This is a genomic window from Haloarcula sp. H-hyl2 (assembly GCF_056934385.1).
The window spans coordinates 1,217,110-1,437,016 of record NZ_JBRIIJ010000002.1; the positions used below are offsets into that span (position 1 = coordinate 1,217,110).

Sequence of the window (219,907 nt, forward strand, 5' to 3'; positions counted from 1 at the left end):
GCCCGGCGCCAGGACTTCTGTGTGACCGCCAGAGTCGCCTGTGAGACGTGGCCGGCGAGCAGTCTGTCGGAGAGGGTCTGTTCGTCCTGATCGAACTCGTGGTCGGGCTGGACCGGGTCGGCGTACCAGACCCGCTCGGCCAGGCCCAGCAGCCCGACCGCGAGCAGCGGTACGGCGGTCACGACTGTCCCGACCGACACGACCGCGGCGGTCGGGTCGCCGCCGGCACCGGGAACCGCCAGCAACACCGCGTCGGCGAGCCAGGACAGCGGCGACTCGGTCGCCGCCTGGAGCGCGCGGGCCTGGACCGACGGCATCGTCGAGAGCGCCACCCAGCCGACGGCGAGACACAACGAGCCGACCAGCCCTACGCTCGCGCGGTGTCTGGCGACGAACGGGACCTGTCCGGTGACGAGCTTCACGAGCAGTCCCAGCCCGAACCCGACCTGTGTTCCGAGTACTGCGGCGGGAACCAGCACGCCCGGGACGACGAGGAGGGCGGCAGGGGAGCCGGCTCCGGCAGCGAAACCGACAGTAAGTGCCGCGAGCGGGACGGCCAGGGCAAACAACACGCGGAGGAGTTCGGCGACCACGGCGCCACCGAGGACGTCCTCGTAGGGAACCGTCGTCAACAGCCCGTCGAGCGCGTCCGGCTCTGCAGTCCGTTTGAGACTGTGCTGGCCCGTCGAGAAGACGACGATACCGAACACGCCGAGCGGTACCCCCGTCAGGACGAGTCGCGCCGCGTCGAACCCGTCGCCGGCCAGCGACCGGCCGAAGTAGAAGGCACCGCCGGCACCGAGAAGGCTGTAGACGAGCAGGCCCAGTCCGCCGAAGAGCAGTAGCAACACCCCCCGCGTGCTCCCCCTGAGGTTTCGCACTGTGCGGCGCAGTTCCGTCCGGGCGACGAGGCCGACGCGGCGTGGGTCGGGCCGTCTCATTGCCGGTCACTGGTCACCGCCAGGAAGACATCTTCCAGTGTCGACCCCGACTCGACGCTGTCGGTCAGAGCTGCCGGCGACCCCTCGGCCACGAGATCCCCCTCGTGGAGAACCCCGACAGTGTCGGCCAGTTCTTCGACCACGGGGAGGATGTGTGTCGAGAGGAAGACCGTCGTCTCGGCGGCCGCGACCTCGTCGATGGTATCCCGGACCGTTCGGGCTGCTCGCGGATCGAGCCCGCTGGTCGGTTCGTCCAGAAAGAGGACGCTCGGTTCGTGCAACAGTGCCTGGACGAGTCCGAGCTTCTGTTTCATCCCCTTCGAGTAGGTCTCGACCCGTCGGTCGGCGTCCTCGCGCAGGTCGAAGCGGTCGAGCAACGACTCGACGCGCTCCCAGTCGTCGTAGCCGCGCAGCCCGGCGATGTACTCCAGTTGTTCCCGGCCGGTGAGTTCGTCGTACAGCGGCGGCTCCTCGGGGAGAACGCCGATATGCTCGACGACGCTGGCCCGGTCGGTGACCGACTCGCCGGCGACGCGTGCGGTCCCCGAAGTCGGGTCGGTCAGCGTGGTCAGGATACGGATCGTCGAGGTCTTGCCGGCGCCGTTGGGGCCCAGGAAGCCGAACACGGAGCCCTGGGAGACCGTCAGATCGAGGTCCTCGACGGCGACAGTGTCACCGTAGCGTTTGGTCAGCTCCACCGTCTCGATAGCCGGCGGGCGTTCGGACTCGGGGGCGGCCATACCGCAACGCCGGGTCCGGTGCTGCAAATGTCTTGCTCATACTACCGGCTATACGCACGTGACGGTTTTTGCCACCACAGAGTGACAAAAACCGTCACGAAGGGATAGCCTGCAGTATCACTCTCGGCGACAACAGCACCTATTTTACGCACGGCCCGGAACTTGATGTATGGCCGGTGAGGGGGAGACGAGAGACAGCCACCTGCGAGACCGGGACGGAATCAGCCAGGCGATGGCCATCCTCGGTCGGAAGTGGCATCCACTGCTGATCACGACGCTACTGACCGACGGGCCGCTGGGGTTCAACGAACTGAAGACGCGACTGGACGGCATCTCCGACAAGGTGCTCTCGGAGTGTCTGGACGAACTGGAAGAGCGTGGGCTTGTCGCCCGCGAGGTCATCGAGGCGAAACCGGTCCGGGTCGAGTACTCGCTGACGGCCGCCGGCGAGGAACTGGAACCGGTCATCGACGACCTCCGCGAGTGGAGCCGCGAGCATCTCGATACCGTCGATACCACGCCGTAGCTCAGGCCGACGCCTCGTCCTCGCTCTCCTCTTCGGCCCCGTCGTCGCCGTCGTCGTCCACGATCTCGATCCCACGGTTGTTGACTGCCGACGGGTCCAGCCCGACCTCCTGCAGGAAGTTCTTGTACTCGCGCTCGCACTGTTCGGCGTCCTTCTGGCGGTCGCTGGCCCGGTCACACAGCGCCACGAGGTCCTCGGGGACGTCGTTCGTGTAGACGATCCAGTGGTTGATGAGGTCCGAGAGCCGGCGGATCGGCGAGGTGAAATGTCCGTAGATCTCGAAGTTCAGGGCGTGGTGGCCGCCGAAGGGGTCGTTCATGTACTTCGCGCGTGGCATCACCTTCATCACGGCCCACTGGATCTTGTCCAGCTGACGGCCGGGTGCCTGTTCGAGCGTGGCGTTGACGGCCTTCCGGGGGTCGTCCCAGGTGCTGCCGGGGATCGAGACGCCGTCGAGTTCCTGGATCTCGACGAGCGCTTCGTCCCACTCGTCGGGACTGGGCTGTGGGTGGACGCGGTACATCGCCTCGACCCCGCGGTCCCACATCAGCTCGTGTGTGACGGCCTTGTTGGCCTTGAGCATACACTCCTCGATGATTGTGTGGGCGCGGTCACGGGCCGGGTTGAGCACGAGCGAGCCGTCCTCCTTGCGCTGTTCGTGCATCCGGTCGGCCAGTTGCCAGACCAGTTCTGTCTTCTCGGCCAGATCGACCGACTGGTCCTCCAGCAGGTCCGCGGCGCTGTCGGGGTCGTCGAGCAACCGCTCGGCCTCGGTGTAGGTCAGGCGGGCGTCGCTCTCGATGACGGACTTGTAGATCTCGATGTTCTCGTAGCCCAGATTCTCCTTGTCCAGATGCATCTCGACGGTGTGGGCGAGGCGCTCCTCGTTGGGGACCAGCGAACAGACGGTCTCGGCCAGCACCGGGGGAAGCATGTGGATGGTATAGGCCGGGAGATAGACGGTGTTCCCGCGCTCGACGGCCTCTTCCCACATCGCCGTCTCGGGGTTGACGTAGTGGGTGACGTCGGCGATGTGGACCCAGAGGACGTACTCGTCGTCGCGCTCCTCGACGGAGATGGCGTCGTCGAAGTCCTGGGCGTCGATGGGGTCGGTCGTCCAGGTTGTCATGTCCCGCAGGTCCTCGCGCTCGTCGATCTCGGACTGGATCTCGCTCTCGACGTCCTCGGTCCGTGCTTCGGCCTCGTCGAGCACTTCCTGGGGGAACTCGTCGCGGATCCCGAACTTCTCGAACAGCTCTTCGCGCTTGTTCTCGAGGTGGCGGGCCATCTCCTCGTCGATCTCGACGGGGCCCTGCCCCTCGGCGGTGCCGGCCGCCGCCTGGGCGTCGTCGTCAGTCATGAGGCCGGCTACGACCAGGGTGTAGTTAGGACTGTCGGGGCGCTACCGTTCGACGTTGCGCTCTTCGGAGAGTTCGCGATACCGTTCGAGGAACGTCTCGCGGTCGGTCTCGCCGGCGCCGGCGGCGTCGAGTGTCGTCTCCAGGCCGTCGCGTGGCTGCCGACAGAGGTCGCCGAAACAGTCCGTACAGAAGAACTCGAACTCCTTCTCGCGGCGTTCCCACCGGTTCCCGTGCTTGTCGTACTCGCGGGCGTCCGACCGTGCGACGGTCTCACCGCACCCGATGCAGGTCACCGTCTGCGGGTCGGTCCGGGACCCGAACATACTCGTCGGTAGCGACTGCCGGGTAATAGCCTTTCCCCCGTGGCCTGAGAGCAGGCCACACGTTTATCCACCAGCGTACGGTAGTGTCAGTATCGCCACACCGGTGGCCGGACCTGGAATGAGGGCACCACAGACACTCGCACACTCGACGTTGGACACACTGCCGATGAACATCGCCGTCCTCGACGAGGACGGGATCATCCTCTTTACCAACCGGTCCTGGCGGGAGTTCGCCGGGATGGAGGACGAGGAGCTACAGGGTGCCGACTACTTCGAGTCGACCGACGTCGAGGCCGACGAGTACGCGGCGGAGGCGGTCGCGGGTATCAAGTCCGTCATCGCCGGCGACCGGGAGCTGTTCACGCTGGAGTATCCCTGCCATTCGCCGGACGAGAAACAGTGGTTCCTCATGCGTGTGGTCCCGCTCCCACAGGACGACACCGGAAGCGTTGTCGTCGCCCACATCGACATCACACAGCGGAAACTCGCGGAACGGGCGGCCGAGCGACGGAACGAGCAACTGGAAGCCGAACGGGAGAACCTCCAGCACCTGCTCGGTCGGATCGATGGCCTCGTCCAGGCCGTCCTCGACGACGTGATGACCGCCGATTCACGCGAGGAGGTCCAGCGAACGATCTGTGATCGGCTCGCGGCGGTCGACTCCTACCAGTTCGCCTGGATCACGGCGTTCGATATCCGCAGCGAGACCCTCGAACTGGCCGCCGCATCCGGTGACCGGGCAGGGATCGATACGGTGACGGTCGATATCGAGGACGAGGATCCGGTCGCGGCCGCCGCTCGGACCGAGACGCTCCAGACGACGACGGGGGCGTTCGACGGCGTCCACGCGACGCTGGCGGGTGTCGCTACCGGCTCGCTCGCTGCCGTTCCGCTCGTCTCCGGGGAATCGCTCTACGGTGTGTTGACCGTCTACGCCGACGACCCCGACGCGTTCGACTCGCGAGAGCAGGCGATCCTCGGACTCGTCGGCCAGGCTGCGTCGACCGCCATCGACGCCATCGAGACCAGTCGGGTCCTGACGGCGGACAACGTGACGGAACTCGAACTGTGCGTCGCCGACGAGGACATCTTCTTCGTCGCCGTGGCGACCGAACTGGGCTGCCGGATGGAGTACGGTGGCAGCGTCGCCGATTACGACGAGACGGTGATGTTCTTCAACGTCACGACCGACGATCCGTCCGCGGTGTGCGCTGTCGCGGCCGACCACCCGCAGGTCTCGGCCGTGACCCACGTGTCGACCGGCGAGGAGACCGCGCTGTTCGAGTTCACGGTCGCCGACCCACCGGTCGTCTCGCTGCTGGCCGACAGAGGTGCTGAGACCCACGATATCGTCGCCGAACCCGGCCAGGCGACGTTTACGACGACGCTGCCCGCCGAAACAGCGACCCGTGCTGTTGTCGAACACACCCGGGACCACTACCCCGAGACGGAACTGCTCTCGGTCCGGGAACGCGACGAGCCACCGGCGACCAGGCAGGCGTTCCTCGCCTCGCTGGAAGACGACCTGACCAACCGACAGCTGACGGCACTCCGGAAGGGGTTCCTCGGTGGGTTCTTCGACTGGCCACGCGAGGTTTCGGGCGACGAACTCGCGGACTCGATGGACATCTCGCCGTCGACGTTCCATCAGCACTTACGTGCCGGCGAACGGAAACTTCTCGCGGCCGTCTTCGAGACCGGGTGAGCCGCCGTCGTCGCCGCCGTCCAAAGTAGTTGGGTACACAGCTTAAAGTCATACTGGCACTATTGGTACCTAGATGACGTGTCATCTGGGTTCCAGCGACCCGTGCCGCCGAGTTCGAGACCCAAACGCCGCGGTCGCCGGGTCCAGAAACACCACGAGACCGCTGTGGGCAACCGCCTCGACTCCCCGACGGACTCCCTCGGCGACGAGGTCCGAAGTACTACTTGCGTACTAACTGATACTATAATTCAATGCAATCTGACAATATCCAGGCCAGCAAATCCATCCAGCAACGAACGGGCCGAACGTTCCACCTCGCCACGCGAGTTCTTCCCGAGCGAATCCGTCACCCGACCTACGTGATGTACGCGTTCTTCCGCGTGGCCGACGAGGTGGTCGACCAGCGCGACGGGCCGCCACCGACGGTCCAGCACGAACGTCTCGAGGAGTTCCGCGAGATGGCACTGGGGAATCGCCCACCGGAGGACTCGGACGAGGGGGCGGTCCTGGCGGCGTTCCAGCAACTCCGGGAGGAACACGGGATTCCCGACGAGGAGATCAACGTCTTCATCGACGCGATGGAGATGGACATCGCCCAGGCTCGTTACGAGACGTTCGAGGACCTCCGGGAGTACATGCGCGGGTCCGCTGTCGCCGTCGGTAACATGATGACGATGGTGATGGACCCCCCGGAGAAGGAGACGGCACTCCCGCATGCACAGGCGCTCGCCGAGGCGTTCCAGTTGACGAACTTCCTGCGGGACGTCCGCGAGGATATCCACGACTACGGCCGGGTGTATCTCCCACAGGAGACGCTCGAACACCACGACGTCACGGAGGAGCAACTGGCCGATGCCGAGGTCGACGACGGATTCCGTGCGGTGATGCAGACGGAACTGGCTCGCACCGAGGAACTGTACCGCGAGGGCGTCGCCGGCATCAGGTATCTCCCCGAGGACTGCCAGTTCGGCGTCCTGCTGTCGGCGGTCCTGTACGCCGAACACCACCGGCTCATCCGTGACCGTGCATACGACGTGTTGACGGAGACACCCGAACTGACCCGGCGGCGGCGGTTGTGGCTGCTGGCTCGCACCTGGTGGCACTGGCGGCGCAACGGCGACCCCGAGGCGACGTTCTACGCGGTCAGCGCCGTCTCCGAGCAGTCGCCCGGCACGGTCCCAACCGAGATCGCGAGCCACAGCCACCCAACCTGAGGCGGTTCCGAGACGTCCACCGGGCCGATGACAGCAGGACTCACCTATCTCCAGTTCCACGCACTGTTCGTCGTCCCGGTGCTGGTCGGACTGGCACTGACCGCGAGCTACCGCCTCGGGGAGCGACGGACGGTCGTCTCGGGGACGGCCCTGCTCGCCTTCCTCGCGCTGGTGTACACGACGCCCTGGGACAACTACCTCATCGGCCGTGGCGTCTGGTGGTACGGCGAGGGAACTGTCCTGGTCCGTGGGTTTCGAGCGCCACTGGGTGAGTACCTGTTCTTCCTGTTGCAACCGTTCCTGGTCGGGTTCTGGCTTGCTCGCTTCCGCGTGGATACGACGCGGCCGCTTCGGACGCCAGCCCGTGTCAGAGCTGTCGGTCTCGTGGGGGCAGCCCTCGTAGGAACTTTCGGGATACTCCTGCTCGGACGCCCCGGTGGCCTGTATCTCGGCTCGCTGCTGGCGTGGGGAGCACCGATCCTGGCGATCCAGTGGACCTTCGGCTGGCCATTCCTCGTCCGGGAGTGGCGCACCGTCGCCGTCGGGACGGTCGTCCCGACCGTGTACCTCTGGCTCGCCGACAGCGTCGCGCTCGCACTGGACATCTGGTCGCTCTCGGACCGGCACACGACGGGACTCGTCCTCCCTGGCCTCGGACTTCCCATCGAGGAGGCCGTCTTCTTCCTCCTGACGTCGCTGTTCGTCGTCCAGGGACTCGTGCTCTACGTCTGGGTGGTCGACAGATGGTCCTGACGGCGGTCTCCTCCCAGCCCGTCCGGGATCGGCTTCGACGCGTGGGGATGAATCCTTCGTGGGTAATAGCAGCCACAGCGCTCCCGTTCCTCGCAGGGCTGTCGGTCCCGGCAATCGCTCAGTACGTCCCGCTGGTGGTCAGTGTCGTCGTTCTGGGACTGCCACACGGTGCGGTCGACCACCTCGCGGTCGCCCGTGCGCGCGGGCAGCGACCGGACTGGCGAGCTATCGCACGGGTGGTGGCGCTCTACGCGGTCCTCGGTGGTGCCTACGCGGTCGCCTGGTTCGTCGCGCCCGCGCTCTCGTTCGTCGGCTTCATCGTGCTGACGTGGTTCCACTGGGGACAGGGCGACCTCTACGCGCTGGTGGCACTGGCGGGGGCCGACCACCTCCGCTCGACCGCACAGCGCCTCGCGACGGTCGTCGTCCGGGGTGGATTGCCGATGCTCGTCCCGTTGCTGGCGTTCCCCGCGTGGTATCGGCAGGTCGCGACCGACCTCGTCGCGCTGTTCGCACCGGGCGCGGTCGCGGCCATCGAGTGGGTGTTCCAGCCCGGTGTCAGAACGGCCCTGGGCGTCGGATACGGCCTGTTCGTGGTCGTCACGCTGGCGGTCGGATACGCCAGAGCGACGGAGCGTCGGCCCTGGCTCCTCGACGCGGGCGAGACACTGGGGCTGATTGCGTACTTCGCCGTGGTCCCGCCGGTGCTGGCCATCGGCGTATACTTCTGCCTCTGGCACTCGCTGCGGCACGTCGCCCGGTTGCTCGCCGTCGACGAGCGCGCGACCGACTCGCTCGCGGCCGGCGACGTCGTCGGTGCGTTCCGCCGGTTCGCCCGCGACGCCGCCCCGCTGACGCTGGCGTCGTTGGCGCTGCTCGGTGGCCTCGCCGTCGCCGTTCCGAACCCGCCCGAGACTGTCCCGGAGGCCGTCGCACTTTATCTCGTGTTCGTCGCCGTCGTCACGCTGCCCCACGTCGTCGTGGTGACACTGATGGATCGGGAGCAAGGCGTCTGGTCGTAGTCCGTCCGGACCGAGCAGGAGCAAGGCGTCTGGTCGTAATCCGTCCGGACCGAACAGGAGCAAGGCGTCTGGTCGTAGTCCGTCCGGACCGAACAGGAGCAAGGTGTCTGGTCGTCGTGCTGAGAGACGGCAGAAAACGGGACGTCGTTACTTACCCTTGCCGCGGTTGGCGCGCAGGGACGGGCGGGTCTTCTCGGTGCCCTTGCCCTTCGTGCCGAGGCCGCGGTTGCGCTTACCGGCGCCGGTCAGGCCGCGGAAGACGCGGGCGGTGTGGTCGTCGTCACAGATCCACGAGAGGTCGTCGTCGTTCTGGATGGCCGGGTGCTCCGGGTCGACGAGGATGATCTCGTGCCACTTCTGGCGGCCGTCCTGGCCGACCGAGTAGCTGTTGAGCACGCGGAGGTTCGGGTAGACGCGCGCGGCGCGTTCCTCGGCGACGCGCTGGATGTCCTTCCGGCGGGTGATGCGGGTCACGCCCTGTCGCTTGGACCGGCGACCGGCTTTGAACCGCTGCTTGCGGGCCCCGCCCTTGCGGACGGAGACGCGGGCGACGACGACGCCCTGTTTCGCCTTGTAGCCCTGCGAGCGGGCCTTGTCGAGGCGGGTCGGGCGCTCGATGCGCTCGACGGCGCCCTCTTCGCGCCAGTCCTGCTGTCGCTGCCACTGGAGTTCTGCGAGCTTTCCGTCGCCTGGGTTCTTCCAGGCGTCTCGAATGTAGGAGTATGCGCTTCGTGCCATGGATATCTCACCACGGGCGTTGTGTGGTTCAAGTCCCGAGTGGGACTCACATCCCGACCTGCACATGCAGGTGCCCGCTGGTGCCCGTCCGCCAGCGAGTTATCGGCTGTTCCCCGTTGATGCCCTTAAGATGTTCGAACCAGCGCGGGTGTGGTAGTGAGTATTGTAGTCTATCTCCGGATAGCGCCGACCGGCCGGTCGGCGCGTACCGGTACAGTGCTACAATATTCACTACGAGCCGCTCACGAGAGCGTCACGGACACGTCGGGCATCTCGCCCAGCAGGCCGCCGAAGGCCATCTCGTAGCCCTCGTGGCGGGCGGTCTGTGGCTGTGCCGTCACGGAGAGCGCGAGTTCGTCACCCGACGCGACGCTGTCGACCACTGCGCCGTAGTGATAGCCCAGGTCCGGGTCCAGCGTCCGCTGGAATCGGCCGTCGTACACCGTCTCGCCGCTGCTTTTCAGCGTCCCCGACAGCCCCATCGCCGGAATCACCATCCCGTTGTACCGGGTCCGTGCGGAGACGGCGACGTACGGCCCCGACGCGTCCAGACCTTCGGGGGCCGCTTCGAGCGTGGTCACGACCAGCCTGGCGTCGTTGCTCATCGGACTCCCCCGTACCGTCCCCGGCAGTTCGGCCTCGGTCGGGGCCAGCGAGTCCGGCAGCATCTCCATCTGCATCGGTTCGAGGGCACCGGCCTCGCCGGCGTTGTCGAGGGTCCGATACATGATCTCGTCGCGGGTGGCCTGGCTGTAGGTGAACGGGATCTCGGCGGTCGTCGGCTCCGCGAAGCGGTCGGCGAACGACCCGGTGCGACGGGTCGACATTGCCCCGACGCTGAGGACGACGCGGTAGTCGCCGTCGCCGTCGAGCCCGAAGTTCGCCCCGTAGTGAAAGCCCATGGGCTGAGAGAGCATCGGGTAGATGGCCTCCTGGGAGACCAGCGACTCGCCCTGGTATATCTCGACGGTCAGCCCCGTATCGGGGAGGACCATGCCGGTCTCGGGGTCCCAGACCGCAGACATCAGGTGGACGTCGTCGTCGGAGCCGATGGGTGTCATCGAGCCGGAACTGCCGTTGATGTTCCAGAACCGGTGTGGGTAGCTGTACATGAGCCCGAAGGCGTAGTCGCCGGACTCGGTCGTCCCGACCATCTCCATCCCCTCGACGTGGGTCGGGTAGTAGATGGCGTCGGGACGGTCCTCGACCAGCGGTGGGGCGCGGGTACTCTGTGTCTCGAGCCCACCGAGACAGCCGGCGACCGCCGCGAGCGTCGCGGTGCTGCCGGCCCGGAGGAACGTACGGCGATCCATAGGAGGGCTTGGCACTGGCCGATAAATACGGGTTCTGGTCCGATCGTCGAATCGCCTCGATCCGCTTGACAGAATCAGTGGTCTGTCGGCGGGTTCTTATCGGCTGAGAACACGGGGGGCCGTTATATGCAGGGGACACAATGTACCGGATATGCCACGAGTGGTCGCCAGTGACGACCCGATGATCGACGTAGACCTGCTCCGCGACGAACTCGACGCCGAGGTCGTCGCCGCCGACACGACTGACGAGGCCGCCTTCCGCGACGCGGCGATGGGTGCCGACGCCGTCGTCGTCGACGTGAACACGCCGGTGACTGCTGCCGTGCTCGACGAGCTGTCCCACCTCCAGATTGTCGCCCGCGCAGGTGTCGGGATCGACAACATCGACGTCCCGGCAGCCGCTCGTAACGATATCACGGTGACGAACGTCCCGACCTACTGTACCGACGAGGTCGCGACCCACACCGTGACGCTCCTGCTCGACTGTATCCGCGACGTCGCCGCCTACGACCGGGACGTCCGGGCGGGGACGTGGAGCTGGAACCGTGGCCGGGAGATCCACCGGCTCGCCGGCCGGACGCTCGGACTCGTCTCTTACGGTCCCATCGCACGCCGGACGCGCGAACAGCTCCGCGGATTCGACCTCGATATCGTCGCGTACGACCCATACGTCGACGCCGACGAGATGGCCGACGACGACGTCGAGAAGGTCGACCTCGACGACCTCTACGAGCGGTCCGACTACGTCTCCCTGCACGCGCCCCTGACCGAGGACACCGAGGGGATGGTCGATGCTGACGCCCTCGCGGCCATGCAGGACCACGCCGTCCTGGTCAACACCGGCCGCGGCGGCCTGATCGACGAGCAGGCCCTCGCCGCGGCACTAACCGAGGGTGAGATCGCCGCTGCCGGACTGGACGTCCTTCGGGACGAACCCCCCGCGGACGACAACCCGCTGGTCGGGCTCGACAACTGTATCGTCACGCCGCACGCGGGCTGGTACTCCGTCGAGGCCCGTGAGGAACTCAACGGCACGGTCGCCGCGAACCTGCGTGCGTCCTTCGCCGGCGAGACGCCACCGGACCGGATCGACCCCGAAACCGACTGGCTGTGACGACGTGATGGCGACGCCGCCGTCTGTCAGCACGGGATTTCTCCCTGGTACGTGATGGCGTATCAAACGTACTAACTTATATCACAGCGACGCGTCAGTATCGTCATGCAACACATACGATTAGCTACACTTCTCGTGGTGCTGACCGTCGTCATCGCCGGCTGTGGCGGGGTCGGGGTCGGCGACGGCGCATCGAGTAGCGACGGGGCGAGTGGTGGCGACGGTAGCGCGAGCGATAGTGGCAGTGATGGCGCATCGAGTAGCGGTAGTGACGGTGCGTCGAGTAGTGGGGGCGACGGCGGTAGCGACGACGCAGCGGACGACGAGTTCACCGTCGGTGACGGCGATAGACTCCTCAGAGACGCCGGAAGTTTCACCGCCGACTGGTCGTACGCTATCACCGAGAGCAACGGGAACACCAGCACTGTGACCAACTCCTACAAGGTCAACCTCGAGGACAACCGTTCGTACGAAGCGTTCGAGACCACCGGCGAGGACGGTGGCATCGCCTACGAGTCGTTCTTCGCGGACGGCATGACCTACACGAAGTACGGTGACGGCAGCGAATCGTTCTACCAGGTGATGCCCCAGCAGACGACCGTCTTCGACAACGCCCGTGACCGGGCGCTGTACGACTACGACGAGTTCGAGGAGGCGCAGTTCGTCGGCACGGAGCAGTTCGACGGCGTCACCGTCGACCGCTACGAGTACTCCGACCCGACCGTCTGGCGGAACTACGGCGCCGGAGCCTGGGGCTCCGACGAGGACGTGACGGTCACGGACTTCACCGTCGTCGTGCTGGTCGACAAGGACGGGCTGGCACGCTCGACCGAGTGGACCGTCTCCGGCCAGACCGACGACGGCAAACCCGTCTCGGCCACGTGGTCCTACACGCTGACCGACGTCGGGTCGACCAGCGTCGAGGACCCGGACTGGCTCGCCGAGGCCAAGGCACAGGCACAGGGCGCCTGAGTCGCTACGCGCCCTCGTAGGAATTTAACCAGGCCGTGACGGTCCGCTGGAGTGCGCCAGTGGTCGTCCCCAGGTTCAGCAACTGGTAGCCGTTGTTCGCCTTCTCGTTGACATCGTCCATCCCGAAGCCCAGGCCGCCGACGGGGACGTCCGCCTCGACGGCTGCCGCACGGATCGTCTCGACAGCGTCCAGCACCGCCGGATGTTCGAGTTCGCCCGGATGTCCGAGCGACACAGAGAGATCGAGCGGGCCGATGAAGACGAACCCGAGGTCCGGCACGGCAAGGATATCGTCGATGTTCTCGACGGCGGTGGCCGTCTCGACGGTCACGCCGACGAGCGTCTGGGCGTCCTCCGTCTCGACGTAGTCGCCGGCCAGCCCCCACCGTCGCGCACGTGGCGCGGCCAGCCCGCGGTCGCCGGGTTCGCCGTCGTAGCGGAACCGTGCCGAGCGGACCGCCCGCTCGACCTCGTCGGCCGTCTCGATACGTGGCAGGAAGACGCTCCGGACGCCGATATCCAGGGCCTTCCGGAGCAGGGTCGGGTCGGTATCGGGCAGGCGGACGAGTATTTCGACGCCGCTGCGCTCGCCCGCGCGCAGGAGGTTCTCGATGGTCTCCGCGTCCCAGGGGTCGGGACCGCCGTGTTCGAGGTCCAGCCAGACGTAATCGACGCCCAGATCGCCGTAGAACTCCACGAGCGTCGGGTTGTACGTGTTGTCGAGGATGCCGAGTGCGACGCCACCGTTCTCTAGTCGCTCCCGGAGCCCGTTGGTCCGCTGTGGTCGCGCCATAGCTAATCATGTCGGCTGGAGATAATAACCGCATCGACACGGCGCTACTGTCCGGGGAGCGGACAGAGACTCGCCGTCAGGACCGCCACGTCGTCGGTCTCGTTGCGTGCGCCGTGGACCTGCCCCCGCTCGTTCAGGACGACGCCGGGGGCCGTGACCGTCTCCTCGGTACCGTTTCTGGTCACAGTCACCGTCCCCTGGAGGACGTGGAAGACGTTCGTCGCGTCGGCGTGTTCGTGCGGGGCGATACTGGCACCGGGTCCGAGCGCGAACGCCTTCACGAGGACGTCGTCGGTCACGGCCAGTTCCGCGTCGACGACTGTCCCCGGGTCCGGATCGAGGGCAGCGTCACCCAACAGTTCGAGTGTCATACCGGCCGGTCGACCGGCGCCGAGTTAAAGCCTCCCAGCGTCGGCCTGATATCGCTCCTTTCGCACGTCGGCGATCAGGTCCGAGAGCACGTGCACGTACAGCGTCAGCCCCACGATCACTGCCCAGGCTGTCACTCCCAGGGCGACGAGTCCGCCGACGGCGAGGCCGCCGATGAGGACGTGACTGAGCAACCGCTGGAGCGGCGTGAGGTCGCTCTCGTCGAAGATACGGTCCTGGCCGGTCACGACCAGGAGGGGGTCCGCGAGGACGCGCCGGACGTTCTTCGCCGACCCGGTGACGAGCCAGGCCACCAGGAAGTGATCGAAGTCGATGCCCACACCGACGACGACGACGACCGCGACCAGGACTGCGGGGTGGCCGGGTGGCTCAGTGGCGACAAGGAGGGCGACAGCGAGTGCGAACGACAGGAGCGCGTGATCCCGCGAGTACACATCCGGAGGTTAGCGCGGCGCGCTCATAAACGCGGCTCTCGTACGGATCACTCCATCGCGTCGTCGAGGAACGAACGGGCCTCCGCGAGCAGGTCGTCGGCCGTGTCGGGGTCCCGTGATTCGGCGGTCACCCGGACGAGTGGCTGTGTCCCGGACGGGCGCACGAGGAACCACCCGTCGTCGGTTCCGACCCGCAGTCCGTCGAGGTCGGTGACGTCGTCGTAGCGCTCGCGCACCCGTGTCTCGACGGCGTCCATCACCGCGTGTTTCCGGTCGGTCTCGACGCTGGCCCGGCGGATCGGGTACCGGTCGATGCGGGCGATCCGTTCCGAGAGGGGGTCGGCCGCCGCCAGAACCGCCAGTTTCACGGCCGCGAGCGGGCCGTCCGGACAGAACGTCTCGTCCGGGAAGATCCAGGCGCCCGACGGTTCGCCACCGAACGCGACACCCTCGTCGCGGGTCCGTTCTGCGACGTAGACGTCGCCGACGCGGGTGCGGACGACCTCTGCGCCGACCGCGGCCAGTGCGTCGTCGACCGCCAGGCTGGTGTCGACCGGTGCGGCGACCGCTTCGCCGTCGCCGGCCTCCTCCCGCCCGAACATCGCCAGCAGGAGGTCCCCGGGGACGAACTCGCCGCCGTCGGCGACGGCCATCATCCGATCCGCGTCGCCGTCGTGGGCAATTCCGAGGTCGGCGTCGACCGCCTCGACGGTCCTGGCGAGCGTCTCGCAGGTCTCGGCGGTCGGTTCGCTCGGACGCCCGGGGAACCGGCCGTCGGGCTGTGCGTTGAGCGTCTCGACGTCGGCGCCGAGTTCGTGGAGCGCGTCGGCGCTGACACCACCCATCCCGTTGCCGAGGTCCACGACGACGGAGAGACCGTCGACGGAAACGCCCGCCTCGTCGGCGGCACGCCGGCCTGCGTCGACGAGTGCATCCCTGTGGACGGCGCTCGCGTCGGGCCAGGAGCGACAGACCCCCTGCTCGTCCCAGGGCGCGAGGTCGAACGCGCCGTCCGCGATACGGGCCTCGATCTCGTCCTGCTGTGCGGTCGAGAACGCCTGTCCCGACGGCGTCCACAGTTTGAGGCCGTTGTCGGGCGAGGGGTTGTGCGAGGCGGTGACGACGATGCCCGCGTCGGCGTCGCGGTGGGCGATACCGCGTGCGACCGTCGGTGTCGCTGCCCGGCCGGCATCGAAGACGTCCGTCCCGGTCTCCTGCAGGCCGGCGACGACGGCGTCCCGGAGCATCCGCCCGGAGTCGCGTGCGTCCCGGCCGATGACGACGCTGTCGGCGTCGGTCCCGACCGCACGGCCGATATCCAGCGCGACCGCCGCGGTAATCGTCTCGCCGACTGGGCCACGGACACCGCTCGTTCCGAACATATCGGGCAGGAAGGCGGCCCGAACCTTAAATTGGCCTGGGCGGAGGATGCGTCGAGCGCCCGCTGTCTCCCGGACACCGACAGGTTCAGGGGACGTTCGGTATATCTCCGCGTATGACCGAGCGGCACCTGCACGCGACGGTGAGTCTCCGGGGCGTCCTCTGTACGCCCGACAACGACGCGCTCGTCCTGCGGCGTGCGAGCGACGGCGGCTGGGAACTGCCCGGGGGACGGCTCAACGCCGACGACGAGGACGTGACCGACGGCCTCCGTCGGGAGATCCGCGAAGAGACGGGCCTGGATACGACGGTCCACGAACCGGTCCACGCGGTCTCGTGGCGCAACGACGCCGACGAGGACCGGTTCGCGGTCTACTACCACTGCAGCGTCGACGACCGTTCGGTCACCATCAGCGACGAGCACACGGCGTCGGACTGGGTCCCGGTCACGACTGCGGGGGACCGACTCAGCGACCCGCAGGCGACGGCGGTCGACCGTGTCGTCGACCGACTCGCCGAGAAGTGAGATGTCGGGGACGACCGACGACCCCGAACACCCGCTGTTCGCGGCCATCTACGACCCGGTGACGGCAATCGCCGAGCGGACGCTGTTGCGCCCACACCGCGAGTACCTGGCCCGCGATCTCCAGGGGAGCGTCCTCGATCTCGGTGCCGGCACCGGCGCGATGTTCCCGTATCTCGCGGGGAGTGACACGACCGTACACGCCATAGAACCCGACGCGTACATGCGAGAGCAGGCGGTCGACGCCGCGACCGAGGCCGGCCTCGACGTCGAGATCCGCTCGGCGGGTGCGACCGACCTCCCGTACGCCGACGATACGTTCGACGTGGTCCTCGCGTCGATGGTCTTCTGCACTATCGGCGACCCCGGGGCCGCCCTCGACGAGGTTGCACGGGTACTCAGACCCGGCGGCGAGTTCCGGTTCCTCGAACACGTCGCCGACGACGGCTGGCGCGAACGCGCCCAGCAGCTCCTCGCGCCGCTGTGGCGACGGCTCGCCGGAGGGTGTCACCTGACCCGCCGGACGGCGACGCTCTTTGCCTCCCACCCAGCCTTCGACGTCGTCGAACTCGAACGGTTCAATCTGGCCGTGACGCCGGTCAGACCGTTCGTCCGTGGCCGCCTCCGCAGGCGTCGGTGACGCACAGCCGACCGGCGCCGGGTCCACGGGGTATTTATCCGTCCCGATACATCTCCAGCCAATGAGTTCGAGACCGACTGGCAAGCAGGTCCTCGTCACCGGCGGCGGTGGGTTCATCGGGAGCCACATCGCCTCGGCGTTGCTCCCGGAGAACGACGTCCGTATCCTCGACGACTTCTCGTCGGGGTCCCGGCGCCGTTGTCCCGACGACGCGACGATCGTCGAGGGGGACATCCGGGATCAAGAGACGGTCGACGAAGCGATGGCCGGCGTCGATATCGTCTTCCACGAGGCCGCCGTCGTCAGCGTCGCCCAGTCCGTCGAGGATCCGGAGACGAGTCACGCTACCAACGTCGACGCGACGCTCTCGATCCTGGAGGCTGCCCGCCGTGAGGACGCCCGCGTCGTCTTCGCCTCCAGCGCGGCTATCTACGGCGCCCCGGAGTCGATCCCGATCGCCGAGGACGACCGCAAGAATCCCAGTTCGCCCTACGGACTGGAGAAACTCAGCGGCGACCACTACTGCCGGCTCTATCACGACCTCTACGGCCTGGAGACGGTGCCGTTGCGGTACTTCAACGTCTACGGGCCCGGCCAGACCGGCGGCGACTACGCCGGTGTCATCAACGTCTTCACCGACCAGGCCCGAGACGGCGGCCCGCTGACCGTCGACGGCGACGGCGAGCAGTACCGGGATTTCGTCCACGTCGACGACATCGTCCAGGCCAACGTGCTCGCGGCGACGACCGACGCGGTCGGCCGGGCCTACAACGTCGGGACCGGCGAGCGGACGACGATCAGGGAACTCGCGGAGGCTATCCGCGACCGCATCGACCCGGACGCCGACATCACCCACACCGACCCGCGACCGGGCGACATCCGAGAGAGTCTGCCCGACATCTCGCGGGCACGCGAGGAACTCGGCTACGAACCGACCCTGTCGCTTGGCGAGGGGCTGGACGACCTGCTGGACTGATCAGATGCGCTCGGCCGGGGTCGAACAGCGGAGACAGAGGGTGTGTCCGCCGGCCCAGTTGACGTCTGTCGACCCGCACTCCGGACAGCGGTGGTTGGCGTTCCCGTATTCTGTCGTCCCGCGCGGCGCGGCCAGATACCCCGACTCGACGACCCGGTCGAGCAGACTCGGGAACCGGCGGCGTTTGTAGCTCGCGCGGTGGGCCAGGAACGCGCCTGCGTCGGCGGGATCGCTCCCGTGGAGGTCCTCCCACCTGACTGCTATCTCGCCGTCGTCGAGACTCCGTGCGACCTGTTTGAGGGGTGCCGCGGCGGCCTCGAACAGCGGCGTCGTCCCGACCACTTGCGGGCTGTCGACGCTGTTGCCGGCGTCCTCGTAGGCTGCCTCGGCGGTCCGGTAGGCGTCCTCGACACCGTCCATGTCACCGACCGCTCGGCAGTCCGCGACGAACTCCTCCAGACACGCTCGCTGGACTGGTTCGTCGAGGGCTGTCTTCAGATCCTTCGCCACCGCAGCACCTTCGACCCCGCGTCGGGTCGCTCGCGAGGGCTTCCCGGCGACCCGGTAGGCAACGGCGGCGACACAGCAGAACTGGAGTCCCATGCCGACCCACCCCTTCTCGTCGGCGTCGAAGGGTGACTGTCCCTCGCGAGGCGCTGCCAGTCGGTGCCAGGCCGCGCGGGTGTACTCGTCGCCGGCCGTCTCGTACTCCCGTCGTGCGAGTGCGCCGATCCCAGCCTGCCGATTGTCACTGCCGTCGTCGGTCATAGGCGCAGTTGGACCGCAGACGGATAGGTACCCCGGTCGCCAAAGGCTCACCACCGTCGCGCCCCTACGCTCCGTATGGATCGACGCGACATCCGAACGGCCTGGGACGACGTCTCCGAGACCTACGCTACCTCCCGTGATCCCAGCGGCTCCGACGCGGCGCTGATCGACGACCTGCTCGACCTGTTACCTGCCGACCCGCTCGTCCTCGACGTCGGGTGTGGAGACGGTGCTCGCACGCTCACGAACCTGCCGCCGGACAGCGTCGGCCTGGACTTCTCGCGAGCCGGACTCGACCTCGCCGCCGAGACTGCCCCCCAGGCACGCCTGCTCCAGGCCGACATGACCGCGATGCCGCTGACCGATGATGCCTTCGACGGAATCACATCCTATCACGCCGTCTTCCACGTCCCGCGAGACCAGCAGCGCGGCGTCTTCGAGGAGTTCGCCCGCGTCCTCCGTCCCGGCGGCGTGCTCCTCATGACGCTTCCGGGGGGCCGGTTCGAGACGGTCCGCCGTGGCTGGATGGGCGGCGAGATGTTCTTCTCCTCGCCGGGGCGCCAGCAGACGCTCGACTGGCTCCGCGAGGCCGGTTTCGGCGAGGTTCGGACGACGACCGCAGACGATCCGCTGGGTTCGAGCACGGAGTTCGTGTTCGCGACGCTGGAGGGCTAACTGTTCCGAGCAACAGGAGAACTGGACGATTGCTCGGCACACAGTTCTCGTCTGGGGCCCTGCCGGAATATCGGTTCTCGAACCAATCTAGTGAGGCACGTCCATTTTTACGCTTCCAAAACGAGGTCTGTGCATGATTGACACCGTTTTCGCGATCGGTACGTCGACCGGACATAGGAACGGGGCAAACGCATGCGTCTGAATCCGCTGTCGTCGGTCCGCTCGCGTCTGGCGGACGATGAGACGACGAGTCACGGCGCCCGAGCGGACGGCGGGACGGTCGAGACGTCGAGTTCCGGCGTGGCTCCGGAGGACAAACCAACCCCGGATGACCCGGAGACGCCGGCCGAACCAGCCCCCGACGACACGGGCGACGAGGCGTTCGACGTCGGTGCCCACACGCTGCTCGGTGGTATCCCACAGGCCGCCTTCGTGACCGCGTCTGACGGACAGATCAAGGCGTGGAACCACGGGATGGCGGAGCTCACGGGCATCACTGAAGACGATGCGCTCGGACGATCCGACATCGGGATGCTCCTCTACGATAGCAGCGACGAGACGATGATCGAGCAGGTCCTCGACGCACCGAGGACGGCCGACGAGATCTACGGGCTGACGGTCGAGGACGAGTCGCGGCATCTCTACGTCAAGGAGGACCGCGTCGCCGACCACAGCGGCAACGTCGAGCATTACGCCCGTGTGACGGTGATGCCGATATACGAGGGCGGCGAGTTGCAGGGGGCCGTCGAGATGGTCCAGGACCTGACCGAGGAGCGACAGCGACAGGAGGCGACAGAGGCACTGGTCGACGAGGTATCGGGGACGCTCCAGGGACTCACGTCCGGGAACCTCGATGCCCGCGCCTCCTTCACCGACGACAACGACGCCATCGACCCACAGCTGCTCGGTGTCGTCGACGAGGTCAACGAGATGGCACAGGACCTCCAGGACATCGTCGTCCGGGTCGACCAGCAGGCACACCACCTCGCCGAGTCTGTCGAGCGAGCGGTCGCTGCCGCCGACGATATTGCCCGCAACGTCGACGACCAGAACAGTTTGCTCGTCGAGAGCGTCGACGAGATGCACTCGTTCTCCGCGAGTATGGAGGAGGTCGCCGCCACCGCCGAAGAGGTCGATTCGGCCGCGAAGACGGCACGCGAAGCCGCCAGAGAGGGCCTCGACGCCTCCGAGGACGCACACGTCGCCACGGACGAGGTCACCGAGATCGGCGAGGAACTCGTCGAGTCGGTCACCGACCTCGGGGAACGGATGGACGACATCGAGGATGTCGTCGCTGTCATCTCCGACGTGGCCGAACAGACCAACATGCTCGCGCTCAACGCCAACATCGAGGCTGCCCGTGCCGGTGAGGCCGGCAGCGGGTTCGCCGTCGTCGCCGACGAGGTGAAAGACCTCGCCGACGAGACACGCCAGCACACCGAACAGATCACCGAGAACATCGACAAACTGCAGGCACAGACCGATTCGACCGTCACCTCGGCAGAGCAATCACACCAGCAGATCGAGACGGCGAGCGATCAGATCGACGACGTCCTCCGGGCCTTCCAGGATATCGCGACGGCCATCGACCAGGCCGCCGACGGTATCAGCGACGTCTCGCGTGCGACCGACGACCAGGCGGCGACGGTCGAGGAACTCACCTCGACGCTGGAACAGGCCCGCGAGCACGCCGAGGACACCGAGGACGCCGCGGACAACATCGTCGCAGCGACCGACGAGCAGACCGAGGCCATCGGCGAACTGGAAGCCAGAGTTCGGCAGTTGCGAAACGACACGTAACGCGCAGCGTCGCCCCGCGTTCGCGCTTCTCTACGCACTTTCCTGTTACCGGCGCGTTCGTCGATTCGTCTCTCGTGGAGTGCCAGACAGGTACTGCCGGATTTCATATCGCGATATGTGGTTTATTCTGGAATCGCGGCAACGCCCACTGAGACACAGGATACAGCCAGAAAACCGCTCTATCCGGCGAATTCGGCCAACTGATCGAACTCGTCGGCGGCGATAGCTGCCGCGAGCGCGTCGGTGTCGACGTCGCCGACCAGCGAGGGGTATTTCCGCTTGAAGTAGTTCACGATGTTCTCGACGTCACGGGCCAGCAGTTCGCGTGCGTTCTCGTGGTCGGTCGGGACCGCCTGGGGCCAGTCAAAGACGACGACGCCCTGCTCGGTGACGAAGACGTTGTACTCGCTCATGTCCGCGTGGACGAACCCCGCGTCGTAGGCTGTCCCCATCTCGTCCAGAATCAGTTCCAGGACCGGGACCACCTGCTCGTCCGAGAGCTTCGTCCGGGAGAGCTCCACGCCGTCGATCTTCTCCATGACGATGGCGTGGCGGTTCGTGTCCACTGGCCGCGGAACCGACACGTCGGGGTACAGCGTTTCCAGGGCCTCGTACTCTCGTTCCGCCGCTTTCCGGGCCGTGTACTGCCAGGAGACGTGCTCGCGGTCGGCCGTGTACTCCCGTTCTTTCATCACCTCGCGGAAGTTAGTGTAGCCCTCTCGGTGGAACTTCAGCGCCAGCGGCTTGTAGGACCGGACTTCGTAGACGTCGCTTTCCTTGCCGACACCCAGGGGTGCGCCGACTCCTTCGATGGTCTCGCGCTGGGCGAACGTGTGTAACGCGAGCGCGTCGTACCCCTCGAAGGTCAGCTTGAACCCCTCGTACTGGATCGTCTTGCGCTCGACGAGCCCACGGTCCTCACAGCGATCGAGCCGGTAGTCGACGTCTTCGGCGGTCAGCCGGGAGAACTCGACGAGTTTCTCCCGTGCGACGTACTCCGAGAACCGCATCCCGTGTTCGACGCCCGACAGCAGGTTGATGTCGTCCTGCTCCAGCTCGGCAACCACGGACGCGACGTTTTCGACCATTACACGCCGGTACTCGCCGGACTGGTAAAAGCTCGGCGCGTCGGCCGGATCGTCGAGATAAATCGTATCTCGCTATAGAAAATGGGGTCGGTGGCGGCTCGACGAGCGAACGCGGAGTAGCAGAAAACCGCCGTTCGAGAGCCTCTCAGCCTCGCAGGAGGTTCATGACCTCGTCGACGACACCGGGCTCGACGGCGACGACGTAGCGACGACCGGGCGTCAGTTCGGTGTCCGGCTGGGCGACCCGCTCGCCGTCGTCGTCGGAGATGACCAGCGTCCCGGCGGGGAACCGGACGTTCTTGAGTTGTTTGCCGGCGGCCGGTGCACCCTCCTCGACGAGGACCTCCATGATGTCGAGCGTCCCGGTCACGTCCGCGAGCGTCTGGACGTCGCTGCCGATGATCTCGTTTGCAGCCACCCTGGCTCCGGCCCGCTCGGGGTAGACGATGGCGTCGACGAAACCCTCGTAGCCGGCACCGTTCCCGTGGTCGATCCGGGCGACGGTCCGGGTATCGGGCGACAGCCGTGTCGCCATCATGCAGACCGCGAGGTTCACACCGGTCAGGCCGGTCAGGCCGGCGACGACGTCGGCCTTCTCCAGTCCGCCCTGCGTGAGGATGTCGGGATTCGTCGCGTCGCCCTGGATGACTGTCGCCATCCACTCGTCCGTGAGCCTCTCACAGACGTCGGGATCACGTTCGACGATCGTGATCTTGTGCCCGCGGTCAGCGAGCAGTTCCGCTGTCTGGAAGCCGACACGTCCACCGCCGACGATGAGTACTGATTTGTCCTGCGTCATGGTTAATCGTCCTCCGCGACCGCCGTCTTCTGACCGGTCTCCTCTTCGGATTCCCGGAACGTCCTGAGTCCGTAGTAGGCGACGATACCGAGCCCCACCCAGCCGATGCTGAGTACCAGTGCAAGCACGTCCGTCTGAAGCAGATAGACAACCAGCACGCCCGTCAACAGCAGGTTCAGTGCGATGCCGAGAATCGGTGGCACCGGATAGTACGGCAGTTCGTACGGCCGTGCCATGTTAGGGCGCTCACGGCGGAGTTTGATGACGGACCCGTTGACGATGACGAAGGAGAGCAGGAAGAAGAGGCTCGACATGTTCCCCGCGCTCTGGGTGGGCAACACGACGGAACTCAGCATCACAACGGCACTGGCCAGGATCGCCACGAACGGGGTCCCGAACCGGTGGTGGAGCTGCCCGAACGAGGGAAGCAGCTGTCCCTCCCGGCCCATCGAGAACGCGACCCGCGAGGAGGCGATGACGACCGCGTTCAGCGCCGTCAGCGTCGAGAACACCGCCCCGAAGACGATGACAGCGCCGCCGTTGCCGATCACCGGGAACGTGGGCATGAAGTTCGTCGCGGCCTCCGCGATACCGGCCTCGCCCGCACGGGCCAGGTCGACGTGTCCCAGCGTCCCGATCGCCACGCTGACCACGGCGATGTAGACGACCAGCGTCACGGCCAGACTGATGAAGATGGCCTTGGGGATGTTCTCCCGCGGGTTCTTGACCTCCTCGGTGACCGTCGTGATGAGATCGTACCCCTCGAAGGCGATGAACGTCAGCCCCATCGCGGGCAGGATGCTGAACGCGGTCTTCTCGCCGGGAAACAGTGGCTGGAACTCCGCACCGGAGAACTGCGGCGAGGTCACGCCGTAGCCGACGAACACGACCAGGATGCTGACCTTGATCGCCGTGAAGATCGTCTCGACGCTCCCGCTGGCGGCCGTCGAGGCGGCGTTCAGCGACACCAGCAGCAGGACCGCGGCGAACGCCAGTCCGACGCCGACGGGTACACCGACACCGAGAGCCGGAATCGCGACCGACCCGACCTCACCGGGTGCCGCCGTGATGCCGTAGACGTGCAGCAACTCCAGGAAGTTCGGTGCGAACCCCAGCGCGTACAGCCCCCCGGCGACCATGTAGGCGAACCAGAGCAGCCACCCCATCATGAACGACGGGAGGTCGGCGAACACCTCCCTGACGAAGGCGTACCCGCCGCCGCTCTTTGGGATCGCCGAGGCCAACTCGGCGTACGAGAGCGCCGTGAAGGCTGTGACGACCCCGTTGAGGACGAACACGAGCAATGCTGCAGGGCCCGCGATCTCGGCAGCCAGCCCCGTGAGGACGAAGATACCGGCCCCGATCATCGCTCCCATCCCGATCATCGTCGCGTCGAGCAGGCCGAGTTCGGCCTCGGGGGCGCGTTCGCCGTGACTACTCATCGGTCACCGCCTGGACCGCTTCGCACCGTAGATGGTCGATGCTCCGATACCTCCTCCGAACCGTTCGCAGTCGGTGGTCCATGCGCGTATGTCTCACTAGCCCGCCACTCGCAGTTCAAGGTGTGGGGTACTATCGTCGGTATCGGCACACAGCGCGGCGACTGGACCCACACGACTGTGGGTCACCGCCGGGCGTTTTCTATCGTGACATCGGGTGTACAGCGTCAGACGTACAGACCAGGGTGGTGGACACAGCAACCAGCGAAAAACCGCGGCTCGGAGCTACAGCCCTTCGAACTGGGCGATCGACGTCCGCCAGTCGTCGGGGATCGACACGGGTGCTGCTTCGTCACGGCCGTAGGTGACGACGGTCGTCTCGCCGGTCGCAGCGACGGTCCCGTCGTCGCGGAGTTCGTACTCGAAGACGAAGCTCTTCTCGCCCAGTCGCGGGACGCGCACGCCGACGGTGACGCTGTCGGTCATCTGGACCGGCTGCTCGAAGTCGATCTCCAGGTTGGCGATGACGATGCCGGTCTCGCCGCCCGTGGCCGTCAGGAAGCCGGTGTCGCCGTCGCCGACCACCTCGGTCAGGTAGTCGATGCGGGCCTCCTCCAGGTAGGTCCCGTACCGGACGTTGTTGACGTGGCCGTACGTGTCGAAGTCGTCGTAGCGGACGGCGACCTCCGTCGTGAACTCGAAACTCATGCCAGTAGCTCCGCGTGTTTCTCCTTGAGCTTCTCGATCTTGGGTGGGATCGTCATCGTGCAGTAGGCCTGGTTGGGATTCTTCTCGAAGTAGTCCTGATGGTACTCCTCGGCGGGATAGAACGTCTCCAGGGGTTCGACCTCGGTGACGATGTCGTCGTCGTAGCCGGGCTGGATCTCCTCGATGAACGCCTCCACGGTCTCGCGCTGGGCCTCGTCGTGGTAGAACACTGCCGAGCGGTACTGCGTACCGACGTCGTTGCCCTGGCGGTTCAGCGTCGTCGGGTTGTGGGTCGTGAAAAAGACCGCGAGCAGGTCCTCGTAGCTCACCACGTCCGGATCGAAGGTGAGCTGGACGCACTCGGCGTGACCGGTTTCTTCCCGGCAGACCGCCTCGTAGCTGGGGTTCTCGACGTGGCCGCCGGCGTACCCAGAGGTCACGTCCTCGACGCCCTTGACCTGCTTGAAGACGGACTCGGTACACCAGAAACAGCCGCCCGCGAACGTCGCTTGTTCCATCGTGACCTCGCGTACGCGCGCGAGCTACAAAAGGAGATGGACGGTCCGTGACGCTGGACTCACCGGTCGACGTCGCCCATGATCGGGTCGAGACTGCCGATACTGGCGACCAGGTCCGGAATGAACTCCCCCTCGGCGATCGCCGGGAGCACCTGGACGTGTGAGAAGGAGGGGCCGCGGATCTTGAACCGGGCCGGTTTGTCCGTGCCGTCCGAGCGGATGTAGATGCCCAGTTCCCCTTTGGCGGACTCGACGGCGCGGTAGATCTCGGTGTCGGGATCGGGCCGGAGCGTCCGGGGGACGTTGGCCTGGATCTCGCGGTCCGCCTCGGGCCACTCTTCGAGGAGATCGACACACTGTTCGATGATCTTGGCGGACTCCTCGACCTCGCGCAGTCGGACCAGCACGCGGGCGAAGTTGTCGCCGCTCTCCTCGGTGGCGACCGACCACTCAAGTTCGTCGTAGTAGCCGTACGGATCGTCCCGCCGGAGGTCGTAATCGATGCCCGAGCCACGTGCGACCGGGCCGGTACAGCCGTAGGCCTTGGCGGTCTCGGCCGGGAGGTGTCCGGTGTCGACGGTCCGCATCTGGAAGATCTCGTTACTGGTCAGCATGTCATGGTACTCCGTGAGTTTCCGGGGCAGCGAGTCGAGGAACTCCCGGACGTTGTCGAAGAACGCCTGGCGTGGCTCCGGGAGGTCCCAGGCGACCCCGCCGACACGGAAGTAGTTGAACATCAGCCGCTGGCCGGTGAGGTCTTCGAGGATGTCCTGGACGATCTCCCGGTCCCGGATGCCCCACTGGAAGACCGCGGTGAACTCGCTGATGACGTCCAGCGCGTATGTCGCGACGGCGAGCATGTGGCCGAGGATGCGCGAGAACTCGGCGCTCATCGTCCGGATCACCTGAGCGTACTCGGGGACCTCGATGTCGACCATGTCCTCGATGGTGCGGGCGTAGGCCCACTCGTTACAGAGGCCGGCACCGCTCCAGTCCCAGCGGTCGGGGTAGGGCATGATCTGGTGGCGGTAGGTACCGGACTCGCACATCTGCTCCTCGCAGCGGTGGATGTAGCCGATGTCGGGATCGACGTTGGCGACCTGCTCCCCGTCCAGCGTGACGTTCAGGTGGAGCACGCCGTGGGTCGAGGGGTGGTGGGGTCCCATGTTGATGTGCATGGTGTCGGGCCCCTCGCGGCGGTCTTCGAGGATCCGCTCGTGTTCACGGTAGGTGACGATCTGGGGCTGGTTCTGGTCGTAGTCCGGCGAGAGCGGGTGGCCCTGCCAGGTCTCGGGCAGGAGGATCCGCCGCAGATCCGGGTGGTCGTCGTACTCGATCCCCACGAGGTCGTAGGCCTCCCGCTCGTGCCATCCGGCGGTCGGGTAGATCGGTGCGGCCGACTCGTTGCGTGGATCGTCGGTCGGCGAGGGGACGACGACCGACAGTTCCTTCGTAGGATCGTCGTAGCTCCGGAGGTGGTAGATGGTCTCGTAGCGGTCCTCGTAGGCCTGGGCCGTGACACAGGCACAGTGGTCGAGGCCGGTCTCGGTCTTCAGCGTCGAGAGGACCGTCTGGACCTCGTCGGCGCGGACGACGACGGCGGGCGCGTTCTCGTGGTCGTCCATCTCCAGCACGTGCTCGCGGATCGGCTCGATAAGTGCCGAGTCCCCCTGGTGCTCGGCGACGGCGACTGTCCGGGACATAGACGTACCCACGTCGGCGACCCCCCTCGAACTGTTGCCTCGGATACGAGGTTCATTTATACGTGGCTCCGGAAGCCCCGCTGTGAAGTACGTCAGGCTCTCGCTGGCGATGGACCGCGCGACCCGCCATCCGATGCACCAGTTCGTCGTCGAGACCGACGGGTTCGAGGCCAGTTACCTCCTGCGGGGGACCGACGTCGGCGAGGAACTCCAGACGATGCTGTTCCACGTCGAGGGTCACCCCCCCGATCCATACCGGGCAGCCCTCGAACAGGCCGAGACGGTCGTCGAGTACGCCATCTCGACGTGTCCCGACGAGACGTTCTACGTCTACGTCCAAGACGAACCGCGCGAGGCAGATATGGCGCTCGTCGACGCGTTCACACAGGCGCGCCTGCTCATCGTCTCGCCGGTCGCGTACCTGGGGGACGGGACCGTCGAACTCACGCTCGTCGGGCCGGGACAGGCCGTCCAGCGGGCGGTCGAGGCCGTGCCCGACCCCATCGATGTCGACGTACTGGAGGTCGGGACCTACGACAGCCGGCGGCTCGACACCGGCAGCACGCTGACCGACCGGCAGTTCGCGGCCGTCGCGGCGGCCGTCGAGGCGGGGTACTACGACAACCCCCGGGACGGAAGCGTCACGGACGTGGCAGAGGAACTGGACTGTGCGCCCGGGACGGCCGCCGAACACCTCCGGAAGGCCGAGGCCCGCGTGATGGCCGACCTGGTCGGTACCGACGCCGGCCCGGTCTGACCGCGACGGTCCGGAACCTCTTTGCCCGCCCGAACCCGACCCAGCGACATGCTCAGAGTGGGTGCACACACCTCTATCGCAGGCGGCGCGTACAACGCCGTCGACGAGCAGGTCGACTACGGCGGCAACTGTGGACAGATCTTCTCCCATTCCCCACAGGTCTGGCAGGACCCCAACATCGAGGACGAGGAGGCCCGGAAGTTCCGCGACCGGTCGAGCGAGCACGACGTCGGGCCCTGGGTCATCCACTCCTCGTATCTGGTCAACCTCTGTACGCCGAAAGACGATCTCCGCGAGAAGTCCATCGACTCCATGCAGAAGGAGGTCGACGCCGCCGCGAAACTCGACATCGACTACGTCAACGTCCATCTGGGTGCCCACACCGGCGCGGGCGTCGACGGCGGCCTCTCGAACGCAGCCTCCGTGCTGGACGAACTGTCGGTCCCGGACGGCGTCACCGTCCTGATCGAGTCCGACGCCGGCAGCGGGACGAAACTCGGCGGCGACTTCGAACACCTCGCGACGGTTCGCGAACGGACCGACCTCGACATCGAGTTCTGTCTCGACACCGCCCACGCGTTCGCCGCTGGCTACGATCTCTCGACCCCCGAGGGCGTCGACGAGACGTTCGCCGAGTTCGAGGAGGTCGTCGGCCTGGAGGATCTGGCCTGTATCCACCTCAACGATTCCAAACACGCGTGTGGGACCAACAAGGACGAACACGCCCACATCGGTGAGGGAGAGATCGGTGAGGACGGGATGGCGGCGTTCCTCACCCACGACGCCGTCGCGGACGTTCCACTGGTCCTGGAGACGCCGACGGAGAACGGTAAGAGCTACGAGTGGAACATCCAGCGCGTCAGAGAGCTTCGCGAATAAAACCCTCGAAGGTAACTGTGCGACAGTTCTCCGCCGACTACCTGGAGACCACCAGAACCGGGATGTGGGCAGACTCCCGCGACGCCCTGTCCGACCTCGACCTGGGGGCGTGCCAGCGGGTACTGGACGTCGGCTGTGGCACCGGCGAACTCACCCGCGTCCTCCGCGAGGAGACCGACGGGACCGTCGTCGGCCTCGACGCCGACGCCGACCTGCTCTCGTCGGTCGGCGACCCGGCCGTCCAGGGTGACGCCACGCGACTCCCGTTTTCGAACGACAGTTTCGACCTCGTCGTCTGCCAGGCTCTGCTGATCAACCTCCCTGATCCCGTGGCCGCGGTCCGGGAGTTCGCCCGCGTCGCCAGCGACCGGGTCGCGGCTATCGAGCCGAACAACGCCGCGGTCACCGTCGAGTCGACGGTCGCGGACGAACCCCCACTGGCCCGTCGTGCGCGGCGGTTCTTCCTCGACGGCGTCACCACCGACGTGACGCTGGGTCGTGACGCCGCCGACGTGTTCCGTGAGGCGGGGCTGTCGGTCGTCTCGACGCACCGGTACGACCAGGTCCGAGAGATTTCCCCGCCCTACGGTGACCAGGCCATCCGGTCCGCGCGCCGGAAGGCCACCGGCGAGGGGCTGGCGAGCGACCGCGAGACGATACTGGCGGGCGACACTACGCCCGAGGAGTTCGACGCGCTCCGCGAGCAGTGGCGCGAGATGGGCCGAGCGGTCGTCGGTCAGATGAGCGACCGGGAGTACGAGCGCCGGGAGACGGTCCCGTTCTTCGTCACTGTCGGTCGGCTGTAGCCGTCGGGGGCTCGCATTCGGTCGGCACCAGCGGACCGGCCGCTCGGAACAGCGCCAGGTCGACGAGGCCGAACAGCAGGCCGAGCACACTCCCGACGATACCCCCGACGCCGACGCCGATGAGCGTGAGGAACAGCACTGTCCGGGGACCGATGTCACCGCTCACTGCGGCCGGGACGGCAGCGACGCCCAGCACGGCCAAGACGGTGGCGATGCCCGACACGCCGCCTGCTGCGACGCCCCGAATCGCGAGCGTCGACAGCGACGACTCGGTCAGCGAGGCGTCGGCCAACACCCACCCGACCGCGACGACGAACAGCGCCCACAGCAACAGGAAGGCGACGACTCCGACGAGCGTGTTCAGGCCGGCCAGCAGGTCCGCGAGCGCGCTCGTCGCGTGGAGCCCCAGAACGGCGACGACGACCAACAGCACGACGTCGAGGGTCCCGAGGCACCACGCCAGTAGCGACGGCCGGCCTGCGAGCGGGGACTCAGCCATGAGCCAGCACCTCGGCGAGGACGACGAGCACGAGCAGCGCACCGGCCGTCACGCCGTACGCCCGGCCGAACGGCCGCGGGTCGGTTTCACCGGGACGGCCGACCCGCCGGTCTCCAGTCCTGACGACCGCCAGCGTCCGGACGGCCGAACCGAGGACGACGGCGAGCACGAGGAGGAGTTTCGCGAGCAGCGTCCGCCCCCAGTCGGTCGCCGGTCCCGGAGCGCCGAGCGCGCCGAGGTTGCCGACGCCGGTGAGCACGAGTACGCCGAGTGCGGCCCAGAACAGCCACTCGTAGGTTCGAGCGGGTTGCAGGGTGGCGAGCACGCTCGACCGGTAGCCGTACCAGAGGGCGACGGTCCCGCCGACCAGCACGGCGACGGCGAGGACGTGGAGGGTTCGTATCGCGAGAGAGACCAGTTGGACCATCGCCGACCCTACGCAGGCCGAAATAAAAGTGCTGGGTCGTCCCTACACCACGTCCCCACGTACCGACGGCCCGTCCTGCCGTTCCCGATACGCGCGCACGGTGTCGGCGGCTTCGGCGGCGTCGTCCTCGTCGAGACCGAGCATCTCCAGGGCGCCCGACAGCGTCGGCAGGACGAAATCGCCGTTCCGGAGTTTCTCGAAGGCCTCCGTCGACCGCTGTCCTTCCACCCAGAGGCAGGCCCCCCGCGGGTCGAGGATCTGCTCGTAGTCCTCGCGGGCCATCGCACCTTTGAGCCGCTGGGTGACGTTGTCGTCGAAGGAGGCATTACACACCTCCAGGTGGATCGGTTCGTCGGTGTCGGGCAGGAGGTGGGCGGCCAGACACTTCTCCGGGGCAGCGTGGCCGTTGGCGTTGGCCCGCAGGTACTCGGGGAACTCGTCGGCCCACGCCGCACGGACGGTCTTGCCGACGCCGTCGACGCCGTGGCTGCGCTGGAACTCCTCGGCGCGCTCGGGGGCGTCCTTGAACAGGATGTCCTTGGTGACGTAGACGTCGAGCCGTTCGATGGGGTCCAGTCCCAGTGCGACGTCGCCGAACACCCACACCTCGCGGACTGGCACCGGCATCGTCTCCTCCTCGACGGTCGCGACGATCTCCTCGACGCGCTCGACGGCCGCCGAACGGTCCATACTCATTGTCGACGCTAGCGCGCCGGCGGGCAAAACGCTGACTCTCTCCGCCGAGGCCACGGCTTTTTGCCGCCCCGATCCGGAACGATACGCATGCAGATCCGGGTCTACGACGACGCTGGTGCTGACCGAGACTGCCTGCTCGTGTTGGGCTGGGGGAACCGCTGTCGTCACGCGAACGTCCAGTGGCTCGTCGATCAGGTCGCCGCCCGCTACCGGACCCACGTCGTCGAGCTACCGACCCACATTACCGATGTCCACCGCGAATGGGTCGATCCAGTCCGCGCGTACGCGGCCGACCTCGATTCGTTCCCGATCCTGGCCCACAGCGCAGGCGGGCTGACGACCGCGCTGTTCGACGTCGCGGGCGTGACGAACCGAGTCTATCTGAGCCCGTGGTGGGGCAGCGACTATCCGCTCCCCGGCCCGGTCGTCGACGCCATCGCGAGCCTCCCGGTCTCGAAACCGATCATCCCGACCGGGGAGCTGGAAGGAGATGCCATCGGGGACCTGGCTACCGAGGCACAGCTCGCCGACGGCCCCGACAATGCGTCGCCGGCCTTCCTCGGGACGACCCGTCGCGCGCAGGCTCGCCTGCCACCCGGCCGCGAGGACGCCGTCGCGTTCTGTACGCTCACCGACCAGGTAGTCGACCCGCGGGCCATCGGCCGTCGACTCTCCGCCGACCGAATCCGACTGTACGAGGGTGGCCACGAACTGTTCTCGTCGTCGAGCCGCGAGCGCCACATCGATACCGTGTTGGACGCGCTGGAACACGGCTCCGACGCACTCTGAGTCGGACGCTGTCTCAGACCCGCTTGTCGTCGTCGGTACTGACGTGGACCGTCTTCTCGACCGTCGCGTAGACGTCCCCCTCGGCGTCGGTGAGGTCGACCCTATACTCCCGGTCGACCGAGTCCTCGTCTTCGAGGGCTGTCTCGATGGCGTCGACCTCCTCGTCGGGCATCTCGAAGGTCGCGTACAGCGTCTCTGTGGCTGGCTTGCGGAAACGGATGGCCGCGTCCCTGTCCCAGACGACGTACTCCTCGCCCAGCCGTCGCATCAGCATCACCATGTAGAAGGGGTCGACGGCGCTGTAGAGGCTCCCACCGAAGATGGTACCCACGATGTTCCGTGTCCGCCAGGACAGCGGGAGTTTCACGCGGATCTCCGACCAGTCGTCCTCGATGTGGGCCACGCGACCGCCGGTCCCCAGGTACGACGGCCACCAGTTGAACACCACACGCTCCAGTCTGGTCCGCAGCGACTCGCCCATTACACCCACGACGGGCCTGGACACGCATGACGGTTTCCATTCTGAAACAACTCTCCCGAGGTTTCGATTCGAGACGAAACTCTCTCCTCGGTCCACACGAAACCACAGGCAATGGAGTGTGACAAGTGCGGTGCGGACGCGGTCCTCCACGCGGCCTACTCCGGGCTGCATCTCTGTGAGGACCATCTCTGTCGGGCCGTCGACAAACGTGTCCGACGTCGGATCCGCGAAGACAGCCTGGTCCCGGACCACGCGACACCGGAGGACCCAGAAACCTGGGTCATCGGCCTCTCGGGTGGAAAAGACAGCGTCGTCCTCACCGAGATCCTGACCGACATCTTCGAGCAGGACCCCCGGATCGAACTCGTCGCGCTCTCGATCCACGAGGGCATCGAGGGGTACCGCGACAAGAGCCTCGACGCCTGTCGGGAACTCACGGACGACCTCGATATCCGTCACGAGGTCGTCTCCTACGAGTCCGAGTTCGGCGTCCAGATGGACGACGTCGTCGAGGACGACCCCGAGGGGATGGCCGCGTGTGCCTACTGTGGCGTCTTCCGCCGGGACGTCCTCTCACGCTACGCCGAGGAACTGGACGCGGACAAACTCCTGACCGGCCACAATCTCGACGACGAGGCCGAGACGGCCCTGATGAACTTCCTGGAGGGCGATGTCTCCCAGATGGCCAAACACTTCGACGCCTCGCTGGGGCCGTTCGACGCCGAAGACGCTGTGGCCGACCGCGCCCGCGAGTCACAGGACCACCACGTCCCACGCGCCAAGCCACTGCGGGACATCCCCGAGAAGGAGGTCGCGCTGTACGCACGCTTCCGGGACCTGCCGGCCCACATCACCGAGTGTCCCCACGCCGAGGAGGCCTACCGCGGCGAGATTCAGGACCTCATGCTGGGGCTCGAACAGAACCACCCAGGGACCCGTCACTCGATCATGGCCGGCTACGAGAAACTTGCCGCGCTAGCTGCTGATGCCTACGGCGGCGACGACTCCGACACCGACTTCGGCGAGTGTGAGCACTGTGGCGCGCCGACCGCCAGGGATCGGTGCCGGAAGTGCAACCTGCTGGACGCCCTGGACGCTATTTGAAGTCGCTCCGTTGTTCTACTCGACGCCTGCCAGAGCGGTGTCGCCTGAGAGCGGCCGCTGATCGGCGCGAAACGGAGAGAAGTGGGGGTCGGGAGTCGACGGTTACTCGTTGGTCCGGATGACGTCGAGGCCGTTGTTGGTCTCGACCTCGTTGCGCCCGCCGTCGGTCTCGCCGTAGCCCGCGGAGTGACCGCCGCTGTGGCCACTGCTACTGTGTCCGCCGGCATTGCCCGTGCTCGCGCTGCCGGTCTCGACGTTCTCGCTGGCGTCGAAGGAGGTGTCGTCGCCGACCTCCTGGATGGCCTCACGGGACTTGTTGGCCTGCTTCTGGGTCGTCGGCCCCAGGACCTGTGCGGACTGGACGCCGGTCATGATCGCCATGACACGGACCTTGCCCTTGTACTCCTCCTGGATACGGGCGCCCCAGATGACGTTCGCCGAGGCCTCCAGACGCTCGGTGATGTTCTGGGCGATGCCCTCGGCCTCCTTCAGCGTGAGGTCCGGGCCGCCGGTGATGTGGACCAGGCCACCGCTGGCGCCGCGGTAGTCGACATCCAGCAGCGGGTGGTTCATCGCGTCCTTGACGACCTCCTGTGTCTTGTTCTTGTCCTGGGTCTCGCCGACCAGCATGACAGCCACGCCACCCTGATTCATGATGGATGTCATGTCGGCGTAGTCCAGGTTGATGAGGCTCGGCTGTGTGATGGTCTCGGAGATGCCCTTGACCGTCTCGGCGATGATCTGATCCATCACCGAGAACGCCTTGCCGATCGGCAGGTTCGGGACGTAGTCCAGCAGGCGGTTGTTGTCCAGGACGATGATGGAGTCCGCCTCTTGGCGGAGCTTCTCCAGGCCTTCCTCGGCCTTGACCGTCCGGGCGCGCTCGACGTTGAACGGCGTCGACACCATGCCGACGACGATCGCACCCTGCTCTTTGGCGATCTTGGAGACGACGGGGGCGGCACCGGTCCCGGTCCCGCCACCCATCCCGGCGGTGACGAACACCAGGTCGGCGTCGCCGAGTACCTCCTTGATCGTCCCCTGGGCCATCTCGGTCGCCCGCTCGCCCATCGAGGGGTCGCCACCGGCACCGAGGCCGTTGGTCAGGGACTTGCCGACGAGGATCTTCGTGTCGGCCTCGATCATCTTGAGGTGCTGCTTGTCCGTGTTGATCGCCACGGTGTCGGCACCTTCGACGCCGATGTTGTACAGGCGGTTGACGGTGTTGTTACCGGCACCACCACAGCCGACGATGACGATCCGGGGGTCGCCGAACCCGTCGACATCCTCGTCCGACAGCTGTTTCTGTTCCTGCTCGTCGCGTTCGAGGGCCTCGTTGACGATATCCTGCATCGTTACGCCCTCGCCCAGCTCCGCTTGCGGTTACCGGTCCGCTCGGAGTTCTCCTGTTCGGCGAGCATCTCACGAACAGCGGCCCGGATCGCCTCGCTCCGGTTGGGGTACTCCCCCGTCGCGACCATCTGTTCGACCTCTTCGATCTGCTGTTTCGGAATCCGTAGTGTCACACGCTCCATGTTGGTATTCCCCTTTGGGTAAGACGACTCGGACCGGTCCTGTTTGCGAGCCGGCCCGACTGTTTACACGGCGAAACCGCCAGACAGCGACGTCCTTGCCGCCCTGACGACCGCCGCGTAAGACAAGCCGTCTTACGCATCCTGTACCACAGACCGTTATGTATTAAAACTTTCCCCGGATGTATGACACTCGGGTATTTCCGGAGGTAGGGACTTTCTTACTGGTGTAATCGTTGTTTACGGCTTGTCGAGAACGTCGGCGGCCGGGGTCCGACGGCCACAACTCGGGCAGAATCCCCAGTCCGACCGGAGCTCGTCACCGCAGTCACAGAACACACGTCGGGAGGCCTTCTCCCCACAGTTCGGGCAGTAAACGTGGGATGCAGACACTGTCTCGCCACACTGGGCGCAGTCGCGCTCGGTGCCTGCGTCCGTGTTTTCACCGTCCCCCGCGCTCGTCTTACGACCCGCTGGGTCGTGTGACACGTCGCGTGCCGGTTCGTTAGACACGTCGTCTTCGGTGTCCGACTCGATGTCCGAATCGGGTGATACAGAGCTTGTATCGCTGTCTAACGAGATGTTTACGTTCACGTCCTGTGCACGTCGACGCGGCACTCTGTCGTCGAGTCTGTCTGCGATGATGGCGTCGACACGGTCCGCGATGAACTCGTCGATGCTCTCCGTGTCGGCGGTCGTGTTAGACACGTTGCCGTCGGACGAGGCAGAGCTCTCTCCGAGATACTCCCTGAGAGCTTCCCGCATGACCTCGCTCTTCGAGGCGTCGAACTCCTCGAGTTGTGCGACGAGGTCGTCGTCCGCACGGAACGTGATCTTGCTCATCTGACTCGTCGGACACGACGGTTCCCGGGTAATTAAATCTTCCCGCGCTGTCTGACGGCTGTCTGTCGTCAGTTCTCTCTGGGGTCGAATCCGACCTCCCAGGTGTCCCCACAGCTGGGGCAGGTGATCGAGTAGGTGTCAGATCTGAGGAGATGTGACTCGACGTTCACCTCGAAGCCGTCTACCTCACGCGCGCATTCGATATGAAACCCTTCGCCGCAGTGATCGCACGTTACGGACTTCTTGGCGTTGGTCAGCCGGTCGTTGCAGTATGGGCAGTCCCCGAGCACCGTACCTCCGTCTATGACCACCTCCAGTATATTCTTTTGTACTGTTCTCCCGTGTGACCGGTCGCCGCACCCCGTGCGAATAATAACCCTTAAGTCTGGACGGCGGGACCGTTCTGGTACGACCGCCCTTAGCTCAGACTGGTAGAGCAGTCGACTGTAGATCGACTTGTCCCCCGTTCAAATCGGGGAGGGCGGACTGGTTTTCAGTCGATCGTAGCCGAACTGTAGATCGACTTGTCCCCCCTCCTCGTGAGCGAAGCGAACGAGGGCTCGGAAGTCGTGCGCAGCGCAGCGAGCACGTCTTCCGGTGTTCAAATCGGGGAGGGCGGACTGCTTTTCCGCGAACCATTCGGTGAGCGGAAAGCACGTCAACCGACACGATTTGAACACGAGAGTCGCAGTCCCGGAACGGCGAACGAGGGCCTGGAAGGTACTACAGAAACGAGTCGGCGGCCGGTACGAAGTGACGTTCGTTCCGGTTCGCGTTGTACGGGGTCAGACGACTGTTTACGGTTGTCTCGTGACCCGATAGCGCAGTTTGCCATCTGTGTGAAATACTGGGTTACCGTCCGATGCATCCCGATAGGGTACTGAACAGTCACCCTCTCGGATTGCTCACTCCGTCAGCCGACCGGCCGTCTGTGAGACCTCTTCGATCGTCGCCGCCTGCTGTTGGGTCGCGGCGGCCATCTGTTCGACCTCTGCGACGACAATGTCGGCCTGGTCGACGAGTTCGTCGAGCATCCCCGCGATCGCCTCCGCGCTCTCGGCCTGGTCGTCGGTCGCCGCCGAGACCTCGCGAATCCCTTCGGCCGTCTCCCGGACCGCCTCGGTGATGTCGTCGAGCAGGTCCATCGCTTCGGCGACCCGCTCGATACCGCGCTCGATCTGTTCGGTCGTCTCGTCGAGACTCTCGACGGTGTCGCTTGTGTCGGCCTGGATGTCCGCGACGAGCTGTTCGATCTCGCTGGCGCGCGCCTGTGAGTCGCCGGCCAGGGATTTGACCTCGTCGGCGACGACGGCGAAGCCGCTGCCGGCCTCGCCCGCGCGTGCGGCCTCGATGGACGCGTTGAGTGCGAGGATGTTCGTCTGCTCGGCGATGTCGTTGATCACCTCGACGACCTCGTCGATCTCGCTGACGCGGGCTTGGAGGTCGTCGACGTCGTCAGCTACTTCGTCGACGGCATCGCCGACGTCGTCCATCACGCCCATGGCGTCGTCGGCCGCCGACTGACCGTCTTCGGCTAGGTTCTGGGCCCGCGTGCTGTTCGTCTCGACCTGGGACGCGCTGGCTGCGACCTCCTCGATGGTCGCGCTCATACTGGAGACCTCGCTCTCGATGGCGTCGATGCGGTCGGACTGTTCGTCTGTCAGTTCGGAGATCTGCTGGGTGCTCGACGCGACGTCGTCGGCCGAGCGTCTGAGTTCCGCCAGCGGTGCCTCCAGATCCTCCTCGACCTCCTGTGCTAGGCGCTCGCGCCGCTCGACCTCCGCCTGGACCTTCTGGTTGTACGAGTGGATGTAAGTGTCCGCGACCACCTGCATGTCGAGGTTGACGATTCGCAGGACGGCCAGGAGGTTCTGTCTGAACTCGGTGATCTCCTCGTCGATGGCCGCCTCGACGGCGTCGGGAACGCTCGCCTCGCCTGCTGCCGAAGCGGTACCACCGTCAGTGGCAGCGTCCGGCCAGGACTGGGCCAGTCGCTCGGACAGTCGAGACTCCAACTGTTCGGCGAGGAGGGGCAGGACGAGGTCGTAGTAGACGCCGTACTGGCCGATGTAGTGTTTCATCGGCATCTCGAGGACGTCGTGGAGCTTCCCGATACGGGCACGGTTCCGGAAGTACTCCGGACCGTACTCCCCACCGGCGAGTGTCGCGAAGTACGCTTCCTGGGTCTGCTTGAGCGCGTCGACGGCTTTGGGGGAGCGCTCGATGACTTCGACGGTCTGGTCGTGTTCCAGAAGGTTGTCGTAGAACCGCTCGCCGATCTCTTCTGCGTAGTCCTCGAAAGTAGGTCGGAGGTCGCGTAGTCGGTCGACGTCGTCCTCGTCGAACCCGATGAACGATTTCCGCCAGTCGATCTCGTCGTCGTCGAGCCCGATATCGGACAACAGCTCGTCGGCATCGACCTGATCGTTCAGCCCTCCCTGGCCGAACATGTCCGCGTAGTTGTTCATATTATGGGACGGGAGTGGGTCTACAAAACGGTTGTTCTACTTCCTATCTGGACAACAGAAGGTTACTTCGTGGGAGGGGGATCGGGACCGCCTCGGGAATCGGGAGACGCTGGGGGCGTAAAATGTCCTGAACTATCTATCGCTTTTATACGGCGGTGGTGTGTACGGTTGACGTGGTCGTCGATGGGTGTCTTTGACAAGGCGAAGGTCGTCTCCGGTCTGGGCAAGCAGCAGCGACATCCGTATCTGTGTCTGTCTTGCCGGACCACCTTCGAGATCCAGTACCACTCCTGTCCGGCCTGTGGCGGTTACGACATTCGCCGGGCGAAGTGGGTCGAGTAGCTGTCGGCGTCCACATGGCACGTCCGCCGCGACCCGCACAGCGGGCTCACGCCCGTTTTCGATAGCCGATACGTACGTGGGAAGGCATTAGTAGAGCCACCAGCTAGCCGGGGGTATGCACCACCGACAGCTCGGTTCGACAGGCTACGACGTGACAGACGTCGGCTTCGGCACCTGGAATATCGGCGGCGATTGGGGTGACGTCTCCGCCGAGGAAGGGCGCGAGGCGGTGCGGGCGGCACTGGACGCAGGCATCGACTTCATCGACACGGCCGACGTCTACGGCGACGGCTTCAGCGAGCAACGCATCGCGGAGGTCCTCGACGAGCGTGGCGTCCGCGACGAGGTGACTGTCGCCACGAAGGCCGGTCGCCGACTCGACCCGCATACGGCCGAGCGGTACAACTACGAGAACCTCTCGCGGTTCGTCGACCGGTCGCGGGAGTACCTGGGGACCGACACGCTCGAACTGGTCCAGCTACACTGCCCGCCGACCGAGGCGTACTACCAGCCCGAGACGTTCGAGGCACTGGAACGGCTTCGCGAGGAGGGAAAGATCGCCCACTACGGGGTCAGCGTCGAGAAGGTCGAACAGGCACTGAAGGCCATCGAGTACCCCGGCGTCGAGACGGTCCAGATCATCTTCAACATGTTCCGCCAGCGACCGGCCGACCTGTTCCTTGAGGAGGCTGCCCGGCGGGACGTCGGCGTCATCGCTCGGGTGCCCCTCGCATCGGGCCTGTTGACCGGGAAGCTCTCGCGGGACATGGAGTTCCCCGAGAACGACCATCGGAACTTCAACGTCGAGGGGGAGGCCTTCGACCGCGGCGAGACCTTCGCCGGCCTGCCGGTCGATGCCGGCTTCGACGCCGTCGACGACCTCCGCGAGCACGTCCCCGACCGGATGAGTATGGCCCAGATGGCACTGCGTTGGATCCTCGATCACGACGCGGTGTCGGCGGTCATCCCCGGGTCGACGACCCCCGAACACATCGAGTCGAACGCGGCGGTCAGCGGGATGGACCCCCTCTCACACCAGACCCACGGCGCGGTGCGTGACGTCTACGAGGCGCACGTATACGACGCCGTCCACCATCGCTGGTGACGATTACTCTCAGTTTACGTATCAGTTTTCGATCCGTTTACCACCGACTGAATCCGACCATTTCTCTGGTCCCATGACCACAGCTGTAACACCGGAGTATTGCGATTTAGGTAATATATCTGACTGTAAACGCCAATAGAAATATACTATTTCTGGTAGTTAGTCCCGAAGAATATTAATGATTTCCAATAAGAGTACTGCGCAAAACTACCAGAATGGATATGTATTCGCACGCCGCCGTTCGCACCGCACAGTTCAAGTACGATTGCAGTAACTACGCGAACGTGGCAGTCTCTCTCGACCTGTTCGGGACCCTCGTCGAGGCCGACCGTCCCGGTGCGCCGTGGGACGCGGTTGCCGACGCGCTGGCCGACCGCGGGGTCACGGTCCCCGAGGACTGGGAGGACGCGTACCGGACCGCCCATCGCGAGTACGAGCAGGGGCGGGAGGCACCGCTCGACGAACACGTCCGCCTCGCGCTGGCGAGTCGTGACGTCGACGCATCCGAACAGGCCGTCCGTGACTCGGTCCTGGCAGCGTTCGACGTTCCGATATCGGTCCGACCCGGTGCGCACGAGGTGGTCGCCGACGCCAACGAACATGGTCCGGTGGCTGTCTGTTCGAACTGCAGTGTCCCGGGACTGGTCGAGCGGACGCTCGACCGCGCGGGGCTCGCGTCCGAGTTCGACGCCGTCGTCACGAGCGTCGACTGTGGCTGGCGCAAACCCCACCGGGAGATCTTCGCCCGGACGGCCGCGGCGCTCGGTGTCCCGCTCGCGGACCTGGTCCACGTGGGTGACGACGCGCGCACCGACGGCGGCGCCGGCCGGGTCGGCGCGCGGACAGTTTTGATCGACGAGACCCCGCTCGCGACGGTTGCGAGCCGGCTCAGGGAGGGAAAGCTGTGATTCTCTCCCCGGCGGTCGCGGTACTCGTCGCGGCGACGCTGGAGGCGCTTCTCGGCGAGCCCCCGACGCGGCTCCATCCGGTCGCCTGGTTCGGGTCGCTCGTCGCGCCGGTCGACCGCGCCTGGAACCGCCCGCTACTGGTCGGTACGCTCGCTACGGCGACACTCCCGCTGGGAGCTGCGCTGGCCGTCGCTACCCTCGTCGCGGTCGCCGGAACCGTCGCGCCGCTGCTCGGGGCTCTCGTCGCCGGTGTGGCGCTGTTCCTGACGACGAGTCTTCGACGGCTACTCTCGGCTGCTGCCGAGGTCGTCTCCGATACCGAGGGTGATGTCGCTGCGGCGCGGGACGGACTGCTCGCGCTGGCCGGCCGGGACGCCAGCGACCTCTCGGCGGGTCACCTTCGCAGCGCCGCTGCCGAGAGCGCGGCCGAGAACCTCGCCGACGGCCTGGTCGCGTCGCTCGGCGCCTTCGTCCTCGGCGCCGTTCTAGCTCCGGCTGTCGGCCTCCCGGTGCTCCCGACGGCGGCCGCGGCAGCGGTCTGGGTCAAGGCGGTCAACACGATGGACTCGATGCTCGGGTACCGCGACAAGCGCGTCGGGACGCCTGCGGCGCGACTCGACGACGCGGTGATGTGGCTCCCTGCCCGCGCCAGCGCGCTGTTGCTCGCCGTCGCCTTTCTGGACCCGACCAGTCTCGCCCGAGCGCGCGGCTGGCTCGACCGCGTCCCCTCGCCCAACTCCGGGTGGCCGATGGGCGTCGCGGCGGCGGCGCTGGACGTCCGCCTGGAGAAGCCCGGCGTCTACGTCCTCAACGCCAGTGCCGACCTGCCGTCGGTGGCTGCCGCCCGGCGCGGCATCCGCCGGGTCGGTGTCGCCGGCGTCCTCGCCTACGCGCTCGCAGGGGTGGTCGCGTGGTCCTGACGGCGCTCCGGGGGGCACTCGGCTTCCTCTCGCGGCTTCCGGTCGGTCACAGCGAGGCCGCCTGGAACGCGTTCACGGCGAGTCCGACGGCGTTCCCCCTGGCGGGCTACGTCGTCGGTGCGCTGGTGGCGCTCCCGTTCTTCGCTGCTGGGACGGTCCCTGCTCCCGTCGCCGCCGCGGGCTACCTGGCCAGCGTCGTCCTCGTGACCGGCGTCAACCACGCCGACGGACTGGCCGACGTCGGGGACGCCGCAGCGGTCCACGGCGACCCGAGCGAACGACGCGACGTGATGCGTGACACGACCGTCGGGGTGGGTGCCGTCCTCGCGCTGGGTGTCGTCATCGCGGCGCTCGCGCTCGCGGCACTCGCGGTGGCCGCGCTGTCGCCGCTGACTGCTGTCTCGCTCGTCGTCGCTGCGGAGGTGAGCGCGAAAATCGCGATGGCGACGGTGGCCTGTCTCGGCCGGCCGAGCCACGAGGGGTTCGGCTCGACGGTCGTCGGCGACAAACGCCCGGCCGACCTGCTCGGGCCGCTGGTTGCCACCGCTCCCGCCGCGGTGCTCGTCGTTCCCGGAACGGTTGCAGCGGCTCTCGCAAGCCTTGCGACGGCCGTCTCGGTCCGGTGGTGGGCCCGCGCTCGGCTGGACGGCGTCGGCGGCGACGTGCTGGGCGCGACCAACGAACTCGCGCGGGTCGCGGCGCTGCACGCCGGCGTCGTGGCCACGTCACTCCTCGGGGAGGTACCGCTGTGGACGCGCTGGTGATGTGTGGCGGTCGCGGGACGCGACTCGACGCCGCCACCGAGAAGCCCCTGTTTCGTGTCGACGGCGTACCGATGGTCGACCGGGTCGTCGACGCGCTTCGCGAGAGTCGCGTCGACGAGGTGTACGCGGCGACCTCTCCCAACGCGCCCGAGACCCGCGCGCATCTCTCCGTCCCGACCGTCGAGACGCCCGGTGAGGGCTACGTCGCCGACCTCGACGCCGCACTCTCGGACGACCGACTCTCGACGCCAATCCTCACCGTCGCGGCGGACCTGCCGCTGCTGGACGGTGCGATACTCGACCGCGTGCTCGACGCCCACGACACGGGGTCGCTGACCGTCTGCGTCCCCGCGGCACTGAAACGCGACCTCTGTGTCAGCGACGACACCACCTTCGTTCGCGACGGTCGCGAGGTGGCGCCCACCGGGGTCAACGTGGTCGCCGACGACGGGGACGACACAGTCGTCCTCGCGGACCCGCGCCTGGCGGTCAACGTCAACACGCTCGCCGACGCCCGTATCGCCGAGGACAGACTGTAGCTCGAAAGCTTCTCCACGTCGCCGGCCGTCCCCGTGGGCATGGACCCCGACACGGTCGCGGCGCTGCGCGAACACGGCCACGCGGAGGGTGCTATCGGGCCCGACGGCCGCGTGCCACACGGGAGCAGCGACGACCCGGACGTGCTGGATTTCAGCGCCAACACCAACCCCGAGACGCCGCCGGGCGTGGCCAGCGTGTTCGCGGACGCCGTCGAACAGGCCCGGACCTACCCCGACGACGGCTACCCCGAGTTCCGCGCGGCCGTCGGGGCCTTCGTCGACTGCGAGCCCGGAGAGGTCGTCCCCACCGCCGGCGGGCTGGAGGCGATCAGGCTCGCCATCCAGACGACGGTCCGGGCCGGCGACTCGGTGCTGGTCCCGCGACCGAGCTTCGGCGAGTACGCCCGCGAGGTTCGCCTCCAGGGCGGGGAACCGTCCTTCGTGGCACACGACGCCGTCCTCGATTCGGACCCTGCGCCCCACTCGCTCGCCATCGTCTGCAACCCGAACAACCCGACGGGCGAGACGGCCGACCCGGACGCGTTACGGGCGTTCGCCGACCGCTGTCGGGCCGCCGACACGGCGCTGCTCGTCGACGAGGCGTTCCTGGGGTTCACACCGGACCCGTCGCTGGCCGGCCGCGACGGCGTGGTCGTCGCTCGCTCGCTGACGAAACTGTTCGGACTCCCCGGTGTGCGGATGGGCTACGCCGTCGCCACCGGGACCGCGCTGGATCGGCTGTCGACTGCGCGTCGCGCGTGGTCGATGAGCACCGCCGCGGCCGCCGTCGGTGCCCACTGTTACCGCCAGACGGAGTTCGTCGAGGCGACACGCGAGCGTGTCGAGCGCGAGCGCGAGCGGATGCGGACCCGCCTGTCGACCCGCTTCGACGTCGCACCGTCGGACGCGCCGTTCCTCCTGTTGGGGGTCACCGACGGCGACGTCGACTCGCTGCTGGCGAGGGCCCGCGATGCGGGTATCGCGCTCCGTGACGCCCGAACCTTCCGCGACCTGGAGAGTCACGTCCGCGTTGCGGTCCGCACCCCGGCCGAGAACGACAGGCTCCTGGAGGCGCTGGACGCGTGACCTTCGAGACGACCGTCCGGGACGACATCTGTCGGCTCCACTGTCCGGGCGCGCGCTGGCTGTCGACGGCGTGGGACGGCGGCTACCGACGGGCCGACGCCGGCTACAACGTCACCGTCCCCACCGACTTCGAGCGGACCGATCTGGACGCCTACCGAGACGAGCGACTCGACGCCGCGGGGTTCCCGGTCGGCCCGACGCTGCTGACCGGTGTCTGGATGGACAACGCACGACGCGCCCGGTCGGGGCCGGTGACGGTCGTCGCCACCGCCGGGCTCTCGAACCCCGCCGCGCTCCCCGTCGCCGGAGACGCTGGCCCGGAGCGACCGGCAACCACGGAGTGGCGACCCGGCACGGTCAACCTCCTCGTCGGCGTCGAGCGGGCACTCGACGACGGCGCGCTGGCGACGCTGCTCGCGACCGCCGTCGAGGCCAAGGCCGCGACGCTCCAGGCCATCGCGGGCGTCCCCGGCACCACCTCCGACGCCGTCCTCGTCGGGACCGACCCCGGCACAGAGCGTGCGGCGTTCGCCGGGAGCGCGACGGCCGTCGGCGCCGCGACGCGAGCGTGTGTGCGGGACGCCGTCGCGGCGAGTCTGGACGCCCACTACGACGATGGTGTGCCGGCACCCGCCGAGACCGACCACGGCGTCGTCACCGACCGCCAGACGGATGTCGACCGGCCCTAACACGCGGGTATGAGCGACAACGCCGCCGGTCCCACCGCCGAACCGATCGAACCGAGCAGCCCCGAAGAGTTCGGGCTCGTCCAGATCTGGTGGGGCGACGGGAAGGGCAAGACGACCGCCGCGCTGGGGATGGCGACCCGTGCCGTCGGCCACGGCTACCGGGTCCACCTCCTGCAGTTCATGAAAGGCGGGACCGGCACCGTCGAGGACGTCCGCGGCGAGTACAACGCCATCGCGACGCTGCCGGGCTTCTCCTACGAGAACGCTGGCCACTACGGCTGGCACGGCTTCCTCGACGGTAGCGACGACGACGAGCACGCCGCCCGCGCGAAGGGCGCGCTGGAACGCGCACGGACCATCGTCGACGGGACCGCCGACGCGGCGTCCGACGACCCATTCGCGGCGGACGCACCGCCCGAGGATGGCGTCGACATGCTCGTCCTCGATGAGATTCTGTACGCCGCCAACCGCGGGCTGATCGACCCCACGGACGTCGTCGACCTCGTCGAGTCCAAACCGGACCACCTCGAACTCGTGTTCACCGGTGGCCACGAACGCCCCGAGTACGTCATCGACCACGCCGACCTCGTCACCGAGGTGCGCAAGGAGAAACACCCCCTCGAAGCCGGCCACTCGGCCCGGAAAGGTACCGAGTACTGATTCACTCCGACAGCAGGTCCTCGACGAGCGCTCGCGCGGCTTCGAGGTGGTCGTCCGCCACCGGGTCGGCGGTCTCTTCGACCTCTGAAAGCAGGCTCGCGACCGTTGCGAGGCGCTCTCGGCGGACATCCGGATCGAGGTCGCTCCGCGCCACGTCGCCAGCGATAGCCTCGGCCTCGCCGAGCCACAGGCTCGCGGTCCGTTCGACGGGCCGCTCGCCGGTCGCGGCGAGGTGGTCGTACAGTCGCTGCCGGTCGCGTTCGCTCACGACAGTCGGTTGGCCCGCCGACGCGAAAAGCCCGACGCCGAACCACTCTTGTCCGGCGGGCCCGGAGGACCGACAGATGGCCGACGTACGGACGATACTGGTCGCCGGAACTGCCTCCCACGTGGGAAAGAGTACCGTCGCGGCCGGCCTCTGTCGGCACCTCGCGGACCGTGGCGTCTCCGTCGCACCCTACAAGGCACAGAACATGAGCACCAACGCTCGGGCGACGCCCGGTGGCGAGATCGGCGTCTCCCAGTACGTCCAGGCACGCGCCGCGCGGGTACCGCCGACGACCGATCACAATCCGGTCCTCCTGAAACCGTGCGGCGACGGCGAGTCCCAGTTGATCGTCGACGGGCGCGCCGTGGCCGACGTACCGGCCGGCGAGTACTACGACCGCTACTGGACGGACGCGCTCGATGCCGCTCGGAACGCCCACACAGAAGTGGCGGCCGACCACGATGTCGTCGTCGCGGAGGGCGCAGGCTCCATCGCCGAGATCAACCTCCACGACAGAGATTTGGCGAACATAGAGACCGCGCGCTTCGCGGACGCGGATATCCTGCTGGTCGCGGACATCGAACGCGGTGGCGTCTTCGCCGCGCTCGTGGGGACGCTGGAACTGCTCCCCGACGACATCCGCAAACAGGTGGTGGGCGTCGTCATCACCAAGTTCCGCGGCGACCGGGCGCTCCTCTCGCCCGGTCTCGACGCCTTCGAGGAGCGAACCGACGTCCCCGTCCTGGGGGTGCTTCCCTACGAGGACCCCGGCCTCCCCGAGGAGGACAGCGTCGCGCTTCCGCCGGTCGGTCAGCGGGCGGTCCGCGGGGCCGACGACGGCGTCCCGGACCAGGGGGCCGTCACCGTCGCGGTTCCGCGATTCCCACACATCTCGAATTTTACTGACCTCCAGCCACTTGCGGCGACCCCCGGTGTCCGCGTCGCCTACGTCCCGCCGTCGGACCCGCTGACCGACGCTGATGCTGTCGTCCTCCCCGGCAGCAAGAACACTGTCGACGATATACTGACACTTCAAGAAGCAGCGTTCGGCACGGCACTCGCAGACTTCGAGGGCCCCGTCGTCGGTCTCTGTGGCGGGTACCAGATGCTCGGCCAGCGGATAACCAACGCCGACGTAGAGGGTACCGGTGACCGCGAGACAGTCGACGGGTTCGGACAGCTACCGGTCGAGACGACCTTCTCCGAGGACAAGACCGTCGAACACGTCCGGCGACGCATCGACGGCGTGGGCCCGCTCTCGGGTGCGACGGGTATCGTCGAGGGCTACGAGATCCACATGGGCGAGACGACTGCGCTCGACGATGTCGCAGCACCATTCGACGGTGGCGGCGCAGCAAACGAACAGGTTCTGGGAACGTACCTCCACGACCTCTTCGCCAACGAGGTCGCGAAAGTTGCCTTCGTGAAAAATACGTTCGAGGCTGCGGGCTGTACCACACCGTCGGCGGTAGACGCCGACCGTTCCGATCCCTACGACCGCGCGGCGACGCTCGTCGCCGAACACGTCGACCTCGACACGCTGGGGCTCACGTAGCTTTTTTCGACCAGCTATTCCACGAACTTTTTATACGAGGGGGCAGCCAGAGCCGGCATGGTCGAAGTGTTCGCCGTCGCCAGCGGGAAGGGTGGGACCGGCAAGACCACCAGCACGGTCGCGCTGGGGATGGCACTGTCCGACCGCTACGACGTGACGGTCGTCGACGCCGACACCGGGATGGCCAACCTGCTCTTCCACGCGGGACTCTCGGGCGCGGAGACGACCCTCCACGACGTCCTCGCGGGCGAGTGTCAGGTCAGGGACGCGACCTACGAGCGGTTCGGGATGACGGTCGTCCCCTGTGGGACGAGCCTCGACGGGTTCCGAGACGCGGACCCGGATCGGCTCCGTGAGGCCGTCGCGACGCTCGCGGCGGACACCGACGTCCTGTTGCTCGACTCGCCGCCGGCCCTGGATAGCCGCGCTGCGGTCCTGCCTGTGGTGATGGCGGACCGAGTGGTCGTCGTCCTCCAGCCGACCATCCCGGCAATATCGGACGGGCTGAAAGTCCAGGAGTACGCCACCTCCTACGGTACCGACGTCGCCGGGTTGCTCTTCAACAAGGTCCGGGCCGACGAGGACATCGACACGGTCACGGAGAAGACCCAACGGTACTTCGACGGGCCGACGCTGGCGACGGTCCCCGAGACTGACCGGGCGCGTGAGGCACGCCGAGCGGGCCGACCGTTGCTCGCCCACGCTCCCGACTGTCCGGCGGCGGCTGCGTTCCGTCGGGGGGCCGACGCGATCGACGTCCAGGGCGTCTCCGCAGAGGTAGTCGCCGACCGCGTCCGGAGCGCAGTCATCCCCGAACCGCCATGAACCTCCCGGAGGGACATCTGCGGAAGTCCAGGGTCGTCGCCGACCCGCGGGACACGTTGGCCGATGCGCTCGACCGCTCGTTTACGGGCTACGCCGTCTTCGAGTCACAGGATGCCCTGTTGCTGAACGCAGCGGGCCGTGGCATCCTGACGTTCGTGGACGGGATCCCGAGACGAGCCTACCACACCGGAACCGAACGCGGTGGACCGCCGGCGCTCGCCGATCTCGCCGTCCCCGGTCCGTACCACGTCGCGATGTACGTCGTCGAGCGAACGGCGCTCTCCGTGTTCGCCGACAGTGGGGACTTGACTATCCCGCCGGGGATGCCCGCCGAACGACTCGCCGGGGACCCCGCACTGGCGACGAGTACGAGACGCGCTGCGCCGGCCGAGCGGTCGGTCGACGAGACGACTGCCGATACCGAGTCGAACGAGGCGTCGACGGCCGGTGCCGTCGAGGCCTTTCTGGAGAACGACGAGAAGATCGAAGCGATCCGACAGCAAGCCCGTACGGAGGCTCAGGAACGGGCCGCGGAGTGGGATCTCTAGTCGGTTCGAACGGGGATCCACCAGACCCGCGAGCGACCGCCAACCTTCTTGCTCGTGATGTCCGTCTCGTCTTCGAGCGCGTGGAGTTTGTTCAGCGCCGTCCGACGGGAACAGCCCAGTCGTTCGGCGATCTCCGACGCTGTCAGGGGTTCTGCGTAGTCCGACCGTTGCTTGAACACCTCGATGACGTCCGATTCAGTGTACTGCACTTCCCGTCCGGGTGGTGACATATATACACCGACGCTGTCCTGCTACTTATAGAAAGTGCACGGCGAACCGTGACACAACGGTTCCTGACCGCTGAGCAGCACCAGTGACGGGGCTGCCCGCCACCACGCCGACCGATCTACTCGTTCGGACATGTGTTACAGGTGCTGTAACACGTTTTCGGTGCTGTAACAGTATACGGGAGGTAGGTATAGGTGGATTCCACAGTTAGTGACTGATGCCCTTCCGGAACGGCACAATCGTGTGTCGGTATCCGACGCTTCGGCCCCCCATTGGTCGTCGGTACCGGTTCCCTTGCCCCACCGCCTTTTACTCGGCCGCCGAGACGACTGTCTCCAGTGGCATCGCGTCTGCGCGGTGTGCCTCGAACTGTTCGAGCGCCCACTCTCGTGCTGCTGGCTCCTCGACGGTCAGTGTCACGCGAAGGTTGTTGGCGTCGTCGTACGCACCCAGACAGCAGCCCCGGTCGTCGACGACGAGGCCGAAGTCCAGCGGCGTCTCGTGGACGTAGAGCTCGATGTTCTCGTGATCGAGCCCCCGCTGGAGCGCGTCGTCGAACTCCTCGGCGGATCGCTCTACCACGCCGTGGTCGATGATCGACTCGATCTGTCTGCCCTGTTCCAGCAGCGACGCCGCTGTCTCGTTGAACACGCCGGCGACGATCGGTGAGACTGTCCTGATGTCCCCGTCGGCATTGGCGAACCAGTTCGTGAGTTCGTCGAGCGGTGCCAGCGGTGACTGTTCGCTCCCGACGGTGATGGTCCCGGCCTCCAGCACTCCGTTCGGGAGTTCATCACCGATGGGGCCGAGGTGTTCGGCCAGTGGACCGAACTCGTCCGCTCGCTCGACCTCGGTCACGAGCGTCTCGTACTGCTCGAAGACGCGCCGTCCAGTCAGTGTCAGCTGGTACTGGCCGTCGACTTTCCTGACCCACCGGCGATCACTACAGCCTGCGAGGATGCGCTGGATGGTCGTCCGTGTCGCCTCGACCATCTCACACAGTTCACTTGGCCGTGCGGGTGCCGCCGCCAGCGCGGACAGCACGGCGAACCGCTGGGGTGAGCCAGTCAGGAACTGGATATCCCCGTGGACGGAATCCCTCATCCTTACTCCCAATCAGGGGCCGGGTGGTATTTAGTGGCTCCGTCGAATTCGTCCCTGACACTCAGTCTACGACCGGAACCACGACGGTGACCGCTGTCTCGCCGTCACTCGTGGTGACTCGTACGTCGAACCCGACACCGAGGACGTGGGTCCGTCCCGTCCGCTCCTGAACGACGACACCACGGTCTGTACGACAGGCCCCGAAGTCACGGTCGGGACCGTCTGGACAGTTCCCGGTTCGCCAGCTAGCCGCCGCGGTGTCGTTGTACGTCACGTTCCGGACGGTGCCGCCGTCGATGCTGGCGGTGCCGAGTCGGTCGAGTTTCGGTCGCAGGGCTGTCCGGACGTCACTGACTGCAGCGCCGCGTCGAGCCCAGGGGTAGTCCTGTGGGATGTCTGCGCTGGCTGTCGGGACGGCCCGGTCGAGTACACGGAGTGTCTCGGCCGTCGGGTCATCGTACTCGGCCGTCGCACGCACGTCGTCGTGATAGCCAAGCTGGAGCGACGCGAGCACGAGCGGGGCGAGCGCCACAGCGACCAGCACGGCCGCCACGAGGACGAGTTGGCCACGCCCGGTCACGCGTACCACACCTCGATTCTGACGGGTCCAGCGCCGGTCGGCACGACGGCCGTCCCGGTCGTCGTCTCCTGTGGCCGCGCGATACCGACGGCACCGTGGGGTGTCTCGACCCGGAAGAGGACGTTCTGTGGGAGGATCCGCTCGACACGGCGTTCGAGTGCTCGCCGCTCGCGAGCGAAGGACGTGTCGCTCGCGACGACCTCCTGTAGACGGGTCGATCCGTTGTGACGTGGTTGCTCGTTCGAGAGCACCGTCGCCACGTCGGTCGCGTACGCCTCAAGCTGTGGGGACTGTCTGTCGGGCGCCGGCGGACCGAGCGCGAACCCGACCGTGACCCCCAGGATCAGGACTGCCCCGATGGCGACCTCCAGCAACGACAGGGGGAGCTGTCCCCTAGACATCGGCGCTCACCACCAGCGTTGCCTTCGTCGTCCTCGGTGCGGCGTAGCTGACCGTCACCGACCCAATCGGTGCGCGTCCGGCCCCCTCGAAGCGTAGTTCCGTCGTCTCGTAGGCGACCAGCGAGACGGTGAAGGTCCCGTCGAGCCCGCTCCGGTTGTGCAACACGACTCGGTTGTCGGCCCTGACCGTCCAGATTTCCGTCCCCGGCGGTGTCGAGACGGTGATGGTCGCTGTATCCGTCCGGCGAGGGAGTGTCACCGTCCCACCGCTCGTGAGATTCGGCGTGATGGTCCGTCGCTCGTGCTCCTCGACGAGTACGAGCCGCCGGATCGTCGCCCCACCGGACGGTGTCCCGGACGCAGCGAGGCGCGTCCCGTTCAGCCGTACCGCGACCGTCGCGTTGCGTGCGGGGGGTACCGCCTGCTGGAGGTCGGTTCGGTCGAAGTTCGCGACGCGACTCGCGTTCAGTACGTTCCCCCGGTCGGTCAGTGGCCCGTCCGGACTGACGAGCGTCTCCGCGGTAGTCGCGGCGAGGCGTCGTTCCTCCGGCGTCCGGTCGTGGCTGGCGAGCGTCCCATCGGCGACCGCCAGCGCCAGTCCGGTCACGGCCGTCAGGAGCACCAGCGCGATACCCAGCGCCGGCAGTGTCGTCTGCGCTCGGATACCCGTATCCACCGCTTCCCGATCCATCACGACCCCTCCAGCCGCACTGTCACGTTGTCGGTCCCGCCGGTGACGGTGACGACCGTCCGCTCACCGCTCTCCCAGGCCCCGTCGATGCGCTGGACGCGCTCGGGCAGGATCGGGCGGACGCGGCCACCGACCCGCGGGTCCGGATGATCCAGGACGAGCTCGGTCCCGTTCGTACGGATGGTGTAGGCTGCCCCGTCGATGGTCGCGGGGAGGTCGACGTGGATACGTGCCGACACGACACGCGCTCGGGGCGGCACCGCCTGTTCGACCCGCGCGGCCGCCTGTGTGAGGGTTCGCTCGCCCAGTTCCGCCCCGACAGCGGACTGGTACTCCGGCACGACACCGCCGTACAGCGTCGTCGTCAACAGTCCGATATAGAGGACGACGATGCCCAGTCCCAGGAGCTTCTCGACGACGGTCGTGAACCCCCGGCTATCCATGGGCGACCTCCGTGTGCATGTCGTGGACGACCAGATATACCGTCTCCTGGCCACCGACGCCGACCACGAGACTTGGAACGCCGTCGCCGTCGAGATCTCTGGTTCGGGTCGTCATATCGAGGCGCTCGAAGTGTCGTGTGAGCGCCCCCGGCGTCGCCGTCTCGATGGCGATGCGGTAATCGTCGCGGGGCAGTCGCTGGCGCTCGTGGGTGACGTTGGTCCGGAGCCGCACAGCCACGTCGGTGCCAGCGACTGTCTGCCCGCTCGCGTTGACCCGCGGCGCGCCGACGACGAGCGTCCCGTTACGTTGCGTGACAGTGACCGGTGGGTCCCGAACGAGCCACCCGCTCTCCGGGGGGCCACGGACGACTGCACCACCGACGAACGCGGTCCGCGCGGTCCCGGCCGTGTAGACCAATCCACCGATGGGGACGGTCTCGACGACACCGCTGGCGTTCAGCACACGGAGGTCCCGATCGACGGTCGTCAGTCGTCCCTCGGTAAATCTGATCCGTGTCGTGTAGTGTCCGGTCTGTTCGACGGGGCGGAGGCCGGTCTCGAAGGCGTCGGCGACCCTGGTCGCGTCGGCCGCTGCCGTCTGGCCGTCGACGACGCTCCCGACGGTCGCCGTGAGTCCGCCGAGCGCGACGACGGTCACACCCAGCAGGAGGACGACGCCGACGACGTGTGACTGGCCGCGGCTCACAGGAGTCCCACCCCAGCGTAGACGACGTAGCCCAGCACCACGAGCAGGCTGGAGTGAAGCAGTGCCTCGTAGACGCCGCGGCTCGCCGTTCCGGCGAACCAGCCACACGACACCATCGTCGTCTGCGTGACGAGGTAGAACCGCTGGCGCGCCCGGACCGGATCGATCGCCGCGGGGTGCAGGGCGATGCTCTGGCCGCCCGTGACGGCCGAGAGCTGTGCGAACCGTTCGAGGACGTAGACGTTGACCGCCACGGTGATGCCGACGACCAGGATCGCCGTCGTCCAGCCGACGGCGACGTAGACCAGGAGCGCCGACCGCAGCGCCTTGCGCTGGTGGTAGAGTTTTCCGATCTCGGTCTGGAGCGTCTCGAAGATCTCCTCGGCGTCGCTCCCGGCGTCCAGCGCACCGACGATGAGGCCGACGGTCTGTTCGGCCAGTGGCGTCCCGACGCGCTCGACGAACTGATCGAGTGCGGCCGCTCGCCGATCGGCCGCGGCGTCGTCGGGGCTCGCACCGAGTTCGAGCGTGAACGCCAGCGCCTCGACGTCACTTGACAGCGCACCGAGCTGGACGTCGCTCGCGACGCGTTTGACGGCGGCCGGGAACGGGCGCCCGAGCGCGACGTGGCCCGCGACCGCGTGGACGAAATCCTGTATCTCGCGGTCTTTTGCGTCGTCGAGGCGTGCCCGGCGCAGCGAGACGAGTCCGATGGGGATACCGACCGCGGCGTAGGTGAGCAGTGCCACGTTCAGGAGATCGTACCGCAGCAGCCAGAGACCGACGGCGACGAGACACCCGAACGGGAGACAGATGACGGCTGTGCTGGCCGGATTCGAGACAGCCGTCGAGAGTACCGACAGCAGGTCGTCGGGCCGACCGTACGACGGCATCGCGGTGCTGTGCGGTCGCAGCGTGACGACGACCGCCGCTGAGAGGGCACCCGCCGCGAGCACGAAGACGGAACTCCCAACGACGACCACCGTCTGTGCGGTCACCGGGCCGAGCGGTGTCGGGACGCTCCGTGACAGTCCCGGCGCGAGCACGCTCATCACGGTGACGATGAGGACGACCAGCGCCGGCAGGATGAGCAGGACGACGAACAGTTCCGCGAGCAGTTCGAGGTAGCCGGTCGCCCGCTCGTGTCGGCGGCTCTGCTGGTGAGAGAGCAGCCGACCCTCCATCTCCAGATACCCTTCAAGGGCTTCGGCGCTCTGGTTGGCGTGTTCACGGAACTTCAACAGGAACGGGGCGAGCAGATCACGTGATGGCGTGTCGCTGGCGACCCGTTCGAGCCCTTCGTCGAGGCTACCGGTCAGTTCGGCACGGTTGAGCGCTCGCCGGAACGCCACTGCCGTCTCGCCGTAGGCGTCCTGCTGGGCGACCGCTCGCAGTGCTGCACGCTGGTCGTGCGAGCCTGCAGCGAGTACTCTGAGATACCGGACCGCACCCGGTAACGTCGCGGCGATATCGGCCCGGCGTGCCGCAGCCACCCAGGCCAGGTAGCGACTCCCGAGGCGAAAAACGAGCCACCGGAGGACGATACCGACGAGGACGCTCGCAAGGAGCGCCACGACTAGACGCGGTAGCGTCGGGAGTTGGAGTCTGTCGAGCACCGGCAGACTCCGGCCGGCGACCGCCGCGAACGCGTCGAAGGCGTCGGCGGGAACCAGCAGTGCGATCGTCCCCGTGAGCGACGCGCCGATGAGACAGACCACCCACGACAGGGCGTACAGCCGAGCAACGTAGACGCCGAACCCGACGTCCGGGTTCGCGGCCCGGTAGCGCTCCCTGGTCCGGGCGTGGCGCGGATCGTCGGCGTGGTGGGCGAACAGGGCGTACAGTCCTCTGTCGAGGAGCCCGAGATACGGCCCCTCAGTCGTCATCGGCCCCACTCCCCATCGCGTCGGCCTGTCGCCGGAGTCGCTCGACAGTCGCGGCCTCGTTGGTCTGGAGATCGGCCAGGACGCCGAACAACTCCTCGAAGTCCCGACAGCCCTCGCGGACGAGATATTTGACGTATCGGTGTCGGCGGTGGAACCGGTCCTCGACCGACTCGACCGGTTCGTCCCGGAGCCGTCCGAGGCGCTCGAACACGTCGGTCTCGACCTGGCGCTCGTCGTCACCGAGTGCGGGATGGTCGTAGCCGAACGCGTAGGTTCCGTCGGGGCGCCGCCAGCAGAGGGTGTTGTAGTGGACGACCGTCCCGTCCTTGCGGATCGAGCCGGTCCGGTCGCCGTCCCATGGCTCGTCGACGAACTCGACGACCTCGCCGACGTAGCGGTCACCGTCGACGTGCCGCGGGAACACGACGAGGTCGATCTCTTCGAGGAGGTAGGTCGGAACGCCCTTCTCGATGATGCGGTTGACGAGCGTCTCGATGTCGTCGGCGTGAGTCGTCCCGATGACGCCGTGGCCCGTGTTGAGCGTCTCGGCAAAGGTTTCGAAGGAGGCCGGTGTGTTGATCTCGGCGATGACCTCGGTGTCGGGGTTCAGATAGTTACACTGGGTCATCAGATCTGCCATCGTCACCCGCCGATGGTCACGCTCGTGGTCTCGCGTGGTCAGCGACACCCCGGTTTCGTGTGGAATCCGAACCTCACGGGATCCCTCGTCGATGCTGATCGGCCGGTCACGGTACGGGATGAACGGCATGTGGGCGTTCATCAGCGTCGTCTTGCCGACGCCGGTAGCTCCCGAGTACAGGACGACGCCGTGGGATTCGTAGAACAGCCACAGCAGCGCTACCAGTTCGGTGGGGATAGAGTCGCGTTCGACCAGGTCCACCGGTGTCAGTGCGTCGGTTGATTGTTTCCGAATTGAGATGTGGGGGCCGCCCTCGCTGATGGTCGGCAGTGCCACCGCACAGCGGACGGTCTCGTCGGCGTCGTGGACGGTCCCGTTATCGGGGTCGACGTTGACCTTCGCGCTGGGATTCGAGGCGTTGAGCTCGGTGCCGTCGTCGGCCGCGAGCTGTGTCACGACGTTGATGAAGCTCTGTTCGGAGTCGAAGATGAGGTTCGTCGGGACGCGGCCGTCGTGCCCGAGGTCGGCTCTGGGCAGTACCTTCACGCGCTCGCCGACCCGGTTGGCCTCGATGTCCTCGAGCGTCGGGTCGCGGATCGGGATGGTCAACTGGCCGTAGCCGACCAGGTCCCGCAGGACGTAGTAGAGCAGGTCGTCCAGCCGGCCGTCGGCGAAGCGGCGGTCGACCGGCGGGACCGCCAGGTCGAACTCGGCCAGTGCGGCCCGGAGCCGATACCGGACGGCGTCCAGCCACTCGGTCGTGTTCCGGACGGTCAACTGCCGGGCCAGCAACGACCGCGCCCGGTCGCGGACGAAGGAGACGCGGTCCTCGACGAGACCGTCGACGCTGGTCTCCCAGACTCGTTCTTTGCACTCCTCGATGAGTTCCTCGTCGCCCGGCAGCAGCGACGGTTCCCTGACGGCGTACTTCGTCGTGAACGGGTCCGAACCGAGGAGATGCTCCCGGTAGACCACGACGGGAATCTCGAACTCGTGGAACTGGACCGTGTGGCGCTCGACGCGTTCGCTCGTGAACCGGTCGATGTACGGCGGGTCCGACCCCAGTGAGGTCTCCGCGGGTGCGTAGTCGGCTGTGTGGACCACGATACCGTCGGCGTCGACGTCCGCGACGTCGATCCGGTCGTCGAGCGCGTAGGGAGTCAGGTCACCCAGACACGCCAGCGAACAGAGGGCGTGGTACTCCACGCGGCGTCGGCCCGCTGGCGAGCAGTCCACGAGCCGGTCGATGACCCGCTGGTGTTTCGGGTCGAACCCTTCCTCCATCCGTTCGATGGCCCCTTGACGGGTCCGCGGACGCTGGCGCTTTGCCGTCTCGAAGTAGCTCTCGATGGTCGAGAGCGCCGTCGCTTCCTCGGCCCCGAGAGACGGTTCGCGGACCTCGTAGCGGAAGTCCTCGTCGGTCGACCGGATGGTCACGACGACGCTGGAATACACCTCGTCCTGTTCACAGACCGACTGTGCGTACCAGGCATCGGGGTCGTCCGGTGGCACTGGAGACGGTACTGTCGACTCGGAGACTCCGTCGCTCCCCCCTCGCGTGTGCATCTTGAGGGCGTTTGCACGACAATTTAATTTAAACCTTAGGGTGTGGAATCTTGGGGCCCGAAGCGGTCCACAGTCACTGTCCGATCGTCCGATCGATGGGGCCCGATTATATCCGATCCAGATTTATTTTTTGATAACAGTATCGGGCAGTAGGTGACGGCTGGGATAGCTGCTATGGGCTGGATGTTGTATATTGGGTCCAGATGCGCCTTAATGCCCGAATTAGTGGATTAGTAGTGCTGGGCAATCTTTATGTAACCACTCTCTGTAGTTATCACAGATGATATCAGAACGTGTATTTCGCCGGTGGATCGCGGGGTTGCTGGGGTGGCTCGTCGTCGGGACGACCTTTGCGGGTACCGTTGTGGCACAACCGGCAAACGAGAATCCAGGGCTGTTCTTCGCGACCAGTGAGATTGCACAGGTGATGCTCTCGATCGCCGCCGTTTCTTTCGTCGTCCTGGCAGCACGTGCCTACGGTGGTGAGATCGGCAAGGCGCTGTTCGTGGTCGGGGGCGGAGTGATTATCTTCGCCATCTGGCAACTGCTCGCGGGCGCCTCGGAGTTGCTCAGCCTCCAGCAACCACCGGCCAGTGCGGGGAGTGTCGTCAACCTCGTCGTGACGATACTGCTGCTCGCTGGCTTCTACATGCTCTACGAGACGACCAGTAGCCACTTCGCCTGAGTGAGATGAGCTACGAACACCTGGCCGGCCGGCTGATCGAGACCCAGCGATCACTCCTCGGGCAGCGAGCGGTCGACATCGCACAGAACGTCGACGGTCTCACGGTCACTGCTGGGGGCAACGTCACGGACGTGGCAGACGACGATCGCGACGTCATCGGGACGCTCGTCGATAGATACGTGTCGGTCCTGGGGCAGCCGGCACAGCAACGACTCCAGTCGGCAGCGACAGAGTTCGAGGCGGAAGTCGTGCTGCCGGCGAACCTCGGGGGACCGACCACCGACCCGACGTCGAACGAGCAGAGCGCCGACCGTTCGCGTACCGAACCGGCAGCGACCGGTGGAACGACTGGCCAGCAACTGGAGCGACCCGGACAGACCGACGAGACCGTCGTGGAGTACTCGACCCCGTCGAACACGATGCTGACGGGCGATATCGAATCGACTGCGGACCTCTCGTCCGTGTACGTCATCGCCGAGGACGAGAACGGCTGGGAGTGGCGCCTCACCGTCGAGGACGCCGTCCTCAACGCAGTCACCAGGGAGACGGAACTCTCGGTGGGCGACGTCGGCGAGCTACACGAGTACGTCGACGCGACAGTCATCGAGGCAGCGCTGGGGGCCGACGGTGCAGTCTCGTTCTCCTTCGAGATCGAGGGGTATCACGTCACCCTCCAGCCCGACGGGAACGTCAGGATCCGCTGACGGTACTGCTGTAGTTACGCCTTCGCGCCGGCGACGCCGCTCCCGATGGCGGCGCCGCACTCGGTACACGCGACCAGGTAGAACCGTTTCGAGGCGGCGAAGAAGCCGGTGGTCGCGTCCATCTCGACGAACTCGACGTCGTCCTGTGCTTCGAGGGTCGTATCGCATTCGGGGCAGTGAACCATTGTGGTGGTCTCAGAGCGGTTGGCGGGCAGTTCTCAGACGGCACCGCCGCCACCGGCTTTCGCGCCGGCGACGCCGCTGCCGATAGTCGCGCCACAGGCCGCACAGTTCGTGGTGTAGAACCGCTTCGATGCGGCCAGGAAGCCGGTCGTGGCGTCCATCTCGACGAACTCGATGTCCGCCGATTCGGCGAGGGTCGTCTCACAGTCAGGGCAGTGAACCATACACTCGGGCGTACCGAGCGACCGCAGAAATAGCTGTGGGCAGGGTCAGTAGTGTCGAAAGAGGAGTTGCCGGACGTCGTCTTTCGTCCGCACGCCCGTGGTGGTTCCATCGGGGAGGTCGACCTCGTAGGGCTCCTCGCTGGTCTCGCTCTTGCGCCACTTGTCGTCGTGCTCACGGAGCAGGCGGTTCGCCGCTGCCAGCACGCCGCCGGGACCCCCACCTGGGCCGTCGCCGGTTTCGTCCGCGTCGTCTTCGCCGTCGGTCGATCCGTCTCCCGTCGAGGCCGCCTCAGTGCTGGCGTCGTCGGCGTCGTCGTCCGTTGCGGTCGTTTGGTCGGCCGTGGTGGTCTCGCTCTTGCTCGTGCCAGCGTCGACGCTTCCGTTTCCCTCGTCCGTCTCGGTACTCACCGACGCTGTGGACTCGCCATCCGACTCTGATCCGATGATCCCGTTGCCCGATGTGGTCGTGCTGTCCTCGTCCTCGACGTCGACCCCGTCGAGGCGCCGAGCCAGTTCGTCAGGGCCGAGCGTCGCGAGGAGCTTCCCACGCATCTCGTCGGCGCCGATACCGCTGCCGGGGATATCCTCGACGGTCGAGGCGATCTGCTGGAGTTCGGGATACTCTGCCGACGCGATCCGGTCGTAGGGCCCGCTGGCGGCGCTGCCCTGCTCGGTCGGCGGGGTGTACGTGTCCAGCAGATAGTCCAGTGCGTCGTCCACCGTCGTGTGGCCGTACGTATCGACGAACGCGTCCTCGACGTCCTCTCGAACCGCTTCGAGCTGCTCCCGCTGGGATTCGGTGATGGATAGCTCCGGCATTGTTCGGGCCAACGGCGGCCCGTGGCATAATTCGTTCCCCCATAGAGGTGTGGTCGCGCCCCCTACTCCAGCGCGGACGCCGTACTGACGTGCATCCCGACGAACAGCCAGGCTCCGTCTGTTGCCGGAGCGTCGTCGTCACCGCGACGTTCGAGCGTGCCGCTCCAGCGTGTCTCGAACTCGCGTCGCTGGCCGGTCTCGCGGTCGGTCCAGGCCAATCGGACGTCGTCGCTGAACCAGGCGTATCGGTCGCGGTCGGTCACGCGTAGCGCCCGGCTCTGGACGGTCCAGTCGGTCGTCGACGCGGTCTGGTCTCGCAGACCCGCTGCCACCGCGTCCCCGCCGACCAGCCGCTCGGAGATGCCGAACTTCACGACCGCGTCGTCGTCGGCGAAGAACGGTGCCAGCGGCTCGCCGGCCCGGAGCGCGTCGTAGTACGCGTGAATCCTGTCGGTGGCGGCCATCTACCCGAACAGCCGTTCGAGCAGGCTTCGACTCCGGTGTTTCTCGGCCAGCAGCACCGAACACTCGACGTCGTCGACGACGTCCAGCACGAGCGAGCCCGAGACGAGCCGCCGGAGCAGCCCCTCCTCGGTGGCGCCGATGAGGATCAGCGTCGCGTCCTCGGCGGCGGTCTCGATGGCCGTCTCGACGTCGCCGGTCTCGACCTGGAGTGTCGCGTCTTCGAGGTCGTGTTCGGCTGCCCAGCGGTCGAGGAAGTCCCTGGCTTCGGCCTCGGTGTCGGTCGCGACGTTGAGCAGCGTCACCTCCGAGCCGTACTCGGCCTGGAGCATCTGTGCCACCTCGGCCGAGAGGTCCGAGTCGGGACCGCCCGCGGTCGGCAGGAGGATGCGCGAGGGGTCGAACCCGCGGTCGCGCAACACCAGGAAGTCACAGGGGACCGACTGGGTCAGTTCGTCGATGGCCGACTCCGCCCGGCCCGGCGAGCCATGGGCGTCCGGGCCCCACCCCATCACGACGAGACTGGCGTCGTGAGTCCGGGCGGCGTCGAAGATCTCCTCGAACGACCGGTGGGAGATGATGGTGTGGGTCTCGACGTCGACGCCGAACGTCTCGGCGTCCTGCCGGGCGTTTTCGAGCAGTCCGGCCGATGTCTCGTCGATCTCGTCGGCCCGCTCGGCGGCACCGGCCAGCGCGGTCTGGTCGGGGACGGTGACGATGTGGGTCGCGACCACCGTCCCGCCACGCTGTTTGGCGATGGCGCTCGCGAGCGTGATGAGGTCCTTCTCGTGTTCGGGGTTGGCCAGTGGGACCATCACGCGGTACTGGCCGCCGTCGGGCTGGACGCTGGCGGCAGCGTTGACCGCGGCGTCGGGCATCGTCTCCGAGCGCGAGAGGATGTGTTCCGAGAGGATGCCTTCTTTCTCCGTTCGCGTGCGCGCATAGACGACGTACCACAGGATCGCAGCCCCGGCGATACCGAACGTGAGCAACAGTGCCTGGCTCGGGACGAACGCCAGCAGCGCGAAGGAGAGGACAGCGCCGACGATCGGCAGGACGGGGAACAGCGGGACCGTAAAGTCGGGGCTGTACTCCTCGGGCGCGACGACTCGCATCACGATGAGCGCGAGGTTCAACAGCCCGTAGATGATCAGGTGCAGGCCCGAGGCCGCGCCCGACAGCAGTGCGATGTCGCCGGCGACGATGAAGAGCAGGATGAGCGCACCGGTGATCCCGATCGCACGGTACGGCGTCCCGAAGCGGTCGTGGATCTCGTTGAGCGCCGGCGTGACGATCCGGTCACGGCCCATCGCGAAGTTGATTCGCGAGGACGCCAGGATCGAGGCGTTGGCGCTGGAGGCCGTCGCGAGCAGGCCGCCGAACAGCAGTGCACCGCCCATCAGTGCGCCCTGGAGGTACTGCCCGATCTCGACGACGGCGATCGGGCGTGGCTCGTTCGGCGCGACGTCGACGAACAGGTCGGCGATGAACCCCTGCGGGACGGCAGCGCTCATCACGACGAGCACCAGCGCGTAGATCACCGTCACGAGGACGACGCTACCGATGACGGCTCGTGGGAGGTTCTTCCCCGGCTCCTTGATCTCCTCGGCGACGCTCGTGATCTGGACGAACCCGAGATACGAGACGAAGATGAGCCCGGTCGTCTCCAGCGTGGTGACGACGTCCCGTGCCGGCGGCAGGTTCCCGGGGTCGGCACGCAGGGTCCCAAGGAGTGTGAAGACGGCCAGGATGGCCACCAGGATGACGACGATGACGTTCTGAAGCCGCCCGGTCTCCTTGGCGCCGACGTAGTTGATCGCGACGAAGAACGCACCGCCGGCCAGCGCGATCAACTGGATGTAGGTCAGCGAGAGCGGGCCGGCACCGACCGAACCGCTGAGGCCGAAGATACGGGCGATGTAGCGTCCGAACCCGACCATGTAGAAGGCACTCGCGAACGCGAGCCCGAGCCAGTTGGCCCACCCCGCGATCGACCCGAACAGCGGGCCGAGCGCGTGGTTGACGTAGTAGTACGCACCGCCGGAGCGTGGCATCGCCGTCCCGAGTTCGCTCGCAGACAGCGCGGTGAACATGGCAATAACGCCCCCGAGGACGAACGCGACGGCGGCCATCGACCCCGCTTTCATGATGGCGTCGCCCGGCAGCACGAAGATACCTGCGCCGATCATCGTCCCGACGCCGATGGTCAGCGCCGCAAGCGGGCCGAGGTCCTTCGCGAGTTCCTCGTCACCCATCGTCCGCGTCCACCTCCGCTGTCTCCTCGTCGGGCAGCACGACGACCGGGTGGTCGTTCTCCGTGATCAGTCGGAGCGCCACGTCGCCGGTGATCAACTGGACCAGGCGACTCCCCCCACGCGGTGTCACGACGACGGCCGTCGCGTCGTGGTCGGCGGCGGCCTCGAAGATGGTCTCGACGACGTCGGTCCCGTAGTAGACCTCGCTCTCGACGTCACCGAGGACGGCGCGGGCCGCCTCGAACATCTCCTCGGCGGCGAGTTCGCGCTGTTCGACGCTTGCCTTGTCCGGTGCGCCACCCGCCTTCTCGACGACGTTGACGACGACGACCTCGCCGTAGTCCTGGCGAGCGAGTGCCTGTGCGGAGGTCTCGGCGTCTTCCTCGCTGTCGACCGGGAGCAACACCCGATCCAGCAGGTCAGCCATGGTACACCCTCCAGTCTGGAAGCCGTTGCTCGTGGCGATCCGGCGACCACACCGCGGCTGACCGATTCATATCCGTTCGGAGGTCTGGATGGTTATTAACCTTCACGTCTGTCCTGACCCGTGAGATGGAAATACACTTCACGTGGCCCGCGCAAGCCAGCAGACATGTACCACGCGGAGGGTCGCCCGTGTACGTGATCATCGTCGGCGCCGGCGAGGTCGGCTCTGCTATCGCCGAGAGTCTCGCGGACTCCCACGAGGTCGCCGTCGTCGACATCGACGGCGACCGGGTCGAGCGGCTGATGTACGACGTCGACGTCCTCGGTGTCGAGGGCGACGGCGCGGATCTGGATACGCTGGAGGACGCCGGCATCGACCGGGCGGACATGGTCATCGCCAGTACGGACAACGACGAGACCAACATCGTCACCTGCGGGACGGCAAAGACCGTCGCGGACGTGTTCACCATCTCGCGGGTCAAGAGCGCGCGGTTCCTGCGCACCTGGGAACACGCCGAGGGCGCCCTCGGAGTCGACTACATGGTCGCGACGAACCTGATGACCGCCGAGACGGCCAGCCGCGTCATCGGACTGCCGGCGGCAAACGACGTCGAGACGTTCGCCGACGGCGTCGTCCAGATGGCGCAGTTCGAGATCATCGAGTCCAGTCCGGTCACCGGCCAGACCGTCGAGGAGGCCGACCGCTACGAGTCACTGACGTTCGCCGCGGTCATCCGCGGGGACGACGTCGTCATCCCGAGCGGTGACACCGTCATCGAGACCGGCGACGACGTCATCGTCATCGGGAGCCGCGACAGCGTCCAGTCGTTCGCTCACGAGGTCTCGCCCGAGCAGGATCGGGCCCGGGACGTCCTCATCGTCGGCGGTAGCGACATCGGCTACCACACCGCCAGACTCCTCCAGGAGCGCGGGCTCAAACCCCGGCTCATCGAGCGCGACCACGACCGGGCCCGCGAACTGGCCGAGGAACTCAGCGGGACCACCGTCTTAGAGAGCGACGCGACCGACCGCGAGTTCCTCCAGCGCGAACACGTCGAGGACGTCGACGCCGTCGTGGCGGCCCTGGACAGCGACGAGAAGAACCTGCTCGCGGGCCTGCTGGCAAAGCGTCTCGGTGCGGACCGGGCGGTCGCCATCGTCGACGCCGGTGAGTACGTGGACCTGTTCAAAGCTGTCGGCATCGACGTGGCGATCAACCCCCGCGAGGTCACCGCCGAGGAGATCACGCGGTTCACCCGTGAACACCGCGCGGAGAACGTCGCGATCATCCAGTCCGACCGCGCGGAGGTTCTAGAGATCGAGGTCGGCGAGGGCAGCGTCCTGGTCGACCGGCCGATCCGCGACTCCGTTCAGGACCTCCCCGACGGCGTCGTCATCGGGGCGATCACCCGGAACGGCGACCTCGTCATCCCGCGCGGTGACACGATCATCGAACGTGACGACCACGTGGTCGTGTTCGTCGACGCTGCGTCGCTCGACGAGGCCAGCGCGCAGTTATGACCCCCCTCGGTGCGGTCACGACCCGCCGAGAGCTACGCGTGGACTGGCGGGCCTCGGTCTCGCTCGTCGGGAGCGTCGTCAAGTACCTCTCGGTCCCGCTCGTGCTCCCGCTGCTGGTCGCACTGTACTACGGCGACGGCATCACGACCTTCGGCGTCACCATCGTCGTGACGGTGCTGCTCGGGCTCGGGCTGGAACAGGTCGACCCGGAGCCGGATCTGGGCACCCGCGAGGCGTTCCTGATGGTGTCGCTGACCTGGATCGCCGTCGCCGCTGTCGGGACCCTCCCCTATCTCATCGCCGGCTACGGGACCGCCTCGACGCTGGCGAACCCGATCAACGCCCTGTTCGAGTCGATGTCGGGGTTCACGACGACCGGCGCGACCGTCATGGGGTCGATCGGGTTCGAGCGACACACCCACGCGCTGTTGCTGTGGCGCCAACTCACCCAGTGGCTCGGTGGGATGGGGATCGTGGTCCTCGCGGTCGCGATCCTGCCCGAACTGTCGGTCGGTGGCGCGCAGTTGATGGACGCCGAAGCACCGGGCCCGGGTATCGAGAAGCTCACGCCCCACATCGCCGAGACTGCGCGGGTCCTCTGGCTCGCGTACTTCGGGTTCACGGTGCTCGAGATCGCGCTCCTCTACGGTGCGCACCTGCTCGGGTTCGCGCCGAACATGGGCGTGTACAACGCCGTCGCCCACGGCCTGACGACGCTGCCGACCGGCGGGTTCTCTCCGGAGGCCCGCTCGATCGAGGCCTTCTCTGCGGTCGCGCAGTGGATCATCATTCCGTTCATGATCGTCGCCGGGACCAACTTCGCGCTGCTCTGGCGCGCGCTCCGGGAGGATCCACTGGCGCTCCCGGCGGACAGCGAGTTCCGGTTCTACACCGGCGTGATGGCCGCGTTCACGGCCGTGATCGCCGGGCTACTCTTTGCTGGCGTCGGGGCCGGCCTCGAATCGGTCCCGAGCGGTGTCCCGGCGATTCCGGGGGAGGTCGAGCGCGCGGTCCGCCACAGCGCGTTCCAGGTCGTCTCTATCGTGACGACGACCGGCTACGCGTCGATGGACTTCAACACCTGGAGCCAGACGACGAAGTACCTCCTGCTGTTCGCGATGTTCGTCGGCGGTTCCGCTGGCTCGACCGGCGGCGCGATCAAGGTCATCCGCTGGCTCGTCATCCTCAAATCACTCCGTCGGGAGCTGTTCACGACCGTCCACCCCGAAGCGGTCACGCCGGTGACGCTGGCCGGAGTTGTCGTCGACGAGCGAGCGATCCGCGGTATCTACGCGTTTACGTTGCTGTACATCGTCATCTTCTTCGTCAGCGTCGCGCTGCTGTTCGTCGACGCGGTCCGCATCGGTTACGCGGTGAGTGTCCTGGAGGTGATGTCGGCGGTGGCGGCGACACTCGGGAACGTCGGCCCCGGCTTCGGCGTCGTGGGGCCGATGAACAGCTACATCGACTTCGCGCCGACGAGCAAGCTCTACATGATCTTGCTGATGTGGGCGGGCCGACTGGAGATCATCCCGCTGTTCGTCCTGCTGACTCGGTCGTACTGGCGGTCCTAGCGGCGCCAGAACGTCGGCGTGAACACCGCCAGGACCGTGATGATCTCCAGCCGACCGGCCCACATCAGCAGGATCATCAGGATCTTCGTCGTGTCCGGGAGCAGCAGGTACGAGCCGAAGGGGCCCAGCCGGCCGAACGCGGGGCCGATGTTCCCGATGGCTGCCAGGCTCGCACCGACCGCCTCCAGCGCGGTCAGTTCGATACCGACCCGACCGGCGTCGAGCGCGATGAACACCGCACCCAGGCCAAAGAGCAGGAAGTACAGCAGCGTGAAGCCGACGACGCCGCGGATGGCCTCCTCGTCGACGACGTGCCTGCCCAGTCGGATCGGCTGGACCGCTTCGGGATGGCTCGCGTGGAACAGCTCGCGGCGGAGCGACTTGAGGACGATGAGCCAGCGGATGACCTTGATACCCCCTCCAGTCGAGCCCGCAGAGCCCCCGATAAACATCGTGAGTACGAGCACGAGCTGGCCGTGCGTGCTCCACTCCGCGAAGTTGCTCGTCGCGTAGCCGGTGGAGTTCATCAGCGAGCCGACCTGGAAGGCCGCCTGGCGGAGCGCGTTCCAGAAGACGCCCTGGGTGGTCCCGCCCGGCGAGACCGTCGGCGCCGAACCGAGGAACAGCATCCCCGTGAGGACGGCCGTCATGACGGCGATGGCGCCGGCGTAGGCCCGGAACTCCCGATCTCGGAGCGGGCGACCGAGGTCGCCGTCGAAGAGGTGCCAGAACAAAGCGAAGTTGGTGCCGGCGACGACCATGAACGGGATGATGACCCACTGGACGGCCACGGAGAAGGCGGCGATGCTGTCTGCCTTCGTGGAGAACCCGCCGGTCGGCAGCGTCGAGAAGGCGTGGGCGATCGAGTTGTACAGATCCATCTCCGGGGCGTAGCCAAGGACGTGGAGGCCGTACAGCAGGACCGCCAGCAGGACGGTGAAGGCGAAGTACGCCTGCCAGAGGATGCGAGCCGTCTCGGCGATCCGTGGCGTGAGCTTCTCCAAGGTCGGGCCCGGCGCTTCCTCGCTGACGAGCTGTGCCCCGTTGACCGACAGTTCGGGTAGGATCGCGACCATCAGGACGATGATCCCCATCCCACCGAGCCACTGGGTGAGCTGGCGCCACAGCATGATCGCGTGGGAGTGTCGATCCGTACTGATCTCGCCCATCACGGTCGCGCCGGTCGTCGAGATACCCGACATCGACTCGAACAGGGCGTTGACGGGGTCGCCCAGCGTCGAGGCGGTGCCGTAGCCCGCCAGGACGTACGGGACGGCGGCGACCGCGGCGACGACGAACCACGCGAGCGCGACGAACAGCAGCGCCTCGCGCGACTGGAGGTCGTCGTCGGTGTCGAGCTGTTCCAGCGCCAGCCCGCCGCCGACGGCGACGATGATGGTGACGCCGAAGACGGCGATGTCCTCGCCGTAGACGAGCGCGGTGATTAGCGGTATCACCATCGCGACTGCGAGGAACTTCACGACGGTCCCCGTCAGCGCGACGCTCGTGCGCCAGTTCACGACAGTCTTCATGCGATGCGACACTCCCCGGCCAGCGACGTAGCGGTCTCGAACATCGGTGCTGAGTCCGTCTTCACGTCCGCCCTCGTGCGGACGGTGCCGGTATCCGTCTCCCTGTGACACCGGCGGTGACAGGCCGACTGGCGACCGCGGGGCTATTAAAACCGTCAGAGTTGGCCGTCGATCTCGGCCCGGGCGGTCTGCTGGATCGCCACCCCGGCGACGTTGGTGCCGTACTCGGCCGTCCGGCGGATACTGTCGAGCAAGAGGCCGACGACGTAGGCCTCGCCGGGGTCGTCGTGGCCGTACAGCGACCGGTCAAGTTCCGAGAGGCGCTCGCCAGTCAGGCCCAGCGGACTGCCATCCGGAACGGCCGGAAACCCCTGTACGACGACGTCGCGGTGCTCGCTGACATCGACGCGCCGCTGGGCCTGGTCAGCAACAACCGGAACGAGACCGTCTCGTTCATCCCCGACCACTACGACCTCGGGGACTACTTCGAGACGGCGCTGGGCCGCGTTCCGACGCTCGACGGGATGGCCCGACGGAAACCCGCGCCCTACTACATCGAGACGGCCCTGGCGGAACTGGGCGTCGAGGACGCGCTGTACGTCGGCGACTCCGAGACGGACGTGCTCGCCGCCCAGCGAGCCGGGATCGACGCGGCGTATCTCCGCCGGGACCATGTCGCCGACCTCTTGAGAACTATAGGTGGGTATTGAGCGAAAGGAAAGGCTGATAGGTCCGTCCGGCACAGTCCCGACCATGCCACGCGAATCGTATCAGGAGCGACTCGAAACGCTCCGCGAGGACGTCCTCTACATGTCCGAAGTCGTCCTCGAACGCTTCCGTCTCGGACTGAACGCGCTCGAACAGAAAGACGAGGACCTCGCCTGGGAGGTCATCGAGGGTGACGACGAGGTCAACCAACTGTATCTCGACCTCGAACAGGACTGTATCGACCTGCTCGCGCTCCAGCAGCCAGTCGCGTCGGATCTGCGCTTTATCGCGGCCTCGTTCAAGATCATCACCGACCTCGAACGGGTCGGCGACCTGGCGACGAACCTCGGCGAGTACTCCCTGGAGGCCGAACGCGACGTCTTTCCCGAGGTCGACATCCAGGAGATCGGTGCGGCCGTCATCGAGATGATCGAGGACGCGATGACCGCCTACAGCGAGGAGGACCCGGAGCTGTGTTACACGATCGCCCAGACCGACGACGTCATCGACGAGCAGTGTGAGGACGCCTCCGAGGCGGTCGTCCGTGATCTCATCGAGCGCCAGATCGACGCCGCGTCCAGCGAGACCGACGTCGAGCAACTGATGGCCGACGTCTCGCGGCTGCTGTTGACGATCCGCGACATCGAACGCGTCGGCGACCACGCGGTCAACATCGCCGCGCGGACGCTGTACATGGTCGAGAACGACGACGACCTGATCTACTGACGGTCGGGGACGACCGCTCTTCTAGACGAGACTCGCGCCGTCGAACTCCGAGCGATCGAAGTCGTGGTCCATCAGCGAGAGGATGGTCGGCGCGATGTCGTAGAGGTCGGCGTCGTCGATGCGTGCGTCGTCGTCCTCGACGAACAGCGTCGCGTTGTCGAAGCTGTGCATGCCGTTGCGCGGGCCGACGCCGAAGACGTCCTCGGAGCCCTTGAAGCCGGCCTTGAGGTCGAAGCCGTGGTTCGGGACGACGACCAGGTCCGGCGCGATGTCGTCGTGGTCGCCGCGGAACGCGTCCTCCTTGGTGACGACGCGGTCGGCGACGGGGTTCCCGTCGGGGCCTTCGAGCGCTTCGAGTTCGTTCTTGAGTTCCGAGCGGACCTGCTCGTACTCGTCCTGGGGGACGCTCCCGCTGGGTTCGCGGCCCTCCAGATTGATGTAGAAGCGGCCGGGGATGAGCGAGTACGCCTTCGTGTCGTCGCTGATGTCGCCCAGTTCGGAGTGGTCGTCGTCCTCGAAGTCGAGCCACCCCTCCTGGCGGAGCCACTCGTTGCAGTGGACCTCGTAGTCCAGCGCCGTGAAACCGTGGTCGGAGGCGACCACCATCGTCACGTCGTCGGGAAGCATCTCGCGGAGCTGTCCCAGGTAGTCGTCGACCGTGCTGTAGAACTCCAGGAACGCCTCGCGGTTGTCCGTCTCCTCGACGTAGTCCTTGAACAGGAAGTGGTTGACCCTGTCGGTGGTCATGAAGACGCCGAAAAAGAGGTCCCAGTCGTCCTGCTGGACGTAGTGTTTGAACGTCTCGAAGCGCTTCTCGACGGTCTCGTGGGCGTCCTCCATGAACTCGGTCTTGTCGTCGTCGTGGCCGAGTTTCGCGTTGACGTCGATGCGGTAGTCGGTCTCCTGCAGGCGGTCACGCAGTTCGTCGGGGTAGGCTGCCTTGTCGACGCCGGGCGAGAGGAAGCCCGAAACCATCCGCTGGACGTTGCGCTGGGGCGGGAACGTCACCGGGACGTTCAGCACTGTCGCGTCACGGCCGTCCTGGGTGATCCGGTCCCAGAGGCGGTCGGCCTGGACGTCCCGGCCCATGGGAACGTAGGTGTCGTAGGAACCGACTTCGCGGTCCTGGAAGCCGTAGACACCGGTCTGACCCGGATTGACGCCGGTCGTCAGCGAGGGCCAGCAGGCGCTGGACTCCGGCGGGACGATGCTGTCGATGGGACCGGCACTCCCGTCGGCCGCCAGTTCGGTCAGGTTCGGGAAGACGTCGGGGTGCTGGTCGATGAGGCTGTACGGTACGCCGTCGATACCGAAAAACGCGACTCGGGGGGCATCGTCGCCCTTTAGACGGTCGAATAGTCCCATGCCGGTTTCTACTGGTGAGGGGGACAAGAAGCTTCTTTTCGCAATGCTGTCGGGAGAAGCGGCAATCGAGGAACGGGCGACGCTGTCACTCGGAGCGGGCCGCGTTCTCGGGGACGACTGTCAGGTGGTCGATTCCCGGTGGCTCACTGTCTCCGCGCTCCGGAACGACCGTCGGGTGGTCGAGTACGGCGTCTGTCTGGTCGGTCGCCATCACATCCAGTACTACCGACTGTACCGTGAAAAGATTACCCATGCTCATAAATCATCGGCAACACCCGCCGATATTATCGTCGAACATGGGGCCGGACGGATCCCGCGTGAGTCAGAAGTGCTCGTCGTAGAGGTCCTGGGCGTGCTCGATGGCGTCCATCGCAGCCTGCTTGTCCTCCCAGCCCAGCGTCTCGACTTCCTTGCCCTCCTCGAGGTTCTTGTAGGTCGAAAAGAACTCGTCGATCTCGTCCAGCGTCTGCTGGGGGATGTCCGAGAGGTCCTCGATGTGGTCGTAGCGGGGGTCCTCGGTGGGGACGGCGATGACCTTGTCGTCCTGTTCGCCGTCGTCGTCCATCTTCATCAGTGCGACCGGGCGCGCCTCGATGACACAGCCGGGGAACGTCTGGTCTTCGACCAGCACGAGGACGTCGAAGGGGTCCTCGTCGTCGTAGTAGGACTGCGGGATGAAGCCGTAGTCGGAGGGGTAGTGGACGTTGCTGTGGAGCACACGGTCCAGCACGACACCCGGGATGTCCTTGTCGTACTCGTACTTGTTGCGCTCACCTTTGAGACATTCGACGACGGCGTAGATCTCTTCGGGTGGGTTCGGTCCGGTTTCGAGGTCTTCCCAGAGGTTCGTCATCACCCGCGAGTGCGCCGCGCCGTCAAAAATCACTTTCGTCATCGTCGCGGCGGATGACACAAGATATTTCTTCAGCCATCCCAGAGTATTAGCGAGACGACATCCACGTCCCCGCTGTCTCGTTCGGTACTCAGTAACAACACCTGTTATTAGCCGTTCTTCCGACAGGGGCGGTCTCACCGACAGAATCGCGCTGTCCGGCAAAAAATCGTTATAGGATCCTTGAGTTAACAAGTGTTAAATAGTTTGACGACATGTCTATACCCATGTCAGAGGCACAAACAGTTAGCAGCACGCCGGGCATCGCGAAAGAACTCACCGCGTTCCAACAGAACATCCTCGTCATCCTCGCCGAGGAGCCACGTTACGGGCTCGCCATCAAGCGCGAACTCGAATCCTACTACGACGACGAGGTCAACCACGGTCGGCTCTACCCCAACCTCGACGACCTCGTCGAGATGGGGCTGGTCGAGAAGAGCGAACTCGACAAGCGGACCAACCAGTACTCGCTGACCGAGGACGGCAAGGAGGCCGTTCTCGACCAGCTCGGCTGGGTGTTCTCGAAGTTCGTCACCGACGAGAGCCGCGCGGACGAACTGCGCGACCTCGTGTCGGCCCAGCAGTAAGACTACGGTTCCGGCACTCGGGTACCGGATTTTTCGACGGTCAACTCGATCGATTCGTCCAGCAGCGCCTGCTGTTCCTCGGACGGCCAGGCATTGCGCGGGAAGTACTCGGCCTTGAACTCCGTGAGCTCCGCGGCCGTCGCGTCCGCGATCCGCTTGGCGTAGTGGTTGCTCATGAACTCGGCTAGCGCGCTGGCTGTCGCCCCGTGGACGTCGCCGTGGTCGTCTGTGACTGCCTCGGCGACCGCCTCGTTGGCCTCGGCGACATCCGACCACTCGTCCGGGTCGCCCGGCCCAGAGAGCTGTCGCTCGACGCCGCGGTCGACATCGTCGACGCGCTCCGGCCGGATGACGCCGCCCTCGACCCATTCGGCGGGGTGACAGACGAGCACCTCGCCCGTGTCGTCCTCGCGGACGCGGGCCGTGTAGTCGTGGTCCGTGAGCAGGCGCTCGCGGTCCGCCCGGTAGGCCGCCGCTTCGTCCTGGTCGACGGCCTCGCGTGCGAGTCTGGTGAGGCGTTCGGCCTCCTCGATTACGTCGTCTGGAAGATCAGTCATCGTCGAGTGCGTCGTTGGCTAGCTTGTCGGCCCGCTCGTTTATCTCTCGCGGAACGTGTTCGATCGACCAGTCGTCGAACCGCTGGAGTAGTTCGAGCACCGTCACGCGGCGCTCGCGGAGGTCGGGGTCGTTCGTGTTCCACTCCCCGCGGATCTGCTTGACGAGCAGATCGGCGTCGACGCGGATGCGGACCTCCTCGAAGCCGTAGTCGGCGGCCACCTCCAGCGCGCGGATCAGCGCGGCGTACTCGGCCTGGTTGTTGGTCGCCCGCCCGATGGTCTCGCCCCCCTCGGTGACGATACCGCTGTCGTCGACGAGCACGTAGCCGATGGCGGCCGGGCCGGGGTTGCCACGCGCTGCGCCGTCGGAGTACAGATGGACCCGACCACCGCCGCCCTGCAGGATCCCTTCCAGGCGGGCTGTATCGCTTCCCTGGACGACGACCTTGTCCTCGTAGGCGACGGCCGTCGCCCCCTCGTACTCGGCGCGCCACCGCTCGTGGTCGGTGTTGCCCGACTCGACGGGGACACCCGCGGCTTCCAGTCGCTCGCGTGCGGCTGCTTCGTCGCATTCGATGACCGGCATCGTCTGTGACTGGCCGACCTGCCGGTATAGCGGTTGTGGTCACCGTGGCGGACCGGGGAGTGTGGTCCAGAAACGCAGCGGACTCAGTTACCCGAACGACTCGCGATCCGCTCTGCACCGGTCCGACGGCCTTCCTCGCCACCGACGTAGCGCTCGGCCAGGGCTGCGGCGCCCGCGACGCCCAGCACGAGGCTCAGGACGAGCTGGATGGTCAAGAAGGGGTCGAAGTTCGCGAGCACGAACGGCGACGCTGCGAGGACGAGCCCACAGAAGATAGCCGCACCTGCGGCCAGCGGACTCGCCTGTTTCCCCGAGGAGATCCGGTAGGCCGAGTGCCCGATAGCGATGGCACCGATCTCTCCCAGGAGCAGATTGATCAGCGACTGTTCGTGTGGCGGTCTGTACATCGCTATCAGCGCGATGATACCGAGGCTGAGCAGCGTCGCGATTACCGTCCCCCACTTGAGTGCGGTGGTTCGTGCTTCGGACATGATTTATTACACCTGTGGTTAGTCAGCCCACCTACGTAATAGTTGTTGAGGTTCGTGGGGACAACTTCTTGCACACCAGGGACCTACCGCGGGTGAATGCGGCTCGACGAGTTCATCGACGAGTTCGAGCGTGACCAGGCAGCCGAGCGCCGCAGGCTGGCCGCCGAGAAGTCCTACGCGATCACCGACCACCTCGAAGACGTAGAGCGCCAGGTCGAGCAGGCCGTCCAGGACGACACGCTCGTCGGCTCGACGGCTCCGGAGATATTCGTCGGCCGATCGGGCTATCCGAACGTCTCGACGGGACTGCTCTCGCCCGTGGAACGCGACGCCGCGGCCGAGGGGTTCGCGACCAGCAGCGACTGGTACGAGTCGGGACTGGGCATCGAGGACGTCCTCCAGCGCCGGACGGGGCTGCTCAACTCCGCCCAGTCACTGGCGGTCGACTCGGTCCAGCAACGGGGCGGCGCCCACGACGTCTGGGACGGGTTCGTCGGCGTCCAGCGCGAGGTCGCTATCGCCGACCACCCGGTCGACGTCGAGGTCGGCCTCGATGGGACCCCCGAGATCGACGTCGGCTTCGACGACGTCCGGACGCCGACCGGCCCGCGCGCCAACGCCACGGGCGCGGACCTCACCGAGAATCCCCACGTCCCACGGCCCGTCGAGAAGACGCTGGACGACGACGACTGGGCCGCCGAGGGAGCGATGACCTACCTCTACCGGCGGGGATTCGACGTCTACGACATCAACACCATCCTCTCGGCGGGGGCGCTGGGTCAGGCCAGCGAGCGGTCGCTGGTCCCGACGCGGTGGTCGATCACCGCCGTCGACGACACCGTCGGCCAGTACCTCCGTGGGAGCCTCCGCACGGCCGATACAATCGACAAGCCCGAGGTCTGGTACAACGAGTACATGGGGAACCGCTACTGGGTCCTGCTGGCACCCGGCCGCTGGGAGTTCGAGTTCGTCGAGATGAAAGCCCCCGAGAGCGTCTGGAACCCGCGGCCGGGTGCCGGCTACTACCTCGCCAGCGCCTACGAGGGCTACGAGGGCCGGACCGGCTACGTCGAGGAGACAGCAGGCGCGTACTACGCGGCCCGCCTGGGTGTCCTCGAACACCTCCAGGAGCGGGGCCGACAGGCCAAGTGTCTGGTCCTGCGTGAGATCACCGACGACTACTGGGCGCCCGTCGGCGTCTGGCAGGTCCGGGAGGGCGTGCGCAACGCCTTCGAGGGTGAGCCCGGTGTCGGGCAGTCGTTCCGCGAGACGCTCGGCGCCATCGCCGAGCAGTTACCGGTGGGTCTGGGCCCGCTGCGCCGGAAGTCACAGCTCGTCGCCGGGCTCCAGTCACAGCTCTCGGACTTCTGAGACTGGAAAACCACAGGCAGCCGACAGAAAACGGCGGACATGGTCCCACTCCTCTTCCCAGGCATCCCCGGTCCGACCGAACTGCTCGTGGTGTTGCTCCGCCTCGTGTCCTTCCTGCTGGTCCCCGATGGCACCGCGAGTGGCGCGTACCTGCTCGGCAAACGACGGGGGCGGGCCGAAGACGAGGCCAGCCGAAACACGTAGCGTTTCATCCTGCTCTCCTGGTGCGGAATGTGAACGACGGCGGTCGAATTCACGCTCGATAGCCCTGTTCCGGGGCGAACCGTTCGGTTTATCGGTGGCAATCCGCGAGCGTTAGATGTGTCTCCGGAGCGAACTGGCCCCGATATGCCCGAGCGACTGACCAGCCACGCCTACCAGATCACCGTCGATGACGGACGGGACTCGTTTTTCGCCCTCAGCATCGAGGGCCGAGACTGCGAGACGGAGTGGCTGGTCTCCGATACGGTCTGTGCACTAGAGAACATGCGGTAGCTGTCCGAACACTTTACTCGACCCGGCGACCAGCACGCGGTATGTTCCTGCTCGTACAGGCCGGTCCTGGACTGGGCGACATCGTCGTGATCCTGTTCTTGCTTCTCGCGATGGTGGTCCCCGTCCTGCTCGTCCTGGGTGTCGCCCTCTACATCACCCGTGACGAGTGGACCGGCGACCGGAAAGATACCGTCGAGAAGGATCTCTCCGATGATCTGGGGAGTCTCGGGACGCCCGATACGGACGACGAAGCGAGCGCTGGGGCGTCCGAACGAGCGCAGAACGGCGAGTGAGTTACTCGGTCGGGACCGGGCCGGTACCGATAGCCTCGCGGACCGCCTCCTCGAACTCGCGCCGGTCGGCGAAGTAGGGCACGTCGACGTCCTCGAGGACGGTGGCCAGTTCCTGCGGGCCGTCCGGGGTCCGGATTGTCGTCTCGCCCTCGCGCTCGACGATCGTACTGTGCTCGATACCCCAGGTCAGCCGCGCGGAGACACGTGCCAGCGGCGCGCCCGCCACGTCGGGGCCCTCGCCGAGTTCGACGGCTGGCGCCTCGTCTTCCTCGTCGTCGCTCATATCTGGACTGTGCCAGTGGGCTCGATTAGTGTTTTCGGTGTCCGCCGCTTGCCGCCATCGTCATGCGCATGTCTGACGGGGTGTTTTGACGATTGCGGTGCTAGAGCCTTCCATGACTAGTCTGAATGACGTGTACGATGGGGAGGTCGGACGCGTCGCATCACGCCGTCAACAGGTCGTCGGGATGGGGCTGTTCCTGCTGGGCGCCGCGGGGCTGGTCGCGGCCATCGCGTTCGCGACCACCGCGGTCGGCCAGCGGTTCGGGCTCAGCGAGTACGCGGCCCGCGAGGTCGCTGGCACGGTCGCCGGCCTGGGGTTGCCGGCGGTCATCCTCGGCGTCTTCACGGTGTTGCCGTCCGGCCGGCGGACGCGGGCGGCGGCCGCCCTCGGGACGAGTATCTCGGTGCTGGGTGTGGCGCTGTTCCGGAACATCTACCCCTACACCTGGGTCGAGGCGCGACCGCTGCTGGCCTTGGGGGTCAGTACCGTCTACTTCGTCGGCATCGTGACCGCGTTCTGGGCGCTGTTCGCGGCCGTCGCGACGTTCAAGACCCGTAACGACCCCGGTGGTACCGCCCGGATGGAGGTCACCGAGGAGGGGACCATCCGCCTGGTAGAGGAGGCCCAGTCGGTGCCCTCGATGGGCGGCGTCGGCCTGTTCGGTGGCGACCCTGACGGCGACGTCGAGACCCAGACCAACCGGAAGGCTGCGGCCCGGAGTGATGGGAGTGGCAGCGAGAGCGTCCAGTCCGGCGCGGACACCGGCGGCCCCGACATTTCGGAGCCCGGCCCCCAGCGCACGGCACAGCCCGAGCGGACGGAGCGGGCCTCGGTCGGCAACGGCTACGAGAGCGGCGGGAGTCAGCACCAGACGCCGTCCGAAGGGGCCATCGACAGCGACATCGCACAGGCCGGCCCGGAGTCGACGGCCTCGGCCGACGGCGGGACCGCGAGCGTCTCGGGCGATCCGATCACCGACACCGCGGTCCGACGGGGCGAGCCCGACACCTACTGCGGGAACTGTCGGCACTTCCAGTACGTGATGCACGACGGCGACATCGAACCGTACTGTGGGTTCCACGAGGACCTGATGGACGACATGGACGCCTGCTCGGCCTGGACGAAGAACGACTGATAGTGAGTCTTGGAGCGATTTACAGGTACGCGCCGACCCCGGGTCGGCGCTTTCCGGAAATAATCTCCAATACTGACTATCAACGGGAACCCCGGCGTTTAACACTGCCCAGCGGCGTACAGGAGAGCAAGAATGAAATTCTGCGACGACTGCGGCTCGATGATGAAGACCGAGGGCGACAGCTGGGTCTGTGGGAGCTGTGGCTACGAGGAGCTACGCGACGAGGCGGCCGAACAGGAGATGGCGGTGACGACACAGGGCCAGGAGGAATCGGAGATCGTCGACACCTCCGAGGTCGACGCCGAGGACATGGGCCCGACCACGGGTGCGCGCTGTCCCGAGTGTGGCAACGAGCGCGCCTACTACGAGATGAAGCAGATCCGGGCCGCCGACGAGTCCGAGACGCGCTTTTTCACCTGTACCGAGTGCGAGCACAAGTGGCGCGAGGACGACCACTGAGGCGATACTGTGTCTGACGACGCCGCGTTTCCGGCCGTGCCGGAGCAGGACCTCACAGACGGCGGCTGGGAACTCGTCGACGAGAGCGTCGAGACGGTGTTCAAGCTTCCGACGGCCCGCGTCGACGGTGCGACGGCACTGTACGACGACGTGCGCACGCGCGAGGCAGCGGCGACGGCGACCGGCGTCGACAGACAGTGGCGCTTTTTCTTCGCGACGCGACTGACGTTCACACCACCGCTGTCGCCGGGCATCGGGCCGGCGATGATCCTCCCGACGGTCCGTTCGGAGGCCCAGTCGGCCTTCGCGGACGAACTGCGAGACAGAGGCTTCGAGGACGTCGACCGCGGCCGGAAGGAGCGTATCCGGGTCGGGACGGGCGACCGAGCACGGCTCCGCAGCTACACCGCCTCGATGCCGCTGACAGACGTCGACGCGACGCTCTCTATCGAAGGGTGGGTGGCCGTCTGGAACGGCGACGGCTTCCGCATCGCCGCCGGTGCCTATCCGGATCGGCCGGTCGCGGAGGTCCTCGACGTCGACTCGCCGCCGGCGCCACTCCAGCGGTCGAGCCAGGACTACCGGGAGGAACTGCTCGGACTCATCCGCGCCGTCGAGTGATCGCCGCCAGCACAGGGCCCTCGGGGACGAGTTCGACTGGCCCGAGGCCGAGTCGGCGGGCCAGCGGACTCGGGTCGGCGTCGGACCCCAGGCGGGCGACTGGGACGCCACGAACACGGAGTTCTGCGGTCAGGCCCACCGACGCCAGCGCCGCCGCCCCGTCCATCGTCCGGTCGCCGTACTGTCGCCAGAGCGCGACGACGGGGCCGAACGAGGCCACGTCGGCGGCGACGACGTCGTCGTAGCCGGTGACGGTGATCGTGGTGCCGTCGACGGTGACGGTGAGGTCGGCGTCGACCGCCAGCGACGGCCGGTGCTCGATGACATCAAGCAGCTCTGCGACCGTCTCGATCGGTTCGCCGGTCGGTCGCTGGGTGGTCGTCACTGGCTCAGTCCTTCTCTCGGGTCGTGACCGTCACTGTTCCGTCGATTCGCCAGTGGGCGTGTTCCGGGTTCTCGCCGGTTCGGCTCGGGACGTCGACCTCCATCTCCTCGAACTCGTAGGTGATCTCGGCGTTCCGACCGGTCAGCCGGTCGTAGAGTCCGATAGCCAGCTCTGGCCAGGTCGTCGTCTCCTCGGGTGACTCGCTCATGTACCCGACCATAGGGGCCAGAAGGGTTTGAAACCCCGCCCCGACCGGCGGTCAGGGACGGCGTGCGACGGTGAGATAGCCGGTGTGACCGACGCCGCCGGTCGAGGGGCGCGAGCCGCGGTCGTCGAAGTCCATCTCGCGCTGGATGGTATCGAGCGTCTCGATGCCCGCCAGACCGACCTCGCGGGCGGCGGCGACGGCCTCGCGCGTGTTCTCGACGAACGGCGAGTACACCGCCAGGGAGCCACCGCGGGCGAGCAGCGTCGGCGCTCGCTCGACGACTGTCGGGGCGTCCTCGGTGTCCAGCGTCAGCGCGTCGAAGCCCGCGAGGTCGTCCAGATCGTCGGTGACGTCGCCGGTCCTGACCTCGACGGTGTCGGCGACGCCGGCGACGGCCATGTTCTCACGGGCCACCTCGGCGAACTCGGGGTCCTGCTCGTAGGTCACGACGTCGGCGCCGGCCCGGCCCATGTAGGCGGCGAGGATGCCGGTTCCCGTCCCGGCGTCGAGCACGCGGTCGCCAGCCGAGATACCCGTCTTCCCCAGCACGAGGCCCACGTCGCGGGGCATCATCGGCGCGCCGGTCCGTTCGAGGTGGGTAAAGAGATCCGGGCCCCGGAGCGCACGCACCGTGAAGCCGGTGCCCAGATGCGTCTCGACGACGTCGCCGGGTGAGACGTCCTCGGGCACCTCCAGGATACCCAGGTCGGACTCGAACCGCTCGCCGGGTTCCAGCAGGTACTCGCGGTCCTCGTGGACGAAGAGGTAGGCCACGTTACTCCAGTTGGTCGACCGCGTCGGCGAGGTCGCCGTCGTTCTCGACGAGCGCTTCGCGGGCAGTGTCCTCGTCGACGCCGGCGCGCATCGCGACCAGTTCGACGTCGTCGGGGTCGACGCCGTCGTCGCTCGCGTCGGCCGTGTCGTCGGCAGCGTCGTCGGTGTCCTCGCCCGCACCCAGTTCGCGGGACTCGGGCTCGCCGACGACCTGGTAGGTCTTCTGGCCCTGGGCCTCCATCAGCTGGACCTCCGCATCCGTGAAGACGAGTTCCTCGTCGGGTGTGCGGATGATTACCTCTTCGGCATCGATATCGTCCATGTCGATGCCCATCTGTTCCATCATCTGTTTCATCTTGCGCGGGTTCATCCCGCCGCCTCCGCCGAACATACTCTGGGGTGCGCGTTCCGCGCGGAAAAATATAGCGACCCGTCCTGTCGCCCGCAATCGTGCTCAGTCCTCGATGCCCTGCCGGACCTTCACGGCCATCCCAGTCTCGAAGTCGGCCATCCCGTCGCCGGGCAGTTCAGCACGGCCCACCGCCAGCAGATCGCCGTCGGCGTGGACGACGAGCGCCTCGTCGCCGGGGCGGAGTCCGCCGTCGGCCTGCTGGACGAACTTCGCGAAGACGTTGCGGCCCTCGCGGACGAACGGTTCGCTCTCGTCGCCGACGACCACGCGGTGTCGCGGCGCGTCGAACCCGTCGGCCAGGCGGTAGCCGCCGGCCGGCCCCAGTCTGAAGCGGCCGTCGTTGCCGTAGGTGACCAGGCGGCCGTCTTCGTCGTGGACCTGCCGGGGCCGTCCCGACGAGGTGTGTGTCACCTCCAGGACGTCCGGCGAGGGGAACAGGGTCGTCCCGGCGTCCCGGCCGAACTGGTAGTCGGCAGAACGCCTGAGCCCGCGCAGTTCTCGGTCGGTCATGGTCGCTCTCGACGGCCGATGGACAACGGTGTTTCGGTCCGAGAGCGTGTGGTATGCCCACAATATTCGGGGGATTTATCATGATTTATCGTACAGCCCTCGGGCGTTTTTGGGGAAATTTATACCGGATGAATCCATAGCACTTTCCATGACAACAGACACACGAAAGGTCGCGCTGGGTGCGCTGCTGCTGTTCGTCAGCAGCGTCCTGATCCTGGGTACGGGACAGATCTCGCTGAACGTTCCGGTCTACGCGGGGGCGGTCGCCGCCCTCGGACTGGCCGCTGGGGCGTTGCTCGTCGGCACCTCCGAGGACGGCCGCGCGGTCTAGAGCAGGAACCGGTCGGTGTCCTCGCTCAGGTCGACGAACATATCGACGGCCTCTTTCAGGTCTTCAGAGGAGGACTCCTCGAAGCCCATCGCTTCGACGCGACAGCCCTCGTGACGGAGATAGCGACAGAGCCGCGCGAAGTCGCCGTCGCCGGTACAGAGGACGACCGCGTCGTTGTGTTTCGCCAGGGTGACCGCGTCGAGGCTCATCCCCACGTCCCAGTCGGCCTTCTTCGACCCGTCCTGGAACGTCTTGATGTCCTTGATACGGGTCTCGAAGCCGATGTCGTCGAGCGCCTCGAAGAACGTCTCCTCCTCGGGGGAGTCGGCCCGGATGACGTACGCGATCGCGCGGGTCAGTTCTCTGCCGTCGACCGCACCGTCCAGCAGTGACGAGTAATCGATGTTCCGCGAGTAGATACTCTGTGCCGTATGATAGAGGTTCTGCGCGTCCGCGAGGACGGTCACGCGCTGTCCAGAATGAGAGACTGGCATACCGGGTGTTGTCCGGCCCGTGGAAATAGCCTTTCGGGGCGCGCGAGCGCCGCGGAACACAACAGCTAAGTCCCTCTCGGACTGTCATGCGACCATGCGACGACTCCCTGCCGGTCGGACTCTCTCGGCCGCCCAGCGGGTCGTCTCCGCGCCGAAACGCAAACACGCCTTCTAGTGGCTCGTGGCGGGCGTGGCGCTCCCGTCTCGGGCCGGTTCCGTCGCTGCACCGGCAACCGGACGACATATCCCGACGCACTACGACACATCCAGCAATGACAGCCATCGACTTCCGCGGCGTGTATCCCGCGATGTGCACGCCGTTCCACGACGATCAGGAACGCAGTATCGACTTCGAGACACTCCAGCGAGACGCCCAGCGACTCGAAGAGGCGGGCGTCGACGGCCTCGTCCCGGTCGGTTCGACCGGCGAGTCCGCGACGCTGACCCACGACGAACACATCGAGGTCGTCGACGCGGTCATCGACGCCGTCGACGACGTGCCGGTCATCGCCGGTACCGGCAGCAACAATACCCGCGAGGCACTCTCCCTCTCCCGCCGTGCGGCCAACGCCGGCGCCGACGCCCTCCTCCTCATCTCGCCGTACTACAACAAGCCCGAGCAGCAGGGCCTGATCGACCACTACACCAGAATCGCCGACGAGGTGGACTGCCCGCAGATCGTCTACAACGTCCCCTCCCGGACCGGCCGCAACACCGAACCGGATACGGTCGTCGAACTCGCCGCTCACGAGAACATCGCGGCGTTCAAGGCCGCGAGCGGTGACATGGGGCAGATCTCGGAGATCATCGAGCGCACCCGAGACATGGAGTTCGAGGTGCTCTCTGGTGACGACGGCATGACGCTGCCGATGCTCTCGGTCGGTGCGAGTGGCTGTATCTCGGTGGCCGCCAACGTCGAACCCGAACGGACGTGTGCGATGGTCGGGGCGGCGCTGGCCGAGGACTACGAACGCGCCCGTGCGATCCACCACGAACTCGGCCCGCTGTTCCGCGCGCTGTTCGTCGAGACCAACCCCATCCCGGTCAAGGAGGCTATGCGCATCCGCGGCTACGGGCCGGCACACGTCCGGTCGCCGCTGACGCGTCTCTCCGAGGAGCACCTGGACGAACTCCGTGACGTGCTGGCGGTGCTCGCCGACGAGGACCTCGAAGACGAGTACGCGGAGGTGGAACGATGACGCGCGTCGCGATCAACGGCGCCGCCGGGCGGATGGGCCAGACGGTCATCGAGACGGCCGCCGAACGGGCGGACCTGGACGCCGTCGTCGGCTTCGACGTCGAGGCCGGCGAGGTGCAGGGTGTCCCGGTCGTCGAGAGCGAGGGCATCACGGCCGCACTCGACGAGTACGACGTCGACGTCGTCGTCGACTTCTCGATTCCGGCCTCGACGCTCCCGCTGGCCGCGGCCTGTGCCGAGACGGGGACGGCGCTAGTCGTCGGAACCACTGGCTTCGACGAGGACGAGATGGCCCAGCTCAGGGACGTGAGCGAGCAGACGGCGCTGTTGAAGGCGACGAACTTCTCGCAGGGTATCCAGGTGCTCCAGCGCCTCGTCAGCGAGGCCGTCGCCACGCTGGACGACTACGATCTGGAACTCATGGAGACCCACCACAACCAGAAGGTCGACGCACCCTCCGGCACCGCCAACACCCTTCTGGAGACCGTTCAGGAAGAACGAGACGTCGAACCGGTCTACGGCCGGGAAGGCCACGCACCCCGCGAGGACGACGAGATCGGCGTCTTCGCCCGACGGGCCGGCGACATCCGCGGCGAGCACGAACTGATCCTGGCGGGCAACGACGAGGTACTCTCGCTGTCCCACCGCGCGGAGGACCGCGGCGTGTTCGCCGCCGGTGCGCTCGACGCGGCAGCCTGGCTCGACGGCCGCGAGGCGGGCTGGTACTCCTTTGGCGAGGTCGTCGACGCCTGATCAGCCCGACTGACTCGCCTCGGTCACCGTTGCCGGGACGCCACCGAGGTCGTAGGTCGCGTCCGTCCCGGCCCAGACACCCGCGGCTTCGAGCCACTCCACGGGCGTCCGGAAGTAGCTCTGTGCTGATTCGACGACGACAGACGTGACATCCACGCGCTGGAGGAAGGTCGCCGCGCTGACGCCCCGGTGAGTCGCGACGACCTCGGGTGCGACCTGCACCGGATCGCTGGCCCCGTCGTCGAGGTCGTACTGGGTGGCGTGGGTCACCTCGTCGGCGTCGACGTTCCCCGAGCGGACCGTCAATCGATCACCGATCCGCTCGGTCGTGACTCGCTCGGGCGGCGAGACCGACAGTGGCTCGCCACCGACGCTGAACCGTGTCCGGAGCGGGTCCTGCTCGATCTCGGGGACGACGAACCGGAACTCGCCGGCACCGAACGGGAGCACGGTGACCGATTTGGCGTCTGGCCGGTCCGATTCCGGTGTCGACAGGCCGAGTCGCGTCGACTGGCCGGGGCCAATCTCCGCGACGCCGATCGCGTCCTGTCGGCGGCGCGGGACCCGCTGCCACGTCTCGCCGACGCGCGTCTCGATTGTCTGTGTAGAGGTGATCACCTCCGCCGCCGAGAGCTGTCGGTTCGTCAGCGTGAACGCGAGCGGCCCGGGCCGGTCGAGGTGGTCGCGGTCCGGTTCGATGGTGACACCTCTGCCCCAGAGACCGTACCCAACCCCGACCGTCAGCACCCCGCCCAGCGCACCCAGCAGCGTTCGGCGTCGCATATCCACAGTGTCGGGCCCGCTGCAGCTAGAGGCAGGGAACGGTCAAACCCGGACTGACCGTCGCGCGCTCGCGAGCGACGGAAACCCCACCGGCTATACTCCCGGAGTGGATACCGACGGATACGATGCTCGGACAAGACCTCGAACGGAACATCGGGGACCTGTGGACGGCCTACGAAGACGGGGCGACAGTCGAGGACGTCGAACCGCCCCAGCTAGACACGCTCGATGACTTTCTGACGGCCCTGGAGAACGGCGACGTCCGGGCCGCCGAGAAGGTCGAGGGCGAGTGGCAGGTCAACGAGTGGGTCAAGCGGGGGATCCTGCTGAACTTCGCGTTCCGGAAGACCTACAGCCGGACCTACGGCGACGTCGACTACCACGACGTCCTGCCGCTGCGGGACACCGGCGACCTGGGCGAGCGCGGCACGCGGAACACGCCGGACGGCACCACCATCCGCCGGGGGGCGTACCTGGGCGAGGACTGCATCATGATGTCACCCTCGTTCGTCAACATCGGTGCCCACGTCGGCGACGGCACGCTCATCGACTCCTGTGACACTGTCGGGTCGTGCGCCCAGATCGGCGAGAACGTCAAACTCGGCGCGAACACCCTCATCGGCGGCGTCCTCGAACCGGTCGAGAGCGCGCCCGTCATCGTCGAGGACGACGTGGCGCTGGGCGCCGGCTGTCGCGTCACGAGCGGATTCATCGTCGGCGAGGGGAGTATCGTCGGCGAGAACACGCTCCTGACGCCCCGTATCCCCGTCTACGACCTCGTCGAGGACGAGATCCTCTACGGCGAACTGCCGCCGGAACGACGTGCGTTCCAGCGGTTCGTCGACTCTTCGGTCGGCGAGCACGATCTGTTCGACGGGGGCGCCTACAAGCCCGCTGTGGTGGCGACGGACGTCGAGGAGGAGACGCTGGAAGCGACGGAGAGAGAAGACGCGCTTCGGGACTAGCGAGCGAGCGGGGAACGAAGTGACCCGCGAGCAGCGAGATTCTGAGCGCAGCGAAGAATCCCGTATCGGAGCGGGGAGGAACGACCCGCGAGCACCGAGGTCGACCGAAGAGCCCACTGGCTGTCCCGCTCACAACGAGTTCGTCAGATCGCGATAGAACGCGATCGGCGAGCCGTACCGGTCGGACGGATCGGGTGCGAGCGCCCGGCGGAGGACGGGTTCGACGGCCTGCGAGACCTCGTCGACGAGGTCGGGGGTTCGGAGGCGGCCGGTTCGGACGGCGGCCTGCGAGCCGGTCGCCGTCTCCTCGACGGGGGGCTTCTCACAGAGCAGCCAGTAGGCGATGGCGCCGAGCTGGTAGACGCTCGTCGTCTGTGTCAGGTGCCCGTCGAGCTGTTCCGGCGCGGTGAAGGGGCTTCCGTGGTCGACGCCCAGTGCTTCCCGGACGGCCCACTCGATGCCCCAGTTCGAGACCGTCGCTCGCCAGCCGCTGTCGCCACCCTTGAGGTGGACGTTCGCCGGATAGAGACCACAGACCTGGAACGACGGGTCCGCGACCGTGCTGACGGCCTCGACGACGTCGCCGAGGATGTCCATCCGGGTCCGGACCGGCAGGTCGGTGCCGATCTCGCCCAGGGTGTGCTTGCCGACACGGTAGGCAACCCACGGCGTCGGGGCGGTCCCGGATTCGTGGACCGTCGCCACGTGGGCGCTGTCGTCGACGGCCTCCCACTGTGAGAGCCGGTCGGTAAAGGCCGGCTGGACGCCCTCGTCGCTGCCGTGCTTGCTCGACACCGCGAGGATCTCGGCGTGGGTGCCGCCGTCCCACGGCGTCGCGTACCGGTGGACGACACCGTCGGTGTCGATGAACTCGACTTTCGTCACGTCGGGGATCGAGGCGCCCAGTTGGCCCGGACTCGCGGGGCCGACGTAGTCGACCTCGGTCTGGTCGCTGGTCGTCTCGGCTTCGGTTTCGGGCGGATCGTCGTCCTGTTCGGGCGGCGGCACCGACTCGATGGCCTCCTTGCTGAACCGGACGCCCGACCGGGTGACGTCGTGGCGCAGGAAGCGGTGCTCGCGTTCCTCGTAGGTCTGCCCGTGCCGGTCGTAGGCGTGGAGGTGTTTGAAGTCGTAGGCGCGCTGGAGCTGTTTGGCCCGCTCGCCGGCCTCGGTGCGGGAGTCGTGGACGGCCATCGCGCAGGTCCCGGCCTCCGGAACGACCGTCCAGGCGCCGACCAGTTCGTCGTACTCGACGACCAGACACTCGAACAGCGGGTTCCAGTACACCTCGCTGACGCTCCGTGGGCCGTCCCAGCGGACGGTACACGGGTGTCTGTCGGCGTCCATCTTCGATTTCGCGCTGCGGACGGCGTCGATCTGTTCGTCGTGCGACGAGAACGTCTCCCCGTCGCGGGCGCCGCGGCGGTACGCTTCGACGAGATACACCCGTCCCTGCTTGACGATCTCCAGTGGGGGTCGCTGTGGGATCTCCGGTGGCATGGACTCGGGAGCGACGGGTCGCGGCGCGTCTGCTCTTGGCAGACTACTATCTTTCCACTGATAAGTATGTGTCGCCGGGCGGCGGTGTCGTCTCACCAACGGCCCGAGAGCGGAACCCTTGTTACTCGGCGCCACCGTGTCTGGTGCAATGAGTCACACTTCGCCGCCGGTCCGCCGTCTCGCGGACTGGGACCACGACCGCCTGGGGCGACTGGCCGCCGACTACGGGACACCGCTGTACGTCGTCGACCTCGACCGGGTCACCGAGAACTACGAGCGGTTCGCGTCGGCGTTCCCGGACGCCCACGTCATGTATGCCGCGAAGGCCCACACCGGCCGTGCGGTGCTCTCGAAACTGCTGGAGACGGGCGCGGACATCGAGTGTGCCGCCTGGGGAGAACTCCAGCGGGCCATCGATGCCGGCGCCGACCCGGACACGCTCCAGTACACCGCTGTCAACCCGCCGGATCACGATCTCGACTACGCCGTCGACCTCGCCGTGGACAACCCCGGGCTGACCATCACCGGTGGCGCCCGGGACACCTTCGACCGCCTGGAAGCCCGCGGCTACGACGGCCGGGTCGCCATCCGCATCAACCCCGGTATCGGGACGGGCCACCACGAGAAGGTCGCGACGGGCAAGGACGCGAAGTTCGGCATCCCCTACGACGAGGTCCCCGACCTCGCGGCGGGACTCGACGACCGGTTCGACCTGGTGGGCATCCACGCCCACGCCGGCAGCGGCGTCCTCCACGACGACCTGGACGATCACTGCCGGGCCATCGCGAAGGTCGCCGAGATGGGGCGGACCGTCGAGGAGCGCGTGGGCGGCCTGGAGTTCGTCGACTTCGGCGGCGGCTTCGGCGTCCCCTACCGCGAGGACGAGGCGCCACTCGACATGGACGTCGTGGGCCAGAAGGTCCGCGACGCCGTCGGCGACCTCGACGCACAGATCAAACTCGAACCCGGCCGCTACGTCGTCGCCGACGCGGAACTGATCCTCACCGAGGTCAACACCATCAAGGAGACGCCGGCGGCGACCGTCGTCGGCGTGGACGCCTCCCTGGCGACGCTCATCCGGCCGGCGATGTTCGGCTCGTACCACCCCATCCGGAACGTCAGCGCGCCCGACCGGGAGGCCGAACCGGTCTCCGTCGGCGGCCCCTGCTGTACGAGCGCCGACGTGTTCTGTACCGACCGGCCCGTCGCTCGCCCGGAACGCGAGGACCTGCTCGCCATCGGCAACGCCGGGGCGTACGGCTACGAACTGGCCAACCAGTTCCACTCTCAGCCCCGCCCGGCGGAGGTAGCTATCGAAGGCGGCGAGGCCCGCGTGGTCCGGGAACGGGAGACGCTGGCAGACGTGACGCGGGTCGAGCGATGACGCTGTCGTTCGATCTGGAAGCCTTCCACCGCGAGGCGGTCGAGACCCCCTCCCACGAGGACGTCGACGAGATGCGCGAGTTGCTCGTCGAGACGCTGACAGAGGCGGGCGTCGACCCGACGGTCGACGACCTGGGGAACGTCGTCGCCTCCCGCGGGACCGGGGACGGGACCCACCTCGCGCTCAACACCCACATCGACACCGTCCCGCCACACCTGCCCTACGAGCGCCGCGCGGACCCGCCCGGTCCCGACGAGGCGGTCGACGGCAGCGGCGACGAGGAGAACGGGACGCCACACGCCCCGTCCGGCGACGTCGTCTGCGGCCGTGGTGCCTGTGACGCGAAGGGCCCACTGGCAGCGCTGCTGGAGGCGTTCCTCACCGTCTCGCCGGACGACGGGCAGGTGACGCTGGCGATCTCTACCGACGAGGAGACGACACAGACCGGCGGCGCACACCTCGCGGAGACGGTCGCTGCCGACGGCTACATTGTCGGCGAGCCGACCAGCCTGGATGTCTGTACGGCGGCCCGCGGCCAGTTCGAGGGGACCGTCACCATCCACGGCGAGAGCGCCCACGCCGCGGACCCCGGGAGCGGCATGAACGCCATCAGAGCTGCCGCCCCGATCCTCCAGGCGATGGAGACCTACGACGAGGAACGCGGCCCCGACGACCACGAGGTGCTCGGACGGCCGATCCTCACGGCCTCGATGATCGAGGGCGGCGAGGCGACCAACCAGGTGCCTGCCGAGTGTACGATCACTTTCGACCGGCGCAGCGTCCCGCCCGAGACCAGCGACCAGTTCTGTGCCGACCTGGCCGACCACCTCGGCCAGTGGCTCCCCGACGGGATGGCCCTCTCGGTCGACCTTATCCGGCCCGACACGCCGTTCCCCGAGGCGTTCGCCACGGAACCCGACACGTCGCTCGTCCAGACGCTCCGGGAGGCAAGCGGCGGCGCGGTGCGGCCGTTCGGCGCGGCGACGGAAGCGTCGTACTTCGCACAGCAGGGGCCGACCGTCGTCTTCGGACCCGGGGGACTGAGCGACGAGGCCGGCGCGGTCGCCCACTCGAAACGGGAGTACGTCCGGCTCTCCGAGGTCCGGGCGGCAGCCCGTGCGGTCCGCGAGACCGTCGAGCGGTTACTGTAGGTACCCCATCGCCGCCTCGTCGCTGACCTGCGAGAAGTCACGGTAGTACTGACCGACCGCCCGGAAACTCGCCGGCGTTTCGAGGACGACGACCTCGTCGACGGCGTTCTCCAGCTCCGCAACCGAGTCCGGCGACCCGACGGGGATCGCGACGACGACACGGCTCGCGCCACCCTGCTGGACACGCTGGACACAGGCTCGCATGGTCGCGCCGGTCGCCAGTCCATCGTCGACGATCACGACTCGCTTGCCCGTCAGGTCCAGTGGCGGTCTGTCGCTGCGGTAACGGTCGAACTTCTCCTTCGCTGCGGCCTGTTCGCGTTCGCGGGCCGACGCGAGGTACTCCGCTGTGAGATCCAGTGCCCCGATCAGCGAGTCGTTGCGCCAGAGGGTCCCGTCGTCGGCGACGGCAGCCACCGCGAGTTCGGCGTTGCCGGGAGCGCCGATCTTCTTGGCGACGACGACGTCCAGCGGAACGCCCAGCGCGTCCGCGACGGGTCGGCCGACCGGGAGCCCGCCACGCGGGATGGCCAGCACGACGTCGGCCACGATATCGCGACGAGCGAGTTCCTCTGCGAGCCGTTCGCCCGCCGACGTGCGGTTCGTGAACATACGACAAGATAGCCGGCTGACAGGCTTAGCAGTTCGGGTCAGTTCTGCGGGTCCGGCGTCCGGCGGCCGTCCTCGTCGGTGAGTGTCTCCGTGACCTGGCTGTAGGTCAGGACCAGCGCGACGAGCGCGAGGGCGGCGCCGACGGTGAACGGCGTCGAGAAACTGCCGAGGTTGAACAGGAGCCCCGAGGCCAGCGGGCCGACGGCCACGCCGAGGCCGAACGCCATCGTCAGCACCGAGAGGGTGGTCCCCGAGCCACGCTCGCCCGCGAGGTCGCCCGCGAGCGCCAGCGAGGGCGCGAACACGAGCGCGACGGCGATCCCCTGGACGAACCGCGCCCCGAGCATCAGCCAGGGGTCGGTGACGACTCCCTGGGCGAACACAGAGGGCACGAGAACGACGAATCCGGCGACGACGAACGGCCGGCGACCGAACCGGTCGCTCGCCCGGCCGATGGGGACCTGCAGGAGGACGTTGGCGATGACGACGGCGGCGAACTGGACGCTGAACATGAACGTCGACTCGTCGAGTCGCGTCCGGATCGGCCCTTCCAGGGTGGCAAAGAGCGCGATGGTCGTCGCCATCAGGAAGGTTCCGACGCCGAGGACGAACACCGAGTCGAGGCCCCGTCCGTCTGGGTCTCTGATGGCGATCGAGAGGTCCTTGCTCGCTGCGTCGGCGGCAACCGGCGGGTCCCTGATGAGTGCAGCCACGAGCCCGAAACTGACGATGGCGCCGGCGACCGCGACGGCGAAGGCCGCGTTGAACCCCGAGAGCGTCGTCCCGAGCAGATCGTACGTGACCACGCCCTCGGCCGCCAGCCCACCGGTGATGACGACGCCGGCGACGATGGGGCCGAATCCGAAGCCGATCAACCGGAAAGTGTTGAACACGCCGAAGTTCCCGCCCCGCTCGCTGTCGCTCTCGGCGTAGTCGTTGACGAGCGCGACCGTCGCCGGGATGGTGAAGGCCGCGCCGACGCCCTGGAACGCTCGGGCACCCAGAACGGCCCAGTAACTCGACAGGAACGGGTAGGCCGCGCTTCCGATGGCAAAGAGGACGAGGCCGGTCAGGACGAACGCGCGCCGCCGGCCGGTCCGGTCGGAGAGCCGTCCGGTGAACGGCTGGCCGAAACTGTTCAGCAGGCCAAAGAGCGACAGGACCAACCCGATCAGCGTCTCCTCCTGGAGGACGAACCCGAACACCTCGGCCCCGACGATGCCGGTCAGTGTCACCTGTCCGCTGGCGATGTACAGCGGCAGGACGATGATGAGAAAGGAGTTCCCGAGCGCGTCGGCCATCCGGGCAAAGGCCAGCGTCAGGACCCGCGAGTCGGTTCCGAGGACCATCTACCCGAAGCCTCGGCCGGGACCGCCGTGAGAGTTCCGCTCCTGGCGAAGTGTTGGGTACAGTGCAGAGACGACTGCTCGCCACCCTCCAGGTGTTCCTGGGCAACAACCGACAGTTGTTCCCGACCTACACGTCCTCGGCTAGCTGCTGTGCGATGCCGGTGTAACCGGTCGGTGTCAGGGCCGACAGCTCCGCGCGGACGTCCTCGCTCACGTCGAGGTCGTCGATCATCGCCTGGAAGTCGTCCATGGTGACCTGTTGGCCGCGGGTCGCCTTCTTGACCTGTTCGTAGGCGTCTTCGAATCCTTCACGTCGGAGGATGGTCTGGACCGCCTCGCCGATTATCTCGGGCGTGTCCTCCAGTTCCGCGCGCATCACCTGCTCGTTCGGGACGACCTTCGCGAGGCCGTTCTGGCACTTGCTGTAGCCGACGAGACAGTGTGCGAACGCCGCGCCGATGTTGCGCTTGACCGTCGAGTCCGAGAGGTCACGCTGGAGGCGTGATTTGGTGACGTAGTCCCCGAGGAAGGTGAGATCAGAGTTGGCCTTCGAGAGGTTCCCCTCGCTGTTCTCGAAGTCGATGGGGTTGACCTTGTGGGGCATCGTCGAGGAACCAGTCTCGCCCTCGACGGCCTCCTGGCCGAGATAGCGGTCCGAGACGTACAGCCACATGTCCAGGTCCATGTCCAGCAGGACGTTGTTCGCGCCACGGAGCGCGTCGAAGACGGTCTGGAGGTCGTCACAGGGGTTGACCTGTGTGGTCAGTGGCTCGTGGTCCAGGCCGAGGTCGGCGACGAATGCCTTCGAGAAGGCGGGCCAGTCGACCGCGGGATAGGCGGCGTGGTGGGCCGCGTAGGTCCCGGAGGCGCCGGCGAGTTTCCCCGAGAGGTCGTCGGCGGCGCGCTCGATTCGACCGATGGCCTTTCCGAGCCGCGAGGCGTAGACGGCCATCTCCTTGCCGAAGGTCGTCGGCGTCGCGGGCTGGCCGTGTGTGCGGGCGAGCATCGGCACGTCCCCGTAGGTGTGGGCCATCTCGACGAGTGCGTCCCTGACCTCGCGCAGTTCCGGGACGAGTACCGTCTCGACTGCGGGCTTGACCAGCAGCCGGTGGGCGAGGTTGTTGACGTCCTCGCTGGTCAGCCCGAAGTGGATCCAGTGGTCGGCGTCCAGCCCGTCGGGCATCCCCAGCCGGACGAAGTACTCGATAGCTTTGACGTCGTGGTTCGTGGCGCTGTACTCGCCGTACCCCTCGGTCTCGAGTTGCTTGACGACGCTGGCGTCCTCGTCGTCGAACTCCTCGTACAGTGCTCGGAGCGTGGCGCGCTGGCCGTCGTCGACGGACAGCGGCGTCGCGTCGAGGTCGGCGAGCGCGAGCAGATATTCGACTTCGACCTGCACGCGGGCGCCCATCAGCGCCCGCTCACTGGCGTACGGGACGAGCGGTTCGGTGTAGCGGGCGTACCGCCCGTCGAGCGGCGACACGGCGGCGAGTGGCCCTCTCTCGGTCATGCGAGAGTGTGCGCGAGAGGCGCGAAAAAGCGTGTCGTTACGACTCGCTTACCGACTCGGTGCGTTCCTGGCGCTTCTGCCCGTCGTCGAGCTGGTCGTAGTGGTGTTTGTACCGGGAGAGTTTCCGGTAGAGCGCGTAGCCAACCAGCGCGTCGAAGACCACGACGAACCCGACGAAGGTCACCAGGTTCCACGGGACGAGGCCGGGCAGATAGGTCACAGAGGTGTTGTAGAGTCCGTGGATGAGCGCGGCGATGAGGATACCCTTGACGACGATGGGACCTTTGTTCTCGGGGTTGAACTTCGCCAGGCCGAGGTAGTAGCCCGCGAACGAGGAATACAGCACGTGGCCCGGGCCGACGAAGGCCCGGCTCGTCGCAGTCTGGACCGCCGCCAGCACCGGCTCCATCGTCTGTCCCGAACTGGCCTGGAGGTAACCCTGCGAGATATACAGGAGGTTCTCGATGGTCGCGAACCCGAGGCCGGCCACGGCGCCGTAGACCACGCCGTCGACGACGGCGTCGATGGTGTCGAACGCGCCGACCCTGATGCCGAGCCACTTGACCGTCTCCTCGATGGGGCCGACGACGAGGAAGAAGAACAGTGCCATCCCGATCACCGGGACGAACCCGAACAGTGGTTGCAACAGCGTGTTGACCAGCGCGGCGATGCTGGCGAAGATGATCGCCAGCACGAACGTGATCGCCAGCGGCTCGATCGGTTCGCGTATCGTCGGGTCCTCGTACCAGAGGTAGCCGACGATGGCGAGCGCTGGGACTGCAGAGAGCGCCGCCAGCACGCCGACCGAGGGCTGTCGGAAGACCAGTAGCACCGTCGCGGCCAACTGGGCGACGAACAGGAGGACGCCGACGGCGATCAGCAGCCACCGCCGGGAGGCGTGCAAGAACCCGTACAGCGACATCGAGAGCCGGTCGAGCGCCGACCGGGCGTCCCACGCCGCGATGTCGTAGAGATCTGTCGAACCGGACAGCGCCGCCTTGACCGGGTCGGTCTGGTCGTCTGTCACACCTGAGACGTGCGCAGCCTTCTACGTGAGGGTTTCGGCGGCCGGGAGTTCGAGACGGCTGTTCCGACCGGACTCAGAACTGGAGCATGGCGTCCTCGGTCGCGACGACGTCTATGAGCCGCGTGGGGATCTCGTCGTAGCCGGGGTTCAGCACCGCGAACCCCTCCGGCGGTTCGAGCGTGACCTCGGAGGGCGAGCGGAAGGTGTTCTGGAAGGTGAACCCGCTGCCGATGAACTTCGCCGAGGCGGCGACGACGGTGACGGGCACGTCCTGGTCGTTGGCCGTCGCGACGATAGGGTAGGTCCCGATCCGGTTGTACATGCGGTCGTCGATGAGGCAGTTCATCCCCACGAGAACTCGGTCACACTCCCGCAGGGCGTGGCCGGCCGCGCCGTCGACCACGAGCGTGACGTCGACGCCGTCGCGGTCGCTCAACTGCCGGGCCGTCCGCCGACCGAGAAAGCGGGGACGGGACTCCGTGACGTAGAGGTCGAAGGTCGTCCCGTCGTCGAGCGCGTGTTCGAGTGTCGCCATCACGGTCGAGGAGTTCTCGTGTGTCAGCAGGACGTCGCCGTCCTCGATGAGCGAGGCCGCCCGCTCGGCCGCGGCGGCCTTGCTCGACTCCACCTCGGTGACGACGGCGTCGATCGCCTCACGAAGTCGTGCTTTGGCGTCCGCGACGCTGTCGACGTCGGCACCGGTGACGTCCTCGACGATACGCTGCTGGGTCGTGTACAGCGGCGCGTGCGAGCGGTTCGCCCGCTGGAGGGCACCGCTGTTGCGTTCGAGCATCCGTTCGAACTCCTCGACGCTGTGGGCCTCGCGGTCGAGTAGATCACCCAGTGCCTTCGCGGCCTTCACGGCGACGATGGAGGCGCTCTGGGTGTCCATCTCCTCTATCTCGCGGACCGTCTCGTCGATCATGTCTCCTGTTGGGGTGGCACACGGTATAGCTATTCGCTCGACACCGTCACCCGCAGCCGTATCAAAGACCTGTCACGAGAGCCAGCCGTAGTCGCCGGTCGCATCGCCGAAGCGGCCGTCCGGCGGGTCGTGCCGGTAGAAGTCCTGGCCGAGCGCGATCCACGAGAGGCCGTACAGTGACGCTGCGGCGGGGACCGCCTCGAACAGGAGGAACCCGAACGTCCCGACCGCCAGCAGGACGCCGAGCCACGGCGGCTGGATGCGGGTCCGGACGAGGCCAGCAGCCATCAGGAAGGAGCCGCCGGCCAGTCCGAGCACGCCCAGTGCCAAGACCGCATCGCCGCCACCGGAGGTGAGTCTGAGGGCCTGGCCGGTCGCGAACACGAGCCCGGCCAGCCCGCCCAGCCAGGCGCCGGCCGTCCCCGGCCGTTTCATCCGCTGGCCGTAGAACTCCTCGACGGCGTAACAGCCGGCGACGACGCCGAGCGCCGAGACGACGATGGCACCGACCAGCGCGTCGGGTGTCTGGTCGAGGTAGTGGGTCGCTGCTGCCCACCCGGTCCAGACGAGTCCACCCAGGGCCGCGATTGCGCCCGCCCACTGACTCCGTCCTTTCGCCATACTGGCGTCTCGTCGGTCCGGGTACTAAGGGACATCGACACGACGCAGATCGCGCCGAAATACGACGACCGGTCCTCAGTCGGTCGGTTCCTCGCCACCATCGGTCTGGCCGATGGTTGTCGAGGTGCTCTCCGGTGCGCTGCCGGGGAGCCAGTTACCGATATTCGTGGCGACGTAGTCACGGCCACCGAGTCCGAAGGCGATGCCGATCGCGAGCGCGACGCCGGCCGCGAGGCCCCAGGCGGCTGCCTGGGCGAAGGTGTTCAGAATCCGCACGTCGACGCCCATCGTCCCGAGGCCGATGATGACGGCGACGAAATAGAGGAACGCTCGGATCCCGTCGGCGAACACGTCGGTGTAGCCCGTGTCGGTCACCGACTCCGTATGGGCGATGACGTCAGCGAGGAAATCAGCGAGGACGAATCCGATGACGATGATGAGCAAGCCGGCGATGAACGCCGGCAGGTACGACACTGCCTCGGCGATCCACTGTGAGAGTAGCTCGATGGCGAGCGCGTCCGCTGCCGCCAGGATTGCCAGGGCATACACGAAGAAGGCCCCTATCTTGCCGAGACTCGACGAGACAGCTGTCTCGCTCCCACCGAGTGCACCACCGAGTGGCGTCTTCAGGACCAGGCGGTCGATATCTGTCCGGTCGACCAGGCGACGGGCGACACCACCAACGAGCCGGCCGACGATCCAGCCGATACCCAGGATCAGTACCGCGCCGACCAACTGCGGGAGAAAGTCGACGAAGCCCGCGACGATCTCACTGAGTAGTCCGCTATCTATCTGCAGCACGACCGTTTCTACCGATGGCATAGTGAGCACTGCTACGCGAACTCTCGGTATTGTTATTCGTCCCATATCTCGCACCCAACGCGACCGACGTTTACAGCCGGTCTGGGGGCTAACTGACGTGGGGTGATGGCGCCACAGTATTCGACGCTGTACCTGGGCAGATAGCATCCTACCCTGCCATTTTTCGAGGGCGTCCGCCGTCTCGATCGTGTCTACTGGAAGTGCCAGCTCTGACTGGTGGGACTAGTCCCGACTTGTCGGCTGGTAAGCGATGCAGACTGTTCGAGCCAGCGAATCGGAGCCAGATACGAGGGGAGTTACTGTACGACTGGACCGCCGTCCCCCGTCGTCGAGTAAGGACTGCTTGGCCCGGTTATCGCTATACCAGTTCGACAACCCAACGGGACGGGCCGTCACGAGAACGGGTGGGACGACGAGTCCACATATTCCGTACTGTGCGAGGTGGTCGACATGCACGGGATTACCGTCACATCGGTACGCTGTCGCGGAGGGGTACAGTAGCGCCCGCCAGTCGTCCCCGTTTGGACGCCCCTGGAGAACCTGTGGCTGCGATGACAAACGAGGCCGGCCACAGCGAGACGGCGACGCGGGACTGTGGCGGCCGTCGAGTCGCTGTCGACAGTGTCACCACTCGCAACGTTCGTTTCGCAACTACTTTGCGGGCTCCCATCGGCCACTCAGATATGAAACTCGCCGGTATGGCCAGCAACCGTGGCCGAAACCTGCTGAACATCGCCGACCGCGCTCCGGGTGGGGCGGAGTTCGCGGTCGTACTGACGAACGACGCCGACGCACCGGTCCTGGAAGACGCCGCCGAACGGGGTATCCCGACCGAGGTCGTCGAGCGTGACCCCGACGAGGCCCGCGAGGCCCACGAAGAGCGCGTCCTCGATGCGCTCTCGGAGTACGACTTCGATCTGGTCACGCTCGACGGCTACATGCGTATCCTCAGCGAGACGTTCGTCGACGCCGCGCCGACGACACTGAACGTCCACCCGTCGCTACTGCCGAACTTCGCGGGCATGGACGCCCACGAGCAGGTCCTCGACTCCGGTGTGAAGGTCTCGGGCTGTACGGTCCACGTCGTCGACGAGACGGTCGACGGCGGCCCCATCGTCACCCAGGAACCGATCCCGGTCTTCGAGGGCGACGACGAGGACGCGCTGAAACAGCGCGTCCTCTACGAGGGCGAGTTCACGGCCTATCCGCGTGCAGTGAAGTGGTTCGCCGAGGACCGGGTCACCGTCGCGGACGACGGCACCGTCACCGTCGAGGGCGACGAGGGTGGCGACTTCCCGGCCCGGCGCATCGTCTCGGACGACCGCGCCGCCGACCTGCGCTACGGGGAGAACCCCCATCAGGACGCCGCGCTGTACGCCGACAGCACTGTCTCGGAGGCCAGCGTCGTCCACGCCGACCAGTTGAACGAGGGCGCGAAGGCGCTGTCGTACAACAACTACAACGACGCCGACGGCGCCCTGAACCTCATCAAGGAGTTCGACGAGCCCGCCGCGGCGGTCATCAAACACACCAACCCGGCCGGCTGTGCGACCGCCGACACGCTGGCCGAGGCCTACGCCGACGCGCTCTCGACGGACCCGATGAGCGCCTTCGGCGGCATCGTCGCGCTGAACCGCGAGTGTGACGCCGACACCGCCGAACAGATCATCGACTCGTTCAAGGAGGTCGTCGTCGCACCGGGCTACACCGACGCCGCGCTGGACGTCCTCTTCGAGAAGGAGAATCTCCGTGTCCTCGATGTCAACGACAACTTCGAGGTCACCGACACGCTCACCGAGAAACCACTCGTGGGCGGCCGTCTCGTCCAGGAGCGTGACACTCAGCATCTTACCGCAGAGGACCTGGAGGTCGTCACCGAGCGCGAACCGACCGACGACCAGATCGAGTCGATGCTGTTCGCCTGGCACACGCTCAAACACGTCAAATCCAACGGCATCCTCTTCGCGAAGGGGACCGAGACGGTCGGCATCGGGATGGGCCAGGTATCGCGGGTCGACGCTGTCCGGCTGGCCGCGATGAAGGCCGACGAACACGCCGAGGGGAAAGACGCCGAGGGCGCCGTGATGGCCTCGGACGCCTTCTTCCCGTTCCCGGACGGCATCGAGGAGGCCGCGGACGCCGGCATCGAGGCGGTCATCCAGCCCGGTGGCTCGAAGAACGACGACTCCGTGATCGAGGCAGCCGACGACCACGACATGACGATGGTGTTCACCGGGCAGCGTTCCTTCCGGCACGACTGAACAGCACCACCGGTCGGCCCGCACGCTTGTCCGGTCTCGAAAGCTGTTTGCCGTGGGCCAGTCAAGCCATCGGCTATGGCAGACGACACCGACCGCGAACGGGCGGTCAGGGACGCGGTCGACCGTTCACAGAGTGGCGCTCCCGCCGGCGGCCACGTCATCAGGGACCGGTTCTCCGCCGACGAGATATTCCAGCGGATCATCGTCGCCGCAGACCACGAGGTGACCGCGACGCGGCGTGAACTGCTGGCCAGCGGGCTGGCGGCCGGCTTCGCCATCACCGTCACATTCCTGCTGTACGCGTCGCTGTACGCCTCGACCGACGGTGACCCGGTACTGAGCGCGCTCCTGTATCCACTGGGGTTCGTGTTCATCATCCTTGGGGACTACCAGCTCTACACCGAGAACACGCTCCCGCCGGTCGCACTGACGCTGGAACGACTGGCCAGCATTCCCTCCCTGTTCCGTATCTGGGGGCTCGTACTCGTCGCGAACCTCGCCGGCGGGGCACTGGGCGCGTTCGCGCTCGCCTCCACGGGGGTCCTCTCGCCCGACGCAGCGATGGCAGCAGAGGGATTCGCACAGAAGGCCATCGAGACGCCGTGGTGGACGCTGTTCTCGAAGGCCGTCTTCGCCGGTCTCATCGTGGCCGGCGTCGTCTGGGTCGACTACTCACTGCGCGACAGCATCTCCAGGCTGGTGCTCGTCTACATGGCCTTCCTCGCGATCCCGTTCGCGAACCTCTATCACGTGGTCGTCTCCGCGACGGAGATGCTGTATCTGGTCTATCTGGGCGAACTCGGACTGTTAGTCGGGACGACCCAGTTCGTCCTGCCGGTCCTGCTGGGCAACTCCATCGGCGGCGTGGTGCTGGTCACCGTCGTCAACTACTTCCAGACGACAGAGCGGCGCCTGGAGAGCGCCCGCGGCCGGAAGCGCCAACTGACCGTCCGCGAGTGGGTGCTGGGCCCGTTCTCGGAATCGGGACGGTCGTACGTCCCGGTCAACGGCCACGGCGACGACTGACTCCCAAACCCATATCCCCCGCCTGCGACTACTCCTCTACGTGCACTGGCTGAGGGAGAACCGCAACTGGCTCCTGTTCGCCGCGACCGTCCTCTCCGGACTGGGAGCTGTCGGTGTCGCCGTCGTCGGCCTGGTCACGACGCTGTCGGTGCTGGTCACCGGCGGGCCCATCCTCGGCCTCCTCGCAGTCACGGTCCTGGGCTCGCTGCTCCTGTTCGGGCTGAGTCTCGTCTTCGGTGTCCGCCTTATCTCGTCGCTGGCGGCCGCTGCTTCCCTCCCGAAGAGCCAGCGTGTCGCCGACGGACTGGGGCGACTGGAACGACTCGTCCCGCCGCTGTCGTCGCTGGGGCTCTCCGACCGGTTCGAACCGCCCGAGCCGACCATCGAGGAGCGCCGGGAGGCGCTGACAGCGCGTTACGTCGACGGGGAACTGACCGAAGCCGAACTGGAGCGCCGGCTCAGGGCGCTGCTCGACGAGGAGGACGACCAGCGCCCCGGCTGGGAACCCGAGATCGGCGACCCCGGCGTCCCGACCGGCGAGTCCGAAACCGAGGCGGACGCACGGTCGACGGCGACCACGGACCGCGAACGGAGCCGCGAGACGGAGACCGAGACGTAGTGCTCTCGGCGACAGACTCGCTCTGACCCGTACTGCGGGGACTCCTTTTAGTTCCCCGGCTGCGAAGCCAGCGTATGAGCGATATCACGGTCCTCCGGCTCGAGGTCGATAGCGACGTCGTCAGGCGCGCTGCAGGGGTGGTGCCCGGTGTCGAGGTCCCCGAAGCGGACGAGGTATCCGAGGGGCGGTTCGGCCCGGTGACACCGTTCCCCGGGGACGACGACGTCACTGACGACGAACCCGCTCCTGGCGACACGACCGGTCGTGGGGGTCAGATCAGATCGCTGGTGCGCGAGTACGGCCTCCTCGGCGCCGGTGTCGCCCTGATCGGCGCCGGCGTGGCGACCGCCGGCCTGTGGTGGTACCGCCGCCGCAACCGCGACGACGAACCCGGGTACGACGAACCCGGGTACGAGGGCCCCGGGACGGAGTCCTGGGGCGATACCCCGCCACCGAGCCGGTCCCGCAGAGCGTCCGAACGGCTCGACCGCGGTGTGGCCGGTCGGGAGCCCGTGCCGAACCCCGACGGCGTCCCGGGTGACGACCGCGAGATCGGCGACGTGGCTGAGGACCGTGAGGTCGACGATACCGCCACTGCGGACCCGGGGACCGACGAGCCAACGACATCGACGACCGAACTCGCCGAGACGGGGGCGACCGCAGACGACGATTCGAGCGAGGCCGAGGCGACTGCAAGCGAGAGGGACGAGGAAGCTACGGACGACGGGCCAGCAGGAGCGGTGGACGAGGCCACAGAAACTGTACTGGACGACGAGGCCGAGGTGGACGAGAGCGACGACATCGACGAGCCACAGCGTCCCGAGCACCTGCTGGCCGGCGAGAACGGGTCGGTCGACCGGGCGCCGCTGTTCGGGGTCGCGTTCCTCGCGCTGACCGGTGCGCTGGTCCGCTGGCTCCGGGGCGACGGGGCATAGGTCCGACAGGCTAAAGCGCGACGGCGTGATTACCGCGAGCATGGAGTTCCACGAGGCCGCGAACTTCCTCTTCGAGTTGCGCCGGTTCCCCTCCCGGCCCGGTACCGACGCCACGCGGGAGCTGCTGGCGGCGCTCGACGATCCACACGAGCGCCTGGACTGCGTGCAGATCGCCGGGTCCAACGGAAAGGGGTCGACCGCCCGCATGGTCGAACGCTCGCTGCGGGAAGCCGGACTCGACGTCGGCCTCTACACGTCGCCACACCTCGACGACGTCCGCGAGCGCATCCGCGTCAACGGCCGCAAGGTCCCGGAGACAGCGCTCGTCGAGTACGTCGAGACCATCGAACCGTACCTCACCGAACAGGGCGCGGTCGGGGAGTCGCCCACCTTCTTCGAGACGCTGACGGCGCTGGCACTCTGGGAGTTCGACCGTCAGGACGTCGACGTCGCCGTTCTGGAGGTCGGCATCGGCGGGAAGTACGACGCCACGAGTGTCGTCGATCCGATCGCCAGCACCGTCACCTCCGTGACGCTCGAACACACCGACATCCTCGGCGATACCGTCGCCGAGATCGCGACCGACAAGGCCCACGTGGCGCCCGACGACGCACCGCTGGTCACCGCCACGACCGGCGACGCGCTCGACGCCGTCCGCGAGGTGGCCGGCGACGTCGTGACCGTGGGGGAGGCCGACGCCGACGTGACGGTGCGCTACGGCGGCCGGGAGGGTTTGGAGGGCGCGGTTACCGTCGCGGGCCCCGACTGGACGGTCGACACCCACCTCCCGCTGCTGGGTGCCCACCAGGCGACCAACGCCGGCGTCGCGGCGACGCTGTGCCGACAGGTCACGGATATCTCGACGGCCGACCTCGAACGCGGACTGCGCAACGCCCACTGGCCGGGTCGGTTCGAGATCATGGGCGAGGACCCGCTGGTGGTCCTCGACGGCGCCCACAACCCCGGTGGCGTCGAGCGTGTCGCGGAGACGCTCGACACCTTCGACTACGACGACCTGCACGTCGTCGTCGGCGCGATGGTCGACAAGGACCACGAGCGCATCGCGGCGGCCCTGCCCGACCTCGACTACGCCGTCGCCTGCCACCCGAACATCGATCGTGCGGAATCCTCGGACGTGGTCGCCGAGGCGCTCCGGAGTGCGACCGACGCGACCGTCGAGACCCGCTCGGACGTCGCCGGTGCGCTCGGGATGGCACTCGACGCCGCCGACGAGGACGACGCGGTGCTGGTCACCGGATCGCTGTACGCGGTCCGGGAGGCCCGCACACGGTGGGCCCGGCCGATGGTCCCGAAACGCGTCGATTCGATTCCCGAGGCGCACCAGACGCTGAAAGACGCCCACGTCACCGACGCCGGCGCCTGGCGGATGCGGGGCAAGGGCGTCCACCGGGTCCTCCGGACCCGCGTCCAGCCACGGCAGGGCCAGTATCTCAAGGAGGAACTGCTCTCGCTGGGTGGGGAGTGTGCCGTCTCCGGCCTGAACGACCAGAACGAGGAGAACGTCGACGTCGTCATGATGGCGACGATGGCCCAGTTCAAGCGCCTGGCGGACAAACTCGACGGCCAACCCTACGGCCTCTCGACGTTCGCCGACGAACTCCGCGCAGCCCTCGACATCCAGCAACCGGCCGCCGACCGCGACCACCCCTGGTCGGACGGCACCGCAGTCATGGGCATCCTGAACATCACGCCGGACTCGTTCCACGACGGCGGCGAGTACAACGCCATCGACGACGCCGTCGACCGAGCCGAACGGATGATCGAGGCCGGCGTCGACATCCTCGACATCGGTGGGGAGTCGACCCGTCCCGGCGCGGACCCGGTCCCGGCCGACGACGAACGTGACCGCGTCGTCCCGGTGATCGAGGCGCTGGCGGACCTCGACGTCGCCATCTCCGTCGACACCCGGAAGGCCAGCGTCGCAAGGGCAGCCCTCGATGCCGGCGCGGACATCCTCAACGACGTCTCCGGACTGGAAGACCCCGAGATGCGCCTGGTCGCCGCCGAGTACGACGTCCCCGTCGTCGTGATGCACTCCATCGAGGTCCCAGTCGACCCCGACAGCGACATCCACTACGACGACGTCGTCACGGACTGCATCGACTACCTGACCGAACGGGTACTGCTGGCCGAGAAGGCCGGCCTGGACCGCGAGCAGATCATCGTCGATCCCGGCATCGGCTTCGGGAAGTCCGCTGCCGAGAGCTTCGCGTTGCTGGACCGCCTCGACGAGTTCCAGGCGCTTGGCTGTCCGGTGCTGGTCGGCCACTCCCACAAGTCCCTCTTTGGCCTGGTCGGGAAGGACGCCGACGAGCGCACCGAGGCGACGGTCGCGGCGACGGCACTGGCTGCCGAACGCGGTGCCGACATCGTCCGCGTCCACGACGTGCCCGAGAACGTCGCCGCTGTGAACGTCGTCGCGGCGGCCGAAGATCCGAGCCGGTTCGAGGACTGAACGCACGGTAGCGCCTCGCATCCCTCCACAAGAGCTATTCCGGACTGTCGAGAGCACCGCGTATGGACCAGCGTGACATCGTCCGCGAGGGGTACGACGACATCGCCGCGACCTACGCCGCCGAGCGCGATGGCGACGGCCGCGAGCGTGACCTCGTCACAGACCTGGCCGACAGCCTGTCCGCCGCAAGCCGCGTGCTCGATGCAGGCTGTGGCGCCGGCACGCCGGCGATGGACGTCCTCGCCGCCGACCACGACGTCACCGGGCTGGACATCTCTCGGGAGCAACTGCGTTCGGCACGCGAGCGGGTCCCCGACTCGCGGTTCTGCCAGGGCGATCTGGCGTCGTTGCCGTTCGCGGACGACACGTTCGACGCGGTCGTCTCCCTGCACGCGGTCATCCACGTCCCGCGCGCCGAACACGCCGCCGTCTTCGCCGAGTTCGAGCGTGTCCTCGAACCCGACGGTCGACTGCTGGCCGCGCTGGGCAACGAACCGTGGGAGGGTACCAACGAGGACTGGCTGGAGACCGGGACCGAGATGGCCTGGAGCTTCCACGGTCGCGAGCGCAACCGCGAGCTACTGACCGACGCTGGATTCGCGATCACCGACGTCGAGGCCGTCGACGACGAACTCGGTGGAGCCTTCGCGTTCTTCCGGGCGCGGGCGTAGCTCGCTGCCTGCTCACTCCTCGTCGACCGGGGTCTCGACGACCTCGGACTCCGTCTCGTTGACTCTGATCCCTTTCGAGGCCAGGTGGCGCATCTGCCGGCGGACGAAGTCCTCCTCGGTCGTTCCCCGCGTCGCCAGCACGACCATCCGGGCGTCGCCGGCGGGCCGCATCGTCCGCCCGGCCCGCTGAGCGCCCTGGCGGCGGGAGCCACCCAGTCCGGAGGCGACGATGGCGAGTTCGGCGTCGGGGAGGTCGATCCCTTCGTCGCCGACCCGCGAGACGACGAGCGTGTCCCGCTCGCTACGGCGGAACTCGTCGAACAGTTTCTCCCGGCGGGCGTGGGGCGTCTCGCCGCTGATGAACGGCACGTCCAGCGCCTCGCTGATGGCCTCGCCCTGGTCCAGATACTCGATGAAGACGAGCGCCTTCGCCGCAGGATGTGCTTCGAGCGTGTAGCGAACTTCCTCGATCTTCCCCGTGTTCTCGGCGGCGGCCTGCCGGCGGCCGTGACCCGACGTCGAGGCGTACTCGCTACGTTCCTCGTCGGTCCCCCAGGGGACCAGTCGGATCTCGACCTCGGGTTCGGCGACGTAGCCCTCGTCGAAGAGTTTGCCCCAGTCGGTACCGATGGGTGGGCCGACGAGGGTGAATATCTCCTCCTCGTCGTCGCTCTCGCGGGTCGGCGTCGCGGTCAGTCCCAGCCGGTGTTTCGTCTGTAAGTCCGCACTGCGCCGGTGGATCGGGCTGGGGACGTGGTGGACCTCGTCGTAGACGATCAGCCCCCACTTGCGCTGGTCGAACAGTTTCCGGTGGCGGTCCATCCCGGCGGTCCGGTAGGTGGCGATGGTCACCGGCGAGATGTCCTTCTCGCCGCCGTGGTACTCGCCGATGTCGGCGTCGGTCAGCGTGGTGTGGCGGACCAGTTCGTCCCGCCACTGCGACGCCAGCTCCCTCGAAGGCACGAGGATGAGCGTCTCGCCACCGACGGCGGCCATCGTCCCCATCGCGGCGACGGTCTTGCCCGACCCCGGCGGCCCGACGAACACGCCAGACCCCTGCTCGGTGAACCGCTCGACCCAGTCGGCCTGGTAGTCTCGCAGTCGGAGGCGCAGGTCCATCTCCAGCGCGTCGCCGGTCTCCAGGTCGCGGTCGTCACGCACGGGATAGCCGGCCTCGTAGAGGGTGCGCTTGACCTCGGCGGTGGCGTCGGCGTTGACCCACGACTCCGCGTCCGAGATGGGCGCCCGCAGCAGGTCGTCGTCGAGTTTCTGGCGGGCGACGTTCCCCATCAGGTCGTCGCTCTCGGCTTCCAGCACCACGTAACCGTCCTCGTGGGTGTAGAGCCGGAACTTCCGGGCCCGTTCCCACTGGCTGGTCACCCACTCCTCCAGATGGGGAGACCGTTCGCCCAGCACGTCCCGCATCGTCGCCAGCAGGTCGTCCAGGGACTCGTGGGGCGCCGCCCAGATGTCCTCCTCGCGGAGTTCGTAGACGTAGCCGCCCGAGCGGTTGCTGTCCTGGAGGCGAGCGAACTGCGAGAGCTGTGCCCGCGTGAACTGGTCGGGGTGTTCGACGACGATCTCCCGACGGTCGGGAAAGAGGACGACGCGCTCGCGGTCGGTCACCTCGGCGACGTCGGTGGGGTACCAGATCGACTCGACGTCACTGACGTCCTGACGCTGGATGGCACCGTCGTCGGCGAGCGCCGAGAGGGCGTCGCGAGCCTCGTCGGGCGTCAGGTCAGTCTTTCTGGAGAGCTCCGTCGCCGTCAGGTGGGGGCGCCCGACGGCGTCGATGGCGTCGTACACCGCGTCCAGTTCGAGGGCGGGGTTGTCGTCGGGAGACGCCGCGTCGGTCGTCTCCTCCTCGCCCGATTCCGCAACGGGCGGGTCCGCTGCCTGCGTCTCGTCGGCGGTCATTGTCTCCGGTTACGGCGGGACGGGGAAACGGGTTTCGTTGCGCCTCACAGCAACCCGTGGCCGGCGACGACGGCCTCGTAGAGCTCCTCGTACCGCTCGCGGACGGCATCGTGGTCGAACTCGGCGAACGACTCGTCGATGTCGCGCCGTTCGCGGTCCGCCGAGGCGACGATGGTGTCGGCGATCTCCTGTGGGTTGGTCACACGGAAGGCTCGCTCGCGCTGCTCGACGAGTTCGTGGGCGCTGGACTCGGCCTGGTACTCGACGATACCCAGACAGCCACAGGCCATCGCCCACAGCAATTCCGTGGCGAACTGCTCGCGGATGGCCGTCTGGACGAAGACGTGGGCGCCCTTGTAGATGGCCACGCGCTCCTCCCGGTCGCACTCACCGGCGAAGCTCACGCGGTCGTCGATACGGAGGTCGGCGACCTCCTGTTCGTACGTCGGCCGTTCGGGCCCGTCGCCGATGATCGTCGCCGACCAGTCCCGGTCGCGGAGTTCGGCCAGGCCCAGCAGGAGCGATTCGACGTTCGCACTCTCGTCCAGTGGGTGCGCGTAGACGACGTCGATGTCCTCGGCGGGATCGGTCTCCCGGACAGTCTCCATGTCGATGCTCTCGGGGACGATGGCCGTCCGGTCGTCGTCGTAGCCCCGCTCGCGCAGGTGGGTCTGTTGCATCTGTGCGGGCACCGTGATCCGGTCGGCCCACCGCAACGCGAGGCCAGCGGTCCGGGACTGCGGGAGCCGCTGGTCCCCGAACCAGTCGACGACCAGCGGCGCCCGCGCGAATGTCCCGCCCAGCCCCGCCGCCAGCGCGATACCGGGCGGATGTGACAGCGCGTGGATCACGTCGGGGTTGTAGCTGGCCAGCATCGGCGGGAGCCTGACACAGAACGACGGCTCCGTCGGCGACATCGTGACCGCGCGGTAGGCGACGTCTTCGGGCTCGAAGCGACTGTTCTGGCCGTCCCACCACTGTGCGCAGAAGACGGTGACCTCGTGGCCGGCCTCGGCCAGGTGGGTCGCCACCCGCTCCAGCCGGCGTCGGCCCGCTGTGTCACGGCGGTGTGGCGTCTCCATGGCGACGACCGCGACACGCATACCCGTCGGCACACGGGGCCCGGACAAAAAGCCACCCGTTCGCCACAAAGCGTTTTGCTCGTCGGACTCCTCGACTCCCGCGTGTACGAGTACGACCTCGAACGCTACCTGAACGTCCGGAGCGCCTACGGCGCCTCGTTGGGCCCGGACGGTCAGGTCGCGTTCCTGATGGACACGACCGGCGTCGCCCAGGTCTGGACGCTCGACGAGCCGTGTGGCTGGCCCGAACAGCGGACCTTCGCCGACGAACCCGTGAGCTTCGTCGATTACTCGCCGACGCGACCGGAACTGGTCTTCGGGATGGACCAGGGCGGCAACGAGCGCCAGCAGCTCTACCGACTCGACGCGGACGGCCGCGTGACGAACCTGACCGGGCGACCCGGCGCCAAACACCGCTGGGGCGGCTGGCACCCCGAGGGCGACCGGTTCGCCTTCGCGTCGAACAGACGCGACGAGGCCGTCTTCGACGTCTACGTCCAGGACCGAGACGGCGACGACGCCGAACTGCTCTACGAGGGCGACGGCTGGTTCACCGTCGGTGGCTGGTCGCCCGACGGCGACAGGCTGGTCGTCAGCGAGGCTCACTCCAGCTTCGACCAGGACATCTACGTGCTGGACGTCGAGAGCGGCGATCTGGACCATCTGACCCCTCACGAGGGGACGGTCCGGTACACGAGCGTCTCCTGGGGGCCCCACGGCGAGGCGCTGTACCTCGTCACCGACGCGGACAGCGACACGCTGTATCTCGCCCGCCTGCGCCTGGACGGCACCCTGGAGACGGTCCGGGAGGGCGGCGAGTGGAACATCGACGGCGTCGCCGTCGATCAGGACTCGGGACGACTCGCCTACTCGCGCAACGTCGAGGGGTACAACGAACTCACGGTCGGCAAGCTGACCGGACCCCGGAGTATCGAGGAGTTCCCCACCCCGGACCTCCCCGGCGGCCTGGCCGGCGGCGTCTCCTGGGGCCCCGACGCCGCGCAGTTCGCGGTCAGTGTCACCGGCCGCCAGGTGAACACGAACGTCTTCCTCGTCGAGACCGAGACGGGCGAGCGCGAGCGCTGGACCCGCGCCTCGACGGCCGGCATCCCCAGCGAGACCTTCGTCGAACCCGACGTGGTCCGCTTCGAGTCGTTCGACGGCCGGGAGATTCCCGCGCTGTTCTCGGTGCCCGCCGACGCATCGGCCGGCGAGACGCCCGTGATCGTCGACATCCACGGCGGTCCGGAGAGCCAGCGCCGCCCCTCCTTCTCGGGGCTGACCCAGTACTTCCTCTCGCGTGGCTACGCCGTCTTCGAGCCAAACGTCCGCGGGTCGACGGGCTACGGCAAGGCCTACACCCACCTCGACGACGTCGAGAAGCGCCTGGACTCGGTGAAGGACCTCCGGGCGGGTGTCGAGTGGCTCCACGAGCAGGACGCCGTCGATCCGGACCGAATCGTCGCGATGGGAGGCTCCTACGGCGGGTTCATGGTGCTGTCGGCGCTGACCGAGTATCCCGACCTCTGGGCGGCCGGCGTCGACGTGGTCGGCATCGCCAACTTCGTCACCTTCCTGGAGAACACCGGCGACTGGCGCAGATCCCTGCGGGAGGCCGAGTACGGCTCGCTCGCGGAGGATCGGGCGTTCCTCGAATCCATCTCGCCGATCAACAACGTCGAGCGCATCAGTGTGCCGCTGTTCGTCCTCCACGGCGCGAACGATCCGCGGGTCCCGGTCGGGGAGGCCGAACAGATCGCCGAGGAGGCACGCGAACAGGGCGTCCCCGTCGAGAAACTGATCTTCGACGACGAGGGCCACGGCATCAGCAAGCGTGAGAACCGCATCGCGGCGTACAGTCGCGTCGTCGAGTTCCTCGACCAGCACGTCTAGACCGTTGTCGCTCCCCGGTCCGCGTCGTTTCAACCCGTGAAAACGACGGGGCGGGTTTATGTCGGCGCGGCCGCACTATCGAACAACATGGAGGGGGTCGACCGGGCGCGAGACCGAGTTCAGGAGCGATTAGACCGGCTCACAGCGGGGGAGCGGTCGCCGACGGTCAACCAGGAGACGGTGGTGGCGAACGCAGCACAGTACCGGCGAGCGATCGACCAGTCGCTCGACGGCATCTTCCGGATACGTGTCGCGGTCACCAACGAGGCCGACGAGGTGTTGCTGACACCGGCGGAGGACGGACTGGCGCTCCCGTGTGGTGAGACCGACCCCGGCGAACCGATCGACACGGCCGCACGGCGGATTGCACAGGCGGAAGCCGGCATCGAGTGCGTCCCGCGCGAGGCCGTCGAAGCGACGATCTCGGGCGTCCGCAACAGTGACGACCCCGACGCGAAAGCGGTCTATCGACTCTCGGTCGTCTACGTGGCCGACGCTGCCGATCCGAACGGCCCACACGAAGAGAGTTGCTGGGAACCGGCCTACGCCGTCGACGCGCCACTCTAGATGACGCCCGTGACCGTCGCGGCCTCGATGGCCGCCTCCTCGCTCATCCCGTTCCCGAGGATGGTGTAGCGGTCCCGGATCTCGTGGGCGGTCGTCAGCGCCTCGATAACCGTCTCGTCGTCGATGCCCAGCCCCTCGGCGGTCGTCGGTGCGCCGATCTGGTCCAGCGCGTCACGGATGTTGCGCCACATCCCCTTCTCGCCGTCCTGGAGGTACGCCGTGATGATCGAGCCGACGCCGACCTGGTGGCCGTGCAGCGCCGCCGTCGGGACCAAGCGGTCCAGTTGATGTGAGAAGAGGTGTTCGGCGCCCGAGGCCGGCCGCGAGGAGCCGGCGATGGACATCGCGACCCCCGAGGAGACCAGTGCCTTCACGACGACCCAGGCCGACTCCTCCAGGCCGCGCTTGACGGAACTCGCGTTCTCGACGAGCATCTCCGCGGTCATCCGTGCGAGCGCACCGGCGTACTCGGAGTACTCCACGTTCTGGAGCCGCCGGGCGAGTTCCCAGTCCCGGACCGCGGTGTAGTTCGAGATGATGTCCGCACAGCCCGCGGTGGTCAGCCGCCAGGGGGCCTCTGCCAGGATGGTCGTATCAGCCACGACAGCCAGCGGCGGTTCCGCGGCGACGCTGTGGCGCGTATCGCCCTCCGGGACCGAGCCGCGACCCGAGACGATACCGTCGTGGCTGGCCGCGGTCGGCACGGAGACGAAGCCCAGTCCCAGGTCGTCGGCGGCCATCTTCGTGATGTCGATGGCCTTCCCGCCGCCGACACCGAGCAGGAACCCCGCCTCGACCGATTCAGCGTGGTCGATGACCGTCTCGACGGCGCCGAAACTGGCCTCGTCGATGACGATCTCGGCGGGGTCGTACCCCTGGTCGGCGAACTGTGCGACGACGCGCTCGCCGGCGACCTCGTGCGGTGTCGGACTGGAGACGACGAGTGGCCGCCCGGAGAGATGCAACTCCTCGACGGCGTCGATCGTCTCGCCGAGCACGTCGTGGCCGACCACGACGTTGCGGGGGAGCCGTATCCAGGTGCGCTTGTCGAACATACCTGCCTGTCGTCCCCCCGGTGGGAAAACGGTTTGTCCTCCCGCGGGTTGGCCGATCCGGGTTCGCCTCCGGCCTCTCTGTGACGACGACCCGGTTGCCTCAGTCGGCCAGCGCCTCGATCAGCGACGCCTCGACCGCGCGGTCCGGCCCGTACTCCCGGCCGGTCCGACCGTTCTCGCGGTGTTCCGCGACGGTCCGTTCGAGTGCGGTCGCGTGTGGTGTCGCAGACCACCCCAGCGACCGGAGTTTCGCCGTCGAGAGCAGGTGTGGCGGCCGCCGGTAGATAGGGAAATCCTCGGGGTCGACCCCCTCGGTCGCGAGTTCGCGGGCGCTGGCACCGACCGCCTCGACGTCGGTCTCGCAGGTCTCGGCCAGGAGATCGACCCACTCGCCAAGCGTCGGGGCGTGCTCGTCGCCGACGTTGTACGCCTCGCCGGCCGTCCCCTCCTCGGCGACCACGCGTAGCGCGCTCGCGACGTCCTCGACGTAGACCATCTGCCAGAGGCTCAGGCCGTCCTGGGGGACGACGATCCGGTCGTAGCTGTCGACCCGGTCGACCCAGTACGCGAACCGTTCGGTGTAGTCGTGGGGGCCGTAGACGACCGTCGGACGGACGCTCATCGCTTGGACGCCCGCCGCAGCGGCGGCGAACACCTCGCGGTCGCCCTCTGCCTTCCGGGGCCCGTAGGTCTCGCCGCTATCGGTCGTCGCCTGTTCCGGCGAGCAGTCGGCGAGCGGTGTCTCGCCCTCTCGTTTCGGCGTTCGGTCGACCCCGTACGCTGCGCCACTGGAGACGTAGACGTACGTGCTGTCGGCGAAGACGTCCGTCGCCGTCCGGACGTCCGCGGGGAAGTACGCCACACAGTCCACCACGACGTCGGGGTCGACGGCCTCGCGAGCAGCGACGAGGTCCTCTCGGTCACGCCGGTCGCCCTCGAACTGCGAGACGCCCTCCGTGCCGCTGAACGGATTGTCGTGGCGACCCCGGTTGAACGTGGTCACGTCGTAGCCGGCGTCCAGAAACTCCTCGACGGTATAGCGGCCGATGAATCGCGTGCCGCCGATGACCAGAGCGGTCTCCATACCGGTTCCAGGACCGGGGCCGACAAAACGAGTGGGGTGGCGGTGACGCCGCTCGGTCGGTCAATCCGTGCTGGTGTCGGCGAGTACCGGCAGCGCGACCAATCCGGCCAGGACCGCTCCGGCGCCCAGCATCGCGAGGAACGTCGTCGTCTCGCCGGTGCTCGTGACGTAGTCGTAGGCCAGCGCGATGCTCGCGAGTGCGGTGACGCCGACGAACAGCAGGTGACGGCCGTCTTCGGAGACGGACGGGAGGGGGGACATGCCTCCGCGTTCCGCTCCCAGTGAGAAAAAACGCCGTGTCGATCAGTCGTCGGTCGACGCCGCGAAGTCGGCCTCGGCGGCGTCGGCCGTCGCAGTGGCCGACTTCGGCGGCTCGTTGCGTACGTCGTCACGTTCGCGGTCGGCGATGACCTCGGCGTAGGCGTCGGGCATCACCTTGGTGAAGTCGTCGACGACGCTGTCCCAGTCCTCGAGCAGTTCGGCAGCCCGGTCGGAGTCGGTGTAGGCGGCGTGGTTCTCGACGAGACGGGTGATCATCTGGCGGTCCTTCCCTTCGAGGTCGTCCATGACGGTGACCATGCCGGTGTTGGCCTGCTCGGCGAAGGAGCCGTCGGGGTCGTAGACGTAGGCGACGCCGCCGGACATCCCGGCCGCGAAGTTCTTGCCCGTGTCGCCCAGCACGACGATGGCGCCCCCAGTCATGTACTCACAGCCGTGGTCGCCGACGCCCTCGACGACGCCCTTGATGCCGGAGTTGCGCACCGCGAAGCGCTCGCCGGCCCGGCCGTTGATGTACACCTCGCCACGGGTCGCGCCGTAGAGCGCGACGTTCCCGATGACGATGTTCTCGTCGGCCTCGTAGGAGGCCTCCGCGGGCGTGTTGACGATGAGCTTCCCGCCCGAGAGCCCCTTGCCGACGTAGTCGTTGGCCGTCCCGGTCAGTTCCATCGTCACACCCTTCGCGAGGAACGCACCGAAGGACTGCCCGGCGGTCCCGTTCATGTCGAGTCGGATGGTGTCGTCCGGGAGGCCCTGCTTGCCGTACTCGCGGGAGATGCGGTTCGAGAGGGTCGCGCCGACCGCGCGGTCGACGTTGTTTATCTCCGCGTCGATGGCGACCGGTTCGCCGTTCTCGATAGCGGATTCGGCCGCGTCGATCAGCTCCCAGTCGAGCTGTTCGTCGACATCGTGGGTCTGCTCGCGCTGCTTGTAGCGCCCGTCGTCGCCGGCGGGTTCGGCGATGACCGACGAGAGGTCGAGCTTCTTGGCCTTGGGCTGTTCGACGTCGTCGCGCATCTGCAGGACGCTGGCGCGCCCGATCATCTCGTCGATTGTCTCGAAGCCCAGTTCGGCCATCAGCTCACGGAGCTCCTGGGCGACGAAGGTCATGTAGTTGATGACGTGCTGTGGCTCGCCGGGGAACCGGTCGCGCAGCTTCTCGTTCTGGGTGGCGACGCCGACCGGACAGGTGTTCTCGTGGCACTGGCGGGCCATCACACAGCCCGAGGTGACCATCGAGGCGGTCCCGAAGGTGTACCCCTCGGCACCGAGCAGCGCCGCGACGGCGACGTCGCGGCCCGTCTTCATCCCGCCGTCGGTCGTGATCTTGATCCGCGAACGCAGGCCGGTCGCCCGCAGCATCTGGTTGGCCTCCGCGACGCCCAGCTCCCAGGGGAGCCCGGCGTTCTTGATGGAGGTCTTCGGCGAGGCACCGGTGCCGCCGGAGTGGCCCGAGATGTGGACAACGTCGGCGTTGGCCTTCGCGACGCCGGCCGCGATGGTGCCGATGCCGTCCTCGGCGACCAGTTTGACGTTGATGTCGGCCTCCGGGTTGCTCGCTTTCAGATCGTGGATCAGCTGTTTGAGGTCCTCGATGGAGTAGATGTCGTGCAGCGGCGGCGGCGAGATGAGGCCGACGCCGGGCGTCGCGTACCGGACGTGCGCGATCATCTCGTTGACCTTCATGCCGGGGAGGTGGCCCCCCTCACCGGGCTTGGAGCCCTGGGCCATCTTGATCTGGAGTTCGTTCGCCGAGGCCAGGTAGTCGGAGGTGACGCCGAAGCGACCGGAGGCGACCTGCTTGGTCGTACACTCCTTCTCGGTGCCGAACCGCTCGGGCGGCTCGCCACCCTCGCCGGTGTTGGCGTTGGCTCCCAGGCGGTTCATCGCGATGGCGTTGTTCTCGTGCATCTCCGGCGAGAGCGAGCCAAGCGACATCGCGGCCGTCTCGAAGCGCGTGACGATCTCCTCGACGGGTTCGACGTCCTCGACGGGGATCGATTCCCGGTCGGAGTCGAGGTCGAGCAGCCCACGCAGGGTCTGCAGCTGCTCGTTCTGGTCGTTGACGAGGCCGGCGAACTCCTTGTAGGTCTCGTAGTCGCCCATCCGAACCGCCTGCTGGATCTTCCCGACCGTGTCGGGGTTCCACTGGTGGTGGATACCGTTCGAGCGGAACTCGTACTCGCCCTGACGGGGCATCTCGGGCTCCTCCTCGCTCCAGGCCACGTCGTGACGCTGGTGGAGGTCCTCCTCGATGTCGTCGATACCGATCCCCTCGGTCCGGCAGGTCGTCCCCTCGAAGTACTCCGCGATGAAGTCCGAAGAGAGCCCGACGGCCTCGAAGATCTGTGCACCCTGGTATGACTCGACGGTGGAGATACCCATCTTGGCCATCGTCTTCAGGAGACCGTCCTCGACGGCACCGACGTAGGCGTCGATGGCGTTGGCCAGGTCCGCACCGTCCGGGCCGGCCACCAGGTCCTCGATGGTCTGGTAGGCCAGGTAGGGGTTGACCGCACCCGCGCCGTAGCCGATGAGTGTCGCGAAGTGATGGACGGCACGCGGGTCACCGGATTCGACGACGAGTCCGACGTGGTTGCGCAGGCCGTTGCGGACGAGGTGGTGGTGGATACCACCGACCGCCAGGAGCGACGGGATCGGCACCCGATCCTCGCCGGCGTTCCGGTCCGAGAGCACGAGGATGTCGTGGTCCTCGGCGGCGGAGTCGGCGGCCGCCCGGAAGTCCTCGACGGCCGTCTCCAGGTCGGTGTCCGGATCGTAGGTCATGTCGAGGACCTTCGTGGACATCCCGTTCTCGTCGATGTCCTTGATCGCCTGGGTCTCCTCGTCGGTGAGGATCGGCGAGTCCAGCACGAGCTGGCGAGCGTGCTCGCGACTCTCGTCGAGCAGGTTGCGCTGGAAGCCGAGCCGTGACTCCATCGAGGTGACCAGTTCCTCGCGGATGTAGTCCAGTGGCGGGTTCGTCACCTGTGCGAACAGCTGTTTGAAGTAGGTAAACAGCGGGCGGTTGAACTGCGAGAGCACCGACAGCGGCGTGTCGTCGCCCATCGAGCCCACGGGGTCTTTCCCCTTCTCGGCCATCGGCTCGATGAGGTGGTCGACCTCGTCGTAGGTGTAGCCGTACATCGCCTGGTGGCTCCGCAGACCGCCGACCTCGCCCTGTGGCGTGTTGTCGGTCCGGTCGGTGATGTCCTCGATGTCGACCTGCTCCTGGTCGACCCACTCGCCGTACCTCTCGTCGGTGATCTCGTCGAACACCTCGGCGTCCGGGATGACACGGCCCTCTTCGGGGTCTGCCAGGAAACACTGGCCGGGCTGGAGCCGACCGCGTTCGGTGATCTCGCTCGTGTCGTGGTCCAGCGCGCCAGCCTCGGAGGACATCACGAGCGTATTGTCCTCCAGGACGTCGTACCGGCACGGGCGGAGTCCGTTGCGGTCCAGGACAGCACCGATGCGTTCGCCGTCGGTGGCTGCGACCAGTGCCGGGCCGTCCCACGGTTCGACCAGCGAGGCGTGGTAATCGTAGAACTCTCGCCGGTCGCCGTCGACGTTGTTCATCTCGCCGCGCCACGCTTCGGGGATGAGCATCCGGAGCGCGTGCGGGAGGTCACGGCCGCCCTGCAGGAGCAGTTCGAGTGCGTTGTCGACGCTGGCGGTGTCGGACTGTCCCGGGTCGTCGATGATCGGCTTGACCGTCTCGATGTCGTCGCCGAAGTCGTCGCTCGCGATGTCGGTCTCGCGAGCGCGCATCCAGTTGATGTTCCCCTGGATGGTGTTGAACTCGCCGTTGTGGATGATCCGACGGTAGGGGTGGGCGAGGTGCCAGGCGCCCAGCGTGTTCGTCGAGAACCGGGCGTGGACCATCGCGAACGTCGAGTCGAGTCGCTCGTCCGCCAGATCCGGATAGTACTCCGGTAGTTGCTCTGCCGTCAGCAGGCCCTTGTAGACGACGACGTCGGTCGCCAGCGAGACGACGTAGAACCGCTCGTGGCCCGCGGGTTCCTCGGCTTCGACCGTGTTCTCCAGCGCGCGTCGGCCGACGTACAGCTGGTTGTCGAACGCCGTCCCGGTCGCATCGGTCTCGGAGGTGACGAAACACTGGACGACGTTCGGTTCGGACTCCAGGGCCGTCGCGCCAAGTCCGTCGTTGTCCGTCGGGACCGACCGCCACTCTAGTACCGACAGACCCTCGTCCGCTAGTTCCGACTCGACGAGATCTTTCAGGTCGGCCGCTTCGGTCTCGTCCTGTGGCAGAAAGAGCGTTCCGACCGCATACTCGCCTGCTGCCGGGAGGTCGGCGTCGACTTCATCGACGAAGAACTCGTGTGGTGTCTGTAGCATGATGCCGGCGCCGTCACCGGTGTTCTCCTCGGCCCCTGTCGTCCCTCGATGTTCGAGGTTCTCCAGGAGGTCCAGTCCGTCCGATACTACCCAGTGGTCGCTGTCGCCGTCGAGGTCCATTACTACCCCGACGCCACAGTTCGACCGCGCGTCCGTGGGGTCCGCGAGCCCGGCCTCGCTCGCAGACTCGCCAGTAGGTCGCTCAACCATATGTGCATAGGTGTCCGGATAACGAGCACAAGAGGGTGTCCCTCAAGGTATAAGTGTTCTTTAACCGCACATTAGGACATATATATTCTACACGATAAATGCCGCTTCTTCACGGTTGGTAACGAGCGGGCGAGCCGGGATTCCGCGTCGAATCTCAGTTCGCGACGCGGGTCGGCGACGGATCTTCGATGCCCGAGAGGTAGGCCGTGAGGTCGGTCGTCGTGATGATGCCGACGACGCCCTCGGTGTCGTCGACCACCGGGACGTGGTGGATCGCGTGTTCGATCATCAGGTCCGCGACGTGCTCGATGGAGTCGTTCGCCGTGGTGGTCTCGACTTCGGTCGTCATGTGATCGGCGACGGTCACGTCGCTCGTCCGGCCGCCCTGAGCGGCGATCCGAACGAAGTCCGTCGAGGTGAGGATCCCCTCGATATGGTTCTCCGAATCGACGACCACCACTGAGCTGATCCCCTCGTCCAGCATCTGTTGGGCAACTGACTCCGCGGAGGCCTCCGCGGAGACGGTGGTTACAGGTGAGGACATCAGTCGGCCGACAAAGATATCGTCCATGCGGGTCGGTATCATGGGGCCGGGTTTAAAATTGTCGCCTGTTAGTTCCCAGTCATTTGCTGGAAACGTCCGCTCAGGGTGCCACTCGATCCCCGGCCAGACGATGACCGCGCCGACTGAATATGTGAAACTCAGATGACTGTTTCACCGGAAATCTGTTCGCCGTCTTCCGTTTGTATGACTCGGGTCTGACGCCACTTTATGTACTATCGGGGGTGAGTAGCCTCTGGGGGCATGGAGAAGGTCACACGCTCCCTACCCCACAGTTTCTGTCCTTTCATCCCGATGGTACGAACCGGCGCTCGTACTTCCGACCGAGGTAGACCAGAATCGGTGTCCCGAGCACTGTCGGCCAGAGCCATCGCGCGACGGCGGGCAAGAACAGGAAGTTCACCGCCGAGAAGGCCGAGACGGCGGCGATGTAGCCGGCCCCCATCCGCGTGACGTGCTGGCCGACCCACTCGCCGGGCTCTGACTGTGTTCTGAACGACCGCAGGTCGCCTGCGGTGAACACCGTCCCGAGGCCGCCGAACACCAGAATCACCGGCGCGAACCCACTGCCGTCGAGATACCACGACCCGCCGACCACGAGGAGGCCGACGCTGGCGAGGCCGAACAGCGCCAGTGCGATCCAGTCCGCGCGGCCGGGCGCATCGGCCGGCCGCTTGCGCGAGAGGACCCGATAGCCCGAGTACGCGAAGTAGAAACTGAAGACGGCGACCAGCGAGAGGAAGAGTCGGAACGAGACGGGGTCGACCGCGTACAGGAACAGCGACGTCGCCGAGACGACCGCCATCGCGTAGACGTAGGCCATCCCGAATCGGCGGTGGCGACGCCCACCCTTCGCGGTGACGAACGCACCGAGTCCACCTCCCAGTGCCACGAACCCAGCGACGATGTGGACGCCGAGAGTCAGTTCTTCGGTCAGTGACATCGCAGGGTCTCCGAGTTCATTGTCGCTCTTTCTGTGACCAGCACAATAAATCTACTGAGTAAGCGCTCACTTGAAAGGCCAGGCAACGCGAATCGTTTCGCCTACCGAACTCACTCGTCGGCCAGCAGGCCATCGACGTACGCTTCCCACCCGGCCCGGATGTCGTCGCCGACGTCCATCTCCAGGGCGACGTGGAACCCAGTCGAACCGTCGGCGGCGGCCAGCAGAAACGCGGCCGTCGCCCGTGGGTCGACCGGGCGGAACAGGCCCCGTTCGACGCCGTCTTCGACGATATCGGTCAACGTCTCGAGTGTGGCCGATTCCAGCGTCAGCAGCGGCTCCCGGAGTGTCTCGTTGTGCGGCGCGTGCGAGAGCAGTTCCATGACGGCCACGTGGACGCCGGCGCCCTCCTCGCCCGGCGAACGAAAGAGATACTCACAGGCGGCCCGGAGCCGTGTCTCCGGATCGGCGGTCTCGATCGCGGCCAGTTCGTCGGCCAGTTGGCCGGCTGCGAATTCGAGGAACGCTGCGATCATCTCGTCTTTCGAATCGAAGTGGTAGTACAGCCCCGCCTCGCTTTTAGGGTACTCGTCGGCGATCTTGGCCGTCGTGAGCCGTGCGTAGCCGTGTTCGGCGAGAGCGGCCCGTACCGCCTGTGCCACTTCTGCTTTGGCGTCGGCCGGCACTGAGTCGGACATACGACTAAGTGACCGCTCACTACATACCACCTTTTTCATCGTCGGGTGTCCTCGCGGCGCTTCGCGCCGCTCTGACACCGCTCTCTGCTCACGGGCGCGAAGCGCCCGTTCGCACGGTCAGCGGGGTCGGAGGCCCCGCTCGACTCGAAAAACGTGGTTCTCGTGAGCGAAGCGAACGGGATGGTTCGAGACGGCACCGCCGTCTCGTCATGCTGGAAATCTTCGATTTCCACGCAGCTCGAACGACGAGCGCAGCGAGTCTTTCGGTGATCCTGCTCGCGTCGCTCGCCGGATGCTCCGAAGCAGGCCTCCCCCGGCACGCGGCACGGAGGTCGCTCCCGGCCACCGCAATCCCCTGCAAGAATCGGGAGTCGATCAGCCCGCAGGCTGCACGGTCTGTCGAGCACTCTTCCGACGACGACCGGAATCGCGCGGTCGTGTTGGGCAAGACACACGATTCCAGCGACCGATGCGCGGCTTATTTGAGCGGCCCAGCGGGAGGTACGCCAATGACCGACGCGTTCGCGGACAGGACGCTCGCCGAGCACCGGCGTGTCTTCGAGAAGATCTGGTGGCAGAACCCCGAGCGACAGAACAGGACGTCCTCGTCCTGGTGGTTCTTTCTCCTGTTTCCGGAGGGCGAGGAGGGCTACGGTCCGCGACAGCTCATGTTCTCGATCGCTGCCGCTGTGGGCGACCAGTCCCGTATCAACGACCTCCCGCCCCAGGGGATGGACGCAGACCGTCCAGTCGCCGATGGGGTGGACAGGTTCGACGCGACGACGGTCGGCTGGACCGGCGACGACGACGTGGTCCACGACCACGTGGTCAGGCAACCAGCCCAGGCGATGCTCTCTCGCGAGGACCAGCGGCTCGAAGCCTGGGCAGAGCGCGCGGACGGCACCAGACGCGGCAGCGAGATGGCCGCGCTTTCGGATCGCCCTCTCGGACTTCGGGCCCACGTCATCGGCGACGACGCCGAGGCGGAGTTCGAGGCCTGGGGCGCCCTCGACTCGAAGATGACCGCACCACACCACTCGTTGGATATCGACACACCGCTGGGTGGCGCCGAGGTCGTCGCCTGGCGTCAGATGGAGTTCGAAGGGGTGTTCGACCTGCCCGACGGCCCCGAGACGCTGTCCGGGTCGTGTTACTTCCAGCGCGTCTGTTTCGACATGCCGCTGTTCCCCTGGAAGTGGATCTGGGCGATCTTCCCCGACGGGACCTCGTTCTCCGCACTGATCCCGTTTCTCGGGCCGCAGCTGTTCCGGCGGGGCTACAAGTTCTTCTCCTCGAATAGACTCGAACGCCTGACGATCCCCCTCCGACAGTCCGGGTTCTGGAACTGGGGCTCGAACGACGGCCACGTCGAGTTCGAGAGGATCACCGTCGAGCCACTGCTGGGCACCGGCGAGCAGCCAGACTTCGACGTTCGCGTCGAGAATGACGCTGGCGATTACGTGCGGTTCGTCGCCCGGACGTACGGCCGCGCGCGAAACTGGCTCGACCGCCCGAGACTCGGTGGCCGGATCCCGTCTCACTGGAGCTACAACGAGTTCATGTTTCGGATGACCGGTCTCGCCGGCCGTGTCGGCGGCACACAGATCGACGAGGAGTCGATGGGGACCGGATTCGGAACGCTGGAATACAGTACCGGGCTGGGGCTGTGAGATCCCGAGCCACATCTACGACACCCAGTGGCCAGTTGATAGCTGTCGGGCAAGATCGACCGTCGCCTGTCGGTGCTCCAGTACAGTCAGCACGAGCAGTCGCCTGCAATCCACGACGGACCGGAAGTTAACACATATATCCGACACCCGTGTATCCGGACTTTATATGCAATTCTGTGACGACTGCGGTTCGGTGATGCACACGGAGGGCGAGACGTGGGTGTGTCGCTCCTGCGAGAACGAGGCGCCGCGGGACTCACAGGCAGAAGCGGCGATGACGACCCAGGACGGACAGCGGGACGACGGAGCACCCGCCGTAGCCGACGGGACCCAGGACTCTACCGAGACGATGCAGGAGCCCTGTCCGGCCGAGGACTGCGACAGCGACCGGGCCTACTACGAGATGCTGCCCAATCCGGGCGGCTCATACGAGGTTCGGCTGTTCACCTGCGTCGAGTGCGGCCACAAGTGGCGCGAGTCCTGACGCCCCATCTCGTGAATCCCGCTGCAGGCGCGGTGTCACCGTCAGAACAAACCTCTGACGAGTCTCTTGTCGCGATACTCCCGCAGATCACCGGACGCGAGCCTGCGGCGAGCGCGAACCCCGGGTGAAAAAGGTGGGTTAGTAGGATTTGGCGAAGTACGCAGTCTCCTCGCTGTCCTCGCCACAGATGGCACACTCGTCGTGGATCGGTTCCTCGTCCCGGTCCAGCGGCACCATCACGATCTCGGCGGCGATGGCGTCCTTGATGGGCTCCTCACAGGCCTCGTCGCCACACCAGCCGGCCTTGACGTAGCCGCCGTGCTGGCCGATGGTCCCCAGAATCTCCTCGCGGGAGTCGGCCTCGCGGATCTCGCCGTCCAGCGTCTCCTCGGCGCTGGCGTACAGTTTCGCGTGGACCGTATCCAGGTGGTCCTGGGCGGTCTCGGCGATGCCCCCGCGAGCGACGGTCTCCTGCTCGCCGTCGGGGCGGTGGACCAGCGTCGCCTCCTCGTCCTCGACCTCGTGGGGCCCGATCTCCACGCGGAGGGGAACGCCGTTGAGCTCGTGTTCGTTGAACTTGAAGCCGGGGTTGCGGTGTTCGCGGTCGTCGAGTTCGACGCGGACGCCGGCTTCCTCCAGTTCGGCGGCCAGGTCGGCCGCGTACTCGACGACGTCGTCTTTGGTGTCCTCCTGCCAGATGGGGACGACGACGACCTGGGTCGGCGCGACGGCGGGCGGGAGCACCAGCCCCTGGTCGTCGGAGTGGGTCATGATGAGCGCGCCCATCGCCCGCCAGGACAGCCCCCAGGAGGTCGTATGGGCCGCGGTGTCCTCTTCGTCCTCGTCGGCGTAGGTGATGTCGAACGCCTCGGCGAAGGAGGTCCCCAGGTAGTGGGAGGTCGCCGCCTGGACGGACTTGCCGTCGGGCATCAGCGTCTCGACGGTCGTCGTCGTGTGTGCGCCGGGGAACTTGTCGTGTTCGGGCTTGCGTCCCTTCAGCGGGGGCATCGCCATCACGTCCTCGTACAGACGTGCGTACTGGTCCAGACGGGTCATCGTCTCGTCCCACGCGCCGTCCTCGTCGGCGTGGGCGGTGTGACCCTCCTGCCAGAGGAACTCCTTCGTGCGGAAGAACGGTTTGGTCTCGGTGGCCTCCCACCGGACGACCGAACACCACTGGTTGAGACGCATCGGCAGGTCACGGTGCGAGCGGGTCCACTGGGCCATGAACGGCGCGATGATGGACTCGCTGGTCGGCCGGACCGCCAGTCGCTCTTCGAGTTCGTCGTGGCCGCCGTGGGTCACCCACGCCACCTCGGGGTCGAACCCCTCCACGATGTCCTTCTCGCGTTCCAGGTACGACTCCGGGATGAACAGCGGGAAGTAGGCGTTGTCGACGCCGGTGTCCTTGAACCAGCCGTCGAGGTGGTCCTGGATGTGCTCCCAGATGGCGTATCCGCGGGGTCGTGTGACGATGAACCCGCCCATCGGCGCGTAGTCCGCCAGGCCGGCCTTCTGTACCACTTCGGCGTACCACTCGCCGGTCGCGTGCTCCTTGGACTCGGTGATACCGAGTTCCTGCTCGCCGCTCATACCCGTACTCTGACACGGGGGGTACAAACCCACTGCGTTTCAGCGCCGCACCCTACACTGAAAAGCCGTGCGCACGGAGTGAGTTGCATGACAGAACACAACATGACTCCGGAGGACGGCACGCGCCCGTCGCCGCTGGCCGCTAGCGACTCCGGGCTGGCCTCGCGGGACTACCGACCGCGCCGGGCCGGGCCGGAACTGGTCACGTCCTGGCCGCTCGGGCCGGCGCCCGACGCCACCGAGGCCGACGACGCCGACTGGACCGTCGAGACCGGCGAGTACGTCACGCTCCAGCGGAGCCGGTTCACACTGCCGTATCTGGGCGGCCACGACGACGTCCCCATGTACCTCAACGTCGTGGGCCACGTCTCCGTCGACACGGGCGCGACGCTGTCGCTCTGGCTCTCCCAGCGGCATCTGGAGGGCGACCACTACGAGGTGGAGGTGGACCTGACGCGGACCGGCGACTTCCAGACGCCGATGGTCGAGGTGGCGCCCGACGACCCCGAGGCAGTGCGCGACGGGCGCGAGGTCTACGGCGGGTTCGACGTGCGCGCTCGCGTCGAGGACGGCACCGCGACGGTCGACCGAGCGACAGCGGTCCAACTGTTCTCGGAGTGACCATGCGGGTCGGACTCATCTTCGACATCCACGTGACGAGCGGCCAGCGCCGGGCCTACGACGGCGCCGAGCGCGCCCGACGGGGCTGTGCGGTTCTCAACGAGAAGGGCGTCGACTGGACGCTCGTCGGTGGCGACCTGCGCTCGCTGGCCTCGAAGACGACCGAACGGGTCGACTGGGGGGAGTGGCACGGCGACGCGGACGACCAGTACTACCGGGCGGACTTCCGCCGCGTGAAGGACCTGCTCGACACCGAACTCGACGCCCCGTATCGGGTCATCCGTGGCAACCACGACCGCCCGCTATCGGTGTTCCAGGACGTCTTCGACCCCGAGGAGCACCCGCGCTTCTGGGCTGCCCGGGAGGGTGGTGTCAGACACGTCTTCCTCGATCCGAACCCGAATGCCGGCTACCACGCGCTCTACCAGACACAGAACTTCGTCACCGCACCACAACTGTCGATGCTCGACCGGCTGTTCGACGCCGACAGCGAGATCCCCACGTTCGTCTACTGTCACACACCACTGACGCAGTACCCGCGCATGGACGACTGGAACCAGGGGCGCACCGGCGCCTACCGGTACACGCTGAACTATCCCGCCGTCCAGCGCCGGCTGGAACGGGGCGAGACGGTCCTGGTCAACAGCGGCCACTACTCCCAGGACCGCGGCCGCGCGACCCGCGAGGTCGGCGGTGTCACGCACGTCCTCGCCCGCCACTTCGGCAAGAGCGATCCCGACTACGACGGCGACCTCCGCTGGCTCGACATCGACACGGACGCGGGCGTGGCCAGCGTCCACTATCACGACCTACGCGACGGCGAAGAGGGGGAGATCTGCCGGGTGGAGTGGTAACTCAGGCACCGATGGTCGTCAGCGAGGCCACAGAGTCGGCGATCCGGCGTTCCATGTTCGTCCCGGTGAAACTCGGTGCGGGGTTGACGTCCACGGCGTAGAACTCGTCGTCGTCACTCCGGACGAAGTCGACGCCGACCGCGCGCGCCTCGAACTGGTCGAGCAGTTCACGGACCTGTGCGGCGAGCGTGATGTCGACCTCGCCCTCGCCGATGAGTTCCTTCTGCTCGGTGAGCTTCGAGCGCGCCGTCAGCACCCGGACGTGGGTCTCGCGGCCGTCGTCGACGGCGTAGTACTTGTAATCGACCGGCTCGGCCCGGATGCGCTCCTGGTAGAAGTCGCCCTCGCCCCCTAGCGTCGGCGTCCCGGTCCAGCTGTACCGTCCCTTCGCGACGTAGTCGCCGGTCGGCTTCTCGAATGAGATCTCGGGCACGGTACAGCCGACCGCCTCCAGCGCGTTGAGTGCAACGAGTCGACAGGACAGCGCAGTCGTCGGGAAGAAGCCGTTCCACGTCGGGACGCCGATGCGGTCGGCGTAGTGGAGTGCGGTGAACGACTGCGGCCGGATCTTCTTGTTGACCAGCGCCGCGAGGTCACCGATCGCCGCCCGTGTGATGGTCTCACCCGGCCGGAAGAAGGTGACGTCGAACCCCCGCGCTGCGAGTCGCTCGGCCACCGGCCAGAAGACCGGATGGGTGCGCTCGCAGATGAACCCAATCGTATCCATATCGGGCGGTCGCAGGGGGGCGACAAAAAGGTTGGACGGGCGCGCGTCAATCGAGGACGAACGGACTCGCCTGTTCGCGCCAGGGCCAGCCTGGCAGTCGTGTCTGGACGCCGGCCGCGAGCGCCGCGTCGAGGTCGTCCGCGCCGGCACTGTCGCCCTCGGTGCCGTGGGTGTGGACGTCCGCGACGTGGAAGGTCGCTTCCGCCAGCAGTCGAAGCGGCTGTTCGCCGGCGATCATCGCCGCCAGTTCCCGACCCAGCAACTCGTCGACGACGAACCCCGGATAGTCGTCCGCGACGTCGAGGTCCCGGAGGAGCCGCGTCAGCGCGGCGACGTTGACCGCACGGTCGCCGTCGTCGAACACCGACTCGACACAGGCGTCGTACTCCGCGACCGATATCTCGGGGACCGACACGTCGAACTGCTCGCCCAGTCGGGCCCGCGTTTCGTTGATCAGCGGGACGACCACGGCCGCACGCTCGCGAGTCCACGCGTACTCCTCGCGGACCACGGCTTTCGTGACCTGCATACGTTATACTCGACGGCAGGCCCCTTCGCTGTGGCGCCGATACCACGGAACGCTTTTGCCCCGCGGGCCGACAGCACGGATATGTCCCGTGCCGACGCCGGTCCGGCCTCCCCCCGGTCGCTGCTGGCCGTCGCGACGGTCGTCGCCGCTGTCGCGACGGTCGGGAGTCTGACGTTCTCGCTGGGTCTGGGGCTGACCCCGTGTCGGCTCTGCTGGTACCAGCGGATCCTCATGTACCCGCTCGTCGTCGTCCTCGGCGTCGCCGCCGTCGAGCGGCGCCCCGGCGTCGCTCGCACCGTCCTCCCGCTCTCCGTGTTCGGCGTCGTCCTGGCGACCTATCACTCGTGGCTCCAGGTGACACAGACGACCTGTTCGGTCGGCGTTATCAGCTGTGCGACCGTCCAGTATCGGTTGTTCGGGGTCCTGACGATTCCGAACCTCTCGTTGCTGGCGTTCCTGCTCGTGACAGGCATCGTCGGATACACGTGGGCTCCTCGTCGTGACTGAGAGGACCAGCGCGACGATCGGATTCCCGGCCCGAGAGTGATACCTGGTTTCTATGTCGTGAATGGATCATTTTTAATTCTGATAGCTCACCCATAGCGTTATCGTCCTGACTGCTGTATTTGTGTCCATCCGGGACGACAGCGTCCTGACCAGAATACACCGATGGAAACGAAGTTCACGACCGGTATCGCGACCGGTACTGACGGGCACGATACCGCGACACGGGCCGCGCAGGCGGCGAGAGACGACCTGGGGACCGACCGGGTCGACTTCTGTCAGGTGTTCTGCTCGGCTGCGTACGAGTACGAGGCCGTTCTCGACGGGGTCTTCGACGTCGTCGGCGAGGAGACGACGCTCGTCGGCTGTTCGTCGTCGGGTGAGTTCACCGACGAGGGGGCGTACGACCACAGCGTCGCGCTCGCGCTCGTAACCAGCGACACCATCCAGTTCTACAGCGGTCTCGGGACGGGCCTGCGCGACGACGTGAACGGGTGTGTCCGCGAGGCGATCAGGGAGTTCCCCGACCAGGTCGACGGGTACCCCTTCCAGTCGGCGATCTCGCTACACGACGGGCTGGGTGGCGTCGGCGAGCAACTCGCGGTCGTCTCCCAGCAGAAACTCGGTCCCCAGGTCAGTCTGGCCGGTGGGTCCGCGGGTGACGACATGCAGATGGACGCGACCCACGTCTTCGAGGGCCGGACCGTCGCCGAGGACGCGACGGCGATGGCGCTCCTGGCCTCGAAGGAACCGGTCGGTATCGCGGTCAATCACGGTCACACTCCCATCTCCGAGCCCGTCACGGTCACGAAGGCGGACGGCGACACCGTCTACGAACTCGACGGCCGGCCGGCCTTCGAGGTCTGGAAGGAGGCGGCCGCCGAGGACGCCCGCGAGCAGTTCGGCTACGACCTCGACGACCTCGAACCCGGGAGTGAGGCGCTCACGAAGTTCATGACGCGCTACGAGTTCGGGATCGACCAGGGGCGGGCGTACAAGATCAGGTGGCCGGGGCTGACCGAGCAGACTGACGGCCCGCTCCAGTTCGCGATGGGTGTCCCCGAGGGGACCGTCTTCCGCGTCATGCACAGTCCCAACGAGGCACAGAAGGACGCTGTTCGAGAGGCCGCACGAGAGGCCCGTGACCAACTGGACGAGGGTGCCGCTGCGGGTGGTTTCGTCTACGACTGTGTCTGCCGAGCCGTCATCCTCGAAGACGAGTTCGACGACGCCGTCGCTGCCATCGGCGACGAACTCGGTGTTCCCTACACCGGATTCGAAACGTACGGCGAGGTGTGCATGGAGCGCGGACAGACCAGCGGCTACCACAACACGACCGCGGTGGTGATGGTCCTCCCACGATGAGCGACTCGACTGCACGCGTCGATCTCATCGAACATTTCAGCGAGAGCGTCGGCGTCGAGAAGGCGACCCAGATCGTCGACGAGGCGGTCGAGAGCGTCGGTGCCGAGGGCGACGAACTGGACCGGGAGGCGATCATCAGTATCTGTGAGACGATCCGGAACGACTACGACGGCTACGTGGAGATCATCGCACAGGACCTGCTCGTCCGGACACAGGCCGAGGAACGGTTCCACGCGCTCTTCGAGCACATCCCCGACGCCGCGTTCATCGTCGATTTCGTCGACCACGAACCGATCGTCAGGACGGTCAACGGCGCGTTCGAGGACGTCTTCGGCTACGATGCCGACACCATCGTCGGCGAACCGATAAACGAGTTCATCGTCCCGCCCCAGGAACGAGCGAGCGCCGAACAGCTCGACAGACAGGCACTCCAGGGCAACCGGGTCGAGACGGAGATACAGCGGGTGACCGCCGACGGCGACCGCCGTGACCTCCTGTTTCGGGGGATCACGGTCGTCACGCCGACCGGCGACGCGGAGGGGTACGGGATATACACGGATATCACTGAGCAGCGCGAGCGCCAGCGCGAACTCGAACGCCAGAACGAACAACTGGAGCGGTTCGCCAGCGTCGTCAGCCACGACCTGCGCAACCCGCTGAACATCGCGAACGGACAGCTCGAACTGGCCCGCGAGACCGGCGACCTCTCCCATCTGGAGAAGGTGGCCGAGGCCCACGACCGGATGGCGGATCTGATCGACAAACTCCTCACGCTCGCGCGGCAGGGCCAGACGGTCGGCGAGTTCGAGGAGTGCGACCTCGATCTGGTGGCCGTCCAGGCGTGGTCGACGGTCCAGACCAGCGAGGCGACGCTGACGACGGACGACGGGCTGGGTCGGATCCTGGCCGACCAGCAACGGCTGGTCGAACTGCTCGAGAACCTCTTTCGCAACGCCATCGACCACTGTGGTGACGATGTCGAGGTCCACGTCGGCCGGCTGGACGAGGGGTTCTACGTCGTCGACGATGGCCCCGGCATCCCGGAAGCGGCCCGCGACAGGGTCCTCGAATCGGGATACACCACCGCGACCGACGGGACGGGACTCGGGCTTTCGATCGTCCAGAGCATCGTCGAAGCCCACGGCTGGGACCTCTCGCTCTCGGATGGTGGGCAGGGGACACGCTTCGACATCACTGGTGTCCGTACCGTCGAGGACTGAGCGAGCACAACGGTTTTGGCTCGACCGGGCCTGCGTTCGACTATGGAGTACACACGACTCGGTTCGACGGGAACGACAGTCTCGCAACTTTGCTTCGGGACGTGGCGCTTCGGCCGGGAGACCGGTGGTGTCGTCGAGACGGACCGCGAACAGGCCCACGAACTGCTGGACGCCGCCTGGGAACGGGGCATCAACTTCATCGACACCGCCAACGTCTACGGCACGCCCCACGGCCTCAGCGAGGAGTACGTCGGCGAGTGGCTCGACGACCACGACCGCGAGGACTTCGTCGTCGCCTCGAAGGTGTACTTCCCCTTCGACGGCCGGGGCGAACCGGGTCCGAACGACTCCGGCCTGGGTCGGAAACACATCCGCGCCCAGATCGAGGGGACGCTCGATCGCCTGGACACGGACTATCTGGACCTCTACTACATCCACCGCTGGGACGAGGACAGCGACATCGAGGAGACCCTCTCGACGCTCGACGACCTGGTTCACGAGGGGAAGGTCCACTATCTGGGCGCCTCGACGATGGCGGCCTGGCAACTGACGAAGGCCCTCTGGAAATCGGACGTCGAGGACCTCCAGCGGTTCGAGGTGACACAGCCACTCTTCCACGCCGGCTACCGCGACGACGTGAAGGACTATCTCGACGTCTGCGCCGACCAGGAGATGGCCGTCTGCCCGTACTCGCCGCTGGCGGGTGGGTTCCTCACCGGGAAGTACGAGCGCGCCGACCCCGACGACCCGAAGCAGTTCGAGGGGCCCGAAGGCGCCCGCGGCGACATCTACGATTCCTTCCAGGACTACTACCTCTCCGAGCGTGGCTGGCACGTCCTCGACGAACTCCGTGCCGTCGCGGACGAACTCGATGCCACGCCCGCACAGGTCGCGCTCCGCTGGCTCATCGAGCAACCGGACTTCACCTGCGTTCCCATCGTCGGCGCGCGCACCGTCGACCAACTCGACGAGAACGTGGGCGCGATCGACATCTCGCTTTCTGACGCACAGTTCAACCGGATCGTCTCGGCCCGCTACGCCGAGGACGGTCGGCGCTGGGGCCACCGGACGTCGTAGGCGTCCGAAGTACGCTGGGTGTCACCAGGACACACGTATTTTTGGTCCTGTCCGCCTTCCGTCCGGTCGATGACACTCTCGACCGGTATCGACGCCGTCGACCGGACCTTCGGCGGTGGGCTCCCCGAGGGGTCGCTGGTGGTGCTGACCTCGCCGCCCGAGGCACAGGTCGATCCGCTGTTGCACGCGGGCCTACACGAGCGCCCGACCCACTACTTCACGACGCTCCGGGACCCTGCTACCGTCCGTGAAGAACTCGACCGTCTCCTGACCGAACCGAAGATCGCGTCCATCACAAATATCGGCGTCGACGACGGACTCGACGCGATCCGTTCGGAACTGGAGTCACTCGAACCGGGCCAGGACGTCATCGTGAGCGTGCTGGACCCGCTCGAAGCGGCAGCCACACAGAGCGAGTACGTCTCCTTCCTCAACCACGTGGGCAAGCGCCGCCAGGAGACCGACACCGTCGGCATCCTCCACTGTCTGGACACGGACGACCCGCCGGCGAACCGGGAGTTCACGCTCGCGGCGGCGGAGTTCGTCTGGCAACTCCGGTGTCAGCGCCGGGGGAGTAAACTGACCTACACGCTGGAGATCCCGAAGGCCGGTGGAGTGACGCTCGCGGACGACGACCGCGTCATGGAACTGAATCTCGGCAAGACCGTCTCTATCGACACGAGCCGGGATATCGCCTGAGTGGGCTGCGATCTCAGTCGCCCGCTTCGGCGGGGTCGACGACCTCGCCGCTGGCCGGATAGACACCGATCTGGTCGCAGTGGCCCGCCAGCGGGCAGGCCTCGGGGTCGTCCAGACAGGCCGGCTTCCGGGCCGAACAGTACTCGCGGCCGAACTGGATCATCGCAGTGTGGCCGAAACCACATTTCTCGGCCGGGACGTCCCGTTCGAGGTGTTCCCGGACCGTCTCGTGGTCGGCGTCGGCCGGTGCCAGTCCCATCCGCCGGGCGATGCGGTGGACGTGGGTGTCGACGGGGAAGACGCCACCGCGGCCGCCGGCGAACAACAGGACACAGTCGGCAGTCTTCGGGCCGACGCCGTCGTAGGCCAGCAGCGTCTCCCGAACCGTCGCCGAATCTTCGTCTTTCACGAACGCGTCGAAGCCGTCCTCGCCGTCGTAGGTCTCACAGATCTGCTCGGCGATGGCGACGATCCGTTCCGACTTCTGGTTGTACAGCCCCGCCGCGGAGATTGTCTCGGCCAGTTCCTGCTGGTCTGCGTCCGCGAGCGCGGCCGCGAGATCGCCGCCGCCGTACCGTTCCAGCAGTGCGTCGTGGGCCGGTTGACTGGCCGTGTCGCTGGTGTTCTGACTCAGGATGGTGCGGACGAGACACTCGAAGCCGTCCCGGCCGCCGTAGCGCTTCTGCCAGTACAGGTCACCGAGTGCGTCGACGACGGCTTCGGCACGGGTCCCCGCGCTGCCGGGAGCGAAGGTCCGCTCCTGGCCGCCGCCCGCCGCTCCCCCACTGATGTTGCGATCCGGTTCCGGGTCCTCCATGGTCGACCACTGGGACGCCGTCGGCTAAAACACTCCACTTCGAGTCGCCCCTCGCGATCGGACTCAGTTGCTGCCGGCACGGAGCGTCATCGTGAGGTCGGCGCCCGCCGCCAGCGCGGTGACCATGTCTCGGTCGACATGAGCGGCTGCAGCGTCCGAATCGACCATCACGGTCCGGTCGTCGACGTAGTCACTGGTCCGCAGGACGTGGCTCCGGTCGCTCTCGAAGGTGAGGTCCGGGTGGCCCCGTCCCTCGACGGTGACGGTGTGGCCGTCGGCCTCGAACGTCGCGGTGATGGTTGTAGCGGCGTCTTGGCAGGCCGCGACGAACTCGTCGTCGAACTCGCAGGGGACGCGGTCGGCCTCGACGGCGAGGATGCAGTCACCGGCCGGCGTGAGGAAGTCGTCGCTGGTTACTTCGAGTGTGCTCGTGTGCTCGCCACTGACGTTCTCGTGGCCGTGTGCGTGAACGACTTCTTGCATACCCACTCCTCGCCGGGCAGCACACTTCAGCGCGCGGACTTCGGACACAGGACGGTCACCGTCACCGCACCACACGTACACTCGTAGGCCGCCCGGCGACCGCCATCGGTCTCGAAGACCAGTGCCGGCACGTCCAGCGTCCGGTTGCAGGTCTCGTCTTCGCAGGTCGGGTTCGCCGCGTCGTCGAGTTCGTCCAGCATATCTCTCAGTTGGAGGGCTACCGACGTCAATGCGAGCCATCCCCGGAGTGAAAGTGAAACTGAACTCCGGAGAGTATTGAGCTTTATATATTGTTCCGAACCCGTGTCAATCCTTCACGCGCCCGTTAGCGGGTGTGTGAGGCCAAACCACGGTATCATTTGCACCGGAATATTTAAACAACTCCCCCCGGTATGTTCAGGTACCAGAACGCTTCCGCGTTCAGGCAGTATCGCTTTCCGCCCAACATGAGAGGGAACCCTTGTTATTGGCGTCCGCCCCTCACTAGCGGATCGACTGTCTACCCGGAAGCGGTGATGGCATAGAGGTTTCAACAATGGCAGACTCGATAGACGAATCGAAAAACGTCACAGTAACCGAAGAGGATCTTGAAAACAAATCGAAGGGCGAGCTCATCAAACTCGCCGGGCAGCTCCGCGACCGACGGAACGAGCTGAACCAGATGGCCTCCGAGCGGGCCTCCAGCCGCGACGACCTGAACGCGAAGACGCGCGAGAAGGTCGACGAGGCCCAGGAGCACCGCGAGAAGCGCGACGAGCTCAACGAGCAGGTCCAGGAGCACAAGGACCAGCGCAACGAGCTCAACGCGAAGGCCAACGAGCTGTTCGACAAGGTCGACAGTCTCAAGAACGATCTGGAACTCGACGAGGGCAAGTCCGTCGACGAGCTCAAAGACGAGATCGAGGATCTCGAATTCAAGCAACAGACCGAGGTGCTCTCCTCGGAGGACGAGAAAGAGCTCATCGAGAAGATCGAGGAAAAGCGCGAGAAGCTCCAGGAGAAGACGGAGAAACTCGACCAGACTGACGACCTCGAAGATCTCAAAGCGGAGGCCGAAGAGGTCCGATCGGAAGCCTCCAAGCACCACCAGAAGGTCACGGAGCTCGCCGACGAGGCCCAGAAGCACCACAACCAGATGATCGAGGCCTACCGCGAGGCCGACGAGATCCGTGACGAGGCCGACGAGAAGCACGAGGAGTTCGTCGAGGCCCAGGAAGCTGCCGACCAGCACCACGAGGACTTCGTCCGCGTCCAGAAGCGCCTGCGGGAACTGGACAAGAAAGAGGAGAAAGAGGAACGGTCCCAGCGCGAGGAGAAGCAGGAAGCCGCTCGCGAGGAGGCCGAGGAGATCTACCAGAAGTTCAAGGAAGGCGAGACCCTCGACACCGAGGACCTGATGAAGCTGCAGAAGGCCGGCAAGCTGTAATCTGCGAGCGCTCTTCTCTCTCGATTCCGACACCATAGATGCATCTCTCTCCCGTCACACTGCTGGTGTTCGCTACCGGCATCGTCGCGCTCGTTCCGACAGCACTGGGTGGTGTGTTGTTCGGCCTCGCACTGGCCGCGCCACCGGGGCCGATGAACGCCGTCATCGCCGAGGAGAGTGCGGTCCGTGGCTGGCGAGCCGGGTTCACGGCCGGACTCGGCGCGATGACGGCCGACGCGTGTTTCTTCGTTCTCGCCGTGCTGGGCGCTGCGACGGTCGTCACGGACACGCCCGGACTCCGACGACTGATGATCGCCGGCGGGGGCCTCCTGATGGTGTGGTTCGCCTACGGTGCCGTCCGGGAGGCCAACGCCCTCTCGAACGCGGACACCGACGTCGACGAGGAGAGCCAGGGGTTCCGGAAGGCCCTCGTGCTGGCGCTGACCAACCCGTACCAGGTCGCGTTCTGGCTCACCGTCGGTATCGGCCTGCTGGACGACGGCCGTATCGACGTGCTGTCGTACCTCCCGGCGGTCGGGACGGAGCTGTCGGGACTCCTGGTCGTCCAGACGGGCCATCCGGTGTTGCTCGCGGGGCTGTTCGGTGGTATCGTCGTCTGGATAACGGGGTTCCCGGCGGCTATCGTCGCCGCGCGTCGGCGTGTCGAGCGTCTCGCACCGGTCGTCGCGTGGGCGAGCGCGCTCGTGCTCGCGTCGTCTGGAATCCTGTTCCTCTTCCAGGCTCTATGAATCGCCCATTCCGGTGGCGACGTCGTCCAGTGATTCCTCGGCGTCCATCTCTGCGACTTCGAGTTCGAGCCACTCCTGGAACCAGCGGGTCCGCTTGAGCCGTTTGTGGACGATGGTCTCGGCTGTATCGCTCTCGACGCGCTCGCGGGCGTCGTAGCCGCGCTCGATGACGCGGTCGACCATCTCGGCGGCGTCCATGTGGGTCCGTGCCTCGTAGCCCATCCGCAACAGCATCAGGGCCGTCCCGTTGGCACCGACCTTATCCAGGATGTCGGCCTCGATGAGACACTGTGTCTCCAGCGGGAGGTCCGTCAGATCTCCCTGATAGGAGTGGTCCTCGACGGCCGAACACACCTGCTCGACGAACGATTCGGGGTACTCACCGTGGGTGTGGAGGTACTCACGTGCGATACGGGCACCGGCCTCGGCGTGGACGTCCTGTTCGGCCTCTAGCTTCGCGATATCGTGGAAGAGGGCCGCGACGCGCGTGACGTCGACGTTCGCGCCCTCCCGACGAGCGATCTTCGTCGCGAGGTCGACGACGTTGAGGATGTGGTTGAAGCGGTACTCCGCAGAGTGCCAGGGGTACCATCGCATGCGCCCGCCCTCCTCCTCGTTCTCGACGCTGGCAGCCAGGTAGTCGTGGACGAACTCCTGCATCGCTTCGAACTCCTCGTCCGAGACTGGTGACTCCCTAATTTCGACGCCCACAGAACCACCTCCGCCGACAGATTCCGATATTCATCTTATAACTAGGAAGGTACGTTCGACTCTTTAGCGTTACGACAGTCTCCTGTGAGAATACGTGCATAGTCACACCGTCGCTGGGCGGTGTTCGCTATCGGACAGTTTCAGAAAGGGTACCGAACAGCACGATGGTTGAGCGAGCGGCGGTACCCAGCTCGACGAGTCGGACGGACAGGCAGTACTGGCACACCGGAGTCAGGGGGCGTCGGACAGTCAGCAATTCTCCTATCTGTTCACCTCCAGGGACAATCACTGATATTTCGTACACATACAAAAGGCTTTCCCGGCTAATACTCTAAGAATATAATCTATTTGTGGACGTACTAGTGAGTGGGTCTTCTTCTCCTATCGACCGACGACCGGGCTGTACGTTTATACCGGTTCGTGTCGACCACTGACATATGGATATCCGACCAGCAGAACCCGCCGACAGACCGGCGATCAGGGACGTCGCCCGACGGTCGCTCCAGGCGTCGTACTCGCTCGGCCCACAGGCGATCAACAGTGCGATCGAGGAGTGGTACGACGAGGATCGACTCGCCGAGACCCTCGCCGACGACGACCGCCTCTTGCTCGTCGTCCAGCGGGACGAACAGGTCGTGGGGTTCTCCGAGAGCGTCGTTTCGGCCGACAACACCGGCACGCTCCTGTGGCTCCACGTCGACCCGGCGCATCGCGGTGAGGGGCTGGCCTCGGACCTGTTCGATGCGACCCGGACCCACCTCGAAGACCGTGGTGTCTCACACCTCCACGGCCGCGTCCTCGAGGACAACGTCGAGGGCAACACCTTCTACGCGGAGCGGGACTTCGAACAGGTCGGCACCGAACAGGTCGAGATCGACGGCCGGACGTACGTCGAGAACATCTACTCGGAGACCGAACAGTGGGGCCGCGAACCGATCGAGGACGACACCGGGCGGACGGTCTTCGTCGACCACGACAACCACGAGCGGGGATCGATCGCCCCGTTCCACGTGGTCTTCGCCGACGAGGACGGGGAGAACAGATACGGCTACTTCTGTAGCAACTGCAACACGCTGGCGAACGCTATGGACTCGATGGGCCGCATCGAGTGTGACAACTGCGGCAACGTCCGGAAACCGATCCGGTGGGACGCGGCGTACCTCTAGTCTGTCGTATCGTTCCGGCCCGATCGGTTCGGCCGTGACGACCGCTGGCGCGCTGGCCTGAGTACCGTCCAGTAGTACAGACCGAACAGTGCCACCGCGACACCGATACCGAGGAGCACGTCACCGACCAGATAGCCCGTGGTGAGGTGTGCGGGGATCGGCCCGCCGTCGACCACTGTCTGGAGTCCCTCGTGTTGCATATCTAGCGGTCGCTCCCGTTCGAACAAAAAGCCGATGACCCGTTCCCACGCTGTGAAAACAGCGCGGTCGCTCGGTACGGGCGAGGGGGCTACTACATCACCGGGTCCGGACTGTCGTCCCGCTGGCCGCTCACAGCAGTGTATCCGGTTCCCGGACCGGTTCACTCACACTGACTGACTCGGAACTATCGACCGTGATCTGATAGCCCTGGTACGTGAACTGGACGACAGTCTCCGAATCGTTCTCGCGTCCACCATCGGTAAACAGCGATGTCAGTGCGTCCGTATCGATCGCCGAATGCAACGGCGGGTCCAGCGCTACCGGGTCGGCCCCCTCCCGCTCTGCTACCCGCTCGACGATTTCTCGAACCACCGACTCTCCCGAATACATAGGGTAACCATCAGTCTCGTATTACATAAGTCCTCGCTGACATCAATTCTTCACCACCGACGATGGTGAAGCGACTCGCCTCGCTCCCAGGGCCGGCCGAAGCTATTTTAGCCAGCACAGTGAGTTTCTGCTATGTGGTATCGCAGGGGTGGCTCGAACACCGACCCAGAGCGGGAGGGGACGTAGATGGACGATAACCTCGTCGAGACCCTCAGCGAGATCGGACTGACCGAGTACCAGTCCCGGACCTACATCGCCTCGGTGACCCTGGGAACGGCGGAACTCGTCCAGCTCGCCGACCACGCTGACGTCCCGACACAGCGGATCTACGACGTCGTCGACGACCTCCAGCACGCCGGCCTGGTAGAGGTCCACGAGGGCAGTGAGGCCAAGGAGGCCGTCGCCGTCCCACCGGAGAAGGGCCTCGCTGCACTCAAGCGCCAGCGGATGGCGCAGTTCGAATCTACCTTCGAGACGGCCACCGAGCAGCTCACGAAACGATTCGACGAGGTGTCGACCTCCGGCGGATTCGTCACGTTCCTCACACACGAAGCATCGGTCAGGCGACACGTCGTGAGCGCGGTCGAGAGCGCCGACTGGTGGCTCTATCTCTCGATCCCACTCTCCTGGTACCAGGACATCGAGGCCGAGATCGAAGTCGCCCTCGACAGGGGTGTGACAGTCAGACTCCTGCTCCAGTCCAGTGATCGCGCCGCCGTCGAGAACCTCGCCTATCCCGACGGGCTGGTCGTTCGCTACCGGACCATGGCCGACACCATCGTCGCTGCAGACCGCGAGTACGGTGTCTTCCGCGGTATCGGTGTGTCCGTGAACCGCCCGGCGCTGGCAACCAACGACGACAATATCATCGACATGTTCCGGCGGTACAGCCAGCAGTTCTGGCTGGGCTCGACGCCGATTCGGACGGATTTCGACCTCCCGCGGCGGTATCTCACTCCCTGGCAGGCACTTTCTGCGCTATCGGATCGTTTCGACGCCGAGTCGCCTCTCGTCGCGACTATCGAAGGTCACGAGACAGAGACCGGCTACCGCGGTGGGTGGTCCGGGCCGATCGTCGACCATCACGTGGCCCCGAGTGATCTGGAGTCGACGGCGATACTGCCCGACATCGCTCAGTTCACCATCGAAACTTCCGAGGGTGATCTCACCGTCGGTGGCTGGGACGCCACCCTCGAAGACATCGCCGCACACGGGTTCGAGATCGATCGCCGGTCGTAGCCGCGCTCGAACACGGCCGGTTGTTCTTCGGCGCTTGGGCGGATTCGAACCGAAGGAAGACTCACTCGGCTCGCGGTTTCACCGCTCGCCAGCGCGGCGCACGCGCCGCGCATCGTTCGTCTTCCAGGGTTCGAATCCTATGGGGACGACTCTCGCTCACGTTCGTTCGCGAGAAGTAGTCCCGGGCGGATTCGAACCGCCGTCAAGGGCTGTCTTCGACACCCGGCGCGAACCGACTGTCTCCAAAGGCCCTTATGATTGGCCACTACACCACGGGACTGGGCAGCACCAGAACAAACCGCTGGAACGTACTTGAACGCTTCGAGTGTCAGTCGCTGATGACCTCGGCTTCGGTCTCCAGGAGGCCACAGACGTCGTCCTCGGCGTCGAAGCAGTCGGGGCACTGGGGCTCGCGGTCGATGATCGTGTCGAGCCGTTCCGCGACCGTCTCGTCGATGACACCCTCCAGTTGTTTGGCCTCGGTTCGGAACTCCTCGACCTCCAGAACCTCGACGAGGAACCGTTCGATGATACAGTAGTTCTGGAGCGCGTCTCTGGCCTGTTTGATACCGTCGTCGGTCAGATCGACGCCCTTGTACTTCTCGTGTTCGAGCAGGCCACGCTCCTCGAGTTTCCCGATCATCTCGTTGGCACTGGCCGGGCTCACGTCGAGCAGGTCGGCGACGTCGCCCGTCGATGCCGGTCCGTCCGACTGGTCCTGGACCAGATAGATCGCCTTGAGGTACTGCGCTTGTGTGTTCATCCGTGGTCCTCCATGAGTTCGGTCACTTCCTCGACGCCCTCGGCCTCCTCCTCGCGGATGCCACGGAGGACATCGAGGAGTCGCTCGCGCTCGATACTGAACGTCGCGTCGGACGTCTCGATAGCCTCGATGAGGTCGTCGTAGAACTTGTAGGCGGTCTCCTCGTTACAGAGCTGGTCGTAGAGGATGCCGTCGAAGTCTTCGTCGGTCTCGTACTGGGCCTCGACCAGCGTCTCGATCTCGTCGAAGGGGACGGTATCGGCGTCGAGGTCGTCGACCAGTGTCTCCAGGCGCTTGCGGTGGTCCGCTGATTCGGCGGCGGCGTGATCCAGCAGTTCGGCGACGGCCGGGTCCAGCGGGTCGTCGCTCGCCTGAGCGTGCTTCTGGGCACGAGCCTCGACCACTTCCTCGAGGACGACCCCGATCTGGAGGAGCCGGGCGAGCTGGTGGTCCGAAGCGATCGGTGCCTGGAGGCTCACGCTGCCCACCCCGTCCGGTGCTCACGTGCCGAGACAATCATACGAGCAGTTCGGGGAGGCGGCGACTTAAGCGGTTCCCTGTCTCGACACGCCGTGTGTGTCGGTCACACACTTATGAGGGATGCGGCCGAACAGCGGGACATCGCATGGGTTTCAGTCGTGACTGGTTCCGTGATGCGGTCGTCTACGAGATCGACGTCAAGACGTTCAACGACAGCAACGGCGATGGGGTGGGCGATATCCAGGGCATCACCGACCGACTCGACTATCTGGACAGATTGGGTGTCGACTGTCTCTGGCTCCTGCCCGTCCTTCCGAGTCCCTGGCGGGACAACGGCTACGACGTCGCAGAGTACTACGGCATCCATTCGAAACTGGGCTCGCTTGGTGACTTCCGGGACCTACTCGACGCGGCCCACGACCGGGGCATGCGGGTGCTCGTCGACATGGTGTTCAACCACACCTCGACCGACCACGAGTGGTTCCAGCGGGCCCGCGAGGACCCCGACTCGCCGTACCGCGACTACTACCTCTGGACCGACGACCCGGCCGATGCGCCGGACCGAACGAACATCTTCCCCGACGCCGAGGACGACGTCTGGAGCTACGACGAGGAAGCCGAGTCGTACTACTTCCACCAGTTCTACTCGCACCAGCCCGATCTGAACGTCGCGAACCCGGCGGTCCGTGCGGAACTGCGCCAGGTGCTGGCCTTCTGGACGGACCTCGGTGTCGACGGGTTCCGTATCGACGCGGCGACGCCGATGATCTCGCCGAAGGGCGCCGGACCGACCACCATCGACGAGCCACACGAGCTGTTCACCGAGATGAAGACGACGGTCCGCAAACACAGTGACGACGCGATACTGCTGGCCGAGGCCGACGACGAACCCGCGGAACTCCGGAAGTACGTCGGCGACAGTGGCGACGAGTTCGACCTCCTGTTGAGTTTCGTCATGAACGCTCATCTCGTGTACGCGCTGGAGACGGGCGACGCCGGCTACGTCGAACGCGGGTTCGACCTGTTGCCCGACCACGCCGACATCGTCCCGCACGGCCAGTGGGCGAACTTCCTGCGCAACTTCGACGAACTGAACCTCGCTGCCCTCCAGGACGACGAGCTGTTCGAGACGGCGATGGAGCGCATCGGCGACGCCGATTCCCGGATCTTCCACCGTGGCGTCCGCCTGCGGATCGCGGACATCCTCGACGGCGAGACGGACCGGCTGGCCTGTGCCCAGAGCCTCCTGTTCGCGTTGCCCGGCACACCCATCGTCGTCGCTGGCGACGAACTCGGGATGGGGGCGGACCTCTCGCTCCCCGGTCGCGAGGCGGTCCGGACGCCGATGCAGTGGAACGAGTCACCCAACGCTGGGTTCTCGACGGCCGACGCCGACGACCTCTTCCGGCCGGTCGTCGACGACGACCCGTTCGGCTACCACCGGATCAACGCCGACGACCAGTTGACCGACCCGGACTCGCTGTTGAACGTCGTCTCGGACCTCGCGTCGCTCCGGCGCACCTGTCCGGAACTGGGGCGTGGCGAGCACGCTGTCGTCGAGACCGACCCCGAGGGAGTGTTCGCAAACCGGAGCACGCTGGGGACCGCGACACTCGTCACCGTCCACAACATCGGGGAGACCGAGGCAAACGTCGCGATCGACGTCTCGGACCTCCAGGGGGGTGACACCGGAACTATGACCCACCTCTACGGCGATGCTGCGGCCACGCTCGACGACGAGACGCTCCGCGTCCACTGTCCGCCGACCGAGTTCTGCTGGGTACGCCTCGGCGTTCCGCGTCATAGGACCACCTGACGACACTGCAGTCGGTCCCTGGTTTCGTCTCCACCGAGTCGAAACGCTCACTATCCGGGCCACGATGATGTAGGCCAAGAGATGACTGACCCAGGCTGGCACGAGGATGCCGTCATTTACACGCTCGACGTGAAGACGTTCAACGACAGCAACGGCGACGGCTGGGGCGACTTCCGAGGCCTCATCGAGAAGCTGGATTATCTCGACGAGTTGGGTGTCGACTGTCTCTGGCTGCGCCCGTTCTATCCCAGCCCTCTCCGAGACAACGGCTACGACGTCGCCGACTACCGCGACGTCCACGACAAACTGGGCTCGCTCGAAGATTTCCGGGAGTTCACCGACAAGGCCCACGAACGGGACATCAAGGTCCTGACCGACCTCGTGTTCAACCACACCTCTATGGACCACGAGTGGTTCCAGCGGGCCCGCGAGGACCCCGAATCGGAGTACCACGACTACTATCTCTGGACCAGCGACGTCCACGACGCTTACAACACCATCAACATCTTCCCAGAGTACGAGGACGGCGTCTGGAGCTACGACGACGTCGCGGGCAAACACTACTTCCACCAGTTCTACCACCACCAGCCCGACCTCAACGTCTCGAACCCGAAGGTCCGCGACGAGATGCACGACGTCCTGCGGTTCTGGCTCGACCAGGGTGCCGACGGCTTCCGTATCGACGCCGCCCACCCGATGCTCCAGGCGAAGGGCCACAACGCCACGACCGAGGGCGTCTGGATGTTCGAGGAGATGAAAGACATCGTCCGCGCCGAGAAGGACCACGCCATCCTGCTGGCAGAGGCCGACGACCAGCCGGACGAACTCGACTACTACTTCGCGGACGGCAACGCCTTCGACCTGATGTTCAACTTCGTCCTGAACGCCCACATGACCTACGGCCTCGGCGTCAGAGACACCTGGCCGCTCCACCACGCTGACGAGCTTCTCCCGGACATCTCCCACGTGGGACAGTGGGCGAACTTCCTGCGGAACCACGACGAGTGGAACCTGCTGAAGCTCCCGAACGACGCCCTCGAACACGCCCGTGAGCAGTTCGGGCCCGAGGACGGTTCCTCGTGGATCTTCGGACGGGGTCACCGCCTGCGCCTGGCCGATCTGCTGGACGGCGACCACGACCGCATCGCGATGGCCCACAGCCTGCTGTTCTCGTATCCCGGCACGCCTGTCATCCTCTCGGGCGACGAGATCGGCATGGGCTCGGACCTCTGGCTCGAAGAGCGTGAGTCGGTCCGGACGCCGATGCAGTGGGACGACAGCGAGAACGGCGGCTTCTCGACGGCCGACCGGGAGGACTGTTACAACCCGCCGATGGTCGGCAACGACTTCAGCTACGAGCACATCAACGTCGCCGACCAGCGTGGTCAGGAGGGGTCGCTGCTCTCGCGCGTCCAGGACATCGTCCACGCGCGCCAGAAACATCCGATCCTCAGTGACGGCGACTTCCACATGGCCGACACCGGACACAAGGACGTGATGGTCCACCGCGTGGACACGCACGACCACGCGTTCATCTTCGCACACAACTTCGCCGACGACTACCGCGAGTCGGTCCTCCAGTGGGAAGTCCCCGACGCCGACACCTCGAAGGAACTCGGCCCCGGCGGCTACCACGTCGAAGACGGCGGCGTCACGTTCCTGCTGGACCCCCACGACTACGTCTGGCTGCACGGTGACAAGAGCGACTGGGACTGAGAACAGTCCGTCCGTACAGTAGGCAGGGTGCGCCCACTCGTCGGACCAGTTCGTTCTCTCCAGGTAGGATGCGCCCGCTGATGTGGATCTCTCTGGAGAGCGACAGCAGAACGGAAGATGGCCCGTAGAGGACCTATGCGGTCAACCGCTGGACGATGAGGTCGTCCAGATCCTCGCGGAGTTCGTCGACCGCGACCTCGTCGAGGACGGGGACGAAGAAGCCCTCGACGAGCATGTTCTTCGCCGCTTCGGGGTTGACACCGCGGGAGGTCATGTAGAACATGTCCTCGTCGTCGACCTGCCCGACCGTCGCGGAGTGGGAGGCCTCGGTGTCGTGGTTGTTGATGATCAGTTTCGGCGAGGCGTCGGCTTCGGACTCCTCGGAGAGCATGAGCGTGTTCTCACGCTGGTACGAGGAGGTGTCCCAGGCTTCGGTGCCGACGTCCTGGACGCCCTCGTAGACCGAGCGGGCCTCGTCGTCGAGCACGCCGCGGGTAACGAGGTCGGCGACGGTGTGCTCGGCCTCGTGCCAGACCCGCGAGCCGATGTCGAAGTGCTGGTCGTTGTGGCCGAAGAACGCGCCGACGATCTGGGACTCGCTGGAGTCACCCAGGAGCCGCGTCTCGACGCTGGTCTTCGTGAGTCGCGAGCCGATGTTGCCCTCGATCCAGTCGACCGTGCTGTAGGTGTCGGCGTGGCCGCGCTTGACCTGGTAGTTGTAGGTCTCCTCCGAGAGGTTCTGGAGCGCGCCGTACTGGACGTAGGCGTTCTCGCCGGTGACGGCCTCGACGACGCCGGAGTAGTAGCGCTCGCCCTCGACTGAATCACCTGTCGTCTGGCGTTCGAGGATCGTCACTGACGACGAGTCCTCGGCGACGACGAGCGTGTAGTTGAACAGCGACTTGCTGTTCATCGTCGTCCGGATCTTCACGTCCTCGGCGTCGACGCCCTCGGGGACGTAGACGACGGTGCCGGCCGAGAACAGCGCGGTCGACAGCGCGGTCAGATAGTCCCGCTGGGGATCGACGACGCTGCCGAAGTGCTCCTCGATCAGGTCGCCGTGCTCGGCGAGTGCCTCGGACCACGAGAGCACGTCGACGCCCTCGGCGTCGATGCGGTCCTTGTCCTGGGCGTACTCCAGGGGATCGACCAGCGTCTCGTAGTCGAGCGCGTCGAGGTTGGTCCACTGGCGGCCGGGCGTCCGGATGACGTCGGGCATCTCGAGGTCTTCGAGCGCCGCGAACGCCTCCAGTCGCGTCTCCAGCAGCCAGTCGGGCTCGTCGAGATCGGCGGAGATCTGCTCGACCTGCTCCTCTGTCAGTGTCGCGTGTACCTGCGTACTCATTGTTATCCGAGCGAACCCTCCATCTCCAGTTCGATGAGGCGGTTCAGTTCGACGGCGTACTCGATGGGCAGTTCCTCCGTGATCGGCTCGATGAAGCCGGCGACGATCATCTGCTTCGCGTCGTCGTCGTCCAGACCGCGACTCTGGAGGTAGAAGACGTCCTCGTCGCCGATCTTGCCGACGGTCGCCTCGTGGGCGACGTCGACCTTGTTCTCCTGGATCTCCATGTACGGCATGGTGTCGGAGGTCGACTCGTTGTCGAACATCAGCGCGTCACACTCGACGGAGGTCGAGGCGTCCTCGGCGCCGTCGGCGATGTGGACCAGGCCGCGGTAGTTCGTGCGGCCGCCGTCCTTGCTGATGGATTTGGACTCGATGGTCGACTTCGTGTCCGGCGCGTTGTGGTAGACCTTCGCGCCGGTGTCGATGTCCTGGCCCTCGCCCGCGAAGGCGATGGTGATGTGGTTGTCCGTCGCGCCTGGTCCCTTGAGGACCGTCGACGGGTAGAGCATGGTGGCCTTCGAGCCCATCGAGCCCGAGACCCACTCCATCGTGCCGTCGGCCTCGCAGATGGCGCGCTTGGTGTTGAGGTTGTACGTGTTCTTCGACCAGTTCTGGACCGTCGAGTACTGGACGTGGGCGTTCTCGCCGACGAAGACCTCGACGCCACCGCTGTGGAGGTTGAACGCCGAGTACTTCGGAGCGGAACAGCCCTCGATGTAGTGGACCTCGGAGTTGTCCTCGGCGATGATGAGCGTGTGCTCGAACTGGCCCATCCCTTCCGAGTTCATCCGGAAGTACGCTTGGACGGGCATCTCGACGGTGGTGTCCTCCGGGATGTAGACGAACGACCCGCCGGACCAGACCGCGCCGTGGAGCGCGGCGAACTTGTTGTCGCTCGGGGGGACACATTTCGTCATGAAGTGCTCTTTGACGAGCTCTTCGTGCTCCTGGACGGCCTTGTCCATGTCACAGAAGATGACGCCTTTCTCCTCCCAGCGCTCCTGCATGTTCTGGTAGACGATTTCGGACTCGTACTGGGCGCCCACGCCCGAGAGGGCGTTCTTCTCGGCTTCCGGGATGCCCAGTTTGTCGAAGGTGTCCTGGATCTCCTCGGGGAGGTCCTCCCAGGACTCGGCGCCGCCGCGTGTCTCGATGTCCGGGCGGATGTACGGGACGATGTGGTCGATGTCGACCTCCGAGAGGTCCGGCGCGCCCGGCCAGCCCGTCGGCATCGGCATCTCCTGGAACTGCTCCAGGGCACGCAGGCGCCGCTGGAGCATCCACTCGGGTTCGTCCTTGTCTTCCGAGATGACCCGGACGGTCTCCTCGGTGAGCCCCTTCTCGGTCTCGAAGGCGGCCTTCTCCTCCTTCTTGAACTCGAAACGGGCCTCGGTGTCGGTCTCTTTGAGATGGTCTTGATCTGAACTCATGGTTTGATTGGAATATGTGGTGTGGACTGATGGGCGTTACGCGGCCTCGTAGACCTCTTCGCGGACCCAGTCGTAGCCCTCGTCTTCCAGCTGTTCGGCCAGTTCCGGCCCGCCGCTCTTGGCGATCTCACCGTCGAGCATGACGTGGACGTGGTCCGGTTCGACGTAGTCGAGGATCCGCTGGTAGTGGGTGATCTGGAGGATACCGGCACCCTGCTCGTCACGGAGCGCGTTGATGCCGTTGGAGACGTCCTGCAGGCGGTCGATGTCGAGCCCGGAGTCGATCTCGTCGAGCACGGCGATCGAGGGCTCGAGGATCGCGGCCTGGAGGACCTCGTTCTGTTTCTTCTCCCCGCCGGAGAAGCCGGCGTTCAGATAGCGGGAGGCGAACTTCTCGTCCATGTCCAGTTGTTCCATCTTCTCCTGGAGGATCTCCTGGAACTCGGCGACGCCGATCTCGCCCTCTTCGACGTTGCCCTCCATCGGCGAGGTGTCGTAGCCGGCGGCGTCCTCGTTGGTGTCCTCGCCCTCGGCCTCGGCTTCGTCCTCGTCCTCGAAGAGTTCCTCGCGTTCTTCGAGCTTGGCGTTGAGGGCCGTCCGCAGGAAGTTCACCATCGTGACGCCCTCGATCTCGGCGGGGTACTGGAAGCCGAGGAAGATACCCAGCGCAGCCCGCTCGTTGGGCTCCAGGTCGAGCAGGTCCCAGGTACGCATGTCCTCGGGGATGTCGACGTCGTCACCGAATTCGTCGTCTTCGAGGTGGATGAGGACCTCGCCGTCGGTGACTTCGTAGGCCGGATGGCCGGCGATGATCTTCGCTGTGGTCGACTTCCCGGAGCCGTTCGGACCCATCAGCGCGTGGATCTCGCCCGACTCGACTTCGAGGTCGACACCGCGAAGGATCGTCTCACCGTCCTCTTCCGCGACTGCAGCGTGGAGATTGTTGATTTCGAGTACTGCCATGGTAGTCTCTTAGGTCAACCGAAACATGGGCCGAGGCGCTGATAATAGTTTCGAGTTTTGGCGCTTCGGTTTTCGAATCGGAAAGCGATGTTTCGATATAGGAAACCACCACTACTGTCCCGGTATTTTGGCTGCAGCAAGGGCGCCGGCGCTGTCGAGGGACTACTCACCTCTCGTCGGTGACGACGGCCGAACCGCGTCCGGGACACGCTCGCAGTCGATCCATTCGACGTCGAACGAACCCGTGTACTCGAATACCGGGCCGAGGAGGGGGTTCGACACGTCGACACTGATCCGAAACGTCTCTGCGTCCTCGTCGTACCACTCGTGGACGCTGGCCTGTGCGGAGAGCCACAGCGGGAACGACGTCCCGCGATCGAGTACGTAGAGGCGCTGTGCGCCGGTCTGGATCTCGATCCCGCCCTCCTCGCTCACCGAGAGGTAGATATCGACGGCTAGATGATGGTGAATCCCGAGGTAGTCGACGATGCGGTCACGGTCCTCGCTGTAGATCATGGCGGCGTCGAACCGGCGGCGGCGAGGCATATCGAAGGTTCGGAGCCACGTCACCGTCTCACGACCGAAGGCGTCCTCGTAGGCGTAGTTCCGGATGGTGAACGGGACCGCGGTGTTCTCCTCCGGGAACATCGTGTTGTGTGTCGCGCCGAACCAGAGGAACGGCAGGACGTGCGGGCCGCCGTTCCGGACGTACTCCATGGTCCCGCGGCCGATACAGGCCACGTCGTCCGCGCTCGTGAACCCGAACCGCTCCTGTATCTTCGGATGCAGGTCCTCGAAGTCGTCGCCAAGCGCCCGCTCGTAGATCGAAGGCCTGTCGGCGTCGTCTGTTCCTGTATTTCGGGTTTCGGTGTCGGGACCTGCCATCGACCACCCTATCGGAAGCCACCATTATAACGCCACTGCTGATCTAGAATTAAACTCTCGCACGCGGCCCCGATCCTACATGAACTGCCCGAGCCCGGTCTGCTCCTGTCCGTCCACCTTTTTCCGCTCGGGTGGCTCGCGGTCCTCGCCACCCGTCACGCAAAAACGTAAAAGCCGCCCGCGCCGCTGGCGCAGGCGGTTCTCACATGAACTGCCCGAGCCCCGTCTGCTCCTGGCCGCTCTTGACCTCGTCCCAGGAGATATCCAGCGCTTCGAGGATGCGTGCGATGGGGCCTTTCAGCGTCTTGTCGAGCATCTTGTCCCAGTCGACCTCGAACTCCTCGGGGATCTGGTCGGCGTACTCGAAACAGATCACGTCGGGATCCCGGCGGAATTCCCCGTAGAGCGGGTCCTGTGCCGGGTCGAGACCCTGTTCTGCTTCGACACGCTCGAAGAAGTCCGAGTGTACACGGTCGAGGTAGAGCCGCTTTGGCTTCGACCCGCTCTGGAAATTCGTCCCGAGCAGGAGGTTCGCGTACTTCGCGCCCCTGACCTGGGCGGTGTCGGTGTCGTAGTTGTCGAGTTTCTTCCCGATGCCGCCGGGGATACCGACGTCGTCCAGGTCGACGTTGCCGGCCTGGTAATCCTCGATGACCTCGCCGACGTAGGTCTTGATGTTGTCGGCGTCCTCGCCATGGACGATGCGGTCGATGACCTCTTTCTGGACGCGCTTTGTGATCGGCGCGATGTCCGATCGCTGGTACTCGAAGCCCGTGATGTCGATGTCGTCGACGTCCTTGCCCTCCTTCCAGACGATGTGGCCGGCGTACCGTTTCTTCTTGCCCGCCTGGAAGAACCGCCGGTAGAGCTTCTCGAACTCGATCTCGAACCGGTGGAACTGGGCGTTGAGCTCTTCCAGCGCGAACTCGTCGTAGGAGGCGTTGATCGTCTCCTCCAGTTCGAACCCCTTCTGGATGGTCGCTGCGATGGTCACCAGTTCTTCCTCGTCCATCTCGGGGTGTTTCTCCCGCATCTCGTCGGTGACCTCGACATCGCCGTCGACGTCCGCGGCACCGATGTCCCCGAGCTGGAGCATGACGGAGTCCGTATCCCCGTATACGACCTCGTATCCCTCGTTTTCGACGACTTCGTCCGTGTAGTCGATGACCTCACGGCCGGTGGCGGTGACCGCGGCCCCCATCTCCTTGTCGTAGAGGCGGAACCGGTCCCATCCCAGGACGCCATAGAGCGACTGGCCGACGAACTGGAACGTCCCGTTCCGACCCGCGAGAAGCGTGTGGTTGTCTTCGACAGTGACACAGTAGACACCGTCTTCGGCGGTACTTTCCGAACCGCTCCGGTGCATCCGGAGGGTGTTCTTGCTGTCTTCGGTGACGTAGAGCCGCCACGAGCCGCTATCCCGATTGTAGTTCGCCGTCAGACCGAGGTGAGTACAGAGCCGAAGTACGTCGTCGCGGAGCCGCTCGCTGGAGGTGGTGTATCGCCACGACCCCTTCTGCCGGTCACCGTCACCGGCGACGAGCGTGTCGAGGAACCGCTGTTTCTGCTGTTGGCTCAGGTCGAAGACGAACTCCGGGATTCGCTTCTCGAAGCTGTTACCACCACAGAGGTCACGCAGGAGGTCTCCGAGGAGCTTCGAGGTGAACTGGTAGGAGTGGTCGTCGACGTAGTAATCCAGTGCCATCCGGTCAAGCAGATCACCGATGTCCGCGTGGTGGGACTGGCCACCGTCTGTGAGTGCTTGCTGGGCAATCTTGACGGTCGTGGCGGAGCCCCGCTTTTTTTCTCCGAACTGCTTCGTCTCGGACGTGTAGACGTTCCCCTCGGTGATGTACCACGCGAGCAGTTCGAGGAAATCGTCGCCATCGAAGGTTCTTGGAATCCACTTTCGACCTGCCTCGGCGTGGACGAACGTCTGCTCGGCCACCTCCTCGATGTACTCCCTGTGGGCTTCGAACGAATCCGGATCGAAGACGTATCCCTCCGCGCTGATGTCGTTTTTCAGTACCGTATCGGGATAATACCCGAGTTCTGCGGCGAACGTGTGTCCGTGGACCTCGGGACGGACCCACGCCTCAAAGTCGTCCACTAACTCCGTGAGGTCGACGGTTTCCAGTGGCTCGCCGTCTGGACCGTCCCAGTCGTGTGGCAGTTCGTAGTTCGTCGCGTCGTCGAGGTTGCCAGCCTCCACGAAGCGATACTCGTCTTCGGTGATCCCGTTCGTCTCGTTTTTTCTGACGAGCATCCGGTGGTTCGGCGTCACGCGGAAGTCGATCTTGCTCGTCTCGATATCGACGAGGTCGCCGCGGTAGTCGGGGTACGCGTGTGTATCGACGACCGGTTTCACCTCCATCTCCCTCGTGTCCGGGTCCAACGAGTACACGTGGTCGCCGACTTCGAGGTCCCGGATGTTCCGGATGCCCGCCGGAGTCAACACGTCGGTATCCGGCGTGAAGCAGTTCATGATCACCTTGACAGCCGCTTGTTGCCGGTCTAAGCGCTCGTACTCCGGATTTTCGGGGTCGTAGCTGTTCCGCTGGGACTTCTTCTCTTCGCGCTCTGTCAGGAGTTCGTCGACCATCTCCCGGATGACGCCGTCCGGTTCCTTCCGGAAGTGGGTCCCGTTGGGGGCGCGGTAGGTCTCGCCGTCGTAGCGCTCCGGGTCGACCTTCGTCTCGGGTGACGCGTTCGTCGTCACCATGCACATGGGGTAGAGGCTCTTCAAGTCTAAAACTGTGACATTTTCTCTAACGCCAGTAATTGGGTCGAAAACCGCTCCACCTTCGTAATCTTCACTCTCTTGTTGGCCTTTCGAGGGGAGCGCGAACTCGCCGTGGAGTTTGTGCAGGACGTACATGTCGACGGCGTCGCCGGGCGTCGTCGCGTCTTCGAGTTTGCAGCCGACGAAGGTGCGGACCTCGTCCCAGAAGTCGACGATATCCTGCTCGCGGTCGAGTTCGACACAGAGTTCGACGTCCCGGAGGTTGTACTCCAGCAGGCGCTCGGGGTCCTGTTCCCAGAGGTCGCCGATGTCGCCGGTGTAGCGTTCCTTCCCCACGCCGAGTTCCTGTTCGCCGACGGCGTCCAGGCGGTACGATTCCAGTTCGGTGAACTGCGTGCGCTTGTACGCGTACAGCAGGTCGAAGACGACTCGACCCTTGATGTCGGGGCCCTGCCAGTCGCTGCGCCAGACTTCGTCGACCCGCGAGAGTCGGTCGATGTCGAGGTCGTAGTCGTGGTCGAAGCTCTGGAGTTCTTCGAGTCGGTCGAGCAGGTACGGGGCGTCGAAGTCGTCGAAGTTCCAGCCGGTCAGGACGTCCGGGTCGGTCTCGACGATGTAGTCGACGAACGACTCCAGCATCGCCTCCTCCTCCGCGAAGATCCGAACGTCGACGTCGAGGTCGCCGTCACCGATGGGGTCGTAGCCGGCCAGTGCCGCGGGCCCGTCGACGCCCTCGGGCGACTGGTAGAGCCAGACGACGTACTCGTCGTCGTAGGAGTCGTGTGAGGTGAGACAGATGATCTTCTCCTCGCCGTCCTCGGGGAACCCCGAGCGGTCGTCGACCTCGATGTCGAAGGTGTTGACCCGCGGGTCAGCGGTGGCCTCGACGGCCTCGATCTCCCTGTGATGGACGGTCAGGGCCCCGTCGTCGCTCTCACGGGCCGGCACCCGGACGCCGCTGGTGATGTCCTTGTCGATGAGCAGGCGGTTGGGAAAGAGGATGTCCGCCTCGTAGTGGTCGAAGTCGTCACGCATCTGGCCGACGTCGCGTGGCGTCTGGCCGAATATCTTGACCAGACGCTCACCGCGGATCGACTCGTAGGGCTCACCGTCGGCGTCGGTCTCCTCCCAGCCCGTGATGCGGTCGTACTGACGCAGGCGGTCGGCGTCGACCGACGACGCCGGCGCGTAGAAGTACGGCGTGAACTCGTAGACCTCGGCGTGGACAGGCTCGTTGTCGGCGGTGCGGCCGAAGACGTGGACGACGGGGAACTCGTCGTCGCCCCGCCCCTCGACGGTGTAGTCGACCTGCGTCACGACGAATTCGACGGTCCCCTCGACGTCCGGGAACTGCCGTTCGTCGAGGTCGACCACGTCTGTGCCGCCGTCGTCGCTACCTGCGATCGCTTTCGCCTCGTCGACCGGCCGGTCGTCGCTGGCGCTCCCTCCCGTGAAATCCCCGAGGGCTCGCTGACTCTCGTCACTCATTGGCCTCCCTTCGAGGTGCCCGATGAAAACACCGGCGGTCGAATTTGTCGTGGGCAGAAAGTATATGTCATGGTGTGGCATACCGGACTACGAAGTCCCATGTCGCACCATGCTACCGCGGATGGCGAGGCGGACCGGTCGGAGCAACTGCGTTCGGAGCCCGCGCTCCCGGACGCGGTCCAGACGACGGAGACCTACGAGGTGGACAACGGGACAGTATTCTACGACGCCCAGAACCCGCTCGCCTGGCTCCAGTCAGACGTGGCGATGCCCCTGGACGAGGTGAACTGACTCGCCGGCCGTCGTCGCCCGCTGTCTGCCATTTCCCGGACAGCGATGACACTCTCGACTCGTACCGACCAGGAACGCTTTTTCACTCCGGGGCCCAACGTCGTGTGTGGTCCAGATCCCCGACGACGACTCCGACTCGGGCCCGAGCGTCATCAACGAGAAGAGCGCCCACGAGCCCGACGAATTCGACCCCGACAGCCTCGGCCCCGGTATCCCGGAGGCGCCGTCGGCACCCGAACCGCCGCGGGACGGCTCCGCGAGCGAGGCCACCGGCCTGTTCTGGAAACTCGTCGTCGTGTTCAACGTCGCGCTCCTGGGCCTGTCTGTCGGCCCGATGCTGATCTACTTCGAGGGCCAGGTCGACCGCGGGACGCAGGTCTTCCTCGTCGGCGCCATCGCCTTCGGCTACGGATACTTCCGGTACCGCCGGTTCATGGCCTCCAGGGACGACACCGACGAAGCTGCGGACACGGACGAGGTGGACGCCGAGAACCCGTCCGACGACGCGGCGTGATCCATCACAACGGCTAACCGCGCACGACGACTACGGTCTGCCATGCGAACCGTCCGCGACGAGTCGGGCACCCGATATCTCCTGCTCAAAGCCTCTGGCGACTCCAGTCTGGTCCGGAACCCCGAGACGGGGGAACGGACGCATCTCCCCAACGACCGCCTCGAACCCGTCGAGGGCGAGTCACCACTGGAGACCGCTGCGGGTGCCGTTCCGACCCCGATTCGGCGCGTGCTCACCGCTGCCCACGACGACCGGGCGCTCGGACTGCTGGTCGAACTCGACGCCCGCGGGCCGCTGGCGGTCACCGACCTGCTGGACAGCTACGACCTCTGTGAGAGCGACCTCCACGGCCTCCTCGCGGAGTTCCGTGCGGCCGGACTCGTCGCGGAGGCCAGCGTCGCCGGGCAACCAGGCTACGACGCCACGGAGACGACGGCCGACGCGCTCGCGTCGCTGGAGGCCCGCTAGACCAGTTCCGCGACCGTCGCCTCGACGCGTTCGACCCGCGAGCGGTTGGTGGTCGCGTCCTTCTCGACGCGGACGAGGTCGTCCGCGGCCCCGACGAGTTCGTCGTCGTGGCTGACGACCAGTATCTGCTCGACGCCGACCTCGTCGCGCATGTACTCGACCAGATCCAGCAGTTGCGTGACGTGGCCCGAGTCCAGGAAGACGGTCGGCTCGTCGAGGATGAGCGGCGGCATCGGCGCCGACCCCTCGATCCCCTCCGCCAGCAGCCGATAGATCGCACAGCGCAGGCTGAGGTTGAACAGCGCCCGCTCGCCGCCCGAGAGCTGTTCGGGTTCCAGGGCGTCGCCGTCCTTCTGGTAGACGGTCAGCCGGTACTCCCCGTCGAGTTCGATGTGGGAGTAGGAGTCGTTCTGATAGACCAGATCGAACGTCTGGTTGAGCATCCGTTCGAGCGTCTCGACGTTCCGCCGGCGGAGTTCGGCACGCAACGTCCCGTACATCTCCTGGAGCTGCTGGGCCTCGTCGTACAGCTGGTCGAGCTGCTCGAGGATCTCGCTGAGAGCCTCTCGTCGGTCCCGGAGCGACTCCAGTTCGTCCAGTTCGTTTCGCACCCCGCCGATGGCGCTCTGGAGGTCGTCGCGCTGTTCGCGAAGCTCCGCGAGCTTCGCCTCTGCTTTCTCCAGATAGGCTTCGGCGCGCTGTTTCTCCGAACGGGCTTCCGCGACGCGTGACTCGTCGACCGCGTCGGCCAGTTCCTGTTTTCGTTCCCGCTTCTCGGTCAGTCGCTCGCGCCGTTCGTCGTTCACCTCGGCGAGCTGTGACCGCTTCGAGCGCACCTGCTCGATGTCGCTCTCGCAGTCGTCGATATCGTCGAGCAGCGTCTCGACCTCCTCCAGTCTCGCTATCGACTGCTTGACTGTCTGGTGTTCCTGGTTGCACTCGCCGATGACCGAGCGACAGTCGGCGGCCTGCTCGCGAGCGTCCGCCGCGGCCTCGCGCTTCTCCTCGGCCGTGGATTCGAGTTCGTCGGCTTCGGACCGTAGCTCCGAGACGCGCTCTTCGTCGGCTTCGAGGCCGGATTCCTTCTCCTCGATGAGCTGGACGACGTTCGAGCGGTTCTCGGAGAGCGTCGACAGCCGGTCGGCGGTGTCGACCAGTTCCTCGGCGGCGTCGCGGTCCGCCTCCAGTGTCTCGACCGTTTCCCGTGCGCTGTCGAGTTCCGCTTCGAGTTCCGCGATCCGCTCGCGGTCGTCCTCGATCGAGTCGACGTGTGGCGAGTCCGCTACGTCCTGCCCGCATTCGGGACATTTCCCGGCTTCGAGCAACCCCTCTGCTTCGGCCAGCGCGTCCCGCTCGCTCTCGATACGGGTCTCCAGTTCGGTCACCCGCTGACGGGCATCTTCGAGGTCGGCCACGATGGACTCCCTGTGGGACTCGACCTCGCTTCGGGCGACGTCGGCGTCCTCGAACCGTTCTTCGAGTGTCGCTCGCTCGTCGTCGATGGCTGCCAGTTTCTCCCGGCGGTCGGCCAGCGTCTCGCGGGCTCTTTCGATCTCGGACTCCAGTTCGGCGGCTTCCTCTCGCTTGGCCTCCGCACGTGAGGAGAGGTCCTCGGCCTGCTCGGCCAGATTGTCGGCCTCGCCGCTGTGCTTCTGGGCTTCGACCTTCTGTGTCTCGATCCGGGACCGGAGGTCGTCGGCCCGCTCTTCGAGCGTCGCCAGGCGCTCGGCGACGGCCTCCGGATCGGCAGCGTCGAGGTCGGTGTCCGAGACCGTCTCCGCCAGGCGTTCCGCCAGTGTCTCCCGGTCCGACTTCCGCTCGGAGAGTCGCTCGGAGAGCCGGTCGCGCTCTGTCTCGGCCTCGGTGATTGCCGCCTCCAGCTCCTGAATGTCCTCGCTCAGTTCGGCCAGCTCGGACTGCTTCTCCTCGTGTTCTTCGAGGACCGACTCGGCCTGATCGAGCGTCTCCTCGGCGGTTGCCTGCTGGCCCTCGATCCGTTCGATCTCGGTCTGGACCTCGTTCAACTCGGTCTCCAGTCCGTTGAGTCGCTCGTGGAGCTCCTTGTCCTCCTTCTCGTCGATCTGTTCGTCGAGTTGCGAGAGGGCGCCCTGCTTGTCGTCACGGACCCGGCCGACGCCGACGCGGGCGTCGCTCGCCCGTTCGCGGTAGTCCTCGAGCTTCCCGAGTTGCAGGAGGTCGTCGAGCATGTCCTGGCGGTCGCCCGGCGACGCGTTGATGAGCTTGTTCACCTCGCCCTGCCGCACGTACGCGCAGTTGACGAAGGCCTCGCTGTCCATCCGCAGGAGTTCCGTGACGCGGTGTCGGACGTCGCGAGCCCCCTCGAAGGTCCCGTCCGGCGTCTCCAGGACGCACTTGGCCGTCGTCGCGCGCTCGCCCGTGGCACGCACCCGGCGAGTGAGGTGGTAGTCCCCGCCGGCGTGTGAGAACCACAGTTCGACCGTACAGTCCTCGGCCCCGAGCGTGACGAGGTCGTCGAGCGTCTCGTCGACGGCTCTGGCCCCGTAGAGGGCGAAGAAACAGCCCTCCAACAGCGAGGACTTCCCGCTTCCGTTGAGGCCGTGGATGACCGTCACGCCGGGATCCAGTTGCAGGTCCGCGTCGTCGTAGCACTTGAAGTTCTCCAGTCGGACGCGCTGGAACCTCATCGGCGACCCTCCATCAGATGAACTCCTCCATGCTCGACTGGTCCTCGCCGTCGGCGTGGCTCTCGGCGTCTGCCGACTGCGTGGCGCCGTCGGTCGACTGCGAAGCGTCAGCCGTTGCCTGTGTCGTCTCGTCCGTCGATACGTCGTCGATCGGTCCAGCGTCCTCTGTCTCGGACGCGCTCTCGGCACTCTCACCGTCCGCCGCCAGTGCGTCGGGATCCTCTTCGACGAGGTCACGGACCCGCTGTTCGACCGTCGACGTCACGTTCGCGTCGGCGACCTTCGAGGCCCGGATCGTCTCGTCGATGTCGCGGGCGGCCTCGCTCAGGCCGAGTTCGCGGACCCGCTCGGTGACCGCGTCGTCCGGGTCCGCGAAACTGACGTCGGTCCCTCCCGCCTCGGCCGCCAGCTCCCGGTGGTCGGTGACCCGCGCGACGAGCGCGCCCGCATCGAGTGCGTACTCCTCGACGCTCGCCGGTGCGATCGGGTCGCCGTCGCCGTCGATGCTCACGACTACCACCGCATCCGTGACGTCGTACTGGCCGACCTGGCTCCGGACACGGTCGACGCCCTCCTCGGGTCCGAGTTCCACGTCGACGAAGACGAAGGGTCGGGTGTCGAGGCCACGTCGGGTGATCCGGACTTCGTCGTCGAAGGTGACGATGTTGTAGCCTCGGTCTTCGCGTTCGCTCGCGCTCGCGCGCTCGGTGGAACCACAGTAGGTGACCCAGGCGTCCGCGACCTCCTGTTTCCCCGGCGCGTGGTTGTCCCCAAGGAGAAGTGCGTCGAACGCCACCGACGATTCGGTCAGTACCTCCTCGGCGTCCCAGTCGCCGTAGTCGAACGGCTGGAACAGCCCGTGGGTGACCAGTGCGGCGTGGTCGGCGTCGTGTACGGCGAACTCGTAGTCGAGGTCGTCCCGTTGTGAGCGCGGGACGAAATCGAGTCCGTAGAACGCGGTGTCGCCGACGACCGTCGGCTCGTCGGCCAGCCGCGTCGCCAGGCCCAACGATTCGTAGAGGTCGAGCCACTGTGCGTCGCGTTTCGCCTCGTGATTACCTACGACGGCGAGAAACGGTATGCCCGCCGAGTCGAGGTCTTCGAGGACCGACAGCGTGCCCATGATGTCCGTCAGCGACGGCCGGCGGTCGTGGAACAGGTCGCCGGCGTGGACGACGGCATCGACGTCGTCCTCGATGGCGTCCGAGACGACCTGCCGGAAGGCGTCGAGGAAGTCCTGGCGCCGTTCCGGGACGTGGTACTGCTGGTACCCCACGTGGGTGTCGCCGGTGTGTATCACCCGTGTCATTCGTCAGGGCGTAAGCCGGCCCCGCCTAAAGAGGTGTTGCGACCACAGTGAAAGTGATCGTCGGCTGCCGCCTCGCGGTACGCTCTGAATGCTGCCAGGGCCCTGCGGCCCGCGGCTGCTAACTCGACGTCGACAGCCTCGGCTGTTGTGACGGCCCGTTCGAGACGGTCCAGCCCGATCGTCGTCCGGAACGCGACCGCTGCACCGAGCGAGGACTGAGCGAGGATGGCCGCCTCGATGGTCGCCCGGACGTCAGGGTCGGTCAGGCTGGACCTCCCTTCTCCGGTAGCGTCCCCTGAGCGGTCTGCGTGGCCAGGTACATCTCCCGTCTGGTTCATCGTCGGGTCTGGTCCCGCCATCCCTGATAAACTCCCGGACGAGGGTTCAAGTACGGTGACGGCGCCAACCGATCGCATGGCCGACAGCGAGACACTCTCGGAGCGAGTCAGCACTGTGGAACGAGCGATGACCGACGGCGAGAGGGAACTGCCCGACGCTAGCTCCATCGCGGACGTCGAGACCCGACTCGACGATACCGAGTCCTATCTCGACGAACTCGACGACCGTGTGACGGAACTGGAGGCTGCGACACAGGCGCTCCGCGGCTACGTCGGGTCGATCCGTGCTGTCAACGAGGACGTCGAACGACGTGCGGACGCCGCGATCGCGACCGCCGAACGCCTCGAATCCAGGTTGGACGACGACACGGCGCCTGTTCGTTCGGATTCCGACGGGGCGCGTGACTCGTCCCCGGCCGGCCGTGGAACAGGATACTCACGGCAGTCGCCCACGGGGGACAAAGAGCATCGAGACGGTGACAATCCGACCCCGAAAGCGGACGATCCGACGTCTGATTCCCTCGATGCCGCGTTCGGTGGGTCTGGAACGACCGACGGCCCGGAGGTCGAAGCGGGTACGGGATCGACCGCGAACGGAATCGAACAACCCAGCACAGTGGGCGGTGATGGGGCCGGCCAGCGTGGTGCGAGCAGCGAACGCAGCGAGGAGCGACCGCCTGGCGTCCTCGCTCGGATCCGGTCGCTCCTGTGAGTGTTCGCCTCGTGCTCGCGGTCGTCATCGGGGCAGCACTGCTCGGTGCCAGTATGCCCGCTATCGACAGTGCCAGGGTCGACCACACTGACGCGACCGTCGCGCGGCAACTGGAGACGCTCTCGGAACGTCTGGAGGCGATGGTGTCGCGCGACGATCCGGCAGTCGGGCCGGGGGCGTCGCTCCGGACTGACATCTCGCTACCACACCGGTCGTTCACCAAAGCCCCAGTCACGAGGCTGATCTTCGAGCGCAGCGACGGCGGTACTGTGGCGAGATGGCGCGTCGGCGACGACGGGTGGACACACCGTCGACTGGTCGGCCTGCCGCTCCTGACCGACGGCGGGTCCCTGACACTCCGGTCGCCGGGGGCGAACCGACTCGTGTTCGGGTACCGGTTCGTCGACGACCGCAGAGTCGTGACCGTCCGGCGGTTTAAGTCGGATGCCGCGGCCAGGCCGGCCTATGCGTGAGTTGCTCTTCGGGGAGACGACCGATCCGGACTGCGCCTGCGTGTGCACCGCCGATGGGGCGGTGCTTCGCGTCGATGCGAGCGACTGTCCGGGCGGAGGCGATCTCGCCAGCGAGCCAGCCTGTCGTGCGACGGTCGTGACTGCACTGAACAGTCGTGAGATCGACAGCGTGGTCACGAGCGATAGCGGCCGTGAACGTGTCTATCTCGACGCCTCGGCTGCCCTGCTGACCGCCGCCGGCTGCTTCCAGGAGCGCGTCGGTACGGTCGATCAGCGGCTGGCAGACCGGACGACCAGGGACCCACTCGCGGCGGCTGAGGAAGCGGTCGGCCGGAGCGGTCCAGTATCGACGATGGCCGCCGAGACGGGGCTCGCCCTCGTCGCGGAACCGGCCACCGACTACGCGGTAGCCCTCGGTGCGTACGTGGGTCCGGCAGTCAGCGACGCACTGATCGCCGAAAGCCCGCCACAGGGTGCTGTCCTCGCGGACCGCTGGACGACCGAGACCGACGCGGTGGTCCGCCGCTACGAGCGCGAGGGTGCGATGGATCGCTACCACCTCGAACCACGCGAGTACCGCTTCGAGGCGGCGACTACCGAGCAGTTGGCCGACGCGTACGACCACCTCGCCGCCGATGCCGGCGATCGGACACCTCATCAGGCGGCCAGCGAAGTCGCCGACGAGGGTGCGACCGCTGCCGCCGTCGGGTCCGTGCTGGCGAAACACACGGGCGGTCTGGGCGTCCTCGAAGACCTGTTTGCCGACCCCCGTGTCTCGGACGTGTTCGTGACGGCCCCTGCGACCGAGACCGAACTCCGTGTCCGCGTCGCTGGCGAGACCATGGAGACGAACGTCAGACTCACCGAGGACGGTGTCCAGGCTCTCGCGTCGACGTTCCGCCGGACCAGTGGTCGCCCGTTCTCGCAGGCCAGTCCAACGCTCGACGCGACGACGGACGTCGGTGGACGCCGTGTCCGTGTCGCCGGAGTCGCCGAACCGGTGAGCGACGGGCTCGCCTTCGCGTTCCGGGCCCACGACGGCGACGTCTGGCGGCTCGCCGACCTCGTCGCCAACGGGACGATGCCGGCCGACGTCGCAGGGCTGCTCTCCGTGGCCGTCGAGCGGGGCTGCGCCTGTCTCGTCGCGGGTCCACGGGGCGCAGGCAAGACGACGACGCTCGGTGCGCTCCTCTGGGAACTCCCGCAGTCGGTCCGGACCGTACTGATCGAGGATACCCCGGAACTCCCGGTCGGACAGCTCCAGTCCGCAGACCGTGACGTCCAGGCGCTACGAACCACTGCATCCGATGGGCCGGCCCTCGACCCTACCGAAGCACTCAGGACGGCACTCCGGCTGGGCGAGGGCGCCCTGGTCGTCGGCGAGGTCCGCGGCGAAGAAGCGGCAGTCCTCTACGAGGCGATGCGTGTCGGTGACGGCGACGGCGCCGTCCTGGGGACGATCCACGGCGGTGGTCCCGAGCCCGTCAGAGAGCGGCTCGTCACCGACCTCGGAGTCCCGGAGCGCTCGTTCGCCGTCACGGACCTGATCGTGACGCTCGGCCGCGCGGAGACGTCCGGCGACCGGTTCGTGCGTCGGATCGACGAGGTCGTCGCCCGGAGCGACGGCGTCTCGTTCCAGCCACTGTTCGAGCGGGACGGCAGTTCGACGACGGCGACCGGGAGAATCGACCGCGGGAACAGCTATCTCCTCGACGAGATTGCCCGGTCAGACGAATCCTATGCCGACGTCCGGTCACAGATATCGACGCGGAGAGGCACGCTCGACGAAGACCGGGCCTGCGATCACTCAGGCCGGGCCAGTCACGGGGGAGTATGATCCGACCGTTCACACTACTGGCAGCAGTGTGGCCGCTTCCCGTGTCGGTGCCGGCGTCACACCGACGTGCCTGTCGGCTGCTCGATCTGACCGAGTCGCCGGAGACGGTCCTGGCAGCCAGTTACACGGCGACGCTGTTTGGGTTGGCTGTCGGCGGTGTGCTGCTGGTCGGAACCCACTCTGTCGTGATCGTCGTTGCGGCGTTCGGGTTCGCAGCCCTCGCGCTCACTGCTGGTCGCTACGGCGTCGAACTGGCAGCCCGTGCCAGGCGCGTTCGGGCACTCGGGACGGCGCCGTCGCTCGTCACCAGGCTCGTCCTCGGTGTCGGACTGTGGCCGAACACCGAACGGGCGACGGCCTTCGCCACCAAGACAGGGTCGGGGCTGCTCGTCGAGCGCCTCGCCGAGCACCGCCGGCGGGCACGTGGGACACCACGGAGCGGGTTGCGCGCGTTTGCCGAGGAATGGGGCGAGACCTTCCCCGCGCTGGAGCGAGCGATCGCGGGCGTCGAACGCGCGGCCGCTGCGCCGGCCGACGAGCGGGACGCGTTGCTCGCCGACGCTCGCCAGCGGATGCTCGACGGTACGCGCGACGAGATGGCGTCCTTCGCCGCTTCACTCCGGATACCGGCGACAGCCATCTACGCCTTCGGGGTCTTGCTCCCGCTGGCGCTCGTCTCGCTCGTCCCCGCAGCCGGAATGGCGAGCATCCCCGTCTCCGAGTCGTTCTTGCTGGTGGCGTACGTTCTCGTTCTCCCCGCGGTTCTCGTGCTCGCCGCTGCGTGGCTCCTCGCACGGCGTCCGGCAGCGTTCCCGCCGCTGAGCGTCCCACGGACACATCCGGATGTCCCGGATAGCAATTGGCTGGCTGTTCTGACTGGCGCGGTCGTTGTGGGTGTGTGCTGGCTTGTCGGACCGACGCTCCTCCCCGACTGGGGTGTACCCGGTGCTGCACTCGGGTTCGGGACAGGGACAGTGTTTGTCGTCGCCTACCGTCCGATGGCTGCCGTCCGTGACCACGTTCGGACGGTCGAGGCCGGCTTACCGGACGCTCTCCAGGCTATCGGGCGACGGGTCGCCCGTGGCGAAGCAGTCGAGGCCACGCTAGCGACCGTCGCGGACGAGCGGTCCTCACCACTCTCGAAGGTACTGGCCGAGGCTGCGGATCGACAACGCCGTCTCGGGGTCGGTATCGAGGAGGCCTTCGGCGGCGAGTACGGACCGCTCGCGACCATCCCGAGCCGACGTACCGGGGAGGCTGCCTCCCTGCTCTCGGCTGCCGGCGCGGTCGGTCCCCCGGCCGGCGCAGTCGTCGCGTCGATGGGGGACCACCTCGCTGACCTCCGTGAGGTCGAGCGTGAGACGCGGCGCGATCTCGCCCAGATAACGGGCACGCTCACGAACACCGCCGTGTTGTTCGGCCCGCTCGTCGGCGGCGCGACGGTCGCACTGGCCGGTTCGATCGGTCCACGCGGACCGGTCTCGTCCGTCTCCGTCGACACGCTCGGTCCGATCGTCTGCTGGTACGTGCTGGTCCTGGCGGCGGTCCTGACGACTCTGTCTGTCGGGCTATCCCGTGGCCTGGACCGTGCCCTCGTCGGCTACCGTGTCGGTCTGGCACTGCTCTCGGCGACTGCGGCGTACTTCGCGTCCGTTCTGGGGACGGGACTGTTGGTGTAGATTTAAGTCCGATACCGAGGCCAGGTCGTGCCATGTTCGAGCCACCTGTCGAGACGGTCTTCCTCTGGGCCGGTATCGCGGCGGTGGGCGTGGTGGTGTTCGCAACGGTCGCTCAGCTACCGACGGCAGCACCGCCCGATGCCACTGCAGCGGCGGCGACAGTCGACGAGGTCGCGACCAGCCCGCCGGGTTCGCTCCAGCAGCGGCCACTCGGAGCACAGTTCTGGTCGCCTGGCACCCGCCAGCTCGGTCTCAGAAACGACGGCGGGACGACACACGCGACCTTCCTGCAGCCAGTCACACCAGCGTTGCGTGGGCCGCTGCAGGCGGTCCTCGATGGGACGTCACCGGCCACGGTGTTCTCGTCGCCGAGCGCTTTCGGTCGTGCGGCCACCAGGGCCCGTCAGCGGGCAGCCAACGGCAGTTGGCGCCCGGCACCGGATCGGCTGACAGTCCGCCGGACAACGTGGGGGGACGTGGATGTCACACTCGTCGGATAGGGCGGCGGCCGAACCGCTCGCCGCACTCGTCGCCGTGTTCGCTGTCACGGTCGGGATCGCACTGTACGCGGGCGTTCTCGACGACGCGATTGCCGGGACAGACACGGACCGCAACCGGGCAGCGCCGACGGCGGACCTGATCGAGCGGCGACTGTCGACGGCCGGGATTCTCGATCCCGGAGGTATCAACCGCTCGCTGGCGGCGGTTCCGGGCGGTTACTCCGGGAACGTGAGCCTCCATGCCGGTCAGCACTGGAGTGCAGGACCGAGGCCGCCGGTGGGGAGCGACACAGCCGAGCGAACGGTACACGTCCGGACGAGTCCCGGCGTGGTCCGCCGTGGGACACTACATGTGTCGGTGTGGCGATGACCCGCGCCGTAAGCACCGTCGCCGACGTGACGGTCTTCCTGCTGTTCGTCGGTGCTGCCGCTGGCGTCGTCCTGAGCGGCAGCGTCGCGGAGACGCCGCGGGTCGGCAATCCGGCGGCCGTCGACGCCGAACTGCTGGCGACGAGCACCGCCACCGTCGAGTACGAACTCTCGACGAGTGCGATCGCCCCCAACGGGTCAGCGCCGTCCTGGGTCGCGAACGGCACGGCCAGACGACAGCGGTCGGCACACGGAACCGTCGCGGAACTGCTCGGCGACGCGTCACTGTCTGCCGTCATGATCGACGGCAAGCGTCTCTCCCGTGCTCGAACGGGATTCGAGCAGGAGATCACAGCGACGACCCGGCGTCGACTCCAGCACCGGGAGCGACTGACAGCCGTGCGGGCTCGCTGGGAACCCTACCCCGGGGCGCCCGTCGCAGGGACGGTCCGCGTCGGTGATCCACCGCCCGGCGATACGGACGTCAGGGCGGCGACGGTCACGGTTCCCAGCGGGATGGACAACGCGACGCGCCCGGCACTCGCCGCTGCACGGTCCTCGGGATACGACGGCGTCGCGACCGTGCTCGCTCGCACGGTCGTCGAGGGGTTGTTCCCGCCGGACAGGACGGCCCTCGCGCTCCGAGGTGACTACCCTGCAGATGCGGTGATGGCCGCTCGGTACATCCGGATGGCGAACTCCACTGGCGCCGGCCCACTCGCGCTCACCCGGGCCGACCCCACTGCACTGAACCGGAATCTGACGGCCGCACTGGCCGACCGGTTCCGCGCCGACCTGCGGTCGCGCTTCGCTTCGCCGACGGCCGCGGCGCGGGCGGCAGCGACACACTGCGTTCGTATCACCGTCAGGACGTGGTCGCCGTGATGGACGACCGTGGCCGGGTCCCGTTCGCGCTGCTCGGTGTCCTGTTGCTCGTCAGCAGCCTCACGCTCGCGCCGACGCTCGTGACGCGTCCGTCCCTCAGCGAGACGACGGTCGAGCGTGCCTTCGAGCGGACGACCGCCGAGACACAGACTGCGGTCAGAGACAGCGTGTCCAGAGCCAGTCAGCGCGCCGCGGCCGACCCGGTCGTGACGCCGGCGAACACGACGGCCGGACGCGCCCTGAACGACTCGACGCCGTTCAGGGACGCGCTCCGACTCAGGACCTACATTCAGGTCGAGCGTCGACTCCAGCGCGTCGGCTACGAACGCGAGGGTGTCACCGTGACGGCGGACCTGCCTTCGGTTGGGAACACGAGTTCGCTGCGTCGAGCCAAACGCCAGGTCAGTATCGAACGGGCGGGGCCGAACGACACCGCAATCCGGGCGACCGTCGAGAACGTCACGCTGACGCTCCATCGGGACAATCGGGTCGTCGACACCAGGACGGTCTCACCCACGGTGGTCGTCGCGACACCGGTGCTCGCGCTCCACGAACAGACCACGACCTATCAGCGGCGCCTGAACAACAGCATCGCCAGACGTGGCTTCAGCCAGCGATTGACTGCTCGACTCTACCCGATGGCGTGGGTTCGTGGGTATGCCCAGTATGGCGGTGCCCCTATCGACAACGTCGTCGCGAACCGCCATGTCGCACTGGCCGCGAACGGGGCGCTCCTGGGCGTCCAGCGGTCGACGTTCGGACGGAGCGATCCCGACGGTCGACGCGCGCTCACCGAGGCGACGGCGATAACCGGCATCGAGGACGTCATCAGAGGGAGCAACCCCTCCGAACTCACCAAGGAGGTACTCAACCGCGCGAACTATCGGCCGGTGGCCAGCGACATCAGCCGCGTCAACACGACGGCCGGGACGCCGACACCGAACGAGACGATGCTGGTCGGCGTCAATCGGACGGCAGACCGGGCCTTCCGGACGGTCGCGTCGCCGTCGGCGCTGGAGAATACCACGGAAGCGGCCTACAGCGTCGAGGCGAAACTGGTGACAAATACCCGGACCCTCAGTGGCGGCAAGCCATCGAAGCCACCGTCTCCGGGCGCCAACTGGTCGCTCACTGACGACCGCCTCACCGACCGAACGACGGTCACGAACGCGACTGGGACCGCGACCGCACCGTCGGGCTGGCATCGACTCGACGGCGTCGCCCGCGACGTCGAGGTTCGCTACCGCCGGGTCGCCGAGTGGTCGAACGGGACCGCGACGAAGACGACGGTCACACGCCGCAACGCACGCTACCGGGTCGCTGTCGCCATCGTGGGCCGGCACACAAGCCCGTCGCTTGCACCGGACCATCCGATCACGACGGCACACCAGCCGAGCGGAAGTCCGCTCGGTGGGCCAAACCTCGCCGACGTCGAAGCAGCGGCCAGACAGCGACTCGTGTCGACCGGTGGCGGCTACGGGTCGATCGTGACTCGTGCAGCGACCGGGCAGCTATCGACGCAGCCGGTGACAATCGAGGCCAATCGCCCGGCCGGGCTCCGCGCCTGGGTGTACCGTGATCTGATGCGACTGCGGTCGACGGTGCGCAACATCAGCGTCACAGTCGAACGGGGCGCCGTCGGAACCTTCGAAGCGAACCCGCCGCGGCGCCTCCAGCAGCGGCTCGCCGCGCGGCGGTCGAAACTGGCCGCGGTCCCGTCGACGTACAACAGTACGGCACAGAAAGCGCGTGTCGCGGCACGACTGGCCTATCTCGAAGCCGTCAACGAGACACTCACCGAGCAGGCCAGACAGCGAGCGGACAGGAAGACAGATTTTGCCTCCGAACTGGGCAACCGGACCGGAGGATCCATCCGGGATCTCCGCCGTGGACTGACGGCTCGGAACACACGCGTGCCGAGGGCGCGCCCGGTACCGGAGGGAATCGCCGGCCCGGTCCGGACGCGTGTCGACGCCAGGCCACCGTACCTGACCCGCGCCGAACTCACGGAGAAACGGTATCCGTCACTCGACGGGAGCGAGCACCCGCTTGTCACGCGGAACGTCAACGTGTTCACGCTCCCGTACGGGAACGCGGCGTCGGCGGTCAGTGACGCGATCCTCGCGTCGCTGGACCGGACCCGTCTCTCCACGGCGGCGACGACACTCCGCGCGACGAACGCGACGATCGACCGCCAGCGGACGACGACGGTCGTCGCGAGACCGAACGCGACCAACCGCTCGCGAGCGAACGGGTCGGCACGACCCACCAACGCGAGCGCCCGCTTGCGGCCCAACGGGACCACACTGCCCCGCAACAGCTCCGGCAAGAACGCCACCACGGTCCGGTTCAAACCGGTCAACGCGACGCTCGTCGCGCACCGTGACCGGCTACAGGACAACGTCGCTACGGCGAACGCCTACCTCGCGGGATGGTTGGCGACGACCGTCACTGCCGAGACGTCCGCAAGTCTCGGAGAGAGCAGAGCAATCGTCACCGACGCGCTCGATAGATGGAACACGACACATGCGACGGCGGCAGCGTTGACCGACGGCCGTGCAGCACGGCACGTCGGGACGGTCGCCGCTCGACGACAGAACCTCTCCCGGACAGAACGGGACTGGCTGCGGCTGCGACTGGCCGGAACGGTGCACCGCCAGCTCAAGTTCCCGCTGGCCCGTCCGAGGTCGGGGCTGGTCAACAAATCGTCCTCGGCCACGCGGTCCGTCGCGAAGACGACTATCAAAACTGCACTCGCGGAGACCACGCGCTCGAAGGCCGAACAGCTCGCCAAACAGCGACTCGGGACGGACATGCTCCCGGCCGGGTTGCCGGTCGCGCCACCGCTCACGCCGTGGTACGCGACGACGAACGTCTGGTGGGTCACCGTCGGCGGCGAGTACGGCCGGTTCGCGGTCACGGCCAACCACGGACCACCGTCGGCCCCCGGTGCGATGACGACGTACGCGCGTGACGGCGACGTCGTCGAACTCGACGTCGACGACGACGGCCGATCGGAACAGCTGGGGACCGCCGACCGCATCTCGTTCAGAGCAGACACGGGGATCGTTGTCGTCGTGCCGCCCAAGCCACGTGGCGTCGGCGACAAGGACGGGAACGCCGTCGAGCAGTCCTCCGGATGGCCGACGGCGGGGAACTGAGAGTGACAGTGACTAATACCCCCCGTCCGTAGCTCGTCCCATGCTCAGAGCGGAGTTTCCGGACGCGGCCACGCAGTCGCCGGCGGAGCTGCTCGCCGCCTACGAGTCGGTCCTGGCGGCCACGATCGACGCCGTCGGAGTCGACGCGGTCGTCGAGGTGACTGGACTGGACCGGGACCTCGTCGAGTCGATGGTGAACGAGGACGCTACCGACGTGACGCTCACAGACGCAGCGGCGGTCCTCGCGACGGACCCGGACCGCCCGGACGCTGGCGCTATCGAGGCGGAGGCACGTGACATCCTCCTGATGGGGATGACGACTGCCGTGATGGACGTCGAGTCACTGGCATCGGGGATCGACAGCGAACTCGACCCCAAGGAGATACAGCAGAAGATAGAGGGGCGGTATCCGGTGACGCTGGCCGAGTACGCGCGACTCCACCAGTACATCGAGGAGCAACAACAGTGACCGAACGGGTCGCGATTCTCGGCTGTGGCTACGTCGGGCTGGAACTCGGCCGACAGCTCTCGTCGGGCCACGACGTCGTGGGGGTCCGCCGCTCCGAGGCCGGCCTGGACGCCGCCGAGAGCGCCGGACTGGAACCGGTCCAGGCAGACGTTACTGACCCGGATTCGCTGGCAGCGGTCCCCGACGCCGACTGGGTCGTCTTCGCGGCGAGTTCGGGGGGCCGCGGTGCCGAGGCCGCTCGCGAGGTGTACGTCGACGGGCTGGAGACGGCGATCGATCACTTCTGGGACCGTGCGGACCCGCCCGAACGCCTGGTATATACCTCCAGTACCGGCGTCTACGGCGACCACGACGGGGACTGGGTCGACGAGTCCACGCCGCTGGACCCCCAGACGGAGAAGACTCGCGTCCTCGCCGAGGCCGAGCGGATCGCCCGCGAGCGGCCGGCAGAGTACGGCGGCCACGGGACGGTTGCTCGGTTTGCGGGTCTCTACGGGCCGGACCGGTATCGGCTCGACCGGTATCTGGAGGGGCCGGTCACCGCTGGCTACCTCAACATGGTCCATCGTGACGACGCCGCCGGCGCGGTCCGGTTCCTGCTGGAAGAGAATCACCGGGAGGAGACGGTGCTGGTCGTCGACGACGAACCCGTCGAGAAGTGGGCCTTCGCCGACTGGCTGGCCGAACAGTGTGACGTCCCCTTCCCACCGAAACAGACGAAAGACGAGCGGCTGGCCGACGACGGCCTCTCCGCGACCGCGAAACGCCGGATCCGGACCAGCAAGCGCTGCTCGAACGCGCTGTTGCGGGATCTCGGCTACGAATTCGCCTACCCGACGTTCCGCGAGGGATACCGCGCGGCCGTCGAGGCCTACCGCGCGTAGCGACCGGGGGAACATTCTTATCCGGTCCCGCGGGATGTACGTGGTATGACACTGGTGGTGGCACAACTCGGCGCCCGAGTTGATGCCGCTGTGACAGCCGCCAGGGAGAACCCCCTTTTGGCTGTAGCTGTGGTCGCGCTGTTCGTTCTCGTTCTCTTTACTGGATGGTTGATCGTGCGGTACCTCCGGCGGTCGCCGGGCGAACGGTTACGCTCTGTCCTGGCCGACTACGAGGCGGTCGCGGTGTTGATGCATCCCAATCCCGATCCCGACGCGATGTCGTGTGCGCTGGCTGTCGACGAACTCGCCAGCGCCGTCGACACCACGGCGACGATGGTGTATCCGGGCGAGATCCGCCGACCGGAGAACCGCGCGTTCGAGACCGTTCTGGACCTGGATTTCGAGCGCATCGAGTCGGTCGAGGAGATCGAGCCGGAGGCGGTCGTTCTGGTCGATCACAACGAACCCCGGGGCTTCCCCGGAGCCGAGACCATCGACCCAGTCGCCGTCGTCGACCACCATCCCGGAGACGGTGCTGGAACGCGGTTCACCGACGTCCGGACCGACGACGGCGCCTGTGCGACCATCTTCGCGGAGTACTTCGACGAGCTAGACTGGGAGTTCTACGAGGTCGAGATGGGTGTCGCCGACGGAACCTACGACGGGGAGAGCGTCCCGGATGGCATGCTCCCGACCCACATCGCGACCGGGATGCTCTACGGCATCCAGTCGGACACGCGGTCGCTCACCAACGGCTGCTCGCCCGACGACTTCGAGGCGGCGTCGTTCCTCTATCGCGGCATCGACGGCGACCTGCTCAACCGGATCGCGAACCCCCAGGTCGACGCGGAGGTACTGGAAGTGAAAGCCCGCGCGGTCACCAACCGCGAGGTCCGGGCGCCCTACGCCTACAGCGACGTCGGCGAGGTCTCGAACACCGACGCGATTCCACAGGCTGCCGACGAACTGGAGACGCTGGAGGGAGTCTCGGCCGTGGTCGTCGTCGGCCAGAGTGACGGCACCATCCGGCTGGCCGGCCGGTCACGCGACGACCGGGTCCACATCGGGCGTGTCATCGAGGCGGTCCTCGACGACGTTCCGATGGCCGAAGGTGGCGGCCACGCCAGGATGGGCGGCGGACAGCTTTCGGTGGACTACCTCAACGGCATCGGGCCGGGGAACGGCATCTCACGGGAGGAACTGCGCGAGCAGTTGTTCGAGGCCATGAGCGGCGAGCGGTGACGCGACGCTTTTGACCCGGTAGCCGCAAGGGCCGACATGGCCACACGGGAGGCGACCTGGGCGTATCGGGACGACCACGACGACTTCGCACGCACGTTCTACCGGCGGTTCGGCGACGGGGTCGTCTCCAGCATCGGCGTCGGGACGTATCTGGGCGACCCGACCGACGACCGAGACGGCGCGTACCACGACGCCATCGTCACCGCGCTGGAGGGCGGGATCAACCTCGTCGACACTGCTATCAACTACCGCCATCAGCGCTCGGAGCGTGTCGTCGGGCGGGCGATAGCCGACGCCGACGTCGACCGCGAGGCCGCAGTCGTCGCCACGAAGGGTGGATTCGTCCCCTTCGACGGCGACCGACCGGCCGATCCCGGCGCGTTCGTCCGGACGGAGTACCTCGACACCGGACTGATCGACCGCGAGGACCTCGTTCGCGGACAACACTGCATCGCGCCGGCGTTCGTCGACGACCAGCTGGACCGCTCGCTGTCGAACCTCGGGCTGGAGACCATCGACCTCTATTACGTCCACAACCCGGAGACACAGCTGGCAGAGCGCTCCCGTGACGCCGTCTACGACCAGCTCGAAGCCACGTTCGAGCGCCTGGAGGAACGGGCGGCGGCCGGCGATATCGACCACTACGGGGTCGCGACCTGGGAGGCGTTCCGAGTCCCGCAGGGCCACGACAGCTATCTCTCCGTGCCCGAGGTGGTCAAACGCGCTCGCGCGGCGGCCGACAGCGCGGGCAACGCCGCGACGCACTTCCGTGCGATCCAGTTGCCGTTCAACGTCCGGATGGCCGACGCGTTCACCGTTGCCGCCCACGAGGGGGCAGCGGGCGCACAGTCGGCGCTGTGGTTTGCACACGAGGCGGGCCTGGACGTGTTCACGAGCGCCTCGATCATGCAGGGCGAACTGGCGACGGCCATCCCCGAGGACGTGGCCGCACGACTGAACGGCGAGACGGACGCCCAGCGGGCGATCAACTTCGCACGGAGCGCACCCGGTGTGACGTCGTCGCTGATCGGGACCGGAACTGTCGAACACGCGGAGGAGAACGTTGCTGCGGGCCGGTACGAGCCGCTCGGTGCCGACGCCTTCGACGCGGTCTTCGAGTGACTAGCCGAGCTCCTTCCACTCGCGGCCACACTCGGGGCAGCGGCGTATCTTCCCGATGTCGTCTGGGTTGTTGTCCGTCGTCAGCGTCTCCTCGCAGGCGGTACAGGAGAGTCGTCCGTAGTTGTCCTTCTCGACGTCGCCGGCCCGCAGTGCCTTCCTGACCGAGTCCATATGCGACCGGTTGTCACCGGGGCGTAAAAAGCCCGCGGCGTTTCGGAAGGCTTGTCTCCCCCGATTGCTCAGGGCAATCCGTGTCCCGCCGGACGGTGTTCGGATCGCTCCTCGGACTGGTCTTCCTCATCAACCTCGCGAGGGTCGTGTTCGCCCCGCTCATCGAGCCCATCCGGGCGACGACGGGCGCCAGCGACGCGACCCTGGGGTTGCTCGCGACGATGGTCTGGGTCGGCAGTGCGCTGCCGCGGCTCCCGACGGGGTTCCTGCTCACTCGGGTGAGTCGGCCACAGGCCATCTTCGGCTCCGGCGTGGTGCTGACCGCCGGGACGCTCTTTACGCTGTTCGCGCCGACGCCGCGACTGCTGCTGGTCGGCGCGCTGACGATGGGGCTGGCAAGCGGCGTCTACATCGTCGCCGCGAACACACTCATCAGCGAACTCTACCCCGCGAACCCCGGTCGCGCGCTGGGCCAGCACGGTGTCGCGAGCCAGACGGCCGCGCTGGCAGCGCCGGCGCTCGTCGGTCTCGCACTCACACTCGGGAACTGGCGGCTCGTCCTCGAGTGGATGGCAGCCGCGGCCGCGGTGACGACAGTTGTCTTCACCGTCCTGGCCCGCCGAACCGAGTTCCCCGAGGCCGGTAGCGAGGACCGGGACGTCGTGGGCGCGATCAGAACCCAGTGGCGGATCATCCTCACGGCAGTGGTCGCGCTCGGGTTGACGACGATGATCTGGAACGGCCTGTTCAACTTCTACGTGACCTACGTCAAGACGACCGGCCTCTCGGAGGCCACCGGACGGACGCTGCTCCAGATCGTCTTCGGTGCCGGGGTCCCGGCGTTCTACGTCAGTGGCCGCCTGGCCGACCGGCTCCCGAACGTCCCGTACCTGCTGACGATCCTCGCGGCCTTCACCGGCTGTATCCTGATCCTGCCGGCCGTCTCCGGGTTCTGGCCGCTCGCCGTCGCCAGCGCCGTCACGGGCTATATCATCCACAGTATCTTCCCCGCCGTCGACACCTACCTCCTAGGGTCGCTGCCGGACCGCCACCGCGCCAGTGCCTACGCGGCCTACGGCGGCGGGATGATGGTCGTCCAGGCGCCGGGCAGCGTCGTCGTCGGGGTCCTGCTGGATGTCGGCGTCACGTTCGCGACCATCTTCCAGTTGATGGCCGGGTCGCTGCTGGTGGTCCTGGGGGCGTTGCTCGTCTTGCACCTCGACGGCCGACTCCCCAGCAGCGCGGAGGCGTGACTGGCTCGGAAACGCTGAAGCCGTCGGCGCTCCGACGGCCGGCATGGACCTCTCAGCGGACGAACTGGCGGGCATCGTCGACCTCTTCGGTGCCCTCTCGCGGGCGGAACTCTGCCGGGGCTGTGTCGAACTCGCGTTCAAACGGGGCGCCGAAACCGAGCCGGCGGCCTTCGAGGACGATATCGACGCGGCGGTCGACTCCTACCATCTGGTCGCGATCGAGGACGCCGACACGACTCTCCTGGCCGTCGGTCCGACTGCGTTCCCCAGTCTCCCCGACGGTGCGGGCGATCTCCCGCACATCCTGGACGTCCCGGACCGCTCGCTATCCCGCGAGCGCGTGGTAGAAGCTGTCGAGCGGCAGTTCCGGGCAGACGCGGCGGCGGCCATCGACGCCGGCGACGACGAGCGTATCGCGGCGCTGCTGGACGTGAGCTACGACCTCGACGCCTGGGGCGCGGTCGAACTCGACGCGGCGCGGGACCGGCTCGACGCTGCCTAATGCAGCGAAGTGACGAACAGTAACCCATCTCTCGAATAAGTGGATGTACCAACACCTAGATGCATCTAGACAAAACGATTATGAACCACTTAGGGGTATTTGTTCACATAACACATGCCACAACAGTCGACTATCGACCCGCAGACGGAGGAGAGTGAGGACGGAGCGGGGGTCACGATGACACTGTGGACCCGCCAGCCGGTCTGTGGGACGCGGACGACCGTGCTGGACCGACTGAGTGGGTTACGCGCGAGCGGTGCGATCGAGGGGTTCGACGTCGAGACCTGGCCCGACGAGATCCGACTTGACGGTGAGACGACCCACGGTGACGTCGTCAGCACGTTCGGGCGGTTCCAGGACTGGGCGAACGAACACGGCTTGAGCGTCGAACCGCCCTTCGAGGTACGGCAGGTCTCGCCACTGCTCGGGTCGTCGTACAGGGTGTTGCGGCTCCCGGTCATGACGCTCGCCGCGCACGCCGACGACGAACTCGCCGGCGTCTATCCGTGTACCGACGGCGAGCGGACGACGACGATTCCGGCGTTCCTGGCCGCGTACGAGGCAGCCGAGCGCCTGCCGGCGCCCGGTATCCTCCCGGACGACGCGGGCTGAGTTTTCGAACCTACGTGGGAAACTAAATTGCACCCCGTCCACGCGGTACCATCCGACTTATTGCGGTCCGTGACTGACAGTCAGTATGGACTTCGACCGGGTACGTGACCACGACCCGCTGGTCGTCGACGACGAGCCACGCCAGGCGGCCGTCGTCGTTCCGGTCGTCAGTCGCGACGACGAGGCGATCCTCTTCACGAAACGGGCTGACCACCTCCAGGACCACCCCGGCCAGATGTCGTTCCCCGGCGGCGGTCGCGAACCCGAGGACGAGGACCTGCTACAGACGGCGCTCCGGGAAGCCAGCGAGGAGATCGGCCTCGACCCACGGGCGGCCAACGTCGTCGGTCGCCTCGACGACATCCGGACGATCACCCGCTACTCCGTGCGACCGTTCGTCGCCCGGATCCCCGAGCGCGAGTACGTCCCTAACGATCAGGAGGTCGCCGAGATCGTCTGTCTCTCGGTCGCGGACCTGACCGACCTGGACAACTACGAGTCCGAACAGCGTGACCACCCCCACTACGGCCAGATCCGCCTCCACTTCTTCTACGTCGACGGCTACACTGTCTGGGGGGCCACCGCGCGGATGCTCGTCCAGTTGCTCGAACTCGCGACCGACTGGCGCCAGCCTCCGGAACCGGACCGCTACGCCGGCCCGGACGACGACCTGCCGCCCAGCGTCCGCGACGAGGTGAACTGACCGGACCGATGCGGGTCGCTGTCGTCGGCGGTGGGGCGGTCGGACTCGTCGTCGCGGGCGACCTGGCGACACGGGGCGCCACGGTCACGCTGTACGAACGTGGTGAGCTTGGAAGCGGCGCGACCGGTCGCGCGGCCGGTATCTGCTACGACGCGTTCGCCGACCCCGTCGAGGCAGCCGTCGCCGGCCACGCGCTGGCCCGCTACCGCGAGTGGGGACTCCTCGAGGACTGTCCGTACGTCTGGGTCGCCCGCGACGAGGACGACGGCCGGGCTATCGACCGCCAGGTCGACCGGATGCAGGCGAACGGGCGGGACGTCGCCAGACTCGTGCCGGCCGACCTGGCCGACCGCTATCCCGCGCTGGCGACCGACGACGTCGTCACGGCCGGTATCGCCCACGATGCGGGCCTGGTCGACCCGACGGCCGTCGTCGACTGGCTGGCCGAACGGGCCCGCAGCGCTGGAGTGACGCTCCGAACGGACACAGAAGTCGCACTCGCCGGGCCCAGAACCGTCAGCACACCGCGTGGGACCGAGGTGTTCGACGCCGTCGTCGTCGCTGCCGGTCACGCCACGAAGCCCCTCCTCGCGGACATCGACGTCTCGCTCGCACTGGGTACCTACCGCGCACAGGCGCTGTGTACCGAGTCTGTGGCTGCGACGCTGCCGGCGCTGTACGACGCGACCACGGAGTTCTACTGGCGCCCCAGAGACGGTGGGCTCCTCGTCGGCGACGGCGCCCACGCCGCGACGCCTGACGACTGGAACCCCGACGCGGACCCGTCGTTCGTGGCGTCGGTGCTGGACCGCGTCGACGCGGCGACGACGCGTTCCCCCACGGCGACCCGCTCGTGGGCCGGCCTGTGTACCGCGACGCCGGACCGGGACCCGCTGGTCGGTTCGGTCGCAGAGGGCTGTTACGTCGCGGCGGGATGGCACGGCCACGGGCTGATGCGTGCCCCGGCCGTCGCCGAGCACGTCGCCAGCGCCGTCCTCGGGACGGCGTCGCCGCTGGGCGAGCGATTCGAGGACCGGACGGACCCGTCGCGCTTCGACGGTGACGAGCAGTTCGACCCGCTGGGAGACCCGACGAGCGATTGGTGAGAACAGTCAGGCGTCGCTATCGTCGACGTCACCCTCGTCGAGGTCGTTCTCGGCGACCTTCGGGACGGTGACGTGGAGGGTCCCGTCGGCCTTCAGCGTCGCCGAGGCGGCGTCGGCGTCGACGTGGGCGTCCTCGGGCAGGGTGAGCGAGCCATCGAGTGCCAGGCCGCGGCCGGGGAACCGCATGTCGAACCCGTCGTGGAAGTCACGGAACCGGTCGATGCGGACCTCGACGCGGTCGTCGACGTAGCGGACCTGGATGTCCGAGGCCGTCGCGCCCGGCGCGTCGAACACCACGAGGTACGCGTCGTCAGATTCCAGCAGGTCCGCCGGCAGCGGCTTGCGCTCCTGGACGCGGGCCGAGGCCCGGCCCACGTTCTCGAAGACCGCGTTCTCGATGGACTCGCCGAGTTCGCGGATCATAACTCGACTTCCTCCAGACAGTCGACCCCCCCACAGTACGGGCAGGTGAAGTCCGTGACCCCGACACCGTCCGGCATATCGTACGTGTAATGCAGCTCGAACATGTCGAGTTCGCAGTCGTCGTCCGTGCAGACGACTTCCATCGTGGCGGGCATACCGTTCCGTTGGTTCGTCGGGGACAAACCGCTTTCGGAGGCCCCTGGTGCAGTGGTTACTGTCACAGTCGAGAGTTCCAAGAGCCAGAAAGCCCCCGCGTTCTGGCTGTTCACACCGGGAGTCGCGTACCTACACCCTCCGCACCAGCCCCGGACAGAACATTGATACCATTGCCGGTGAACATGCGGTTATGAGCGAGGGCGTACTGGGCGTCGACTTCAGCGGCGCGAGCGGCGCCGGCGACGCACTCTGGGTGACAGAGGCGACACGGACGCCGCGGGGACTGCGCGTCGACGAGTGTTACCGCGCGACTGATCGCTGGGGCGGGGGCCGCGAGGCGGCCCACGCCGGCCTCTGTGACCGTATCACCGACGATGATATCGGGACCGTCGGCCTCGATTTCCCCTTCAGCCTCCCCCAGGCGATCCTCGACGCCCAGTGTCGCGGTAGCTGGCACGGCCTGGTCGAGTGGCTAGCCGGCGACGAGGGCCCGAACGACCCGCGGTCCTTCTCCGAACGCTGCCGACGCACCGCAGAGATGGCCACCGAGAAGCGTGATATCCGCCGCGAGACGGACTTCCGGCGCGGCGCGCTGTGTCCCTACACCAACCGGACCCGGAGCATGACCTTCTACGGCGTCCGGGACGTCCTCGGACGACTCGCCGAGCGGGCCGACACCGCCGTCGTCCCGATGCAGGAGCCGACCGACGAGACGACGACGCGGGTCTGTGAGGTCTACCCGGCGGCCACGTTCGGCTGGCTGGGCTGTTACCGCGAGGGATACAAGAACGTCGACGGTGCCCGCGACCGCCGGGCGGCGAACGTCGACGCCGTCTCGGAGTGTAGCGTCCTCGTCGGCGCCCACCGCCGGCAGTACCTCGACAACCACGACGCACTGGACTCGCTTGCGGCCGCCGTCACCACGGGCCGGGTCGCCAGCGGTGCCAGTCCGACCCCCGTCGGCCCCCTCACTGAAGGCTGCATCCACGTCTAGGCGTCATCACTTTCTTCGCCGACGCCCAACGCCGTCTATGGACACCGAACCGGCGGGGCTGACCCGGATCAGACGGGTTGCGCGGCTCCTCGACGCGAGCATCGGCGTTCCCGGAACCCGCTATCGGGTCGGGTTCGACGTCGTTCTGGGCGTGCTTCCCGTCGCCGGCGACGCCGTCGCTGCCCTCCTCTCGCTGTACATCGTCGTCGAGGCGGCTCGCCTGGGTGTCTCGAAGCGAACCCTTACGCGGATGGTGCTGAACATCGCACTCGACTTCGCGGTCGGGAGCGTTCCGGTCGTGGGGGACCTCTTCGACGCGCTCTGGACGGCCAACACGCGGAACGCCGAACTGGTCGCTCGTGACCTGGCCGAGCGAGACAAGACATCGTTTTAGGCGTCGAGCGTCAATCCCGGGCCATGACCGACCCCGAGACGCTCTCCGTGACCATCGTCGACGGCTACGTCGACGAACCCGCACATTTCGGGGTCCCGCCGTACATCTCGACGTATCCCCGGTACGCGGCCGGTGCGCTGGTCGACGCGGGCGTCCCGAGTGACCAGATCACGTACCACACCATCGACGAACTCCGCGACGAGCGGCGCCGCTGGCAGGACGTCGAGACGGCCGACCTCATGGTCTACGTCGGCGGGATGACCGTTCCCGGCAAGTACGTCGGCGGGACCCCCGCCGAACCCGACGAGGTCCGGAAACTTGCCTGGACCGCCGAGGGAACCTCGATCATCGGCGGCCCTGTCCGCTTCGGCGTCGGCGAGGCCAACGAGGGGGCCAGCGAGACGGCCCGCGACGACCTCGACTTCGACTTCCTGGCGATGGCCGACGCCGAGGCCGCCGTCTACGACCTCGTCGAGTCCGGCCTGGAGGGATTCAACGACCGCTATCGCTCCGTCGAGGAGGAGACCCGCTGGGCGCGGGCCGGCGCGTTCGTCGTCGAGCAACACCCCAACCACCCGGACTACCTCATCTGCGAGATGGAGACCTCTCGGGGCTGTCCGTACCGCTGTTCGTTCTGTACGGAACCGATGTACGGGAACCCGGACTTCCGGCCGCCCGAGAGCGTCGTCGACGAGGTCGACGCCCTCTCGGACCGCGGAGTCAAGCACTTCCGGCTGGGTCGACAGGCCGACATCCTCGCCTACGGTGGCGATGGCGAGGCACCGAACCCTGACGCGCTCGGCCGACTCTACGGCGGCATCCGCGAGGTCGCACCCGACCTGGAGACGCTGCACCTGGACAACATGAACCCCATCACCATCGTCAAGTGGCCCGAGAAGGCCCGCGAGGGGATCCGCATCATCGCCGAGCACAACACGCCCGGCGACACGGCGGCGTTCGGTTTAGAGTCGGCCGACCCCGAGGTGATGAGCGACAACAACCTCAACGTCACCGCCGACGAGTGCTTCGAGGCTGTCAAGGTCGTCAACGAGGTGGCCGGCTGGCGCCCCGGCGGGGACGGCGACCCGCGGACCGACGCGGACGGGTCGGCACCGAACTTCGGGGACGACGCCGCGCCACGGCTCCCGAAACTGCTCCCTGGCATCAACCTCGTCCACGGCCTGAAAGGCGAGACGCGGGAGACCTTCGAGCACAACAAGCGGTTCCTCCAGCGCGTCTACGACGCGGACCTGCTGCTTCGCCGTGTCAACATCCGTCAGGTCATGGCCTTCGAGGGGACCGACATGGCCGAGACGGGGGCCGACATCGCCAAGGACCACAAGAAACTGTTCAAGCAGTACAAACGCGAGGTTCGGGAGACCATCGACAACCCGATGCTCCAGCGGGTCGCGCCGCCCGGCACCGTCCTGCCCGACGTCCACCTGGAGTACCACCAGGACGGCAAGACGTTCGGCCGGCAACTGGGGACCTACCCGCTGCTGGTCGCCATCCCCGGCGAGCGTGAACTCGGCCGGGTGCTGGACGTAGCGGTGACCGACCACGGCTATCGCTCGGTCACCGGTGTTCCGCACCCGCTGGACCTCAACGCCGCCTCGATGGACGAACTCCAGGCGATTCCGGGCATCGGTTCCCAGACTGCCGGGAACATCGTCGTCGACCGCCCCTACGACTCCGTCGAGGGCGTCGCGGACGTCGACCTCTCGAAGTTCGCCACGGCCGAGCGGCCGTAACAGAAACTTCTTGGGTCCAGTGGGGACTACCCTGTTGCAATGAGCGACATCGAGGTGAGCGTCGTCCTCCCCGCGTACAACGAGGAGGACACCATCGAGGAGACCGTCACGGTCACCCTGGAGACGCTCGCCTCCTTCCTCCCGGCCGGAAGCTTCGAAGTCATCGTCGCCGAGGACGGCTGTGCCGACCGGACGCCGGAGATCGCCACCCGCCTGGCCCGCGAGGACGAGCGGGTCCGCCACGTCCACAGCGACGACCGGCTCGGCCGCGGTGGCGCGCTCGAATACGCCTTCGAGCGAGCGGCCGGGCAGACGCTGGTGTACTTCGATACGGACCTGGCGACCGACATGCGCCACCTCGAAGAGCTGGTCGAGAGCGTCCGGTCGGGGGCCTACGACGTGGCGACCGGGTCGCGCTGGCTCCCCGAGAACCGCGCCGACCGACCGGCCAAACGCGGCATCCCGAGCCTGGGTTACAACACGCTGGTCCGGACCGTCCTGCGGTCGGACCTGCAGGACCACCAGTGTGGGTTCAAAGCCTTCGACCGGGACGCGATGGCGACGCTGGCGCCGATGGTCCAGGACGAACACTGGTTCTGGGACACGGAACTGCTCGTGAAGGCCCAGCGCAACGGCTTCCGGGTCAAGGAGTTCCCCGTCGACTGGACGCCGAAGGGCGACTCGAAGGTCGACATCGTCCGGGACGTCTTCGGGATGGGCAGCCAGATCCTCCGGACGTTCTGGGAACTGTCTGTCAGCCCGCGGATCACCCGCAGGGTGTCGATGACTGCCGGCATCCTCCTGGTCGTCGTCGCGCTGCTGTTGATGACCCAGTATCTCGACCCCCGGACGGTGCTGGAACGGATGGCCCAGGCCGACCCGGCCGTCGTCGGGCTCTCGGCGCTGGTCTACGCGCTCTCCTGGCCGCTCCGGGGGATCCGCTACCGGGACATCCTGGACTCCATGGACTTTCACGAACGGTGGGGCTTTCTCACTGGCGCGGTCTTCATCAGCCAGACCGGGAACCTCGTCTTCCCCGCGCGAGCGGGCGACGCCGTCCGTGCCTACGTCGTGAAGGCCCGACGGTCGATCCCTTATCCCACCGGCTTCGCCTCGCTGGCCGTCGAACGCGTCTTCGACCTGCTGACGATCACGTTGCTGGCTGGCGTCGTCCTGATGGGGCTGGCGGTCACCGGCTCTGCGGACGCGCTGTTCGCGGCACTGACCGGCGACGCCGTCGGCGGCGACACCGCCAGCAGCGGCCAGACCGCCGTCGTCGTGGCCGCCGCCGTCGGACTCGCGGCTATCGCGGCTGTCGCGACCATCGTCGTCAGCGCCCGCACCGACCGGAACCTCGTCCGGACGGCCGTCGGCCGACTCAGCGACGACTCCTACGCCGACTACGTGGCCGGCGTCATCGAGCAGTTCGTCGGCGACGTCCAGACCGTCGCCGCGGACGGCCCGACGTTCGCCCGCGTCGGCCTCGGCAGCCTCCTCATCTGGTCACTGGACGTCCTGACCGCGCTGGCCGTCTTCGCCGCGTTCGGCTACGACCCCACGCCGTCGCTGATCGCCGTCGGCTTCTTCGCGGTCAGCGTCGGGAACCTCGCGAAGGTCCTGCCGCTCACGCCCGGCGGTGTCGGCCTCTACGAGGGCGCGTTCACGATCATCGTCGCGCCGCTGACCCCCGTCGGCGTGACGACCGCGCTCTCGATCGCCATCGTCGACCACGCCGTCAAGAACGCGGTCACCATCGTCGGCGGCGTCGCCTCGATGGCCTGGCTCAACGTCTCGCTGACGAAAGCGGTCGAGGAGTCACGAAACGCGAGCGACGTCGACCCCGAAGCCGAGGCGTAGCTACCTGTACCGTCCAGCGAGGGCCCCCCAGTCACCGGCCCCGACGACGCGTGGCGCTGTGGACCGACGCACTGAAGAACCCCGTCCTGCAAGCAGCCCACTACCTGTCACTCGGGGAGTCGTTCCGCGACGTGCCGGGCCGTCCCCTCTACACCGCCCGCCGACAGCCCGGCATCGTGACCGCTCTCTCCCGGAGAGACGCCTGCCCCGCTTGCCCGCCCATGTCCCCCAGTACTCACCGCCGTGACGTCTGGCTCGCTCTCGGGAGCGCCGTCCTCCTCGGCCTCGGCCTCGGCGCGTACTACGCGCTGGCCTGGCCGGTCAAGTTCGGTCTGAACTACCGCGTGTACGACGCCGCTGCGCAGGCGGTTCTCGCCGGTAGTGACTTCTACGCGGTGACGCCGCCGTCCAGCCAGTTCCACTACCTCTATCCGCCGGTGACGGTGCTGGTGTTCGTCCCGCTGGCGCGACTGGGCGACTGGCCCGTCGGCTACGCGGTGCTGACGCTACACACGGTCGTGGCGAGCGGCTGGCTGACGCTGCTGCTGGCCCGGTACGTCGAGTCGCTGGGGTATCGGGTCCCGCGTCGCGATCGATTGCTGATCGGCGCCTCCGTGCTGGCGTCGGTCCACGCTGTCCCCTCGCTCGCCTACGGGCAGGTCAACCACTTTCTCGTGGCCGCCTTCGCTGCCGGGCTGGTCTGGTTGGAGTGGGACCGCGAGTGGCTGGCCGGCGTCGCGCTGGCCGTCCCGGCGTTCGTCAAGGTGTTCCCGGCCGCTGTCGGGCTCTGGCTGCTCTACAAGCGTGCGTGGCGGACCATCGCCGCAGCCGTCGCGACGGCGGGCACGCTCACCGCTGCCGGACTCGCCGCGTTCGGACCGGACACCTACCGGACGTACCTCTTCGACGTGTTGCTCGCCCGCCGGGACAGCGAGGCGTTCGTCGGCGGCCTCGACCCGACCGTCAGCTACGTCACGCTCCGCCGGCCGCTGTCGGTCTTCTTCCCGACCGTCGATCCGACGTGGTACGCTGTCGGTGCTGCTGCGCTGCTTGCACCGGTGCTGGCGGGGCTGTACTGGGACGTCCAGAGTGTCACCGACAGACTGGTCGCGCTGTACGGCACGCTCGTCGCCATGCTCCTCTTTTTCCCGTCGCTGTTGCTCTACTACGTCTACCTGACGTTCCCTCTGGTGGTGTTGCTGTACGCCCTCCCGCGGGGCTGGGGCCGTCGGCTGTTCGTCGCCGGCACGCTCCTGGCGAACGTCTCGCTGTCGTTCGGTGCCGTCCCGAGACTACTCGACCTGCTGCCGGTGACGGCCGAGACAGCCACCGCTCTCACAGCGACGTTACGTCCGGTGTTCGCGCTCGGAACGCCGGTGCTGTACGGCTGCCTCCTCTCGCTCGTCGGCTGTCTCGTCTATCGCGTCGAGCGCGAGCCACCCCCGACGGCCGCCGGCACGACGGCAGCCGAGTCCGGCGACTGAGTCACGTGACCCGCCCGGACACCAGTCCGAGGTATCCCCCGGCGAAGGTCTCGTAGCGGCGGTCGACCGTCCGCTCGGTCAGGCGCTCGCGCGCTGCCGCGACCCGCTGTTCGAAGGCCGAGGCCTGCGAGGTCCGGGAGAGACGGCTCCCCGGCGAGGAGAGCCTGACGAACCCTTCGAAGACGGCGTTCAACGGAGTGGCGACGGCCGCGTCGCTGCGCTGGAAGTTCAGCAGCGTCACGCGCCCCCCAGCGCCCACGGTGTCACACCAGCGGTCGACGACCGGTTCGGGGTCGGGAAACAGCCCGGCGACGAACGTTGCCAGGACGGCGTCGGCACTGTCGACGGGGGGCCGTGCTGCGTCGCCCTGAACGTAGTCGACGTTGCGTCCGGTCCGGCCACCCTGGCGCCGGCCCTGGTCGAGCATCTTGCGTGTCAGATCCAGGCCGACGACGCGGCCGTCGGGACCGACCTGTCGTCGTAGATACGGGACGTTCGCGCCTGTCCCACACCCCATCTCGACGACGGTGTCGCCGCGAGCGAGGGCGAGCGTCTCGACGGCGCTTGCTCGCCACGAGCCGACGAACGGGACCGACGCGACGGCGTCGTAGACGCGCGCCCACCGGCCGTAGAACGCCTGGACGTCCGTCACAGCAGGTCCCGCGCTCGCTCGGCGACGGCCACGGCGTCCTCGCCGAGCAGGTAGACGACCGGCTCGACGCCCATCCCGCCGGTCTGGTAGAGGACGTCCGCGTCGGGCGTCTCGGCCAGCGCGTCGGCGACGCCGGTCTCGATAGCCGCTTCGGCGTCGAACTCGGCGGTCACGTGACCGGCGTCCGTCAGTGCCGTCACGACCGACTCGTCGTAGCGGACGTTCAGTGCCGCCCGTGCGTCGCTGCCGGCGGCCCGCGCGGCCAGCAGGAGCGACGCGACGTGCTCGCTGACGCCGAACTCCGGTTCGGCCGGAATCGTCGCCCGCCCTTTCACGTCCAGTATCCGACCGGGGACAGCGGCGACGTCCTCGATGCTGTCGCCGTCGGGCAGCGTCTCCACGAGGTTCGACCCCACTGCCGGAATCAGCGTCGCGAACCCGCTCGTGTTCTCCAGGACCTGGAGGCCACGCCGGACCGACGAGAGGGTCCGCTCGGCCGCCCGGAGCGTCGAGTCCGGATCGTGGACGGCGAACTCGCCCTCGTACTCGGCGAGTTCGGGGACCCGCTCCTCGTGGAGCTGTGCCAGGAGCCCGCCGCGTTCGAGTTCCCTGATGAACACCTCCGTCTCGACGAGCGCCTGGACCGACGTCATCTCGCCGGCCGCCAGCCCGTCCGCCAGTCGCTCGACGAGTTCCGAGAGCCCGCGGTGGTCGAGCAGGTCCTCGTTGCGGTCGACGTCGCCGTGGACGTACTTCGAGACCGCGCTCTGACTGATCCCCAGGAGAGCGGCTACCTCGGACTGTGTGAGGCCTCGCTCGCGGAGCGCCTCGGCCAGGAGCGACCGGAACGTCGGGAGGAACTCCTCGACGACGACCTCCTCGACGAACCGCATCACTGATCGCCTCCTCCGGACTCGTTTCTCGCCGACAGCAGAGCGACACCGGCGTCGCTCATTGGTCGCCTCCGAACTCACTCGCTCGGAGCCGAGAGTCGGACACGAGCGTCCTCATTGGTCGCCTCCGAACTCGCGATCCCCCTGTATCTTGCTCGCCTGTGGCCCTTTCTGGCCCTGGTACTTCGAGCCGCGCTCGTCGCCGTAGGGGCGGTCGGCCGGCGTCTTCAGTTCCGTGAAGGTCAACTGCGAGATGCGCATGCCCGGCGAGAGCGCCACGGGCGCAGTGCCGAGGTTCGACAGTTCGAGCGTGATCTGCCCCTCGTACCCGGGGTCACATAGTCCCGCAGTTGCATGGACCACGATCGCAAGACGGCCAAGGGACGAGCGCCCCTCGACGTGGGCGATGAGATCGTCGGGAATCTCGACGCGTTCGTGAGTCGTTCCCAGGACGAAGTCGCCGGGGTGGAGGATGTACTCGTCGTCGGCGTCGACGACCGTCTCCTCGACGTAGTCGGCGACCTCCTGTTCGCTGTTGGGGTGGATACAGGGGATGTTGGCGTGCTGGAACTCCAGGAACTCCCGTCCCAGTCGGAGGTCGATGCTGGCCGGCTGGATCTGGATGTCGGGATCGTCGAGTGGCTCGACGACCAGGTCGCCCTCCTCCAGGCGTCGCAGGATGTCCGCGTCCGAGAGTATCATTACCCGAGGTAGCGCAACGCGTCGCCTAAAGGTTCCCGCCTCGGAGCGCGGTGGTGTCTCGCAGCCGTCGCGAACCCGGGAACTGTATCGGATGCCCGGCGCGAGACCGAGCTACAGGAGACGATGGGCACGAATGGAATACTCCGAACGGAGCGAACAGGCGTCGCCGCTGGGAGATATGCATCTGGCGTGGAAGCGACGTGCCTTCGATCCCCCCTCCCAAGTTAGGTAACCTGCTGTCATTTGGGTCTGGGTGTACACATATCTGACAATCAAATACCCTGATTGTTGTCGGAACGCCTATGCAATTTTGTGACGAGTGTTAACAGCCTACAAAGGCGAGGCGTGCTTCATGGCGACACAGCAAACGATTCAGGAAATCGAAGAAACGCTCGGCCAGGTTCCGGACTGGATGGAGATCATCGCAGAGCCGGCAAGTGACCACAGTTGGGGGATCTTTCGGGATCTCCTCCTCGAGGAGACTGATCTGTCCCCACGCGAGAAAGCTCTCGTCGGAGTGAGTGCAGCCGCCGCGATGCAGTGCCCCTACTGCGCGTACTTCCACAGGGAGGAGGCACGATTTGCGGGCGTGTCGGAGGCCGAACTCGAAGAGACGGTCAACCTCTCTGGTGTGACCAGGTACTTCTCGACGCTACTGCACGGGAACGAGTACGAACACGACGACTTCGTCGCGGACACGGACGAGATATTCGAGTACCTCAGCGAACAGGAAGAGGCCGTCGCGGACGACTGATCTGGCCGGATCGGGAACTATCGTTTTTTCTCTGGGCGGTATCCGACCTACTGCTCCGGGACGTCAGTCGGACCGTCGTCCCGTCCGAGAGACGCCGTACCCCAGTGGTTACGACAGAATCGCTTGCTGACAGTGCGACGCTCCAACTACCGACAGTTGGACAGCCACGACTACCGAGCGCCGGCCAGTGGTATCTGGACATCCACGTCCTGGTCTGCCTGACTGGACACTGTCTGGGGACCCAGGTCACACCAGTATCACGAGCGCGACGGCGACCAGCACCGCCGTCACCACGGCAGCGAAGCGCGTGAGTTCGTGGACGACACGCAGGCCGGCGGCCCAGATGAACGCCTGCAGCGCGGCGACGCCGATCTGGACGAGCAGGATCGTCAGTCCGGAGAGGCCGGTCTGTAACGGCTGGACCCGTGTGCCGAGGGCTTGCAGGCTGTCGACGGCGAGATCGGTCTGGAGGCCGTAGACGACGAGAGCGACGCCACCGGCCAGCCCCGTCAACAGCGTCGGGAGCAGACCCCAGGCGGTGAGTTCGAGCGTGGCGCCGAAGGTACCGCGGCCACCGCCCAGTTTGGCACCGAGGTAGAGGACCGTCGAGAGGAGAAGCCACGTGACGAGCAGTCCCAGGAACACGAGCGGGAGCGCGCTGGTGACCTCCCCCCAGAACTGTGTTCTGAGGTCGCCCCCGAGTTGCTGGCTGAACACCCAGAGCGCGACGCCGACGATGGAGGTCAGCACGAGCGAGAAGACGACGGCGATGCCGGCACCGATGCCGCCGTTCATGCCGTCGCTGCGGGCCTCGAAGAACTGACGGGGACGGAACAGGAGTCGACGGACCATCTGGCGTGTGCTGGGAGAGTCCTCGCCCACGGTGTATGTACCCTGTGGTATGTGCAACCGGTCGGGTGCTCCGAGGGGGCTTTAAGTGCGGGTCGCCATGTGTACCCATGAAGCAGGCCATCGTCGCACGGGCCGACGTCGGCATGGGCGAGGGGAAACTCGCCGCCCAGGTCGCGCACGCCGCCCTGTCGGCCTACGAGGACGCGGGTCGGTCGGCCCAGAAAGCCTGGAAGGGCGAGGGCCAGAAGAAGGTCGTGCTCAAGGCCACGAGCGAGGACGAACTGTTCGAACTCGCCGACGTCGCCGAGCGCGAGGGCCTGCCGCATGCGGTCGTCAGAGACGCCGGCCACACACAGCTCGACCCGGGGACCGTCACCGCACTCGCGGTGGGTCCCGCCGAGGACGAACTGGTGGACCGGGTCACCGGCGACCTGCCGCTGTACTGAGGACAGCGGGACCATACCACCGGTATGGTTATATATAAGTACCACTAACCTCAGGTGAACAACACAGAGCACACATCATGCAAGGTAACGAACAGCAGGCGTACGACCGCGGGATAACCATCTTCTCGCCGGACGGGCGCCTCTACCAGGTCGAGTACGCCCGCGAGGCGGTCAAGCGCGGCACCGCGAGTGTCGGCGTCCGGACCGCCGACGGCGTCGTACTGGCGGCCGACCGGCGCGCCCGGTCGCCGCTCATCGAGCGGGACAGCATCGAGAAGATCCACGAGATCGACGACCACGTCGGTATCGCCAGCGCCGGTCACGTGGCCGACGCCCGGCAGCTCATCGACGTGGCCCGTCGACAGGCCCAGGTCAACCGGCTGCGGTACGACGAGCCGGCCTCCGTCGAGTCCCTGACCAAGGAGATCACCGACTACATTCAGCAGTACACCCAGACGGGTGGTGCACGCCCGTTCGGTGTCGCGCTGCTGGTCGGTGGCATCGAGAACGGCGAACCGCGCCTGTTCGAGACGGATCCGTCGGGGACGCCCTACGAGTGGCAGGCCGTCGCCATCGGTGGCTCCCGCGAGGAGATCCAGAACTTCCTCGAAGAGGAGTACGCCGAGGAGATGGATCTGGAAGCCGGCGTCGAACTGGCGCTCCGGTCGCTCGCGTCGGTCAACGACGAGGGGCTGGACGCGACGGGCGTCGACATCGCCACCATCGATGTCGAGCACGAGCAGTTCGAGAAGCTCTCGGAGGACGACATCGCCGACCGCCTGGCCGAGTTCGAACTCGGAGGTGAGGAGTGATGTACGACCCCGACAACCGTCTGACCGACGCCTACGAGCCCGAGGTCGGCACCATCCCCTCGGACGACAGCGGACGCGACGAGGAGACGGTCACCAAGACCGGGACGACCACCGTCGGTATCAGCACCGACGACGGCGTCGTCATCGCGACAGACCGGCGCGCCTCGCTGGGCGGCCGCTTCGTCTCGAACAAACAGGTCCAGAAGGTCGAGCAGATCCACCCGACTGCGGCGATGACGCTGGTCGGCAGCGTCGGCGGCGCCCAGTCGTTCATCCGATCGCTGCGCTCGGAGGCCAACCTCTTCGAGGTCCGCCGTAACGAACCGCTGACGATCCACGCGCTGGCGACGCTGGCGGGCAACTTCGCCCGCGGCGGCCCCTTCTTCGCCATCAACCCCATCATCGGCGGGGTCGACGAGGAAGGCAGCCACGTCTACAGCGTCGATCCGGCCGGCGGCGTCCTGCAGGACGACTACACCGTCACCGGCTCCGGGACCATGGTCGCGACGGGGACCATCGAGGGCGAGTACGACCCCGAGATGAGCCTCGAAGAAGCTCGCGCCCTGGCGATCCGTGCGGTCGAAGCGGCCGCGGAGCGCGACACCGGGTCGGGCAACGGCATCGTTCTGGCCGAGATCACCAGCGACGGCGTCGACATCGACCGGTTCGACGACTACGAGTCGGCGGCCTGAGAACGGCACCGACTACATTTTGTCCGTTCACGTCGTGAGCGGGGGCTCAGTCGAGTCGGGTCGCCTCGTAGACGCCTGCCATCTCTGTCTCCCGGACGCGTGCAGTCACTTCTTGGCCTTCGTCGGCACCCCGTTCCGAGACGAGGGTGATCGGTTCGATGGGCTCTCGCAGGAAGAACGCCCGTAGTCGCTCGAACCACGAGGGGGTCCCGCCCTCCCGGCAGACGATGACGTACCGCGACTCGGCCAGTTCTTCGAGTTCCGGCTGGAGGTCGTAGTCGTCGAGGTCGGCCGGGTCGACGACGTGGATGACCTCCCCGCGGATCCGCTCGGTCATACCGGTGGCTCGGGCCCGAGCACTATGTGCCTTCTCGTGTCGGCACTCGGTATGTTGGTGTTTGGCAACAGCTGGCTCCATAGCCGCTCTGTGCCGGTATTCCGGGAGTTAAGTGGGGACCCACCGTACCACGCACCGATGGCAACCGACAGCGAGGAGCGCGTCGACCTGCTCGATAGCTTCCGCCAGTTCTTCGCGCTCGAACGGGACGTGCTGGTGCTCTCGCTGTCGATGCTCGCCTTTAGCCTCGCTTTCCAGATGACCGGGCGGTACGTCCCGGAGTACCTGCGCGTGCTGGGAGCCAGCGCCGGCGTCATCGGCCTCTACGGAAGCGTCGGGAACCTCATCAGCGCTGTCTATCCGTATCCCGGCGGCGCGCTCTCGGACCGGATCGGGTCTCGCCTGGCGCTGACGGCCTTCGCCGTGCTGGCGACGCTGGGCTTTGGCCTGTGGTACCTCGCGGCCGTCGTCGGCGACATCGCGCTGGGGCCGGTGACGGTGCCCGCGTGGGGGCTGGTCTTCGTCGGTCTCTTCCTCGCGCAGGCCTGGAAGTCGTTCGGGCTCGGCGCGACCTTCGCCATCGTCAAACAGGCGGTGCCGCCCCAGCGGCTGGCGATGGGATTCGCGAGCACGGAGATGTTCCGCCGCATCGGCTTCCTGCTCGGTCCGCTGCTGGCGGCCGGCCTGCTGGCGCTGACGCCGACGTTCACCGGTGGCTTCCAGTTCATCCTGCTTGCCGCGATCGCCTTCTCGCTCGTGGCGACCGTCGCCCAGCACGTTCTCTACGACGCCAGCGAGGACTCACTGGGCAAGTCCTTCGAGGGACTGAGCCAGATACTCGCCGACTTGCGGTCGATGCCCGCACCGCTTCGCCCGCTGCTGGTCGCCGATACGTTCGTCCGGTTCGCCAACGGGATGGTCTACGTCTTCTTCGTCATCGTCGTCACCGACTTCCTGTCGGTCGGCTTCTCGGGATTCGGGCTCTCACTGCGCCCGGACGCTTTCTTCGGGGTCCTGCTCGGCGTCGAGATGGTCGTCGCAATCGTCTCGATGGCGCCGGTCTCGAAATTCGCGGAGTACGCCGGCCTCAAGCCCGCCGTGGCGCTGGGCTTCTCGGTGTACGCACTGTTCCCGCTGGCGTTGATCTTCGCGCCGGCCGACCAGTGGCTCATGGTCGCGCTCTTCGCTTACTCCGGGCTGCGGTTCGCCGGTCTGCCCGCCCACAAGGCGCTGATCGTCGGCCCCGCGGAGGCCGACGCCGGCGGCCGTGTCACCGGCACCTACTACCTCGTGCGCAACACCGTCGTCATCCCCAGCGCCGCGCTGGGCGGCTGGCTCTACGGCAGCGAGTGGGCACTCGCCGTCGCCGGCCAGACCGTCCGTGCCGGCCCGCAACTGGCCTTCCTCACAGCTTCGGCTATCGGACTGGTCGGTGTCGCCTACTTCCTCGTCTTCGGCCAGGAGTTCGAAGCCTACGAGTAGGCATCAGGCAGTCACAGCCGCGTCCTGATGTTCCCGCAACGTCTGTTCCGGGTGGAGCGATCTGGTGTCCCCGTCGCCACGCGGCAGGTCGAGTATGACGACAGCGCCGTCGTCGTTCGCCAGCGAGAGGTCGCCACCGGACTGGTCGACGATCCAGTACACGAGCCACAACCCCAGGCCGACACCGTGATCGAGCGCCGACGTACTCGGTTCGGCACCGGAGAACAGCGCCTGCTCGATGTCGGGTAGTCCCGACCCGGAGTCGGCGATACGAACCTCGATGGTCTCCGCGGTTGTTTCCGTGACGTGTACGTCGATGTCGAGGGTCTCCGTGTCGTTGTGTTCGACGGCGTTCCGGAGCACTTCTCGCAGTGCCGTCTCCAGCTTCGGGTGGGCAGTCACCGTAGCGGCACTGGGCAGGTCCGCACGGACAGTCACCTCGGGGTGGGTCGACCGAACCTCGGCCAGGAGTCGCTCCAGCAGGGGACCGAGTTCGATCGTGGTGCGCTCGTTCGAACCCCACACCTGGCGCATCTCTGCCATCTTCTCGGAGAGGTCGGTCAGTTTCTCGACTCGGCGACCGAGCAGTGTGGCCCGTTCGGACATCGGGCTGTCGTCTAGCTCCCGGTCGAGTTCGTCTGTGACGCCGGCGATGACGGTGAGATTGTTCCGGAGGTTGTGCCGGAGCACGCGGTTTGCGACGTCGAGCCGTCGGTTCAGTTCGGTCATCTCCTCGTAGCGGCGGTTCAGTTCGGCGGTACTGCGCTGGAGGCGTGCGTAGTAGTAGCCGAGGTACGGGCCGGCAACGGTCCCGCCGACGCCCATGATCATGGCGTAGTACAGCGGTTCGTTGAGCGAGTACCCCTGCAGGACCTGGATCCCGGAGGCTACCAGCGACAGCGATGCGGTCGTCAGGCCCAACCCGATCGTCGAGTAGCCCAGATAGTGGAACTGTGCAGGGGCGACTCGGTCAGTGGTGTAGCGAACCGACACCAGGAGTGCGACTGCGAGTCCACAGACGACGGCCAGCTCCATCCCACGGATGAGCAGTGCGGAGGTGTCTCTCACCGCGTGGACGACGCCGGCGGCCACGAAGATGGGCGCAAGGAGGTACAGCGACCACAGGATGGACCGTGAGAGGGGGCTATTGCTCACGGAAATAGTGTCATCCACACTATAATATGTCGACTCGTTATGAAAAAGCCTTGTGTTCGAACCAGTATCGACCGGGCTGTGACGGCCAGGCAAGCGGGGCGGGGAACGCCAACGCTAAACCCGTCCTCGCGAACTGTCCCGTAACGAATGCGTGAGGCCCACCCGATAGAGCAGGCGGTCGGTATGGAGTACTACGTCAGCGACGCCGACGGTGTGGGCGGCCACCTCAGGGAGACGCCGGCGGATTTCCGCGTCACCGAACTGGAGGCGTTCGACACCGAACCCGTCGATGCCGACACCGGGGCCTACCCCCATCTCGTCATGCGGGTGGACCTGCGGAACTGGGACACTAACGACTTCGCGAGCGCGCTCTCGGACCGGCTGGGTATCTCCCGCGAGCGTGTCTCCTGGGCCGGGACGAAGGACAAGCGCGCAGTCACCCGCCAGCTGTTCTCGGTGAAGGGCATCGACGCCACGGACGTACCCGACCTCGACGACGCAGATATCGAGGTCGTCGGCCGGGCCGGCCGGCCGATCCTCTTCGGCGACCTGGCGGGCAACGCCTTCGAGATCGTCGTGCGGGACGCCGACGCGCCCGAGAACGCCGCGTCGGTGGTCGAGGACCTTGCAGCCCTCGGCGGCGGAGAGGCCGGGACCGACGCCGGGACGCTCCCCGACGAGGACCGGACCGTCGGCGTCCCCAACTTCTTCGGCCAGCAGCGCTTCGGGTCGCGGCGGCCGGTCACCCACGAGGTCGGCCTCCAGATCGTCCGCGACGAGTGGAAGGGCGCCGTGCTGGCCTACGTCGGGAACCCACACGAGCGCGAACCCGAAGCCACGCGCGAGGCCCGCGCGTACGTCGACGAGACCCACGACTGGGCCGGCGCGCTGGAGCGACTCCCGCGAGCGCTGGGCTACGAGCGCTCGATCTGCCACCGGCTCGTCGAGAACGGCGCGGCGACCCCCGGGGACTTCCGGGACGCGCTGGAGACGCTCCCCTCGAACCTCCAGACGCTGTTCGTCAACGCCGCCCAGTCGTACGTCTTCAACCGCGTCCTCTCGGCGCGGCTGGAACGCGGCCTTCCCTTCGACCGCCCCGTCGAGGGCGACGTGGTCTGTTTCAGCGACTCCGACGCACCCGACGGCCTCCGCCTGCCCGACACCGACCGGACCCAGCGGGTGACCGAGCGACGACTGCGGACCGTCGAGCGCCACTGCGAGCGGGGGCGGGCGTTCGTCACGGCCCCGCTGGTCGGCACCGAGACCGAACTCGCGGACGGCGAACCCGGCGACATCGAGCGCGCAGTGCTTGACGACGTCGGCCTCGCCCCCGCGGACTTCGACCTGCCCGGCGAGTTCGACTCGGCGGGGACGCGCCGGGCCGTCCTGCTCCGGACGGATCTCGATGTCGACCGCGACGGCGACGGCCTGACGTTCTCGTTCGCGCTTCCAAAAGGGAGCTACGCGACGGTCCTGCTGCGGGAGTTCCGCAAGGGCGATCCTGGCGCCTGAAACTACCCGTGAACCGTCTCGTTTATCCGCCGGAGGTCCCCTATGGACGGATATGGACTGCCGGCAGTGTGCGACACCACTCGACCGACCGGGCGATTACTGCCTGGTCTGTCGCACTGCCAACACCGAGGTCGTCGTCCTCGAACTCGATCGGGACCGGGCCACGATATCCTGTGTCGCCGACGACGAGGTGGTCGGCCGGCGGACGGTGACGACCACGCCCGAGGGCGACGGGAGCGACCAGCTAGCGGTCACGGAGCTGCGGAACTTCGCCGGCCTCGTCGCCGACGAGGTACGGCGCAAGCGCCCCGAGGAGGTGTACGTCACCGGTGATCGGGCCGTCATCGCGGCCGTCCGCGGGCAACTCCACCACGAGTTCTTCCGGGTCGAGGGCGAGAACCCCGTCGAGCGCGTGATCGAACGTCGCGGCCAGCCCGCTCTGGAGGTCGTCGAGGCGTCGCTTGCGGAGAAACTCGGCGGGAGTCACTCGACGCTCATCGGCGGTCGGACCGGCCAGCACGCCCTGGAGACCGTCGCCGACCACCCCCACGTCAAGAAGGTTATCCCGGGTCCCATCGACGCCAGCGGCTCCGGGGCGCGTGGCGGCGTCCGCGCGAAAGCGACACGTGCGGACACCAACGGCAACGTCCGTGTGCTCATCCGGGACGGCTCCACCGTCCAGGAGAACCGCGTGGTCACGACAGCCGGCGACCGGGAACTGGGCGAACACGTCCGTGCCGACCTCAACGAAGCGCTCCGAGACGCCGAACTGCAGGACTGACTGTAAATCGTCGCCTCAGGCGAATTCGGCGAGCACGAGCAGCACACTCGGCACGGCCAGCAACACGAGGCCGCCGAGGAGCAGCAGCGCCGGGAGGACCAGGAGGCCGGCGTCGGTGAACAGCCACATCCCCAGCCCGGCGAGCAGTACGACGAGCCCCAGGAGACGCAGGGCCCAGGTGACGACGCCCTCGAATCCAGAGTCTGCGACGACGTCGACGACTTCGAGTGCTTCGTCCATAGCACCCGGCGGTTCTCGATACAGATGTTTAGGGCCTGTGGCCGATTTTGCATCGTCTGACGTTAATTCGAGCGTACGGCTCGCGGATTGATTTGGAACTCCCGCTCTAGCGTCACGCCAGCGCACTCGTTCGGGACAGTCGCCCCCATGTGAGTGTCTGGCGAGCGGAATCGGCCGCGAGGTCGGTCTCGAAGGGCTTATGTGGACGCTCGGCGGACAGCAGAACACTATGGCCAAGAAGAAGGGACGTACCGGCAGTGCCGGCCGATTCGGTGCTCGCTACGGTCGTGTCTCGCGCCGCCGCGTCGCCGAGATCGAATCGGAGATGAACGAGGACCACGCCTGCCCGAACTGTGGCGAGGACCGTGTCGACCGCCAGGGAACCGGTATCTGGCAGTGCAGCTACTGTGACTACACGTTCACCGGCGGGAGCTACAAGCCCGAGACCCCCGGTGGCAAGACCGTCCGCCGCTCGATCCGCGCCGCGCTGGCCGAAGACGAGGAGTAAAGAGTCTCCACCCGTACACCCAACGTATGAGCTACAAGTGTTCTCGCTGCAAGCGTGACGTGACGCTCGACGAGTACGGTGGCGTCCGTTGCCCGTACTGCGGGCACCGGGTCCTGCTGAAAGAGCGTGCGCCCGACATCAAAGAAGTCGACGTCGAGTGAGCGCCCCCCACCGCACTGTTCTCACGTTCGCGTTCGACGCTCCCGAGCGTGCCCGGCGCATCGAGCGTAGCGTCCGGCCGGAGATCGGCGCGATCGACGGCGACCGGACCACTGCGTCCCTCGACCGTGAGGGTGATACGCTCTCGGTGACCGTCCACGCCGACGACCTGGTCGCGCTGCGGGCCGGCTGTAACACCTGGCTGACGCTGGTCGGGACGGCCGAGACGGCCGATGCCGTCGCCGAAGCACTATAGTGGGTTCGCAGCATCGTAGGTGTCTGTACGACCGAGTTCTGATAGATGACGACAGGCACGTCCAATCCCGACAGCGTTCTGCCGCCGACAGCGACAGCCGACGAGGCCGACGTGCTGTACGTCGACGCGGACGCCGACGTACGTGAGCGGACCCGGGCCGGGATCGAACGCCGGCGGGACGAACTGTCGGTGACCGACGTTGGCGACGTCGAGACGGCCACAGAGCGACTGGAATCGCGCTCGATCGACTGTCTCGTCGCCGACCCCGACGGACTGGACGGCCTGGCGTCGGTGGTCGAGGCGGCTGTCTGCCCGCTGGTCCTCTATACGGGACGTGACCCTGGGGCTATCGGTGAGTGGGTCTCCGAACACGCCCGGACGATCGTCGAGAAGGGCGACGAGGCCGACCGCTCGGCGTTCCTGGCGGAGAAAATTCACAGCGTCGTCAGTGCGATTCCGGACCGGACCAACAGTGCCGTGGCGGCTGCACGCGAGCGCGTCAGCGCCGCCAGCGAGAACGAACTGGCGGTGCTGCTGGCACCGGACGAGACGGTCTCGTGGACGAGTGGGCCGCTCGCGACGGTACTTCCTGACCCCGAGCACGACGCGGAGTCGGACTCGCTCTTCGACCGCCTCGACGCTGTCGTCGCCAGCGAGGGACGGGCCAGTCTCGAACAGTTCCGGACGGGATCCGAGACATCTGTAACGCTCCCAGTGGCTGCCGGGGAGTGGCACCGTTCACTCCTCGTCCGGCGCTACGACGCGCCCGAACGAGCCGAGGGCGGACAACTGCTACTCCTCGCGGACGTTTCGGACCAGGTCCGACGGATCGCACAGCGTGACCGCCTCGACCTCCTCGTGGATCGAGCACAGGACGGGCTGTACACGCTGGACGAGGACGGCGTCATCGACGACTGTAACGAGTCGTTCGCACGAACGCTCGGCTACGACCGCGAGTCGCTGATCGGCACGCATGCGGCGGCGGTGTTGGTGCCCGGTGAGCTCACAAAGGGACAGCGGACCGTCGAACGACTGTTGCGCAATCCGGAGCGACAGACGACGACTGTCGAGCTGTGGTTCCGCCGGGCCGACGGGGGCGACCGACTCCTCTCGATCCGATACACGCTGTTACTGGGTCCCGAGGGGACCTACCACGGTTTGATGGGAGCTGTCCGTGACGTCAGCGAGCGACACGAACGCGAGCGAACGCTGGAACAGCAACGGGCCCGCTTCGAGAGTCTGGTCGAGCACTTCCCGAACGGTGGCGTGTTCCTCTTCGACGACGACCTCCGGTTCGTCGAGGCCGGGGGCCAGGAGCTGGACCCGCTCGGGCTCGACGCCGAGGAGATGGTCGGACGGCGGCCGACGGAGATCTTTCCGTCCGAGAACGCCAGCGTCCTCGAAGATCATTACCGGGCGGCGCTGCGTGGCGAGCACTCGTCGTTCGAAGACACGTATCAGGGCAACCGGTATCACGTCCAGACGATCCCGATTCCCGGGAACGACGCGGCCGCCGGGATGGCCGTCGCACAGAACGTCACCGAGCAGCGCGAGCGCCAGTGGCAACTCGAACGCTCCAACACGCTCCTCTCGACGCTGCTTGACACACTCCCGCTCGGAATTGTCGTCGAGGACAGCGACCGCGAGATCACGACCGTCAACCACCGGTTCCTGGACATGTTCGAGCTACTGGGGACGCCAGCGGACATCGTCGGGACCGACTGCGTGGCACAGGCACGCGACGTGTGTGACCTGTTCGTCGATCCCGAGACGTTCGTCGACGGCGTCGCGGCCGTCCCGGGCGAGCACCCGGCCCGCCACGACGAGGCACTGGAGTTACACGACGACCGCATCTTCGAACGGAGTGCCGTTCCAGTCGAACTGCCGGACGGGCGCGGGACTATCTGGCTTTACCGGGACGTGACCGACCGGATCCGGCACGAGCGGGAACTGGAGGAGACGACAGAACGACTGGATCTCGCACTGGAGGGCGCGGAGCTCGCAGTCTGGGACTGGGATATCGAGTCCGGAGCGGTCACGCGAAACGAGCGCTGGGCAGAGATACTGGGGTACGACTCCGACGAGATCGCCGGCGAACTCGGCGAGTGGGCCCAGCGCATCCATCCGGACGACCGCGAGCGGGCCGAGACCGAACTGGCCGCTCACTTCGACGGCGAGACCGACTTCTACCAGTGTGACCTCCGACTACAGACGAAGTCGGGCGAGTACAGATGGATCCGCGACAGCGGGAAAGTGTTCGAACGGGACGAAGCCGGCGAGCCGGTCCGTGCAGTCGGGATCCACCAGGACATCACCGAACGCAAGGAGCAGAAACGCGAACTCCAGCGGCAACGCGATGAACTGGAGATGCTGGCCCGGACCCACTCGCTCATCCAGGACGTCATCCGGGCGCTGAGCGACGCTGCGAGCCGCTCGGAGATCGAGGAGATCGTCTGTGGTCGCCTCGTCGAGTCGACCCTCTACGAGTTCGCCTGGGTCGGCGAACAGGAGGGGCGTGACAACCGCCTTGCGACACGGATGGCTGCAGGGGACGGCGACGGCTATCTGGAGACCGTACGTGAGCGGGCGACCGCCGAGGACCGCGAGCGTGGCCCGGGGACGACGGCCATCCGGACGGGTGAGGTACAGGTCGTCCGCGACGTCACCGACGAACCGGTGATGTCGGACTGGCAGGACGAGGCACTCGAACGTGGATACCGCTCAGCAGCAGCTATTCCGCTGGTCCACACCGACGTGGTCCACGGGGTACTGGTCGTCTACGCGACCCGTGCCGACGCGTTCAGTGAGCGTGCCGTCGAGAGTTTCGCCGTCCTCGGGGAGATGATCGGCTTCGCGCTGACTGCCGTCCAGAACCGGCAACTCCTGTCACAGGACACCGTCCTGGAACTCACCTACCGTTCCCAGGTTGACGACCCGTTGCTCACAGTCGCACGCGAACTGGGGTGTCACATCGAGGTGTCGGGGTCGGTCTCCGTTCAGGACGGCTTTCTGGAGTACCTCACTGTCACGGACGGGTCGCCATCGGACGTTCTGGACGCCATCCGTGACCGAGCGGGCCTCGAAGACGTCCGTATCGTCAGTGACGACGGGGACAGCGGTGTCATCGAACTCACGACGTCCCGGACGTTCGCGGGGTCGTTGCTCGACGTGGGCGCCAAGCTACAGACCGCCGAAGTCACGCCGACCGGTATCGTCGTCACGGTCGAGGCGCCGACGGACGCGGATCCGCGAACGATACGGGATGTCCTGACCGATCACGTCTCGGGACTCGAACTGGTGGCGAAACACGAGCAGGAGCGACCACCTACGCCCCTGACGGACGAACTGGCACTCGGTGATCGGCTGACGGAGCGACAGCTCGAGGTCCTGCGCGCGGCGTATCTCGCCGGTTACTACGCCTGGCCGCGCGATACCACCGCCGAACAGCTTTCCGAGACGCTCGATATCGCCTCCCCGACGCTGCACCAGCACCTCCGGCGGGCACAGCGGAACCTGCTCGAAGCGCTGTTCGACGAGTAGCCACCTAGTCGTCTAGGTACGGCGTTGATAATCGAGAGGGCCAACAGTATAGCCGCGTATGAGCGACCAGAGTGGCGACGGCCCCGACAGTGAACAGTGGCGTGGGATGACGCCACAGGACCGGGGGTTCACGACGCCGATCGCCGACGACGTCTTCGACGCGCTCGCTGACTGGCGACGCCGTGCCGTCTGCCGGTATCTCTCGACGGCCGAGGAATCGGCAGTCGCTGCACGGACGCTCGCCGTCGTGGTCAGCGATCGGGGACAAGCGAGTTCGGTTCCCGACGACGAGACGACGGTCGAGGCTGTCGAGCGGGAACTGGTCGAGACCCATCTCCCGAAACTCCACGATCTGGGGCTGCTGGACTTCGACGAACGGAGCGAGACGGTCCGGTACTGGGGGTCACCGACCGTCGAGAAGTGGGCCGAGCACGCCGATGCCGTCACCGACGACGCCGAGTTCTGACCGACACATCCATCTGGGTGCCGACCGACGCACGGCTATGCACCTGCCACCCGTCGGCCTGGGAACCATGGGACTCGCGGCGCCGGAGCCGGTCACCACCGCGATCGAACTCGGGTACCGTCATCTCGACACCGCACAGATCTACGAGAACGAGGGCGTGGTCGGGGACGGCATCGTCGCCGCCGATATCGACCGCAGCGACCTCGTCGTGGCGACGAAGCTCTGGACGGATCGGCTGGCCGGCAGCGACGTCAGACGTGGAACCGAGGAGAGCCTCGACCGCCTCGGCCTCGACGCCGTCGACCTCCTCTACGTCCACCGGCCCCGCGACGGCTACGAGCCGTCCGAGACGCTCCCGGCGCTCGATGCCGTGCGGGACGACGGCCTGACCGCACACGTCGGCCTCTCGAACTTCGAGCCCGAGCAGCTGGCGACCGCACGCAAGCACCTCGACGCGCCCGTCGCCGCCCACCAGGTCGAGTTCCACCCGTTCTTCTCTCGTCAAGCGCTGCTCGACGACGCACAGGAACACGACTACCCGCTGGTCGCGTACTCGCCACTCGCCGGCGGCGCCGTCTTCGACGACCCGACGATCCAGTCGGTCGCACAGAAACACGACACGACACCCGCCGCCGTCAGTATCGCCTGGGTGCTCGCCCACGACAACGTCGTCACCATCCCGAAGGCGTCCTCGCGGGCGCATCTCCGGGCCAACCGGGCCGCAGCAGACCTGGAACTGGACGCCGACGACATCGAGCGCATCGCCGCTATCGACCGCGAGGAGGAACTGTATCCCGAGTGACGGCTGTGGTGTGGGTCAGCATGAAAGCGTGGGTTTAACAGTGCGGACCTCGACCGTCGGAGTATGCAAGGAAATCTTCCGCCCGAAGCACAGGAGAAGCTCGAGGAACTGCAGGACCTGCAGGAGACCGCACAGCAGGTCGCCGCACAGAAACAGCAGGCCGAGACGGACCTGCAGGAGTCCCAGACAGCGCTGGACGAACTCGACGACGTCGAGGACGACACCGTGATGTACCGCGAGGTCGGTGAACTGCTCGTCCAGACGGACCTCGAGGAGGCCCAGGAGGACCTCGAAGAGAAGGTCAGCAACCTGGAAGTCCGCGTCGAGACCCTCGAGAAGCAGGAAGAGCGCGTCCAGGAGCAGTTCGAGGATCTCCAGAGCGACCTCCAGCAGATGCTCGGCGGCGGTCCGGCAGGCGGCCCGGCCGGCGGTCCCGGCGCAGGCGGCGCGTAAGGCCATGCCCAGCGACGACGAGGTCGTCGAGACGGCCGCGAACGCGGCCGAAGACGTCGTCTTCTCTCGGTTCGACGTCGGCGAAATCGAGGACATCGACGTGACCGTCACCTTCGAGGACGGCATCCTCGACGTGGACGTCTACGTCAACGCGCCCGAGAGTACGACCGACGAGCGACAGGTCGCCGACGACGCCGCGCTGGCCGCGCGTGGGGCTGTCGACGACCTGTTCGAGAACTAGTCCTGCGGCCGTTCCTCGCCGGTCCGTTCGCTGGCGAATCCGGTCCGGAAGGCGATCCACGCCAGCACGCTGACGAACAGGATCGGCGGGAGGATCATGAACCCCCACAGCGGGTCCAGTCCCCACCCCAGCAACAGCACGAGATCGAACAGGCCCAGCGCGAGGAACGGCGCGACGTACTTGGCCGCGCGCCAGCGGTCGACACCGACCCCGTCATCGTCGTCGTCCGCCAGGAGGTCCGCGGTCGTCCGGCCTGCGGTCTCGGTGTCGGCGACGTCGTCCATACCCCCGCGTTGGTGGCCGACCGTCAAAAGTACCGCGCTCGCCCGTTCGCGCGGGTAGTAACATTCAGCGACCGGGCGGCTGGCTGTCAATCGCTGCCAAGGTATAGATTTTCATAGCTTCGCGCACAACCCGACAGTATGGAACACGAAGCCACGGTCGAGGGCGTCGGTGTCGGCGTCGACGACGAGGGGACGGGGACGCCGGTCGTCCTCCTCCGTGCGCGTGGGGAGATAGTCCCTATCTTCGTCAGTTCGGACCAGGCACAGTCGATGCAACTGGCGATCGACGGCGAACCGTTCGAGCGACCGCTCACACACGACCTGCTCGTCGAGATGGTCGCGGAGTTCGGGGGCGCGATCGACCGGGTCCGTATCGACGACCTCGCGGACGGGACTTTCTACGCGAAGATCGACGCCGAGCAGTACACGCAGGACCGGCGCCGCGACATGGTGTTCGACGCCCGGCCCTCCGACAGCATCGCTATCGCGCTCCGAGTCGACTGCCCGATCATCGTCTCCGACGAGGTCGTCGACCAGGCGGGCCGGCCGCCCGAGCAGTTCGAACCGGAGGACGACGACGGCCCGGGCTTCTGAAACGGGCAAGAGCGAAACGTTTCTCACCGCCGACCGACCAACAGTGAGCGATGAGCTACGAGTCGGTCATCTTCGACAACGATGGCGTGCTGTTGACACTGACCAGCATGGACACCCACCAGGCCGGGACCAGGATGGCGTTCCAGCGCGTCGGTGTCGTCGATCCACGGCCCGAGGACCTCGAAGCGATGCGGATCGGTGTCACGCCCGACCGACTCGACGACGTCTGTCGGCGGTACGATCTCGATCCCGAGCGGTTCTGGACGGCCCGCGACGGCGCGATCTCCGAGGCACAGCGCGCGGCGATCCGCGCGGGCGAGAAACGCCCGTACGGCGACGTCAGACTCCTCGACCGACTCGACGGCCCGCTGGGCGTGGTCTCCTCGAACCAGCAGGCAACCGTCGACTTCGCGTTCGACTACTTCGACCTGGATCGCCACTTCGAGACGGTCCACGCACGCCCGCCGACTATCGAGAGCCTGCACCGCAAGAAGCCCCGGCCCTACTACATCGAGCAGGCGCTCGCCGACCTCGGCGTGTCGGACGCGCTGTACGTCGGCGACAGCGAGTCTGACGTCGAGGCGGCCCAGCGGGCCGGTATCGACGCGGCGTTCCTCCGACGGCCCCACACGGTCGACACCGACCTCTCGGTGACGCCCGAGTACGATATCGGCGGTCTGGACGACGTGGTCGACCTGACGGAGTGACCGCGTCGGGCGAGGCACGTCTTTATTGTTGGCGGATGTGAATTATCACCTTGGAGCAACTCGCTCGTCGAGAGCGAGTGAGACCTATGAGTGACAAACCACACCAGAACCTGGCCATCATCGGTCACGTCGACCACGGGAAGAGCACGCTCGTCGGCCGGTTACTCTTCGAGACAGGGTCGGTCCCGGAACACGTCATCGAGCAGTACCGCGAGGAAGCCGAAGAGAAAGGCAAGGGCGGTTTCGAGTTCGCCTACGTCATGGACAACCTCGCCGAGGAACGCGAGCGGGGGCTGACCATCGACATCGCCCATCAGGAGTTCGACACCGACGCGTACTACTTCACTATCGTGGACACGCCCGGCCATCGGGACTTCGTCAAGAACATGATCACCGGCGCGAGCCAGGCCGACCACGCGGTCCTGGTCGTCGCCGCCGACGACGGCGTCCAGCCACAGACCCGCGAACACGTCTTCCTCTCGCGGACGCTGGGCATCGAGGAACTCATCGTCGGCGTCAACAAGATGGACCTCGTCGACTACGACGAGTCGCGGTTCCGCGAGGTCGTCGAGGAGGTGAAGGGACTGCTGAAGCAGGTCCGCTTTGCCGTCGACGACGCCTCGTTCCTGCCCATCTCGGCGTTCGAGGGCGACAACGTCGCCGACCACTCCGAGAACACGCCCTGGTACGACGGGCAGACGCTGCTGGAGACGCTGAACAGCCTCCCGGAGCCACAGCCACCGACAGACGCGCCGTTGCGGCTCCCGATTCAGGACGTCTACACGATCTCGGGTATCGGTACAGTGCCGGTGGGCCGCGTCGAGACGGGCATCCTGAACACGGGCGACAGGGTCTCGTTCCAGCCCAGCGACGTGGCTGGCGAAGTCAAGACCATCGAGATGCACCACGAGGAGGTGCCCAAGGCTGGGCCCGGCGACAACGTCGGGTTCAACGTCCGCGGCATCGGCAAGGACGACATCCGCCGCGGCGACGTCTGTGGGCCCGCCGACGACCCGCCGTCGGTCGCCGAGACCTTCCAGGCGCAACTGGTCGTGATGCAACATCCGTCGGTCATCACCGCCGGCTACACGCCGGTCTTCCACGCCCACACGGCACAGGTCGCCTGCACCATCGAGTCCCTGGACCAGAAACTCGATCCGTCCTCGGGTGAGGTCGCCGAGGAGAACCCCGACTTCATCGAGAACGGTGACGCGGCGGTCGTGACGGTCCGGCCACAGAAGCCACTCAGTATCGAACCCTCTTCGGAGATTCCGGAACTGGGCTCCTTTGCCGTCCGGGACATGGGACAGACCATCGCCGCCGGGAAGGTACTGAGCGTCACAGAGCGGTGAGGAGCGTCGGAACGTCCGGTCCGCTCAGTCGTCGGCAACGATCCGCTCGTCGTCGTCGGCGACGAGGCGGTCCATCGCGTCGACCATCGCCCGCACCGACGCGCGGGTGATGTCAGAGTCGCTGGCGGAGACGCGCACGTGGTCGTCGCCGCGGGACATCTCGATCTCGACGGTGACGACGGCGTCGGTACCGCCCGTGATAGCGTCGACGTGGTAGTCCTCCAGGGACGCGTCGGCGGCGTGTGAGAGCGCTGCCTCGGCGGCGTTCATCGCGGCGTCGACCGGGCCGGAGCCGACCGAGGCCTCCTTGCGCTCCTCGCCGTCGACCGACAGCCGGACGCTCGCGGTCGGGGTGTCCGAACCGGAGACGGCCGTCAGCCCGAGCAACTCGACGCGGCGATCCTGCTCCTGGCCGGTGACGTCGTCGGCGATGGTCAGCAGGTCGGCGTCGGTGACCCGCTTGCCGCGGTCGCCGATCTCCTTGACACGAGCGACGATCTCGTCGAGTTGGTCGTCGGTCACCTCGACGTCGTGTTCGTCCAGCGCGGCCTCGACACCGGCGCGGCCGGCGTGTTTCCCCAGTGCGAGGCGACGCTCGCGACCCACCTTCTCGGGCGGGTACGGTTCGTACATCGCGTCGTCCTTGAGCGTGCCGTCGGTGTGGATGCCGCTCTCGTGAGTGAAGGCGTTCTGTCCGACGACGGCCTTGTTCGGGGCCAGCGGGATGCCCGTCCGGTTGGCGATGAGGTCGGCGAGGTCGTACACTTCCGGGAGGGCCATCGTCTCGACGCCGTAGCCGTGGTCGAGCGCGATGGCGACCTCCTCCAGGGCGACGTTGCCGGCCCGTTCGCCGATGCCGTTGATGGTGCCGTGGACGAGGTCCGCCCCGGCGGCCACGGAGACGAGCGCGTTCATCACGGCCAGCCCGAGGTCGTCGTGGGTGTGGGTGCTGACCGGCCCCAGTTCGGCGAGCCGGGAGACACATTCCAGCGCCCGGTCCGGGGTCGCGTGTCCGACCGTGTCGGCCCAGCAGATGCGGTCGGCGCCGGCGTCCAGCGCCGACCCCAGAAGCTCTTCGAGGTAGTCCAGGTCCGCACGGGAGCCGTCCTCGCCGATGACCTCGACCCAGAGGCCGTGGTCTTTGGCGTACTCGACGAGGTCCATCGTCGCGGCGACGTTCTCCTCGCGGGAAGTGCCGACCTTGTCCTCGACGTGCCTGTCGCTGGCCGGGACGACGAGGTCGATACCGTCGACGTTACACTCCAGCGCGAGGTCGATGTCGTTCTTGATGCCGCGACAGAAGCTGGTCACCGTCGCGTCGAGGTCGAGTTCTGCGACCCGCGAGATGGTCTCTCGCTCGCCGGGACCGGTACAGGCGCTGCCGGCCTCGATGACGTCGATCTCGGCGTCGTCGAGTTTGCGTGCGATACGGGCCTTGTCGTCGGGCGTCAGCGAGACGCCCGGCGCCTGCTCGCCGTCGCGCAGAGTCGTATCCAGGAACTGTACCTCACCGACATCTGTGAGGGCACGCGTCGCTGGGTGCCCTCCGAACAATGGGTTCTGACTCACAGAAAATCCTCTTCCATCACACAGCGGGACGAATTTCTCGGCCAGCCGCCTTGCGGCGACTTCCTCTATCCTCCGTCGGGTATTCCGACATAGTAGTGACTACTCTAATCTTCATGGTCTAAAAGGTGGCGGATGCGTCGTGCTCACTCGGTGACGACCACAGTGTCGCCCTCGCCGACGCCGTCGGCGGCGCCCGCGGGCAGTTCCAGGATCGTGTCGGCGGTCGCCCATCCGACCGAGCGCCAGGGGTGCATCGTCTTCGTGGCCTGGACCACGCCGTCGGCCAGCCAGATCACGTCGAGTGGAAACGCCACGAACAGCATGTGGATGGACCGGCGGCCGGCCTCGTCGAACGGGAACACGAGGGCGTAGTCGTCGGGGATCGACCGGCGGAACATCAGCCCGCGAGCCTGCTGGAGGACCGACTCCGCCCGGTCGACCTCGGTCGCGAGGGTGCGAGCGGTCCCGTCGGGGTCGTGGACGACGCGCATGGTCGTGACCCACGACAGAGAGGCAGTTAGCTGTTGTGCCGCCGTTCCTACTGTCTGGGAACTCCCGTCCGTTTTCATATCCGGGGACGGCATGGATCTACGTGATGGAACGCGGTGTCGAGTCGGTTTGGACAGCGATGACACGGTCGTTCGCCCGGGTGACGGACCGACAGTGGCGGTTTCTCGGGAGCGGGGTACTGTTGGCTCCGGCGCTGCTGGTCTGCGTGGCGACCGCCGCCCGACTGGGGCGTCCGGCGACGCCGGCGCACGTGCAATTCATCGCTGCTGGCGCACTCGTCTGTCTCGCCGTGCCGCTGGTGGTCGGCGCCCGCTGGCTCCTGCGCAGTGACCTCGATGCGCGCGCTGTCCAGCGGTTGCTGGGCTGGTCGCTGGCCGGCTCGCTCCCGATTACGACGCTCGCACTCGTGGTCGTCGCCTACCAGCGGGCACACGGTGTCGGGCTGGCCGACCCGGCTCTCGTCGTCGCGTGGGTCGCCGGGACCGGCGCGGTCGGTGGGCTGCTGACGGGCGTCTACGACGTCCGCCGGGAACGCGAGCGGCGCCGGAGCGAGCGGTCACAGAACCGACTCAAAGCGATCTTCGAGACCTCCCCAGTGGCGCTGGTCGCGATCGACGATCAGGGGGTCGTCCGCTCGTGGTCGAGCGGTGCCGAGCGCCTGTTCGGCTGGACCGCGGCGGAGGTCCGTGGCCGGCAGTACCCGCTCGTTCCGGACGACCGGCGTGACGAGTTCCAGCGCCACAAGGCCTGGGTCGACGCCGGGAACGTCATCGAGGGCGTGGAGACGAAACGACAGCGTGCGGACGGTGCGCTGGTCGACGTCAGTGTCTGGTCGGCGCCGATCACCGACGCCGCCGACGGGTCGGTCTCCGGGCACATGATCGCGCTGGCGGACGTCACCGACAGGCGACAGCGCGAGCAGCAACTGGCTGTCCTCGAACGGGTTCTGCGCCACGATATCAGAAACACGGTCAACGTCATCGAGGGCAACGGCGCTATACTCACGGAGGCACTCGACGACGGGGAACTCGACACGGCGGCAGAGCGCATCGTCGACCGTGCACGACGGCTGGGACGGCTCAGCGAGAAGGCCCGCGAGGTGACCGACGTCCTGCGGTCGTCGTCGGGTGACCAGGTCATCGACGCCGTCGCGGTGGTCGGCCAGGAGCGACGACGCATCGTCGAGGAGTATCCTGACTGTGCCATCACCGCCGACATTCCGGAGGTGGCTCCGGTCGCTGGCGACGAGCGACTCGCTGTCGCCGTTCGCGAGACACTCGAGAACGCTGTCGAACACGGGTGCCGGCAGACGCCGGACGGTGTCGACCCGGAAGTGTCCCTGCAGATCTCAGTCGAGACGGATCACGTCGTCATCGACGTCGTGGACACTGGCCCCGGTATCCCGGTGCGGGAGCGAGAACCGCTGAGCGCCGAGACCGAGACGGCACTCCAGCACGGTAGTGGTATCGGTCTGTGGGTGATCCACTGGTTGATCAGGAGTCTCGGCGGCGAAGTCACGATCTCGGACCGCGAGTCACATGGCGCCGTCGTGACGATGCAACTGCCACGGGCGGGCAGTGAGTCCCGGTCCGGGCCCGGACAGATTGAATAGTGTCGCGGCCCCACAACGTCGTATGGAGAAGGCACCGGGAGGGACGAGCGTCGGCGTCGACGACCCCTACAGCCACGTCGACCGCTGTGACTTCGTCACGGACGAGGGGAAGTGCCGGTGGGCGCGCGAACACGGCCACCACGATCCCGAGTTCGCCAATGCCCGGAGTGCCGAGGCGTTCAGATGTCCGGCGGCTATCAGTCCCGACGGGGACGCCGACGGCGCCGAATGGGACTGGGCCGATTGCCAACACTTCCGGTGTCGCCAGCACGACAACGAGTGCGTCCGCTGTGGGCTCGCCGAGCGCCGGATGGCCCACTCCGACGAGCGCCCGCTGCTGGAGGAACACCATCTCTCGTACAGTGGGGACCACGACTCGTCAGACGACCTCGACCACGAGATAACGGTCTATCTCTGTCGGTGGTGTCACGCGAGGGTCCACCAGTCCTGGGCCCGTATCGACGACGACGCCAGTCCCGACCCGGAGGCACTGGCCGAACGTGAGGGCCGTCGCTCTAGGGAGCAGTCGGAACTCGGGTTCCAGTCGGCCGCAGACAGATATGACGAGTAGCTACCACTTCAAATTATCAAGTGTGATACTCTAAGGGGGCGGCTCTAAGTAGCTGCTCGCAGAACGTATAGCCAATTGTGAAGACCCCGACAGTGTCGAAAGGGACACTCGGGACGGGCTATCTGGTCGCCATCGGCGTGACACTGACGCTCGCGCTCGTCGCTCACGCAGCGGCCGTCCTCGGCGCGGGACCGTCCGGTATACTGGTCATCCTCACCGGGCTGGTGCCCGCGCTGTCGCTGGCGGGTGCGAACTACTGGCTCCCGCGCAGCGGGCTCGAGGGCGATCAGATCTGGACTGTCGCGGAGTGGGGCGGCCTCGGCGTCGCGGTTCTCACCCTCCTGAACCTCGGTATCCTCGTCGTCGGTGTGCCCTCGACGTCGCTGGTCCCTGCCCTGCTCGCCAGCAGCGTCGCGATGGGCGGGTTCGTCGGCATCCTCGTCGGGTCGCTGCTGGAACTACGGCGGGCGCGACAGCGACTCCGGCAGAGCAACGCCGTCCTCAACCGGGTGCTCAGACACAACATGCGCAACGACTTCAACGTCGTCCTGGGCCATCTGAGCGTCCTCGAAGACGAGACATCCGGTGACGCCGCCGAGCGGGTCGACCGGATGGCGTCGACCGTCGACCGGATGATCTCGACCACAGAGAAGGCACGTCAGGTGGACGCGGCCGTCGCCGCCGAGGAACACTCACAGGGGCCGATGGACATCGTCCCGCTCATCGAGGCCCGTGCCGAGGCATTGCGAGAGTCCTATCCGGCTGCGACCGTCGACGTCGTCGTCCCCGACGAGGCGGTCGCGTACGCCGACTGGCAGTTCGAGACGGTACTGGACAACCTCCTGGAGAACGCGGTGGTCCACGCCGAGACCGATCCCTGGGTCGGCATCACGGTCGAGACCGTCGGTGATCGGATCCACGTTCACATCCAGGACGACTGTCCGGCGATCCAGGACCGGGACCTGACGGCGTTCTCGTGCGCCAGCGAGACGCCACTGAACCACGCCAGTGGAGTCGGGCTCTGGCTGGTCACCTGGGTCATCGAGAGCTACGGCGGGTCGGTCTGGGTCGACCGGGTTTCCGACGGCAACGTGGTCACGCTGGATCTCCGGGCCGGGACGCGTCTCGATCAACTCACCAGAACGGTCCGGAACCGGCTCGACGTCCAGTAGCGCCCAGTTCCAAACCATATATACGCCCGCACGGCATCGTCTCCAGTAATGACCAGTATCGCAGTGATCGACAATCACGGCCAGTTCACCCACCTGGAGCAGCGCGCACTCCGTGACATGGGCGTCGACGTCGAACTCGTCGACAACACTACGCCGGCCGAGGAGATCGACGCGGACGGGCTCGTCCTCTCGGGCGGCCCGGATATGGACGACATCGGCAACTGCCCCGCGTACCTCGATCTGGACGTCCCAGTCCTGGGTATCTGTCTCGGGATGCAACTCATCGCCGCGGAACTCGGCGGCCGCGTCGGCAGCGGCGAGTACGGCGGCTACGCGGACGTCACCGTCGAGATCCTGGACGAACAGGACCCACTCCTCGGCTCGCTGTACCCCGAGACGCGGGTCTGGGCCAGCCACGCCGACGAGGTCAAGGAGGTCCCCGACGGGTTCGAACGGACCGCCACGTCCGACGTCTGTGGCGTCGAGGCGATGAGCAACACCGACGCGGACATCTACGGTGTCCAGTGGCACCCGGAGGTCGCCCACACCGAGGAAGGCGAGGCGGTCTTCGAGAACTTCCTGGCGGTCTGCGAGCCCGATACCGTCACACAGCGGTGACTCGCGGTGGTCGGTCGCGAGTGAATACCTTTAGTACGGTCCGCGTGGTGTGATATATAAATGACGGCGACACAGGGGAACTTGGCGAGTCTCTCCCGGTTCATCTTCCGGGCGCCCAACTGGTACGCCAGTCTCGTCTTCGCGCTGTGTATCGCCGCGGTCACCGGCGTCGCCGCCTTCGACTCCCGGTTCGTCCTCGACGACGCCTGGCAGGGCGTGTTCTTCATCGGCATCCCGACCGCCGTCGCCGGCGCGGTCACGCCGTGGGTCGACAGGCAACTGGGCGGCCAACTGACACCCAATCACGCGTCCCTACTCGCGCTCGTCTGTGAGGTCATCACCATCGGTATCCTCACCATCGCGGGTGCGGTCGTACTGCTGGTGCCGCAACTCGGACAGAACTTCGTCTTCGACGCACTGATCGTGGCGCTGGCCTCGATCTTCGCGTTCCGCATCCTCATCATGATGGCCATCTCTCGGCACTCGCTGCTGAAAGCGGCCGTCCCCGCGAGTGTCCAGACGGTCACCGCTGCGGTCCTGCTCGCTATCTACAGCGGGACGACCGCCTTCATCCTCGAAGATCCGGTCCTCCAGGAGTGGCTGGCCCGAGCCGAGAAGGCGCCACCGGAGATCCAGGGGTTCATCCCGGCCGATTTCGTCGTCCTGGCGGTCATCTGTGCCATCTACGCACTGGCAGTCTGGCTCTTCCTCGTGGCCATCGACCAGCCCTGGCGGCGCTCGCTGGGTGTCTCTGCGCTGGACTTCCTGCGGGGCTTCGTCGGCCACATCGCCGAGGGGACACGGGAACTAGAGGAGTTCTTCGAGGAGATCGGCGAGGAGGCCATCGTCCCGGTGACGGTGCTGTCGGTCCGTCGGCCCGACGGCGAGGAGAAAGCCCGGTTCGTCCTCCCGATGATCCACCCCGGGCCGATGGGCGAGATCGGTGGCGGGAACCTTCCCAAACGGGTCGCCGAGGAGGCGGACGGGCTGGCGTTCCCACCGCACGCGACCGCCGGTCACGACTTCAATCTCGTCACCGAGCGGGAGGTCGACACGATCCTCTCGACGGCCGACGACGCCTACCAGCAGATCGAGTACGACGACGAGGCGACCGTCGGCCACCGGATCACCGAGGGCGAAGCGACACTGACCGGCCAGTCGTTCGGCGACGACGCGCTCATCGTCACCACCTATGCACCTGGCTGTGCGGACGACGTCGATTACGCTGTCGGGCTCTCCGCGATGTCCGAGGCCCGCTCGGGCGACGTCGAGGACGTCCTGCTCGTCGACGCGCACAACTGCAACGACGGGCTGGAGGGCGAGGACCTGGGTCACGTCGTCCCCGGGAGCCAGCGCTCGTTCGACATGATCTACGGCGCCGGCCGGCTGGGCGAACTGCTCGGCGACACCGAGACCGGCCGATTGCGCTGTGGGACCGCCTGGGACGAGACGCCCTGGGAGCCCGAAGATGGGATCGGCCCGCTCGGGATTCGCGTCTGTGTCTTCGAGGTGGCCAATCAGCGGACCGCCTACGTCCTCATCGACGGGAACAACATGGACCCGGGACTCCGCGACACTGTCATCGACGCCATCGACGGTGTGGATACGGTCGAAGTGATGACCAGTGACACGCACATCGTCAACACGATGGAAGCCGAGAACCAGGTCGGACAGGCCATCCCCGACCAGGAGCTTTCGGCACTGATCGCCGACCTGGTCGACCGCGCCGTCGCGGACCTCGAACCGGTCGAGGCCGGCATGGCCAGCGAACGCGCGAAGGTCACCGTCTTCGGCAACGACCGCACCGAGACGCTCGCGTCGACCGCCAACGCGATGGTCTCGCTGGGTGGCGCGCTCGCCGCCGCGTTCATCCTCGCGGTGATGGCGGTCAGCATCCTCGTGTTTATCGCCGCTGGGCTCTGAGTGGACGTGTTACCGCTCTTGTCTGGAGTCACCCGGCACTGTCGACTCGCTACGCTCGTCGGTTGTGCTGCAGAGAACGCCGAGGAGGAGATTTGAACTCCTGAGTCCGTGAGGACAGTTGCTCTCGAAGCAACCGCCTTGGCCAGGCTAGGCTACCTCGGCTCACCCGAGTATTCCGGTGGTTTCACTTTAGGGGTTTCGATTCGGTCGCCGTCATGTTCTCGACACACATTTACCGGACGCGTGACAGGGACGACCATGGACGTCACTGAAGCCAGTGAGCTGTCGAGCCAGCTCCTCGACGAGGTGGGGAGTGCAGTCATCGCGGATCGCGGATTCTTCGAGACGGTCCTCCTGGGCGTGGTCTCGAAGGGTCACGTCCTGCTCGAAGACGTGCCCGGGACCGGCAAGACCCTGACTGCCCGGAGCATGGCGACCGCCCTCGGACTCTCCTTCTCCCGCGTGCAGTTCACGCCGGACCTCCTGCCGGCCGACATCACCGGGACCCACGTCTTCAACGAGCAGACACGCGAGTTCGAGTTCACGCGCGGGCCCATCTTCGCCAACGTCGTCCTGGCCGACGAGATCAACCGCGCGCCGCCCAAGACCCAGTCGGCGATGCTCGAAGCGATGGAGGAGGGGCAGGTCACCGTCGACGGCGACACCTACGACCTCCCGGAGCCGTTCTTCGTGCTGGCGACCCAGAACCCCGTCGACATGGAGGGGACCTTCGAACTCCCAGAGGCGCAGGTCGACCGCTTCCTGGCCAAGACCGCCATCGGCTACCCCGAGAGCGAGGGCGAGGTCGAACTCCTCCGCCGGCGGGCCGGCCGTGACACCCAGAGCCCGACCGTCGAGGCGGTGCTGGACCCCCAGCAGGTCGAAGCGCTCCGCGCCGTCCCCGAGTCCGTCCAGGTCGACGACGACCTGCTGACCTACATGGCCGACATCGCCCGCGCGACCCGCGAGGACTACCGCGTCGAGGTCGGCGTCTCCCCGCGTGGGACCCAGCGCCTCTTCGAGGCCGCCCGCGCGATGGCGGCGATGGCCGGCCGCGAGTTCGTCGCGCCCGACGACATCAAACGGGTCGCCCAGCCCGTGCTGGCCCACCGGCTCGTGCTGACGCCGGACGCACGGGTCGAGAACGTCGACAAGTCGACCATCGTCGAGAACGTGCTGGGCGAGGTACCGGTGCCGACGGTCTGAGCGACCCGGCCACCAGTCCTCGAAGCCCTTCACTCGGTCAGTCCCGCCACTGCGAAGACCGCGCCGACGAACAACAGCCCGGTCGCGACCGGCCCCAGCGTCGGCACGTTGACGAACAGCCCTGCCATCGAGACGAGGCCGACGGTCAGCGCCGCGACGAGGGTCCCGCCGGCGACCCGGACCAGTTCCGCGTTGTGCGTGACGGCGTCCTCGGCCATCGTCTCGTCGAGGTCGACGGCGTGGTGTCCGAAGTCCCAGGCCAGCAGTACCGCCGCCACTGCAATCACGAGGACGACGGCCGGTGCCGCCGTGACACCGGCGACGAGCACGCCGACACACTGCAGGACCGTCCCGAGCGTCACCACCCGCGGGCGTGTATCCAGCACACCGGCCGCCAGTACGAGCGCGCCGACGAGGGCCGGCGCGCCGCCCGTCGTCGTCGCCATGACCGCCGTCCCGACCAGGGCGGCGACCAGCGCGGCCACGCCGACGAGTCTGACGCGTCTCATCGCGACCACTCCCGTGCCCGCTCGAAGGCCGCGGGCAGCGACTCGTCCTGGTGCCAGTCGACGACCGGGATCCCCTCCCGGCGCAGTTCGCTGATCCTGAACAGTCGGTCGGCGGCGTCGACGGTCCCGTCGGCGGTCGGCGCCGTTCCCGGGTCCGGGCTGACGACGGTCACGGCGTGGCCGTAGGCGGCCAGGTAGCGCAGTATCCGACGGATGTCGTCGTCGACCAGCGGCGAGCAACAGACCACCTGAGCGCTGGCCGGCAGCTCCCGACGGAGCCAGCGCAGCGTCGGCCCGGGGTAGAACTCGCCCTCGGGCGGCCGGGGCGAGAAGACCGGGTCGGTGGCGAGCGTCGTCTCCAGGCGGTTCTTGTGGGTCGGACCGCCGCTCGGGCCGACGAACAGCCGGTCCGGTGCCAGGGCCGCGAGGCCGACCCGGTCCTCGGCGTCGAGCCGTGATTGGATGACGCTTCGGGCCGCGACGACACAGCGGTCGACGGTCGCGTCGAGGTCCGGGGCCGTCGGCGCGTCGTAGGCGCTGGGTCGGGCGTCGACGAGGACGACTACCGTCGCGGCCTGCTCCTCGCGGAACTCCAGCGTCGAGAGCTCCCTGGTCCCGGCGTAGCGGTTCCAGTCGATACGCGAGAGCGGGTCGCCGGCGCGGTACTCGCGGGTCGCGTAGAAGGCGATGCCGTCCCCGCCCTGGTCGGCGTCGATCCGGCCCCGATATCGGGTCGTCTGTGACTGGACCGGCGCGTCGGCGTCGACCTGAGGCAGCGAGACCGACAGGGCCGAGACGCCGGTGACCGACGCCTCCGTGACCGTCGCCGTCGCGCCGGCGGCGTCGCCAGCGACGACGGTGGGGGCCTCGAACTCGTGGTCGCCGCGCGTCGCCCGGACGGTGTACTCGACGGTCGCCGTCGTCGCGGGCCTGAGCGCGGTCGCCAGCTGTGGCGAGCCGTCGGTGACCGCCAGCGTGTCGGGCACCCCGTCGGCGACCCGGCAGTCCAGCAGCGTCCGGTCGCCGTCGTTGCGGACGGTCAGCGTCACCGTCACCTCGTCCCCGTGTGTCGGGTCGGTGTCCGAGACGGCCCGGTCGACGGTGATTGCCGGATCCGGCGTGGTGGTCCCCGCCCGCACCGCGAGCGCGACGACCGCGACGGCGCTTGCGAGCACCAGCCCCGGCCGTTTCGCGAGGATGCCGACGCCGACCAGCGCCAGCGGGACGGTGTAGAACCCGGTCCAGCGCCCGGTCTCGACGGTTCCGGCGGCGGGCGTCGACGCTGCGTCCGCGGGTGCCTCGTCGACAGCGTCGATTCCAAGGACGCCCCGGAGTTCACTCGCCGCCCGTTCGACCCGGTAGCGGTAGCGACTGTGGCCCGAGAGCCGGGCAGTGATCCGGTCGCGGTACTGGCGGGCGCGGTCGACGGTGTCGGCAAACAGTGCCGCGGCCGTCGCGTCTGCGGTCCAGTTGCCCTCGTGGATCGCTGTCTCGGCGGTCGACTCGTCGTGTTCGCGCGTCCGGACGAGCGCCCGGGCGAGCAGCGCCTGCAGGTCGTCGGCGATGCGGTAGTCGCGGGTCAGCATCGACTCGGCAGCTGCCCCGTAGCCGTCCGTCGCGGTCTCGGGGGGTGAGACGTCCCGCTGTGTGCGCTCCGGGAGCGCTGGGCTCTGTCGCGTCGCGGCGTACCGCTGGTAGCCGGCGTAGATAGCGATGCCGGCCGCGAGCAGGCCGACGAAGACCAGAAACCCCCGGTCGATCGACAGCCCGGCCCCGGCGACGGCGACGCCGAAGCCGGCCAGCAGCGAGCAGACGCCGGCAGCCAGCAGGAGGCGCTTGACGACTCTCACGCGCTTCCTCCGTAGGACTGCTCGATGTTTCGGAGCGCCGACTCGGCGCGCTGCTCGCGCGTGTCCGTCGCCGGGGTATCACTGTACCGGACTGCCTCGAAGAGGTCGGTCAGCGTATCGACGTCCTCCTCGTCGAGGCCGGCCGCGACCGCTCGCTCGGCGAACTCCCTGGGCGTACACGTCTCGGCGTCGTCGACGTCCAGGGTCGCGGTCATCTCCTTCCAGGCGCGGTAGACGGCGTTGTCGAGGCTCGCGTCCGCGGCGAGTCGGTCGGCTGCGCGCCCGGCGGCATCCGCGAGGTCGGTCGCGTCCTCGGTCTCGGCGTCGCTGTCCTCGGTCTCGGTGCCGTCGTCGGTTACCGTCCACGTCTCGGTGCCGGTCACGCGCCGGAGGAGCACGCCGGCGAGGACGACGACCGCGAGGGCGCCGACCAGGCCCAGCAGCCAGGGTGACCCGGCGGCGTCGGCGGCGCCGGAGGTCGCTTCCGTGAGTGACTGCTCGGTCTGTTTCGGAAGCCCGCCCCCACCCATCCGTGGGTTGACGCCGATGACGACCGCGACGACGGACAGCACCACCGAGGTCAGCGCCGCGAGCACGAAGTCGTCCGTACCGTACTGCCGGAGACCGTACGCGAGTGTGAGCGTCAGGCCGAGGACGACGACGACGAGCAGCGTCGGTCCCGCGGACGGTGTCTCTGTGCCGGCACTGCTGGGACTGAGATTGTGATTCCCGTCGGAACTGTCGGCACTGTCCCCGCTGGCCGGCGTGTCGAGCGCCGGCGCACCGACGACGAGCGCGAGGAGGACCAGGCCGGTCACGAGAGAGATTGTCAGGCGGCGTGACACGCCTGTCGGTTGTGGTTCTGGTGGTGTTAAAATTACGCCATCACGTCGGCTGTTGGGGGAAGACATATCCTGGCAGGGCTCTTCCGTTCGGAGAGAGATGTCGCTCTCGGAACTGATCGCCGGCGTCGAGGACCACGAGCAGACGCTGACGGTGTTCAACGCCGACGAGTCGACGGTCGTGGACCTCCGCGAGCAGTTCGCGGACCGGAACGTTCGCGTCCGTGCCGAGGAGACCGAGAGCGGCCGCCCCGGCGAGTTCGTGACGCTCAGCGACGACGGCAAAGTAGTGACGGCGACCGGGCTGTCGGCGTTCCGGGAGTCCATCGCGGGCCCGGAGGTCTCGCTCTCGGAGGCGCCGTATCGCCCGATTCTGGACAACTTAGACGAGACGATGTTCACCTCGTGGTCCATCTCCCAGCTGGTCGCGGCCTCCCGTGAGATAGAGGACCGCGCGGCCCGCGTCGGTGGCGGTACACTCCATGCCGGGTTCCAGACGGTCTCGACGTTGAAGGGGGAACTGGACCGCTACGAGCAGCTGGGAGAGCTCGGCGTCGACGTCCACGCCTACGCGGTCCCCGACGAGGCGTCCCCGTCATACAGTCAGTTCACGCTGCACGTCGACCGGGCGACCGAGATCGCCGAGTCGTGGTTCGTCGTCTTCGACGGAGGGACGTCACAGACGTCCCAGGCAACCGGCGAAGCCGGTGACGGGGACGGCGACGACGAGCAGAAGTGCGCGCTGCTGGCCGAGGAGCGCGACCCGCGAGCATTCTACGGGTTCTGGACATACGATCCGTCGACGGTGGACTACATCGTCGACCATCTGGAGTCGAGATACTGGGTGGCCGAATCCCGGCAGTAGGCTCCAGTGTAGTGGTACCCGGACCGTTCAGGACAGCGACTCGAACACCGACAGATCGTGCCCGAGCAGTACCTCGGCGCCGGTCTCGCGCTGGATGTTCCGGCAGCGTTCCAGGCTCTCCTTCCAGGCGGCGTTGCTCCAGAGGAGGCTGGTCGCCATCGACTGGCCGGCGTAGTTGGCCTCGACGTAGGCCTCGTCGCCGACGACCAGCAGCGGCGTCCCGGGACGGTCGATCAGCGCACCCATGAGCCCCGGGGTGTGGCCGGGGAGGTGGAGCAGTTCGACGCCGTCGGTGAGGTGGTAGCTGTCGCCGTGGACGATCTGCCAGTTCAGGTCGTGGTCGAAGTCGCTGGCAAGGTAGGCGATCGAGCCCTCGTCGGTCTTCGCGCTGAAGTACGCGAAGGGGAGTTCCTCGCGGTGGACGTAGATGGGGACGTCGGTGCCCGCGAACTCCGCGAGGCCGCCGGCGTGGTCCAGGTGGAGGTGACTCATCACGACGGCGTCGATGTCGGACAGGTCGTAGCCGGCGGTACCGAGGTCGTCGCCGAGGTGGTGCTCGTCGGCGTCGACGTGGGCGAACGCCTCGTACAGCGGTTCGGGCCAGTAGCCGTCGCCGGCTTCGGGGTGGGAGCCGGTGTCCCAGAGGATGGTCATCTCGGGAGTCTCGACGACGAGGTTCCAGACGACGTAGGTCTCGTACTCGTGGTCGGGATCGCGGTTCGAGGCGGTGGCGACGCTGGTGCCGTCGACGACGAAGTTCCGATCCGCCTGTACCCGGCCGCGGTCGAGGAAGGTGACTGTGATCTCGCTCATACCAGTTGTACGTGATTCGACATAATAAGGAGTGGCCCAAACAGGTAGGGTAGCACGCGAACCGCTCTGGAACAGCGAAATTCGGGAGAACGCGTGTGGCGAGGACCCGGTTCGCTGGCCGGCTACTGGGGCGCCTGGCGGTAGATGAGGTTGCGCTGGATGTCGTTGGCACCCTCGTAGATGACGGGGATGCGGACGTCACGGTAGACGCGGGAGATGCGGTTCTCGGTCAGCACCGAGCGGCCGCCGTGGAGTTGCATCCCGCGTTCGGCGCAGTCCATCGCCGCCTCGGTGGCGGAGGTCTTCGCCAGGGCCGCCCAGTAGCCGGCGTTCTCGTCGTTGGCGACGCGCGCTGCGGCGTCCCACGTGAGCGAGCGAGCGGTCTGGAAGTCCAGGTGCATGTCGGCGAGTTTGTGCTGGACCGCCTGGAACTCGTCGACAGTACGGCCGAACGCCTCGCGGTCGTGGACGAAGTCCCAGGCCTCCTCGATGGCCGCGGCGGCGAGACCGATCCCGTGCCCGCCGACGATGACGCGACCGTGGTTGAAGAAGTCCGCGAGCATGTAGAAGCCGGCACCCTCGACGCCGACGAGGTTCTCCTCGGGGATGCGACAGTCGTCGAGGACGATGTGGGCCTGTTTCGAGGCACGGAAGCCCATCTTCTCGGGGATGTGCTCGGCGTGGTAGCCGGGGGCGTCGGTCGGGACGATGAACATCGAGTAGTTCCCGTACCGGTTGTTCGGGTCGTCGCCGGTCTTGGCGTACAGCGTCACCCAGTCGGCCTCGACGCCGTTGCCGATCCAGTACTTCTCGCCGTTGATGACCCACTCGTCGCCGTCCTTCTCGGCGCTGGTCGACATCCCGGCCAGGTCGCTCCCGGTCTCGGGTTCGGAGACCGCCAGCCCGGTGATCTGGTCGTTCTGGGCCACCGGCTCCAGGAACTCCTCGTGTTGCCAGTCGGCGCCGTGCTCTTCGACGATCTCGGCGCCGAAACTCGCCAGCTGGAGTGTCAGCGCGATGCCGGCGTCGGCCTTGTAGAACTCCTCGGCGATAGCCAGGACCTGCTGGAGGTCCAGCCCGCGACCGCCCAGCTCCTCGCCGAGATCCTGTGCGACCAGGCCGGCGTCCATCCCCGCCTCTAGAATGTCGTGGGGATACTCACCTGATTCGTAGTACTCGGCGGCGTTGGGCGCGATGTGTTCCTCCGCGAACTCGCGGGCCTCCTCTTTGACCTCGCGGGCGTGTTCCGGGACCGGATAGTCGGACAGTAGCTCCATAGGCCCATACATGAACGGTGTCATCATATACCTCGTGGAACTTCGAGAAACACCGCAGGAGTTGTTTTCTCTCCCCGCCGGCGAATCGTTGCCTTCGAACGAACCTGCTCTATTCGGGTGCGGCGTCCTCCGGAACGCGTCCTTCGACCAGCGATTCGTCGCTGTACTCCTCACGCAGCGCCTGCTTGTTGAACTTTCCCGTCGCGGTCTTGGGGACCTCGCCGATGACGACGACGTTGTCCGGGACCCACCACTTCGGATACTCCTCGCGGACGAACGCCTGGAGTGTCTCCTGCAGCGCGTCGGTATCCGGGTCCTCGGTCGGAACCACCAGCGCGAGGGGTCGCTCCTGCCAGCGTTCGTGGGGGACGCCGATGACGGCGGCCTCGGCGACGTCGTCGTGAGCCATGAGATAGTTCTCCAGTTCGACCGAGGAGATCCACTCGCCGCCGCTCTTGATGACGTCTTTCGCGCGGTCGACGATCTTGATGTAGCCGTCCTCGTCGACCGTGACGACGTCGCCGGTCTTGAGATAGCCGTCCGCGAACTCGGCGTCGGTCGCCTCCGGGCGGGCGAAGTACTCGGTCGTGACCCAGGGGCCACGGATGTAGAGTTCGCCGAAGGACTCGCCGTCGTGTGGGACATCGTTGCCGTGGTCGTCGACGACGCGGAACTCCAGGCCGGGGACGATGAGCCCCTGCTTGGCTCGTTTTTCCAGTTTCGTCTCGTAGTCGGCGTCTTCGAGGTCCGATTTCAGGTGCGCGGCCGTACCCACCGGCGCGGTCTCGGTCATCCCCCAGGCGTGGAGCAACTCGACGCCGTGGTCGTCGAAGAAGCGAATCATCGCCTCGGGAGCGGCGCTCCCGCCGACGACGAGACGGTCCAACGAGGAGAGGTCGACGTCGTTGTTCTTGACGTACTCCATCAGGCCGAGCCACACCGTGGGGACGCCCGCAGTGACCGTGACGCCCTCGGATTCGATGAGGTCTGCCAGGTCGGCCGGTTCGGGCTGGGGGCCCGGATAGACGTGTTTCGCGCCGCCCGCTGTCGCCGAGAACGGGAGGCCCCACGCGTTGACGTGGAACATCGGGACGACGGGCAGCATGACGTCGTCGTCTGCGAGCGGCACACCCTGTGGAGTCTGGAGCGCCATCGTGTGCGCCCACAGCATCTGCTGGGTGTACTCGACGCCTTTGGGTTTGCCCGTGGTGCCCGAGGTGTAACAGAGCCCCGCTGGCCGTTCTGCCTCCAGCGTCGGCCAGTCGTAGCTCGTCGGCTGTCCGTCGATGAACGACTCGTAGGGGACCGCGTCCAGGTCCGTCTCCGGGACCACATCGCCCATCACCACGTACCGCTCGACCGACGAGAACGGGTCGGGGTCGTCGGCGACCGCCCCCTCCAGTTTCGGCAGGAACGACTGGTCGACGAAGATTGTCCGGTCCTGTGCGTTCTCGACGATGTACTGGATGTGCTTGTCGGGCAACAGCGGATTGATCGTGTGTAACTGTGCGCCCATGCCCGGAACCCCGAAGTACGTCTCGAAGTGGCGGTGGTGGTCCCAGCAGAAGGTACCGATCCGTTCCCCATCACCGTACCCCACTTCGTCTAGGGCGTTCGCTAGCTGTGCGACCCTGTCGGTGTACTCGCTGTAGTCCGAGCGGACGATACCCTCGTGGGTACGTGAGACGACCTCCGTGTCCGGATACAGTGTCTCGGCACGCCACAGGAACGGCTGCAAGGTCTGATCGGTCCCGCCTGGCATAGCCCAACCCACGGGCGGGCGGTACAAGAAACCTCACCAAAAAATAGTGATGGATCGGGAAGGTCCCACCGATTTACAGGCGGTCGAGGCGAATGCCCCGGGGCTTGACCCCGAGGCGGTTTACACTTCGATCTGTTGCATCAGGTCGACCAATTCTTCGAGTCGTGGGAAGGTGTAGACCTTCACGTTGATGTCGGACTCCAGGGCGTGGACACGGGAGTCGAACATCAGTGCCATCTCGTTGTCTCGGTCCCCGACCAGTTGGTCGATCATGCCGCTGCCGGGTCCGAAGGTAAAGTTCGGCGTCGAGATGTCGATGGTCGTATCCAGGACGTTCGCCCAGCCGTCGATGAACCCCGAAGTCATGATGTTGCCGATCTCCTGGATGGCCGACCGTTCCATGTCGGTGAAGCCGTTGGCGTTCGGGTCGGTCTCGCCCATGTCGCCGATCATCCCGTGGGCCAGTTCCTTGGCACTCTGGGCGTTGAACAGGAAGAGGATGTGTCCGTGGGGTTGTTCGATCATCTCGATGCTGATACCGATCTGCTTCTCGTCGCCGACGTGTGTCTTGATGTCGGGGACGTCGATGAAGTTGATCTTCGTGATCTCCATCTCCGTCTGCATCCCCGTCATCTGGCTCAGGTGGTTCGCCACCGTGTTCCCACCCTCTTTTGCCATCTTGTTGAACAACCCGAGCTTCCGGATATCTATCATCAGACTCATGACTGGGACAGCTACTGGCACCCACTTGCTGGCGCTCCCACATAAGCTATGCACCCCGATTTTCGCAGTCGAGAATGACAGTCTGCCTCAGCCGGTCCGAACACTGACGGCGACCCCCTCACCCAGTGGCAGGAGTCCGGTCTCGAACGCTGGATCGTCACGGACCCGTTCGAGGTAGTCGGCGATGCCGTGACTCATCTCGTTGGCGTCGACGTCCTCACCGGCCAGCAGCGCGCGCACGTCGGCGAAATCGAGTGGGCCGGCCTCGATGGCGTTGTCCGCGGCGACGACGCCGCCGACGGGGACCTTCTCCCGGACGGCCTCGAACGCCTCGGCGTAGCGGTGTTTCTCGTTGTCGATCAGGACCACGTCGAAGGGTCCCTCGTAGGCGTCGACGGTCTCGATGGCGTCGCCGTGTTCGAACGCCGCGCGGTCGGCGTAGCCGCCGCGGTCGAGGAACTCGCGGGCCTCGTCGAGTTCGTCGGCGTCGATCTCCGTGAGGACGATCTGTCCGTCGGCGGGGAGTGCC

Annotated in this window: 235 protein-coding genes, 3 tRNA genes and 1 pseudogene (2 of these 239 running past the window's edge); 123 read left to right on the top strand and 116 right to left on the bottom strand. The window is 66.8% G+C overall.

All coding sequences use genetic code 11. From position 1 onward, the window contains the following. Together Hhyl2_RS16060 and Hhyl2_RS16065 are read right to left on the bottom strand one after the other, a co-directional pair. A protein-coding gene (locus Hhyl2_RS16060; protein WP_483551769.1) for a hypothetical protein crosses the window boundary here: on the bottom strand, window positions 1-941 show its 5' portion. The gene continues 670 nt to the left of window position 1, outside the view; only the first 941 of its 1,611 coding nucleotides appear in the window; it begins with the start codon at window positions 939-941; its stop codon lies off the left edge, out of view. After that, window positions 938-1,681, bottom strand: coding sequence for an ABC transporter ATP-binding protein (locus Hhyl2_RS16065; protein WP_483551770.1), 744 nt, complete (start codon window positions 1,679-1,681; stop codon window positions 938-940). The genes Hhyl2_RS16060 and Hhyl2_RS16065 overlap by 4 nt, the downstream gene beginning before the upstream one ends. Before the next feature lie 169 nt (window positions 1,682-1,850). Here Hhyl2_RS16065 and Hhyl2_RS16070 point away from each other — a divergent pair, with 169 nt between their 5' ends. Then, on the top strand, window positions 1,851-2,207 hold the full coding sequence (locus Hhyl2_RS16070; RefSeq protein ID WP_483551771.1) for a winged helix-turn-helix transcriptional regulator: 357 nt from the start codon (window positions 1,851-1,853) through the stop codon (window positions 2,205-2,207). Between the two features lies 1 nt (window position 2,208). On the opposite strand, the gene Hhyl2_RS16075 is transcribed toward Hhyl2_RS16070, so the two are convergent. Both Hhyl2_RS16075 and Hhyl2_RS16080 read right to left on the bottom strand, forming a co-directional pair. Next, window positions 2,209-3,567: an RNB domain-containing ribonuclease gene (locus Hhyl2_RS16075; protein ID WP_483551772.1), complete on the bottom strand. Its 1,359-nt coding sequence runs from the start codon at window positions 3,565-3,567 to the stop codon at window positions 2,209-2,211. A 42-nt stretch (window positions 3,568-3,609) separates the two neighbouring features. Continuing rightward, a complete protein-coding gene (locus tag Hhyl2_RS16080) occupies window positions 3,610-3,891 on the bottom strand; it encodes a DUF7562 family protein (protein WP_483551773.1) in 282 nt (93 codons plus the stop codon). A 118-nt stretch (window positions 3,892-4,009) separates the two neighbouring features. On the opposite strand from Hhyl2_RS16080, the gene Hhyl2_RS16085 reads away from it, so the two are divergent. The 4 genes from Hhyl2_RS16085 (at window position 4,010) to Hhyl2_RS16100 (ending at window position 8,585) form a co-directional block, all read left to right on the top strand. Then, complete coding sequence (locus Hhyl2_RS16085; protein ID WP_483551774.1) at window positions 4,010-5,596, top strand: bacterio-opsin activator domain-containing protein; 1,587 nt, start codon at window positions 4,010-4,012, stop codon at window positions 5,594-5,596. A 251-nt stretch (window positions 5,597-5,847) separates the two neighbouring features. Further along, a complete protein-coding gene (locus Hhyl2_RS16090) occupies window positions 5,848-6,810 on the top strand; it encodes a phytoene/squalene synthase family protein (protein WP_483551775.1) in 963 nt (320 codons plus the stop codon). Between the two features lie 27 nt (window positions 6,811-6,837). Then, entirely contained in the window at window positions 6,838-7,563 is a 726-nt protein-coding gene (locus Hhyl2_RS16095) for a lycopene cyclase domain-containing protein (RefSeq protein WP_483551776.1), read from the top strand. Beyond that, a complete protein-coding gene (locus Hhyl2_RS16100) occupies window positions 7,554-8,585 on the top strand; it encodes a Brp/Blh family beta-carotene 15,15'-dioxygenase (RefSeq protein WP_483551777.1) in 1,032 nt (343 codons plus the stop codon). Before Hhyl2_RS16095 ends, Hhyl2_RS16100 begins: the two co-directional genes overlap by 10 nt. 147 nt (window positions 8,586-8,732) lie before the next feature. Here the strand turns inward: Hhyl2_RS16100 and Hhyl2_RS16105 are convergent, their stop codons facing one another. Further along, on the bottom strand, window positions 8,733-9,323 hold the full coding sequence (locus Hhyl2_RS16105) for a 50S ribosomal protein L15e (RefSeq protein ID WP_483551778.1): 591 nt from the start codon (window positions 9,321-9,323) through the stop codon (window positions 8,733-8,735). Window positions 9,324-9,565: 242 nt separating this feature from the next. Then, window positions 9,566-10,636: a DUF7350 domain-containing protein gene (locus Hhyl2_RS16110; RefSeq protein WP_483551779.1), complete on the bottom strand. Its 1,071-nt coding sequence runs from the start codon at window positions 10,634-10,636 to the stop codon at window positions 9,566-9,568. A gap of 151 nt (window positions 10,637-10,787) precedes the next feature. Between Hhyl2_RS16110 and Hhyl2_RS16115 the strand changes: the two genes are divergently transcribed. After that, the gene (locus Hhyl2_RS16115; protein ID WP_483551780.1) at window positions 10,788-11,750 is read left to right on the top strand and encodes a C-terminal binding protein; all 963 of its coding nucleotides are present in this window, start codon (window positions 10,788-10,790) and stop codon (window positions 11,748-11,750) included. Between the two features lie 105 nt (window positions 11,751-11,855). Beyond that, window positions 11,856-12,722, top strand: coding sequence for a DUF7537 family lipoprotein (locus Hhyl2_RS16120; protein ID WP_483551781.1), 867 nt, complete (start codon window positions 11,856-11,858; stop codon window positions 12,720-12,722). Between the two features lie 4 nt (window positions 12,723-12,726). Here the strand turns inward: Hhyl2_RS16120 and Hhyl2_RS16125 are convergent, their stop codons facing one another. From Hhyl2_RS16125 to glmM, 4 genes are read right to left on the bottom strand one after another with little or no spacing between them, the layout of a single operon-like run. Further along, entirely contained in the window at window positions 12,727-13,515 is a 789-nt protein-coding gene (locus Hhyl2_RS16125; RefSeq protein ID WP_483551782.1) for an HpcH/HpaI aldolase family protein, read from the bottom strand. Window positions 13,516-13,559: 44 nt separating this feature from the next. Further along, entirely contained in the window at window positions 13,560-13,886 is a 327-nt protein-coding gene (locus Hhyl2_RS16130; protein ID WP_483551783.1) for a cupin domain-containing protein, read from the bottom strand. Window positions 13,887-13,910: 24 nt separating this feature from the next. Next, window positions 13,911-14,339 carry a hypothetical protein gene (locus tag Hhyl2_RS16135; RefSeq protein ID WP_483551784.1) on the bottom strand — a complete coding sequence of 143 codons (429 nt, stop codon included), beginning with the start codon at window positions 14,337-14,339 and terminating at the stop codon, window positions 13,911-13,913. 47 nt (window positions 14,340-14,386) lie between these two features. After that, complete coding sequence (gene glmM, locus Hhyl2_RS16140) at window positions 14,387-15,721, bottom strand: phosphoglucosamine mutase (RefSeq protein WP_483551785.1); 1,335 nt, start codon at window positions 15,719-15,721, stop codon at window positions 14,387-14,389. A 113-nt stretch (window positions 15,722-15,834) separates the two neighbouring features. On the opposite strand from glmM, the gene Hhyl2_RS16145 reads away from it, so the two are divergent. From Hhyl2_RS16145 to Hhyl2_RS16155, 3 genes are all read left to right on the top strand, one after another. Beyond that, the gene (locus Hhyl2_RS16145) at window positions 15,835-16,245 is read left to right on the top strand and encodes an NUDIX domain-containing protein (protein WP_483551786.1); all 411 of its coding nucleotides are present in this window, start codon (window positions 15,835-15,837) and stop codon (window positions 16,243-16,245) included. Between the two features lies 1 nt (window position 16,246). After that, on the top strand, window positions 16,247-16,882 hold the full coding sequence (locus tag Hhyl2_RS16150) for a class I SAM-dependent methyltransferase (RefSeq protein ID WP_483551787.1): 636 nt from the start codon (window positions 16,247-16,249) through the stop codon (window positions 16,880-16,882). Window positions 16,883-16,943: 61 nt separating this feature from the next. Next, window positions 16,944-17,858, top strand: coding sequence for an NAD-dependent epimerase/dehydratase family protein (locus tag Hhyl2_RS16155; protein WP_483551788.1), 915 nt, complete (start codon window positions 16,944-16,946; stop codon window positions 17,856-17,858). Here Hhyl2_RS16155 and Hhyl2_RS16160 read toward each other — a convergent pair whose 3' ends face one another. Then, on the bottom strand, window positions 17,859-18,626 hold the full coding sequence (locus Hhyl2_RS16160; RefSeq protein WP_483551789.1) for a hypothetical protein: 768 nt from the start codon (window positions 18,624-18,626) through the stop codon (window positions 17,859-17,861). Between the two features lie 75 nt (window positions 18,627-18,701). Here Hhyl2_RS16160 and Hhyl2_RS16165 point away from each other — a divergent pair, with 75 nt between their 5' ends. Next, the gene (locus Hhyl2_RS16165; RefSeq protein ID WP_483551790.1) at window positions 18,702-19,301 is read left to right on the top strand and encodes a class I SAM-dependent methyltransferase; all 600 of its coding nucleotides are present in this window, start codon (window positions 18,702-18,704) and stop codon (window positions 19,299-19,301) included. A gap of 192 nt (window positions 19,302-19,493) precedes the next feature. Continuing rightward, window positions 19,494-21,101, top strand: coding sequence for a methyl-accepting chemotaxis protein (locus tag Hhyl2_RS16170; protein ID WP_483551791.1), 1,608 nt, complete (start codon window positions 19,494-19,496; stop codon window positions 21,099-21,101). A gap of 179 nt (window positions 21,102-21,280) precedes the next feature. On the opposite strand, the gene Hhyl2_RS16175 is transcribed toward Hhyl2_RS16170, so the two are convergent. The 6 genes from Hhyl2_RS16175 to Hhyl2_RS16200 form a co-directional block, all read right to left on the bottom strand. Beyond that, window positions 21,281-22,189 carry a serine/threonine-protein kinase RIO2 gene (locus tag Hhyl2_RS16175; protein WP_483551792.1) on the bottom strand — a complete coding sequence of 303 codons (909 nt, stop codon included), beginning with the start codon at window positions 22,187-22,189 and terminating at the stop codon, window positions 21,281-21,283. A gap of 145 nt (window positions 22,190-22,334) precedes the next feature. Continuing rightward, complete coding sequence (locus Hhyl2_RS16180; protein WP_483551793.1) at window positions 22,335-22,988, bottom strand: NAD-binding protein; 654 nt, start codon at window positions 22,986-22,988, stop codon at window positions 22,335-22,337. Between the two features lie 2 nt (window positions 22,989-22,990). Beyond that, on the bottom strand, window positions 22,991-24,430 hold the full coding sequence (locus Hhyl2_RS16185) for an APC family permease (RefSeq protein WP_483551794.1): 1,440 nt from the start codon (window positions 24,428-24,430) through the stop codon (window positions 22,991-22,993). Window positions 24,431-24,712: 282 nt separating this feature from the next. Then, window positions 24,713-25,135 (bottom strand): acyl-CoA thioesterase, encoded by a 423-nt coding sequence (locus tag Hhyl2_RS16190; protein ID WP_483551795.1) that lies wholly within the window; start codon window positions 25,133-25,135, stop codon window positions 24,713-24,715. After that, window positions 25,132-25,653 (bottom strand): peptide-methionine (S)-S-oxide reductase MsrA, encoded by a 522-nt coding sequence (msrA, locus tag Hhyl2_RS16195; RefSeq protein WP_483551796.1) that lies wholly within the window; start codon window positions 25,651-25,653, stop codon window positions 25,132-25,134. Before msrA ends, Hhyl2_RS16190 begins: the two co-directional genes overlap by 4 nt. A gap of 59 nt (window positions 25,654-25,712) precedes the next feature. Next, complete coding sequence (locus Hhyl2_RS16200) at window positions 25,713-27,356, bottom strand: NADH-quinone oxidoreductase subunit D (protein WP_483551797.1); 1,644 nt, start codon at window positions 27,354-27,356, stop codon at window positions 25,713-25,715. Window positions 27,357-27,438: 82 nt separating this feature from the next. Between Hhyl2_RS16200 and Hhyl2_RS16205 the strand changes: the two genes are divergently transcribed. The 3 genes from Hhyl2_RS16205 to Hhyl2_RS16215 all read left to right on the top strand — a co-directional run bounded on the left by Hhyl2_RS16205 (window position 27,439) and on the right by Hhyl2_RS16215 (window position 29,798). Further along, on the top strand, window positions 27,439-28,113 hold the full coding sequence (locus Hhyl2_RS16205) for a helix-turn-helix domain-containing protein (RefSeq protein ID WP_483551798.1): 675 nt from the start codon (window positions 27,439-27,441) through the stop codon (window positions 28,111-28,113). A gap of 48 nt (window positions 28,114-28,161) precedes the next feature. Beyond that, complete coding sequence (locus Hhyl2_RS16210) at window positions 28,162-28,992, top strand: deoxyribonuclease IV (RefSeq protein ID WP_483551799.1); 831 nt, start codon at window positions 28,162-28,164, stop codon at window positions 28,990-28,992. A 62-nt stretch (window positions 28,993-29,054) separates the two neighbouring features. Next, a complete protein-coding gene (locus Hhyl2_RS16215) occupies window positions 29,055-29,798 on the top strand; it encodes a class I SAM-dependent methyltransferase (RefSeq protein ID WP_483552040.1) in 744 nt (247 codons plus the stop codon). Here the strand turns inward: Hhyl2_RS16215 and Hhyl2_RS16220 are convergent. The 3 genes from Hhyl2_RS16220 to Hhyl2_RS16230 are packed head-to-tail and all read right to left on the bottom strand — an operon-like array spanning window position 29,779 to window position 31,414. Next, the gene (locus tag Hhyl2_RS16220; RefSeq protein WP_483551800.1) at window positions 29,779-30,297 is read right to left on the bottom strand and encodes a DUF7965 family protein; all 519 of its coding nucleotides are present in this window, start codon (window positions 30,295-30,297) and stop codon (window positions 29,779-29,781) included. The genes Hhyl2_RS16215 and Hhyl2_RS16220 overlap by 20 nt on opposite strands. After that, the gene (locus Hhyl2_RS16225) at window positions 30,290-30,724 is read right to left on the bottom strand and encodes a CopD family protein (protein WP_483551801.1); all 435 of its coding nucleotides are present in this window, start codon (window positions 30,722-30,724) and stop codon (window positions 30,290-30,292) included. Before Hhyl2_RS16225 ends, Hhyl2_RS16220 begins: the two co-directional genes overlap by 8 nt. A gap of 42 nt (window positions 30,725-30,766) precedes the next feature. Next, complete coding sequence (locus Hhyl2_RS16230; RefSeq protein WP_483552041.1) at window positions 30,767-31,414, bottom strand: DUF7095 family protein; 648 nt, start codon at window positions 31,412-31,414, stop codon at window positions 30,767-30,769. 93 nt (window positions 31,415-31,507) lie between these two features. Here Hhyl2_RS16230 and Hhyl2_RS16235 point away from each other — a divergent pair, with 93 nt between their 5' ends. Then, a complete protein-coding gene (locus tag Hhyl2_RS16235; protein WP_483551802.1) occupies window positions 31,508-32,209 on the top strand; it encodes an alpha/beta hydrolase in 702 nt (233 codons plus the stop codon). Window positions 32,210-32,222: 13 nt separating this feature from the next. On the opposite strand, the gene Hhyl2_RS16240 is transcribed toward Hhyl2_RS16235, so the two are convergent. Beyond that, window positions 32,223-32,690, bottom strand: coding sequence for a DUF4442 domain-containing protein (locus Hhyl2_RS16240; protein ID WP_483551803.1), 468 nt, complete (start codon window positions 32,688-32,690; stop codon window positions 32,223-32,225). A 111-nt stretch (window positions 32,691-32,801) separates the two neighbouring features. Between Hhyl2_RS16240 and ncsA the strand changes: the two genes are divergently transcribed. Beyond that, the gene (gene ncsA, locus Hhyl2_RS16245; RefSeq protein ID WP_483551804.1) at window positions 32,802-33,794 is read left to right on the top strand and encodes a tRNA 2-thiolation protein NcsA; all 993 of its coding nucleotides are present in this window, start codon (window positions 32,802-32,804) and stop codon (window positions 33,792-33,794) included. A 102-nt stretch (window positions 33,795-33,896) separates the two neighbouring features. Here the strand turns inward: ncsA and ftsZ are convergent, their stop codons facing one another. The 4 genes from ftsZ to Hhyl2_RS16265 all read right to left on the bottom strand — a co-directional run bounded on the left by ftsZ (window position 33,897) and on the right by Hhyl2_RS16265 (window position 36,459). Then, on the bottom strand, window positions 33,897-35,147 hold the full coding sequence (ftsZ, locus tag Hhyl2_RS16250) for a cell division protein FtsZ (RefSeq protein WP_483551805.1): 1,251 nt from the start codon (window positions 35,145-35,147) through the stop codon (window positions 33,897-33,899). A gap of 2 nt (window positions 35,148-35,149) precedes the next feature. Then, the gene (locus tag Hhyl2_RS16255) at window positions 35,150-35,329 is read right to left on the bottom strand and encodes a ribbon-helix-helix domain-containing protein (protein WP_284007463.1); all 180 of its coding nucleotides are present in this window, start codon (window positions 35,327-35,329) and stop codon (window positions 35,150-35,152) included. Between the two features lie 237 nt (window positions 35,330-35,566). Next, window positions 35,567-36,169: a double zinc ribbon domain-containing protein gene (locus Hhyl2_RS16260; RefSeq protein WP_483551806.1), complete on the bottom strand. Its 603-nt coding sequence runs from the start codon at window positions 36,167-36,169 to the stop codon at window positions 35,567-35,569. A gap of 68 nt (window positions 36,170-36,237) precedes the next feature. Further along, window positions 36,238-36,459: a hypothetical protein gene (locus tag Hhyl2_RS16265; RefSeq protein ID WP_483551807.1), complete on the bottom strand. Its 222-nt coding sequence runs from the start codon at window positions 36,457-36,459 to the stop codon at window positions 36,238-36,240. A 122-nt stretch (window positions 36,460-36,581) separates the two neighbouring features. Between Hhyl2_RS16265 and Hhyl2_RS16270 the strand changes: the two genes are divergently transcribed. Continuing rightward, window positions 36,582-36,655, top strand: a tRNA-Tyr gene (locus tag Hhyl2_RS16270). 419 nt (window positions 36,656-37,074) lie between these two features. On the opposite strand, the gene Hhyl2_RS16275 is transcribed toward Hhyl2_RS16270, so the two are convergent. Then, a complete protein-coding gene (locus Hhyl2_RS16275; RefSeq protein WP_483551808.1) occupies window positions 37,075-38,637 on the bottom strand; it encodes a globin-coupled sensor protein in 1,563 nt (520 codons plus the stop codon). 183 nt (window positions 38,638-38,820) lie between these two features. Between Hhyl2_RS16275 and Hhyl2_RS16280 the strand changes: the two genes are divergently transcribed. From Hhyl2_RS16280 to Hhyl2_RS16320, 9 genes are all read left to right on the top strand, one after another. Beyond that, complete coding sequence (locus Hhyl2_RS16280) at window positions 38,821-38,979, top strand: hypothetical protein (RefSeq protein ID WP_483551809.1); 159 nt, start codon at window positions 38,821-38,823, stop codon at window positions 38,977-38,979. A gap of 115 nt (window positions 38,980-39,094) precedes the next feature. Next, the gene (locus tag Hhyl2_RS16285) at window positions 39,095-40,084 is read left to right on the top strand and encodes an aldo/keto reductase (RefSeq protein ID WP_483551810.1); all 990 of its coding nucleotides are present in this window, start codon (window positions 39,095-39,097) and stop codon (window positions 40,082-40,084) included. Between the two features lie 284 nt (window positions 40,085-40,368). Then, window positions 40,369-40,992, top strand: coding sequence for an HAD family hydrolase (locus Hhyl2_RS16290; protein WP_483552042.1), 624 nt, complete (start codon window positions 40,369-40,371; stop codon window positions 40,990-40,992). Then, a complete protein-coding gene (cbiB, locus tag Hhyl2_RS16295) occupies window positions 40,989-41,912 on the top strand; it encodes an adenosylcobinamide-phosphate synthase CbiB (RefSeq protein WP_483551811.1) in 924 nt (307 codons plus the stop codon). The genes Hhyl2_RS16290 and cbiB overlap by 4 nt, the downstream gene beginning before the upstream one ends. Continuing rightward, window positions 41,903-42,676, top strand: a complete 774-nt coding sequence (gene cobS / locus Hhyl2_RS16300; protein WP_483551812.1) for an adenosylcobinamide-GDP ribazoletransferase — start codon at window positions 41,903-41,905, stop codon at window positions 42,674-42,676. Before cbiB ends, cobS begins: the two co-directional genes overlap by 10 nt. Then, complete coding sequence (locus Hhyl2_RS16305) at window positions 42,676-43,215, top strand: NTP transferase domain-containing protein (RefSeq protein ID WP_483552043.1); 540 nt, start codon at window positions 42,676-42,678, stop codon at window positions 43,213-43,215. Before cobS ends, Hhyl2_RS16305 begins: the two co-directional genes overlap by 1 nt. Window positions 43,216-43,254: 39 nt before the next feature. Beyond that, window positions 43,255-44,301: a threonine-phosphate decarboxylase CobD gene (cobD, locus tag Hhyl2_RS16310; protein ID WP_483551813.1), complete on the top strand. Its 1,047-nt coding sequence runs from the start codon at window positions 43,255-43,257 to the stop codon at window positions 44,299-44,301. Then, a complete protein-coding gene (locus Hhyl2_RS16315; RefSeq protein WP_483551814.1) occupies window positions 44,298-44,990 on the top strand; it encodes an adenosylcobinamide amidohydrolase in 693 nt (230 codons plus the stop codon). Before cobD ends, Hhyl2_RS16315 begins: the two co-directional genes overlap by 4 nt. Before the next feature lie 9 nt (window positions 44,991-44,999). Beyond that, window positions 45,000-45,650, top strand: coding sequence for a cob(I)yrinic acid a,c-diamide adenosyltransferase (locus Hhyl2_RS16320; RefSeq protein WP_483551815.1), 651 nt, complete (start codon window positions 45,000-45,002; stop codon window positions 45,648-45,650). Between the two features lies 1 nt (window position 45,651). Here the strand turns inward: Hhyl2_RS16320 and Hhyl2_RS16325 are convergent, their stop codons facing one another. Further along, window positions 45,652-45,918 carry a DUF8152 family protein gene (locus tag Hhyl2_RS16325; RefSeq protein WP_483551816.1) on the bottom strand — a complete coding sequence of 89 codons (267 nt, stop codon included), beginning with the start codon at window positions 45,916-45,918 and terminating at the stop codon, window positions 45,652-45,654. Window positions 45,919-45,994: 76 nt separating this feature from the next. On the opposite strand from Hhyl2_RS16325, the gene Hhyl2_RS16330 reads away from it, so the two are divergent. The 3 genes from Hhyl2_RS16330 to Hhyl2_RS16340 are packed head-to-tail and all read left to right on the top strand — an operon-like array spanning window position 45,995 to window position 48,846. After that, window positions 45,995-47,473 carry a cobyric acid synthase gene (locus tag Hhyl2_RS16330; RefSeq protein WP_483551817.1) on the top strand — a complete coding sequence of 493 codons (1,479 nt, stop codon included), beginning with the start codon at window positions 45,995-45,997 and terminating at the stop codon, window positions 47,471-47,473. A 57-nt stretch (window positions 47,474-47,530) separates the two neighbouring features. Continuing rightward, window positions 47,531-48,298 (top strand): nucleotide-binding protein, encoded by a 768-nt coding sequence (locus Hhyl2_RS16335; RefSeq protein WP_483551818.1) that lies wholly within the window; start codon window positions 47,531-47,533, stop codon window positions 48,296-48,298. Continuing rightward, entirely contained in the window at window positions 48,295-48,846 is a 552-nt protein-coding gene (locus tag Hhyl2_RS16340; RefSeq protein WP_483551819.1) for a DUF8054 family protein, read from the top strand. Before Hhyl2_RS16335 ends, Hhyl2_RS16340 begins: the two co-directional genes overlap by 4 nt. On the opposite strand, the gene Hhyl2_RS16345 is transcribed toward Hhyl2_RS16340, so the two are convergent. From Hhyl2_RS16345 to Hhyl2_RS16385, 9 genes are all read right to left on the bottom strand, one after another. Beyond that, window positions 48,843-49,076: a helix-turn-helix domain-containing protein gene (locus Hhyl2_RS16345; RefSeq protein ID WP_483551820.1), complete on the bottom strand. Its 234-nt coding sequence runs from the start codon at window positions 49,074-49,076 to the stop codon at window positions 48,843-48,845. The genes Hhyl2_RS16340 and Hhyl2_RS16345 overlap by 4 nt on opposite strands. 307 nt (window positions 49,077-49,383) lie before the next feature. Beyond that, a complete protein-coding gene (locus tag Hhyl2_RS16350; protein ID WP_483551821.1) occupies window positions 49,384-50,178 on the bottom strand; it encodes a helix-turn-helix transcriptional regulator in 795 nt (264 codons plus the stop codon). Between the two features lie 61 nt (window positions 50,179-50,239). Further along, a complete protein-coding gene (locus tag Hhyl2_RS16355; protein WP_483551822.1) occupies window positions 50,240-50,758 on the bottom strand; it encodes a DUF7261 family protein in 519 nt (172 codons plus the stop codon). Next, on the bottom strand, window positions 50,755-51,159 hold the full coding sequence (locus Hhyl2_RS16360) for a DUF7262 family protein (protein ID WP_483551823.1): 405 nt from the start codon (window positions 51,157-51,159) through the stop codon (window positions 50,755-50,757). Before Hhyl2_RS16360 ends, Hhyl2_RS16355 begins: the two co-directional genes overlap by 4 nt. Next, complete coding sequence (locus tag Hhyl2_RS16365; RefSeq protein WP_483551824.1) at window positions 51,152-51,850, bottom strand: DUF7263 family protein; 699 nt, start codon at window positions 51,848-51,850, stop codon at window positions 51,152-51,154. Before Hhyl2_RS16365 ends, Hhyl2_RS16360 begins: the two co-directional genes overlap by 8 nt. Then, the gene (locus tag Hhyl2_RS16370) at window positions 51,850-52,293 is read right to left on the bottom strand and encodes a DUF7266 family protein (protein WP_483551825.1); all 444 of its coding nucleotides are present in this window, start codon (window positions 52,291-52,293) and stop codon (window positions 51,850-51,852) included. Before Hhyl2_RS16370 ends, Hhyl2_RS16365 begins: the two co-directional genes overlap by 1 nt. Continuing rightward, window positions 52,286-52,999 (bottom strand): DUF7289 family protein, encoded by a 714-nt coding sequence (locus Hhyl2_RS16375; RefSeq protein WP_483551826.1) that lies wholly within the window; start codon window positions 52,997-52,999, stop codon window positions 52,286-52,288. The genes Hhyl2_RS16370 and Hhyl2_RS16375 overlap by 8 nt, the downstream gene beginning before the upstream one ends. After that, on the bottom strand, window positions 52,996-54,885 hold the full coding sequence (locus Hhyl2_RS16380) for a type II secretion system F family protein (RefSeq protein ID WP_483551827.1): 1,890 nt from the start codon (window positions 54,883-54,885) through the stop codon (window positions 52,996-52,998). Before Hhyl2_RS16380 ends, Hhyl2_RS16375 begins: the two co-directional genes overlap by 4 nt. Further along, window positions 54,875-57,091, bottom strand: a complete 2,217-nt coding sequence (locus Hhyl2_RS16385; RefSeq protein ID WP_483551828.1) for a type II/IV secretion system ATPase subunit — start codon at window positions 57,089-57,091, stop codon at window positions 54,875-54,877. Before Hhyl2_RS16385 ends, Hhyl2_RS16380 begins: the two co-directional genes overlap by 11 nt. 280 nt (window positions 57,092-57,371) lie before the next feature. Between Hhyl2_RS16385 and Hhyl2_RS16390 the strand changes: the two genes are divergently transcribed. Further along, window positions 57,372-57,776: a hypothetical protein gene (locus tag Hhyl2_RS16390; protein WP_483551829.1), complete on the top strand. Its 405-nt coding sequence runs from the start codon at window positions 57,372-57,374 to the stop codon at window positions 57,774-57,776. A 5-nt stretch (window positions 57,777-57,781) separates the two neighbouring features. After that, entirely contained in the window at window positions 57,782-58,480 is a 699-nt protein-coding gene (locus Hhyl2_RS16395) for a HalOD1 output domain-containing protein (protein WP_483551830.1), read from the top strand. A gap of 14 nt (window positions 58,481-58,494) precedes the next feature. On the opposite strand, the gene Hhyl2_RS16400 is transcribed toward Hhyl2_RS16395, so the two are convergent. From Hhyl2_RS16400 to Hhyl2_RS16425, 6 genes are all read right to left on the bottom strand, one after another. Beyond that, window positions 58,495-58,665: a hypothetical protein gene (locus Hhyl2_RS16400; protein ID WP_483551831.1), complete on the bottom strand. Its 171-nt coding sequence runs from the start codon at window positions 58,663-58,665 to the stop codon at window positions 58,495-58,497. Window positions 58,666-58,698: 33 nt separating this feature from the next. Further along, entirely contained in the window at window positions 58,699-58,887 is a 189-nt protein-coding gene (locus Hhyl2_RS16405) for a hypothetical protein (RefSeq protein WP_483551832.1), read from the bottom strand. 45 nt (window positions 58,888-58,932) lie between these two features. After that, complete coding sequence (locus Hhyl2_RS16410) at window positions 58,933-59,706, bottom strand: hypothetical protein (protein WP_483551833.1); 774 nt, start codon at window positions 59,704-59,706, stop codon at window positions 58,933-58,935. A gap of 62 nt (window positions 59,707-59,768) precedes the next feature. Beyond that, window positions 59,769-60,170 carry a nuclear transport factor 2 family protein gene (locus Hhyl2_RS16415; RefSeq protein WP_483551834.1) on the bottom strand — a complete coding sequence of 134 codons (402 nt, stop codon included), beginning with the start codon at window positions 60,168-60,170 and terminating at the stop codon, window positions 59,769-59,771. Continuing rightward, window positions 60,171-62,423, bottom strand: coding sequence for an amino acid permease (locus Hhyl2_RS16420; protein WP_483551835.1), 2,253 nt, complete (start codon window positions 62,421-62,423; stop codon window positions 60,171-60,173). Next, window positions 62,416-62,850 (bottom strand): universal stress protein, encoded by a 435-nt coding sequence (locus tag Hhyl2_RS16425; RefSeq protein ID WP_483551836.1) that lies wholly within the window; start codon window positions 62,848-62,850, stop codon window positions 62,416-62,418. Before Hhyl2_RS16425 ends, Hhyl2_RS16420 begins: the two co-directional genes overlap by 8 nt. A 188-nt stretch (window positions 62,851-63,038) precedes the next feature. On the opposite strand from Hhyl2_RS16425, the gene trkA reads away from it, so the two are divergent. Together trkA and Hhyl2_RS16435 are read left to right on the top strand one after the other, a co-directional pair. Beyond that, window positions 63,039-64,370: a Trk system potassium transporter TrkA gene (gene trkA / locus Hhyl2_RS16430; protein WP_483551837.1), complete on the top strand. Its 1,332-nt coding sequence runs from the start codon at window positions 63,039-63,041 to the stop codon at window positions 64,368-64,370. Next, entirely contained in the window at window positions 64,367-65,944 is a 1,578-nt protein-coding gene (locus tag Hhyl2_RS16435) for a TrkH family potassium uptake protein (protein ID WP_483551838.1), read from the top strand. Before trkA ends, Hhyl2_RS16435 begins: the two co-directional genes overlap by 4 nt. Here Hhyl2_RS16435 and Hhyl2_RS16440 read toward each other — a convergent pair. Then, the gene (locus tag Hhyl2_RS16440) at window positions 65,941-67,476 is read right to left on the bottom strand and encodes a TrkH family potassium uptake protein (RefSeq protein WP_483551839.1); all 1,536 of its coding nucleotides are present in this window, start codon (window positions 67,474-67,476) and stop codon (window positions 65,941-65,943) included. The two genes, Hhyl2_RS16435 and Hhyl2_RS16440, sit on opposite strands and share 4 nt — an antisense overlap. A 287-nt stretch (window positions 67,477-67,763) precedes the next feature. Between Hhyl2_RS16440 and Hhyl2_RS16445 the strand changes: the two genes are divergently transcribed. Continuing rightward, a complete protein-coding gene (locus Hhyl2_RS16445; protein ID WP_483551840.1) occupies window positions 67,764-68,186 on the top strand; it encodes an HAD family hydrolase in 423 nt (140 codons plus the stop codon). A gap of 43 nt (window positions 68,187-68,229) precedes the next feature. Next, entirely contained in the window at window positions 68,230-68,910 is a 681-nt protein-coding gene (gene phoU, locus Hhyl2_RS16450; RefSeq protein WP_483551841.1) for a phosphate signaling complex protein PhoU, read from the top strand. Between the two features lie 21 nt (window positions 68,911-68,931). On the opposite strand, the gene Hhyl2_RS16455 is transcribed toward phoU, so the two are convergent. The 3 genes from Hhyl2_RS16455 to Hhyl2_RS16465 form a co-directional block, all read right to left on the bottom strand. Next, the gene (locus Hhyl2_RS16455; protein WP_483551842.1) at window positions 68,932-70,275 is read right to left on the bottom strand and encodes an alkaline phosphatase family protein; all 1,344 of its coding nucleotides are present in this window, start codon (window positions 70,273-70,275) and stop codon (window positions 68,932-68,934) included. Window positions 70,276-70,360: 85 nt separating this feature from the next. After that, window positions 70,361-70,486 carry a hypothetical protein gene (locus Hhyl2_RS16460; protein ID WP_483551843.1) on the bottom strand — a complete coding sequence of 42 codons (126 nt, stop codon included), beginning with the start codon at window positions 70,484-70,486 and terminating at the stop codon, window positions 70,361-70,363. A gap of 111 nt (window positions 70,487-70,597) precedes the next feature. Next, on the bottom strand, window positions 70,598-71,128 hold the full coding sequence (locus Hhyl2_RS16465; RefSeq protein ID WP_483551844.1) for an inorganic diphosphatase: 531 nt from the start codon (window positions 71,126-71,128) through the stop codon (window positions 70,598-70,600). 266 nt (window positions 71,129-71,394) lie between these two features. Between Hhyl2_RS16465 and Hhyl2_RS16470 the strand changes: the two genes are divergently transcribed. Continuing rightward, a complete protein-coding gene (locus tag Hhyl2_RS16470) occupies window positions 71,395-71,754 on the top strand; it encodes a PadR family transcriptional regulator (RefSeq protein ID WP_483551845.1) in 360 nt (119 codons plus the stop codon). 2 nt (window positions 71,755-71,756) lie between these two features. Here Hhyl2_RS16470 and Hhyl2_RS16475 read toward each other — a convergent pair whose 3' ends face one another. From Hhyl2_RS16475 to Hhyl2_RS16485, 3 genes are all read right to left on the bottom strand, one after another. Then, window positions 71,757-72,311 (bottom strand): DUF7108 family protein, encoded by a 555-nt coding sequence (locus tag Hhyl2_RS16475; protein ID WP_483551846.1) that lies wholly within the window; start codon window positions 72,309-72,311, stop codon window positions 71,757-71,759. Further along, window positions 72,304-72,897, bottom strand: a complete 594-nt coding sequence (gene rnhA / locus Hhyl2_RS16480) for a ribonuclease HI (RefSeq protein ID WP_483551847.1) — start codon at window positions 72,895-72,897, stop codon at window positions 72,304-72,306. The genes Hhyl2_RS16475 and rnhA overlap by 8 nt, the downstream gene beginning before the upstream one ends. Window positions 72,898-72,980: 83 nt before the next feature. Continuing rightward, on the bottom strand, window positions 72,981-73,388 hold the full coding sequence (locus Hhyl2_RS16485) for a hypothetical protein (protein ID WP_483551848.1): 408 nt from the start codon (window positions 73,386-73,388) through the stop codon (window positions 72,981-72,983). Window positions 73,389-73,484: 96 nt separating this feature from the next. Here Hhyl2_RS16485 and nreA point away from each other — a divergent pair, with 96 nt between their 5' ends. The 4 genes from nreA (at window position 73,485) to Hhyl2_RS16505 (ending at window position 75,547) form a co-directional block, all read left to right on the top strand. Continuing rightward, window positions 73,485-74,759 (top strand): DNA repair protein NreA, encoded by a 1,275-nt coding sequence (nreA, locus tag Hhyl2_RS16490; protein ID WP_483551849.1) that lies wholly within the window; start codon window positions 73,485-73,487, stop codon window positions 74,757-74,759. A 39-nt stretch (window positions 74,760-74,798) separates the two neighbouring features. After that, entirely contained in the window at window positions 74,799-74,963 is a 165-nt protein-coding gene (locus tag Hhyl2_RS16495; RefSeq protein WP_483551850.1) for a hypothetical protein, read from the top strand. A 144-nt stretch (window positions 74,964-75,107) separates the two neighbouring features. Next, window positions 75,108-75,254, top strand: a complete 147-nt coding sequence (locus Hhyl2_RS16500; protein WP_483551851.1) for a hypothetical protein — start codon at window positions 75,108-75,110, stop codon at window positions 75,252-75,254. 41 nt (window positions 75,255-75,295) lie between these two features. After that, the gene (locus Hhyl2_RS16505; RefSeq protein ID WP_483551852.1) at window positions 75,296-75,547 is read left to right on the top strand and encodes a hypothetical protein; all 252 of its coding nucleotides are present in this window, start codon (window positions 75,296-75,298) and stop codon (window positions 75,545-75,547) included. A 1-nt stretch (window position 75,548) separates the two neighbouring features. Here the strand turns inward: Hhyl2_RS16505 and Hhyl2_RS16510 are convergent, their stop codons facing one another. Then, window positions 75,549-75,830: a DUF5789 family protein gene (locus tag Hhyl2_RS16510; protein ID WP_483551853.1), complete on the bottom strand. Its 282-nt coding sequence runs from the start codon at window positions 75,828-75,830 to the stop codon at window positions 75,549-75,551. Window positions 75,831-75,942: 112 nt separating this feature from the next. Between Hhyl2_RS16510 and Hhyl2_RS16515 the strand changes: the two genes are divergently transcribed. The 3 genes from Hhyl2_RS16515 (at window position 75,943) to Hhyl2_RS16525 (ending at window position 78,045) form a co-directional block, all read left to right on the top strand. Beyond that, the gene (locus tag Hhyl2_RS16515; protein ID WP_483551854.1) at window positions 75,943-76,965 is read left to right on the top strand and encodes a cell division protein CdpA domain-containing protein; all 1,023 of its coding nucleotides are present in this window, start codon (window positions 75,943-75,945) and stop codon (window positions 76,963-76,965) included. A 132-nt stretch (window positions 76,966-77,097) separates the two neighbouring features. Continuing rightward, window positions 77,098-77,424 carry a transcription factor S gene (locus Hhyl2_RS16520; RefSeq protein ID WP_483551855.1) on the top strand — a complete coding sequence of 109 codons (327 nt, stop codon included), beginning with the start codon at window positions 77,098-77,100 and terminating at the stop codon, window positions 77,422-77,424. 9 nt (window positions 77,425-77,433) lie between these two features. Next, window positions 77,434-78,045 (top strand): DUF6517 family protein, encoded by a 612-nt coding sequence (locus tag Hhyl2_RS16525; protein WP_483551856.1) that lies wholly within the window; start codon window positions 77,434-77,436, stop codon window positions 78,043-78,045. Here the strand turns inward: Hhyl2_RS16525 and Hhyl2_RS16530 are convergent. The 5 genes from Hhyl2_RS16530 to Hhyl2_RS16550 all read right to left on the bottom strand — a co-directional run bounded on the left by Hhyl2_RS16530 (window position 78,026) and on the right by Hhyl2_RS16550 (window position 80,334). Further along, on the bottom strand, window positions 78,026-78,430 hold the full coding sequence (locus Hhyl2_RS16530; RefSeq protein WP_483551857.1) for a hypothetical protein: 405 nt from the start codon (window positions 78,428-78,430) through the stop codon (window positions 78,026-78,028). The two genes, Hhyl2_RS16525 and Hhyl2_RS16530, sit on opposite strands and share 20 nt — an antisense overlap. 4 nt (window positions 78,431-78,434) lie before the next feature. After that, entirely contained in the window at window positions 78,435-78,638 is a 204-nt protein-coding gene (locus Hhyl2_RS16535) for a hypothetical protein (RefSeq protein ID WP_483551858.1), read from the bottom strand. Window positions 78,639-78,689: 51 nt separating this feature from the next. Beyond that, entirely contained in the window at window positions 78,690-79,412 is a 723-nt protein-coding gene (locus Hhyl2_RS16540) for a methyltransferase domain-containing protein (RefSeq protein ID WP_483551859.1), read from the bottom strand. Between the two features lies 1 nt (window position 79,413). Next, window positions 79,414-79,803, bottom strand: a complete 390-nt coding sequence (locus Hhyl2_RS16545; RefSeq protein ID WP_483551860.1) for a nascent polypeptide-associated complex protein — start codon at window positions 79,801-79,803, stop codon at window positions 79,414-79,416. A gap of 63 nt (window positions 79,804-79,866) precedes the next feature. Then, a complete protein-coding gene (locus Hhyl2_RS16550) occupies window positions 79,867-80,334 on the bottom strand; it encodes a PUA domain-containing protein (RefSeq protein ID WP_483551861.1) in 468 nt (155 codons plus the stop codon). A gap of 148 nt (window positions 80,335-80,482) precedes the next feature. Here Hhyl2_RS16550 and Hhyl2_RS16555 point away from each other — a divergent pair, with 148 nt between their 5' ends. Further along, entirely contained in the window at window positions 80,483-80,665 is a 183-nt protein-coding gene (locus tag Hhyl2_RS16555; RefSeq protein ID WP_483551862.1) for a hypothetical protein, read from the top strand. Here Hhyl2_RS16555 and Hhyl2_RS16560 read toward each other — a convergent pair. Further along, window positions 80,662-81,159: a LabA-like NYN domain-containing protein gene (locus Hhyl2_RS16560; protein WP_483551863.1), complete on the bottom strand. Its 498-nt coding sequence runs from the start codon at window positions 81,157-81,159 to the stop codon at window positions 80,662-80,664. The genes Hhyl2_RS16555 and Hhyl2_RS16560 overlap by 4 nt on opposite strands. 272 nt (window positions 81,160-81,431) lie before the next feature. On the opposite strand from Hhyl2_RS16560, the gene dapA reads away from it, so the two are divergent. Both dapA and dapB read left to right on the top strand, forming a co-directional pair. Beyond that, the gene (gene dapA / locus Hhyl2_RS16565) at window positions 81,432-82,358 is read left to right on the top strand and encodes a 4-hydroxy-tetrahydrodipicolinate synthase (RefSeq protein ID WP_483551864.1); all 927 of its coding nucleotides are present in this window, start codon (window positions 81,432-81,434) and stop codon (window positions 82,356-82,358) included. Then, window positions 82,355-83,110, top strand: a complete 756-nt coding sequence (dapB, locus tag Hhyl2_RS16570) for a 4-hydroxy-tetrahydrodipicolinate reductase (RefSeq protein WP_483551865.1) — start codon at window positions 82,355-82,357, stop codon at window positions 83,108-83,110. The genes dapA and dapB overlap by 4 nt, the downstream gene beginning before the upstream one ends. On the opposite strand, the gene Hhyl2_RS16575 is transcribed toward dapB, so the two are convergent. Beyond that, window positions 83,111-83,893: a hypothetical protein gene (locus Hhyl2_RS16575; protein WP_483551866.1), complete on the bottom strand. Its 783-nt coding sequence runs from the start codon at window positions 83,891-83,893 to the stop codon at window positions 83,111-83,113. A gap of 125 nt (window positions 83,894-84,018) precedes the next feature. Here Hhyl2_RS16575 and Hhyl2_RS16580 point away from each other — a divergent pair, with 125 nt between their 5' ends. After that, window positions 84,019-84,858 carry a 2,3,4,5-tetrahydropyridine-2,6-dicarboxylate N-succinyltransferase gene (locus Hhyl2_RS16580; RefSeq protein ID WP_483551867.1) on the top strand — a complete coding sequence of 280 codons (840 nt, stop codon included), beginning with the start codon at window positions 84,019-84,021 and terminating at the stop codon, window positions 84,856-84,858. 129 nt (window positions 84,859-84,987) lie between these two features. Here the strand turns inward: Hhyl2_RS16580 and Hhyl2_RS16585 are convergent, their stop codons facing one another. Beyond that, on the bottom strand, window positions 84,988-86,358 hold the full coding sequence (locus Hhyl2_RS16585; RefSeq protein WP_483551868.1) for a protein kinase family protein: 1,371 nt from the start codon (window positions 86,356-86,358) through the stop codon (window positions 84,988-84,990). Window positions 86,359-86,506: 148 nt separating this feature from the next. Here Hhyl2_RS16585 and lysA point away from each other — a divergent pair, with 148 nt between their 5' ends. Together lysA and Hhyl2_RS16595 are read left to right on the top strand one after the other, a co-directional pair. Next, window positions 86,507-87,742, top strand: a complete 1,236-nt coding sequence (gene lysA / locus Hhyl2_RS16590) for a diaminopimelate decarboxylase (protein WP_483551869.1) — start codon at window positions 86,507-86,509, stop codon at window positions 87,740-87,742. Continuing rightward, a complete protein-coding gene (locus Hhyl2_RS16595) occupies window positions 87,739-88,893 on the top strand; it encodes a M20 family metallopeptidase (protein ID WP_483551870.1) in 1,155 nt (384 codons plus the stop codon). Before lysA ends, Hhyl2_RS16595 begins: the two co-directional genes overlap by 4 nt. On the opposite strand, the gene Hhyl2_RS16600 is transcribed toward Hhyl2_RS16595, so the two are convergent. The 7 genes from Hhyl2_RS16600 to Hhyl2_RS16630 all read right to left on the bottom strand — a co-directional run bounded on the left by Hhyl2_RS16600 (window position 88,885) and on the right by Hhyl2_RS16630 (window position 95,759). Beyond that, window positions 88,885-89,505 (bottom strand): phosphoribosyltransferase, encoded by a 621-nt coding sequence (locus Hhyl2_RS16600; protein WP_483551871.1) that lies wholly within the window; start codon window positions 89,503-89,505, stop codon window positions 88,885-88,887. The genes Hhyl2_RS16595 and Hhyl2_RS16600 overlap by 9 nt on opposite strands. 38 nt (window positions 89,506-89,543) lie before the next feature. Further along, entirely contained in the window at window positions 89,544-90,854 is a 1,311-nt protein-coding gene (locus tag Hhyl2_RS16605; protein WP_483551872.1) for an MFS transporter, read from the bottom strand. 127 nt (window positions 90,855-90,981) lie between these two features. Further along, a complete protein-coding gene (gene purB, locus Hhyl2_RS16610; RefSeq protein ID WP_483551873.1) occupies window positions 90,982-92,364 on the bottom strand; it encodes an adenylosuccinate lyase in 1,383 nt (460 codons plus the stop codon). Between the two features lie 37 nt (window positions 92,365-92,401). Beyond that, a complete protein-coding gene (locus tag Hhyl2_RS16615; RefSeq protein WP_483551874.1) occupies window positions 92,402-93,391 on the bottom strand; it encodes a PrsW family intramembrane metalloprotease in 990 nt (329 codons plus the stop codon). A 73-nt stretch (window positions 93,392-93,464) separates the two neighbouring features. Then, window positions 93,465-94,316 (bottom strand): eIF2B alpha/beta/delta subunit family protein, encoded by an 852-nt coding sequence (locus Hhyl2_RS16620; protein WP_483551875.1) that lies wholly within the window; start codon window positions 94,314-94,316, stop codon window positions 93,465-93,467. 72 nt (window positions 94,317-94,388) lie between these two features. Continuing rightward, a complete protein-coding gene (locus tag Hhyl2_RS16625; protein ID WP_483551876.1) occupies window positions 94,389-94,937 on the bottom strand; it encodes a hypothetical protein in 549 nt (182 codons plus the stop codon). A 75-nt stretch (window positions 94,938-95,012) separates the two neighbouring features. Next, on the bottom strand, window positions 95,013-95,759 hold the full coding sequence (locus Hhyl2_RS16630; protein ID WP_483551877.1) for a mechanosensitive ion channel family protein: 747 nt from the start codon (window positions 95,757-95,759) through the stop codon (window positions 95,013-95,015). A 683-nt stretch (window positions 95,760-96,442) separates the two neighbouring features. Here Hhyl2_RS16630 and purH point away from each other — a divergent pair. From purH to Hhyl2_RS16660, 6 genes are all read left to right on the top strand, one after another. Further along, window positions 96,443-98,020, top strand: coding sequence for a bifunctional phosphoribosylaminoimidazolecarboxamide formyltransferase/IMP cyclohydrolase (purH, locus tag Hhyl2_RS16635; RefSeq protein ID WP_483551878.1), 1,578 nt, complete (start codon window positions 96,443-96,445; stop codon window positions 98,018-98,020). A gap of 75 nt (window positions 98,021-98,095) precedes the next feature. Continuing rightward, window positions 98,096-99,046, top strand: coding sequence for a formate/nitrite transporter family protein (locus tag Hhyl2_RS16640; protein ID WP_483551879.1), 951 nt, complete (start codon window positions 98,096-98,098; stop codon window positions 99,044-99,046). A gap of 40 nt (window positions 99,047-99,086) precedes the next feature. Further along, window positions 99,087-99,665 (top strand): hypothetical protein, encoded by a 579-nt coding sequence (locus Hhyl2_RS16645; protein ID WP_483551880.1) that lies wholly within the window; start codon window positions 99,087-99,089, stop codon window positions 99,663-99,665. A gap of 74 nt (window positions 99,666-99,739) precedes the next feature. Further along, entirely contained in the window at window positions 99,740-100,600 is an 861-nt protein-coding gene (locus Hhyl2_RS16650) for a hypothetical protein (RefSeq protein WP_483551881.1), read from the top strand. Between the two features lie 40 nt (window positions 100,601-100,640). After that, window positions 100,641-103,076, top strand: a complete 2,436-nt coding sequence (gene folP, locus Hhyl2_RS16655) for a dihydropteroate synthase (RefSeq protein WP_483551882.1) — start codon at window positions 100,641-100,643, stop codon at window positions 103,074-103,076. A 62-nt stretch (window positions 103,077-103,138) separates the two neighbouring features. After that, window positions 103,139-103,747: a class I SAM-dependent methyltransferase gene (locus Hhyl2_RS16660; protein ID WP_483551883.1), complete on the top strand. Its 609-nt coding sequence runs from the start codon at window positions 103,139-103,141 to the stop codon at window positions 103,745-103,747. A gap of 12 nt (window positions 103,748-103,759) precedes the next feature. Here the strand turns inward: Hhyl2_RS16660 and Hhyl2_RS16665 are convergent, their stop codons facing one another. Both Hhyl2_RS16665 and Hhyl2_RS16670 read right to left on the bottom strand, forming a co-directional pair. Continuing rightward, window positions 103,760-105,667 (bottom strand): DEAD/DEAH box helicase, encoded by a 1,908-nt coding sequence (locus Hhyl2_RS16665; RefSeq protein WP_483551884.1) that lies wholly within the window; start codon window positions 105,665-105,667, stop codon window positions 103,760-103,762. Between the two features lie 44 nt (window positions 105,668-105,711). Continuing rightward, window positions 105,712-106,770, bottom strand: a complete 1,059-nt coding sequence (locus tag Hhyl2_RS16670) for a glycosyltransferase family 4 protein (RefSeq protein WP_483551885.1) — start codon at window positions 106,768-106,770, stop codon at window positions 105,712-105,714. An 81-nt stretch (window positions 106,771-106,851) separates the two neighbouring features. Between Hhyl2_RS16670 and Hhyl2_RS16675 the strand changes: the two genes are divergently transcribed. Beyond that, entirely contained in the window at window positions 106,852-108,642 is a 1,791-nt protein-coding gene (locus tag Hhyl2_RS16675; protein WP_483551886.1) for a S9 family peptidase, read from the top strand. An 87-nt stretch (window positions 108,643-108,729) separates the two neighbouring features. After that, window positions 108,730-109,209: an NUDIX hydrolase gene (locus Hhyl2_RS16680; protein WP_483551887.1), complete on the top strand. Its 480-nt coding sequence runs from the start codon at window positions 108,730-108,732 to the stop codon at window positions 109,207-109,209. On the opposite strand, the gene Hhyl2_RS16685 is transcribed toward Hhyl2_RS16680, so the two are convergent. The 7 genes from Hhyl2_RS16685 to Hhyl2_RS16715 form a co-directional block, all read right to left on the bottom strand. Then, window positions 109,206-110,264 carry an NAD(P)-dependent glycerol-1-phosphate dehydrogenase gene (locus Hhyl2_RS16685; protein ID WP_483551888.1) on the bottom strand — a complete coding sequence of 353 codons (1,059 nt, stop codon included), beginning with the start codon at window positions 110,262-110,264 and terminating at the stop codon, window positions 109,206-109,208. The genes Hhyl2_RS16680 and Hhyl2_RS16685 overlap by 4 nt on opposite strands. Window positions 110,265-110,364: 100 nt before the next feature. Further along, window positions 110,365-111,348: an NAD-dependent epimerase/dehydratase family protein gene (locus tag Hhyl2_RS16690; RefSeq protein ID WP_483551889.1), complete on the bottom strand. Its 984-nt coding sequence runs from the start codon at window positions 111,346-111,348 to the stop codon at window positions 110,365-110,367. A gap of 60 nt (window positions 111,349-111,408) precedes the next feature. Beyond that, on the bottom strand, window positions 111,409-111,609 hold the full coding sequence (locus Hhyl2_RS16695) for a hypothetical protein (protein ID WP_483551890.1): 201 nt from the start codon (window positions 111,607-111,609) through the stop codon (window positions 111,409-111,411). Window positions 111,610-111,651: 42 nt separating this feature from the next. Further along, entirely contained in the window at window positions 111,652-116,199 is a 4,548-nt protein-coding gene (gene gltB, locus Hhyl2_RS16700; protein ID WP_483551891.1) for a glutamate synthase large subunit, read from the bottom strand. Between the two features lie 154 nt (window positions 116,200-116,353). Then, window positions 116,354-116,770, bottom strand: coding sequence for a CBS domain-containing protein (locus Hhyl2_RS16705; RefSeq protein WP_483551892.1), 417 nt, complete (start codon window positions 116,768-116,770; stop codon window positions 116,354-116,356). A gap of 277 nt (window positions 116,771-117,047) precedes the next feature. Continuing rightward, on the bottom strand, window positions 117,048-117,704 hold the full coding sequence (locus Hhyl2_RS16710; protein WP_483551893.1) for a DUF2306 domain-containing protein: 657 nt from the start codon (window positions 117,702-117,704) through the stop codon (window positions 117,048-117,050). A 110-nt stretch (window positions 117,705-117,814) separates the two neighbouring features. Then, window positions 117,815-118,402 (bottom strand): TetR/AcrR family transcriptional regulator, encoded by a 588-nt coding sequence (locus Hhyl2_RS16715; RefSeq protein WP_483551894.1) that lies wholly within the window; start codon window positions 118,400-118,402, stop codon window positions 117,815-117,817. Window positions 118,403-118,911: 509 nt separating this feature from the next. Between Hhyl2_RS16715 and Hhyl2_RS16720 the strand changes: the two genes are divergently transcribed. Further along, window positions 118,912-120,072: a hypothetical protein gene (locus Hhyl2_RS16720; protein WP_483551895.1), complete on the top strand. Its 1,161-nt coding sequence runs from the start codon at window positions 118,912-118,914 to the stop codon at window positions 120,070-120,072. Window positions 120,073-120,238: 166 nt separating this feature from the next. Beyond that, a complete protein-coding gene (locus Hhyl2_RS16725) occupies window positions 120,239-120,556 on the top strand; it encodes an RPA12/RPB9/RPC11 RNA polymerase family protein (protein ID WP_483551896.1) in 318 nt (105 codons plus the stop codon). Between the two features lie 138 nt (window positions 120,557-120,694). Here Hhyl2_RS16725 and proS read toward each other — a convergent pair whose 3' ends face one another. Further along, entirely contained in the window at window positions 120,695-122,149 is a 1,455-nt protein-coding gene (gene proS, locus Hhyl2_RS16730) for a proline--tRNA ligase (RefSeq protein ID WP_483551897.1), read from the bottom strand. Between the two features lie 87 nt (window positions 122,150-122,236). Between proS and Hhyl2_RS16735 the strand changes: the two genes are divergently transcribed. Continuing rightward, window positions 122,237-122,770 carry a hypothetical protein gene (locus tag Hhyl2_RS16735; protein ID WP_483551898.1) on the top strand — a complete coding sequence of 178 codons (534 nt, stop codon included), beginning with the start codon at window positions 122,237-122,239 and terminating at the stop codon, window positions 122,768-122,770. 2 nt (window positions 122,771-122,772) lie between these two features. Further along, a complete protein-coding gene (locus Hhyl2_RS16740; RefSeq protein WP_483551899.1) occupies window positions 122,773-123,624 on the top strand; it encodes a metallophosphoesterase family protein in 852 nt (283 codons plus the stop codon). A 1-nt stretch (window position 123,625) separates the two neighbouring features. Here the strand turns inward: Hhyl2_RS16740 and Hhyl2_RS16745 are convergent, their stop codons facing one another. Together Hhyl2_RS16745 and Hhyl2_RS16750 are read right to left on the bottom strand one after the other, a co-directional pair. Beyond that, the gene (locus tag Hhyl2_RS16745) at window positions 123,626-124,351 is read right to left on the bottom strand and encodes an ATP-grasp domain-containing protein (RefSeq protein WP_483551900.1); all 726 of its coding nucleotides are present in this window, start codon (window positions 124,349-124,351) and stop codon (window positions 123,626-123,628) included. A 46-nt stretch (window positions 124,352-124,397) separates the two neighbouring features. Next, the gene (locus tag Hhyl2_RS16750; protein ID WP_483551901.1) at window positions 124,398-124,880 is read right to left on the bottom strand and encodes a DUF7984 family protein; all 483 of its coding nucleotides are present in this window, start codon (window positions 124,878-124,880) and stop codon (window positions 124,398-124,400) included. A gap of 81 nt (window positions 124,881-124,961) precedes the next feature. On the opposite strand from Hhyl2_RS16750, the gene Hhyl2_RS16755 reads away from it, so the two are divergent. From Hhyl2_RS16755 to Hhyl2_RS16775, 5 genes are all read left to right on the top strand, one after another. Continuing rightward, the gene (locus tag Hhyl2_RS16755; RefSeq protein ID WP_483551902.1) at window positions 124,962-125,387 is read left to right on the top strand and encodes a disulfide bond formation protein B; all 426 of its coding nucleotides are present in this window, start codon (window positions 124,962-124,964) and stop codon (window positions 125,385-125,387) included. Window positions 125,388-125,549: 162 nt separating this feature from the next. Then, window positions 125,550-126,749: an FIST signal transduction protein gene (locus Hhyl2_RS16760; protein WP_483551903.1), complete on the top strand. Its 1,200-nt coding sequence runs from the start codon at window positions 125,550-125,552 to the stop codon at window positions 126,747-126,749. Beyond that, entirely contained in the window at window positions 126,746-127,969 is a 1,224-nt protein-coding gene (locus Hhyl2_RS16765) for a two-component system sensor histidine kinase NtrB (protein WP_483551904.1), read from the top strand. The genes Hhyl2_RS16760 and Hhyl2_RS16765 overlap by 4 nt, the downstream gene beginning before the upstream one ends. A 42-nt stretch (window positions 127,970-128,011) precedes the next feature. Continuing rightward, entirely contained in the window at window positions 128,012-129,046 is a 1,035-nt protein-coding gene (locus tag Hhyl2_RS16770; RefSeq protein WP_483551905.1) for an aldo/keto reductase, read from the top strand. A gap of 69 nt (window positions 129,047-129,115) precedes the next feature. Then, on the top strand, window positions 129,116-129,745 hold the full coding sequence (locus Hhyl2_RS16775; protein WP_483551906.1) for a DUF7125 family protein: 630 nt from the start codon (window positions 129,116-129,118) through the stop codon (window positions 129,743-129,745). Window positions 129,746-129,758: 13 nt separating this feature from the next. Here the strand turns inward: Hhyl2_RS16775 and Hhyl2_RS16780 are convergent, their stop codons facing one another. The 3 genes from Hhyl2_RS16780 to Hhyl2_RS16790 form a co-directional block, all read right to left on the bottom strand. After that, complete coding sequence (locus Hhyl2_RS16780) at window positions 129,759-130,562, bottom strand: endonuclease III domain-containing protein (protein ID WP_483551907.1); 804 nt, start codon at window positions 130,560-130,562, stop codon at window positions 129,759-129,761. Between the two features lie 63 nt (window positions 130,563-130,625). Next, complete coding sequence (locus Hhyl2_RS16785) at window positions 130,626-131,051, bottom strand: DUF371 domain-containing protein (RefSeq protein WP_483551908.1); 426 nt, start codon at window positions 131,049-131,051, stop codon at window positions 130,626-130,628. A gap of 20 nt (window positions 131,052-131,071) precedes the next feature. After that, window positions 131,072-131,245, bottom strand: a complete 174-nt coding sequence (locus tag Hhyl2_RS16790; protein WP_483551909.1) for a hypothetical protein — start codon at window positions 131,243-131,245, stop codon at window positions 131,072-131,074. Window positions 131,246-131,580: 335 nt separating this feature from the next. Between Hhyl2_RS16790 and Hhyl2_RS16795 the strand changes: the two genes are divergently transcribed. Continuing rightward, entirely contained in the window at window positions 131,581-132,471 is an 891-nt protein-coding gene (locus tag Hhyl2_RS16795) for a coiled-coil protein (RefSeq protein ID WP_483551910.1), read from the top strand. A gap of 38 nt (window positions 132,472-132,509) precedes the next feature. Further along, entirely contained in the window at window positions 132,510-133,220 is a 711-nt protein-coding gene (locus tag Hhyl2_RS16800) for a LysE family translocator (RefSeq protein WP_483551911.1), read from the top strand. On the opposite strand, the gene Hhyl2_RS16805 is transcribed toward Hhyl2_RS16800, so the two are convergent. Beyond that, the gene (locus Hhyl2_RS16805) at window positions 133,215-133,931 is read right to left on the bottom strand and encodes an HD domain-containing protein (RefSeq protein ID WP_483551912.1); all 717 of its coding nucleotides are present in this window, start codon (window positions 133,929-133,931) and stop codon (window positions 133,215-133,217) included. The genes Hhyl2_RS16800 and Hhyl2_RS16805 overlap by 6 nt on opposite strands. A gap of 437 nt (window positions 133,932-134,368) precedes the next feature. On the opposite strand from Hhyl2_RS16805, the gene Hhyl2_RS16810 reads away from it, so the two are divergent. After that, window positions 134,369-135,097, top strand: coding sequence for a GNAT family N-acetyltransferase (locus Hhyl2_RS16810; RefSeq protein ID WP_483551913.1), 729 nt, complete (start codon window positions 134,369-134,371; stop codon window positions 135,095-135,097). Here Hhyl2_RS16810 and Hhyl2_RS16815 read toward each other — a convergent pair. Beyond that, window positions 135,094-135,297, bottom strand: a complete 204-nt coding sequence (locus Hhyl2_RS16815; RefSeq protein ID WP_483551914.1) for a hypothetical protein — start codon at window positions 135,295-135,297, stop codon at window positions 135,094-135,096. The genes Hhyl2_RS16810 and Hhyl2_RS16815 overlap by 4 nt on opposite strands. Window positions 135,298-135,427: 130 nt before the next feature. Beyond that, window positions 135,428-135,688 carry a HalOD1 output domain-containing protein gene (locus Hhyl2_RS16820; protein ID WP_483551915.1) on the bottom strand — a complete coding sequence of 87 codons (261 nt, stop codon included), beginning with the start codon at window positions 135,686-135,688 and terminating at the stop codon, window positions 135,428-135,430. Between the two features lie 186 nt (window positions 135,689-135,874). On the opposite strand from Hhyl2_RS16820, the gene Hhyl2_RS16825 reads away from it, so the two are divergent. After that, window positions 135,875-136,927 (top strand): TrmB family transcriptional regulator, encoded by a 1,053-nt coding sequence (locus Hhyl2_RS16825; RefSeq protein ID WP_483551916.1) that lies wholly within the window; start codon window positions 135,875-135,877, stop codon window positions 136,925-136,927. 176 nt (window positions 136,928-137,103) lie between these two features. On the opposite strand, the gene Hhyl2_RS16830 is transcribed toward Hhyl2_RS16825, so the two are convergent. The 3 genes from Hhyl2_RS16830 to Hhyl2_RS16840 all read right to left on the bottom strand — a co-directional run bounded on the left by Hhyl2_RS16830 (window position 137,104) and on the right by Hhyl2_RS16840 (window position 138,169). After that, window positions 137,104-137,207 (bottom strand) — tRNA-Gln (locus Hhyl2_RS16830). A 48-nt stretch (window positions 137,208-137,255) separates the two neighbouring features. Then, window positions 137,256-137,690, bottom strand: coding sequence for a metal-dependent transcriptional regulator (locus tag Hhyl2_RS16835; RefSeq protein WP_483551917.1), 435 nt, complete (start codon window positions 137,688-137,690; stop codon window positions 137,256-137,258). Continuing rightward, a complete protein-coding gene (locus tag Hhyl2_RS16840) occupies window positions 137,687-138,169 on the bottom strand; it encodes a ferritin-like domain-containing protein (protein WP_483551918.1) in 483 nt (160 codons plus the stop codon). Before Hhyl2_RS16840 ends, Hhyl2_RS16835 begins: the two co-directional genes overlap by 4 nt. Window positions 138,170-138,315: 146 nt before the next feature. Here Hhyl2_RS16840 and Hhyl2_RS16845 point away from each other — a divergent pair, with 146 nt between their 5' ends. After that, window positions 138,316-139,986, top strand: a complete 1,671-nt coding sequence (locus tag Hhyl2_RS16845) for an alpha-amylase family protein (RefSeq protein ID WP_483551919.1) — start codon at window positions 138,316-138,318, stop codon at window positions 139,984-139,986. Window positions 139,987-140,067: 81 nt separating this feature from the next. Continuing rightward, window positions 140,068-141,702 (top strand): alpha-amylase family protein, encoded by a 1,635-nt coding sequence (locus tag Hhyl2_RS16850; RefSeq protein ID WP_483551920.1) that lies wholly within the window; start codon window positions 140,068-140,070, stop codon window positions 141,700-141,702. A gap of 133 nt (window positions 141,703-141,835) precedes the next feature. Here the strand turns inward: Hhyl2_RS16850 and sufD are convergent, their stop codons facing one another. The 5 genes from sufD to Hhyl2_RS16875 all read right to left on the bottom strand — a co-directional run bounded on the left by sufD (window position 141,836) and on the right by Hhyl2_RS16875 (window position 150,559). Continuing rightward, on the bottom strand, window positions 141,836-143,047 hold the full coding sequence (gene sufD, locus Hhyl2_RS16855) for a Fe-S cluster assembly protein SufD (RefSeq protein ID WP_483551921.1): 1,212 nt from the start codon (window positions 143,045-143,047) through the stop codon (window positions 141,836-141,838). 2 nt (window positions 143,048-143,049) lie between these two features. Further along, window positions 143,050-144,480 carry a Fe-S cluster assembly protein SufB gene (gene sufB, locus Hhyl2_RS16860; RefSeq protein WP_483551922.1) on the bottom strand — a complete coding sequence of 477 codons (1,431 nt, stop codon included), beginning with the start codon at window positions 144,478-144,480 and terminating at the stop codon, window positions 143,050-143,052. Window positions 144,481-144,516: 36 nt separating this feature from the next. Further along, a complete protein-coding gene (locus tag Hhyl2_RS16865) occupies window positions 144,517-145,443 on the bottom strand; it encodes an ATP-binding cassette domain-containing protein (protein ID WP_483551923.1) in 927 nt (308 codons plus the stop codon). Between the two features lie 162 nt (window positions 145,444-145,605). Beyond that, window positions 145,606-146,328, bottom strand: a complete 723-nt coding sequence (locus Hhyl2_RS16870; RefSeq protein ID WP_483551924.1) for a DUF4166 domain-containing protein — start codon at window positions 146,326-146,328, stop codon at window positions 145,606-145,608. 202 nt (window positions 146,329-146,530) lie between these two features. After that, entirely contained in the window at window positions 146,531-150,559 is a 4,029-nt protein-coding gene (locus Hhyl2_RS16875; protein WP_483551925.1) for a DNA polymerase domain-containing protein, read from the bottom strand. Window positions 150,560-150,658: 99 nt separating this feature from the next. On the opposite strand from Hhyl2_RS16875, the gene Hhyl2_RS16880 reads away from it, so the two are divergent. From Hhyl2_RS16880 to Hhyl2_RS16890, 3 genes are all read left to right on the top strand, one after another. After that, a complete protein-coding gene (locus Hhyl2_RS16880; protein ID WP_483551926.1) occupies window positions 150,659-150,850 on the top strand; it encodes a DUF7331 family protein in 192 nt (63 codons plus the stop codon). Window positions 150,851-150,956: 106 nt separating this feature from the next. Further along, the gene (locus Hhyl2_RS16885) at window positions 150,957-151,364 is read left to right on the top strand and encodes a DUF7322 domain-containing protein (RefSeq protein WP_483551927.1); all 408 of its coding nucleotides are present in this window, start codon (window positions 150,957-150,959) and stop codon (window positions 151,362-151,364) included. Window positions 151,365-151,406: 42 nt separating this feature from the next. Then, entirely contained in the window at window positions 151,407-151,832 is a 426-nt protein-coding gene (locus Hhyl2_RS16890) for a DUF7346 family protein (RefSeq protein WP_483551928.1), read from the top strand. Here Hhyl2_RS16890 and rad50 read toward each other — a convergent pair. From rad50 to Hhyl2_RS16905, 3 genes are read right to left on the bottom strand one after another with little or no spacing between them, the layout of a single operon-like run. Next, on the bottom strand, window positions 151,829-154,498 hold the full coding sequence (gene rad50, locus Hhyl2_RS16895; RefSeq protein WP_483551929.1) for a DNA double-strand break repair ATPase Rad50: 2,670 nt from the start codon (window positions 154,496-154,498) through the stop codon (window positions 151,829-151,831). The genes Hhyl2_RS16890 and rad50 overlap by 4 nt on opposite strands. A 13-nt stretch (window positions 154,499-154,511) precedes the next feature. Then, on the bottom strand, window positions 154,512-155,807 hold the full coding sequence (mre11, locus tag Hhyl2_RS16900; protein ID WP_483551930.1) for a DNA double-strand break repair protein Mre11: 1,296 nt from the start codon (window positions 155,805-155,807) through the stop codon (window positions 154,512-154,514). After that, entirely contained in the window at window positions 155,804-156,166 is a 363-nt protein-coding gene (locus tag Hhyl2_RS16905; RefSeq protein WP_483551931.1) for a DUF7966 family protein, read from the bottom strand. Before Hhyl2_RS16905 ends, mre11 begins: the two co-directional genes overlap by 4 nt. 55 nt (window positions 156,167-156,221) lie before the next feature. Here Hhyl2_RS16905 and Hhyl2_RS16910 point away from each other — a divergent pair, with 55 nt between their 5' ends. The 12 genes from Hhyl2_RS16910 to Hhyl2_RS16965 are packed head-to-tail and all read left to right on the top strand — an operon-like array spanning window position 156,222 to window position 169,478. Continuing rightward, on the top strand, window positions 156,222-156,857 hold the full coding sequence (locus tag Hhyl2_RS16910) for a DUF7310 family coiled-coil domain-containing protein (protein WP_483551932.1): 636 nt from the start codon (window positions 156,222-156,224) through the stop codon (window positions 156,855-156,857). Continuing rightward, window positions 156,854-157,330 (top strand): DUF7311 family protein, encoded by a 477-nt coding sequence (locus Hhyl2_RS16915; protein WP_483551933.1) that lies wholly within the window; start codon window positions 156,854-156,856, stop codon window positions 157,328-157,330. The genes Hhyl2_RS16910 and Hhyl2_RS16915 overlap by 4 nt, the downstream gene beginning before the upstream one ends. Continuing rightward, window positions 157,323-159,167, top strand: coding sequence for an ATPase, T2SS/T4P/T4SS family (locus Hhyl2_RS16920; protein ID WP_483551934.1), 1,845 nt, complete (start codon window positions 157,323-157,325; stop codon window positions 159,165-159,167). The genes Hhyl2_RS16915 and Hhyl2_RS16920 overlap by 8 nt, the downstream gene beginning before the upstream one ends. Next, entirely contained in the window at window positions 159,164-160,846 is a 1,683-nt protein-coding gene (locus Hhyl2_RS16925; protein ID WP_483551935.1) for a type II secretion system F family protein, read from the top strand. The genes Hhyl2_RS16920 and Hhyl2_RS16925 overlap by 4 nt, the downstream gene beginning before the upstream one ends. 32 nt (window positions 160,847-160,878) lie before the next feature. Next, window positions 160,879-161,346, top strand: a complete 468-nt coding sequence (locus Hhyl2_RS16930; RefSeq protein WP_483551936.1) for a DUF7283 family protein — start codon at window positions 160,879-160,881, stop codon at window positions 161,344-161,346. Next, on the top strand, window positions 161,327-161,716 hold the full coding sequence (locus tag Hhyl2_RS16935) for a DUF7285 family protein (RefSeq protein WP_483551937.1): 390 nt from the start codon (window positions 161,327-161,329) through the stop codon (window positions 161,714-161,716). The genes Hhyl2_RS16930 and Hhyl2_RS16935 overlap by 20 nt, the downstream gene beginning before the upstream one ends. After that, window positions 161,713-162,600, top strand: coding sequence for a DUF7284 family protein (locus Hhyl2_RS16940; protein WP_483551938.1), 888 nt, complete (start codon window positions 161,713-161,715; stop codon window positions 162,598-162,600). The genes Hhyl2_RS16935 and Hhyl2_RS16940 overlap by 4 nt, the downstream gene beginning before the upstream one ends. Continuing rightward, a complete protein-coding gene (locus Hhyl2_RS16945) occupies window positions 162,600-165,761 on the top strand; it encodes a DUF7286 family protein (protein WP_483551939.1) in 3,162 nt (1,053 codons plus the stop codon). The genes Hhyl2_RS16940 and Hhyl2_RS16945 overlap by 1 nt, the downstream gene beginning before the upstream one ends. Window positions 165,762-165,801: 40 nt before the next feature. After that, window positions 165,802-166,230, top strand: a complete 429-nt coding sequence (locus Hhyl2_RS16950; protein WP_483551940.1) for a DUF5791 family protein — start codon at window positions 165,802-165,804, stop codon at window positions 166,228-166,230. Beyond that, complete coding sequence (locus Hhyl2_RS16955; RefSeq protein ID WP_483551941.1) at window positions 166,227-167,114, top strand: SDR family oxidoreductase; 888 nt, start codon at window positions 166,227-166,229, stop codon at window positions 167,112-167,114. Before Hhyl2_RS16950 ends, Hhyl2_RS16955 begins: the two co-directional genes overlap by 4 nt. A 45-nt stretch (window positions 167,115-167,159) precedes the next feature. Continuing rightward, window positions 167,160-168,356: a DHH family phosphoesterase gene (locus Hhyl2_RS16960; protein ID WP_483551942.1), complete on the top strand. Its 1,197-nt coding sequence runs from the start codon at window positions 167,160-167,162 to the stop codon at window positions 168,354-168,356. Window positions 168,357-168,392: 36 nt separating this feature from the next. Continuing rightward, the gene (locus Hhyl2_RS16965) at window positions 168,393-169,478 is read left to right on the top strand and encodes an aldo/keto reductase (RefSeq protein ID WP_483551943.1); all 1,086 of its coding nucleotides are present in this window, start codon (window positions 168,393-168,395) and stop codon (window positions 169,476-169,478) included. Here the strand turns inward: Hhyl2_RS16965 and Hhyl2_RS16970 are convergent, their stop codons facing one another. Continuing rightward, window positions 169,479-169,649 carry an HVO_0758 family zinc finger protein gene (locus Hhyl2_RS16970; RefSeq protein ID WP_483551944.1) on the bottom strand — a complete coding sequence of 57 codons (171 nt, stop codon included), beginning with the start codon at window positions 169,647-169,649 and terminating at the stop codon, window positions 169,479-169,481. A 116-nt stretch (window positions 169,650-169,765) separates the two neighbouring features. Between Hhyl2_RS16970 and Hhyl2_RS16975 the strand changes: the two genes are divergently transcribed. The 5 genes from Hhyl2_RS16975 to Hhyl2_RS16995 all read left to right on the top strand — a co-directional run bounded on the left by Hhyl2_RS16975 (window position 169,766) and on the right by Hhyl2_RS16995 (window position 173,825). Further along, on the top strand, window positions 169,766-170,902 hold the full coding sequence (locus tag Hhyl2_RS16975) for an MFS transporter (RefSeq protein ID WP_483552044.1): 1,137 nt from the start codon (window positions 169,766-169,768) through the stop codon (window positions 170,900-170,902). Window positions 170,903-170,945: 43 nt separating this feature from the next. After that, on the top strand, window positions 170,946-171,404 hold the full coding sequence (locus Hhyl2_RS16980) for a DUF7109 family protein (protein ID WP_483551945.1): 459 nt from the start codon (window positions 170,946-170,948) through the stop codon (window positions 171,402-171,404). 177 nt (window positions 171,405-171,581) lie between these two features. After that, the gene (locus Hhyl2_RS16985; protein ID WP_483551946.1) at window positions 171,582-172,016 is read left to right on the top strand and encodes an HTH domain-containing protein; all 435 of its coding nucleotides are present in this window, start codon (window positions 171,582-171,584) and stop codon (window positions 172,014-172,016) included. A gap of 85 nt (window positions 172,017-172,101) precedes the next feature. Continuing rightward, on the top strand, window positions 172,102-172,719 hold the full coding sequence (locus Hhyl2_RS16990; RefSeq protein ID WP_483551947.1) for an NUDIX hydrolase: 618 nt from the start codon (window positions 172,102-172,104) through the stop codon (window positions 172,717-172,719). 8 nt (window positions 172,720-172,727) lie between these two features. Beyond that, window positions 172,728-173,825: an NAD(P)/FAD-dependent oxidoreductase gene (locus Hhyl2_RS16995; protein WP_483551948.1), complete on the top strand. Its 1,098-nt coding sequence runs from the start codon at window positions 172,728-172,730 to the stop codon at window positions 173,823-173,825. A gap of 18 nt (window positions 173,826-173,843) precedes the next feature. Here Hhyl2_RS16995 and Hhyl2_RS17000 read toward each other — a convergent pair. Both Hhyl2_RS17000 and Hhyl2_RS17005 read right to left on the bottom strand, forming a co-directional pair. After that, window positions 173,844-174,248: pseudogene (locus tag Hhyl2_RS17000) on the bottom strand (Hsp20/alpha crystallin family protein); the annotation flags it as partial. Then, window positions 174,245-174,403: a DUF7559 family protein gene (locus Hhyl2_RS17005; protein WP_483551949.1), complete on the bottom strand. Its 159-nt coding sequence runs from the start codon at window positions 174,401-174,403 to the stop codon at window positions 174,245-174,247. The pseudogene Hhyl2_RS17000 and the gene Hhyl2_RS17005, both read right to left, overlap by 4 nt. Before the next feature lie 191 nt (window positions 174,404-174,594). On the opposite strand from Hhyl2_RS17005, the gene Hhyl2_RS17010 reads away from it, so the two are divergent. The 5 genes from Hhyl2_RS17010 to Hhyl2_RS17030 are packed head-to-tail and all read left to right on the top strand — an operon-like array spanning window position 174,595 to window position 180,884. Then, on the top strand, window positions 174,595-175,398 hold the full coding sequence (locus Hhyl2_RS17010; protein ID WP_483551950.1) for a DUF429 domain-containing protein: 804 nt from the start codon (window positions 174,595-174,597) through the stop codon (window positions 175,396-175,398). 37 nt (window positions 175,399-175,435) lie between these two features. After that, a complete protein-coding gene (locus tag Hhyl2_RS17015) occupies window positions 175,436-175,792 on the top strand; it encodes a DUF4112 domain-containing protein (protein ID WP_483551951.1) in 357 nt (118 codons plus the stop codon). A gap of 23 nt (window positions 175,793-175,815) precedes the next feature. Further along, window positions 175,816-177,543 (top strand): radical SAM protein, encoded by a 1,728-nt coding sequence (locus Hhyl2_RS17020; RefSeq protein WP_483551952.1) that lies wholly within the window; start codon window positions 175,816-175,818, stop codon window positions 177,541-177,543. A 39-nt stretch (window positions 177,544-177,582) separates the two neighbouring features. Further along, complete coding sequence (locus Hhyl2_RS17025; RefSeq protein ID WP_483551953.1) at window positions 177,583-179,400, top strand: flippase-like domain-containing protein; 1,818 nt, start codon at window positions 177,583-177,585, stop codon at window positions 179,398-179,400. 50 nt (window positions 179,401-179,450) lie between these two features. Next, window positions 179,451-180,884 (top strand): glycosyltransferase family 87 protein, encoded by a 1,434-nt coding sequence (locus Hhyl2_RS17030; RefSeq protein WP_483551954.1) that lies wholly within the window; start codon window positions 179,451-179,453, stop codon window positions 180,882-180,884. 1 nt (window position 180,885) lies between these two features. Here the strand turns inward: Hhyl2_RS17030 and Hhyl2_RS17035 are convergent, their stop codons facing one another. The 3 genes from Hhyl2_RS17035 to dcd all read right to left on the bottom strand — a co-directional run bounded on the left by Hhyl2_RS17035 (window position 180,886) and on the right by dcd (window position 183,131). Then, window positions 180,886-181,536, bottom strand: coding sequence for a class I SAM-dependent methyltransferase (locus tag Hhyl2_RS17035; RefSeq protein WP_483551955.1), 651 nt, complete (start codon window positions 181,534-181,536; stop codon window positions 180,886-180,888). Next, window positions 181,533-182,429, bottom strand: coding sequence for a thiamine-phosphate synthase family protein (locus tag Hhyl2_RS17040; protein ID WP_483551956.1), 897 nt, complete (start codon window positions 182,427-182,429; stop codon window positions 181,533-181,535). Before Hhyl2_RS17040 ends, Hhyl2_RS17035 begins: the two co-directional genes overlap by 4 nt. 114 nt (window positions 182,430-182,543) lie before the next feature. Then, a complete protein-coding gene (dcd, locus tag Hhyl2_RS17045; RefSeq protein WP_483551957.1) occupies window positions 182,544-183,131 on the bottom strand; it encodes a dCTP deaminase in 588 nt (195 codons plus the stop codon). Between the two features lie 352 nt (window positions 183,132-183,483). Here dcd and Hhyl2_RS17050 point away from each other — a divergent pair, with 352 nt between their 5' ends. Next, window positions 183,484-183,885 (top strand): carboxymuconolactone decarboxylase family protein, encoded by a 402-nt coding sequence (locus Hhyl2_RS17050; RefSeq protein ID WP_483551958.1) that lies wholly within the window; start codon window positions 183,484-183,486, stop codon window positions 183,883-183,885. A gap of 246 nt (window positions 183,886-184,131) precedes the next feature. On the opposite strand, the gene Hhyl2_RS17055 is transcribed toward Hhyl2_RS17050, so the two are convergent. After that, window positions 184,132-184,737: a YIP1 family protein gene (locus Hhyl2_RS17055; RefSeq protein ID WP_483551959.1), complete on the bottom strand. Its 606-nt coding sequence runs from the start codon at window positions 184,735-184,737 to the stop codon at window positions 184,132-184,134. Between the two features lie 107 nt (window positions 184,738-184,844). Here Hhyl2_RS17055 and pth2 point away from each other — a divergent pair, with 107 nt between their 5' ends. From pth2 to psmB, 3 genes are all read left to right on the top strand, one after another. Beyond that, on the top strand, window positions 184,845-185,183 hold the full coding sequence (gene pth2, locus Hhyl2_RS17060) for a peptidyl-tRNA hydrolase Pth2 (protein WP_483551960.1): 339 nt from the start codon (window positions 184,845-184,847) through the stop codon (window positions 185,181-185,183). A 77-nt stretch (window positions 185,184-185,260) separates the two neighbouring features. Beyond that, window positions 185,261-185,995, top strand: a complete 735-nt coding sequence (psmA, locus tag Hhyl2_RS17065) for an archaeal proteasome endopeptidase complex subunit alpha (protein WP_483551961.1) — start codon at window positions 185,261-185,263, stop codon at window positions 185,993-185,995. Beyond that, complete coding sequence (psmB, locus tag Hhyl2_RS17070) at window positions 185,995-186,687, top strand: archaeal proteasome endopeptidase complex subunit beta (RefSeq protein ID WP_483551962.1); 693 nt, start codon at window positions 185,995-185,997, stop codon at window positions 186,685-186,687. The genes psmA and psmB overlap by 1 nt, the downstream gene beginning before the upstream one ends. Before the next feature lie 46 nt (window positions 186,688-186,733). Here the strand turns inward: psmB and Hhyl2_RS17075 are convergent, their stop codons facing one another. Further along, the gene (locus Hhyl2_RS17075; RefSeq protein WP_483551963.1) at window positions 186,734-187,024 is read right to left on the bottom strand and encodes a DUF7526 family protein; all 291 of its coding nucleotides are present in this window, start codon (window positions 187,022-187,024) and stop codon (window positions 186,734-186,736) included. A 138-nt stretch (window positions 187,025-187,162) separates the two neighbouring features. Between Hhyl2_RS17075 and Hhyl2_RS17080 the strand changes: the two genes are divergently transcribed. Then, a complete protein-coding gene (locus Hhyl2_RS17080) occupies window positions 187,163-188,506 on the top strand; it encodes an MFS transporter (protein WP_483551964.1) in 1,344 nt (447 codons plus the stop codon). A 3-nt stretch (window positions 188,507-188,509) separates the two neighbouring features. On the opposite strand, the gene Hhyl2_RS17085 is transcribed toward Hhyl2_RS17080, so the two are convergent. After that, window positions 188,510-189,679 (bottom strand): sensor histidine kinase, encoded by a 1,170-nt coding sequence (locus tag Hhyl2_RS17085; RefSeq protein WP_483551965.1) that lies wholly within the window; start codon window positions 189,677-189,679, stop codon window positions 188,510-188,512. A gap of 129 nt (window positions 189,680-189,808) precedes the next feature. Between Hhyl2_RS17085 and truD the strand changes: the two genes are divergently transcribed. Both truD and Hhyl2_RS17095 read left to right on the top strand, forming a co-directional pair. Then, a complete protein-coding gene (gene truD / locus Hhyl2_RS17090; RefSeq protein WP_483551966.1) occupies window positions 189,809-191,173 on the top strand; it encodes a tRNA pseudouridine(13) synthase TruD in 1,365 nt (454 codons plus the stop codon). Window positions 191,174-191,225: 52 nt separating this feature from the next. Further along, window positions 191,226-191,954, top strand: a complete 729-nt coding sequence (locus tag Hhyl2_RS17095) for a DUF2103 domain-containing protein (protein ID WP_483551967.1) — start codon at window positions 191,226-191,228, stop codon at window positions 191,952-191,954. Between the two features lie 15 nt (window positions 191,955-191,969). Here Hhyl2_RS17095 and Hhyl2_RS17100 read toward each other — a convergent pair whose 3' ends face one another. Further along, window positions 191,970-192,194: a hypothetical protein gene (locus Hhyl2_RS17100; RefSeq protein ID WP_483551968.1), complete on the bottom strand. Its 225-nt coding sequence runs from the start codon at window positions 192,192-192,194 to the stop codon at window positions 191,970-191,972. Window positions 192,195-192,393: 199 nt separating this feature from the next. Between Hhyl2_RS17100 and Hhyl2_RS17105 the strand changes: the two genes are divergently transcribed. From Hhyl2_RS17105 to Hhyl2_RS17140, 8 genes are all read left to right on the top strand, one after another. After that, window positions 192,394-192,702 carry a 50S ribosomal protein L37ae gene (locus Hhyl2_RS17105; protein WP_483551969.1) on the top strand — a complete coding sequence of 103 codons (309 nt, stop codon included), beginning with the start codon at window positions 192,394-192,396 and terminating at the stop codon, window positions 192,700-192,702. 26 nt (window positions 192,703-192,728) lie between these two features. Beyond that, window positions 192,729-192,863, top strand: a complete 135-nt coding sequence (locus Hhyl2_RS17110) for a DNA-directed RNA polymerase subunit P (RefSeq protein ID WP_483551970.1) — start codon at window positions 192,729-192,731, stop codon at window positions 192,861-192,863. After that, window positions 192,860-193,117, top strand: coding sequence for a KEOPS complex subunit Pcc1 (locus Hhyl2_RS17115; protein WP_483551971.1), 258 nt, complete (start codon window positions 192,860-192,862; stop codon window positions 193,115-193,117). Before Hhyl2_RS17110 ends, Hhyl2_RS17115 begins: the two co-directional genes overlap by 4 nt. 45 nt (window positions 193,118-193,162) lie before the next feature. Beyond that, a complete protein-coding gene (locus Hhyl2_RS17120; protein ID WP_483551972.1) occupies window positions 193,163-196,657 on the top strand; it encodes a PAS domain S-box protein in 3,495 nt (1,164 codons plus the stop codon). A gap of 58 nt (window positions 196,658-196,715) precedes the next feature. Continuing rightward, window positions 196,716-197,123, top strand: coding sequence for a DUF7344 domain-containing protein (locus tag Hhyl2_RS17125; protein ID WP_483551973.1), 408 nt, complete (start codon window positions 196,716-196,718; stop codon window positions 197,121-197,123). A gap of 37 nt (window positions 197,124-197,160) precedes the next feature. After that, window positions 197,161-197,925, top strand: coding sequence for an aldo/keto reductase (locus Hhyl2_RS17130; protein ID WP_483551974.1), 765 nt, complete (start codon window positions 197,161-197,163; stop codon window positions 197,923-197,925). A gap of 63 nt (window positions 197,926-197,988) precedes the next feature. Further along, complete coding sequence (locus tag Hhyl2_RS17135; protein WP_483551975.1) at window positions 197,989-198,378, top strand: prefoldin subunit beta; 390 nt, start codon at window positions 197,989-197,991, stop codon at window positions 198,376-198,378. A 4-nt stretch (window positions 198,379-198,382) separates the two neighbouring features. After that, on the top strand, window positions 198,383-198,619 hold the full coding sequence (locus tag Hhyl2_RS17140; protein WP_483551976.1) for a DUF3194 domain-containing protein: 237 nt from the start codon (window positions 198,383-198,385) through the stop codon (window positions 198,617-198,619). Here Hhyl2_RS17140 and Hhyl2_RS17145 read toward each other — a convergent pair. Next, on the bottom strand, window positions 198,616-198,903 hold the full coding sequence (locus Hhyl2_RS17145; RefSeq protein WP_483551977.1) for a DUF8142 family protein: 288 nt from the start codon (window positions 198,901-198,903) through the stop codon (window positions 198,616-198,618). The genes Hhyl2_RS17140 and Hhyl2_RS17145 overlap by 4 nt on opposite strands. Before the next feature lie 138 nt (window positions 198,904-199,041). On the opposite strand from Hhyl2_RS17145, the gene Hhyl2_RS17150 reads away from it, so the two are divergent. The 3 genes from Hhyl2_RS17150 (at window position 199,042) to tuf (ending at window position 201,556) form a co-directional block, all read left to right on the top strand. After that, on the top strand, window positions 199,042-199,497 hold the full coding sequence (locus tag Hhyl2_RS17150; RefSeq protein ID WP_483551978.1) for a bifunctional nuclease family protein: 456 nt from the start codon (window positions 199,042-199,044) through the stop codon (window positions 199,495-199,497). A 50-nt stretch (window positions 199,498-199,547) separates the two neighbouring features. After that, on the top strand, window positions 199,548-200,204 hold the full coding sequence (locus Hhyl2_RS17155) for an HAD family hydrolase (RefSeq protein WP_483551979.1): 657 nt from the start codon (window positions 199,548-199,550) through the stop codon (window positions 200,202-200,204). 86 nt (window positions 200,205-200,290) lie between these two features. Next, window positions 200,291-201,556 carry a translation elongation factor EF-1 subunit alpha gene (tuf, locus tag Hhyl2_RS17160; RefSeq protein ID WP_483551980.1) on the top strand — a complete coding sequence of 422 codons (1,266 nt, stop codon included), beginning with the start codon at window positions 200,291-200,293 and terminating at the stop codon, window positions 201,554-201,556. Between the two features lie 24 nt (window positions 201,557-201,580). On the opposite strand, the gene Hhyl2_RS17165 is transcribed toward tuf, so the two are convergent. Beyond that, window positions 201,581-203,125 (bottom strand): (R)-citramalate synthase, encoded by a 1,545-nt coding sequence (locus Hhyl2_RS17165; RefSeq protein WP_483551981.1) that lies wholly within the window; start codon window positions 203,123-203,125, stop codon window positions 201,581-201,583. Window positions 203,126-203,268: 143 nt separating this feature from the next. After that, window positions 203,269-203,616 (bottom strand): DUF192 domain-containing protein, encoded by a 348-nt coding sequence (locus Hhyl2_RS17170; RefSeq protein ID WP_483551982.1) that lies wholly within the window; start codon window positions 203,614-203,616, stop codon window positions 203,269-203,271. A gap of 104 nt (window positions 203,617-203,720) precedes the next feature. Between Hhyl2_RS17170 and Hhyl2_RS17175 the strand changes: the two genes are divergently transcribed. The 5 genes from Hhyl2_RS17175 (at window position 203,721) to Hhyl2_RS17195 (ending at window position 209,531) form a co-directional block, all read left to right on the top strand. Continuing rightward, on the top strand, window positions 203,721-205,247 hold the full coding sequence (locus Hhyl2_RS17175; protein ID WP_483551983.1) for a PAS domain S-box protein: 1,527 nt from the start codon (window positions 203,721-203,723) through the stop codon (window positions 205,245-205,247). A 22-nt stretch (window positions 205,248-205,269) separates the two neighbouring features. Further along, entirely contained in the window at window positions 205,270-205,818 is a 549-nt protein-coding gene (locus Hhyl2_RS17180; protein WP_483551984.1) for a DUF7097 family protein, read from the top strand. A gap of 77 nt (window positions 205,819-205,895) precedes the next feature. Continuing rightward, window positions 205,896-206,990 carry an ATP-binding protein gene (locus tag Hhyl2_RS17185; protein WP_483551985.1) on the top strand — a complete coding sequence of 365 codons (1,095 nt, stop codon included), beginning with the start codon at window positions 205,896-205,898 and terminating at the stop codon, window positions 206,988-206,990. Window positions 206,991-207,038: 48 nt separating this feature from the next. Continuing rightward, window positions 207,039-207,608 (top strand): GMP synthase subunit A, encoded by a 570-nt coding sequence (locus Hhyl2_RS17190; protein WP_483551986.1) that lies wholly within the window; start codon window positions 207,039-207,041, stop codon window positions 207,606-207,608. A 60-nt stretch (window positions 207,609-207,668) separates the two neighbouring features. Beyond that, window positions 207,669-209,531, top strand: coding sequence for a DUF2070 family protein (locus tag Hhyl2_RS17195; RefSeq protein WP_483551987.1), 1,863 nt, complete (start codon window positions 207,669-207,671; stop codon window positions 209,529-209,531). A gap of 77 nt (window positions 209,532-209,608) precedes the next feature. Here the strand turns inward: Hhyl2_RS17195 and Hhyl2_RS17200 are convergent. Beyond that, a tRNA-Ser gene (locus tag Hhyl2_RS17200) sits at window positions 209,609-209,693 on the bottom strand. A 96-nt stretch (window positions 209,694-209,789) separates the two neighbouring features. Here Hhyl2_RS17200 and Hhyl2_RS17205 point away from each other — a divergent pair. Next, on the top strand, window positions 209,790-210,737 hold the full coding sequence (locus Hhyl2_RS17205) for an AAA family ATPase (protein ID WP_483551988.1): 948 nt from the start codon (window positions 209,790-209,792) through the stop codon (window positions 210,735-210,737). Window positions 210,738-210,766: 29 nt separating this feature from the next. Here Hhyl2_RS17205 and Hhyl2_RS17210 read toward each other — a convergent pair whose 3' ends face one another. From Hhyl2_RS17210 to Hhyl2_RS17220, 3 genes are read right to left on the bottom strand one after another with little or no spacing between them, the layout of a single operon-like run. Then, entirely contained in the window at window positions 210,767-211,246 is a 480-nt protein-coding gene (locus Hhyl2_RS17210) for a DUF7519 family protein (RefSeq protein WP_483551989.1), read from the bottom strand. Then, window positions 211,243-213,096: a DUF7269 family protein gene (locus Hhyl2_RS17215; protein WP_483551990.1), complete on the bottom strand. Its 1,854-nt coding sequence runs from the start codon at window positions 213,094-213,096 to the stop codon at window positions 211,243-211,245. The genes Hhyl2_RS17210 and Hhyl2_RS17215 overlap by 4 nt, the downstream gene beginning before the upstream one ends. Next, a complete protein-coding gene (locus tag Hhyl2_RS17220; RefSeq protein WP_483551991.1) occupies window positions 213,093-213,941 on the bottom strand; it encodes a DUF4129 domain-containing protein in 849 nt (282 codons plus the stop codon). The genes Hhyl2_RS17215 and Hhyl2_RS17220 overlap by 4 nt, the downstream gene beginning before the upstream one ends. A gap of 97 nt (window positions 213,942-214,038) precedes the next feature. Here Hhyl2_RS17220 and Hhyl2_RS17225 point away from each other — a divergent pair, with 97 nt between their 5' ends. Further along, the gene (locus Hhyl2_RS17225; RefSeq protein WP_483551992.1) at window positions 214,039-214,803 is read left to right on the top strand and encodes a DICT sensory domain-containing protein; all 765 of its coding nucleotides are present in this window, start codon (window positions 214,039-214,041) and stop codon (window positions 214,801-214,803) included. 27 nt (window positions 214,804-214,830) lie between these two features. On the opposite strand, the gene Hhyl2_RS17230 is transcribed toward Hhyl2_RS17225, so the two are convergent. The 5 genes from Hhyl2_RS17230 to Hhyl2_RS17250 form a co-directional block, all read right to left on the bottom strand. Further along, entirely contained in the window at window positions 214,831-215,616 is a 786-nt protein-coding gene (locus Hhyl2_RS17230) for an N-acyl homoserine lactonase family protein (RefSeq protein ID WP_483551993.1), read from the bottom strand. Between the two features lie 122 nt (window positions 215,617-215,738). Further along, entirely contained in the window at window positions 215,739-216,893 is a 1,155-nt protein-coding gene (locus tag Hhyl2_RS17235; protein WP_483551994.1) for an acyl-CoA dehydrogenase family protein, read from the bottom strand. Window positions 216,894-217,002: 109 nt separating this feature from the next. Continuing rightward, the gene (locus Hhyl2_RS17240; RefSeq protein WP_483551995.1) at window positions 217,003-218,655 is read right to left on the bottom strand and encodes a long-chain fatty acid--CoA ligase; all 1,653 of its coding nucleotides are present in this window, start codon (window positions 218,653-218,655) and stop codon (window positions 217,003-217,005) included. Between the two features lie 120 nt (window positions 218,656-218,775). Beyond that, window positions 218,776-219,378 (bottom strand): chemotaxis protein CheC, encoded by a 603-nt coding sequence (locus Hhyl2_RS17245; RefSeq protein WP_483551996.1) that lies wholly within the window; start codon window positions 219,376-219,378, stop codon window positions 218,776-218,778. Between the two features lie 87 nt (window positions 219,379-219,465). Then, window positions 219,466-219,907 carry the 3' portion of an O-methyltransferase gene (locus Hhyl2_RS17250; RefSeq protein WP_483551997.1) on the bottom strand. 227 nt of this gene lie beyond the right edge of the window, so only the last 442 of its 669 coding nucleotides appear in the window; its start codon lies beyond the right edge, outside the window; the stop codon is at window positions 219,466-219,468.

Coding starts and splice junctions, on each gene's coding strand:
- Hhyl2_RS16210 (WP_483551799.1), top strand. CDS start 28,162: ATGCTCAGAGTGGGTGCACACACCTCTATCGCAGGCGGCGCGTACAAC.
- Hhyl2_RS16810 (WP_483551913.1), top strand. CDS start 134,369: ATGGATATCCGACCAGCAGAACCCGCCGACAGACCGGCGATCAGGGAC.
- Hhyl2_RS16120 (WP_483551781.1), top strand. CDS start 11,856: ATGCAACACATACGATTAGCTACACTTCTCGTGGTGCTGACCGTCGTC.
- Hhyl2_RS17145 (WP_483551977.1), bottom strand. CDS start 198,903: ATGGACGACGTCGCCGACACCGAGACCGCAGGCCGGACGACCGCGGAC.
- psmB (WP_483551962.1), top strand. CDS start 185,995: ATGTACGACCCCGACAACCGTCTGACCGACGCCTACGAGCCCGAGGTC.
- Hhyl2_RS16925 (WP_483551935.1), top strand. CDS start 159,164: ATGATCCGACCGTTCACACTACTGGCAGCAGTGTGGCCGCTTCCCGTG.
- Hhyl2_RS16515 (WP_483551854.1), top strand. CDS start 75,943: ATGACTAGTCTGAATGACGTGTACGATGGGGAGGTCGGACGCGTCGCA.
- Hhyl2_RS16980 (WP_483551945.1), top strand. CDS start 170,946: ATGGACCTCTCAGCGGACGAACTGGCGGGCATCGTCGACCTCTTCGGT.
- Hhyl2_RS17040 (WP_483551956.1), bottom strand. CDS start 182,429: ATGCGGTTCGTCGAGGAGGTCGTCGTCGAGGAGTTCCTCCCGACGTTC.
- Hhyl2_RS16275 (WP_483551808.1), bottom strand. CDS start 38,637: ATGAACAACTACGCGGACATGTTCGGCCAGGGAGGGCTGAACGATCAG.
- Hhyl2_RS16395 (WP_483551830.1), top strand. CDS start 57,782: ATGAGCTACGAACACCTGGCCGGCCGGCTGATCGAGACCCAGCGATCA.
- Hhyl2_RS16620 (WP_483551875.1), bottom strand. CDS start 94,316: ATGATCGACGAGACGGTCCGCGAGATAGAGGAGATGGACACCCAGAGC.
- Hhyl2_RS16775 (WP_483551906.1), top strand. CDS start 129,116: ATGACACTCTCGACCGGTATCGACGCCGTCGACCGGACCTTCGGCGGT.
- Hhyl2_RS16455 (WP_483551842.1), bottom strand. CDS start 70,275: ATGGGACTATTCGACCGTCTAAAGGGCGACGATGCCCCCCGAGTCGCG.
- ftsZ (WP_483551805.1), bottom strand. CDS start 35,147: ATGCAGGATATCGTCAACGAGGCCCTCGAACGCGACGAGCAGGAACAG.
- Hhyl2_RS16260 (WP_483551806.1), bottom strand. CDS start 36,169: ATGAGCAAGATCACGTTCCGTGCGGACGACGACCTCGTCGCACAACTC.
- Hhyl2_RS16600 (WP_483551871.1), bottom strand. CDS start 89,505: ATGTTCACGAACCGCACGTCGGCGGGCGAACGGCTCGCAGAGGAACTC.
- Hhyl2_RS16420 (WP_483551835.1), bottom strand. CDS start 62,423: ATGGGTGACGAGGAACTCGCGAAGGACCTCGGCCCGCTTGCGGCGCTG.
- msrA (WP_483551796.1), bottom strand. CDS start 25,653: ATGGAACAAGCGACGTTCGCGGGCGGCTGTTTCTGGTGTACCGAGTCC.
- truD (WP_483551966.1), top strand. CDS start 189,809: ATGCGTGAGGCCCACCCGATAGAGCAGGCGGTCGGTATGGAGTACTAC.
- Hhyl2_RS16230 (WP_483552041.1), bottom strand. CDS start 31,414: ATGGACCGTTCGGCGGCCGTCGAGCGCGTCGAGGAGATCGTCGCGACC.
- Hhyl2_RS16360 (WP_483551823.1), bottom strand. CDS start 51,159: ATGTCTAGGGGACAGCTCCCCCTGTCGTTGCTGGAGGTCGCCATCGGG.
- Hhyl2_RS16435 (WP_483551838.1), top strand. CDS start 64,367: ATGACCCCCCTCGGTGCGGTCACGACCCGCCGAGAGCTACGCGTGGAC.
- rnhA (WP_483551847.1), bottom strand. CDS start 72,897: ATGCCGGTCATCGAATGCGACGAAGCAGCCGCACGCGAGCGACTGGAA.
- Hhyl2_RS16425 (WP_483551836.1), bottom strand. CDS start 62,850: ATGGCTGACCTGCTGGATCGGGTGTTGCTCCCGGTCGACAGCGAGGAA.
- Hhyl2_RS16550 (WP_483551861.1), bottom strand. CDS start 80,334: ATGACCGACCGAGAACTGCGCGGGCTCAGGCGTTCTGCCGACTACCAG.
- Hhyl2_RS16560 (WP_483551863.1), bottom strand. CDS start 81,159: ATGCCAGTCTCTCATTCTGGACAGCGCGTGACCGTCCTCGCGGACGCG.
- purH (WP_483551878.1), top strand. CDS start 96,443: ATGAAACTCGCCGGTATGGCCAGCAACCGTGGCCGAAACCTGCTGAAC.
- Hhyl2_RS16110 (WP_483551779.1), bottom strand. CDS start 10,636: ATGGATCGCCGTACGTTCCTCCGGGCCGGCAGCACCGCGACGCTCGCG.
- Hhyl2_RS17100 (WP_483551968.1), bottom strand. CDS start 192,194: ATGGACGAAGCACTCGAAGTCGTCGACGTCGTCGCAGACTCTGGATTC.
- dapA (WP_483551864.1), top strand. CDS start 81,432: ATGACAGCCATCGACTTCCGCGGCGTGTATCCCGCGATGTGCACGCCG.
- Hhyl2_RS16820 (WP_483551915.1), bottom strand. CDS start 135,688: ATGTATTCGGGAGAGTCGGTGGTTCGAGAAATCGTCGAGCGGGTAGCA.
- Hhyl2_RS17225 (WP_483551992.1), top strand. CDS start 214,039: ATGTCGCTCTCGGAACTGATCGCCGGCGTCGAGGACCACGAGCAGACG.
- Hhyl2_RS16935 (WP_483551937.1), top strand. CDS start 161,327: ATGTCACACTCGTCGGATAGGGCGGCGGCCGAACCGCTCGCCGCACTC.
- Hhyl2_RS16165 (WP_483551790.1), top strand. CDS start 18,702: ATGGATCGACGCGACATCCGAACGGCCTGGGACGACGTCTCCGAGACC.
- Hhyl2_RS16350 (WP_483551821.1), bottom strand. CDS start 50,178: ATGAGGGATTCCGTCCACGGGGATATCCAGTTCCTGACTGGCTCACCC.
- Hhyl2_RS16285 (WP_483551810.1), top strand. CDS start 39,095: ATGCACCACCGACAGCTCGGTTCGACAGGCTACGACGTGACAGACGTC.
- Hhyl2_RS16085 (WP_483551774.1), top strand. CDS start 4,010: ATGAGGGCACCACAGACACTCGCACACTCGACGTTGGACACACTGCCG.
- rad50 (WP_483551929.1), bottom strand. CDS start 154,498: ATGAGGTTCCAGCGCGTCCGACTGGAGAACTTCAAGTGCTACGACGAC.
- Hhyl2_RS16930 (WP_483551936.1), top strand. CDS start 160,879: ATGTTCGAGCCACCTGTCGAGACGGTCTTCCTCTGGGCCGGTATCGCG.
- psmA (WP_483551961.1), top strand. CDS start 185,261: ATGCAAGGTAACGAACAGCAGGCGTACGACCGCGGGATAACCATCTTC.
- Hhyl2_RS17140 (WP_483551976.1), top strand. CDS start 198,383: ATGCCCAGCGACGACGAGGTCGTCGAGACGGCCGCGAACGCGGCCGAA.
- Hhyl2_RS16770 (WP_483551905.1), top strand. CDS start 128,012: ATGGAGTACACACGACTCGGTTCGACGGGAACGACAGTCTCGCAACTT.
- purB (WP_483551873.1), bottom strand. CDS start 92,364: ATGACCGAGAGAGGGCCACTCGCCGCCGTGTCGCCGCTCGACGGGCGG.
- Hhyl2_RS16960 (WP_483551942.1), top strand. CDS start 167,160: ATGACACTGGTGGTGGCACAACTCGGCGCCCGAGTTGATGCCGCTGTG.
- Hhyl2_RS16555 (WP_483551862.1), top strand. CDS start 80,483: ATGACAACAGACACACGAAAGGTCGCGCTGGGTGCGCTGCTGCTGTTC.
- Hhyl2_RS17080 (WP_483551964.1), top strand. CDS start 187,163: ATGGCAACCGACAGCGAGGAGCGCGTCGACCTGCTCGATAGCTTCCGC.
- Hhyl2_RS16365 (WP_483551824.1), bottom strand. CDS start 51,850: ATGGATCGGGAAGCGGTGGATACGGGTATCCGAGCGCAGACGACACTG.
- Hhyl2_RS16815 (WP_483551914.1), bottom strand. CDS start 135,297: ATGCAACACGAGGGACTCCAGACAGTGGTCGACGGCGGGCCGATCCCC.
- Hhyl2_RS16745 (WP_483551900.1), bottom strand. CDS start 124,351: ATGGATACGATTGGGTTCATCTGCGAGCGCACCCATCCGGTCTTCTGG.
- sufB (WP_483551922.1), bottom strand. CDS start 144,480: ATGAGTTCAGATCAAGACCATCTCAAAGAGACCGACACCGAGGCCCGT.
- Hhyl2_RS16660 (WP_483551883.1), top strand. CDS start 103,139: ATGGACCAGCGTGACATCGTCCGCGAGGGGTACGACGACATCGCCGCG.
- Hhyl2_RS17055 (WP_483551959.1), bottom strand. CDS start 184,737: ATGGTCCGTCGACTCCTGTTCCGTCCCCGTCAGTTCTTCGAGGCCCGC.
- Hhyl2_RS16460 (WP_483551843.1), bottom strand. CDS start 70,486: ATGGCGACCGACCAGACAGACGCCGTACTCGACCACCCGACGGTCGTT.
- Hhyl2_RS16240 (WP_483551803.1), bottom strand. CDS start 32,690: ATGGGCGAGTCGCTGCGGACCAGACTGGAGCGTGTGGTGTTCAACTGG.
- Hhyl2_RS16870 (WP_483551924.1), bottom strand. CDS start 146,328: ATGGCAGGTCCCGACACCGAAACCCGAAATACAGGAACAGACGACGCC.
- Hhyl2_RS16625 (WP_483551876.1), bottom strand. CDS start 94,937: ATGGCGAAAGGACGGAGTCAGTGGGCGGGCGCAATCGCGGCCCTGGGT.
- Hhyl2_RS16630 (WP_483551877.1), bottom strand. CDS start 95,759: ATGCCATCGGTAGAAACGGTCGTGCTGCAGATAGATAGCGGACTACTC.
- Hhyl2_RS16715 (WP_483551894.1), bottom strand. CDS start 118,402: ATGTCCGACTCAGTGCCGGCCGACGCCAAAGCAGAAGTGGCACAGGCG.
- Hhyl2_RS16440 (WP_483551839.1), bottom strand. CDS start 67,476: ATGAAGACTGTCGTGAACTGGCGCACGAGCGTCGCGCTGACGGGGACC.
- Hhyl2_RS17125 (WP_483551973.1), top strand. CDS start 196,716: ATGAGCGACCAGAGTGGCGACGGCCCCGACAGTGAACAGTGGCGTGGG.
- Hhyl2_RS16280 (WP_483551809.1), top strand. CDS start 38,821: ATGGGTGTCTTTGACAAGGCGAAGGTCGTCTCCGGTCTGGGCAAGCAG.
- Hhyl2_RS16095 (WP_483551776.1), top strand. CDS start 6,838: ATGACAGCAGGACTCACCTATCTCCAGTTCCACGCACTGTTCGTCGTC.
- Hhyl2_RS16400 (WP_483551831.1), bottom strand. CDS start 58,665: ATGGTTCACTGCCCCGAATGCGATACGACCCTCGAAGCACAGGACGAC.
- Hhyl2_RS16780 (WP_483551907.1), bottom strand. CDS start 130,562: ATGGAGGACCCGGAACCGGATCGCAACATCAGTGGGGGAGCGGCGGGC.
- Hhyl2_RS16985 (WP_483551946.1), top strand. CDS start 171,582: ATGACACTGTGGACCCGCCAGCCGGTCTGTGGGACGCGGACGACCGTG.
- Hhyl2_RS16865 (WP_483551923.1), bottom strand. CDS start 145,443: ATGGCAGTACTCGAAATCAACAATCTCCACGCTGCAGTCGCGGAAGAG.
- Hhyl2_RS16755 (WP_483551902.1), top strand. CDS start 124,962: ATGTCCCGTGCCGACGCCGGTCCGGCCTCCCCCCGGTCGCTGCTGGCC.
- Hhyl2_RS16080 (WP_483551773.1), bottom strand. CDS start 3,891: ATGTTCGGGTCCCGGACCGACCCGCAGACGGTGACCTGCATCGGGTGC.
- Hhyl2_RS16880 (WP_483551926.1), top strand. CDS start 150,659: ATGTCGCACCATGCTACCGCGGATGGCGAGGCGGACCGGTCGGAGCAA.
- Hhyl2_RS16940 (WP_483551938.1), top strand. CDS start 161,713: ATGACCCGCGCCGTAAGCACCGTCGCCGACGTGACGGTCTTCCTGCTG.
- Hhyl2_RS17195 (WP_483551987.1), top strand. CDS start 207,669: ATGACGGCGACACAGGGGAACTTGGCGAGTCTCTCCCGGTTCATCTTC.
- lysA (WP_483551869.1), top strand. CDS start 86,507: ATGAGTCACACTTCGCCGCCGGTCCGCCGTCTCGCGGACTGGGACCAC.
- Hhyl2_RS17015 (WP_483551951.1), top strand. CDS start 175,436: ATGGACACCGAACCGGCGGGGCTGACCCGGATCAGACGGGTTGCGCGG.
- folP (WP_483551882.1), top strand. CDS start 100,641: ATGGAGTTCCACGAGGCCGCGAACTTCCTCTTCGAGTTGCGCCGGTTC.
- Hhyl2_RS16495 (WP_483551850.1), top strand. CDS start 74,799: ATGGTCCCACTCCTCTTCCCAGGCATCCCCGGTCCGACCGAACTGCTC.
- Hhyl2_RS16965 (WP_483551943.1), top strand. CDS start 168,393: ATGGCCACACGGGAGGCGACCTGGGCGTATCGGGACGACCACGACGAC.
- Hhyl2_RS16595 (WP_483551870.1), top strand. CDS start 87,739: ATGACGCTGTCGTTCGATCTGGAAGCCTTCCACCGCGAGGCGGTCGAG.
- Hhyl2_RS16225 (WP_483551801.1), bottom strand. CDS start 30,724: ATGGTCCAACTGGTCTCTCTCGCGATACGAACCCTCCACGTCCTCGCC.
- Hhyl2_RS17210 (WP_483551989.1), bottom strand. CDS start 211,246: ATGAGACGCGTCAGACTCGTCGGCGTGGCCGCGCTGGTCGCCGCCCTG.
- Hhyl2_RS16340 (WP_483551819.1), top strand. CDS start 48,295: ATGAACCTCCCGGAGGGACATCTGCGGAAGTCCAGGGTCGTCGCCGAC.
- Hhyl2_RS16115 (WP_483551780.1), top strand. CDS start 10,788: ATGCCACGAGTGGTCGCCAGTGACGACCCGATGATCGACGTAGACCTG.
- Hhyl2_RS17110 (WP_483551970.1), top strand. CDS start 192,729: ATGAGCTACAAGTGTTCTCGCTGCAAGCGTGACGTGACGCTCGACGAG.
- proS (WP_483551897.1), bottom strand. CDS start 122,149: ATGAGCGGCGAGCAGGAACTCGGTATCACCGAGTCCAAGGAGCACGCG.
- Hhyl2_RS16665 (WP_483551884.1), bottom strand. CDS start 105,667: ATGACCGCCGACGAGACGCAGGCAGCGGACCCGCCCGTTGCGGAATCG.
- Hhyl2_RS17020 (WP_483551952.1), top strand. CDS start 175,816: ATGACCGACCCCGAGACGCTCTCCGTGACCATCGTCGACGGCTACGTC.
- Hhyl2_RS16945 (WP_483551939.1), top strand. CDS start 162,600: ATGGACGACCGTGGCCGGGTCCCGTTCGCGCTGCTCGGTGTCCTGTTG.
- Hhyl2_RS17175 (WP_483551983.1), top strand. CDS start 203,721: ATGGAACGCGGTGTCGAGTCGGTTTGGACAGCGATGACACGGTCGTTC.
- Hhyl2_RS16175 (WP_483551792.1), bottom strand. CDS start 22,189: ATGGTCGAAAACGTCGCGTCCGTGGTTGCCGAGCTGGAGCAGGACGAC.
- ncsA (WP_483551804.1), top strand. CDS start 32,802: ATGGAGTGTGACAAGTGCGGTGCGGACGCGGTCCTCCACGCGGCCTAC.
- Hhyl2_RS16090 (WP_483551775.1), top strand. CDS start 5,848: ATGCAATCTGACAATATCCAGGCCAGCAAATCCATCCAGCAACGAACG.
- Hhyl2_RS16720 (WP_483551895.1), top strand. CDS start 118,912: ATGACCGACGCGTTCGCGGACAGGACGCTCGCCGAGCACCGGCGTGTC.
- Hhyl2_RS16255 (WP_284007463.1), bottom strand. CDS start 35,329: ATGGAGCGTGTGACACTACGGATTCCGAAACAGCAGATCGAAGAGGTC.
- Hhyl2_RS16155 (WP_483551788.1), top strand. CDS start 16,944: ATGAGTTCGAGACCGACTGGCAAGCAGGTCCTCGTCACCGGCGGCGGT.
- Hhyl2_RS17190 (WP_483551986.1), top strand. CDS start 207,039: ATGACCAGTATCGCAGTGATCGACAATCACGGCCAGTTCACCCACCTG.
- Hhyl2_RS16765 (WP_483551904.1), top strand. CDS start 126,746: ATGAGCGACTCGACTGCACGCGTCGATCTCATCGAACATTTCAGCGAG.
- Hhyl2_RS16545 (WP_483551860.1), bottom strand. CDS start 79,803: ATGTTCGGCGGAGGCGGCGGGATGAACCCGCGCAAGATGAAACAGATG.
- Hhyl2_RS16170 (WP_483551791.1), top strand. CDS start 19,494: ATGCGTCTGAATCCGCTGTCGTCGGTCCGCTCGCGTCTGGCGGACGAT.
- Hhyl2_RS16160 (WP_483551789.1), bottom strand. CDS start 18,626: ATGACCGACGACGGCAGTGACAATCGGCAGGCTGGGATCGGCGCACTC.
- mre11 (WP_483551930.1), bottom strand. CDS start 155,807: ATGACACGGGTGATACACACCGGCGACACCCACGTGGGGTACCAGCAG.
- Hhyl2_RS16650 (WP_483551881.1), top strand. CDS start 99,740: ATGAGCGATATCACGGTCCTCCGGCTCGAGGTCGATAGCGACGTCGTC.
- Hhyl2_RS16670 (WP_483551885.1), bottom strand. CDS start 106,770: ATGCGTGTCGCGGTCGTCGCCATGGAGACGCCACACCGCCGTGACACA.
- dapB (WP_483551865.1), top strand. CDS start 82,355: ATGACGCGCGTCGCGATCAACGGCGCCGCCGGGCGGATGGGCCAGACG.
- Hhyl2_RS16180 (WP_483551793.1), bottom strand. CDS start 22,988: ATGACGCAGGACAAATCAGTACTCATCGTCGGCGGTGGACGTGTCGGC.
- cobD (WP_483551813.1), top strand. CDS start 43,255: ATGGACCCCGACACGGTCGCGGCGCTGCGCGAACACGGCCACGCGGAG.
- Hhyl2_RS16825 (WP_483551916.1), top strand. CDS start 135,875: ATGGACGATAACCTCGTCGAGACCCTCAGCGAGATCGGACTGACCGAG.
- Hhyl2_RS16890 (WP_483551928.1), top strand. CDS start 151,407: ATGCGAACCGTCCGCGACGAGTCGGGCACCCGATATCTCCTGCTCAAA.
- Hhyl2_RS16905 (WP_483551931.1), bottom strand. CDS start 156,166: ATGGCGGGACCAGACCCGACGATGAACCAGACGGGAGATGTACCTGGC.
- Hhyl2_RS16850 (WP_483551920.1), top strand. CDS start 140,068: ATGACTGACCCAGGCTGGCACGAGGATGCCGTCATTTACACGCTCGAC.
- Hhyl2_RS16470 (WP_483551845.1), top strand. CDS start 71,395: ATGTCAGAGGCACAAACAGTTAGCAGCACGCCGGGCATCGCGAAAGAA.
- Hhyl2_RS16680 (WP_483551887.1), top strand. CDS start 108,730: ATGGAGGGGGTCGACCGGGCGCGAGACCGAGTTCAGGAGCGATTAGAC.
- Hhyl2_RS16075 (WP_483551772.1), bottom strand. CDS start 3,567: ATGACTGACGACGACGCCCAGGCGGCGGCCGGCACCGCCGAGGGGCAG.
- Hhyl2_RS17245 (WP_483551996.1), bottom strand. CDS start 219,378: ATGAGTCTGATGATAGATATCCGGAAGCTCGGGTTGTTCAACAAGATG.
- Hhyl2_RS16795 (WP_483551910.1), top strand. CDS start 131,581: ATGGCAGACTCGATAGACGAATCGAAAAACGTCACAGTAACCGAAGAG.
- Hhyl2_RS16950 (WP_483551940.1), top strand. CDS start 165,802: ATGCTCAGAGCGGAGTTTCCGGACGCGGCCACGCAGTCGCCGGCGGAG.
- Hhyl2_RS16130 (WP_483551783.1), bottom strand. CDS start 13,886: ATGACACTCGAACTGTTGGGTGACGCTGCCCTCGATCCGGACCCGGGG.
- Hhyl2_RS17155 (WP_483551979.1), top strand. CDS start 199,548: ATGAGCTACGAGTCGGTCATCTTCGACAACGATGGCGTGCTGTTGACA.
- Hhyl2_RS16220 (WP_483551800.1), bottom strand. CDS start 30,297: ATGGCTGAGTCCCCGCTCGCAGGCCGGCCGTCGCTACTGGCGTGGTGC.
- Hhyl2_RS16910 (WP_483551932.1), top strand. CDS start 156,222: ATGGCCGACAGCGAGACACTCTCGGAGCGAGTCAGCACTGTGGAACGA.
- Hhyl2_RS16065 (WP_483551770.1), bottom strand. CDS start 1,681: ATGGCCGCCCCCGAGTCCGAACGCCCGCCGGCTATCGAGACGGTGGAG.
- Hhyl2_RS16345 (WP_483551820.1), bottom strand. CDS start 49,076: ATGTCACCACCCGGACGGGAAGTGCAGTACACTGAATCGGACGTCATC.
- Hhyl2_RS16710 (WP_483551893.1), bottom strand. CDS start 117,704: ATGTCACTGACCGAAGAACTGACTCTCGGCGTCCACATCGTCGCTGGG.
- Hhyl2_RS17205 (WP_483551988.1), top strand. CDS start 209,790: ATGGACGTCACTGAAGCCAGTGAGCTGTCGAGCCAGCTCCTCGACGAG.
- Hhyl2_RS16685 (WP_483551888.1), bottom strand. CDS start 110,264: ATGTTCGACAAGCGCACCTGGATACGGCTCCCCCGCAACGTCGTGGTC.
- nreA (WP_483551849.1), top strand. CDS start 73,485: ATGCGGCTCGACGAGTTCATCGACGAGTTCGAGCGTGACCAGGCAGCC.
- Hhyl2_RS16485 (WP_483551848.1), bottom strand. CDS start 73,388: ATGTCCGAAGCACGAACCACCGCACTCAAGTGGGGGACGGTAATCGCG.
- Hhyl2_RS16190 (WP_483551795.1), bottom strand. CDS start 25,135: ATGAGTTTCGAGTTCACGACGGAGGTCGCCGTCCGCTACGACGACTTC.
- Hhyl2_RS16370 (WP_483551825.1), bottom strand. CDS start 52,293: ATGGATAGCCGGGGGTTCACGACCGTCGTCGAGAAGCTCCTGGGACTG.
- Hhyl2_RS17150 (WP_483551978.1), top strand. CDS start 199,042: ATGGAACACGAAGCCACGGTCGAGGGCGTCGGTGTCGGCGTCGACGAC.
- Hhyl2_RS16575 (WP_483551866.1), bottom strand. CDS start 83,893: ATGCGACGCCGAACGCTGCTGGGTGCGCTGGGCGGGGTGCTGACGGTC.
- Hhyl2_RS16380 (WP_483551827.1), bottom strand. CDS start 54,885: ATGACGACTGAGGGGCCGTATCTCGGGCTCCTCGACAGAGGACTGTAC.
- Hhyl2_RS16145 (WP_483551786.1), top strand. CDS start 15,835: ATGACCGAGCGGCACCTGCACGCGACGGTGAGTCTCCGGGGCGTCCTC.
- tuf (WP_483551980.1), top strand. CDS start 200,291: ATGAGTGACAAACCACACCAGAACCTGGCCATCATCGGTCACGTCGAC.
- Hhyl2_RS17075 (WP_483551963.1), bottom strand. CDS start 187,024: ATGACCGAGCGGATCCGCGGGGAGGTCATCCACGTCGTCGACCCGGCC.
- Hhyl2_RS16835 (WP_483551917.1), bottom strand. CDS start 137,690: ATGAACACACAAGCGCAGTACCTCAAGGCGATCTATCTGGTCCAGGAC.
- Hhyl2_RS16585 (WP_483551868.1), bottom strand. CDS start 86,358: ATGCCACCGGAGATCCCACAGCGACCCCCACTGGAGATCGTCAAGCAG.
- Hhyl2_RS17095 (WP_483551967.1), top strand. CDS start 191,226: ATGGACTGCCGGCAGTGTGCGACACCACTCGACCGACCGGGCGATTAC.
- Hhyl2_RS16475 (WP_483551846.1), bottom strand. CDS start 72,311: ATGACTGATCTTCCAGACGACGTAATCGAGGAGGCCGAACGCCTCACC.
- Hhyl2_RS16995 (WP_483551948.1), top strand. CDS start 172,728: ATGCGGGTCGCTGTCGTCGGCGGTGGGGCGGTCGGACTCGTCGTCGCG.
- Hhyl2_RS17005 (WP_483551949.1), bottom strand. CDS start 174,403: ATGCCCGCCACGATGGAAGTCGTCTGCACGGACGACGACTGCGAACTC.
- Hhyl2_RS16235 (WP_483551802.1), top strand. CDS start 31,508: ATGCAGATCCGGGTCTACGACGACGCTGGTGCTGACCGAGACTGCCTG.
- Hhyl2_RS17180 (WP_483551984.1), top strand. CDS start 205,270: ATGGAGAAGGCACCGGGAGGGACGAGCGTCGGCGTCGACGACCCCTAC.
- gltB (WP_483551891.1), bottom strand. CDS start 116,199: ATGGTTGAGCGACCTACTGGCGAGTCTGCGAGCGAGGCCGGGCTCGCG.
- Hhyl2_RS16790 (WP_483551909.1), bottom strand. CDS start 131,245: ATGCTGGACGAACTCGACGACGCGGCGAACCCGACCTGCGAAGACGAG.
- Hhyl2_RS16335 (WP_483551818.1), top strand. CDS start 47,531: ATGGTCGAAGTGTTCGCCGTCGCCAGCGGGAAGGGTGGGACCGGCAAG.
- sufD (WP_483551921.1), bottom strand. CDS start 143,047: ATGAGTACGCAGGTACACGCGACACTGACAGAGGAGCAGGTCGAGCAG.
- Hhyl2_RS16105 (WP_483551778.1), bottom strand. CDS start 9,323: ATGGCACGAAGCGCATACTCCTACATTCGAGACGCCTGGAAGAACCCA.
- Hhyl2_RS16740 (WP_483551899.1), top strand. CDS start 122,773: ATGCGGGTCGGACTCATCTTCGACATCCACGTGACGAGCGGCCAGCGC.
- glmM (WP_483551785.1), bottom strand. CDS start 15,721: ATGTTCGGAACGAGCGGTGTCCGTGGCCCAGTCGGCGAGACGATTACC.
- Hhyl2_RS16410 (WP_483551833.1), bottom strand. CDS start 59,706: ATGCCGGAGCTATCCATCACCGAATCCCAGCGGGAGCAGCTCGAAGCG.
- Hhyl2_RS16725 (WP_483551896.1), top strand. CDS start 120,239: ATGCAATTCTGTGACGACTGCGGTTCGGTGATGCACACGGAGGGCGAG.
- Hhyl2_RS16385 (WP_483551828.1), bottom strand. CDS start 57,091: ATGCACACGCGAGGGGGGAGCGACGGAGTCTCCGAGTCGACAGTACCG.
- Hhyl2_RS16970 (WP_483551944.1), bottom strand. CDS start 169,649: ATGGACTCGGTCAGGAAGGCACTGCGGGCCGGCGACGTCGAGAAGGAC.
- Hhyl2_RS16200 (WP_483551797.1), bottom strand. CDS start 27,356: ATGTCCCGGACAGTCGCCGTCGCCGAGCACCAGGGGGACTCGGCACTT.
- Hhyl2_RS16800 (WP_483551911.1), top strand. CDS start 132,510: ATGCATCTCTCTCCCGTCACACTGCTGGTGTTCGCTACCGGCATCGTC.
- Hhyl2_RS16920 (WP_483551934.1), top strand. CDS start 157,323: ATGCGTGAGTTGCTCTTCGGGGAGACGACCGATCCGGACTGCGCCTGC.
- Hhyl2_RS17010 (WP_483551950.1), top strand. CDS start 174,595: ATGAGCGAGGGCGTACTGGGCGTCGACTTCAGCGGCGCGAGCGGCGCC.
- Hhyl2_RS17025 (WP_483551953.1), top strand. CDS start 177,583: ATGAGCGACATCGAGGTGAGCGTCGTCCTCCCCGCGTACAACGAGGAG.
- Hhyl2_RS16735 (WP_483551898.1), top strand. CDS start 122,237: ATGACAGAACACAACATGACTCCGGAGGACGGCACGCGCCCGTCGCCG.
- Hhyl2_RS16640 (WP_483551879.1), top strand. CDS start 98,096: ATGGCAGACGACACCGACCGCGAACGGGCGGTCAGGGACGCGGTCGAC.
- Hhyl2_RS16695 (WP_483551890.1), bottom strand. CDS start 111,609: ATGTCCCCCCTCCCGTCCGTCTCCGAAGACGGCCGTCACCTGCTGTTC.
- Hhyl2_RS17170 (WP_483551982.1), bottom strand. CDS start 203,616: ATGCGCGTCGTCCACGACCCCGACGGGACCGCTCGCACCCTCGCGACC.
- Hhyl2_RS16500 (WP_483551851.1), top strand. CDS start 75,108: ATGCCCGAGCGACTGACCAGCCACGCCTACCAGATCACCGTCGATGAC.
- Hhyl2_RS16330 (WP_483551817.1), top strand. CDS start 45,995: ATGGCCGACGTACGGACGATACTGGTCGCCGGAACTGCCTCCCACGTG.
- Hhyl2_RS16125 (WP_483551782.1), bottom strand. CDS start 13,515: ATGGCGCGACCACAGCGGACCAACGGGCTCCGGGAGCGACTAGAGAAC.
- Hhyl2_RS17240 (WP_483551995.1), bottom strand. CDS start 218,655: ATGCCAGGCGGGACCGATCAGACCTTGCAGCCGTTCCTGTGGCGTGCC.
- Hhyl2_RS16100 (WP_483551777.1), top strand. CDS start 7,554: ATGGTCCTGACGGCGGTCTCCTCCCAGCCCGTCCGGGATCGGCTTCGA.
- Hhyl2_RS16990 (WP_483551947.1), top strand. CDS start 172,102: ATGGACTTCGACCGGGTACGTGACCACGACCCGCTGGTCGTCGACGAC.
- Hhyl2_RS17135 (WP_483551975.1), top strand. CDS start 197,989: ATGCAAGGAAATCTTCCGCCCGAAGCACAGGAGAAGCTCGAGGAACTG.
- Hhyl2_RS16305 (WP_483552043.1), top strand. CDS start 42,676: ATGTGTGGCGGTCGCGGGACGCGACTCGACGCCGCCACCGAGAAGCCC.
- Hhyl2_RS16510 (WP_483551853.1), bottom strand. CDS start 75,830: ATGAGCGACGACGAGGAAGACGAGGCGCCAGCCGTCGAACTCGGCGAG.
- Hhyl2_RS16845 (WP_483551919.1), top strand. CDS start 138,316: ATGGGTTTCAGTCGTGACTGGTTCCGTGATGCGGTCGTCTACGAGATC.
- Hhyl2_RS17230 (WP_483551993.1), bottom strand. CDS start 215,616: ATGAGCGAGATCACAGTCACCTTCCTCGACCGCGGCCGGGTACAGGCG.
- Hhyl2_RS16875 (WP_483551925.1), bottom strand. CDS start 150,559: ATGAGTGACGAGAGTCAGCGAGCCCTCGGGGATTTCACGGGAGGGAGC.
- Hhyl2_RS16605 (WP_483551872.1), bottom strand. CDS start 90,854: ATGGTCCTCGGAACCGACTCGCGGGTCCTGACGCTGGCCTTTGCCCGG.
- Hhyl2_RS17235 (WP_483551994.1), bottom strand. CDS start 216,893: ATGGAGCTACTGTCCGACTATCCGGTCCCGGAACACGCCCGCGAGGTC.
- dcd (WP_483551957.1), bottom strand. CDS start 183,131: ATGATACTCTCGGACGCGGACATCCTGCGACGCCTGGAGGAGGGCGAC.
- Hhyl2_RS16320 (WP_483551815.1), top strand. CDS start 45,000: ATGAGCGACAACGCCGCCGGTCCCACCGCCGAACCGATCGAACCGAGC.
- pth2 (WP_483551960.1), top strand. CDS start 184,845: ATGAAGCAGGCCATCGTCGCACGGGCCGACGTCGGCATGGGCGAGGGG.
- Hhyl2_RS16070 (WP_483551771.1), top strand. CDS start 1,851: ATGGCCGGTGAGGGGGAGACGAGAGACAGCCACCTGCGAGACCGGGAC.
- Hhyl2_RS16535 (WP_483551858.1), bottom strand. CDS start 78,638: ATGAGCGAGTCACCCGAGGAGACGACGACCTGGCCAGAGCTGGCTATC.
- Hhyl2_RS16580 (WP_483551867.1), top strand. CDS start 84,019: ATGCTCGGACAAGACCTCGAACGGAACATCGGGGACCTGTGGACGGCC.
- Hhyl2_RS16405 (WP_483551832.1), bottom strand. CDS start 58,887: ATGGTTCACTGCCCTGACTGTGAGACGACCCTCGCCGAATCGGCGGAC.
- Hhyl2_RS16760 (WP_483551903.1), top strand. CDS start 125,550: ATGGAAACGAAGTTCACGACCGGTATCGCGACCGGTACTGACGGGCAC.
- Hhyl2_RS16185 (WP_483551794.1), bottom strand. CDS start 24,430: ATGAGTAGTCACGGCGAACGCGCCCCCGAGGCCGAACTCGGCCTGCTC.
- Hhyl2_RS16215 (WP_483552040.1), top strand. CDS start 29,055: ATGTGGGCAGACTCCCGCGACGCCCTGTCCGACCTCGACCTGGGGGCG.
- Hhyl2_RS16390 (WP_483551829.1), top strand. CDS start 57,372: ATGATATCAGAACGTGTATTTCGCCGGTGGATCGCGGGGTTGCTGGGG.
- Hhyl2_RS17050 (WP_483551958.1), top strand. CDS start 183,484: ATGGCGACACAGCAAACGATTCAGGAAATCGAAGAAACGCTCGGCCAG.
- Hhyl2_RS17105 (WP_483551969.1), top strand. CDS start 192,394: ATGTGGACGCTCGGCGGACAGCAGAACACTATGGCCAAGAAGAAGGGA.
- Hhyl2_RS16150 (WP_483551787.1), top strand. CDS start 16,247: ATGTCGGGGACGACCGACGACCCCGAACACCCGCTGTTCGCGGCCATC.
- Hhyl2_RS16705 (WP_483551892.1), bottom strand. CDS start 116,770: ATGGACGATATCTTTGTCGGCCGACTGATGTCCTCACCTGTAACCACC.
- Hhyl2_RS16505 (WP_483551852.1), top strand. CDS start 75,296: ATGTTCCTGCTCGTACAGGCCGGTCCTGGACTGGGCGACATCGTCGTG.
- Hhyl2_RS17120 (WP_483551972.1), top strand. CDS start 193,163: ATGACGACAGGCACGTCCAATCCCGACAGCGTTCTGCCGCCGACAGCG.
- Hhyl2_RS16690 (WP_483551889.1), bottom strand. CDS start 111,348: ATGGAGACCGCTCTGGTCATCGGCGGCACGCGATTCATCGGCCGCTAT.
- Hhyl2_RS16415 (WP_483551834.1), bottom strand. CDS start 60,170: ATGGCCGCCACCGACAGGATTCACGCGTACTACGACGCGCTCCGGGCC.
- phoU (WP_483551841.1), top strand. CDS start 68,230: ATGCCACGCGAATCGTATCAGGAGCGACTCGAAACGCTCCGCGAGGAC.
- Hhyl2_RS16520 (WP_483551855.1), top strand. CDS start 77,098: ATGAAATTCTGCGACGACTGCGGCTCGATGATGAAGACCGAGGGCGAC.
- Hhyl2_RS16465 (WP_483551844.1), bottom strand. CDS start 71,128: ATGACGAACCTCTGGGAAGACCTCGAAACCGGACCGAACCCACCCGAA.
- Hhyl2_RS16750 (WP_483551901.1), bottom strand. CDS start 124,880: ATGCAGGTCACGAAAGCCGTGGTCCGCGAGGAGTACGCGTGGACTCGC.
- Hhyl2_RS17130 (WP_483551974.1), top strand. CDS start 197,161: ATGCACCTGCCACCCGTCGGCCTGGGAACCATGGGACTCGCGGCGCCG.